We start from the raw sequence: 230686 nt of genomic DNA, 5'->3' as shown, positions 1-230686 counted from the left end.
TACAACTTAACCAAGAATGTTCTGTTCGTTGAGGCCGGCACGCGGGACGAGGCCGAGATCTACACGCGTATTGCGTTGCGCTTTATTACGTCTAAATGCCGCGATGGACAGGTCCTCATCATGCACTCGGACTTCGGAGATTCTCTGGATGATCGGTTCTTCAGAGACGTCTCGGCTCAAGTATGCAGTGCTTCTAAGGTACAACGGGATTCGACTAGCACTACGGAAGCACCCCAGTCATTCCAGATCAAGTGCCCGATCAGTAAGCTGAGGGAGGCAGCATCGCACTTGAGCGCTATCGAGCGAGAGAAACCTACCGAAGCGAAGATTGCTGAAGGGGCGCCAATTCATCGACCCGACAGCGGAAACAATAATCAGCCAAAGAAGGACTGCAAAGGAAGTCTGAGTTTTGGCCAAGTTGTTTTGGGAATGGGTGGAAAGTGTTCCGATTGATGAGATCTGCAAGTGAAGGAGTGGAGTGATGAATACAAATGTCAATTCGACTGTGGAGGGGAATTCCGATTCAATAATCATCCAGTTGTTGGCGGAGATGCGGGAGCAACGGAGCGCGTACCGGGAAGAGCAATTGCTGGCGGCGAAGGAACGGCGGGCCGTGCATCGATGGAATCTGGCCTTGAAATCAGTTCTGATCATCGGACCGCTAGCGGGTGCCGCTATGTATTTCGCGACGGCGGCTGGCTTTTCGTTCGGCCCATTTCGCGACGTCATCGGCGTGGTGGAAATCAAAGGCGAGATCAAGGATGGTGCGTTGGCCTCGGCCGACAAGATTGTGCCGGCGATAGAAGCGGCATTCAAGAGTAGCCGGGTCAAGCAAATAGTCTTGAAAATTGACAGCCCCGGCGGAGCGCCTGTTGAAGCAGAACGAATCATCTCCGCACTTGTCACCTATAAGCAGAAATATCCGAAGCCTGTAACGGCGGTGATCGGGAATCTCGGCGCCTCTGCAGCATACATGGCGGCCATGCACGCCGATCGTATTGTGGCTGGCAGGTACAGCCTGGTCGGATCGATCGGCGCCATCCTCGCGCCATGGCAGCTGGATAAGGCGATAGGGCAGCTCAAGGTATCGCAGCGGGTCTATACCTCGGGTCGACTGAAGGCATTTCTGAATCCTTTTACGCCGCTGACAGAGGAGTCGGACGCGAAGGCTACGGAGCTCGTGAACAAGGTCGGTGGCGCGTTCGTGCGGGATCTGCAGCAGCAAAGGGGGAGCCATCTGAAGGCAGACGTGGATTACGGTACCGGCGAGGTTTGGAGCGGCATGGAGGCGAAGGCGCTCGGGCTCGTCGACGAGATCGGAACGATCGAGACGGTGGTGGGGGCTCAGACGACACTCAAGGAGTTCAACTTCGGTCCACGCGATGAAGGGTTCGCAAATCTCGGCGGCCGGTTTGTGGGAGCGATCTTTTCGGCCGTCAGCGATGCCCGGACACGGGCGGCTATTGAACTTCAATAGCGTTGCCGGCCAGTGCTTAACAGAAGTAGTCTCGATCTGCCAAAACTGACACTGGGACCGCTAAGACGTTGGGATGCGGAACATGACTATTAATGTTAAGCGAGCATCAACTGAAATCATGTCCGACTTGAAGCTCGCGCACTCACCGCTTTGCGGGCGTTGCTTCGAGAATTGTGTGATTGCTGTCCTGGGGCTATCGAAGACAGCGCGACTGCATTACGTTCTGGGATTCGTCACACCCCCAGGATACAGGACGGTACCACATGCGTGGCTTCTTGAAGTTAGCGATCAGGTACCAGCATATCTCGATCCAACACTGCAAGATGGATCACATCTGTGGCAATCCAGGAGCGGGGAGTTCATCTACGACGAACGCTTCCGTTTTACAAAAAACGAGCTACTTGCGTGGTTCCGAATAAAATACGCAGACAGAGCTTTCGACGAGATTGGTCTCCCGGAAGGGCTAATTCGTGGTCCCATTATCAACGCAGAAGGGCACCTAGAGTAACCTGGAAAAACATGGCCGTTGATCTGGGCCTTCCGAAAAGGTCCTGGCACGACTGATACAAGAGGCTTGATGCCGCACACTTCAATGCATCGAGCAGCGTTCTGCGAAGAGGGGGCGATTGCGGTTGAGGAAGGGTCCCGATATAGTGATGTCTCGTTTGCGCATCGGCGCTGCTTGATCGAATCTCAGACTGCTTCGCTAAGGATCAAAGATTCATCAAGGACCAAATCGTCATATGCAAACTGCGTCGAGGTGCAAGGTTTAGGATTCTTTGTGAAGTTGAACTGCGATAGCCCCAACAAGGCGTAATGCTTTTCCGAGTTGAATCCCTCGGTTCTATTCACTTTGGGCGCGTGGAAGCGGATCATGTAGCGGACTCCTGATAGTGAAATTCGACTACTCTGGCATTGCACATCGATGTCAACTAAGTCACCCATGCGAACGACGCTTGCCGAAGCAAAACCGTGCCGAGTCATGCAATGGAAAAGCATTGAGACCTCCCTTGCTGGAATAAAAATAGTACCATGACAAATACAACGGCTCCTAGGTTGTTCGCTACTGTCTGGTCGATGAGTGCATCTCGCCTCGCGGACCGTTTGCAATGTCTCAGCCAATGATGCCGCCTAACCAACGTTTGAAGGAGTGAAATGACGGATCTCGCCAATGCCTTGAAGACTGAAATCACCCGGCTCGCTCGCAAAGAATTGAAGGCGCAGTTGGAACCGTTAAAGAGATCGGCCGCGCAATCCAAGGCCCAGCTGGCAACGCTGCGCGATGAGGTTGGCGCGCTCAAAAGGCAGATAAAAGCGCTGGAAAAGCATTCGCGACAGCCGACTGACAGATCGGCCGACGCGCAGAAGCCATCGCGGCAGCGCTTCACCGCTAAAGGCCTCGCGACCATGCGTCGACGTTTAGGACTATCCCACGCAGAGATGGGACGACTCATTGGCGCATCTGACCAGTCCGTACGCAAGTGGGAAGATGGCGCCGCCGTTCCGCGTTTGAAATACCACCAGGCGATTTTTGCATTGCGTGGTGCCGGCAAGCGAGCGATTGCTGAGCGCCTCAGTACCGCGTCCAGCTGACAGCTGCCGCCATAACGGGACGCACAACTTAATTAAGCATTGAGGCATGAAGAAGACAGCGTTGGCTGCTTTTTTCATTTGGTCCGAGTGACCGCAATGGCCAAAGCTAGGTCCATGGTGTTTATGTGAGCCTCTACCCACTCAGGCAGCGAGCGGATAATCTCGCGCGAGCCGGTTTCATCGCCGATGGCGAGCAAGCATTGTGCTCGGTCGATTTCGGCGAGCAGGCTGTTATGAGCAGCTTGGTGGACAACAGCTGGCACGTAGTTGATGTCTCGCATTAGCCGGTTTTCCTCGGTCAAGTCTGCGGCGAGTTCGGTTGCCAGCCGCCGGCACGCGTCATCAAAGGCCGGACGGGGCAGACACTGCATGGCTTCAAGCAGGTTGAAGACAATACGGTGAGACTGGTCCATTACAGGGATGCTGAGTGCCAGGTCCGGACCAAAAATGATGGAATCCTTGGACTTCTCCGAAGATGTGGTTCACGAATTGTGCTGTACGGAAAGTCGACGGCACATGATCTAGGTCAAATTTGCTGCCCGCGACGCACGCTGGTCTGTCGTGCACGCGGCATCGTACATTGGTAAGCTGTCCAATCCTCGGGTGTGAAAAAGTGTGAATCTTCCCTGGCGGCAAGGTGTTATCCTGAGCGAAGTCGGCCGAGTACGGCCATGAGCGGTCGGTTTCATTGAGCCCTTAGTTTTCAAGGCAGGAGTTGGATCGAAGTGATAAGAGCATTGCTGTTCACGTTACTTTTGAGCCTCGCAGGTGTGGCGAGATCGGCGATTGACTTGCCGGTCGAGGCACGTGAAAGCCATTTGAAGTTCCGGAATGGTGGCGAACTCATCGTGAAGAGCGATGGGGAGAATATCGTTTCACTGAAATTGTCATACGATGGCGTAACCCGAAGCCTGTCGGGAATGGTTCTCCAAGGTATCGGGCAACCTGACTTGACGACTGTCAGACTGAAATTGGTCGCGGGAGGGTGCAAATCGGGAACAGGTCATTGCTTCAATTACTCGTTGCCGCTAGTTGAGCTATCTGTTGGCCAAATTCCTGAAGATAGCGAGTGTCCTAACGATTGCTTGGTTCACTTTCTCTTCGAAGATGGCGCAGTAATTCGCAGGACATTTTCGGGGAGAGGTGGCGCGATGGCTTACCATCCGCCGAAAACGTTCCCTATCACTTCAGACTAGACAGCACGCGGCCAGATGCAGACACTAAGGCTTTGCGCGCACTTTGGCCAAATGATCTCTCGTGGAATGCGAACTGAAATATGAATGACGACAAAGATAAGACCGAAGTTTTCGAAATGGCGAGTGGCGACATCAGCGTCTGGGTTGAAGGCGGAATTCACCTGAAGGTCAACACGACTGGTAAAGACCCTGTTGAGCTCGGAGAGCGGGAAGCGCTGGAACTCGGGCAGCTCCTCATTCGCCTAGCGCGTGAATAGCTCGATACGCCACGAACGGACGCTGGGTGTTAGTTCAATCGTTGAATAAATTTAATGCTAATCTCTTTCTCTTATAAGGTAGTCGCCGTCGCACTGATGGCCACCTTTACCTCAGTGAGCCAAGCCCAAGAGGTCGGTAGCCTGTGGCAATTGCATGTTCAGGACTTGAAGCGTGTAACAAAGGTCGAGGCCACCATCCGATTTGCCAATGATGCTGATGCTGAGTCCTGTATGGCTGGGAAATGGAGCAAAATCGTTGTCGAGGCGACCGCCGTTAAGGATGAAAAATTCTTCCCTTTAGCCGAGCCATTGGCCTATAAGGTCAATCAGGGCGAAGTCACGCTTGGCCGAACGCAGGTATGTGATGGATATTTGTTCTTGTCAGGTAAATCAGATGCTTCCGACATTCAGGGCGCATTTAACGCTGTAAGTATTATGGGAATTCAAAGGCTTGGCTACTTCTCGTTGAAGCGAGTTCGGTAACGACCAGCAGCGGCCGGCCACGCACCGCGAACGAAAAATAACGATGTGCTATTAGTTATGGGGCCTTTGATCAATGACGTTCTCTGACGACAAAATAGCAGACCTTGCGTATTCGGAGCTACTAATTACGTGCCAGGTAAATGGCTGTTTGAGTGTATTTCAACGAAGCCTGGACGAGCCTGCCGTGGAACCTGTAGAGGATTGGGCCGCGATGATGGCGAAGTTGGCTCGAGAGGCTAGATGGACTGTTAATGCCTGTGGTCAGGTCGCATGCCCTATTCACGGTCAGCCTTCCTGATTAAATGACTTGCAGCGCTAACGGCCAAAAGCCGTCACAGCACGATAGGCAGCCGGATCCATTCAAATTAATTATTAGCCGATGCGTGACTTAATAGAAAAAAAGCTGTTGGTGATAGTCGATGAGCCGGTTTGGGCCGTCGGACGTGCCGCAGCTATGCTTTGGATACAAATCGGCGAGCGGCGCATCGTACCCGCGTGGGGCGGTGGTACCAAGGAAGTAGGCAAATACGCACTTCATATCGATTGTTCGTGGTACTGGAAGGATGGTGCGACAATAATTGCCGACCAGGACTCTGCCTTGAACCAATTGGATAATAGACTGAAATTTTCCATTTCATGTCAAAGTATTACCGCCACAGACGATGGTTCGATAGAGATCACGTTCAGCGATCAGAGTACGTTGAACGTCAAAGTGGAGATGCCTGATGAAAGTGAGGAGAACGAAGAAATGTGGCGCTTCTTCCACCCAGCAACAGACCAGCCTCATTTTGTAGTTGGGTCCCAAGGCATAATAGCGTAGAGCTTGCTTTTAGTCTGCCATCGCCACAAGCGGACCAATCAACTCAGAAAGTCAAATTATTAACATGCATGAAAGCCAAACCTCTCATTTTTATCTTGTCCGCGTAACTGAAAATTCTGAGTTCTCTAAATTTCTTGCGGAACACTACAGCGAGGATGACGATGAGCCAATTTCCGAGTTTTACGGGTCCCAAGGGGAGAAATTTTGCGACCATGATTTTATGGAAACTGGTTTGCGGAAACCAAATACTTCGTTGCAAGAGTTTCTTGCACCGCATTCTTACGCTGACGAATGGTCGGAGGCATTAATCCAAGAGGCTCACACCAGGGGGCTCGAAGACGCTAATGCCCTGATATTTATAGATAAGAGGGAGATTGATTCGCCTAGGTCAGTTAAGCGAAAGGGGGTCGAACTTTTCTATGTCGGGACTTTTGAGTATCCCATCTAAATTTTGAAACCGTCGCTGTGGATTTTTGGCAGAAAATTGAGGTCTGTTTCACTACAATTTCGTTTGCAGCAAGACCGAGGCCTGCAGGCGGCCAAGGGCGGACGTCATCAATTTAAATGTTCCCACCCTTAGAGAATTTTCGTCGAAGCAAATGAAAGTTAGAAATTTGGAAGTTTCCGATACTGGGAACGAGTTGATCTGCAACGGTCTGTTGATTACAGAGATTGAAGCATTTGAGCAGCTTGTTAATCTAGTTGATGAGTACGCTGAGAAATTCCCGAAGAGCTCGATACTCGTGTCCCTCGATGACCTTGGGCAAGCTCAATATACGTCCATGCACTCGACAATGTTCCATAATTTGGATGATGTTGAGGGCCACGATCTATCGAATGTTTCCACGAGCGCATTTGAGAATGGTGAGCATGTCGGCTTTTTGTCCACCACTTCTGAATTCTTCATTCGAGAGGACAATTTCAAAAGTAAGTCTGCTGATGCGACGTTTGACGATGCGTGCGCACGAGGACTAGATCTGGAAGACGATGAGCTTGAATTTTTAGAGCGCGTTCATTCGAGTCCCAGAGAGTTATTGGATAAACGCGTAGTGTTGTGGATTGTTCCCATCAAAACATCTGCAACAGCATTGGCCGCCTGCCCAAATGGGTATTTCAGTTCAGATCTTAGTCCGTTCGAAAACCATGCGTTGGCAGAGCATCTGAACGCAAAATATGGCTACCAACTATTTGGGATCGGTGCATCATGCATCGGATTTCGGCGCCACAGCCCGCTAAGTCCGGGGCATGCAGAATCGCTCGTGCGCGACATTGCACGGCTTTACGATTGCGAGAAAAATGAAAGTAAGATCGAGCGAATTCAGGGTCTTGTCGAGAGACATAAATTTCTTTTCTTAAAATATGTCGAAAGTTTGAACCTTTAGCTTTGGCGTAGTTGATCTTCCCTCTGCCAGCCAGTCGCCTCTGGGACGATTTCGATAATAATCGCGAAGGTCCGAAATGGGGCGGAAACCGCCTGTCGTCGGAGGTCGTGTCACACCTAAGGCGGGCATTAGACTTATTCAAATTCATAGCTTGCAATCGGCTTTCCAATAGCTTCGGAGCTCGATGTGAGTACATATCTACCGGTCCTGATCTGGGCGACTTCAAGACGCATGCAAAGGCCACATGCAAGTGTAGACTGCATTTTATTTTGCATTCCAGAGTTGTCAGGTCCAGATCCGGTAGACCCAGTAACTCTCATGCTGTAGCCGTTCGCGCAGCAACGCACTGGGGCTGATGCCTGAGAGACCACGGGCCTCCCTGCTCAGATGCGCCTGGTCAGAATAGCCGCCGCGATGTGCCACCTCCCCGAGCGACAGCCTACCCGCCTGGGCATCATCACGCGCCTGCACAAACGCCTGTTCTGCACGCTGCATGCGGCGCAGCGAGCGCATTGGCTGGCCGGCCCATTCGCGCACACGCCGTTCAGCCATGCGCGCACTGCGCCCGAACCCAACTGCGGCCGCCTGTACGGTCAGTCGCCGTACCCAGTCGCCGAGCAGGCCGTCGGTAAGGCCGCCTGCCTTGCGGACGCTGCGCCAGCGCAGGTCCATGAAATCTTCCACGACGGCGACACGCGCTTGATCGTCCGGTGCTGCGTGTACGGCTTGCGCCATCGCCTGCCATTCAGGCCCGAGCGCTTCTGGCAGCGCCAGCATATTGTCAGTTAGCGCGCCCATATCCAGACCAGTTAGCCGATAGAACGCGTCAGGGAAAAACATCACCATGAAAAAATGCGTCGGTCCCGAGTTGCGGGTGGCCATCGGCTGTGGCCGCGGGCCAGTGACCAGGGCCATGCCTGCCTCCAGCAAGCCGCGTCCTTCAGGCGGAGGTGGATCGATCATCAGGCTGTCGCCTGCCAGTTGAAAGTAAATGCTGCAGAACGGCGTTGCCGGATAACGGTTGACACGCTGCTCCGATTCAAGCAGCGGACAGTCCAGCGTACTACGGACCATGTGCGCTCGTATGCATGATGCCAGCGAAAGGCGCGGTGCGATCAATTTTGCAATTGGTTCATTTGCCATATTGGCAATTATAGCTTATGTCGCAAAAATTCAAGACGCTGCCTCGACGCCAACGCACACTGACGCCACCCGTTGAAACGACCGACCCAAACTTTGGAGCACACAGTGGAACCTATTCAAGTTGTTGGAATGCGCCCGGCATGGGGCTTACCGAGCAGCAGTCCGTTTTGCCTGAAACTGGAAACTTGGCTGCGTATGGAAAAGATTCCGTACACACCGATCGCTCTCTCCAAACCACCGCGTTCCGACACCGGCAAAGTGCCCTACCTACTCCGAGCGGATGGCAGCACGGTGGCGGACAGCAATTTCATCATCAGCACCATGGCCAATGAGTTAAACATTGATCTCGCCCATGGTGCGACAGCGGAAGAGCGTGCGCGGACGCACCTGATCCTTCGTACACTGGAGGAAAGTCTCTATTTCGTCGCAGTGTGGGAACGCTGGCAGCAAGCGGAATACTGGCCGACAACGCGGGAGGCGATATTTGGATATTTACCCCCAATCCTGCGGCAATTGTTGGCAAAGACTATTCGTCGAAAGATGCTGGCGAGCCTTCAAGGACAAGGCATTGCCAGGCACGATCCTGTGCGCATCGCCGCCATCGGGCAGGCGGACTTGGCGGCCCTGTCGACGCTATTGGGAGAGCGTCCCTATTTTCACGGGGATAGGCCAGGCGTGGCAGATGCGTCCGCTTACGGAACACTGGCCAACTTACTGGGCTTCCCTCACGCAACGCCGTTGAAACGGGCGGTTGAGGGACACGCAAACCTGGTCGATTTTTGCGGACGTATGAACAAGGCTTACTGGAGTGAGGTGCACGGCGATTAGATTGAAGAAAATGTTTGCATGCTCAATTGTCCGCAATCTGCACAATGGATTTCTTGGAGCGGCTTCCGTGTCCGAGGTTCATTGCTCTGCACGATCGCCGCTTCGACCACGCTCTGTTCCGCCAAGCATCCGGCCGCGTTTGCGCGCGCCGCATGCTCCAGCCGATTCAGTCGTTCGCCACCGTCGTCGATGGCCGCTTCTGCTTGCGCAATCTCCCCGCTGCACCCGGCCAGCGCCGCGATATCTTCGGCATGCCGCCGCTAGCGGGCCAGCCTCACCAAAGACTTGGATCGTCACCTTGCCTCGCCGCGCAACTAGTTGATATTGGATCGGCTCTTTCAATATACGAGGTCGAGTGTCAACTACTGCACATTACCAGAACGAGCCGGATCAGGTGCCTTGGCTTTCGTCCGAATCAGAGCTTGGACTCTGCCCAGTGAACCGCGCTACTTTCTCGAGGAGCTGGGCGAAATCAACAGGCTTTGCTATGTATTCATCAAAGCCTTCCGCGATGATGCGTTCCTTGTCGCCTGACATCGCCATGGCCGTCACCGCAATCAACGGAACGGTGCGCGTATTTGGGTGCGCGCGGAGCATCTTTGCGGCTTCGATTCCGCCGACGTCTGGCATGGTAACGTCCATCAATATCAGGTCCAACGGCTGCTGGCGGGCGATCTCGATGCCGGGGAGTGCGCGTTCGGCAAGGAACAACTCATGGCCTTCATTTGCAAGCAGGAATGTGAGCAGCTCCATGTTTATCGGCGAATCTTCAATAATTAAAATCCGGGCCATGTGACCACCTTGAGGAGGGGAGTAATCAGCGCTTGTTGCCGGAACTTCGTGAGTCTGACGATTCGGCATACCAGAATGGTCCGCGCCAAAGTCGCCTCGTACCCGAGAGGTCAATCCTGTAACACAATACCACGCAAGTGGAAGGGCGCCCGTGCACGATATGCCGATTGAAGTTGAACCGGTCGTGTCATCTGAAAAATGTCCGTGCGGGGCCGATCACATGACGTTCGCTCCAGCTAACAAAGAAGGCGTCAATCGCGCATTCTGCAGGACTGCCCCTGCAAAACTTATGCATTTGTCGACCGATATTCATCGAGTTCAAGGCAGCGTCGAGCATTGACAAATCGTTCAATACAGTTGCGAAACTGCATCACCCATCTACCGCTTCTCGCCATATGTGTGGAAATGTGTGAGAATTTGTCGACGTTGCCCAATGTCCTGCAGCGCTTTTTCTGCTAGTCGGCCCCGCCCCGCCGGCCCACGAAAGAAATCATGATGCAGGTTTCCATTATTCCCACTGACATCGCGGCCCAGGCCACCATTGTCAACCGTTTCGCCGGCTCCGTGCGAGCATGGACGTTCCTTGTTCATCAAGGATATGATTATCGCCAAGTCTTCGAGTTCTTAGCCGATATGGATGGCCCGGAACGCGTTAAATCAGCTTCAAGTGGGACAGGGCAGAGAAGCTCCCAAGGTTAGCTTGGACGGGATGGCATTTCGTGTGCCGTTCTCTGCCCGGGGGAACTGTCGGAGGCGCATTCCTTCCGGTATTCACACCGATGGCAACGCCCAGAGCCCGCGGCGTCGCAAGGTAGCAGGGCGCCTGCCAATAGAAGCTCGCGTCGGTTGGCAATGCCGAGGACTTCTGCTTCGGAGAGCAAGACTACTTTGTGGCAGATGCGGCGGCCCGTTATGGGATGCTGCAAAAGTACAAATCCAAAGTCGTGAATCCGATCTCGCGTTCCGTATTGGACCGCCAGGCGTTGCGCCGACAGCTCAATGATGTCCGATGCATAGACTTCATCCCTGTAGCGCGTTTTAAGTTCTACTAACGCCATTGCGGCTCCATCATGGTAGATCCTGTCCACGCGAACCGTCAATTTGAGCGGGTGGCTAATTGCGAACGTCTTTTCTGAATAGACGAGTTGGCTTCCTACAAGGTCGTCTGGGAGCCATCGAAAAAAGTCTTCCCGTCGCCGAAGTCGTCGAATTGCGTGCGCAAGCACGGTGAAGACAGCCAGGAAAACGACGAACGGTGCAATCAGATTCATCTATTTCGACCTGGAGTGACACCACGCAAGTAGTGCGCGCATGCTCGCGAGAAGCGCCCGAATAGGAGCGGCTGGAGTCGAGCTATGGGTGTGCACGTACTGGTGAAAGTCGGAAATGACAACGCGATTGATTCTGCGTGCCTCCATTTGGAACAGGTCGTGCTCTAAAATGCCACGCGCTTGTACGCCCCGCCGACGAGGCGACGTTCTCGGTCCGTAGAGATAGGCGAGGACTACTTTTCTTTCGCAGTACGCCATGTCGGAAAGTTGCGTTGCCGTCAGCGCCTCCGCTACGCTGGGGACTGGTTTGGGCCGGGGGAACATGGATGCCCCTTACGAATCGATTGAAGGGCCAAACAGTTCGAGTGTAGCCTTCGACAATTCTGCATTGCCTCTGTCGTCGTGCGCCGTAAATCGCTCCGCTGGCGCGACGTGCGGGGCCCATTGCGCAAGGAGCCCGGCGAAAGCAAGCGTTCGCAGTCGATTGACACGACGCGGCCCCTTGGGGAATCGGGCAAGGTCAGTGTAGAGTGGGGGATTGTCTGCCTGGACCAGTTCAAGCGTAATGCGTAGCGTGTCATTCATTGACCGGCCCTCCTGGTTGGGCTGCGATGATTGCTGCGGCCGACGTGAGCTGCCCCTTCGTTCCCGGCAGAGACTTGGCCAGTTCTATTCCCGCGTACTGGAACCCCTTGACGTTGGCGTAGATCGAATCTTTCAGTTCTTGGATGGCATGGTTGGGAAATGCCGCCTTCAGCGCAGGCTTGTAGAAGAACGCCCCACCGCCGACAAGGATGATGTTCTTGATATCCCCCGCATCGCCGACGTAGTGCAACATTTCAGCGATCGCCTGCTCGGGAACTTTCTTTGCCAGTGCAAGATGTTGGGTGAGGTTGTAGTCCTTCTGGAACACGATCAACTTCTTCCCAGTGCGCAGCGCGGTATCGACCAGCTCGTATTCGCGATAGTGTGCGCCGGTGTTGCGGCTGATGCCATCGACGATGGCGTGCAGCACGTCATGCATGCCACGAGGCACCGAGTGGCTTCGCTTGTCGATCTGCTGCATGCCCTGGGTAACGATCCAGTCGAAGGTCCGGCGGCCGGGGTCGACGATGAGGCTGCGCTCCTTCCGCAACTGCGTCACGCGGTTTTGCATGAGCCCGTAATACATCAGGGCACCGGCCGGTTGTGCAATCGCTTTGACGCGCTTGACCCGTATCCGGCGTCCCTTGGCCAGTTCATGGTCGCCGGTAAGCCTGCGTTCGAGTGCGGCGACGTGGCGCTTCAGCTTGAAGGTGGCGACTGGCAGGCCGACGATCAACAGGTCGATCGCGTCGAGCTGCATATAATGAAGCGCACCAAGAACGAGGGCCAGATACTCAGGTGTCTCGGCGTAACGGTCGTGCTGGAGGACGTTGGCATTGAATATGTCGGTGGCGAGATGCACGTCTGGACCGACTTCGTAGACCAGGCCGTCAACAGGGATGCTCACGGTTTTTCGGCCAGGCCCCCAGCCCTCATGTTCGTACGCGGCCTCCGCAGGATGTGCCTGCGAAGGAAACATGGCGCATTGCGGCTCGCCGTTCCGGATATCGGTGATGAACTTGGTATTGCCACGCCCGACGTCGATTGCCCTGACTATCAGTTCCATGCACCCCTCCATTGGTTCAATGCTGACGATAGCCGTACTTGTCCGCGCGGTACACACGAAAACGGAGGAGAATCACGGGGCTTTTGTTGGAGGTTTGGCTGGAACCGATGCTGGCTTCAACACGGATGCGATCCAGGAACGAATTCCGAGTGCGGATTTGGCCGCTGGCCATTTCATTTGAAGTGCAATTGCAACGTGGGCCGGGCGCTCCGGGCCGTGCTGCCAACGACCTCGGCGGTTGGCCTGCGTGCAAACGCTGGTGCCTACAATCAGAGGTATCCTACTTTCGCGCGTTTCATAGGGGCGAACTTCGCATACGCGCAGTTACACATTTATTTGGGCCCAAATCTACAATTTATCGCGCCGAAATCCAGCCTTGACATCGGCAAAATCCTTTCCTAAGCTGTGTTCACTGTCCGGACCCGCTTCCGTGAACATCGCGTTCAGAATGCGGCGGTGGCGTCGATCGCGCCCGTTGCAGTCGTGACCTGCCTGTCTACATGTCTTTTCGACTTGGCCGAATCGTCGGCCTGCTTGCCATCAGCTCCGATCCTTTAAGGGGAGGACGATGGCGCCATGCTTCTCTTCCGATCTTCTCAACGACGTATTTCCACATGCGCGCGAATCTTTACCTATACGGTTCGCGCACCCTGACGCATCGTGCGTCGTGATTTGCCTTGGGCTCGACCTCGGGCGCTGGAACCGCGATGCGGTTCGGTCTCTCATCTCAATCCTTCCGTCGTCCGGTCACCGCTTGCGGTGCTTTGTCGGTACTGGGGCCACAGAAGCCCCGGCCAGCGAGGTACGGGCGACAACACGCAGCGGCCTGGTGGCAGGGCTGGAGGACAACCGTGGGGAGGAGGTTACTCGTCAGGGCCAAGGTGGATTGGCCTGACACCCATGTCTTTGCTGCGCTCGCGCGGCGGAGCTCGCTCAAGTAGCGGGGAATGGCGGTGCGGAGGAAACTCGCTCGCCGATCACATAAGCATTTTTAAGAAGCCGCGCCTTCGGGCAAACCCTTGTCCACCAAAACCTCCAGTGATTGGGAAGCCTGGAAGGGGATTCACTTTCCTGCGGGTGGAAGCAGTGGCCAGCTTCTAGCGCGCGACATCGTGGCCTACATCGGTGAGTGCAGGCAGTGGCGTTGCCGTTGGAAGTATGAGGGATGGATTAGGCGTGATCAGGACGCCGGTGGGCGCCTGCGTCCCACGTTATTGCGGCGACCGGGCGACCAGCGAGGGCCGGCCGTAAGTGGAAAAAGGGAGAAACGAGGTATGGCCAACAACAGCAATTGGAAGGCAGAACTAAGCGCGATCATTCAAGAGCACAATGATGCTCACGCGGAACGCGAGAAGGATATTTCGTTTAACACGCGGCAGGCGCGCCGTCAGGGTCTATTCCGGATCTTCACGCTTCTGCGGACCATGGGTTTTCATACGGCGCCCCGGAACCTTAGCGCCAGGCACATTGAAACGCTGATGGCGTATTGGACCGCCCGACCAGTAACTGGTCCCGAGGCAGCGGCATTCAGTACCCGCCCGGATTGGCCAAAAATCCCATACAGTGCAGCCTACATCCAGCAGCAGATGAGTTTCCTCCGCGTATTTGCCGGCTGGATCAAGAAGGACGGGCTAGTGAGGGCGGCGGAAAGCTATGTTGATGACCCAAACCTTGTCAGGCGCAGCTATTGCGCAATCATTGACAAAGGCTGGGAGCGCCACGGAGTCGATGTGATGCAGAAGATCGCGCAGGTGCGCGCCATTGATCGACACGTCGCTGCGCAGTTGCAAATGATGATTTCCTTCGGATTACGGCGAAAGGAGGCGGTCATGTTCAGCCCCGTTGAGGCAGAAGTGCCGGCCCATGCGTTGCCGGCGGGCCATCCACCAGGGGAACGTTACATCAGCTTCTTGAGGATCAAGCGCGGAACGAAGGGCGGTCGGCTGCGTTTCGCTGCGGTACGCAGTGACGATCAGCGCGGGGCGTTGGATGAAGCAATTCAGCTCGCACACGGCCCGCGCGGGCACATCGGTCGACCTGGTCTGACATTGAAGCAGTCGCTCGATCTATTCTCGAACGTGGTGCGCCAAGTCGGGCTGACAAAGAAAGAGCTAGGTGTGACGCCGCACGGGTTGCGCCATCAGTTCGCCGGCGACCTGTATTTCGATATCGCCAAGGTGAAGGCGCCGGTGCAGGACGGCGAACCACTGGTTGATGCGGCATCGATGAAAGATGCCTATCGTCAGGTGGCGCGTCAGCTCGGGCATAACCGGCCTCAGATCAGCAATGCCTATTTAGGTTCGCCAGTTGTTATGCGCAGTAGGGCTGCACAGCGCCCGCCAGCTATTGATGCCGATGTTCCTGACTCAACATAATTTCTCTGGCCAAGCGCTATGTCGACCAAGACGTGGACACATACAGCGAGCGTAGCCAGTCGAGCAATGTCTTGTTCTGTTGCCATGACGGCACTTGAAGATGCTGGGCTGTTGGTACTTCGCAACCGGAGCTACTCTGGTGATGGAGGTGTCGATGGCGTGGTTTGGAACCCGAGAATTGGCTGGTTGGCGGTGCAGGTAAAACGCTATTCCACCCATATTTGTCGGGGGCATCTGCTTGATTTTGGCGATGCGATTCAGCGCAAGAATTTCAACGGCGGCCTGTTCGTGCACACCGGCTGAAGCGGCGCGGGTACCTATGAATTTCTGCGTGTTAGTGGAATAATTCTTCTCAGTGGTGATCGTTTGATCACGCTGTTGTCGAAGCGGAAATTAATGCATTGGAGGATGCGATGACGATCTCGTCGATGCATGATGGGCAGAGCGGTCGTAGTGGCGGTACCGCATATACCGTGGTCTGCAAGAGCGGTCAGCGCGGTACCGAGTATAGCGATCCTGACCAGGCAGCACAGGCCTTCTTTCGTGCGCAGGAGCAGGATCGGCCATTCGTGTTACGTCATCGAGGCAATGCGACCCTTGTGATTGCTTCGGCAAGAGCCGGTGCCAAGCAGATTGCAGCGAATTGGGCTGGCGACGATCAATTCCGGTCCGCCTACGAATCGTTACTGCGTCGGGAGTGAGCACATTGGGTACGAGCCCTATCAACGCCTGGTGGAAAGCGTGATGAGCGAAATCATATTGGACTCTGTATTGACGTGCCCGGCCTGCGGTCACATGAAATGGGAGACAATGCCCGAGGATGCCTGCCAATGGCACTATGAATGCGAGAGCTGTCACACCATGTTGCGGCCGAAGGCGGGCGATTGTTGCGTCTTTTGTTCTTACGGGACGGTGGCGTGCCCACCCATGCAGGAAGCGCCTGGTTTCTGCTGCGGAACGTGAATGTGGCGGAACTGGGACATTCCAGCATTTCATGCGAACTAAACGATGCGCACTGGTGCTAGATTTCGCGAAATCTATACGCGCAAACGGATGACGTTGGCCTTGTTGCGCCTCTCTACCGAACCCAAGATCGAAAAGAAGCTTAAAGCCGCCTGGTGGGCCATGGCGTGGGCGGCCATGAGTCACGGGCGGGATCGTCATGCGTGCCAGGCGAAATCGCCACTGCGTGGTCGCGTGAAGCATTAAGTTTTTTTGTGTGTGTCGGCCGTTGCTCCGGTACCGTTGCTTGCCGCTAACAACTTGGCGTGGATTGGTTCGGAGCGTACGATGACCGCGCCGGCGCTCGTTTCGTGACGCGCTGCGAGGGAGATAGCATGTTATCGACTCTGCTCGGACGGCTGGCGTTGCCGTCATTCAGCAAGGCCTTACCCAAAATCGGCGACACAGAGCGCGCCGCGTTGGAATCCGGTACGGTTGGGTTTGAAGGCTGTTTCTTCGAGGGCAGAGTCGATTTCTCACGACTTGCCGCCATTCCAGTCCAGCGCCCGAATGCCCAGGAGCAGGCGTTTCTCGATCGGCGCGTGCCGGAACTGTGCCGCATGCTGGACGACTATGCGATCGACGAAGCGCACGACCTGCCGCAGGAAGTGTGGCAATACCTGCGCGAACATGGTTTCTTCGGCATGATCATCCCGCGCGCCTTTGGTGGACTGGAATTCGCGCACGCGACGCACGCCGAAGTGGTGACGCGGATCGCCAGTGTCAACATCGCCGCGGCAGTGACGGTGATGGTCCCGAATTCGCTCGGTCCGGCCGAACTGCTCCTGCGCTACGGTACCGATGCGCAGAAAGATCATTATCTGCCGCGTCTGGCGCGTGGCGTGGAACTGCCGTGCTTTGCCTTGACCTCGCCGTATGCCGGTTCGGATGCTGCCGCCATGCCCGATGTCGGCGTGCTGACGGAACGCCTTTGGAACGGCGTCATGACCAAGGGATTCGCCCTGACATTTTCAAAGCGCTATATTACGTTGGCGCCGGTGGCGTCGGTCGTCGGCATTTCCTTCAACGCGATCGACCCGGCCCGTCCCGCCGGAGAGCAAGAGCTGGGCATCACCTGCGCACTGATTCCGGTGCCGCATCCCGGCTTGGAGATTGGTGCACGCCACAAGCCAATGCGCAGCGCCTTCATGAACGGCCCGGTGCAGGCCGAAAACATGTTCATTCCACTCGATTGGATCATCGGCGGCGAGGCGAACGTTGGCATCGGCTGGCGCATGTTAATGGAATGCCTCGCAGCGGGACGATCGATTTCCTTGCCCGCGTTGGGCGTGGCGTTGCAGCAAACGAGTCTCTATGTCGCCAACGGCTACGCGGGGCTACGCAACCAGTTTGGCCTGCCCATTCGGCGCTTCCACAACGTGGCAGAGCCGCTCGCACTGATGGCTGCCGATTTATATGCCACAGATGCCGCGCGGCGCATGACTGCCTGCATTCTCGACCAAGGTGAGCGTCCCAGTGTTGCCGGCGCGATTCTCAAGTACCACGTGACGGAAGCTGGGCGCACCGCCATCAACTGCGGCATGGATATCCTGGGTGGAAAAGCGATCTGCGCCGGTCCTTCCAACCTGCTGTCGAACGCCTACCGGCATACGCCGATCGCCATCACGGTTGAGGGGGCCAACATCCTGACCCGCGCGCTGATCATTTTCGGTCAGGGTGCGGTACGTTGCCATCCGTTCGTGCTGAAGGAAATCGATGCCGTCGCACAAGGCGATCCGGCTGCATTAGGTCAGGCCTTGCTCGGCCACGGTCGGCATCTCGTACTCAACTTCTGGCGCAGCCTGGTTCATGCGCCGTTGGTGGGGGAGGTGCCAGCAGGCTTCGAGCGCGAAGCGCGCAAGATTGCGCGGCTCGCCGCCAAGTTTGCCTTCACCAGTGACATCTGCATGGGCGTACTCGGCGGCCGCCTGAAACGGCTGGAGTTGCTGTCGTCACGACTGGGTGATGTCCTGTCGCATCTGTATATGGCCAGCGCCTGTATATGGCGCTATGCCTGGCAATCCGATGCGCGTATCGAACCGGTGGCGCGTGGTGCGGTGCGCAGGCAGATTTGGCTCGCCAGCCAGGCGTTGCGCGAGCTCTTCGATAATTTGCCTAACCCGTTATTGCGCGTCGCCGGACTGATCGCACTGCGTGGGCTCAGTCCAATTCGCCGATTGCACGACATGGAAACGTTGGCGATCGCAGATACGCTGCGTGATCCGCAAGTGGTCCGTTTGCTTTGTCCGGATGTGGAAATGCCAAAGAGCGGCGGATTGTGCGATCTGCATGATGCGCTGCGGCTGGCGAGCGAACTGGGGGAGGAGGAAGCGCTGCGCCTTGGCAGCGCCATTCGGCAGCACAAACCCTTCGAAGAGATCGCGGCGGCCTCGGCGTCGCCACGTGCCTTGGATTTTTTGCGGGCGCTTGACAAGGTGATTCAGGTTGACAGTTTTGGATCCGATGGCGCGGACAGCTGAACAGCAGCACCGACGATCCGTCCATATCGCGCTTGCGGCCACATTCTTTGCTAACGCAGGGTGGAAGCGATGTGCGCCAACGGATGCCGGACGATCCTGGCGCAGCCCAGTCTAATGACGAACTTCTCTCCTGTGCAGTCGGCGGTCCGGAAGGACATTGACGCCTCGTACGTCCTTTCGGATCTGATCCCGACCCCGCGCAAATACGGCGGACAGCAACGCTTCGTCCAGGCCATAGAAGAGTGCGTACCGCATTCCTGCATCGCTTCCGAATGCCGCTCGGGTTAGGAGCGCAATGGAGATCTTTTCGGCGGTGGCGTAATCAAGTCTGCGGGTCATGCCTTAGCGTACGCGCCGATTGATGTGCGCTTAGTGAAGTACCGCACGGATAGGGTGAGTTTTCTTGTGTAATTTGCGCGGGCACTTGGCAACCGTGACGTGTGAGGCAATCTATCCGCATGCGAACTCTCGCCTATCTGATAGCGAGGCGTTGTGCTGTGTAGCGCCGGCTCATTGGCAAGCAATCTGGTGATACAAGGTGCTTCTCTGCAGCAAGGCCCCTACGCTGAGGCTTGTCACCCCATCCGTCAAGGCTTCTCGGGCGATGAGACGAACGAGACTTGGGAGAACAAAATGTGTGATGGTCTGCGAAACCGAATGCGCGACGAACTCTGTCAGGGTTGAACAGCGCAATATCAGCCATGGGCCGCAGCCCATCGGTCTTGCGTTCGTTGCTTTAGCTCGGCCTGATGCTCCGGTACGCGTATGGTGCGCTGTTTCGGCCGCGTCCGAGAGACTGGGTGCCGGAACACGCATTAATCGCCATGCTCGCATCATGATTCGGTGAGTGCAATATCAGTGTAGAAGCGCTCTAGAACGGCGTCATCAGGAGCCCAAGAGAAGTGCCGACAACCACCGTACCTGTTGCCCCCGCGCCGCCCGAAACGTATTCGCTGGCGAACGGGTCCTGGAACTCATTGCCATGCCGTTGTCGAATTGCCGCGACGTAGACCTGAGGCTCTTCAAAGCCGCCAGCAGCAGCCTCCACCAGCACCAGCTCGTTGTCGTCAAATGTGCTCAGAATCCTTTTTAATTCGCCTATGGTCATTTCGCGCCCCTGTCCAAGAATGGAGAGGATACCTGATGTCACGAGATCCCATTGCGGCGCATCAACATCCTTCAATCCGAAGCGGCCCTCTTTCTCGGATCAAGCGTGGGACCGCACCACCGTGGCGCCGTCACAGGGCTCAATCTTCAGGGGGCTTGGAATCGGCGCGTTTCCTCACCAGCCGAAGGCCGGTTGGCTGGCGGGCGAACAAACTGGTTTGGCGATGAGCCAGTTGTCTGGTGTGCGACCGGTGTGGACATCGATGGAACGTGGTTTTAACGACTTCGCTATTGCTCACAACATTGAGCCGTGCCCACATAGCATCCGTGGTGCGACGAATCGGCACAACTCATTGCTTGAAGCACTCGATGGTTTTGTAGGCAGCCAGCATCTTCTCATGGGCGATGGCAACCCTTTCAAAGAGATCGCTGGCGACCAGGCCGTAGAACTCTATCTTGGCGCACTGAGCCAGCTCGTGTACTACCGCGTGTTCTTCGGCAAGCGCCGCTTCGAACTCGGTATATGCACGTAGTCCTTCGGAACGATAAATCGGCATACTATCTCCACCGAAAGTCATGTAGTTCTAGGGGCGACGCGGCCCGCCCAGGTAGGAAAGTACACGGTCAACGACATGCTGCGGTGCGCACCGAGAAAGCAGGTAGCGGTGGGCCTCCGCGCGACCAATAATGGTACGTAAAGTAACACCATAATGTACGAGCTCAGTCATCCATATGTCACGACGGCGTGTTCCCGCAGGTGCGTTATTCATTGAACACTTCCTCCCTACTAAGAGTATTGCACATTGAAGGGCCATTACTATATATATAAATAGCCGAATTGACGCTAACAAAATCGTTACGTCAACGAGGCCGCCTTGCCGAACATGAATGTCTCCAGTCGCCCTCAGCGCGCCACGATGCCCTATTTTCCGACATTCTTTTGACGGCCTGCGACTGCATTTTGCTTGCACAAATGCGCCAACTGGCGCGGGACAAGGCGCATGCCGAAGTCGATGCCAAGTACCGGGAAGCAAGCGCCGTTGCATCGAGCAAGCACTCCGCACAAACGTTGGAGCTGCTCCGTCAGAACACTGAGCTGGAAGAGTTCAGAAGGGCGATGGCGGAGCGAATCGAAACGTTGACGGCAGAAATCCACCGTCACGCTGCGCAGGATACGACGCGAAGAAACCGAGATGTACGAATGACGTCTTCACCACTCCACGTCCGGTTGTGGGGAAGCTGTTTCAGACCGCGTGCAACAGACGAATGCCCCGTGCCGGTACTAGAGGGGTGGTTGGAAAGCCAATGCTCCTTCGACGTGCCGCGTCGAATAGAACCCGCATGATGACCGGCGTTTTGACGGCATGGATTCGCAGAAGGGCTTCGGCGTAGTACCGATTGTGGACCCCCATCATCTCGATGGCCTGATCGATCGTTTCGGAGAGAGTAATGTTTGTCCTCGGTATGCGAAACTTGAGGACGGCTCCCAATCCTGCTGCAGCTACTTCGGTCGAATGTTCGGCAACTTGCTCGCGGTGAGCTGAGGGGCGTTCCAAGGATGCGCGCTGACCATTGGAATGCGAAGCGCGCCGTGGGCCATTTTGGGAGAGCACCCTCAGCGCGACACCTTGTGGAACGGCATGCATGTGCAGGTATTGCCATGCGAGCACGCATCCCGAAAATGCCTCCATGTCGATTGCTGCATCGACAACCAAGGCCATGCCTTCGTCGGGTCGGGTGAAATCTTTCATATGGTCTCCGCTTCAGTGATTGCACTGCTGCGGTCTGGAAGTGATAAAGTCAGGGCAGCCACTGACCATAGCATGCGGAGACGCCATCTCCTAAGCATATATATGGATCGATTCGGCCAGGTGATAGTCATGGTGATAGGTGAACGAACGTGGCGCGCACAAATCCGGTTCGTGCCGCCCTCTGGCTTTGTTGCACAAGTAAGTTTCGCGTGCCGTGCCCCAGGCCCCGGACGGATTTAGGGTATGACCGGCGTGGCCATACTTGATCATGCTGGCCGCGCAAGGCCGCGGTCCTGTAGTGGACTGAAATGATATAGTTGGGCGCTGCACGATTGGCGATGGAAGTGTGGCGACGTGTCGTGCGCCCATCCGGGCACTGCAAATGCGGACATTAAGCGATTATTTCCAATGATCGTCGACATGCGCAAAATCGTCATCTGGTTTTAGTTAACAAGGAATTTGATGGAATTGAAGTGCTTTCTGTGCAATACGGTCGGCGCCGTGTGCGAATCGGCCGATCATGGGAACCGGCAGCGCATTACCTGCGTAGCGCCAGGCTGCGGAAATTATGTGATCACGTCTGGCGCCATCCAGAGATTGGAAGAGGGCGGTCCCAATAAAGAGGTCCTGGTCGAATTGGTACGCCTTGCCAATGAAAGAACGGGGGTGTTGGATATTTCCGTGGCAAGCGACGGTCTTCTCCAGACGACCGAGATCTTGCCGATGGCATGAGGGTGCAGAAGACCGCGGCAGTCACCCACTACAACTGCGACCAAGTTGGTTCGCTTAGACATTCCTAGGCGGCACACCGCAATCCAAGCCAGGATAGCCGTTCGCGTGCCAAAACTTCGCTGCCGACATTTGTAGACCGAATGTACGTTGTAAGCGTGTTCGCGCTTGAAGGCGCGGCTGCACGCTGGCGGCATCGCCTAATGCCGGACCAACATTCGCAAGTCGCTGGCGTCAGTTGCGCGAGTGTTAATCGAGCGCGAGTGGCATGCGCGGAGAACGATCTGCAGCAGTGATCGTTCTGCAGTTACCGCGTATTGGGCGCGCAAGCGCTGTCAGGCTTCAGCGGATGGGCATTGGTGTTAAACCCACCGAATGTGGCGCATCGGAGCAACTTAGCGTGCGCCCCGATGTCCTTGCTGTCCGGCGTCCCGATGGCGCCCGACAACTTCATTGCGAGCTGCCTTCTGTTGCTGCTTGTTAATGTCGCCTGCTTTCCCATGAGCCGATTTATGCGGCGTGGAATCCTGGCTCTTCGTGGTGCGGTTCATGATCTTCTCCGGTGAATATAAAAAACTTTATGTACGCCCGGATGGGTAGGTACTGCTAAGATCCGGGCATTGTCATCCATGGGCCTCGGTCACCGCCATTGGCTGCCATGGTGCAGTTGCGTAATTTCGGGAGGGACCGTTGACGCACCTGCGATAGTCCGGTGCGTTTTGGTAAGGAAGCCCTGCATCAGGCTGTGCTGCCGTCGTGTCAATGTCGGACAGGACAATTTCAGCAAGACACTGCCCCACCTGATTGCAGACCCACTTGAATCCAGCAGCTTCGTTCTTACCATGTGGTATCCATTTCTGTCCCTCCGGCCTTCACGTCTGCACTATCCAAGCGGTAGGGTTGGGGCGAAAGGAAAGTCACTATGCCTTCCATGCACGCTGCCAAAGAGTTGGACCGCGCGCATTGAAGGCATGGACCAATCGCAGAGAGCGTGCGAGGCTGATCGGATCAAGAGGCGTTAACCACGTTCTTCCAAGCGCGAAGCACGCTTTAAGTGTACGCGCTAATTCAATTGCTCACAGGGGCGATGTTGATGCGCATGAATTCGAATGCGATGAAAGTGGAAACCGGTCGGATAGGCACTTGTTGTCCAGCCCTGCGATCATCAAGATCTTGGTGCAGTTGTCCTCTGAAAGGTGGCTTGAGGTCAACGCACTCCAGTACGGGACGGGGGCGCAATGCCGTGCGCAGTCGGGCTTAATGCGTCAGCATGACCGGCACCTTCATTTCGCCCAGGAGGCTACGCGTTGCTCCCCCCAAGGATAAGTCCGTGGAGGCGGCTGTGTCCATATGCGCCGGCCACGATCATGTCGGACCGGGTATCATGAGCCTTCCTATGTAGTGCCACACCGACATCGTCCTCACTCTGGATGCATCTGACGGTGACGTCAATGTCCTGCCGTGCCAGATACTGTGCGAGGTCAGCGCCGGGTTCCTGGCCATGCATGGCGGGCGACGCATCCGGATTGCACACGACCAACTGGACCGAGTCGGCGCGCCTTAGGATAGGCTTTGCCGCAGCGACGGCCTTGCTGGCCTCGGCGCTACCGTTCCATGCGATGACGATCCGCTTGCCGATTGGGAGGGGGGCGCCGTTGCGTGGCACGACGATGACGGGTCTGGCGCAATGGAGTGCCAGGTAACCCGCCAGGTCGCCTGCCGTGAGGACATAGGTGGGGGGGGCGGGATGGTTTCGCTGGCGATGACCAGGTCGCAGTAGCGCGACTGCAGTACGAGTGCCGTTTCCAGGCTGCTTTCTGCCAGGCGTTGTTCGCGCGATTCAATCCCCATACGGGCGGCCTCGGCATCGAAGTCGGAAAGTGCGATGCGCGCTGCCTCTCGTACCGGTTCGTAGTTGAGTCCCGGCAGGATGGACAGTGCAGCCGAGCCCATGATCAGCATGTCCATTTCTGGTCCGCCGCAGGCGGCGGTACCGATCAAGTGCGCCCCGAACGACGTGGCAAGCTGCGCTGCCACCTGTAATCGTTCAGTCTGACCGGCCGTCCCGTCGGCATAAGTGAGTAGGCTCCTATACATGATCGTTCCTTTACTATGGTGAAGGCGAAGTCGTGAAGCTAGGCCTCGCTTCGCCATGGACGCTGGCCATGGTCTTCAGTGTATCCTCGCCGCTGCTGTAGGTGCCCGCACCAGGCTGAGCCTTTTACCGTATGATGCAATCAGGCTTGCGAATTGTCGCGGAGGGACGTGAATGCGCCACGCCATCAAGAACCACCGGGCCAGCCTGGCAACTATTGCAGCGTTGGCGATGTTCAGCAGAGGGTTGGAACCCGAGTTTTCCCTTGCTGTGCATCAACAACTTGGCCGGTTGAAAGCGCCCGCGCGGGACAATGACCGAGGGGTGCAAGATCTCACAAACCTCCTGTGGTGTTCGATTGACAACGACGACTCGCACGATCTGGATCAACTCACCGTGTGCGAAGCGCATGCAGTCGGTTGCCTGCGTCTACTGGTAGCGATCGCCGACGTCGACGCGCTGGTGAAGAAAGACTCGCCGATCGACGTGCACGCGCGGCAGAACACCACTTCAGTGTATACGTCAGCCCGCGTATTCTCCATGCTGCCTGAGATTCTGTGTACGAATCTTACGTCGCTGGCGCCCCATGTCGACCGGTTGGCGATTATCGTTCAGATGGATTTCTCCGCGGACGGCGAATTGTTGGCTTCGACGATCTACCGGGCGCAAGTGTGCAACCAGGCGCAATTGGCTTACGATGCGGTATCAGAATGGCTGGACGGGCATACATCGCTGCCCGACGTGGTGCAGGCGGTAGCCGGCTTGGAGGCCCAATTGCGCATGCAGGACCAGTTGGCGCAAGTGCTCAGGTCGCGACGCCAGTCGCAAGGCGCGCTCGAATTTGACAGCTTTCAACCACGCGCTATCTTCGACGGGAACCGCATTGCGGACATTCGTTTGCAGGAACACAATCGCGCGCGCCAGCTCATCGAAGAATTCATGATCGCCGCCAATGGCTGCACAGCGCGTTTTCTGATGGTGCATGGCGGCGTGTCCCTTCGGCGGGTGGTACGTTCACCGGAACGCTGGGCGCGCATTGTACAAGTGGCTGATGGTTATAGCGTCAAGCTGCCGGCCCAACCCGACAGCGCGGCGCTGGAACGTTTCCTGGCTCGCCAACGTAGATTGGCACCGGCGAGCTTTCCAGACCTCTCGCTCGAAATCATCAAGCTGATGGGGGCCGGAGAATATGTTGTCGAGCGTGCGGGGGAGCAGGCAATTGGTCACTTTGGACTCGCCGTCCAGGACTATACGCATTCAACGGCACCGAACCGGCGTTACCCTGACCTGGTAACGCAGCGCTTGATTAAGGCAGCGTTGGCGGGAGGTCCTCCACCTTATTCGCTTGCCGAGTTGTCAGAGCTGGCAGTGCACTGTACAGGTCAGGAGGACGCCGTGCGGAAGGTGGAGCGGCAAATGCGTAAGTCTGAAGCAGCCTTGCTGTTGCATGATTCAGTTGGCCAGCAATTCCGGGCCATTGTATCGGGCGTGAATGCACAGGGCATCTGGGTCAGGATCTTTACACCGCCGGCAGAGGGGCGCCTCATTGGCGAACTGCCGGAATTGCGACTCGGGCAGATGTTACAAGTACAGTTGGTATCCACGTCGGTGGAGCGCGGATTCATCGACTTTACGCTGCAAGGGGCACACTGAATGCATCGCGCGCGGTGCGCTCATGAAGCGTGTTGCCTGCCATCCGGGTTACAACGGCACCACTGGTTGCAACGGCATGCTGCTAGCGGGACAAAGATCAGTGTTACAGAGTAGCCAGGCAACCTTTGTCTGGCATCAGATTATAAATCGCGGTGTAGCTTAGCTGCGACATGAACGAAAACGCCTATTTGTCGAACATGCTGGGAGGGCTGTCCGAGTCCAAAGTCGAATGCAGCTTTTTTCGATGCACTGCGGCTTCTACTCTCGTCCTTTGTCACCGTCCTGTGTCTTTGCCGGCGCGATCCAAGCCGCGCGCCAATCGTACGCGGGGAGCCGCCTTGGCCATGAGACTCTCTGCATCGGGTGGAGCAACGCAATCGATCGGTGCCAGCGAAATCAGTCGACGCGATGCTGCACCCGCAGACGAAGCGAAGGACATCAGTCGGGCAAGCGCCGCGTGCTGATCGTGGGGGGGCGGCCGACGAAACCGCAGCGACTTCGCATCCTGCGAAACAGCTAGGCTCTAGCTCAGCCAACGGAAAGCGGCCCACAAATGCAGGCCAAACCCGAGGTGGGCAGCGATTCAAGAATCCCGGCGGATCTTGAAACGTTTGGCGTGTGGAGCTAAAGCTCCTTCTGAACCAGACAAAAGTCGGTAATCTTTGCATTGAGCGTATACCGAAAATGTGAGGCGCACCGTGCTGAATTTCACACTTCGGGACAAAATAGTCAGTTATTCGTTGTTCTCAACGGGCGGGAGATCGTTCTCGAGGTAGGTCATTGGTCGGCGATGCCCAATGAGCCCACCCCAAGCGCGCTAAGATGAATGATGTAGCCAGTCATCTTCGATCAAGAGGTTCAGATGCACCACCAATATTCACTTGCGACGGCAGACGAGATAAGTACTGCGATGGCTATGTAGATTAGGTGTCGGTCAAGGAAGTCGCCGATGGATTTCATTCGCAATTGGTTTGGATTAGCATGCCCGCGGTACGCTCGGAGCACTTAGACGAAGCCATGACTACTGCGACCTTTCACGCCGCAAGGGCCGCGATCGTTGAGGCACACGCGCTGGCGCAAGAACATATTCTTACTTGGCGGGAATCTTGATGTCCATGTGAGGTGCAACGCTTCGCTGGCTATGTTGTTCTTGTTTCCAGGCGTGGCAAAGGGCAGGGGCTACAGTCCACGTGGCCTCGCGTGCGATGCCATCGCGCAGTAGGACTTAGTATGATGAATGACTTGGCAAACTGCCTATCGGACATCCGAGAAAATGTCGCGGGAACTGCTCATGTGGGAAGATTTCGGCCAATTCGCAGCATCTAACGCAGCGCTGAGCAAAGGTACGCAAGCCCTGCTGACCTTTCCAACTAATTCACATGGAGGGCAATCATCATGAGCACGGATAGCGAGAAAAACTTGCAGTACATCGCCAACCTCACTGAACAGCAATTGGAGAAGGCGAAGGAGATTTACCTCAAGTCCTACAAGGGCTCGGATAATCCGATCATCCTTGCGGCAATCATTCAGGCGATGGCGATTAACTTCCAAACGCACATGCTCATGGATTGAGGGGCCATGAGCATCGAGGGTTTATTTCCACCGGCTTAAGATTAGAACAGGCGCTGAACGTCCTGGCGTATTGGTTGCCGACGCAGGCAAGGGGGAATGACATTAACAATTCTCCATGTGGTAGGCGCATGGAGGATTGGAAATCTCGGGCTTACTGACCGGCGAAGTACAACGGTTGCGTTCTACAACGCCAAGCGACCGCACCAGGCACTGGGCCATGAAACGCCAGCCTCCTTCTACAACACCGGCGTTGGAGGTGGAGCGTTGAACCCAGATTATTGGGACGGTAAAGACCCTGCACCTCTATTGGAAGGTGCACTATTTGAAATCGCTTGTTGGGGCAGTAGTGCGACAATACTTTGTCAATCTTCCAGAACGCGCACAGCGAGCGTTGATAGCTCAATACTCGGACACACAGCATCCCATAAAACGGCGCGAGTGTAGGCTATTAAAGCGAACTTCCGCAAAGGCGCCGTCAGCCGTCAGCCGTCCCCCGTCTGACAGTCCTTGTCAGGTCGGGGCTTGATCCATTCCACGCCTTTGTAGAAGCGACTGTGCAGCGCGCCAGGTCGGTGATCCTGAGCGCCCTGGCGGCAATCCTGGCCATTATTCCGCGGCCCCATACCGTGTTCCGGGGCACGCTCGCCTACACCCTGATCGGCGGAACTGTTGCGGGGACCATTCTTACGCCGGACTTTCTGCCTGCGATGTAGGTGATCTGGTACAAGATCCATCCCGTTGACGAAAGCGTGGTGCAGGATACGTTGGACGACGACAGTGTTGCGCCAATTTCGGGATCAGGAGCCTATTTACCCAGCAAACGAAGGGACTCTTCCCAATCGCTTTCCCAAGCGTAGAGAAAGTCGTGCGATTTGAATGCGCGCTTTAAAGTGCCGAGCGGTACACGGTGGATGTCGTGCAGGCCCAGGGCGAGCGTGACAGGATTCCACACCGCGTTGCGTGTCGACTTTCGGGCGCTTGCTTTGACGCGAGCGCCATCGTCGCCGAAGATGCCCACCGCCGCATCCAGTTCGCGCGCCAGGTCCAGGTGCACGAAACCGGAAAACGCAGCCAGCACCGCGGCCTTGTTAATCCCGAACTGTGATTCGCTTGCGCCCGGGATTTGCGTTTGCTGCTGCGCTGGGCGCGCCTCGTGTTTGAGTTTTCCGGCGAGCCGCTCGAGGTCCTTTTTTGGGAAGCGCAATGCGTCGAGCGAACGACGAAATCCCGGCGCCGGCAAGCGCGCCGGCAGTTTGTAGGCATCCTTCGTGAACGTGATCAGCACATCTTCGCTGCCGGCCGCCAGGCGGGCAATATCGTCCTGGAAGAAAATCGGCGCCGCATAACCGCCATTGGCATCGCCGAATAGTTCGGGATATGCCGCATCGTAGTCAAGCCAGACGACTGGCGTCAGTCCGTTCTCGAGAAGTCGGGCCAGGGTCCAAGGAGAGCCGGTCTGCTGCGCCAGCCAGGCGCAGGCTTCATTGGTGGTGGCCCGAAAAGGCAGTTCGATATCGCTCATTCGCTGTTTCTAAAGGTTCTGCTGCGAGCCGGATATTATATCTGCAGTACCCGTGGATTCTTCGTGCACGTTTCGGGAAACTGGTATATGATGGTCATCATGCCGAAGACAGCCACCCCGCGCCAGTTGCCAAGTCGTAAAGAGGAAACGCACGAGCGTATCGTGGAAGTCGCCGCGCGCGCGATTCGGCGCACCGGCTATAGCGGTACTGGCGTCGCGGACATCATGAAGGAGGCGGGCCTGACGCATGGTGGTTTCTACGCGCACTTCGATTCGCGCGATGCGCTGCTCGCTGAAGCGGGGGATCGTGCCGGTGCCGAATCGGTGGCGCTGGCGGCACGCGTGGCGGCGACAGCTCCACCAGGGCAAGCATTGCAGGCGATGATGCAGGCGTACCTGTCCCCAGAACACATCGCGGCCATTGAAACCGGTTGTCCGGTCTCGGCACTTGGCTCGGAAATGCCGAGGCAAGCGCCGCAGGTGCGGCGCGCGGCGACCATCCACATCAAGGAGATGATCGACTTGTTTGCGCGGCAATTGCCGGACTGGGGCCAGCCCCAGGCGCATGAGCAGGCAATGGCACTGGTATGCGGTTTGATTGGTACAACGATGGTGGCGCGCGCGGTCGACGACCCCAAGTTGTCGCAAGCACTGTGTGCAGCAGCTCTAAAACAATTTTCACCGGCCGCAGAGTGATGTGGGCGCTCAGGCCGCGCCTTTTTTTACTTGCGAATATGATGGGCATCATATGCCCTGTTCGACTTGAGAGGATACCGACGTTATGAAAAAGATTGCATTGGTTACCGGCGCTTCGTCCGGCATTGGCGAGGCGACGGCAACGCGCCTGTCAGAGGCTGGCTTCACGGTGTACGGCACCAGCCGCCGCGGCGCCCAAGGGGAGAAACGGGCTTACGAAATGCTGCCTCTCGATGTGACCAGCGACGATTCGGTGCAAACCGCAGTCGCGGCAGTGATTTCCATCGAAGGGCGTATCGATTTGCTCGTCAATAATGCGGGCTTCGGCGTAGCTCCAGCGGGTGCGGAAGAAAGTTCGATCGAACAGGCGCAAGCGATTTTCGACACGAACTTCTTTGGCGTGGTCCGCATGACGCGCGCCGTGCTGCCGCATATGCGGAGCAGGGGGCAGGGGCGCATCCTTCACATCGGTTCCGTGCTGGGCTTCCTTCCGATGCCATACGGCGCCTTGTATGCGGCCAGCAAGCATGCCATCGAGGGCTATTCGGAATCGCTGGACCACGAATTGCGCAACTGGGGTATTCGCTCAATCGTGATCGAACCGGCGTACACCAAGACACCATTCGATGCCAACCTGCTGGAGCCTGATGCCAAGCTGGATGTTTACGGCGAAGTGCGGGACGCCGTGACCCGCCGGGTGCAGGAAGCGATGGCTGGCGCCGAAGGGCCGGTTGTGGTTGCGGAAACTGTATTGAAAGCAGCGCTGGTAAGCAAGCCAAAGCTGCGCTACACCGCTGGCGGCCTGGCAAAGCGCCTGCGCCTGTTGCGCTCGTTCGCGCCAGCGGGCCTGGTTGATGCCGGCTTGCGCAAGGATTTAAGCCTGGTCTAGGAGAGAGTTCGATGAAAGCATTAATTTTACGGCGCTACGGCGGTGCAAAGAACGTCGAATTCGCGGACCTTCCGCAGCCCACGATTAAACCGGATGAGATCCTGGTCCAGGTGTACGCGGCCGGACTTAATCCCATCGATAACATGATTCCTACCGGGAGCTTCAAACCCATCGTCAAACTTCAATTGCCTGCGACCATGGGCAGCGACCTCGCCGGCGTTGTCGTTGAAGTCGGGAGCCGGGTGACCCGGTTTAAAGTCGGTGACGCGGTATTTGCCAGCACCTTTGACCTCGGCGTCGGTGCGCTCGCCGAATTCGCCGCAGTGCCGGAGCACGCGGCGGCGCTGAAACCAGAGAACCTGGACTTTGTGCAGGCTGCGTCAATTCCAATGGTGGGGCTCACCTCGTGGCAGGCGTTCGTAGAACGAACCAAACTTCAGTCAGGCCAGAAGGTCTTTGTTCCGGCAGGTGCAGGTGGTATCGGCACCTTTGCCATCCAGTTGGCGAAACTACTGGGCGCCAAGGTCGCAACGACGACCAGCACCGCGAATGTTGAATTTGTGCGTAAGCTCGGCGCGGATGAAGTGATCGACTATAAAAAGCAGCAATTCGAAGAGCAACTGCGCGACTACGACGTCGTGCTTGGTACATTGCGCGGCGGCGAACTGGAAAAGTCGCTGCAGGTCGTCAGGCCCGGCAGCCAGATCGTTTCGTTGATCGGGCCGCCGGATGCGGCATTTGCTCAGCAGCGCGGAATGAACTTCCTGATGAAGTTCGTGTTCGGCCTGCTGAGCGGAAAAATCATTCGAAAGGCGAAGCAGCGTGAAGCCAGCTATTCTTTTCTGTTCATGCGTCCGGATGGACAGCAATTGGCAAAGATCGGCGCGCACCTCGCTGCATCGCGTCTGTACCCGGTGGTTGATCGGGTATTTCCCTTTGCCCAGGCAAAGGAGGGGCTCGCGTACCTTGAGCAAGGCAGGGCGAAAGGCAAGGTGGTTGTGCAACTGGTGAAACCGCTCTTAGAGGGAGCTTGCGACTGATCCGGTTGAGCAATGACCTTCCAGGGGTTATGCATTTGCGGTGGACGTTCCCGATAGAATCCTTGAAGGTCCGGGAAACCGGTGCAAAAATATCGTTGCTTACTGTGAGAATCGCTCTCACAATGCTCTCGCCACGCTCCATCACGGAATTGTAGCGAGATCCTCCGGCGGTTCTGCCGAAGGCGTTGCGGTCGTCACCCGTCAATCAGTACCAGGTCCGCTACCTGGTGTTGCCACGCAAGTGGTTGTCTCCCGCCCAGCTCGTACTGGGTACCGAAGGTGCGATGCGAATCGCACCATGGGAAGCCCGTAATTCCCTCGCTTCCAAGGTTAAGGCCCGGAGTCTCTCGATTCCTGGGCCTTATTTTCGCTCGTGTGCCGAGCGCTATCCTAATGACGCCATTCGGTGTCATCGCTTGGGGATCTCAGCATCCCCGGCCGGGGCACTGCTGTTTCCTCATTTCTTCGAAGGAGAAGCATCATGTCCCTAAAGCTCAATCCCGCTATCCAGTACGGCGCAGCTTGTGTTTTGCTTGGCGGCCTTTGCGGTGCCAAGAACTCGAGGGTTCATCGCCAGGTTTGGCCCCATGCTCGGCAAGGAAGCAGCAAGGAACGGCATCGTACGCCGTCACGGGCTGGTTGCGGGGACAGCGATATCTGCGCGTTGGTCCGTCCGCCATTGGCTGTGGCGCGGCATGGAATGAAGCGTGTTCTGAGTGCTGTTCTTCGCACCTGGTCATTGTAATGTCAGGCGACGTTTTCTTCGGATCCTGCGTGGATCCGTGTGACGAAGGATGAGTTGGAAAGGGCAAGAGCACCTGTCTTGACCAATCATTTGCGTGCTGATGCGGGAGCAGTGGCTCCCGTATGGGGGGCGAGCTTCCGCGATTTCGATGGAGGTTATCGTGGAAAAGGAAATTCGTCGTGGTTCCAAATCCGATCGCTGGACAAGCAGGGAAGAAGAAAGGGTCTGGGTGCAGTTTTACCGGAAGGCTGGTGATCCGGTGATTGCCGCGGACCTGATCGAGCAACTGGAGTCGGATCGGGAAGTCAAGGCCAGGCATTTCGGTCTGTATCTGCGCTGCCGGCAGTCCCTCAGGCAAGGGAAAGCGCGTCGTGCAAGGGCAAAACATGTGGCTCGAGCGTTTCATCTCGTTGGCAGGTTGCTGATCGGGTGGCCTATCGAGGTTATCCGAGACGGACTTGGTTTCCTTGGGGCTGTCACTGTGGCGTGGGCCGGCACCGATGAACCAGCGGTGCGGCAGATGCGCAAGTTTCGACGTAACGGCAAGGCCGACAAGTCGAACGCGGCGCCGGAAGAGGCTGTGAAGGCCAAAGCGAAGCAGGCCTGAGCCGTTAGCCGGAACCTGTGCAGCGGGAAAGGGCGTCGTCGATCAACTGGTGCAATGCCACGGTATCGGGTGACGTCCCCCAGTAATGGCGTTTGCAGCGCTTGATATAGGAATGGAGGTCGTCGAGTCGCTTGATGCCCACTGGTGCAAAGCCCGTAAGGCGCGTGAAGTACTCGATCTCCTTCGGAGTCAATCGAACGTGTTGTCCCAGTCGCAGCATGTCTTCCTGCCGAAGAGGCAGTCTCCTGATTGGTGACGCTGGTCAGCGATGCCCGAAGGCATGCCAGCTTGCAGTTCATGATAAGCACGAAAAACCGTGCATTCAACCACAGGCTTTCGTTTTGGCTGACCACGCGATCAGCGCGACGATGGCGACATCTGCAATTGAGGGAACACAACGTGTTGGAACACGGAGGTCAACATGAAATCAGACTGTTCAGTAGTAATCGAGGCGGCGATGCGTGCGGCAGACAGCGCCTGCAACGAACCTGTCGTCGTTCAGTTGGAAGCGTTGCGTCCAGGGTGCAGGCTGCAGTCGAAGGACGGCACGCCATTCATTCGGACGAACCGTACCTGTATCTGCTTCTGTAACTTACGCAATGGCGTCCTGTGCTCCGCACGGGACATATGTTCGCAATACGGTGGCATTGACGAGCACTCGTTGCTTCATATGCCCGAGGAGTTCGACCATGACCAGATTGCCTGACGCGGGAGAATGGTCCGCACCGGCGTGTCCCAATGCAAATTGGGACGACGCTGGGTTGGTGCCGGGCCAATCGGAGTGCCGTGAGTTTGAGGACGCACGCGCTGCATTCGATGTCCGCTTGCCGGAAACCGAGGAGCGCATGACCGAGGCCTTCCAGCGCTTCCATCAACTCGGCTTTGATGCCTTTTTTCAGGGCGCAACGAGCGTCCCCATGGTTATCGCCTGCCGCCCGCAGTTGGTAAGTATGTGGATGGACGGCTTTGTCGCTGCACGCATGTCGGCGTTGGCGCGGCGATGTGATTGCCATTGCGTGCGTAGTTACCGCTGGGGGCACGGCTACGATGTCTGCCCGCGTCGTGAACAGGCGCTCGTTCAGAAAGCAGCCAAGCTTGCTGCAGCATTAGAAGCTTGATATGCCCCTTTCCGGCGTCTGCCAGCCCTTTTCCTGGGCTGGCAGACGCCGGTTCTCTTTCGGTATGTGGGGCGCCCGGTGACCTTCGTGTCAGCGATAGTGACGCCGATCCCGCATTCAAGGAAATCGGAGCGCACCGCCTGCCGCCCGGATGCGAGCTGATGCCTCGATGTGGCCCGCAATTATGCCGAGCCGCACAGTGGAATGGCCAGTTGGGAGCAGGACCTGGGCCTGCTAGGCAGTAGGAATCGGTGCCCGTCAGACCACTCTGCGTTGCAAGAATGCGCTGAAATGACGACGCCACGAACCGCGTAGCGCAGTAGAAGTGCTCATCCCTTTTGGGCGAGGAGGAGGCGGGGAGCGTGATGATCATGGGCATGGCTCCGATTAGAAAAGCTCCGGCTGTCGATTCTTCATCCAGTCAAGATTTGGTTCGTCGTCTGCGTCGCAGTCGCCCGCCGACGCAGCGTAGTATGCCGCGGCCCTTTCGCGCAATGCGGCAGGCTCATTCATCGACGGCTTCAATGTCGAGGGCACGCTCGTCGCGCTGGAATGCGCAGACGGATTGGACGTCCCGGCCAATTGGACGTCCCGTGCCATCGTCTCGATGGCGTCCATCGCTTCCTTTACTTGGTCCAGGAGCGGGATGATTTTTATACGGTATGAGGCCATGAGCGTCACGAAGTCCGTGTCAAAGTCCTCCGGCTTGGCGGTCAAAGTAAGGCCCTTGCAGTAATGCCCTTCTGTTTCGTTCATCACGCGCGGCATCATGCACAGGGTCAGCAATCCGGTGTCATGATCGGAACTGGCGATCATGGTGAATCGCCTGGATTTCGTCAGCGCAAACAGTTCAGTAAACAAGCTCATCTCGATGCCCCTTCTCCGTGACGTACCGTAAGGCCATGGTACTGGCTGAGGATGCGCAGTCTAGTGCGTGAGGGAGCTCGCTGAACATAGGGAGCCGGCTGGCGAGCATGCCCAAGGTGTTGCCAGCAGCCCGACTGGGGGCCGTTTCGAGGTAGATAAGTTGGGCAGCTTGGCGCAGCCGATGGGTGCGGGCGATAGTAGGACGGTTAGGCCGAGTAGCGCCTCCTGCTTGACGTACGATAGCCCATGCCGTATGCGTAGGAACATCCGTGCGCGCCACGTTTCGTGAGGCCGCGTGGCGCTTGTTCCAGGCGCTTAGTCGCTGTCGTAATGTGCGTACGCGCGCGAGGCGCGTGGCGGCCCGCCTTGGGTCGACGGATGTGTCGGCTCACGCTGGCGTAACGAATCGAAGAGGCTTTTCATGTCATCGGCGTCGGGGCCCCGCCAACTGGGCGCATCGTCGGCAATGCCGGAACGGTTGCGGACTTTTCCGCCGCCGAAAAGCAATCGCTGGATGATCGGTGATGGGACTCGTTCGCTGATGAGATAGGCAATGGCATAGCGCCAACCGCATTTCGCGGCCAGGACGAGCGCACCGTCCACGACGCTTGCCATATGAACGCCTGTCCGGCGTTCCGGAAGATCAAATGGCACAATTGTCTCCATATTCACCCTTCGGCTTGGCTTCGATTGGCCAATTGCCACGGCTGGTGATGTCAATACGTTAGCACGCTAGCGTTCGCGGTGCGAACCGCGCGCACAACCAACTTCTGTTTTGTTGGTGGCAGGCTACAGCTACGATGACGATACGCAGCGCGAAGACCGGTTTAAACCAAAGCGTTCCGAAGCACGAATTGTTGCGGCAGGCCGCTAGTCGATCGGCACGTCGGTCGATATGTACTGATCCAAATCGATCACGGCATCGGCCATGGCGCTGAGTTCCGATGTGTGAGAAATGAAATATTCCTGAGTGTAGCCACCGATGCGCAGCACTTCGCGTTTCATGGCCATGAATTGGCGCTTATGCTGAGCATCAAATGCACCGTCGGCCTCATCCGAAAACAGGGTGCTGGAGCGGCAGGTGGATGCTTCGGCCAGGTAGAGCGCCATCGCGCGCGTCAGGCATTCGTTGATCCAGATGCGCTCGCCACCGCTCATCTTGGCGACGTTCTTGGAGGTGTTGCGCATTGCGTCGTGCACGGTGATCTCGAACCCTTCCTTCACGTCACCTTTGGCGTTGGCAAGCTGGGTGTTGATCGCAACCGTGAAACGCGCACCATAACAGGACAGCAGCAGCTGATTGGTCCTCGACGATAGTTCGGGACCAGCATCGTCAATGGCCAGCGCGATGATGCCATCGTTGCCCATGCATTTGGCAAATAGGGACCAGCGGACGATCTCGTCCTCGACCCTGGAGATCTGGCGATCGAGGGCGAGGCAATGCGCGCTGCATTGGGCGCGCTGATGCTGCAGTGCTTCACGGCGTTGCACGGCGGCCAGCGCCGCTTCCAGCGCCTGTTCCGCGCTGGCGTGGAACGCCGCAGCCTGGGCGTTAGCCGCGACGGCACGGGCCAGCGCAGCGTCGTCGAACGCAGGTGGCAGTTCGGTCAGGAGCGCGTCAATCCGGGCCAACGACGTCCTGTGGCGATCATACTGTTCTGACCTGCGCCGCCCCAGGTCTGCGAGCCGGGACCCCAGAGTCGCCGCTTCGGCGTCAAAAACAGCCTGTTCGGCCGGCGCCTCGTGCAGTAAGGCCGACAGACGCTCTTCGATCTCGGTGACCAGGTTCTTGGCTTGCGCAATATCTGCCTGCCGTGCCGCCAACTGAAGCTCCCATGATAACCGCGCCTCGGTGCGACAGCGTTTGGCCTGCGCTACCCGGAGTGCATCCCGCACGCCTGCGCCGAGGGCGGCCTGTGCCTTGAGCTTGAGCAACGCGCAGCGCAATGCCTGCCGATCATGTTCCAGCTTGGCGATGCTTGCTGAAGCGTCGGGAAGCAGGGGCTTTGCCGCCCGCGCATCGGCCAATAGTTTGCAGTGCGCTTGCAAATGCGTGCCGGAACAGGGCACTTCATTCGTCAGGCCGAAGCGGCGGCGCAGCTGTTGTTCGGACAGCGCTGCCTGCCCGGCTTCTCGTTCAAGCGCCACCAGAGCCGCCTCCTTGACCACGATCTCGGCGTCGATCGCGTCATGTCTAGCGACCCGTTGCGCTGCATGCGCCAATGCCTGGTCGCGCGTCTGCAGCACAACGCGCAGCAACGCCTGCCGCGTGACCGCACGCTGGACATGGCGGCCACTGTGGATGGTACGGCGTAGCGTGGCGAGTTGCGCTCGCTGGGACGCCAGGTTGAGCTCGCGTTGCGCCGCGCGCTGTGCCGCGTTTTGCTCAAGCCGCGTGATGCCCGCCCTGGTGTCGCGTTCCTGCTGATCGATATCAATCTGCGCCGTCTGGTCCAGCTCCATGGCATGACGCCGTTCTTGTCGCAGTTGCTGGCGTCGTGCCGCATGCACGCTGTCCGATTCGCGCCATGCAGTGAGTCTTGCCAACTCGGCGCGTCGCGCTTCGCGGCGCTCGGCGGCGTTTTGTTGGTTCTGGCGTGCGAGTGCAAGCTGTTGGGACGCGTCGTCCAGGCTGTGCAACTGGGTGTCCAGCCTGGCACATTCAGCCTGGTGGTTGGTCTGTGCCTGGCGCAAGCCCAGGAGGCCCGCGCGCAGTAACCGGAGTGTGTCGTTCGCCTGCTCGCCTTGAGCGCGAATCGCATCCAGGCCCAGCAGGTCTGCCAGGAGGCTCTTAATCTCGGCATGTCGAAAGGAAGCCAATTGGCGGCGGTTCTGAGCGGAAAATGCGGTGCTCAGGAACGTCGCGCAACGGCCCGCGATGCCTTCGACGCAGCGCTGATAGGTTTCCATTCGCCCGTCAGAGAGTGTGCCGTCCTCCAGCCGTACGGGGTGCCAGCGACCTTCCCGGTACGTATGCAAGTACGCTTCAGTTTTACGTTTGCCTTGGTCCCGGATCACGATGTGGCTGCGGTAGCGCGCGTCGCCCATTGCCCAGATCAATTCCTTCTGGCTTTCCGGAAGGTAGATCTCGTCATAGTACGAAAACGCGCCCAGTCCGTCGCCGCCAGCCTTGGAGGGCATGACGGGGTAGGGCGTCATGTTATCCAGAATGGTCGATTTTCCGCGTCCGTTGCGGCCGGTGATGGCGACCAGTTCTGCGCCTTGTGTCAGTTCGGCGAAGTCGATCGTGATGGATGTGCGTCCAAGGCCATCACGAATGCCTTTGAAGCCGGTCAAAGTCAAAGAAAGCGGGGTCATGGCGGGGGCCTTTCATGTAATTGCCGGGAGCCAGTATCGAACGATTGTTTGTCAGAGCAAGAGGGGCAGTGGTTCGATGGTGCCAGGACTGACCGATTGTGACCGTGGCGCGGCAGCGATATCGGCAGGCACCGGCAGCGCCGATTGTTGCAGGATCCTCTGTGCGATCATGTCGGGGTTCTCTTCGCGCAGTTGCTCAAAGCACGCGAGCAGGTCAGATCCATCGACGCCAGTCACTTCCGCCCAATGGGCGATCTGCCGTGGCAATGAAAGCTCGCGGGCGATGCCTGCGGCTCTTGCCCTGACGACTGGGATAATGCGGCCTTCCAGCTTGACGCCGGATGCACCGGCCAACAGTCCTTCGATGCGGGCGCGATCAACCGATGCCCGCTCCTCTTCCAGCACCTGCCAGCGCACGCGCACCCAGGCTCCTTCAATGACGTGTGCTGCGACGAATTGGGTCAACTTGTCCAGATCTGGTGGGCCATCGAAGCTGATATCCAGCGTGCGCCTGGCTGGTGTCGGGTGCAGGGCGGTGCCGGCGGTGTTGGCATCGACATCCCAGATCAGTGCCCCTTTGTCGCCATCCTCCCCATAGTGCAGGCGTCCAATCGAACCGGCGTAGGCGATACGCCGTCCGTTTTGCGTCCATGACTGGTGTCGATGGATATGGCCAAGCATCACAGCGGTGGCTTCCGCGTCAAACAACGCCCCGGTGGTGAATTCATGGTCCGATCCGGCCATGGGGACGCCATGCTCGGTGACGCAACCATGGACCGTGCCATGTGACAGCAGCGCGACAGGTATGCCAGCCTGGCGGGCCGCCAGATGACCTTGCGCGTAACCAGCCAGCACCTGGGTCACCTGGTTGCCCATGGCGCCGGCGACGTCGGGTGCACCCACCGAGGTGGCCAGTGCGGCGCGATTTTGCGTCGGGATGCAGGTACACATGAGACGCGTTGCGCGGGGCATTGTCTCAAACTGCCAGCTGGCCGAGGCAATCCAGTTGCCCCCTTCAGTCAGGGCGACCTGCTGAATGTGATCGGCAACCCAGATGGGATGTTTGCCGCGAATCAGCGGAAACAGCGAGAGGAAGCCGGGTGGTTCGTGGCTGTAGGTGCCTTGCAGCATGAGGACCGGGCAATGGTTGGCCAACCGCTGAATCTGGCGCGCTAGCGCAAAGACGGCAGGAGAATGCGCGCTCAAGGCATGATCCGTCGTATCGCCGGTGATGATCGCGACGTCGACTTGCGCGGCGATGGCGTGGTCGACGGCATGGGTGAAACAGCGGTCGACCTCCACCAGCGTCTCGTCAGCGTAGTGCAGGTCGGAAAAGTGGGCGATGCGCAATGACATGATGGCCTCCAGATGTGGCGTTTTCCGCTATTCGCCGATTTCGGCGGCGATCTTGTCGATCAAGCCTTGTGGGTCAGACCGGAAATCCTCCAACTCGGCCAGGACGCGTGCACTACCCTGTGCGTTGCGGCGCCAGCCGACGCCCCAGTGCCAGTCGGCATAGGCGTCCAGGCGCTCCGGCGATACGCCAAGCGTGGCCGCCAGGGCGTAGATCGCCTCAGTGCCGGCTGCTGGCGTTGACGCCGGCGCACCCTCACCGGTGGCGGTAGGGGCTTGGGGAGCATCCAGTGTGGGGGCGCAGGGTGCGAACGTTTCCGTCGCGCTTGGAGCGACCTGCAGGGCAGGCACCTGCAGATCGCGGGACGCTTCGCCTTGCAGCGTTCGCACGGCGTCCTCGGCCAACTGGATGGCCGCATCGCGGTCCTGCTCAATCAGGAGGGCGGAAACGTCAATCGGCGCCTCCAGCTCGATGATCCAATGCGCGCTGCGCACCGGTTGGCCGGTTTTAGGATCCAGATGGGACACTTCACGCAGCTTCTTGGTCAGGAAGAATGGCGTGTGCCGGCGATCCAGGAAACCCGCAAGCCGTCCCCCGCGCAGGAATGCGATGGTTTCAAAGCGCTCAATGGCGCGGGAGAGGGCGTAAAAGCTGTTGGTGTGCAATTCGAAGGCGTCGAGCGACTTGATGCCCGGAATGTAGAAAATGAAGCGGCCCGTGAGGTTGCAGTGCCTGCCCTGGAATTCCGGGCAATTCTCAGGATCACAACGACCGTCGTTCTCAGGACGAAGCTGCGTGCCGCGTCCTCCAAAGGTGCGGACCACGCGCCGCGTGCGTTCGTCGATGCGCGCGGGTGCATGCATCTTGCAGAACCGGGTATGGCCGTCGCTGCCATACTCGCTCCAGTAGCGCTTCTCGTTACGCGACCAGCAGGCCAGTTCATGCGGCATCACCGCCTGCCAGCGATCGGCTGGGAACATGACAGGGAATCGATAGAGGCGGCGGATGCCGTCGCCGCGGTCTTCGCCGTACAGGGCAAGGATCTGGTCCGCGAGTGCGGGATTGGGAAAGTCGTTGGGACGAACGGTAAACCACGCCACATTCTTCGGGACGAGTGGATTCTCTATGCCCGGGAAGGCCTCAATGATCTTGCGCTCGATCTCGTCGAAGGTGGCATTGCTGACCACGCCGTCGTCATACAGCGCTTTAACGCGCGGATTGCTTGCCGCTTTCTTGGTGAGGACTTTGATGCCAGCGCGAATTTTCCCCGCCGTCGGTATGCGCGGTTCGCGCTGGCCCAGCAGGGTAATGGGGACGGTTGGTGCTGACAGTGACGGCGGATTCTGTTGGTCCATGGTTGGCTCCTTGGGAACAAGTGGATCATGCGTCCATGCTCCCATCGCCCGCGCGTGCTTCAACCCTCATGCCGTCCTGCCAACCGCTGGCCTGCCTCCGGAAAAGGAACTTGCGACATTAATCGCGTTTGCAATCACGCGTGGCGGACGCGATCTGCCCTCGAATGGCTGCAACAGTTTATGGACGGCGAGTATCTTCACACCGAGTGCCGCGCCGATTTCTTCTGCATTCGCGCCATCGACGTGCAGGCGGTATGCCGCGAGGCGGCGCGCCATCGCCGTGTTGATGCCGGAGTGGCCGCCGAGTGCAAAGATGCGTCGAAAGATCTCGTGAATCTCTTTGCATACCGCATGGTGCGAGTGGGTGCCGGCCTGTTTTACCTGGAAGGCGTCCCCGCTGCGCGTGAGGAACAAGCGGCTGTGCGGATCAAGGCCGCGATAGGTCAAGGCGAGGTGCGTACCCTGACCATGGGTCACACGTTCGGCCAGGTAGGCATCGATGGCCGCGTTGGTGGCGTTATTGCGGAAATGGAGGATGCGTTCGCAATGGTTGATCGCGATCTGTGCGCGGATCGTAGCGCGCTCCCTGACGGCACCGGCAGCATCGAGATAGTCGCGCACCTCCAACTGGGCAATTTCGAGCGGTTTGGCAGCCGTCGAGAACAGCGTGAGGAGGAGGGCGGTATCACGTTGAACGCATCGGCTGTGTCGTTGAATCCTTTGGACGAGATACTGGAGGTGTGCCGCCACGGCTTGCTGGTCGCCTTCACTGGGCGGTATGGCTGCGTCGGGGACGAAGTGGTCCAGCGCCTCGAGATAGGATTCGCCGTGCTCTCGAATCAAGCGAGCGGAGGGTGACACATCTTCATCGACGCCATCGACGCCGACGATCTGCTGCAACGTGCTCGCCAGCAGACGTATGCGCTGGGATACGGCGGATTTGGATGCACCGTATTGCTTGGCCACGTCGTCACACGATGCTCCGGCGACCACGGCGCGAAGCATGCCCGATGCAATCTTTAGACTGTCCTGGTTCATGGTGCGCATCTCCATCAAGTTGGGAGTGCGTACGATGATCCCGCCCGCCTTGCAGTCAAGCCACACGAAAGCGCCACGCGAACAGCGTGCTTTTCCGGTGCACGATGCTTGCAGTCGGGGCACTAGGAGACTACAGTGCAAGCAACAGTAGCTTGTCCTGGAGGTAGTTGGCGAGCATCTGTGCCTCGTGGTTTCCTGTTGGGGGCGCAACCGAGAGGCCGTTTTGGTCGGCTGAACGGATTGCCAACCAGGTTTTCACCGGAACGGATTGCTGGACAGCCGGATTGAAGATATTCAGCTGCGCCGAATACGCTTCATCCCTTTGGTTGCGACTGCGGCATGGGTACGTTGGAGCATGACAGCATCAAAGGGTGAGGCCCGCCAGTGCGATCGCCGCGAGATCGGCCCGCAGGTGGCCGTAATGCTTCTCGATCATGGCGACCGAAGTGCCGCTGATCTGGGCGACCGTCAGCAGGTCGAGTCCGCCGTGCACCAGGTCGCTGATCACGCTGTGCCGCAGCGTGTAGGCGGTGGTCGAAGGAGGAAGGCCGGCGGCCTTCACCGCATCCTTGATCGGCCCTTTCCACGCGTCCTTGTTCCAGGCACGGCCATCGCTGCGCGTAAAAAGTGGCGCTTCGGGTTCCTTGCCTTCAGACGCCGTCTTGAGGATGGCTGCGCTTTCGGGCGGGAGCTTGATCCTGCGGTCGCGCCCGCTTTTATCTTGGCCAATGGTCAGGACGTTCAGACGCACGTCAAAATCCCGGACGCACAAAGTTGCCAGCGCACCTGGCCGCACGGGAAGAATCGCAAGTCCGGTCAGGAACAATGTGAGGTCCGCCGGCGCCGCCTGGATCAAGGCGCGGCGCTGCTCGCGATCCAGGTATTGGTCCCTGCGTTTGCTGACACCCTTGAAGGCCTTGAGCGGTTCGCGCCAGGCGGCATCGGTCGGTACCTTGCCTTGGGCGAAGGCGTAATTGAGCGCGGCACGCAGTGCGGCGAGATCGCGGTTGACGGTGTCCTTTGAGCGCGCGCGCGTTTTGCCCGCCGAACCGACTTTGATCGGCGCCTCGACCATCCGGCGGCGAAAGGCGCTGACATGCTCGCGCGTGAGCATTGCCAGTTCGATCTTGCGGATTGGGTCGCCCCAGACCCAGCGACGGTAGCGCTCCAACAAGTCTTCGGCGGGTTTGTCGCCTTTACGTTCCCGTACGTGCTGGAGGTAGTCGGCGCAAGCCTCTTTCACCGACATGGGGCCGGAGCGCGCAACGTCGGGGGGCAGATTTGCTTCGTACCAGGCCCGTGCCGCGTCCACGGCCTTGTCAAAGCGCTCGTGGGGACGGTGCTGTTCCAGTGCGCCAACGCTGGTCTGGACTAGTTCGCCGCCCGGCCGCCTGCAGCGTACCAGCCAGGTGCCAGGCGAGTCCGCGGCCATGCGCCGGTAGCCAAGGTAACAGCCTTTGGTAATGCGCACCCAGTAGGGCTCTCGCCGCGGCGGCAGTTTGTTCCGCGCGGTAATGGTGTCGAGCTTATGCGCCACGTCGTCTCTGCTACAGGTTGAAGGACTGTGACAAACTTAGCACCAGCGCCCCGGATTTGCCTGGCCACGGACAACGTATTTACGTCGCCGACAGCGCGATGCTTGTCGTGCCATGCTGCATAGCCCGCTGGGCATGCGTGAGTGTGCGGGTCTCGGTTAACCAGCGGGAAGGGCTGCTGGCGTCGCGGGCAGTTGCTCGCGTTGCCCGATCCGTCGGTTGCGGCAGATCACTGCAGTCGCACTGCAGGGGTGGTCGCCAGGAGAATAGATGGGATCTTAGATATTATTTATGAAAAAAGAGACTTGCATTTGCTAGGGAAACCGGAGTTTGCTTGGTACAAAAATGGTATGAAAAGCTACCGACAATTTCAATGGACTGTAGGGTTCGGCACCCCGCGGAAATAGGGACGTTTCAACGGTGCTGGGTTAGCGACTAGTTGCCGCACTTCACTTATATTTGACAGGAAGATTGTCTGCTCAATGAGAATTGAAATTCGGATACCTTCCACTCAAATCACCGAATTCGCTGCGTCGCCCGGCTTCGGCTCGGCACCGTTGCCCTGCATTTGTCCGGTCAGTTGGCAGCCCTGATCGTAGATTGTCGACCCACCGGATATTGCACATTCAAGACTACTCGATTCGGTCGTTCATTTAACTCGGGTCAGGTTGCGAACCTGGTCAAGTTCCGCCCGGCGTTCTTTGCATCGTAAAGAGCGGCATCTGCGCGCGTCATGAGCTGCTCTCCCAATCCCGCCGCATCTTTGCCAGCCTGCGCAGGCAACTGTAGGCTGGCTATACCTATGCTGACCGTCCACTGGAATTCCGAACCCGAATTACATCGCATCTTGAGTTCTTGTACTTGCAGGCGAATCCGCTCTGCCAGGTGCGCCGATCGTTCAAGAACGGTTTCCGGCATGAGAATGGCGAATTCTTCGCCCCCGAGCCGTGCAACGATGTCCACATCACGCGACATCTTGCAGCAGATATTGGCCAGCGCTTGTATCGCGCGGTCTCCTGTAGGGTGACCGAAGGTGTCGTTTATGCGCTTGAAATGGTCGATATCGAGCATCAAAAGTGTGCATGGATGCGATGTACGCAGGAAGCGCGATGTTTCGCGCTGCAGCAGGAGTTGGAAGTGCCGTCGGTTGGCGACTCCTGTCAGCGGGTCCGTGTTCGAGGCATCTTCAAGCGCCTTCTCCAGCAGATGCCGGCGTCGGTCGCCGAACGCGAACGCCACGCAAATGAGCGCCAGGAAAATCGAAGTGGGCCAGATAACCATGCCATACAGTTGATAAGGGAAATTGCCGAGCCATCCAGTCTTGGCCAAAAGGAAGGGGCTGATCGATACCAATGCCAGTGCCATCCAATTGACGAACAGCGAGAAGCCCAGGCACAGCAACACCGCAACCATGGGATAGAAGATCGAGCTCATGATCGCTGGGGTCAATCCACCAGACTGCGTTTTCAGGATCGCAATGTCATGAAACTGCGCCAGGGCCAAGGCGAATAATGCGATGAGGGCGGCGAGAGTATGGTTGCTGGTGAGCCAAACTCCCCAAGCCGGGATCAGCATCCAAACAAACGCCAGTCTCAGCCAGACCAGGTTGCCAGCAGTGGCCGGATCATTCATGTAGTCGAGTACCCATTCGCCAGCGCCCAGCAAGGCTGTAAGCGCAATGAGTAGACTTGTTTGGGAGCGATAGGCGAGAAATTTCCGCCCCAGGTAAGTGCCATCAACATTCAATCGCAAAACCTCGCGACAAGCATTCATTTGTCGCCCCATTTTATTTGTTTGGCTGTTTGTCCTAAGTTTGCTAACATGTACTTATAAACCTAGATCAAAGGTGCCGTCATGGACATCCAAACTTTCGCGCTTTCTTTGGCCACTTTACTCCTGGTCACGATTGCAAGTACATCGGGTTGGGCGTTGTTGGGGAAAAGAAACTACCTGCTGGGTGGTTTGTGGTTCATCTTGGCCTTCTCTGGGTTGAATTTCCTGCTATTTGGGCTGTATGGTGTCTCAGTTGCCTACGACATCGCGAATCTTTGTGATGTGTTTTCGCGGGGACTTGGAATTCCCGTTGTAGCAACCGCTGGGCTTATGGCTGTAACACATCGCTACCGGCCTTCGGTGCGAGCCAGCCTGTTTGTCCTCAGTATGGTACTCCTTGGTACGGCATTGATTGAATCTGTGACCGGAATCGCTTGGCTGGAACCATGTTTTCGTATCGGGGCGTGGGCTATGTTTTCGGTCTATTTGTGGTACTTCGCCAAGCGCTTGGCCGACGTTGGAGAGTACCTCCATGCGATCGGTGTTTCGGTGGCCTTGTTTGGCGCGCAGGTCGTGGTGATCTCAACTGGCATTGTCGATACGCAAAACCGCATGTTTTACTTCATGATCGAGGGCGCTGTGGCGGCCTATCTTTGCCTCGAACTGTTCTATGCCTACTGTGCGTTGGAACGGCGCGGCCATTGACTTCTTAGGTCAATCAACATAACAATGGTAGTTCCTATGTTTAGATAGAGTGACAATGACAGTCTCGACTGATGAACGCCCTGCACGCAAGCGCCGGAATGCCAAGGAAACTTTAAACGAACCTGTGCGCCGCGACCTGCGGGCGCAAGGCCAGCGAACGCGTAATGGGATTATCGAGGCTGCGCGCAAACTGCTTCTTGAAGGTGGCAGCCTGGAATTCACGTTGCGCGAGGTTGCCCTGCGCGCCGGCATTAGCATTAGTAACTTGCAGTACTACTTCCCAACCCGGCTATCCGTGCTGCGGGCGGTTGTCGAGCCAGTGGTTGAAGCCTATATGGCGGATTTGAGTCGCGCCATGGCTGCCGATACCCCCCCCAGCGAAACTTTGTCAGTCCTCGTCGCTCGGGTACTGCTTGATGTGAAAAACGTTGAGGGATCATCGTTATGGTGCCATTTCGCGTCGTTGGCGGCAGTCGATCCCGAGTGTTCGCGACTCCTGGATGAGTGGTATGAAACGCTAACGCACGAGATTGGTTCGCTCATCAATCGCATTAACCCTTCACTCGGACTCAAGGAGTGCCTGCAGAAGGCAACGCTGCTCATCGCCATGGCCGACGGTATTGCATTCCAGGTTGGCGGTGGCCGCGGGCGGCGCAGTTATCTGCGCGAGCTCGACGAGCAAATGCATACCCTGGTCAGGGCACTCCTGGCCTGACATCCCCCAGTTTTATCTCCTGCGGCGTGACTGACGAAGCCACGCCGCAACACTTTTCAGATTTACTTTGTACTTTTGTCCTATGTTTGGTACGCTGTCCTACAATGAAGAAAGTTACCGAAGCATGGTGACCTGATGGCCAACATTGAAAGGAGACGCACCAAATGATTCGCCTGTATAAATCCACGGCATTGCCATTGGCTGGTCTGAGCGGTTTCGAAACACCACTGGGTGAAGAAGAAAGCGCGATCCAGCACACCGTTCACCGCCTGGCGCGCGACGTACTGCGCCCGGTTGGCCGCGAGCTGGACCGTATGACGCCGGAAGAGGTCATTGCTCCTTCCTCCCCTTACTGGGCGGCGATGTTCGAGGCAGCGAAGCTGGGTCTCGACCCGCAACTGATCTCCCAATTCCCGCCTGAAACGGCTGTCCGCATCGAATCTCTGATCGGCGAGGAAATGGGCTGGGGCGATTCGGGCCTGGCAGTATCGATCGGTGCGGCCGCTGCTCCGCTGATGATGGCGCAGTCGGTCGGCAATCAGGAACTGATCGATATGTGTACCGGTAAAATTGGATGCTGGATCAACACCCAACCTGATCGCGGCTCGGATGCGGCCATCCTGTACCGCGAAGAGCTGGCGACGGAGGGCAAGCAGCCAGTCGGCAATTTGACGGCCAAGGTGGGGGCAGATGAAATTATCATCAATGGCCAGACTTCGGCCTGGATTTCGAATGGTTCCGTGGCGCAGGTGGCTCTAGCCTATATGGCTGCCGACTACGGCGACGGCTTCCACAGCAGCGGCAAAAATCCTACTTTCACCAACGGCATCGCCATGATCCTGCCGCTGGACCTTCCGGGCATCACCCGTGGCAAGCCGTTGGCCAAGATCGGTCAGCGCGGACTGCCGCAGGGCGAGATCTACTTTGACAACGTCAAGGTACCTAAACGCTTTGCCATCGCGCTGCAAGAGGAATACCTCGGTAACCTGGCTTCGATGTGGTCTTTCGCCGGTACCCATATGTGCCAGGTATTCGTTGGTGCGGCGCGTTCGGCGTTTGAGCTTGCACTGGCCTACATCCATGAGCGCAAGCAGGGCGGGGCGCTGCTCATCGACCATCAGATGACGCAACTGCGCATTGGCGAAATGCTGCGCCGCATGGAAATGGCGCGTGCCACTGCACGTCGCAGCCTTTCCTTCGCACGCATCTCACCACAAAGCCATCCTTATGTCACCGCGCAGGCCAAGGTTAGCGTGACGGAGGAAGCGATGAAGATTACGCATGAGGCGTTCCAGCTCTTTGGCGCCAACGGCACCACGCAGGAATTTCCGATCGAGAAAATCTTCCGCGACGTGCGCTCGGCCCTGATCGAAGACGGCGAAAACTACATCCTGACATCGCGCCTGGGTGTGTTGGCCGGCCATCTGTATCGCAACGGCTGGACGAAGGAATAAACAACCCAAACGGAGAATTGTCGTGGACTTCAAAACTAATGTGCTCTTATTTTCAACTTCAATGCTGGTGGTGACATCGCTGGTGTATGGCATCAAGTTCTTCAAGCGCGGCAACTATCTGCTGGGGCTTGAATGGCTGATCGTGACCTTTTCGGGTTCGAACTTCCTGATCTTTGCGCTCGCCGGTATCCAGGGGGCTTACAGCATCTCATACTTCTGCGATGCGTTTTCCCGTGCCTTTGGCATTCCAATCGTGACTACTCTGGGCTTGATGGCAATTACGCACCGATTCAAACCTTCGCTGAAGGTGGATGCATGGCTGTTTGCAACATCCTTTGCCGGAGCGGTTGCGTTGGTCGCAGTGCCGTCCCTTGCGCCGTTCAAACCGGTCTTCTATGTCGTGATGTGGACAGCCTTTTCGTTCTATCTCGCGTATTTCGCCAAGCGCCTGTTCAATGCTGGTGAAGGCGGCCACGCTGCCGGCGTTATCGTGGTCCTGATTCTGACGCAAGCGATTGCCAGTATCTACGACTTTTACCAGATTCCTGGCGATACCGAGCACATTGTCTTCTACATCCTTGCGGGATTGGCCTGGTCTTCACTGTGCGTCGAGCTGTATTACGCATATTGCGCGTTGGAGAACGCAGAGCAGAACGCGATCTCTCGCAAACTTCCTACTTCACGAAAGGCTTACGTATGAAACGCCAAGCAATTATTCCGCCGGGTACCCAGGCGCTGTATGACGGTTTCCACTTCGCTCCTGCCACTCGCGTCGGCGACACCATCTGGGTCTCAGGCCAGGTTGGACTCGATGCTGAAATGAGACCGGCTGACGGCATTGCAGCACAGGCTGCGCTGGCCTTTGGCTACCTGAAATACATCCTGGAACACGCCGGCGCCACCCTGGCCGACGTGGTCGAACTGACGACCTTTCACACGAATCTGCAGGGTGATGTGCAGGCATTTTCGGCGGTCAAGGACCAATTCTTCCCGGAGCGTTATCCGTCGTGGACGGCAGTCGGGATTACTGAGCTGGCCTTGCCTGGCCTCGTGGTTGAAATCCGCGCTGTTGCAGTTGCGGGTAGCGGGGCGAAGTAGCGCGGTTTTTTTTAAGTTAAGGGTTGTACAGTTGTCCTAAGATTGGTTTGTTGTCCTACGCAGATTTACTAAGGAGACGATGGTGAGCCTCAAGACAGTGTTATGCAGCACCTTGCTTGTGCTGGGTAGTTCGGCCGGCGCAACAGGCGCTGACCAGGATGTTTCGCGCCTCGGCAAAGACCTGACCCCGGTCGGCGCCGAGCGTTCGGGCAATAAGGAGGGAACGATTCCGGCATGGACCGGCGGCGATATGAAAGCGCCGGCGGGCTGGAAGACCGGCTCACCGCGTCCCGATCCGTATGCAGGCGAGAAGCGCCTGTTCTCGATCGACGCAAGCAATGTTGACCGCTACAAGGACAAGCTGGCCGCAGGTCAGGCTGAGATGATCAAGAGCATTCCCGGCTATCGCATGGACATCTATGCGACCCATCGCTCTTGTGGTTACCCGGACTTTTACTACGAACGCAGCAAAAAGAACGCAAGCAGCGCAAAGATGGCTGCCAATGGCTACGATATTGCCGAAGTTCTTGGCACCGGCGTGCCGTTCCCAATGCCGCGTAATGGCGCGGAGGCGGTCTGGAATCACAAGCTGCACTGGCGCGGCGAGGGTTTCCATATCACCCATGCGGGCTTTATTCCACCGAAGGGCAGCGACAGTATCGGCGAAGCCATCGTCCAGGAAGAGTGGGAAATGTCGCCGATGTGGTCTCCGTCCAATAAGGGAATTGCCGATGCGGGCGGCATCGAATACCAGCTGCTGAACACCTATACCGGCCCTGCCTCCATCGCTGGCGACGCCACGCTGGCGCAGTACAACTTCGCCAAGCCCAATGACGTATGGCTGTATTTCTCCAGCCAGCGCCGCGTACGCCGCGCGCCGACCTACCAGTACGACGCGCCTCAGCTGAATACCGAGAACCTGCTGGTGGTCGATCAGTACCTGCAGTTTAACGGTCCACTCGACCGCTACGACTGGAAGCTGGTGGGCAAGAAGGAGCTCTACGTCCCCTATAACACCTATCGCGTGAACTCCCCCGCGAATCAGGTGGAAGACGTCGTCAAGCCGAAGTTCTTCAGCCGCGATCACTCGCGTTATGAGCTGCACCGTGTATGGGTAGTGGAGGCGTCCCTGAAGGACGGCATGCGCCACACGTTCCCCAGGCGGACCTTCTATATCGATGAAGACAGCTGGATCATCCTGGTTGCTGACATGTTCGACGCGCAAGGCAAGGTATGGCGCACCACCGAAATGGGCCCATACATGGCATGGGAAATTCCCGCCTGCGTATGGGCTGCCAACAGCAGCTACGACCATCTCTCGCACCGTGTTGTGCTGGACCGCGTGCTGGCCGGCCGCAAGGAGCCGGACTGGCTCGCGGCAAGGGAAGGGCGCCTGAAGTCTTCTGTCTTTGAGCCGGACGGCCTGCGTCGCGCCACCACTCGCTAAGGAGACAGCCATGAAATTACGACATGCTGTGATGGGCGCCCTGGCTGTGCAATCCGGGCTGGCCAATGCCACCCAATGGACGCTGGAAAACAATTGGATCGTCAACCTTGATTCGAACGTATCGTTCGGCCTTGCGGTGCGTACTTCGAAGCCGCAGTGCCGCTTTATCGGCAACGACAACGGCGGTTGCGTCGGCGATGCGGTGACCCCGCTGCAGGCGAGCAATCCGGCGGCGTTCTCGATGAACCTCGATACTCTGCGCCTGAACCAGGACCTGGGCAACCTGAATTACAAGCGCGGACAAGTGGTCTCGTCCAACCTGCAGTTTTCCACCGAACTGTTTGTACGGGCCAGCGATGGCTGGAGTGGCTTGGTGCGCGGCGTTGTGAACCAGGACTTCTCGATCGACAAGACCAAGCGTACACCGCTCGACCCTGAAGCCAAGGATTTTGCAAAGAGTAATCCGCGTCTGCTCGATGCCTACATCAACAAGAAGTTCGACATCGGCAGCCAGGAGGCGCGCCTGCGCGTCGGCAACCAGGTGCTGAACTGGGGCGAGAACCTGTTCATTACCGGCGGTATCAATGCCATCAACCCGATCTACGTGCCTGCCGCGCACCAGCCGGGAACGCCGCTGAAAAACCTGTTCATTCCTTCGCCTATCGTTTCGCTCAGCTCTTCGCTGGCGCCGGGCCTGGGTATCGAAGCGTACTACCAGTGGAAGTGGAACAGTTTCGCCTTTGACGCACCAGGCACCTTCTTCTCCACCTCTAATTTTGTTGGCAAAGGCGGCCGCGGGATCTATCTGCCGACATCGGTGCTGAATGCTGCGCTGGCGCAAGCAGGTGTACCGGCCATGCCTTACGGGACGATCGGCAATACTGCGACCGTCATCAACAGCTATGGCCGCATGCTCAGTTTCGACGAGCTGGCAAGCGCCGATGTCAACCCGGCAGGCCAGCTTCTCGGCACCGGTACCGTGATTCCACGTGCGGCAGACCACCGGCCAAAAGCTTGGCAGGGCGGCGTCGCCTTGCGCTATCGCTTGCCGGAATCCGGTGATGAACTGGGCGTCTACTACTACCGTTATAACGACAAGGTTCCTTTCGTCTCCTATGAAGTTCCCGGCAACCCGGCAAACCCATTCGGCTGGCAGGCCTACCAGGATTATGGCCAGAAGCGCAGCCTGTTCGGCGTGTCGTACAACTTCCAGGCAGGCGATTGGGCAATCGGTACCGAGTTGTCCTACCGTCCGCATGACGGGGTGGCGATCGATCCGAGCTCCGTGATTGATCCGAGCAATCCCTATTACTGCAATGCGCTGGCCGATTTCACAGTGGCTCCAGTGGGCACAAGTTGCAAGGGGTGGGTCGATACGCGCCACTTCCAGCTGCACCTGACGGGGATTCACATCATGTCCCCATCCGGCCCACTGGGCGGCTTGCTGCAAGCCTTTGGCGCGAGCGAAGGCACGATCACTGCGGAAGCCGCGGTAGCGCACTACCCGAAACTGCAGAAGAACGCTGGCATTCCTTACGCAGTGACGGCCGATTATGCGCTGCCGACCAAGACATCTTCGGGCGTGGTGGTGGCGGCCTCGCTGACTTACCCGAATATTTTCGGCACGCGTTCCTCGCTGATTCCAGACATCGCCATTTCGCAAGGCGTGTCCGGCGTGTCCGCAACGGCGCTGCCTGGGTTTGTGAAAGGGATGGGCGCGGCAGTATTGGGCGCAACGATTGACTTCAAGGTGAAGCCTGAAACGAAGCTGCGTGTCGACTTTACCAAGAACTGGGGCGGCGGCAACAGCAACCTGATGCGCGACCGTAATTTCATGTCCTTTAGCCTGTCGTCCTCGTTCTGATGTTAGCGAAACTTATACTCCGTTTGGAAACGGCGCTGTTCGCGCACCGCCGTTCCTTCCTGCTGGTCCTGGCCGGACTGACGCTGTTGATGGGATGGTTCGCCTCCCAGTTGCATCTCGAAGCCGGCTTTGACAAGCAGATGCCGCAAGGTCATGAATTCATCAAGACCTTCGACAAGTACCGCACCGAGCTGTTTGGTGCAAACCGGTTGACCATCGCCGTACATGCCCGCCAGGGTGAGGTCTGGAACGCTGCCACGCTGACGCAGGTGCTCAAGGTGACGGAAGCCGTTACCTACCTGCCTGGCGTGGAGCGCACCAGCGTCACCTCCCTGTGGACGCCAAATGTGTTCTTCACCGAAATCACCGAGGATGGCTTCCGTGCCGAACCGGTGGCCGGTGGCGACATCGTGCCCGAGAAGCTGACGGAAGAAGTGATCGGCATGATGCGCCAGCGCGCCACCGCCGGCGGCCATATCGGCACGCTGGTGGCGCGTGACCAGAGCAGCGCCCTGGTCACGGCCGAACTGTCCGACACCGACCCGGCGACCGGGCAAAAGCTCGACTACATCGCATTCAACCGCCTGCTGGAAGAGAAGGTCCGCAAGCCGTTTGAAAACGACAAGGTCGAGATTGAGGTAATCGGTTTCGCCAAGCAGGTTGGCGATATCGCTGACCGTTCGGGCGAGGTGACGCGCTTCTTTGCAGTGGCGTTCCTGCTCACCGGTCTGGCGGTCTACTGGTACTGCCGCTCGATCCGCCTGACGCTGTTGCCATTGGCATGCTCGCTTGCCTCGCTGGTGTGGCAGTTCGGCACTTTGCGCTTGCTTGGCTTCGGGCTTGATCCACTGGCGATCCTGGTGCCGTTCCTGGTGTTTGCCATCGGTGTCTCGCACGGCATCCAGCAGATCAACTACATCGTGCGGGAAGTCGCCAACGGCGCTGACTCGATGCAGGCGGCCCGTCGCAGCTTCACCGGCTTGCTGATTCCCGGCACGCTGGCGCTGGTGACTGCGCTGGTCAGCTTCATCACGCTGGTGCTGGTGCCGATCCCGATGATCCGCGAGCTGGCCATCACGGCAGCCATCGGTGTCACGTTCAAGATCGTCACCAACCTGATGATGTTGCCGGTAGCGGCTTCGTACTTCCGTTTCAACCCTGAGTATGCGAAACAGGCTTTGGCGCGGCGGGAAAAGCACAGTGGGTGGCTGCGTGTGATTGCCCGTATCGCACGGCCACGCTTTGCGATGGCAGTGACCGTGGTTGGGGTGCTGGTTTTCGTTACGGCATTCTGGCAAAGCCAGGGCCGTCACGTGGGCAGCCTGCAGGCAGGGGCGCCTGAGCTGCGGGCCGATTCGCGCTATAACCGTGATGCGGCAGCTATTGTCGAACGCTTTGACGTGGGCCTGGATTGGCTGACAGTGGTGTTCGAGGGGCCTGCTGACTCCTGTTCGCGCGCCGACCAGTTCCTCTTTGCCGACGAATTCGCCTGGCATATGCGGGGCGTGCCGGGCGTGGTTTCCGCTGATTCGCTGGCGGGCCAGCTCAAGCTCTATAACGCGGGCATGAACGAGGGGCATCCGAAATTAGCGACGCTGACGCGCGATCCGCACGGCCTTGGTTCGCAATTCCTGGGTGTGAACAACCGCATTGCAGGCTTGTCCTCGCACGACTGCCGGGTGCAGGGCGTCAACCTTTACCTGCCGGACCATCGCGCGACCACGATCAAGGGTGTGGTGTCGGCAGTGAAGGCCTACCGCGATGCCAATCATATGGACGGCTTCAATATGCGCCTGGCGAGCGGCAATGCGGGCGTGCAAGCGGCGACCAACGAGGTACTGGAAGCGAGCGAGACGCCAATGATGCTGTACGTGTACGCGGCCATCCTCGTTCTGGTCTTCCTGGTGTACCGCGATTGGCGGGCCATGGTCGCCTGCTGCCTGCCGCTGACCGTGGCAACCTGGATTGGTTACTGGTTCATGAAAGAGCTGGAAATCGGCCTCACCGTGGCGACCTTGCCGGTGATGGTACTCGCGGTCGGTATCGGCGTCGATTATGCCTTCTATATCTACAACCGCCTGCAAGTGCAGCTGTCGCATGGGCTGGCCTTCACCCAGGCGCTGGAAAAGGCCTTGGCGGAGACGGGCCTGGCAACGGTGTTCACTGCCATCACCCTGTCGGTTGGCGTGGCGACGTGGACCTTCTCGAGTCTGAAATTCCAGGCCGATATGGGTGCGCTGCTGACCTTCATGTTCCTGGTGAACATGGTCATGGCGATTACTTTGCTGCCTGCGTTTGCCGTGGTGCTGGAATCGCTCTTCCCGCGCAGCGGTCCGGTGCGTATGCCGGCAATCCTGCAACATTGAAAGGGAACATTGTGAATCACATTCGCAGATATTCATCTTTGCTGCTGGCGTGTGCCTTCAGTGCCGATGTGGCGCAAGCCGCAGCTCCGGCCTGGCCCACACTGCAGTCTGCCGAGCGTGTTGCCCATGCGGTGACGGCTCCGCTGTTGGCGGCGACCCGCGCAGGCAACCGCTCCGTCCTGGTGGGCGATCACGGCGTGATCCTGCTGGCAGACGAAGGCTTCCAGTTCCGGCAGGCGAAGTCGGTGCCGGTGCGTTCGATGCTGACAACCGTGCAGTTCCTCAATGAACGCCAGGGCTTTGCAGCTGGTCATGATGGCGTAGTGCTCGGCACCGAAGATGGTGGCGAGACCTGGACACTGTTGCGCTCGGCCGCGGGCGCCGAGCAGCCGATCCTGTCGCTGTTCTTCTCAAGCCCAAGCCATGGCATTGCCGTTGGCCAGTACGGCTGGGCCATTGAGACGCAGGATGGTGGCCGTACCTGGCGCAACCTGCAGGTGGCCAGCGGCGACGAAGCCGACCGCCACTTGTTGCACGTCTTCGCATCAAAGCGCGGCACCTGGTTCATCGCAGGCGAGGGCGGGGCCATCTTCCGTTCGGCAGACGGCGGCAAGTCCTGGCAATCGGTTTCGACCGGTCAAAAAGGTTCGCTCTGGTATGGCGCCGGGATGGTAGACGGCTCGCTGCTGGTCTGCGGCATGCGGGGCCATTTATACCGCAGCGGTGACGATGGCCTGAGCTGGCAGCAGGTGGCGTCGAACACTACGCAGTCCTTGACGGGGATTGCCGAGTTGTCCAACGGCCGCATCCTCGTGGCGGGCATGGGCGGAACCGTCTTGCGCAGCAGTGATTACGGCCGCTCCTTTTCGCTCACTGAACGTATTGGCCGAGAACCATTGACCGGCGTGCTGAAGACCGATGCGGGATTGGTGTTGACGTCGATGGCCGGGCCGATCACGGAAGAACAGTAATTGGGAGAACGTTGTGGAAAGCAGTAAAAAATCGGGACCTCTGCAACTTGGTCGGCGCAGCTTTATCGGCAAAATGGCGGCAGCAGGCGCCGCGGCGGCAGTCGTTGCACCAGTGCGGGGGCAGGGCGCAAGCGGGGCAGGAGCAGTGCTGGACGTGGCGATCATCGGAGCAGGTCTGGCCGGCTTGACTGCGGCGCGCGATTTGCAACGCGCCGGTTGCGAGTCCTTCGTGGTCCTGGAGGCGCGCGATCGCGTGGGCGGGAGGACGCTTAATCATGACCTGGGCGGTGGCTATTTTTCGGAAGCGGGCGGCCAGTGGATCGGCCCGGGCCAGACCGCGATTATGGACCTGGCAAAGGAACTGGGTGTTGGCACCTTCCCAACCTGGTGGCAGGGAAAGATGACATTGATGGCTGGCGATGCCCGTGCAACGGCCGAAAGCGACGGTGGCTTCGGCACCGATGCCAAGCTGCGTCACGAGCTGGAAGCCATGGCAAAGCAGGTGCCATCCGCCGCCCCGTGGACAGCGCCGCGCGCGGCCGAATACGACGCCATGTCGTTTGGTGACTGGCTGGCGAAGAAAAATCTCGCGCCAGCAGACCAGCTTAGCTGGAACCTGGGCGCGACGCTGACGACAGGTGCGGTGCCGGCCAAGGTATCTCTGTTGCACTACCTCGGGATGATCAATTCCGCCAGTTGCAATTACGAGCAGCTGGAATCGATCAAGGGCGGCGCCCAGGAAACGCGCATCTCGGGCGGTTCGCAAATCTTGTCGATCAAAATGGCGCAGGCGCTCGGGGAAAAGGTGCGCCTTTCGACGCCGGTGCTGAAAATCGAAAACTGGCAAGACGGCCCGGTCGCAATCCATACGCCCACCGGCGTGGTCAGAGCGCGCAGCGTGATCGTCGCACTGTCGCCGGCCCTGTGCACCCAGATCGCCTTCGATCCTCCTCTGCCGGAAAAGCGCAGGGAGATGCAGCGGCGCTGGCCGGCCTATGCGCCGATGCGCAAGACGGTTCACGTGTACAGCAAGGCGTTCTGGCGTGAGAAGGGCTTGAACGGGTGGGTTGTGCAAGCAAAGGGCCCTGTGCTCTGGGCCTACGACAATTCTCCGGAGGACGTCTCGTTTGGCGTCATCAGCGCCTTTGTCCGTAGCGGGGGCTTGCCGTCCGATACGGCGGCAGCGCGCGACGAGCTGTCAAAAATCTATGCGCAGGCATTGGGTGAGGAGGCGCTTCACCCTGTTCAATACCACGACTACGACTGGGGCAAGGCAGACCGCTGGTCGCTCACCTGCACTTCGCCCATGCCACCGGGTTTCCTGACGCGGTTTGGCGATGTCCTGCATGCACCGCTAGGCCGCCTGATCTGGTCGGGAACTGAAACGGCGGATATCTGGGCAACTTCAATGGATGGCGCAGTGCGCTCCGGCCACAAGGCGGCGTTGCAGGCGCTTGGCACGGTCGCTGGCGGCCAACGAAAGGACAATCATGGATGAAAAAATGAAAGGGCCCGCGCTGACCCGGCGCGGCTTCCTTGGCGCTGCTGCAGCGGCAGCAGGTACTGCAATCGCCACGGCGAACGCCGCAACCGCGGTTCTGCCAGGCACGGGCCCGTCGGCCAAGTCTGGCGCCCAGGAAGTAGTCGACATCGTCATTATCGGCGGCGGTCTCGCGGGCCTTACCGCCGCGCGGGACCTGAAGAAAGCAGGCTGCGAATCCTTCCTGGTGCTGGAGGCGCGCGACCGCGTAGGCGGGCGTACCTTGAATCACGACCTCGGCAAGGGCTATTTCACGGAAGCTGGCGGCCAATGGATAGGCCCCGGCCAGACCGCTGTCGCCGACCTGGCGCGTGAACTGGGCGTGGGAACCTTTCCGGCTTACTGGCATGGCAAGGCTTCCTTCATCGCGGGAGATTCCGTCGCGAGAATGGAATCGACTGGCGGTTTCGATACGGACCGCAAATTGACTGGCGAACTGGAAGAGCTGTCCAAGCTGGTGCCGAGCGGCGCGCCCTGGAAATCGCCGCGTGCGGCAGAACTGGATTCGATGACCGTTGGCGACTGGCTCGCCAAGAAAAACGTGGCACCGGCGGACCAGCTTGGGTGGGCGACCGGAGTGGCTCTTTCGGGCGGCACTTCACCGGCACGTCTCTCCATGCTGCATTGGCTGTCGATGGTCAATTCCGCCGACAGCATCTACGACCGTCTGGAGGCGGTGAAGGGCGGTGCGCAGGAGACCCGCATTTCCGGCGGTTCTCAGATCCTGTCGATCAAGATGGCGCAAGCGCTGGGCGACAAGGTGCGGCTGGAATCGCCCGTCTTGCGCATCGAAAACTGGCGGGATGGCCCTGTTGCCATCCATACGCCCAAGGGAGTGATCCGCGCCCGCAGCGTTGTCGTCGCGCTGTCGCCGCCCCTGTGCAATCAGATTACTTTCGATCCGCCGCTGCCAGCCAAGCGCCATGAAATGCAAAAGCGCTGGCCTGCTTTTTCTCCCGCGCGCAAGACGGCCCACGTCTACAAAAAAGCCTTCTGGCGCGAGAAGGGGCTGAATGGCTGGATCTTCCAGTCCAAAGGCCCGGTCATGTGGGCCTATGACAATTCGCCGGAAGACGGTTCGTTCGGGGTGATCAATGCGTTCGTCGTCAATAGCTGGCTGCCGTCGGACACTAAGGCCGCGGGAAAAGAACTCTCACGCATTTACGCCCAAGCCTTAGGCGAGGAGGCGCTGAATCCAGTTGCCTATTACGACCATGACTGGGGCCAGTGCGACAAATGGACGCTGACCTGCATTTCGGCCATGCCGCGCAATTTCCTGACCACGTATGGCGACGCCTTGCACCCGCCTGCGGGCCGCCTGATCTGGTCCGGCACGGAAACAGCGGATATCTGGGCGGGCTATATGGATGGCGCTGTCCGTTCCGGGCATAAAGCAGCACTGCAGGCACTGCAGGCAATCAATGAAAGGAGGGCATGATGAGTGCCGCAAAGAAGCCACGTAGCCGTGGCAAAAGTATTCTTGTTTTGACTGGCTGGCTGCTGTTGGCGGCAGTCGCAGTGGCTGCGGTGACCTACGGGCCGGAACTCGTAGGCCTGTACCGGCTCAGCGAACAGATCGACTCGATCGCCAAGGAGGATGCGCAGGCCGCCGGACCCTGGCCGCGCAATAGTGACGCATGCATGTATTGCCATGGTGTCGCAGGCAATTCGCGTTCCCAAGTCTATCCGCGCCTGGCGGGCCAGCCGGAAGGCTATCTGAGGAAGCAGCTGAAGTCTTTCGCTGATGGCACGCGCCACGATCCAACGATGACGCCGATGGCGCTCAGCATGAGTGATAAGGAATTGGAATCTCTGGTTTCCCACTTCGGGAAACTCAAACCGCTCCCCAACGAGACCTTCAAAGGCGACGCTGCGCAAGTACAGCGTGGCGCGGCGCTGGTACAAGCCAACGGCTGTACGGCATGCCATGGCGCGCAACTGGAAGGCAAAGGCGAGTTCCCACGGCTGGCGGGGCAGGGAAGTGATTACCTGCGCGAGCAGCTCATTCGCTTCAAGAGCGGCGTCCGGCGCGACCCGACAGGCGCCATGCAGGCGGTGACCAGCCAGCTCGCGCAGCAGGACATCGACGACCTGGCGCAATACCTCGCCAGCCGTTGATCACGTACATACAAGAAAACGGTCCGGATGGGCGCCGGTAAGACCCATCGTTCTTTAAATTGAAGTTTAGGAGACAAAAAATGGCTAAGCATCCTGTCGTAGTTTATGGCGCAAGCGGTTACACCGGCATGTTGATCATGGATTGGCTGATCGACCAGGCAATCCCTTTCACGGCGGTGGGCCGCAATGCAGGCCGCATCAAGGAAATGATGTCGCAGCGCGTGGTTCGCCTGGAACAGGCCGAATATGAAATCATCGAGGCTGAACACAATGTCGACTCGCTGGTGAAAGCCTTCCAGGGCGCCAAGGTGGTCTGCAATACTGTCGGCCCATTCATCAACTCTGGCCTGGTGACGGTTGAAGCAGCACTGAAAGCCGGCTGCCATTACCTGGATACCACCGGCGAACAAGCTTACATCCGCAAGGTGCGCGACCAGTTCGGCGAGCTGTATCGCCAAGCCGGCCTGCTGGTATCGCCATCGAACGCTTATATGTACACCTATGCCGAAATCGCCGCTGAACTGGCGCTGGAAACCCATGGTGTGGATGCACTGGAAACGGCGACCCTGTGCCGCGGCCCACGCACCGGCGCCGGCATCAGTGTCGGTTCCACCGCAACGATCTTCGAAGGTTACCGCCACGAGTCCTGCTACCTGTGGGAGAAGAAGCTGGTTTCGCACGCGGCCGATGCTTCGTTCATGATCAATGACCCTGCGTTCATGCAGCCTGTGTTCTCGCTGCCATGGGGCGGTACCTCGCTGCCGGTCTACTTCGAGCGAGATTCCCGCGTGCGCAGCTGTATTTCCAGCGTAGGTTTCTACGACAACAATGCGATGCGGACAGTGCATGCCCTGGGCCAGAAGTGGGAGGCGGAGTACAAAAACCTGCCGCGCGAGCAGCAGGACGCGGTGCTGAAGCAGATCGTTGATTCCACCACTCCGGCAATGCCGCCGCGCGAGCGCACCACCGTGCAGCGCACCGTCGACGTAGCGATCGGTCGTGGCCAGCTGGCATCCGTGCGCGCTACCCTGCACGGCACCACGCCTTACATCGCTACCGGCGCTATCCATGCGGCGGGCGCGATCAAGCTGCTCGATGGCGACCTGGCGAAGACGGGCTTTGCATCCGGATCCAAGGCGTTCGGCCACCGCTACCTGCTCGGCTTCCTGGAGCAGCGTGGCCTGGCACGCGCCACGGTAACCCACCTGTAATCGGGGAACAGCATGGCTATCATTGATTTCTTCGACCGTGGCTGGCGCATCAACCCGAACGCCGTCGCCTACATCCAGGATGAACGCAGCTTTACGTTCCAGGAAGCAGGCGAAATGTCGTACCGCGTCGCCAACGCCCTCATTGCGGGCGGCTTTGGCAAGGAGAGCAAGGGTGCGATCTGGTCCGACAACGATGTGATCGGGTGGACCTGCGCGCTGGGCTTGTGGCGCGCCGGATTGACCTATATTCCTGTCAACGGCCGCAACGTCGCGGAAGAAAACCAGTACGTGCTGGACTTTTTCGATTGCGAGGTGCTGTTCTTCCAGCAGCAGTTCGCCGCCGTCATTGAACCGCTGCGGGCGAACTTGCCCAAGGTCAGGCAATGGGTCTGTCTCGATGGTAGCCTGCCTTGGGCGACGTCGCTGTCCGAATGGCTGAAAGGCGTGCCAACGACCGCACCGCAGGTTGAAGCGGCGTTGAACGATGTCGCGACTCTTTCGGCTACCGGCGGCACGACCGGCAAACCAAAGGGCGTGATGAACACCCACCGCGCCTTCCAGACGTATTTTGCGCAGTTCATGATCGCTTTCCCTTACGAGGGCGAGCGTCCGGTGAACCTGGCGGCGGCGCCGATGACCCACACGGCCGGCATGCTGTCGCTGCCTTGCACTGCGCAGGGCGGAACGGTGGTTGTGGTCACCAAGCCGGATCCGGCAACGGTGCTGGGCGCGATCGCCAAGCATGGCGTGACCGAAATGTTCCTGCCGCCGACGGTGATCTACCGCTTGCTCGAGATCCCGGGCATCGACAAAATCGCCTTCCCGTCGCTGAAATTCTTCCTGTACGGGGCCGCGCCGATGTCGGTTGAAAAGCTGAAGCGCGCGATCGAGGTCTTCGGTCCAGTCATGGCTGGCGGCTACGGCCAGACCGAAGCGCCGGCTTCCATCGCTTTCCTCCCGCCCGAGGCGCATTTCGTAGACGGCAAACTGGCATCGGATGAAAGGCTGTCCTCCGTCGGCCGCCCGAACCCACTGATCCGCGTCGAGATCCTGAACGAGCGCAATGAGGTGCTGCCGATCGGCGGCACCGGCGAAATCTGCGTACGCGGCGACCTGGTGATGAAGGGCTATTACAAAGCACCGGACAAGACGGCGGAAACCATTATCGACGGCTGGCTGCATACCGGCGATATCGGCCACCTGGACGCCGAGGGCTTCCTGCACATCACCGACCGCAAGAAGGACATGATCATTTCCGGAGGCTTCAACGTCTACCCGAGCGAGATCGAGCAAATCCTCTGGGGTCATCCGGCAGTGCACGATTGCGCGGTGATCGGCGTGCCTGACGATAAGTGGGGCGAGGCGGTGAAGGCCGTGGTGGAACTGAAAGTCGGGCAGGAAGTCGATGCGGAAGAACTGATCACCCTGTGCAAGCAGAAGCTTGGTTCGGTGCGCGCGCCGAAAAGCGTGGACTTCACGGCTGCATTGCCACGCAGTCAGGTTGGTAAAGTCCTTAAGAAGGATTTGCGGGAACAGTACTGGCAAGGCGTGGAACGACGAATCTAAGGAACGGGTTATGAGTAATATCTATATCGCCGGCATTGCGATGACGGTGTTCGGGCGCCATATCGAACGCAGCGTCGAAAGCCTGGCGGACGAGGCGCTGCAGGGCGCGCTGAAGGACGCAGGCTGCTGCGCACAGGACATTGGCACCGCTTATTATTCCGGCATCACAGGCGGCCCATTGCATGGCCAGTTGTCGATTCCGGGCCAGGTTGTGTTCAGCAAGATCGGTATTGAAGGCATTCCAGTCATCAATGTCGAAAATGCCTGCGCCTCCGGCAGCAGCGCGGTGCACCTCGCGATTCAGAGCCTGAAAGCAGGGGCCTGCGACGTGGCGCTCGCGCTCGGGGCGGAAAAGATGGTGGTAGCGGACAAGGCAAAGTCACTGGCCCTGTTCGAAGCCGGCTGGGATGTCTCACGCGTTGAAGAAAACTTCGCCACGCTTGCCCGGCTGGGCGAGGGTATCGAACCGCCGCCGGGATCGGAATCGGAACGGCCATACAGCCGCTTCATGAAGATCTATGCCGCCATGTGCCGCCATCACATGGCGACTTACGGCACGACACAAAGGCAGATTGCCGCCGTATCAGCAAAGAACCACCAGCATTCGGTGCATAACCCGTACGCGCAATTCCGCCAGGCGTTCACGATTGACGAAGTGCTGGCCGCCCCGCCGATCACCTATCCGATCACATTGCCCATGTGCGCCCCGGTATCGGACGGCGCCGCTGCCGCGATCCTGTGTACCGAAGAGGGCCTGCGCCGTATCGGCGCGGACCGCAGCCGGTGCATCCGTGTCGCGGCCAGCGTGATCCGTAGTTTCACTCACCGCCGTATTGATCAGCCACAGCTGAACATCGGCCATCTCGCCGCGTTGCAGGCGTACGCGCAGGCGGGCCTGGGACCGCAGGACATGCATGTCGCCGAGGTACACGATGCGTCCGCCATGGGCGAAATCATCCAGGCTGAAAACCTCGGCCTGGCGCCATTGGGTGAGGGCGGCCCTGCGGCCGAACGCGGCGACTTCACGCTCGGTGGACGTGTCCCGATCAACACCTCTGGTGGCCTGGAATCGAAAGGGCATCCGCTCGGCGCTACAGGCATCGGCCAGTTGTTCGAGCTGGTCACGCAATTGCGCGGTGAGGCAGGAGCGCGCCAGGTGCAGGGGGCGCGCCACGCCATCCAGGAAAACGGCGGCGGCCTGCAGGGCGTGGAAGAAGCTGCACTGGCGATTCATATTTTGAGCAAGGACTAATCATGGAAACGACAAATCGATATCGCCCTATCGGAGGCTGGCTGGAAGCCCCATCAGACCTGCAGCCGGAACTGGATAGCCATGTCAGCGCCGATGTCGTGGTGGTAGGTGCCGGCTTTGCAGGCTTGAACACTGCACTGGAACTCAGGGCGCGGGGCGCGAAAGTCGTTGTGCTGGAACGTGACTTCGGCGGCTTCGGCGCCAGCGGCCGCAATGCTGGTTACCTTGCAGGAAGTGCAGGCATCGAGTTTGACATGTTCCACAAACGCATAGGCCATGAGCGTTCCAAAGGTATCGTCGAATTCTATGACCAGGGTGTGAGCTATGTGGAGCGCAAGCTGCGCGAATATGGCATCGACTGCGACTACAACCAGTCCGGCATCCTTCGCGCAGCTGTCCACGCCTCGCAGGAGGCTAAGCTGCGCAAGGACATGCAAACCGGCCTGGAACTGGGGAGTTATTCCGAGTTCCTTGATTCCGCCGCGCTGCGGGCGCGTGGCATTCCGCCGGCTTTCCTGTTTGGTTGTTACGCGCCGCGCGGTGGCACGCTCGATCCCGGAAAGTATGTGCTCGGCTTGCGGCGTGCGGCATTGCGGGCGGGAGTGAAGATATATGAAAACTCCGGGATGCATTCATTTACAACCGGCGCGACGGTCAAGGCAGTAACAGCGAAGGGAAGCGCCAGCGCGCCTTTCTTGGTGCTCGCTACAAATGCCTATACGCCGCAATTGGGTCTGTTGAAGGACAAGGTCGCGCCAATCCGGGTTTCGGCATTGGAGACGGAGCCATTGTCGGCCGAACAGCTGGCAGCATTGGGCTGGCAAGGACGCGAGGGTATCGTCACCCCGCACTGGACGATGGAAAGCCATCGCCTCACTGCCCGTAACACGATCGTGACGACGACCAAGCAGCTCAACTATGCCTACGGCTCGAAAACGCCGAACGTGCCGGATCACGCGGCATATGCGGCGTTGGAGGAAGGGCTGCACGAGCGCTTCCCGGGCCTGCGCGGTATCGGCATCCGCGCCTGCTGGAGCGGATACGTGAGCATGGCCTATGACGCTTTGCCTGTTGTTGGGGCAAGCGGTGACGCCGGCAATGTGCTCTATACCGCGGGCTGCTCAGGCCATGGCGTGGCCACACAGTCCATGATGGGATTGCTGTTGGCCGAGCGCATCGGTGGTATCGACCATCCTTTGATGACGGCTTTGCAGCATAAGACGCCGACAACCTTGCCAGAGCCACTGCAATGGTGCGCGATCAAGTCTGCGCTGGCATTGACTGGAATGCTCGACGCAAGTGTGAACAGAAGGGCGCGTCAAAACTAATGTTGTAGTAACCGGTAGTGTCTCCCACCATCTTGGGTGGTTCAGGCCCGGCGCGGTTTGCCGGGCCTTTTTTTTCTGAGGTTTGAAATGAATACTTGGATGGATGCGCCAGCGGATTTACAGAAGCGGCTCGAAGGCATGGTTGAGGGGGATGTCATCATAGTCGGCGGCGGTATCCCGGGGTTGTCCGCCGCCCTTGAATTCCACGAACGGGGCGCAAAGGTAATCCTGCTGGAGCAGGAATTTGCCGGCGCAGGCGCCAACGGACGCAATGCCGGCTATCTCGCCGGCAGCATCCAGCTTGAATATGACTTGCTTGACCGGCGTGTCGGCTTCGTCGAAGCGGCGCGAGTCGTTGGAATCTATGACAAAGGTGTGGCATATGTGGAGGACCAGTTGCGAAGATACGGCATAGATTGCGGCTACTCCGCTGGCGGCATGATGCGCGGCAGCTTCCGTCCTTCGGAGGAGCCGCTGCTGGCAAAGGATGCGTATGCGGGAATCGCTTTCGGTGCGCGTGTCCTGTTGCTGGACCAGGATAGCCTGCGTGCGCTGCAGGGACCGGCGTTCGTCTCCGCGATTTGCACACCCGATGGCGGCACGCTGGATCCCGGCATGTACGTGGCTGGCCTGCGGCGCGCTGTACTGGAGGCAGGGATCAAGCTATACGAAGGGACCCCGATGCTGTCTTTCGAAGATGGGGGGCGCGTCACCGTGAAAACACCGTTGGGCAAGGCCAGGGCTCCGACATTGGTTTTTGCGACCAATGCCTATTCACCGCGGCTTGGAATGCTACCCGCCGGTATGGCAACACTGCGCGCTACCGCTGTCGAAGTGGGGCCTTTGTCGGAAGACCAGTTGGCGACCCTGGACTTACCCCGGCGCCTGGGCGTGCTCGCGCCGCGCTGGGCCATGGAGAGTTTTCGTATCACGCCGCGCAACACGTTGGTGGCGACGGCCAAGCGCCTGAATGACGCCTATGGCCTACCGATTCCATCCACTCCGAGCCATGCGGACCTGTCTGAAATCGTGGGCCGCTTGTACGACCGTTTTCCCGCGCTGCGCGGCGCGCCGGTCGTGTCGCGCTGGAGCGGTTACGCCAGCCTGGCCAATACGACGCTGCCCATGATCACCGTCAGCGGGAACGTGGTGTCGACGTCGGTGTGCTGCGGACACGGCATCGGCCTGCAATCGCTCACCGGCGAAATGCTGGCCGACCAGGTTGACGGGTCAGGCGCAGAGGTAGCCGCCGTCGACGTTGAGGATCGCGCCCGTCGTGTAGCTTGACGCGGCGGAAGCAAGATACAGGACCGCACCGGCCATCTCGGATGGCTGGGCGGCGCGGCGCATGGGGACGTGCGCCAGCAGCGATCCAAGAACTTCCGGCGAATCTTTCAGCGCTGCAGTGAACTTGGTATCGGTGAAGCCTGGCAGCAGGGCGTTGCAGCGCACACCTTTTTGCGCCAGTTCCGCCGCAAATGCCTTGGTCATGGAGATGATTGCCGCCTTGGTGATCGAGTAGATGCCCTGGTGGTGGCCGGGGATCACGCCATTGACAGAGGCCACATTGATGATGGAGCCGTCCTGGTTCTCTTTCATCAGCTTCGCGGCGAGGGTAGACATGAAGAAGTAGCCGCGGATATTCACGTCGATCGTTTTCTGGAATGCCTCCACGCTAGTGTCTTCAATCGGACCGAAGTAGGGGTTGGTGGCGGCATTATTCACCAGGATGTCCAGGCGGCCATGGCGCTTGAGGATCGAGTCGTACAGTGCTTCGATTTGGGCCTGGTCGCCGATATGGCAGGCTGCCGCCTCGGCCGAACCGCCTGATGCGAGGGCGATTTCATCGGCGATGCGCTGGCAGTCATCGCGGCGGCGGCTGGTGACGATGACGTGGGCGCCGTGAGCGACAAGCAGGCGAGCGATTTCAGCGCCAATGCCGCGGCTGGCGCCGTTGACGAGGGCGACCTTGCCGGTCAGGTCGAACAAATTGGATGGATTCATATTGGTTCCCTTCAGAAGTATTCAGCGGTGGGTGAGCAGTTGCGATTCTGCTGCGCCGTCAAGGTGCGGCCACCCGTTGTATGTAATGAGCTGGCGTGATCGCCGGCCAAGCCGGATGCGTGTGACGCTGGTGTTGACCAGCGGCCAGCACAGGGAGAAAGTGCGTTCTGCGGGCAAGTCCATGAGGGCAGCGACGATCACGCTGATCGGGCCGCCCGATGTGAAAACCCAGGTTTCACCTTCGTGCGTGGTGGCGAGCGACTCCCAGGCATCGCGCACGGCGGCGCTGAAGGCGGGCCAACTGGTGTTGTATTCGTGGTCGTGCCCTCCGGCTGTCCAGCGGTCGACAGCTGCCAGAATCAGGCTTTGCAAGGCCTTCTGCTCGGCAGGATCGCGCGCAAGCGCAGCGCGCGCAGAAGCGCCGGATGCGGATTGCGCCTCCACCTGGGCAACCAGTTCGTTGGCATCGAATTCGTCCAGGCCGGGTAGTACGAGAGTCGGGATTTCGCCCAGCCCCGCCGCGCGCAGGCAGGCCTGCGCCGTCTGCGCATGACGGCGAAGGCCGCCAACAGCAATGCGGGCAGGGCGGCGCCCGCTGCGCGCCAGCCAGCTTCCCAGAAGAGCGGACTGAAGCTCGCCCAGTTCGGAGAGACAGTCGTAATCCTCTGCGCCAAGACTGGCCTGCCCATGGCGGATCAGGAATATGTCGCCCACTAGAGGCTCCCGCCGGCGGCGATCGTTTCGCGGCAACGCCTGGCCAGGATGCCTACCATGACGCCGAGACTCGCAAACTGCTCATTGGTGGTCTGGCCCAGGACATAGCGGCGGTAGATCTGCTGCGCGATGACCATCAGGCGGAACAGTCCGAAGACTTCATAGAAGGCAAAATCGCCGGTATCCATTCCAGTCTTGTCGACATAGTAGGCCAGCACTTCGCGCCGCGTGAACATGCCTTCCGCGTGCGTTGGCTGGCGTCGGACCGCCTGGAAGGCTGGTTCGTCACCGGCCTCCACCCAATAAGCGAGAGAGCCGCCGAGGTCCATCAAAGGATCACCCAGCGTGGCCATTTCCCAATCCAGGACGCCAATCACCTTGGTCGGGTCGGCAGGATCGAGCACCACATTGTCGAAGCGGTAGTCGTTGTGGATGACGCACAGGCGGGAATCCTGTTTCGGGCGCGTCGCAGCCAGCCAGGCAATGACGTCTTCGCAGGCGTCGGTGCCTTCGGTCTGCGCGCGCTGCCAGCGCGAAGTCCAGCCGCCGAACTGGCGCTCAACATAGCCTTCGCCTTTGCCCAGTGCCGCCAGTGCCGGTTGCGTCGCATCGATGCCCTGCAGTTCGATCAGGCGGTCGAGGACATTGGTGCACAGCTTACGTACGCCGGCTGCATCGAGAGGGAAGCCGGCCGGCAGGTTGCTGCGCAGGATGATGCCGGGCAGGCATTCCATGGCAAAGAAGGGGGCGCCGACGATGGAAGCATCGTCGCTGCGCGCCAGGATGGCCGGCACATAAGTAAAGCTGGGTTTCAGCGCCGCCATCACGCCCGCTTCGCGCAGCATATCGTGGGCGCCTGCCGCTGCGCCAGCAGGAGCACGGCGCAGCACCAGGTTGCGGTCGCCATAGCTGACCAGGTACGTCAGGTTGGACGCACCGCCCTGGAACTGGCGCAGCGCTGGCTCCCCCTGCAGGCCTGGGATGGCCGATTTCAGGTAAGCATCCAGGCGCGCCGTGTCCAGGCGGTCTTCATCGCGCACTGCGCGCGCGTCGGCAATTGCATTCGTCATTCCAGTTCTCCTCGCGCAGCCTTCTGCTGTTTCAGCTCGATCTTGGCGATCACGCCGCGGTGCACTTCATCCGGACCGTCGGCAATGCGCAGCGCCCGTGCGTAGGCAAACAAGCCCGCCAATGGCGTGTCGTCGCACATGCCCATGGCGCCGTGGATCTGGATGGCAGCATCAGCGGCTTGCTGCGCAACTGCAGGTGCGACAACCTTGATCTGCGAGATCAGGCTCATGGCCGCCTTCACGCCTTGCGTGTCGATGGTCCATGCCGCCTTCATCGTCAGCAGACGCGCCTGTTCGATGGCCATGCGCAGGTTGGCGATGATGTCGGCATTGCCGCCTAGCTTGGCTAGCGGCTTTCCGAAAGCGACGCGTTTCTCTGCGCGTGCGCAAAGCAGCGACAGCGAGTGTTCCGCCGCGCCGATGGCGCGCATGCAGTGGTGGATGCGGCCCGGGCCAAGGCGGCCCTGGGCGATTTCGAAGCCGCGGCCAACGCCGAGAATGATGTTCGATAAAGGCAGGCGAACATTGTCGAACACCACTTCACCGTGCCCGGACGGTTCGTCAAAGGTGCCGAAGCTTGGCAGCATGCGCGTGACGGTGACACCCGGAGTATCCAGCGGACAAAGCACCATGGTGTGGCGGCGGTGGCGGTCGGCATCCGGATCACTCAGGCCCATGAAGATCGCGATCTTCACATTCGGGTGGCCGATGCCGGTGGACCACCATTTGCGCCCATTCAGCACGACTTCGTCGCCTTCCACGATGGCGGTCGCCTGCATATTGGTGGCGTCCGACGAGGCCACTGCCGGTTCGGTCATGCAGAAGGCGGAGCGGATTTCGCCGGACAGCAGCGGCTCGAGCCATTGGTGCTGCTGTTCGGGCGAGCCATAGCGGGCCAGCACTTCCATATTGCCGGTATCGGGGGCGTTGCAGTTGAAGACCTCCGGCGCCATCATTGAATGGCCCATGCGTTCGGCCAGCGGCGCATATTCGACATTGGACAGACCGGCGCCGCCGTGTTCGGCTTCCGGCAGGAACAGGTTCCACAGGCCGGCTTCCTTGGCGCGTGCCTTGAGTTTTTCCATTACTGCCGGCTGGCGCCATTGATGCCAGTCCGCGCCGCCCGTCAGGGCGGCGTGATATTCCGCCTCCACCGGTTCGAGTTCTTCGCGCATGAAGCGATCAAGGCGTGCCAGCATTTCTTGGCCGCGTTTGGAAGGGGAGAAGTCCATGATTTAAAGCCCAGGTTTGTTGTGGTGAAAACCAGCGTACGCGAACTCAGGTAATCTATATAATGAATATTTATAATGCGAAGACATTAATGGAATTTATATGGATGCCCGCATCGACCTGAACCTTTTCCGGGTGCTTGACGCGATTTACCAGCAGGGCGGGATCACGGCCGCTGCGCGCTCCCTGCATTTGACGCAACCGGCGGTAACCCACGCGTTGAACCGCTTGCGCGAACACTTTGGCGACCCCTTGTTCGTCCGGCAGGGCAATAGCGTCGTCCCCACCGAGCGCACGCTGGCGGTGATCGAGGCGGTGCAAAGCTATCTGCAAGGTCTGCAAGGGACCCTGCGCAGTGAGGCCGAAGTGCGGCCGGAGATGCTTGATGCCGAAATGACGATGGGTTCGCGCGATATGCTGGAGTCAATGGTGCTGCCAGCCCTGGCGGCCACGTTTGCGGCAGAAGCGCCGCGCCTCAAGCTGGCGAGCCGGCGCGTGCCGCTGGATGAAGTGGAGCGCGCCCTGGCCGGTGGGCAGTTGGACCTGGTGTTTGAGCGCCGCATCCGGGTCGGGCCGCGCGTTGCCAGCGCTTATATCTTCGACGAGTCGCACGTGGTCGTCATGCGCCGCGACCATCCCCTGGCGAATGGGAGCCTGACCCGTGCGGAATACTTCGCCGCGCGCCATGTCAGCGTTTCGCCGATGGGAGAACCGAATACGCTGGATGTTCTGCTTGGCAATGATGGCCGCCAGAGGCAGATTAGTCTTTTTTGCCAGCACCATTTTGCGGCCTGTCAGATCGTCGCTTCCGGAGATCTTCTTCTGACGTTGCCGCGTTTTTACGCCCTGAAGATGGCCGAGTTACTGCCTATCGTGGTTAAGCGGTTGCCGCTCGGCCTTAAACCCTATCCGATCTTCGCGTACTGGCACGTGATGCGGAATTCCGACCGCATTCACCAATGGTTCCGGGATCGCGCAATTAATGTGGTGCGTGAGGCGTCGAAGGTGCGCTGAACAATCGTGTCCTTTGGATGGCACGTTGGGCAGGTTGGTGGTTCCCGTGCCACGAGTATTCGACGCGAAGGCGCATAATGTCTCGTTGCGGGGAATGTTAATGGTGGATTGAGCGCCGTAGAGCAGTTTTCTTACTCTTAGTGCTAAAGACATCTTCTCCGCCTGGCTGGCGAATTGGACGCGTGACAATTTACGGGGCAACACTTTCCTTCGCTAAACTCCAGGAAGAAGGGAACGAACTGTAAGCGTGGCAAGGGTGCTGGTCCTTGGAACTGCATTGAAAAAGGTGAGTCCTGCACTTGTACTGCAGGGGCTACTCGTGTCGTTAGTGTATTGACGGGAAGTTTTAACAATTAAATCAAAGATCTGCGTCTTTTAGAGAAAATGCTGTTGAACTCAGTACGCAAGAAGTATGAAAACTCCTTGTGGCAGACAGGCAGAATACGTTGGGTCGCGATCGCGGGATCTAGGTGAGGCAGGCTGGTTAGCGTTGCAGATATTCGAGCGGATCGCTGGACAGAAAGTTATACACTCAGCGCCAGCGCAACCCATCTAGTGGGCAGAATGGTTGCTGTTCATTGCGCGACGAATACCGGAACTACTTCCCTAGTTGAGATCCAAGGGGGCAGTTTTCTATGCAACTTAGCACCATCCCGCTGACGAAAGCCTGATGCAAGATGGGTTGCAGCGCTGATTTCGGGATCAGGTGGCTATTTGCCGAGCAAACGAAGGGACTCTTCCCAATCGATTTCCCAAGCGTAGAGAAAGTCGTGCGATTTGAATGCGCGCTTTAAAGGGCCGAGCGGGACACGGTAGACGTCGTGCAGGCCCAGGGCGAGCGTGACAGGATTCCATACCGTGCTGCGTTTCGATTTTCGGGCGCTTGCTTTGACGCGAGCGCCATCGTCGCCGAAGATGCCCACCGCCCCATCCAGTTCGCGCGCCAGGTCCAGGCGCACGAAACCGGAAAACGCAGCCAGCACCTCGGCCTTGCCAATCCCGAACTGCGCCTCGCTGGCTCCCGGGGCTGGCGCTTGCTGCTGCGCTGGGCGCGCATCGTGTTTGAGTTTTCCGGCGAGCCGCTCGAGGTCCTTTTTGGGGAAGCGCAATTCGTCGAGCGAGCGACGAAATCCCGGCGCAGGTAACCGCGCCGGCAGTTTGCAGGCATCTTTCGTGAACGTGATCAGCACATCTTCGCTGCCGGCCGCCAGGCGGGCAATATCGTCCCGGAAGAAAATCGGCGCTGCATAACCGCCATTGGCATCGCCGAACAGTTCGGGATATGCCGCATCGTAGTCGAGCCAGATTACAGGCGTTAGCCCGTTCTCGAGAAGTCGGGCCAGGGTCCAAGGAGACTCGGTCTGCTGCGTCAGCCAGGCGCAGGCTTCATACGCGGTGGCACGGAAAGGCAGTTCGATATCGTTCATCCGCGTTTCTAAAGGTTCTGCTGCAAGCCAGTCATTATATCTGCAGTATCCGTCGAGCCTTTGTGCACGTTTCGAAAAACTGGTATATGATGGTCATCATGCAGAAGAAAACTACTAAGCAACAGTTGCTAAGTCGTAAAGAGGAAACGCACGAGCGTATCGTGGAAGTCGCCGCGCGCGCGATTCGGCGCACCGGCTATAGCGGTACTGGCGTCGCTGACATTATGAAGGAGGCTGGTCTGACGCACGGCGGTTTCTACGCGCACTTCGATTCGCGCGATGCGCTGCTCGCTGAAGCGGGGGATCGTGCCGGTGCCGAATCGGTGGCGCTGGCGGCACGCGTGGCGGCTACAGCTCCACCAGGGCAAGCATTGCAGGCAATGATGCAGGCATACTTGTCGCCGGAGCATATAGCGGCCATTGAAACGGGCTGTCCGGTCTCGGCACTTGGCTCGGAGATGCCGAGGCAAGCACCGGAGGTGCGGCGCGCGGCGACCATCCACATCAAGGAGATGATCGATTTGTTTGCGCGTCAATTGCCGGACTGGGGCCGGCCCCAGGCGCATGAGCAGGCAATGGCACTTGTGTGCGGTTTGATCGGCACAACGATGGTGGCCCGTGCGGTTGACGACCCCAAGTTGTCGCAAGCACTTTGTGCAGCAGCTTTGAAACAGTTTTCACCGGCCGCCGAGTGAAGTGGGCGCTACGGTCGCGCCTTTTTTTTATATCGGAATATGATGAGCATCATATTCCGTGTTCGACTTGAGAGGATCCGACGTTATGAAGAAGATTGCATTGGTTACCGGCGCCTCGTCCGGCATTGGCGAGGCGACGGCAATGCGCCTGTCAGAGGCTGGCTTCACGGTGTACGGCACCAGTCGCCGCGGCGCCCAAGGAGGGAAGCGGGCATACGAAACGTTGCCTCTTGATGTGACCAGCGACGATTCGGTGCAAACCGCAGTCGCGGCGGTGATTTCCATCGAAGGGCGCATCGATTTGCTCGTCAATAATGCGGGTTTCGGCGTGGCGCCAGCCGGTGCGGAAGAAAGTTCGATCGAACAGGCGCAAGCGATTTTCGACACGAATTTCTTTGGCGTGGTCCGCATGACGCGCGCCGTGCTGCCGCACATGCGGGGCAGGGGGCAAGGGCGAATCCTCCACATCGGTTCTGTGCTGGGCTTCCTTCCGATGCCATACGGCGCCTTGTATGCGGCCACCAAGCATGCCATTGAAGGGTACTCGGAATCGCTGGACCACGAATTGCGCAACTGGGGTATTCGCTCAATCGTGATCGAACCGGCGTACACCAAGACACCATTCGATGCCAACCTGCTGGAGCCCGATGCCAAGCTGGATGCCTACGGCGAAGTGCGGGGTACGGTGACGCGCCGGGTGCAGGAAGCGATGGCTGGCGCCGAAGGGCCTGAAGTGGTTGCGGAAACTGTATTGAAAGCGGCGCTGGCCAGCAAGCCAAAGCTGCGCTACACCGCTGGCGGCCTGGCAAAGCGCCTGCGCCTGTTGCGCTCATTCGCGCCAGCAGGCCTGGTTGATGCCGGCTTGCGCAAGGATTTGAGCCTGGTTTAGGAAAGACTCCAAATGAAAGCATTAATTTTAAAGCGCTACGGCGGTGCAAAGAACGTCGAGTTCGCGGACCTTCCACGACCCACGATTGAGCCGGATGAGATCCTGGTCCAGGTGTACGCTGCCGGACTTAATCCCATCGATAATATGATTCCCACCGGGAGCTTCAAACCCATCGTCAAACTTCAACTGCCTGCGACCATGGGCAGCGACCTCGCCGGCGTTGTCGTTGAAGTCGGGAGCCGGGTGAGCCGTTTTAAGGTCGGTGACGCGGTATTCGCCAGCACCTTTGACCTTGGCGTCGGTACACTCGCCGAATACGCGGCAGTGCCAGAACATGCAGCGGCGCTTAAGCCAGAGAACCTGGACTTTGTACAGGCTGCGTCAATTCCAATGGTAGGGCTAACCTCGTGGCAGGCGTTCGTAGAACGAGCCCAACTACAGCCTGGTCAGAAGGCATTTGTTCCGGCGGGTGCCGGTGGTATCGGGACTTTTGCCATCCAGTTGGCGAAGCTACTGGGCGCCAAGGTCGCTACGACGACCAGTACCGCCAACGTTGAATTTGTGCGCAAGCTCGGCGCGGATGAGGTGATCGACTATAAAAAGCAGAAATTCGAAGAACAATTGCGCGACTTCGACGTCGTGCTCGGCACACTGCGCGGCGACGAACTGGAAAAGTCGCTGCGGGTCGTCAGGCCCGGCAGCAAGATCGTTTCGTTGATCGGGCCGCCGGATGCGGCATTCGCACAGCAGCGCGGAATGAACTTTCTGATGAAGTTCGTGTTCGGCCTGCTGAGCAGGAAAATCACTCGGAAGGCGAAGCAGCGTGAGGCCAGTTATTCTTTTCTGTTCGTGCATCCGGATGGACTGCAATTGGCAAAGATCGGTGCACACCTTGCTGCATCGCGCTTACACCCGGTGGTTGATAAGGTATTTCCCTTTGCCCAGGCAAAGGACGGGCTCGCATACCTTGAGCAAGGCAGGGCGAAAGGTAAGGTGGTTGTGCAGGTGAAGCCGCTCTGAGCGGATTAACTATCTTGTTGTTTGCGCAGGCGTCAGTAAACGGAATAGCGATGATGATGCGTGTCAAACAACGGACGAAAGACAATCCCGTCAGGGTGTCGTCGTGCTTCTGGTTTGCGTAAAAGAGGGCACCACCTGCTGCGCCACCTGTGAACCAGGTTTGATGCCGGCGTCCGTCCGAGCCGAATGCAATAGCAGGTCCCTGGTGCGGGCACGCATCGATAGCCCAGTTGTCAGTGCTGACGCGCTCAATGGGGCCGAGACTCCCATCGGCCGACAATTCGACGAGAGCGTGGTCGCGGATATTTGGCTCGAATACGTGCCGCCAAAGGAGAACTGGATTCCCCTTTTGGTTCAGCGCAAGGGAACTCCTGCAACATTCGCACGTATGGTCGGCGATCTTGTAGTCCGGACCGAACGTTCGGCCGCCATCCCTCGATACCGAGAAGTACTGTGACGCGCCGGCAAAAGTGTTACCGCCATCCTTGGCCACTTGTTGGTCTCGCTTGTCAATCCAGGTACCTGCGCGCCTAATCGAGAACGTCTTCTCGCGCCACGCTGCGCTGGCTTGATTTGAGATTCAAGGAGCCGTCGTACATGCCGATCGACGGAGCAATCGGTGCTAGTTCATTTTCTCGTTCAGGACGTTGGACGACTAGTTGCCAGGCGCGCGCCCATCTTAGTGAAGCAGAACGCCCCTCAGAGTGTGGCGACGAAACAAACCGTTCAAGCGCCAGGCAGGAACGGAAGCGGGCATAGGTGCGCTTGCTGTAAGACGAGGCGTCAAAGAAGATCATGCAGGCCAGCATATCGCCTGCAGATTTGTTCGATTTGATAAATATCAAATCATGCGCATCGAAATTGGAATCCTGTAGGAAAACCGAGAATCAGCTTCCTTGATCGGTATCGCGTCGAGCTTCCTCTTCACGCTCTTTGAAATCGGCCCGCGCTTCGGCCTCGCTGGCAAAAACCGTATTGGATTCAACCCGACGAAATGCACGTTTGGTGGGCGTCCACCACATCAAGGACCAGTGCCACCCAGTAGGATCTCGCAGAAACTTAGGCCTTGGGTTCAAGGGTTCCATGTTGTTCTCCTTCAAAGAACCCACCTTAACACGGATCCAGTGTCAATCAGCGAACTGGATCAATTTAAGTGGGTCGCCAGGCCTGCCGATGTTCGCAAGTTTGATCCGATACCCACAACGCGGACAAAAGAAATAGACCCCGAGATGACCGATCGCTGGCCTGCACTCGGAGAACAGCAGCTCGATCGTGCAACGTTTGCAGATCCTCACGCACACCTCCTCGGAATAGAGGAAAGCATAGCAAGCGCCCCTCAATCCATGAGCATGTGCGTTTGGAAGTTAATCGCCATCGCCTGAATGATTGCCGCAAGGATGATTGGGTTATCCGAGCCCTTGTAGGATTTGAGGTAAATCTCCTTCGCCTTCTCCAATTGCTGCTCAGTGAGGTTGGCGATGTACTGCAAGTTCTTCTCGCTATCGGTGCTCATGATGATTGCCCTCCAAGTGAATCAATCGGAAAGGTCAGCATAACATGACGGGCAAGCGCGCCTTGATCGACGACCAAGTCCGCGAAATTTGGCTGACCTTCCAATGCTGCAAACATGGTCGTGGCTAAGGCTGGGGTTGGATCGTAGTTGGATCATATTATCCAACTACAATTTGTTTGCCTGATCTTGAACAGGGTGTGACTGGGAGGGCAATGGAATCAGGCCGCAACTTTGCTCATGGTTACCTCTGGACCCGAGGCTCTTCGATCAATGCTTGCGGGCTTCTCCATGGTTGTAGGTGGATTCAAACTATCGATCATCGTGCTTGGAATCAAAATGGTGGCGCCACGCTCCTTCGTTGTCTCATAGATGATATTCATCGCTCGTAACTGCAGTGCCGCAGGATGCCCGGCATAGGTATCAGCGGCCTCGACAAACTTGCCAGCAATCGCTGCTTCGGCAGACCCCAGGATGACGCGAGCCTGCTTTTCGCGCTCGGCCTGCGCCTGACGCGACATCGCATCTTGCAAAGCGACGGGAATCGCTACGTCGCGGATCTCGACGGAACTGATTGAAATGCCCCAGGGAGCCGTCTTCCTCGAAATGACATCCTTCAGGAGCTCGTCAGCCTCTTTGCGTTCAGATAGCAATGAGGCCAGCATCGATGCCCCGATCATTTCGCGCAACGACGTTTGTGCGACGCGATCGATTGCTTCCCGGTAATGGGTAATGGCCAAAGCGGCCTTTTCCGCGTCATGCACATGCCAGAAGATGATTGCGTCGACATTCACTGGAACCGTGTCGCGGGTGAGCGCTTCTTCGGCATTAAAGGCGGTTGTTTGAATACGTACGTCGATGATCGCGACCACGTTATCGATAATTGGAATGATGGCGAACAAGCCCGCTCCTTTGACGCTCTGCAACTTACCCAATCTCAAAATGACGAACTTTTCCCACGCATTCGCCATTTTCAGCGACAGGGCAATGAGAATCGCGAGGATGAAGAGTGGTGCCGCAATGATTGGATTACCCAAATAGGTGAGGGCTGTGCCGGCGAGCAAGCAGACGCCAACCAGAAATGATGTGACCGGGTTCATGCTGACCTCCGCGGGAATGCGCGCCTCATGAGTTCGCTTCGTCTTGAGACGAGCGAAGTAAAGGCAAAGTTAAGGGCAACGGGGTCGCTTGCCGGGAAAGTGCAACGCAATGCGTCGTCCAGTGCTGCATCAAGACGTAGCTGTTCAGACACGTCCAACTCGTTGCTGCGCAACGCGGCATCCCCAAAGGCGGGCCCTGAAAAATACTCGTCCATATGAAACTCCCTTCAAAGAATATGCAGCGCCAATCGCCTTGGCTGTGTATTCAACTGGGCGAATATTTCGGTCAGATGCAATGAAACCACTATTCGCCGAAATGTCGATGTCGTCGGTACGCAAGCGCACCTATGTCATCGACATTTGCGCATCACAATTGCGTTCTGCATCTGCCTTCCGGAGGCGCAGTCTTCTTGATCCGGGCGATCTCGATTTGCTGGGTGCCGGAGATACACAACAACAGCGGAATTCGGTCACAAGTTGCCAGGCGAGCGTTTCAGCGTCGCGATAAATTAAAGACGTTCCGCATCCTGGCGCAAAATTGCGGGCAGTCCGCGTGATGCGTGAAAAGAGAGGCCTGCCGAGCAATGTCGGCACATCGTTGGCGCGAGGTAGAGTCTGGAAACATAGGTTAATACAGCATTCAATCTCCCCGTGGGATTTCTTCCTCCAAATGACTCGTTGCCTTCGTCGGGTATGGGGCAGGACGCCCGCAGCATACTCCGCTAGTTCACCCAAACCGGAACAGGTACCGCGGGTTATGTCACTTGTGTGAAGCTGCAGGAAACGCCCCTATGCGTTTATCGACGAACAAGGACGGAGCAAAGCGCCGGGCAGCAGCGATTGGATGCATGCATTGTACCCGGCTTGAGGGCGCGATCGATACGGCACGAGAGGGAGATGATCCAGCGCCGAAGTATGCGCCCATAATAGGGGGGGCGGCTTAAGAAAAAGTCGCTGGGTGGCAGGCGCTATTTTGTTGTCATGGGCCTGCGGAAGGATGTGATGTCCTTTTTCGGCGGAGCCTTGTCTCTGTATGTGCCTAAGGCATGGAAAGCGAGAGGTCAGGTCGCTATGACGAACATCAAGGCTTGTCTCGGGCATATACGGGACACTGGCTCTTCAAAGGGCAGGGGCGTGTTTGCTAGTCGGCAGATATTTGCTGGTGAACTTGTCGAGGCTTGTCCGGTTGTGCTGCTGTCCCCATACTGGGTTCAATTGCCCGAGGAGGTGAAGCGCTTGTTGTTCAATTGGGGGCATTTGACAAAGGGGGAATCCGCCGGCTGCCTAGCACTGGGATGGGGGAGCATGTACAACCACGCCAATCCCGCCAATCTTAGGTACGTTGCGTTCGCTGAAGAGCGGGAGCTCCATTTCTTTGCTGATCGCGACATCGAAATCAATGAAGAATTAACCATTAATTACAATCATACTGGCGGGAATGTCACCTCTACGGATGACGTTTGGTTCCGAAGGCATGGCGTCACCTTGATTTCTAGTTAGCCATGCGCCGGCCGCATCAACGCAAATACCCAGGTTTTGGGCGTGTGCTATAACTCAGCTGTCGGGTAGGCGTGTTGGTGTCTTGGGACGGTGATGCATATGGTAACTCGTGATGCAGCTTGGAACATTCGTGCTTGCGGTGCTGGTTCTGGGGGCCAGACAGGACACGTGCGATCGTCTCGTTCCGCAATCCCTGGTTACGCAGATAGGTCGAAGCAAAAGACAAGCCATGCGTGCAGACCAGGTCAATGGCATGGTCGATGGCCGTTGCCTTCACGCACTGCAGCCGGCGTTCTGGAGTGAATGACATGGTGCTGTACCAGATAGTTTCAACGACATCACGATAGCACCAATCGCGTCATTGCGTGATTGCCCCATCGTATCGGACACGGCATCGACCCAGACTTTGCGTATCGGCGCTTGACATGGGGCTTCCGTGGTGCGGCTGGCGCGGGCCTCTCATTCGTTCAACGGAGTCCGCCTGGCCAGCGTCACACGCTTCACTTACTATCATCGAAGGCAATGTTTCAGCGCGCAGCGTCCATCTGCAATCGACAGCGGCTTGATGGCACTGTTCGACGGCATTTCAAGGCGACAGCCGGCCTGTAAGAATCCATGACTCAATATGGAACGGACGTCAGCGATGAAACGGCAATGCCCTAAATCGACGCGCAGCGGTGCCACTGATTAGCCAGGTTGACATGGGCGTTTCATGGATCGACGGTGGGATTAACGCGCGCCGCGATGCCCCTGCTGTCCCGCGTCTTTATGGCGTCCTACGACTTCATTGCGAGCTGACTTTTGCTGTTGTTTGTTGATGTCGCCTGCCTTGCCTGGCAACGCTTTGTGAGGCGTTGGATCCTCGATTTTCTTTGTTCTGTTCATGATTTACTCCATCAAAATACTAGGACATAGAGCGTGCACTGGCCGATTGGCGTTGGAAAGCCAGGCCGGTGATGTTCTTGGGCGAGTTTCTGCGTCACGACTGAGTTCAAGTGTACGCCTTACCTGGCTAGCGCGTCGGCGCAGTGATCGTTGATCACCACTACGGTAGCGAACTGGAAATGCCGATCACAAATTGGGCTATAGTGAGCGAATCCATTGTGGGCATTTTGGGAGAATGAAATGGACGCCCCTCCAAGCGAAGACCTCTCTTCGACAGTTGAATCACCTGTCGATCATTTGCGTTTTCATCGGCAGCACGAACACTTATCCAAGACGTTTGGGAGTGACTTGTTCGGGCTCAAGGCGGAGGCGCTTGCTCGCTTCTTTGGTACTCCAGTTTTTCTTGGCGTGCAAAGCGTCATTGTCGCCATTTGGATTGCAGCCAATGTGTTGGGGCTTGCTTATTTTGACGCCTATCCCTTCATACTCTTGAATCTGGCGTTTAGTTTGCAGGCGGCGTATGCTGCACCCCTTATTTTGCTAGCACAAACGCGCCAGGCGGCACGGGATAAGGCGCACTCTGAAGCCGATGCCAAGCACCGTGAAGCGATCGCCGTTGCGTCGGGCAAGCACTCCGCACAAACGTTGGAGCTGCTCCGTCAGAACACGGAGCTGACAGAAATCACCAAGGCGATGGCGGAGCGAATCGAAACGTTGACAGCAGAAATCCACCGTCACCTTGTGCTGGATACGACGCGAAAAAACTGAAATGCACGAATGGCGTCTTCACCACACCCACGTCTGGTTGTGGAGAGGCTGTTTCAGACCGAGTGCAACAGTCGAATGGCCCTTGCCGGCGCTAGAGGCGTGGTTGGAGAGGCAATCCCCCTTCGGCGTGCCACGTCGAATAGAACCCGCATGATAACCGGCGTTTTGACGGCATGGATGCGCAGAAGGGCTTCGGCGTAGTACCGATTGTGGATCCCCATCATCTCGATGGCCTGATCGATCGTTTCGGAGAGCGTGATGTTCTTCCTTGGTATGCGGAACTTTAGCACGGCTCCCAATCGTGCCTCAGCCAATTCGGTCGAATGTTCGGCAACTTGCCCGCGGTTAGCAGAGGGGCGTTCCAAGGATGTGCGCTGGCCATTCGAATTCGAAGTGCGCCGCGGGCCATTTTGGGAGAACACCCTCATCGCGACACCTGGTGGAACGGCATGCATGTGCAGGTATTGCCACGCGAGTACGCATCCGGAAAATGCCTCCATGTCGATCGCTGCATCGACGACCAAAGCCATGCCTTCGTCGGGTCGAGTGAAATCTTTCATATGGCCTCCGCTTCAGTGATTGCACTGCTGCGGACTGGAAGTGATAAAGTCAGGGCAGCCACTGACCATAGCATGAGGAGACGCCATCTCCTAAGCATATATATGGATCGATTCGGCGGCGTGATAGTCATGGTACTGGGGGCGAACGTGGCCTGGGTTGCCTGTGTGGCACCGGACTGTGGCAAGTATGTGATCACCTCCCGCGCCATTGGGAGGCTGGAAGAGGGCGGTCCCAAGCAAGAGGCTTGGTCGAGGTGACTCGCCTTGCCAACGAAAGAGAGCGTTTGTTGGATATTTCGGTGGCAAGCGACGGTCTTCTCCAGACAGCCGGAATCCTGTCGGCGGCGTGATGGCGTATAAGGCTGCACGGTCACCCCCTTCAACCGCAACCAATATAGTTCGCTTCGCAATTCCGGGGCGGCACACCGATGCCAGGGCCAGGACAGCTTCTCTAGTCCCATAGCTTCTTTGCCGACATATCGAAACTGATTGAAGGCTGTGAGCGCATCAAGTTTTCTTGGCTGCAGTCTTGCGCCTGGCTTTTGCCTTGTACATTGCTTCGTCCGCAGCCGCCAACAAACTCGCCAATTCACCGCCGTCCTTCGGGAAGGTTGCGATGCCAATACTGGCACCGGCAAGCAGTTCAATGCCACCGAGGCTGTAAGGCTGATTCATGAGCGTTTGCAACTTCTTGGCCACATTATCTGGTCCAGTCGAGCCCTCCATCAATACGACTGCAAACTCGTCGCCACCCAACCTCGCTGCCAGGTCTGACTTTCTGAGTCGGGATGTCAGTCGGCGCGACGCCTCAATCAATAATTGGTCGCAGCCCTGACGAGTGGGCCGTTTGGGAAAACCTAGCATGGCTAGTCCTCCAGGCGATTGGATCCCCATCGCCCGCGCTGGCACTGCGTCATGTCGTTGAAGGTCATGACCAGATTGATGCAACAGTGGTTGCGGACAGCTTTCAAAGAAGGTCGTATACTGATGGTGGCACGTCGCGCCGGATCAACGAAGCGATAGTTTGGGCCGCCCGACCTGCCACGATCTGTGCCAAGCGCTGCGGCGGCATAGGAAAACCACAGTGGCCATTTGCTGTCAAAGGTGACAGCCATCATGAAGGTTGCAGTATTTAGTGCACATACCTATGATCGCCTTGTTTTGGATGAGGCGCGACATCGACTTGCCGCCTGTGCGGCAATCGATTTTGTCTATCACACGGAATCCTTAACCCGCGAATCGGTGGCGCTGGCGCAAGAATGCGGCGCCATCTGTGTGTTCGTCAACGATGTACTCGATGCCCCGGTGCTCACTGCCTTAGCGAGTGCAGGCGTGGGTGCCATCTTGTTGCGCTGCGCAGGTTTCAATAATCTAGACGTGGCCTCAGCCATGGGACTTGGCCTGTTTGTGGCGCGCGTCCCTGCCTATTCTCCGGAAGCGATTGCGGAACATACGCTGGCGCTCATCCTGACCCTCAACCGGCATACGCATCGCGCATACGCGCGGGTGCGCGAAGGAAATTTTGCTCTCGACGGCCTGATGGGCAGCACACTTCACGGAAAGACGGTAGGACTGGTCGGGCTTGGCAGGATCGGCCTGGCCGTCGCGCGCATCTCTCATGGCTTTGGCTGCCGTGTGCTGGGATACGATCCTGTGGAGCCTGTGGCGTTTGCTCAATTGGGCGCCACCAGCACGTTGCCGCAGTTGCTCGAGGAAGCGGATATCGTTTCCCTGCATTGTCCTCTGCTCGCCTCAACTTATCACCTCATCGACCGCGCAGCCTTGGCACGCATGCGTCCGGACGCGATGCTGGTCAATACTTCTCGCGGCGCGGTTATTGATACCGGCGCCGTGATCGATGCACTCAAATCAGGGCACCTTGGGGCGTTGGCGATTGATGTCTACGAACAGGAGAGTGAGCTGTTCTTCAGCGATCACTCATCCGAAATCATTGCTGACGATCTCTTCGAACGGCTCATGACCTTTCCCAATGTTCTTGTAACTGGTCACCAGGGATTCTTTACGCGTGAGGCCATGCGCGAAATCGCCGAAACGACCATTCACAACTTGCTCAGCTTTCAAACTGGCTCGCCGTGCGCACATAGAGTTCCCGGTACTTTCAAACCGGAATGATGCCTGCTCATGTGCTTGCGAAGTCTGGTTCGTGTTGAGAAAGGCAATGTTAGGAATGGTAGCGCCAAGTGATTTTAATGTGCTTTTACTGACAACTTAACCGCCTGCGCGTGCTGCGGCCATATGAACGTGGAGCGAGCTAGCACACTTTCACGACCTGGAAAGTATGTCTCACCTGTGACTATGCATTGGTCCCGGCTCCGCTAACGGTTGCCTGTCATGCCCAGAGACGTGCAATTAGGCGAATGCAGCATTTTCCTATACACTGCGGCTTCTACCTCGGTTCTTTGTCACCGTCCTGTTTCCTTCCTGTTCGGCCTCTGTGCCATTCCTGTCCGATCCTCGACCACTGGCTCTACTTGAGAACTGGATTCGTTCGTCTACAACAAGGAGACTCGCATGAGTACGCATACAGGAACTATCCATTGGTTTAGCAGGTTAAAGGGGATCGGGCAGATCAGGCCTGATGCCGGAGGATATGATGTCAGCGCCGATATCGGGGATTTTGTCAGTCAACAGCAAGCCGGGAGCCTCGAAAAGAAGCTGGTTTCTTATGACGTTGAGGAATCCGCGTATGGTTCGCGTGCGATCAATATCCACGTGGTGCAGCGCCTGTGAGTGCGATGGTAACGCCGACATCGAGAAAACGTCGGGACGCTCACCGTTACTGTAGCACCTAGTTCCGAGTGCACCCGCATCGCTGCGGCTCACCGGCAACCAGTCTGATGGGCAGACAGAAAGCTCGCAATTCTTGTCGGGAAGTACGGCGGTGGAACCGATGCGTGCATTCGGTGATACGAAATGCAGACCTGCCGAATCCTTGGGGGATAATGAGCGAGATCGTCATCCTTCAATCTTGCCGGGGCGCCGTTCTGCAATTCGCGCAAGTGTTCGCGTAGAAGGCCGCATTCGCACGCCGCGTTCCGAAGATGGCGCCCGCAGCGTTATGCCGTGCGCCAGCTTTTGAAATGAGCCTGGGGCATGATCACAGAGGAAGCCATGGGGTAACAACAAGGCGAAACGGGCGAATCGTGGGAGACGTCTACCGCAGGACGGGACTGACGGCGCCGACCGAACGCTCAATGCTTGTTGAGCGCGACCTTGTCCTCAAGATTGGTGGGGCGCATTGGCCAATTGGTAGAACAATGCACCCGCACCAAATGCCGCGGCGGGTAAGGATCAATCAACACGGTGGCGCTGACTAAATAGTTCGGCTTCGCGATTTCTGAAGTCGGTCCTTGCCTCGACTTCCGTGGCGAAGGTCTTGTTTGACTCGACCCGGTGGATTTCGTGCCCGCTGGCGTTCTTCCAAGTTAAGAACCAATGCCATCCATGGGGATCGTTCAGAAAAATCGGCCTTGGGTTTGTCAGTTCCATGTGTTTTCCCTTAAAAGAACCCACCATAGCACGGTTCCCACCGGGGTCACCGCCTTGCATCAACTTAAATAGAGCGCAAAGCGCACTAGCGCACACAGGTCCAGTCTCACATGTTCCTGCGGCGCGGCCCTGGGGCGCATGCCGAACCTACTACGGGTGCGCGCGCAGCATCGTGGGATGCGCTCACGTGCGAGTGCTTCGCAACGGCCGTGGCCAACCTACCCGTTCAGGCGGGCGTGACGTTGGTCGCCTTTTCACCCTTGGGGCTGGGGGCGCGTTCAAAGGTCACGCGCTGATTTTCCGCGAGTGATTTGAATCCCGTCGCCTTGATGTCCTGGAAATGGACAAACAGGTCAGGACCGCCCGTGTCGGGGCTGATAAAGCCAAAACCTTTGGCTTCGTTGAACCATTTAACGATTCCGGTTTGCGTAGTCATGATAGAACCTCTTAATAGATGGATGGAGTCGGGCCTTGCCCGGCGAGGCGCGCCAACAAGCAGGGTCAACAAGCGAGGGAATCAGACAGGAGTTGCCACGTTCGGCAAGACAGGACGGAGACCGGCAATCATTTGCGGTGCTTCATACGCGGTATGATCAATATACAAGGCTTTACGAGCCCCACCTAGCGCTATTTGTACAAAGTGGGTAATCAGGATGAAATCCTACCAACTTGAAAGATCTGATAGGAAGCGAGATCGGCGCATGGGCTCGGCACGTGTTACTGTGGAAGCCCGCGCAGCGAGAACGCATGCGATGGCTTGCATGCCGATATTAGACAAAGGCGTGACTCTGCGGCCGATTCGAGCGGCAACCAATGGTATTGAGGCCGTCGCGTGAGCTCTGCATTGCTTGCCCCCAAACCAGGTAGTTGGCCGCTTTAGGCTGCGAGGAATGGTGGACGTTTGAGTACATGAGCAATGGAAAAGATTGAGAACATGTCTGATGCGTACAAGGCGGTGCTGCCAAGGCGAAAGGGTGTTCAGACGGCCGCGAAGACAAATCCTGGTACATCCCGCCCGCCAAGGAAGAGTGAGCTGTTGGCACTGCTCCGGATTGCCAAGGCGCTGCTGTGCGCAAACAGTGTGGAAGCGGCGCTGCGTGCCGTGGCAGAGGGCTTGCCTGGGCTGAGGCCGGATGCGATTTTGCTCATCAGTAGCTACGATAGCGGTGATAGCTGTTTCTACCTCGATACGCCGGATGGCGCCAGTTGCCTTGAACTGAATCATCGCATGTGCAGTGAAGTGCGCAAGCTGGTGGGAAGCAGTACGTATCCATTGCCTTTGCAAGCATTTACGCTGGACAACGGGAGTCACGTGGCGGCCCCGTTCTCACATGACGTGAACGGCGGCTACATTGCACTGAGCTGGCGGGTGCCGCCGGAGCAGGCGGCGCAGCAGCTTGCGCTCGCGTTTCTTCCGCGCATTGCAGAGTTGGCCGGTGTTCGCCTCAACAACCTCCTGGATCAATTACATCGGGACGAAGAGGTGAAAGAACAATACCATGCCTTTGCCGCGACGCAATCGCGCCACATGGAGGAACTTCGTGTGAGCGAGCATGAAAAGGTCGAGGCACGTGAACTGGCCGCCCAGGATGAGTTGACCGGGCTGCAGAATCGGCGGGGATTCCTCGCCAAATCGGAGCAATGCTTGTTGATCGCTCGCCGGCAGGAATTGGCGTGCGCAGTGATCTTTGCGGATGTGGATGGATTAAAGCTGATCAATGACCACCAGGGCCATGCCGCCGGCGATGCACTGATTCGGGATGCAGCCGGCATTTTCAACAGCGCGTTCCGGCATGCGGACGTGGTGGGGCGGGTTGGCGGCGACGAATTTGCGGCATTTACGTTTGACAACGCGACGCCGCGTGCCATCGTCGAGCGCATCAGGAAGAAGATTGCCCAGTTCAATGCGGGTAGGAAGGGGGACATCACGATGTCGCTGAGTATTGGCGTGATTAATTGTGATATCCACAGCGAGGAAACGCTCGCCGAATACCTGGTGCGAGCGGATGAAGAGATGTATCGCTATAAGCGCCAACGCGGACGAGCGCCACACTAGGCCAGCCGAGCGCAGTGTGGTGGGGCATGGCCGATCTGGCTCACTACTCCGTAGGCACCTTGGCACGAGTCGGCGTGCGGCGAGCATCAATCGGTGCGCAGAGAACGCGCTCTATGACGTGCAGGGGAATGCAGCGAGACTGTAGATAGCGCTGAGCGCCGGCAATCCCTACGATCGAGCTCAGGACGATACCGTATTGCACAATCGCGGCGCTCCAGACGTCTTCACGCCGCGTGATCTCAGAATTCCCGTTCATTAATCGCTCCTTCCACATGCGTGAGGTATCGCATAACGACCGTCTATTACGATGCCATGATGCGTGACGCTAACACTGAGTGCACTTGGCACGGCGGTGTGGTGAGGGCGCAGTGCAAGGGACGCAGTCGTTGCGCGCGGTGCGGGACGGCGTGCGATCAACGGCCGCTTTCCTGCGACTTGCTGGCCGGAGGACGCACCTGCAGGCAGTCTTGGCCAACAAATGCGCCGCCCTGGATGTCATTGCGGAACAGCTCGAGCCATGAGGTGCTGTCACTGATCAGGTACTGTCTGGTCTGTCCCGTCGATTTTCGCCGTACGGTCAATTCGCCCTGCATGCCCGGCACTTCATCGGTCTTGGGATCCGTCGTGTCGGTCGCGCTGAGAGAAAAGTCTGCGCGTAGTAGGCGATGGTCGCGCAAAATCCGCTGAAACTCGGCAACGTCATCCGCTTCGATCAATTCCATATCACCTCCTAACGTGACCCTGCAAGTTCAGTATAGGCCTAAACGCCGTGGCACCGATGGGAAATCACATCGACCGGCTGGCGCAGTCGTGCGCGCGAGGCGTTCAGTTCGACATGGCATGACGTGGGAGACTGACCGTAAAGACGCAGCCAATAGACGGTAAATCGCGGACGCTGAGGTATCCACCATTTTCCGTGATGAACTGCCTGGCGATCGTGAGGCCAAGCCCAAGACCAGAGCGGTCTGCACTGCCTTGCTCAAATGGCTGGAACATGCGCTGCGCCAGTTCAGGACCGATGCCGCCGCAATGATCAGCGACGTCGATCAGGATACGATCGGCGCTTACCTGGCATGACAATATCACTTCGGTGTGTGGATGGGTATATTTGAACGCATTTTGCAGAAGATTGACGACGGCGGCCAGTAACATCGGCCGGTGCCCCTGAATTGCCAATTGCCGGTCGACCGGCACAATCCGCAGTCGGCACTCCTTGGCGATCGCTGCCAGTGAGGCAGTGGCGCCCACCTCGGCGACGAATTCCGCCAGTGAAAACAGATCGCGTTCGCGAGGATGGTGTTCATCGCGGACGATATCAATGGTACTGTTAATCAGACCTTCCATGGCGTCAAAACTGCGGCCCAGAATGCCGCCGGTGGCGCCGGAAAGGGGCAGGGCGCCCGCCTTGCAGGCTGAAAAGGCCAACTTGGCCGTGCCGAGCAGGTTGCGTAACTCGTGCACAAAGAAGCCCATGCGCTTGTTCTCCGCAGCATCGTGGCGATCTGATTCGTCGACGTCATGTTGCCGGCTAAACGCTGTCACAGCATGTGCAATAGCATCATCGAGGCAACGATTCAGCGTGCGGAATTCGTCGACCGAAAAAGGCGCATCGCGTTCGACCGCGAGGGTGGTGATGGCCTGGCACAAGTCGCCATAGTTGTGGACCACCTCGTCCACGGTAAAGCCCAGGCTCAGCATGTCTTCGCCGTGCAGTCTGGCCGACGCACCGATGTCCGCGTTCACTGCACCGCTGTCATGCAGGTTGCGCAGCTCCTCGCCGCCGAGCGTGTATTCCGGCTGCACCGAGCGCAACGTTTGCACCAACTGGTCCAGAAACAGCGGCACCCCATGCAGCAACTGTTCTGCCGTCGCGGCGTGCTGACGTGTCGCAACCATCTTCTGGCAGCGCACAATGAGGTCCGTGCGATTGTTGGTAAGGAAATCATGCAACATGGCCACGCCCTACTTTGCTCCGAGTCCTGACGGGGTGGGTCACGTGACCGGACCGTCGAATGGTGGCTGCGCTTGTTGGCGCCATGACGACGGCCCCATGCACGCGATCGGGGTGGTCGCGCAGCATATGGCTTGACATCGCTGGTGACCGCGAACTAGGCGTCCGACGAAGCATCGAGCTCATCGTCAAGTGACTTCACATGCATGCTCGTGATTTGATTCAACTCAATGAATGCGATCGCTTGTGCATATCGATCAGTCACCGGATAAGTGCCCACCTGTAAGTATGCGCGATCAGAATCCCATTGTAGGATGGCGTCCACCAGGTCAGCACACAGTGGTTCACTGGGCAATGCCATGTAGACCAAGCCGGTGCTGCCATCGGACCGACAATAGGAAGCTTTCCATTGCAGCATGCGTTCCATCCATTCCTCTCAATCCAAGGAGCAGCGGTCACTGCGGGATGGCGTGCCGTTGTGCGCGTCATCCACAAGGTGCCAATGCGTCGCCCCTCACTTCATTATACGTAAGGAGGGGATTGCTTGCCGGGGGTTTTCCTGCCAAGCAGCAAGGGGTGCGAGCGTTGCTGCGATAGCGGGGTAATGGAGGGGCAAGGCCCGAGGCGGCTGTGGTCGTCGTTACCTGGATCGCTGCGCGTGCTGCACCGATAGGACGCGCCGTGCATTGCTTCACCAGAGCGTATAGTGGAACTGGGGGCTGCGGGCTCGTCATTTGTCGCACCTCCTGTCTTTGACTGGTGACGCTCGCGACGACGTCGCCATCACCGATGGGTAAGCGGATTGTACTGCTAGAGCGTGCGCAGCTGGCGCCATGCGTGTGGCGCCAAGTGTGCACCGTGAATGTTGCGCACGCGCTTGCCGAAGTGTTTGCAGGTGGCTCGGTGGTACACATGAGTGACGGCGTACCCAATGGCGGCGAAAGCCGGGCGAGAGCATCGTCGCGCAACATGTGCGTTCCCGGTGGAGGGCGTCGATGTCGATCGCAACGTGGGTCCTATTGGGCGGGTCGATCTTGATCGCGATGATGCTGATCGGGACGCTGGTGACGCGCTTGCCGCTCAGTGGCGCGATGATTTACCTGGGGCTTGGCGTTTTGCTCAGTCCGTCTGGCTTTGGCGTCTTGGTGCTGGACCCCATCGCGCAAGCGCCCTCGCTGGAATTGGTCGCTGAGGCCGCGCTGCTGATTTCCTTGTTTTCTGTGGGCTTGAAGTTTGAGGTGCCGATGCTCGATCGCCGATGGATCGCACCGTATCGCCTGGCCTTCTTGTCGATGGCGGTCACGGTGGGCGCGATCGCCGCCATTGGGGTCTATGGTATTGGCTTGCCGCCTGGCCTGGCAATCTTGCTTGGCGGGATTCTCGCACCCACCGACCCGGTGTTGGCCTCGGCGATCCAGTCCAGGCCAGGGGCCGAGCATGATGCGATGCGTCTTAGCCTGGCAGGGGAAGGCGCGCTCAATGACGGAACGGCATTCCCGTTGGTCCTGTTGGGGCTAGGATTCATGCAACTCCACGATTTGGGTGACTGGGGATGGTCCTGGTGGTTGATCGATGTCGTATGGTCGACGGTCGGAGGCATGGTGATGGGCACGTTGATCGGTGCGCTCCTGGGGAAGCTGGTGATTCACTTACGTACCAGGCACCACAGCGCGATTGGCATGGATGAATTTCTCTCGCTTGGCGTGATCGCCGTCTCTTTTGGTGCAGCCCAGAGTTGCCTGGCGTCAGGTTTCTTGTCGGTATTCTTTGCCGGCCTGGCGCTGCGGCGCGCACGCAACTTTCCGTTGGCGGGAACGTTGCCGTTGCCCCGGGGGGGCGCTGCGCACGAGCATGATGCCGAAGATCGCGCCACCCATTCGCATCATGCCAGTGGCGTCATGACGCGTGCCGTCCTCGGATTCAATGAACAGCTGGAACGGATCGCCGAACTCGGCATGGTCATGATGATTGGTGCGATGTTGCCCGCCATCGGTCACCTCAGTAGCCTGTGGTGGTTTGTTCCCCTGGTGTTCCTGGTGGTGCGCCCGGCATCGGTCGTAGTCGGGATGCTTGGTGCTGGCGTGCCTTTGTACAAGCAGGCACTGGTGGGGTGGCTCGGCATTCGGGGGATCGGCTCAATCTACTACCTGGTATTTGCCTTGAATCACGGCGTCACGGAGGCATTCGCGCCAGCGTTGGTGAGTTTGACATTAGGTACGGTGGCTGCTTCGATTCTCGCCCATGGGATCACGGTGCAGCCGTTAATGACCTGGTACGAGCGCCATTCGGTGAAATGAGCAGCCTGTTCGGACGAGGCACCATTGCCGGGCGCGCACGGCAGCCCGGTGCGTGCGGATGGATCCTGCGCTTCAGTGTTGGCGAGCGCGCAATTGTTGGACAACGATCAGATGGTTGGCTGAGCCGCGGCGGCTGCGCCATTCGCCAAAAAGTACGCGCTGTAACGTCGACTCGTCGATGCGTTGGTTGCGCAGGTATTCGACAGCATAGCGCCAGCCATGGGTGCGTACCAGGTCGATCGCATGGTCCAAATCGCGAAACTGCTGGACGTCATACCTTCGATCAGAATAGATGGTCCTCATGATGCCTCCCGGTGGATCGAAATGCAGCGCGGATCTGGACGGCGTCACCTTTGAGCCCCTGTCGACCTGTCCAGCAAACGCCCTCGATATTCAACAAGGATCCGCACCGCGAACTTACCAGACTAGCACATTGCGAATGCTCGAGCGATTGGCATTCCATATTGCAGCCAGTCGCAAGTGATCTGCGCTGCCGTCAGCGAGTGCCGGATCAAGTGATGCTGTTCGCGGTGTGGCGTGCCCGACGTTTGCGCAACAGTCAGAATGTCGATGTTCGGGTGGAGCGAGCACCGCCTGCGCCTGATTCGGTGAATGGCTGGCCTGGCGGCAAGACCTTCACGGACGGGTGATCAGGGCGCACTACCCTCGGCGCGGGGAACCGCCTAAGCGCGATCCTCAAATGAGGCATTCCCACGCTGCCAGCTAGTTGCCTGTGACGCTCGAGATGCGCGATGTGGCTGGCACTGATAGAGCAAGCCGCATTGGTCAGCGACGGGGCATGTGCCGACCACGCGATGTGTCGAACCTTTTTGTCACAGATGGATCCGGGGCAGTGCTGCTGGGCGTGACCGGAAATTGTCGGAAATGCGCGACTGCTGGGCGACGAGAACGGGGCGAAGGGTGTAGATTGCAAGGATGACACGCCGAATCGATCTCGCCACTGCGGCAAAAATGTCGGCAGCCTTAGCTGCTCGGGCCGCGTTTGGTGAGAGGTTTGCCCACAATTCGGCGCATCTGGCCGGGCTGCCGCTGCCTTTGGTCACCGAGGTATTCGCCCGCCCGCTATGGCAAACGCGTGAGCGCCACGCCATTCCCAACCCACTGCCTGACCGGCGGATTGCCGGCAAACGTGCCTCATGAAACATCGTTTGCATTGTGGGGCGGTAGGAGCAGGAGGTGTGCATGCCGTGATGACGGGGGGGGCTGTCGGCCGAAGCCCTGTGCGATGGCGTGGCCCGGCATTTTCAGACGTTTGGGACTAATATAGTAACGATAGCGAGGTCGCTGCGCCGGAGATAGATGATGGCCATTACCAACGCGATTCGGTACAAGGGTTTCTTCCTGGACTGCGCACCCGTCAAACAGGGTAACGCGTGTTTCGTTGCGCAGGTCATCATCACGCACGAGTCTGGCGCAGCATTGGACGAGTACGCATTCCATGACCTTTGGCTAGCGAAAACGGCGGCAGACGCGGTGTCGTTCGCCAAAGCATGGGGGCGCGAGTGGATCGACGCGCATCTCCAAGAGGCCGACGCGTGCGCTGGATTAGGCGTACACTCAGTGTGAGTTACCAATCAGGAGAACCGTCATGAAGGACTCTGGACCGGAATTCTCCTTCCGCGGCCTGCCTCTGAGTGCCGAACAGGAATCTGAAATTCAACACTACATTCTCCAACGGAAGAGGCGTGGTTTGCCGCCGGACGTGGAAGAACTGCGTGCCATGGTGCACGACATGCTGGAACCTCCCGTTAGCGATAATCCAGCTGGTCGCGCCGAAGCCGAAGGCGCACACGCCGACGCAGAACGCGCTGCCGGCCTGGTTGACAACGGCGGCGACCCAATTGCCGCACATGAGGAACGCACTGCTGCCCGCGAGGCAGAAGCCATGAAGCACTGGACGTCGTAAGGGATCGGTCCGCGACTGCTGCGATGTGGCGTGCCAGCGCGGCTGGGGACTGGGATGGCGAGCCTTCTGCATGTATGGTGGGGTAGGACCGAAATCATTAGGTGAATGTCGTTGGTGCGCGTATAGTGGGTTGCAGGTACCCAGCCAACACTACCAGTTTTGTGCCGGTCTTCCTCTGCATTGCAGCGTGACAGCGCAATCGCGTCAAAGTCCCTCATCGTCGTGAAGTGGTGTTCTGCCTGTGTCTGGCACGCTGTTGTCGTGCCCCGCCGGAAAGGTGGGCCTGCTCGTAGTTACCGTCTTTCCGAGTCTGTTCTTGAACGCGAGCGAAGGAGTGTGCCATGCGCCAACATTCAACATCGTGGTTCCAGGGATGGAAGATCCTGCTGAGGTGCGCAGAATTCAGGTGCCAGGATGGCTCGTTGAGATTCGCGTCCACCGCTATCCTCAAACATATGCCGCCCACCGTCTCCTGCAACAGCCTTCAGTGGCCAGACAAGATGAGGCGATCAATTGTGTTTCCGGAGGATGCATTCGGTTCGCGTGAGGAAGCCAATACCGATGCGATGTCCAAGGCCCGGCGTCAGATCCTGGCGATGAATGGGAGTACGGATTGCAGTGGGAGAAAGATCATGCACAACGCACCGAGCACCGGGGAATGTGAAGAATCCGATGAAAGTCTGGCGGCACGATTTGAGATTTCCTTTGATGGGAAACGTTACGCTTTTCGACAGCATCATTACGATGTGTTCCTGGATGCGCTACGCTACGCAACCGCCGAACATGCCAAGGCCGGCTTCTTGCGTGACGACACGTTTGTGCCGAACTGGATGGCGGCGTATCACCCGACGGATGACGATGAAGGTGTCATGCGACTGCATGGTATCGCCTATGTCGAGGGTCATTTCCTCTATGGCGGTTATCGTTACGGCCAATTGTGTGATGCGGTCGCGTTTGCTGCCGAACACCCAAACTTGTAAGCGCATGGTCGACAAGGAGCCGTTATGGAGCAGTATTTGCAATGGATGACTGAAGGACTGCTCGCGTTGAGCTGGTGGAAGCTGCTGCTGGTCGGGCTGGTGACGACGCACGTGACGATCGTCGCGGTGACGGTCTACCTGCACCGGTGCCAGACGCATCGCTCCTTGACTTTGCGTCCTGTTGTGGCCCATTGCTTCCGCTTCTGGCTATGGCTGACGACGGGGATGGTGACGCGGGAGTGGGTGGCGGTGCATCGCTGCCATCACGCCCATTGTGAAACAGAGAAGGATCCGCACAGCCCAGTAATGGTGGGGATCAACCAGGTCTTGTGGCGTGGCGCCGAACTGTACCGGGATGCGACCAGTGACCCGGCGCTGGTGGATCGCTATGGCGGCGGTGGACCGGCCGACTGGCTGGAACGACGGATTTACGGCCGCTACACGTGGCAGGGGGTGGGATTGCTCCTGCTGATTGAACTCGTCTTGTTTGGGGCACCGGGACTGACGCTGTGGGCTTGCCAGATGATGTGGATTCCATTCCTGGCTGCCGGGGTGGTCAATGGCTTGGGGCACTATGCCGGCTACCGTAACTATGACTGCAAGGAAGCAGCCACCAACATCGTGCCGTTTGGCCTGCTGATTGGCGGGGAGGAGCTGCACAACAACCATCATACGTTTCCGACCTCCGCAAAATTTTCGGTGCGCTGGTTCGAACTGGATATCGGCTGGGTCTATATCAGTCTATTGCGATGGTTGCGCCTGGCATCCCTCCGGCGGCCGCCAGAGCGCTTGATGCGATGCGCGGGGCAGTTCGTCCCGACGCTGGTGACCTTGAAGCTGGTCCTGGGCAATCGTGCGGTACTGACGCGCGAGCTGACGGTGCTGACCTTGGATGTGTTTCAGGCGGAACGTACGGGACTGGCAAAGGTAAGTCCCCATGCGGCGTTGCTCCAGACGAAGCGCCTGTTGCGGCGCGCACCCTGCAGGCTCACAGGAGGGCAAAGGGTGGAGCTGGAACAGGTGATCGTGCATAGTGCGCGACTCAGTGCGATGCATGTGGCGCGGCAGACGCTGGAGAAGCTATGGGAACGTTCGCCGGCAACACAGGAGGAACTCCTGGCGGTGCTGCAGACCTGGTGCGTGGATGCAGAACGTTCCGGTCCACGGCCCTTGCAGCGATTTGCCCGGCAATTGGCGAGCTATGGATAGGATATTGACAGCCACTCCGCCCTGAGGGACGGGGTTTCTCGGAGCACATCTGACCATGAATCTTGCATTGATTCACTCGACGGCGTGCCGCGAATTGCTCAATGCGGGAGACCTGGGGGATGCTGTACGTTATTGCATTGCCCAAGGCATTGAGCCACCGGTTCCGCCATGTTCCAAGCTCTCATCCGATTACGAGCAATGCGTGCAAGTGGCACAAGAAACCTTGTCGGACTATGGTTGGTGGGAAAAACGGTTAAAGGTCCGGAACGCGCGCGAGCGCAGACAGGCTGAATTGCAGGAAGGCTCCGGCGAGAAGGATCCGTCGCCCTCAGGGACTCGGGCCAGTTGATTCGCCGTTTTTGTGTCGGCGGGCGACGGCCTGGGAATGTCATGGTTTCCAGGCGCGATGTGTTGTGACACGCCAGTTTGGCGTACATCGCAGGGCGGCAATTGGCGCATTCATCCCTTGTGGTAGCCGCACGGGGGCGGTGATGTGCGTGATGGCGCAGATGCCCAATCGTGTGCGCGTGGCAATCGACGCGCACGAGAAGTCCTGCAGCGAGGAAGTGCGACCGCACGAAGGAGCCGGACATGCAACGCTATCGTGGCTACGAAATTGACTGCGCTGCAGTCAGGGCGACCTTGGGAAGGCCTAGCGCAAAGTGGTACTGTCATGTGAGCGTCAGGAAAGTCGCCGAACCTATGCCGACGCGATACCAGGTCACTGTGATCGCCTGGACGATGTACTCGGCGAAATTGCTCGGCCTGCACCTCGCGAAGGAGCGCATCGATAATGCGCTTGGTATTGAGATTTCTGCTTGAGATCCTCCCTGCGCCAAGCGACCAGGTTGCTCGGCGCAGCCCTGAGCAACGCCCTGTGCGATAACGCCCCGTTCTGCGCCAGCCGGTGTTGTTAGTCAGACGTGGATTGGTGTGACGTAAGGCCGCTTCCGTCAGAATGCCGTGCGCTGGGAGGTGCCGGCATGCGATTTCTATCGTGACGGGTCTCTGCTGCCAAAACGGGACACGAGCGCTAGCAATTCTTCCATCGCGACGGGCTTCGTCAGGCGCCATACCATGCGTGCCTGTGTCATCGCTTCACGACTGCCGGGGCCATCCCAGCCTGTCCACGCAACAATAGGGAGTTCAGCGCACTGGGGGAGGGCATGCATGGCGATCGCCGTTTCATAACCATCCATGTCGGGCATCTGGATGTCGAGGAACACGATATCCGCAGGCCAGTCAGCCAGCAAGGCAACTGCGGAGGCGCCGTTATAGGCGACCTTGTTGTCGATGTGATGGAAACTCAGAAATTGGGACACCATGTCAACGGCGTCCTTGTTGTCGTCGACCAGCAGCACACGGGCGTCGATCTGGTTCATGGTCCTCTCCTTGCGTCATCGCGACTCCTACGCGACGGGCTAGAGAGAGGAAATGGCGTGGTATGCTGGATATTCAGGCTACACGAACCGCGGATTAAGGTGCGCACGTTTCGTGCCGAGTCATGCTTGGAAGGGCGAATGCTGAAGCGAAATAGCGCAAAGCGTGGCGTGTTTGTGGTGCACTTGGGCGAAATCCGCCGGGTGAATGCTCATTTGCGTGGCAAGCTGCGCTTGAACAGGAGGGAGGGCGGGGCATTGGCGGGAAAGATGTCGTAGTGCCCGATTCGCCCGGTGGACCGAAGCTTCAAGGTTTTCCCTTTCCCATCGACCATGTAGCGCTCCTGAAGCAGATTCAAGTGATGCGCGGCATGCGCGATCTGCAGGTTGCGCTGGCAAATGGTGTGTCCCGGCGCAGCGCTCGCGAAGGCACAGGCATCGCCAAGGCAATCGTAGCGATACACGCCATAGAAGTAATGACCTGCAACAAACTCGATGCCAAACTGTTGCATTAGCCGCAGATCGTCGGCGGAGGGGGGCGGAACGCGCTTCGTGCGGACGGTCTGAATTGGGGGGGGCGCGCTGGAAGGGTGAAGGAGCATGAGCTGGGCGTAATTGTAGGCATCAATAAAGTTCTCGTAAGCGTAGCCGCGATACAGGTAATCGCGCCCATTGAACCGGATGGAGCTTGGCCCAGAACCAAATGTGCCTACTGCACGTCGATAGTAGTGAAAAGTTACCATACCAATACACTTGAGACGTCGTCGCTGTTAGAACAGCGTCCGCATCAGCCTCATTGCTAAGGAATCAGTGATTTCAGTGTACGCCGATTCGTTTGCCCTCGCTTGCCGACGCTGGCGCACTTTGCCATGGCGGCGCATGTCGAAAGACATTGCACCGGGTCGCCGGCGCAACTGAGATTGTCGTTTCCTCATGACCAAGGGAGTCGGGACGACGAAGCCTGGGATGGTTGGCCCGATGTCTCTGATCCTCGACGCGCGTCGCGTCATTGACCGGTCGACGTGTCCCCCATGCCGTCTTGGTTGCGCGCTGCAAGCAGTACATGAAAAGTGCTTGGGGCGCCTGCGCGCGCCATCAAGTTCGATCTGCCGCATCCATGAGGGGGCGGCAGAAGAGGCGACGTGGGGACTTACATTCATGTTGCTAGCTAAGCGGCGGAAGACGACCATGATGGCTTGCGACGCGCTTCTGCGAACAGGACGCTACTTGAACACGGATTGTCCAATTGGCGCGTCGCGTGCGGTCTTCGTGAGAATGAACATCGCACTGAACTTCCATCGCACACGTTCGGACCACTAAAGTATTTTTGTGGACAGTTGATTCCCCGCCGGGGAAACAGGACAATGGGGGGGACTCGGACAGGCAAGGAGCATGCCGTATGGCCCGGAAGTCAGGTGGTATTGGCATGGCTCCTGGCGGTCATTCCATTGATTCAATGCTGGTGCTCTGAACGCGCAACCATGAAAAAAAACGAACTGCTCTTGCAACTCGCAGCCTTTGCTGATGAAGACAACATTGTTGTCGAAAGCCGACCGGGTGAATATGTAGAACCAGTCATCTATGTAACAGCGGTCCGGGCGCGCCGAAGTGACGAACTGGATACCACGTTCAAGAGCGAGTACGTGGCTGACCGGGCCGGAACTGGCACAGTTGTCATTGGCACCCACCGAGGTTGCACGACACTATGAGGCGCCTGGGCGCCGTGAACAGCGCTTGCTTTGTGCGCAAGCGATGTTCGCTGCCTGACGATGCAGCGTAGAGCGTCCCTTGGGGGGCGGCGGATTGCCCTCGATGCCGTTCCAATGCCATTGAGATCTCCAATCGCTCGAGTGCTGTGGCCCGTGCTATGGTGGTTAAATCACCGGAATACGCGTTCGGCTGTATGCCGCCGAGATGAAAACGGAGACCATCATGCCATTGGAGCTGAAGGATCGTCGCATGAGTAATCGCCAGGCCGGCGTCATTGATGACGCGCTTGGTCTAGCTGACGAATGCGGTTGGCGTTATGCCATCGCCTATTTGATCAGCGAACGGATCCCTTCCCCTATTATCCAGCGCTTGCTCTTTAGCGGTGGGGGCGTGCGCTGCACTTTGGGTGGCCAGCTTGGTCGGACGCCCGAATGGAGCGGGCAGGGGGGAGACGACATGAACAACCTGTTTGAGTCGCTGAGTGGGCGCAATTCGCGGCGAGTGCGTGGTCGCGACGATATTTCTGGGGCGTCGAACCCCGAAGAGGAATACCTGGAAACGCAATGGGACTAATGCGTCCGCAGATCCCGAGCAACCAGCGCTGGATATGGAGTGGCACTGCGCTATTGGTCGAAGGCAATAGCGCCATGTCGCTATTGCCTGAACAGTTCAGTGGCACTTGCCTGCAGCGCAGTCGTTACTTTTCTCATCGTCCCGTTGATCCTTTCCATCCTGATCGGGCCGCCCGACCTATTACGCCATCTCGGGATGCGTGTATTGCTGCGTGGGCTGGGGACGGCCGGATTGCGGCAACCGCAGTGAAATCAGTGTGTCCCAGGTGCATCAATTCGCCAGAGCGACAGGGTACGCGCGCCTTAGTGGCGCGTGCAGTTGCCTAGTCGAATATTGGCGGAGACAGAATGTTCAATATTGGCCACCGTCATGACACGCGCGGCAGAACACGGGCGTTCTATTGCAGGCGAATTGCGGTATCAAAGACCCAGGTGCGGCGAATCTCGAGGACGTCGTACTGGCGTGCCAAGCCGGGAGGAAATGCGCCGTAGGGGGCCTGGGTGGCGATGACTTTGCGAATGGCGTCATCAATGGCGCTCACGCCGCTCGAGACCACAAAGGTCACGTTCTCAACCGAGCCATCGGCCCGGATGGCGATCGTCACCATGGGCGAAACGTGACGCTGCTTGACCACGTCGCGCAGCATGTCGAAAGCCATATTGAGCTCGAACTTCTTGCTTATGGTCTCGGCGTATTGCACCAGTTCGCCATTGGTGTCCGCGCGGCCGAACAGCCAGCCGCGGCGCAGGCCGCTCACGGTCGGCAATAGCGAGCGTGACGGATTCTTCAAGGCGGCATCGCGCTGCGCCGCCTCTTCGTTGAGTTGTCGACCAATGGCGCGTAAACGCTCTTCGTGCTCAGCTTCCTGACGCTCCTTTTCCAGCCGAACTTGTTCCTGTCGCGTCTTTTCCAGTCGCGCAGCCTCTTGCTTTGCTGCCTCCTGCTGAGCTTGCCGGGCCGCTTCTTGTCGCATTTGCTCCTGGCGGGCTGCCTCCCTGCGCTCGGCATCCAGTTGCGCCGATTGTGCATGGACCTGTTCCTGGAGTGCGGCGTCCTGGCGCGCTTTTTCTACTTGCCGTGCCTGCTCCTGTTGGATGGTTTCCTGACGCAGCTTCTCCTGGCGCGCGAGTTCGAGGCGTTCAGCCTCCTTGCGCACGGCTTCGGCTTTGGCGACCTGGGCAGCGCGTACGGCTTCTTGTTGAAGCAACTCCTGCCGGGCCGACTCTTCCAGCCGGGCCTGTTCCAGGCGCAGCGCTTCGCGGCGGAGTTGCTCCTGACGCTCAGTGTCCAGTTGCGCCGCCGCCAGCTTTACCGCTTGTTCGGCGCGGGTCACCTCCAGCGTCATCTGTTCCTGGCGCATGGCTTCGCGTTGCGCTTCGGCAACGAGCTCCGATTGGCGCAGTTTGTCTGCGACCAACTGTTCCTGCTCGAGCCTGGCGCGCTCGCGCGTGGCGTCAGGATCTTCCCGTTGCAGTTGTTGTCGTACCGGATCAGGATTGGCGGGCAGGGCGACTGGCGGCGCGGCGGGAGCGGTCGGCAGCGGAATGTCGGGAATCTTCGCCGCCGGCATGTCCGTGTCCGGTAGGGCAGCGGGAGACGCTGGCGACAGAGGCGTGGACGTGGTAGAAAAGGCTGGCGCGGAGTGAGACATGGCTGGTGGCATATCGCCGAGCGCATTGGCGGAACGCTTGATGGTGAGCGTTGGTTCCGGCGATGAAGCAGGTAGACCGACCTCGGGGAGTGCTGGCGTCGTCGGTCTCGTTTGCGATGGCATTAGGAGAACCTGGAGATCGTTCACCGCGAGTCTACGTTCCTGCCAAGGGAACTGAAAAGCAGGAATGCCAAAGGTCTGCCCACCGAGGGCGATGCTCAGGAGTAACGCGTGAATAAGGCCTGAAATCACGACGGCCGTGCTCAATCGCCATGGCTCGTGCTGGAAGCGTTGGTATTGATGAATGGCGATGGCTGTCGACATCTCGACAGACTATCACAAACGCAGGGGCTATTGATCGTTCGGCAACGCACAGGCGTGAAATGCAACGCCGGCATATGTTAAAGCATTGGTTCTTGTTGAATTTGCCGAGTCATCTTGCCAATACCGTTTGCTTGGCCGCTTGCGCTGGTAGACCGCGTTATGGGTATGCAGGCATGCACGCTGACGCATGAACTGTGGCGCGCCACGGAGCGCGGCTGTCCGCGACGAGCAGTCGACATGCATGATGAGAAATTGTAGATTGGAAAATGAGTGCTATGCTGAACTACAAGGATCCAAATGAATGCCTGAGCGCTCCGACCAAGTGCTTTGCCCGCCGTTGCGGGCTTCTTTTTGTCTCCAAGTGTCGCGAAGGGACGTAACGACCGTGAGTAACACGGCTTGCTTCTCCTTAAGTGCTGAGGATTGGGACCAGCTCGGATTGGCGATATACGACGTGGCATTGGCCTTTTCGGGGACTGGAAGCCCGAAGGAATCGGACTGACGCCAAGATGGCTGCGCAATGGCACGGTGACAGAGACAGAAGGGCATGCGACATCGCGTACCTATTCAACGCATTCGCTCGACAGATATGAGAGCAAACGACGCATCGCTTGCTTGTAGAGTCGATAGGCATGCTCTCGTTCGGAACCATTCGTCTTCAGCATCCGCGCCGCATGAACTTCTACTTTGAACCGTAGATGTCGAAGATGTTCGTTCTGTACTTCAGCGCGTCGAATGCATTCATTGACGTTGCGTCTTTCGAGCAAAGTGCTGTTCATGTTGACCCCATTCGGCATGCAACTCAGCTTGAGAGTACGCCGTCTTCGACTTAGTGGCAAACAGAAAGTCATGCGGGTGGTGGATATGTAGTAGTGACGGGTAGTACGCGAAGGGAGACGCTGAACGGAAGCTGTCAGTGATTTCCTGACGCCTTTTGACGTGAGTGCATAACGCGATGGGCAGGCGATAATTTGCTCCATAGTCTGAGCGGCGAGTCATACCGCGTTGAAGGCACCACCTCGTCATATGAAGATGTCATGAACGCCGACCGACCGAACCATAACATGACTCACTTGGCTGATGCCGCAATCGACATTGCCGCCAACCAGTCGCGACTGGCTGCCGTCAGGTTCCTGTTCGACAGGGGCTGCACGCCGGAAATGATTGCCCACATTCTGGCGTCATGCGCGACCGGGCGATGTCCAGCCACCAAGCATTCCCCGCGCTTACCCCAATTGCGTATCGACGAAGGGGCGCAAGCGTCATGCGTCGATGCTTGAACGGTGCGCCTTGTGCAAAGGGTGTCTGGACCTGCCCGAGAAGAGTGAAAACGACCCCGCGTTGATGCGCGTTTGGTCGGCCTGGGCGCCATCTTCTCACATCGAATTGCCAGTCGAAGACAATGTCGCCTAGCAACCTAACGACGGCGAACCGGACGCGGGCCGGGAACGCCACGCTTTTCAATGTGCCGGAAAATGATGCGCCCTTTGGAAAGATCATAGGGAGATAATTCGAGTGTCACTTTATCGCCAGCCAGGATGCGGATGAAGTTTTTCTTCATGCGACCAGCGCTATAGGCGATCAGTTTGTGGCCGTTGTCGAGGTCAACACGAAAGCGCTGGTCGGGCAGGACTTCCTTGACCGTGCCGTACATTTCGATGAGTTCTTCTTTTGCCATAGCGTTGGCTTTCCTTTTGCGATTGGGACGAGGTGCGAAAAAAAAGCCCGCTTTGTTGCGGGCTTCGTTTCAAAGTAATGCCAATGTTTCAATCGCTGCTACAGCCCACGCTATCTGCGTGGTGCGAAGCGGTCAGCCCATGCTATCTGCATAGTGCCAGCCTGTGACCAATGTTTGGTGCTACAGGGGAAAGTTCTCGAGGACTTCACCACGGGACGTAGTCTATCACATTTCTGTGCATCGCACAAAAATGTATTGCACGGCGGCCTCAGCGCGGCATTAATCAAGGCGGACGCACTCCTAAGTGAGCGGTCTTCAGACTACATAGATCCGAAACGCTGGAGCTTGGACAGGTCCGGCATTGCGCCGCGGACCAGCAGGACGAGTATCGGAAGGCGGTGCCAACTTCATGCAGCGTACCAAGAACGCACGCGGAGCGTTTTGTTAAGTGCCTCTGGGCTGGTGAAATATTCCACTGCTGCGGCCGGCCTGGTGCTACAGTCCGATGTCTTATTGTTCCGTCGCGACTGCCAATGCTGAAAAATCTAAGAATTCAGACCAAGTTGCGGCTTGGCTTTGGCGTGTTCGTCGCCGTGTTGTTGTTCCTGCTGATCGTAGCCTACCAGCATTCGGTTCGGGTGTACGAAGCGAACCGGTGGGACAAGCACACGCTCGCGGTCATCCTCGAGGCGAATCGGATTGCCAACGATGTCCTGGAGATGCAGGCCACTGTAAGAGGTTACTTGTTGACGGGCGAGTCGGACGACCTGGCGCAGTTGCCGGCACTGGAGCTGTCGCTGCGTGGGCATCTCGCCAAGGCCGTATTATTGACCGCGGATAATCCGGGGCGGCAGGAACGGTTCAATAAGATCAGGCACTTGGTCGATGATTGGGTCAAGAACTACCTCAATATGCTCATCGAGCAGCGACGTGGCCTAGGGCATGACATCCGGGCGGCGGACCAGATCGGGCGTTCTCCGCTACTTAAGGGCGCACTGCATCTGACAAAAGAGATCGGGACCTTGATCGATGCCGCCAGCGACGACGAGGCGCGACTATTGGCAGAACGCGTTCAGGAGTCCTCTCGCCTGCAGGCGGGCATGTTCTTGGTGTTGACGCTGGGTGGCGCGCTTTGTATTGGGTTGGCATTGATCGTCGCGTACTGGTTGAATGGCACTCTTCAGGCCCCGCTGGATCATCTCGCCGATGCGGTCCGCCGGATGGGCGCTGGTGATCTGGCTGCGCGCGCTGTGGTGATTTCGGACGATGAGCTTGCGCAAGTGACCATTCAATTCAATCGCATGGCGCAGGTGATCCAGGATAGTCAAGCGAAGGAGAGGGCCGCGACGGATCTGCTAACGTCCCAGGTCAATGCGCTGTCGGCGGTGGTGGCGCGGGCTAGCGCCGGCGATCTGACGGGCAAGGTCGGTGTCTCGGGAAACGATGTGATCGGCCAGTTGGGCGATGGCTTGGCCAGGATGGTTGACAATTTGCAGGCACTGATTCGTAGCGTGCAGGAGGCCTGCATGCAGGTGACCGCTTCAGCGACCGAAATTGGCGCATCGGCGAAGCAGCAGGAGACAACGGGGATTGCACAGGCGAAGTCGAGCGCCGAGATTCGCAGCACGACCAAGGAGATCTCGATTAACACCGCCAAACTTCTGAGGACAATGGAAGACGCCATTATCGTGGCGGATTACACCACCAGCGCCACAGCGGTCGCACAAAATGGCCTACAGCGTATGGATGTCACGATGCAGAACATGGTGTCGGCGACTGGCACGATTACGTCCAAGCTCGCGGCGCTCTCAGAAAAGTCGAGTAGCATTAACAGTGTTCTGGTGACCATCACCAAGGTAGCGGATCAGACCAATCTGCTCTCGCTCAATGCTGCCATTGAAGCGGAGAATGCTGGGCAAGCCGGGCGTGGTTTCGCTGTCGTTGCGGGTGAAATTCGTCGCCTCGCAGACCAGACAGCGGCGTCGGCCTGGGATATTGAGCAGATGCTCAAGGAGATGCAATCAGCTGTCTCAGCGAGTGTCATGGGGATGGATAAATTCTCGGAAGAGATTCGCCGTAGCGTCGGCGAAGTAATGGATGTCTCCAATCAGCTGTCGGGTGTGATGGATCAAGTCCAAAAAATGGTGCCGCATTTTGATGCGGTACTGCAGGGGATGCAATCACAAGCAACGGGCGCCATGCAGATATCTCAGACCATGGGCCAGCTTGACGACGTCTCACAGCAAACACTGGATTCATTGAAGGCGACGAGCCAGGCGATTCGGCAACTCCAGTATGCCGCAGGAACAATGCAATCGAGTATCGCCAATTTTATCGTGGCTGCCTAGGGCTGGGTGCCTCGCTTCAGATGGGCGTCACTGCACAAGCGTGGTTGACCGCAATCGACGAAGATTTTCACAGCCCCGCAATACATGAAGGGCCCATTGGGGCGTCTACTGCCGCCCCGCGAGTTGGTTATGCGTCGGTCTGTTCCGCCATCTCCAGGGCGTCATCGACTTCGATGCCTAAGTAGCGCACGGTGCTTTCAAGCTTGGTGTGGCCCAGCAACAATTGGACCGCGCGCAGATTTTTTGTGCGGCGGTAGATGGTTACTTCGCATGGTTCAGATGAACGCAGAGCAGTTCATTGAGTGGGCAAAAACGTACTATGAAAAAGATTTTGACCGTATCGGAGAAAGCGGAATCCACTCAGTGTTCAAGAACAATGCGCCCAAGTTCTAGCGAAGTGAACATTGACGGTCGGAGTCGGCCAAAAGCAGTCTTTGAACTTATGACATGCGATGATTTGTAGAGAGCTGCCGGGGGAGGATATGTTCTAGATTATCGAAGTCATTGCACGATCAGTTGGCGGTCATGCAGCCATTCCTCAGCGCGTTTGGTCCAGTTTGATGCCGTACCTAAGCCCGGACGCGTTCCCATACCGTGCCCCCCGTGCTCAAACAGATACATCTCGGCTGGTACATGTGCGCGAGTCAAGGCCTGATAGAACAGAATACTATTATCGACCGGCACCAGGTCGTCATCCTGCGAGTGCATGAGCAAAGTGGGCGGCGTGTTCGCGGTCACCTGATTTTCAAGCGACAACAGCTGCACGCGCGCCGCCGACGGGGTAGCACCAAGCAGGGCGTTGCGCGAACCGGCGTGCGTGGTAGTAGGGGTCATGGTAATGACTGGGTACATCAGCATCGCGAAGTCAGGGCGTGCGCTGACGGCATCCAATGGCGCGCCAGTCTGGCCGTCAGGATGATCGAATAAGGTGGCGGCGCTTGCCGCAAGATGGCCGCCCGCCGAGCTCCCCATAATGCCGATGCGGTCTGGCGCGACGCCGAACTCGGCTGCATGCGCGCGCACCGTCCGGATCGCACGGAGGACGTCCTGGAGCGGAGCGGGGTGTCCATAGTCCGACAGTCGAGACTTGAGCACAAAGGCGGTGATGCCAATATGGGATAGCCACTGAGCATACTGCTGCCCTTCGCGGGTGAAAGACAGAAAACCGTACCCCCCACCTGGACAGATGATGACGGCGGTCTTTGCAGGACGGTCGAAGGAGGCTGGGTACATGGTCAGCGTAGGTTGCGAGACGTTGCTGATACGATCACCGTCGACGTGCTCTGGGCCAGGATCGGGCCGAGCGTTCGGTACGCCCTCCGGCCATAGCGTGATCACGTTAATCTGCGCTTGGGCGCTGCTGATGGCTAAGAAGAGCAGAGAGGAAAGAATTCGCGGCATTTCACTTGATGTCAAAAAAGGGACGGTACTCAACGTCACGCTGAATTGAGTGGTATCGTTACCATGGTTGACCATCAATTTAATGTACAAATTCTTCCGTGTCAATCGGGTAGATGTCTGGCGATAATTCCCAGCGCTTGCCAATGAACGCTGCGGAGGCATGGCAATTCAATCATTTGTCGCGTTTGATGCTGAGCAATCCCAATTTCAGCTTAAGGGCAATGGTAGCGCGCGATGTGACACAGTGTGAACCTTTCAGGCAAGCAAGATGCTACCCTGTATCGTGGCTCATTGCGGCCAAATGCAGCCGCCCATGTTATATTGTTAATTTTCAATACATAAGATGTTAGCCGCCCATTTAACCCTGACGTGCCGATTTGCGCAGGTTAACTCGGGCATATTAAACCTTTATGAGACAAATGATGTTCATGGGCATCGGCGCTTTAGTTGGCGTGATTGCCATGTTGGTAATTCCTTCCTCGTCGCCTGTGCCGCAGCTTGGTCGCGTGTTCACGGGTGCATTTATTGGTAACGGCCTGCATGGCCTGATCTTCGGTCAGCTAAATTGGGTTGCTCGTGGTGGCACTCCAGGGGGAGTTCAGGGCAGGTTAGCCCGAGTCATGGGCGGCTTAATTATCGTCACTTCCGTACTTTTTGCGGCATTAACGCAACGGTGAGCGGCCGCCTGGCGTTGAATACTACTCGTGACTGACCCGCATTTTCCTACCCTTCAGTTCCTACGGACGCCTTGCGGCGCCGCTGCTGAACAGTGAAGATGACACCGCAGGCAGAACCCGGCCAGAACCGGACGTTGAGTTACGTCTCAGACTCCAAGAACTAGTGCGTCAAGTGGGCTTGGCGTTGATCCAGCGGCCAGCTTCAAGACATGCGTATAGATCATGGTGGTGCTGACATCGCTATGACCGAGTAGTTCCTGAACAGTCCGAATATCAGTTCCTCGCTGGAGAACGTGCGTTGCAAAGCTATGTCGGAATGTATGGACGGTGACATGCTTTGGAATTCCTACTAATCGGGCGGCAGCTTTTACGGCTCTTTGAAGCCGCTCGGGGAAGAGATAGTGACGCCGCCGAATACCTGACCTGGGGTCAATTGATAGCGTTGGCGAAGGGAACACCCACTGCCATGGCCAACTTTGGCCCGCCCGTGGATATTTCGATGCCAATGCGAATGGCAGTTCGACGCCTGGCAGATCCGCCAGCCTGTCCGCGTCCCACAGTGCACGAGAATAGGCGATTTGCTCCCTCAATGCAGACTTTATCGATCCAGGCAGCATGACCACTAGATCCTTACCACCCTTGCCCTCACGAACTATGATGATGTCTCGACCAAAGTCGACGTCCTTGACTCTCAGCGCCAGAGCCTCACGTAAGCGCATTCCCGTTCCATAAATTAGTCGCGCCAAGACTCCGGTTACCCCATTCATGGACCGGAGAATTTGGGTGACTTCGTCAGTGGTAAGCACCACAGGAATGCGCTTAATCGGCTTCGGGCGCCCGATTTGTTCCATCCAAGGCAGCTCGATATCGAGCACAACTTTGTAAAGAAATAGCAGTGCGCTCAATGCTTGGCGATGCGTGGATGGGGACACCTGTCGAACATTGGCGAGCATGGACAGAAACGCCTCAACCTCTTTACCCCCAAGGTCTCGCGGATGCCGCAAACCGTTCCAGCGTATGAACCAACGAATCCAAAAGACGTACGTTTTCTCGGTTCGAAGGCTGTAATGCATGTACCGAAGCCGCTCTCTGACCTGGTCCAAGAGCCGGACCGAGGTCAAAGGAGGCCTGCGACTTTTGTCAGTTTTGTTAATACTGTACATGCATACAGTATACTTCCAACGGGCTCAACAGGCAAGCGGGCTCTTGGTCGTCGGATAGCAGGGTGTTATATCGCAACTGCCCATGTTATATTGCTAATTTGCGATATATAACACGTTAGAAGACATGCTGCACCTAGATATCGCCGAAATCCCTTATGAATCTGGAGGTCTGAGGTTTCGATACGCTCGATACCTTTCGGAGGACGGAAGCAAGTGGATACGACATGGATTGTTCGAGGCTTATCACGAGAACGGCACTCTCGCGTCCACTGGGAACTATTCACACGGGAATGAGCAAGGCCTTTGGCGGGATTTTCACGACAATGGTAAGTTGGCTGCAGAAGGTCACTTCGAGAACGGAGTGGAAATTGGCACTTGGAGCTATTGGAGTCCCGATGGTCAAAAAGAGCAGTAACTGTCCTAACTTTCAGCTCCAGCGGACGTGCTCCAGCGGGCGTTGCCCGCTGGAGCGCGCCGCTGAGCAAACACGTTGGGGAGCTGGTGGCTATATTGGATGATCAAGACTTCCAAACTGCGGTCGATCTCGAGGCTGATCGCCTGCTTCGTTTGTCTCCGTGTGAACTCATGCAGATTCAAAATCACGAAGTCATTAGTTCCGTAGCTGGGGGCGAGGTTTCTGTTCTGATTAAGATTATTGACCTCGGTGACTTCAGGCACATTGGTGTGCTGGCTGAACGTAAGTATTTCCTTGGCAGTGCGAGATATGCGCGAGGTATCAAAGTCCAACTTTCAATGCAAAGCATGGATTCCGACGAGATCGCAAAATACTATGTTTGAAATCGCTCTTTGCCCCAACCAATTGATCCAGCGGACGCCTAGCGGCGCCGCTGATCGCAAACGTTGGGCCATTAATCGATGAAGCTATTAGTCAAACTATTTACATTGGTGTTCTCTAGCATCGTTCTTGCGAAAGCGTCAGCCGAAGAGGTTCGTCCCAGCGGACCGACGCGGCCATCGCAAACCGAATACTTCACATCGGCGGTTGCGATGGTGCTTGTCGCGCGAGATGCGCCAACATCGATACTGGCACTTTCGCTGCTTCCAAATAAACCGCTACCTGTGGGCTCAAGCATCTTAGTAGAGTTTGAGGACCCGGCTGATAACAAGTCCCCGTTCATGGTCTCGGGTACTGTCAATGAAAAGGGTGAGCTACACGTGCAATCACCAAAGATTGAAGAGATCAGGAACAAAAGGGCGTATCTAACTAGAACAAAGGTTATAGGCCCGGACAATCAAGTATTGTCGGAGCACATTCAATGGATTTGGTTCGAAATGCCCGATGTCATGCGCAAGGTCTACGCTACGAAGGTTGTTGACTAATATGCCCAACAATTCCGCCAACCGGACCTTCGCATTGCTGCGCGTTGCTGAGGCCGGTTACGTCTAACGCTGGGGAGCACCTTGAACCTGTTCATGCGAATCTTTGCTGAATGCGACAGCGCCACTGCCGCAGGTGCTGTCGCCGAACGTATGCTCTCGGCTTTGAATGGTCTTGGCTTTGCGGCTTCGGCTCCGCCGAAGCCATATTGGAAGATTCCCGAGTATTTTGAATTTACCTTTTCTGCGAAGCCGTCGAATGAACAGGCGTTTCGCTCTGTCGTGGCGCTATGCGCTGGTGGTTGGCTGCATCACAGGGACGCACACGAATTCTCCTCGGTTTGGAACAAAGCCGACGAATTGCACTTCTTGGATCCATTGGTCAAATGGGCTGAGGTACAACTTCATGCGTAAATGCCCCAACAATGCAGTCAACTGGACTGTCTCCACGCTGCGCGTTCCGTCAGCCAGTTACTTTGAACGTTAGGCTTAACATGAACCTCTGGTTGGTACTAGCTATTTGCTTATTTTCGCTGACCTCTCACGCCGCGGACCTGAAACGTAGCGACGGTGAATTGTCGTGCGCCCGTGCAAACGAAGTAATTGGGGATCGAGAAGTCGACGCTGCAATGAAGAGAAATTCCAAAGCGCAATCACCGGCTATTTCTCATCCGAGCCCGAAGAAAGTTACTTGGCAACTTGCCGAAAAACTTATCTTAAGTGGTCGAATAAGGACTATTGTTCAATCCCACGATCGCTCAGTTCTGCTTCTTACATCAGACGGACAAGGGTTTATTGCAAAAGAACCCGAAATTGATCGGGCCATAAATTTGTCTGGGGAGGTAGATCCTTGTCACGTATTCATTGGCGTTGTGACGGAATAATGCCTAACCTTTTAATCAACTGGACAGCTTACGCGCTGCGCGCTCCAGCCGCCAGTTATCGCACGCGTTGAACGACCGCTATGTAGAATCGCAACGGTCCGCAAAGGGGTGCGGAAGCCGACGGCCGCAGATCGTGTCAGGCAAGGCGCCATTGCAAGGCGTCGGATCAGATCAGGTCAGTTGACGACATGGCGTAGAGATTTGGAAGCGACCCTGCTCACTGTGCATCGCACGAGGTCTGTTAATGTGAGGATGCCGGCACCATAGGATGTTGGTGACGCTCTATTGCTACGTTTCTTCGACTTTGTTCGCATTAGCTTGTAGGTGTAAGATAATCGAGGTGAATCGTAAGGGCGAGGGCGCTCTAAGCGAACAATCGGTGATGGTATTTCTGCTGGTATCGATTGAAGGACTTTCCAGAAAGAGCAGCAGAATCAAGGGCTTTGGTCTACCGTAAATAATAGAGTGGGAGTGACAGAGCATTAACTGTCGTTTCGTTCGGTGATTCAAAGAATGGCTCCAGTCGGAGCCATTATTTTTTGGTGTGCGAACATGGCGTCGGCTTCGCCCAGACTCACACCGATATGCCGTGCACAATCCAAGAGATGATGACTTAACGGCACGCGGCGAGTGCGTCCCGCGACGTCTGCCAACGGCACCGCACCGATACGACCGCCCTCGAAGGTCACCATGCTTCCCCACAGATCGGCAAGCGCCATCGTAGCGCCGGTCTCACCCAGCAGCGTTCCCAGCAGCCGGTCCCCTGGGCTCGGCGTGCCGCCGCGCTGCACGTGTCCGAGAACCGTTGCCCGGACTTCGCACTGCAGGCGTGCGGCCAGATCTGTGGCCAGCTTTTCGGCCACGCCGCCCAGTCGCTGCGGCTCTGGCGCACCGGGCACCACGCCCCGGAACGTCATTTCGCCGCCGCGAGGTTTGGCGCCCTCGGCTACGCAGATCAGGGCGCTGCCGCGGTGCGCGGTCCGTGCGCTGCAGACGGCGGCGACGGCGTCCAGGTCGAAGCCGATTTCGGGCAGCAGGATGATGTCGGCTGCGCCGGCCAGGCCCGCTTCCAACGCCAGCCAGCCAGCGGTACGGCCCATGGTCTCAACCAGCATCACACGGCCATGGCTGGCACCGGTGGTGTGGCTGCGCTCAAGTGCCTCTGTGACCGTGGCGACGGCAGTGTCGAAGCCCAGGCTCCGTTCCACACAGGCGATGTCGTTGTCGATCGTCTTTGGCAGCCCCAGTGTCGGCAGGCCGCGCATGTGCAAAGCGCTGGCAATGGCCATGGTGCCATCGCCGCCGATGGCTACCAGGCCAGCGAGACCGAGTTCCCGTGCATAGGAGATGACATCGGCGCTCCAGTCCCGGTCTCGGTAGTTGAGTGGGCTGACACGGTTGGTGGTGCCAAGCATCGTACCGCCGTCCGCTTCGATGCCTGCCACGGCGGCGCGGCCGAGGGGCCGTGTCCGCCTTTCGATCAGGCCCAGGTAACCGTCTTCGATGCCGAGTACTTCGACCCCTTCAAGCGCCAGGGTCAGGCCACGAATGACGGCGTTCAGGCCCGGTGCGTCGCCGCCGCCGGTAAGTACGCCAATGCGTTTCATGTCAAGGCACGGGTGAGGTATCGATGCTCAGGCGGTCGACGACATGGCTTACGCCCGGCGCCATCCAGGCTGCATGTTCTGCCGCCACGCGTTCCGCCCATGAGTGTACGGTACCGTCAAGCACGACCGTGCCTCCGACGGCCTCGACCTTGATATGGGCGGCGTCGACGTTGGCGATACGATGGAAAGCTGCGACGATTTGCCGCTGGACGTCCTTCGGTTCAACGGTGGGGTGCAACTCGATGTGGTTGGCGACGCCGCGCACCCCGCGGATCGAGCGCATCGCCTTCTCCGCCAGGACGCGTTGATAGTTTCTCTCAACCTGGCCTTCGAGCTTCACCAGGCCGTGGTCGACCACGATTTTGATGGTCGCGGCCGATTGCGGCAACTGGTAGACGAGCGCTGAGGCGCAGTCGCGAGCGATGTCGGCATCAAGTCGAGGGTCGCCTGCCAGCCGCACTTCGACATCGTTGGCCACCCCCGCCACCCCGACGACGCGTTCGGCAGCGTTTTCGACGCGCACTTTCTGATCGTAACTGTGTACGAAGCCGCTCAGTGTCACGATTTTCTCGCGCACGGAGACAGCAAGGTCTTTGGCGGCGGAGTCCGTCTCCCAGATCAGCTGTTGTTCGACATGCTTCTTGATGTCGCTATCGGTTAACATGATTTATCCTTTCGCTGGCGAATGCGCGCCGAACGCAATGTCAAAGCTGGCAGAAAATGCCCTTTGTTGAGCTTGGCCCCATTCGTGTCGTGCAGCATCGGCGGGCTTAGCGCGACAGCAAAACAGGTAGTGTTGCCATTTCCAATACAGTGCGGGTTGCTCCGCCCAGCATGATCTCGTGGAGCCGCGAATGGCCATAGGCGCCCATGACCAGCAGGTCCGATTGGGCGCGGTCGGCCGCGGCCATGAGTGCCTCGCCCACGTCGCCGTCGCTGGCGATCGCTTGGGTTTCCACGGCAGCGCCGTGACGCGCCAGATGCAAGGCGATATCCGCACCGGGTTCCTCACCATGGTCGTCATCGCCGATCACAGGGTCCACCATCGTCACTATTACGCGCCCGGCATTGACCAGCAGGGGGAGGGCGTTCTTGATCGCACGGGCTGCATGCAGGCTACCATCCCATGCGACTAGAATATTCTTGCCAATGCTCGCGAAGTGGCCGGCGAAGGGAACCACCAGTACTGGGCAGCAACCATTGAGAATGACATACTCGGGCAGGCCCTGCTGGCTTGCGCCTGTTGCCGGATCATCGCGGTCGGCTTGTCCCAGGATGACCAGGTCGGCATAGCGCGATTGCAGCACGAGCCCGCCATAAGCGTCGTCGTTGACCAGCCGCTCTTCATAAGACGCCACCCCGTGGGTGCCCGCAAGCCGCGCATGCTCCACCAAGACCTTTCTGGCGCGTGCCGTTGCCAATTGCGCCAGGTCGGCGCGGATGACGTCGTGGGGCACGGGATCGTGCCCACGGTAAACATAGCGGGAAATGCCCGTCATCGCGGAGCACACCAGGTGCGCCTGCTGCTGTTCGGCGATCAAGGCGGCCAGCTGCAGGCGTGTCGGCGCACTGCGGGACGCATCTGCGTGCAGAACGATGGTCTTGTACACGGCAACCTCCATATCGGGGTCAAGTCGGAAGATTTCAGTCTGCTCCGCGTGCCGGGGCTTCACCATGATCTGGATCAAAATGAGGGACAAGGGGGAGTTGCGCCGCAGTCCAGTCACGCAAACGCTGACTTGATCTGGATCATGGTTTGGGCTGGCGGCGAGGCGCAGCATGCCTGCAAGGAAGAAGCAGTTTGGCGACTACGACGAAGGGCAGGCGTGCGATGGCGATAGAGAAACCCGGTTCCGGCGGCAAATGGTACAAACTGTGGCCTTGGCTGCTGGCCTCGCTTGTACTGGCGCTACTGCTGAACCTGCTGTCCGGCTTGTCCAGTAATGAACTAGCGTACAGCGAATTCAAGCAATTGGTAAAGATCGACAAGGTGAAGGATATCGCCTTATCCGAGCACATGGTTTCGGGAATGGTGGAGCCCGATGGCCTGCCCGCTGTCATCGAGGCTCCGCGCGTTGCGCGCTTCGGCTGCAAACCTGGCTTGCCATGCCAGTTCAGCGCCGTGCGCGTGGCCGATCCAGGCCTGGTGACGGAGCTCGGGCAGGCAAACATCCGCTACACCGGCGTGCAAGAGGGCACCTGGCTCAGCTCCCTGCTGTGGTGGGTATTCCCCTTGCTGCTGCTGTTTGGCCTGCCGCGCCTGTTAGGCAGCTTCGGCATGGGATTAGGCGATGGCCTGCTTGGCATCGGCAAAAGCCACGCGCGGGTCTATATGGCCGCCAATACCGGTGTCACCTTTGCCGACGTGGCGGGAATCGACGAGGCGAAGGAAGAATTGATGGAACTGGTGGAATTCCTGCGTAATCCCGATCGCTACCGTCGCCTGGGCGGGAAGATACCCAAGGGCGTCCTGATCGTCGGCGCGCCGGGCACGGGCAAGACCTTGCTCGCCAAGGCGGTTGCGGGTGAAGCCGGGGTGCCCTTTTTTTCGATCAGCGGCTCGGAGTTTGTCGAGATGTTCCTTGGCGTCGGGGCCGCGCGCGTACGCGACCTGTTCGCCCAAGCCGTGACCAAGGCCCCCTGCATCATCTTTATCGATGAGCTCGATGCACTGGGCCGGGCGCGGGGGATCGGCGGACTGGAGGGCGGGCACAACGAACAGGAGCAGACGCTGAACCAGTTGCTGGTGGAGATGGATGGCTTTGATACCAACAAGGGCGTGATCCTGCTGGCCGCGACCAACCGTCCCGAAATCCTGGATGCAGCGCTGCTTCGGCCGGGCCGCTTCGACCGCCAGATTGCCCTTGACCGGCCGGACCTGGTGGGCCGGCAGCGCATCCTGGAGGTGCACTTGCGTGCCATCAAGGCGTCGCCGGCGCTGGATGTGCAGGCACTGGCAGCGCGTACCGCCGGACTGGCGGGTGCGGATCTGGCCAACCTGGTCAATGAGGCGGCCTTGCTGGCGGGACGCAAACGCAAGGAGCAAGTCGATATGAGCGATTTCGAAGAGGCGATCGAGCGCGTCCTGACGGGGCTGGAGAAGAAGACGCGCGTCATGAGCCGCATTGAAAAGGAAACAGTGGCGTATCACGAAGCCGGCCATGCGCTGATCGCGGAAACCCGGACCTACGCCGATCGCGTCGCCAGGATCTCGATTATTCCAAGGGGAATCGCTGCGTTGGGATATACACGGCAGGTGCCGACCGAAGACCGTTTCCTGCTGCGCAGGGCGGAGATGCTGGACCGCCTGGATGTATTCCTCGGCGGCCGTGTGGCGGAAGAACTCGTGTTTGGCGACGTATCGACTGGCGCCCAGAACGACCTGCAGCAGGCTACGGACATGGCACGCCATATGGCGATGCAATATGGGATGAGTGAACGGCTTGGCCTGGCGAGCTATGAACAGGCGCCAGGACTGGGCGGCTACGCGATGCTGCCGGCGGAACGGCGCGGGTACAGTGACCATACTGCGCGCATCGTGGACGACGAGGTGAAAGATCTGCTCGCTGCATCCCGGGAGCGCGTGCGTGAGACGCTGGCGGCACGGCGCCGTCACCTGGATTTGCTGGCGCATGCATTGCTTGACAAGGAGGTGCTGGAGCGAACTGCCATCGAAGAACTGCTCGCGACGACCTCGCAGCAAGCCCTGGCGCCGGTCGGCATCGCTGCGGCCGGGCAGTCCAGCGCTGCGGCATGAAAATGCCGCCCGGCCCTTATCTCGCAGAAGGCTTTGGGAAACAAAGGTGCGACAGCAACGGCCTCAATTGGCGCCAGGCGGCGCGGCCTGGGATCCCGCGGCCTCCTGCCCAGTGCTGCGCGATGTGGCGTGCAGGCTGGCGCCATGGTTGCCAGGAGCGCGCAGCATGCCGCACACGCGGTCACGGCCGCTGTCCTTGGCGCGGTAAAGCTGGTGATCGGCCGCAGCGAGCAGGTCAAGCCAGCCGGCGTCCGCGCTGGGGTAGCAGCTTGCGACGCCGATGCTTGCCGTGACAATCTGCGCCGCCGTCGCGCCATCGCGGTGCGCAATCGCCAGGGCGGAAATGCAGGACCGGATATTCTCCGCAACGGAGAGGGCGCCTTTGAAGTCGGTGCTCGGCAAGAGGCAGGTGAATTCCTCCCCGCCGTAGCGTGCCGCGCAGTCGCTGGGCCGGCACAGCGCGGCGTGGATCACGGACGCCACACGGCGCAGGCAGGCGTCGCCAGCGAGGTGACCATAGTTGTCGTTGTATTGCTTGAAATAGTCGATGTCGATCATGATGACGGACAGCGGCCAGCCCGTACGCGCACATTCCTTCCAGTCCCGCTCCAGTTCCTCGTCGAATGTACGCCGGTTCTTCAGGCCGGTCAGGCCATCGCTGTGTGCCACGCGTTTGAGCAGCGCAGTCTGGAGCTGCAGGGCCAGGTGGGTCACCACGCGGGACTCGGCGATGAAGGGAGAAATCGGCTTGCGGATGAAGTCCACGGCGCCGAGCTTGAAAGCCTGCACTTCGTCTTCCTCGGCATGGCTGCCGGTAATGAAGATGACCGGTATGCCTGCGAGGTCCGGCTGGCGCTTGATGTGCTGGCAGAGGTCAAAGCCGTCTTCCTCCCCAAGGTTGATGTCAAGCAAGATCAGGTCAGGACGGGCGCTATGGCATTGCGCCATGGCGGCTGTGCCTGTCGCGGCGCTCACGATGTCGATCTTGCGCTCGAAAATCATGCGCAAGATCGCCACCGTGACGGGATCGTCATCCACCACCAGCAGCCTGGGGCGATACCCGGTCATCTGAACGATTTGATCCAGCAGTTTGTGCATCGGGGACTCCGGCAAGCATTGCTTTACCTGCATTTTTCAGCATAGCAGCTCTTCATTCGCTAGCTGGCGGGATAGCGGGAAATTTGATCTGAGTTAGGTTTTGCCGAAATTTGCGCCGGAGCCTCCGCTTTGCCGATGACAAGCGCACATCTGTTTCCTAATGTGAGTGAACGTGGACCTGTTCATCAACGGAGGCAGAGGTGGGAGAAAAACTACGCGCCAATTGCGCAATCGATCTGGTGAAACCGTCCTGCTTTGCGCAGGATGCCGCTTTCAGTGATCTCGGCATGTCGATGGTGGATATCCTGAGACGGCGTTGTTCGCAGCGGACCTTTGCGCCGGCGTCCTTGCCGCTGTACCAGCTGTCGCGCCTGCTATGGGCTGCGGCCGGCTATAACCGTCCCGATCACCGCACCGCGCCCAGTGCCTACAATAACCAGGAGACCGATGTCTACGTCGCGCTCAAGGAAGGCCTCTATTGCTACGACGCCGGGCTGAACCTGCTGCTCAATGTCAACGCCGAAGATATCCGGCACCTGACCGGTACCCAGGACTTCGTGGCCGACGCGCCGGTGAACCTGATCTTTGTCGCCGATCTGGCGCGCATGCAACTGGTGGAGCCCGACGAGATGCTCCAGATGGCGGCCATCGCAGCCGGGTGCATGAGCCAGAACGTCGCCTTGATGTGCGCGGCGGAAGGCCTTGCGAGTGTTCCGCGCGCCTTGATCGACCGGGAACGTCTGGCTGCAGCCATGGGCCTGGGCTTGAACCAGCACATCCTATTGGCGCAGAGCATCGGTGAACCAATGCCGGCGCGCGCCAATGGCGCGGGTGCGTGAGCGGATTTCACGGCCGGGGAACAACGTCAAACAAACAAGGAGGCAGCATGGGACGGGTAGCGCTTGTTACGGGCGGCACGCGCGGCATCGGGGCCGCGATTGCGGATCGGCTGAAGATGTCGGGCTATCGCGTGGCCGCGGTATTCCAGGGGAATTTCACGGCCGCAGAAGCGTTTCACCGGGAGACCGGCATACCCATCTGCCAGTGGGATGTGGCGGACTTCAGCGCCTGTGTGAATGGCATTGCGAAGGTGCGCGAGATGCTCGGCCCGGTCGACATCCTCGTCAACAACGCAGGCATCACGCGTGACGTCATGCTGCACAAGATGACAGCGGAACAATGGAACAGCGTGATCGCTACCGACCTGACATCCTGCTTCAACATGTGCCGCGCTGTCATCAACGACATGCGCGAGCGTAATTTCGGGCGCATCGTCAACATCTCCTCAGTCAATGGCCAGCGCGGGCAGTTTGGACAGACCAACTACGCTGCCGCCAAAGCCGGCATCCTCGGTTTCACGCGCGCGCTGGCGCTCGAGTCGGCTGGCAAGGGCATTACCGTGAACGCCGTGGCGCCGGGCTACATAGCAACCGAAATGGTGGGCGTGATGGATCCCGGACTGCTGCAGCGCATTGTCGCGCAAATCCCGGTAGGAAGGCTCGGCAGGCCGGATGAGGTGGCGCATATCGTCCAGTTCCTGGCCGGCGACGATGCGGGATACATCACTGGCGCAACCTTCAGCGCCAACGGCGGCCAGTACATGGCTTAGGACGGACGCCGCAGTGGCGATGGCTTGCAGGGCGGTGCCTGGCGCTTTGATAGCGGCGGATCGAGCGGACTCTGGTGGGGGATGGCGCCGATTGGGGATGCGATTTACTGAGAGAGGGGAAGGGACATGAAGAAGACTTTACCGCTGGTGCTGGCGGCCATGCTGGGGTGTGCGGCCAATGCGGCTGAGCCGCCGAAAGCGCCGGCTCCGGCGCGCACAGGCGCCGGCCCGGCCTATAGCGAACAGCAGTTTGATGCGGCCTACCAGCACCTGAAGAAGATGCTGGCGCAAATGGAGCGCATCAAGGCCACCAAGGATCCGCAGGAGCGTGAGCGGCTCCTGCTCGAACACCGGCAGTCGATGCGCGATGGCGCATTGGCGATGCGGCGCCTGGAATGCCAGGCCGAGAAGGGGCGCGACTGCCCCTGGCAATCTGGCCACCGCGGCCCGCATGACCGCATGGGCATGATGGAGCGGCGCATGGACATGATGCAGATGATGATGGAACAGATGATCGAGCACGAAGGCCAGAACCCTCCGGCGCCGCGACAGGATGACCCGTCCGCTCACAGATGAGTAGCATGGCGGCACCAAGCGTGCGGCGATTGACCTAGGTCATGTCGCTCCTGGGACCGCCTCAATAAGATCAATGTCAGGCATCCGGGCGGATGCCGCCAACTTATCAGGAAAGTGAGGACTATCATGGCTAACCACCTGACCCGTTTCGACCCGTTCAGCGACATCGCTCGCCTTGAGCCTTTCCACAATCTGGAAGAGTGGATGCGCGACTTCAGCTTGCGTCCAGCCCTGCGCGACTGGAACGTTGAACCGCGCATCAAGATGGATGTGGAAGAGGGCGACAAGGCCTATACCGTCAAAGCGGAGATTCCGGGCGTCAAGAAGGAAGACATCCACGTGAATGTCGAAGGCAACGAGGTCACGATCTCCGCCGAACTGAAGCGTGAGAGCGAGCAGAAGGAAGGTAAATCCCTGCGCAGCGAACGGTACTATGGCCAGCAAACCCGCAGCTTCACGCTGTCGAGCGATATTGACGATGCCACGGTGGAAGCCAAGTACACCGACGGCGTGCTGGTGCTGACGCTGCCAAAGAAACCCGGCAAGAGCTCGAAGCAAGTGGCCATCAATTAAGGGGGCAGGGGTTGCCATGGCGCCCGCCGCAGTCGCCGGGCGCTTCCACGCAAGCCAGCCGGTCCGAACCTGATCGAAGCGCTACGCGATGAATCGCTGCGCAGCGCTCAATTGGAGCGCACATCCGCCAGGGCCCAGCGCGGGTAATGCCGGCGCATGGCGTCGGCGTAGGCGCCGCTCGCTACCGCCTTGCGGATCGCCTCCTGCAGCAGGAGCCGGTCCGCATCGTCCAAGGATGAAGTGGAAAGGTAAAAACCTATGCGCATATGCGGCATTTCGGGCAAGGCGCGCGTTTGCAAGCGCGGGGCGAGCTGGTTCAGCTCTGCCGCGTCAGCGAAGGCGGAAGGTGGCAACAGCGCCGTGTGTACACCGCCCGACTCAAGCAGGGCGGCGACCGCTTGCGGGTCCGTGACGGAATGCAGCCGCCCCTGGCGTTTGAGTTCGCCCACCGCATTTCGGTAAGCCATGCCAAAGTCGTAGCTGCGGACAACGGCCACATGCAGCCGGGTGCGCAGCAATTCATCGATGGAGCCGACGGCAGGCTGGCTGGGGTCGAGCGAAATGAGCATCGGCCTGACCTGGTGGGTGGCGACAAATTGGGCAAACTGGTCACGTTCATGGGTTTGGGAAGCGGCGGGCATGATGTCGGCGCGGCCTGAGGCGACCATCATCCAGGCGCGTGCGCGCGAGACAGGCGCATACTGGAATCTGCACCCGGTGCGCTCGCTGACAAGATCGAGGAAGTCCCTGACCGCGCCGCGCACTGTGTTGTCCGCGCCGACGGTCATGGCGCGCCCGACCTGGCTGCTGGCCACAACGATGTCGCGCTTGCAGCCGGCGGGCGCGGCGGCCGCGCTGTGGCAAAGTGCACCCAGCAGGGATATCGTGCACAGGTGTCGGAACGGCGCCCGGAATGTTCTCAGCATAAATGCGTGGATCCAGCGCTCGCTGTCCGTGTTTGTGATGAGTGATTATGTCACATGGCCAGTGGATTGTTGTCTCTAAGTCGCTGCATGAATGTAATATACGGTCAATCCCTGCGCAAGGCGGGTGCGCCGCCAAGGTGCGCTATACGCTCCCTGGCGCCTGCACGGTTTCTAACGCGCGCGCATGCCAACCGCTGAATAGTCGTTGCGCGGATTCCATAGCATCCAGCCATTGCTGCCTGCAGACTCGGCGCCGTCGATCTGGGCCCGGATTTCGTCGGCGTCGAATGGCCGGCGGTCAAACGCATAATCGCGGAAGGCCTGCAGCCAGGGCCGCAAACGCAGTGGATTGCCGCCGGTGCGTGCGGTGGCGCGAAGCAGCGTTCGCTGCACGATCTGCGCCGGATGCTCGACGGGATTAGGATAATCAGGGATGCCGAACTGAAATCCGGACGGGTACAGCATGGGCGAGACGTAATCGACGGCTGCTGCCACGGCGGGGAGGTCTTGTCCAATCTGTGTATCGTCGCTGTTCCACGCGGTATAACCGAACACGTCGGCAGCCAGGAAAACGTTGTACGGCAACAGGCGCGCGCGGGCTGCCAGCAGGAAGCCGGTAATGGCCGCAACCCTGTTGGCGGCATTGTTGGGCTGTGCGAAGCGCACTTCACGGCTGTCGGGGAAGCGCACATAGTCGAACTGGATTTCGTCGAAGCCGATGGCGGCCGCTTCTTCGGCGAGATCGAGCAGGTAGGTCCAGGCTTCGCGCTGGGAAGGGTCGATCCACGCCATGTGTTCGTTGTCGCGAAACAGCGCGCCGTCCTCGCGCCGGACACTCCACTCGGGATGTGCTTCGGCCAGCAGGTTGTCCTTGAACGCGACGATGCGCGCGATCAGGTATGCGCCCGACTGTTTCAGGCTGCCAACCAGTGCGGCCATGTCATGCACGGTGGTCACGCTGCGTGCGCCGCACAGGGTTGCCTGCGCCACTTTGCTCGGGTAGGGTACCAGGCCGCTGTCGCCTTTCATGTCGATCACAAGCGCATTCAATTCCGTCTCCGCCAGCAGGCGCAGGGCGGCTTCGCGCAGGCCCTTGTCACCAATGCCATAGGCGGAGAGATAGAGTGCTTTGGGGCGCAGCGCAGGCAACAGCAGGTCTGGCGCCTGTGCCATGCGCGCCTCGACGTTGGCGGATACCCGGCCAAAGCCTATGCCCCGGGCGTGAACCTGTGACGCCGCGACCGCCAGGTTATAGCGGCCCTCGGCATCGGTGGTGGTGGCCCGGCCGGCTGCGGTGACGATGGCGCCCGCGACCGGCTGCCTGCTGGCGGCATCGAGCACGCGCCCCTCGACTGCCTGAGCAGCCAGCTGCCAGGCGAGCAAGCACAGCCAAAAGAAGCGCGCGATCATGGCACGCATGCCGGGCCGCCGGCCAAGCGCGCCAGCAGCCCCCGCACCCCGACTGCATCGGTGATCAGGAAACGCGGCAGGGCGAAAACATTGTCGGCCGTGGATGCGTGGCGCTCACCGAGCGCGAAGGCAGCAGTGTAGCCGCTTGCCTGCGCCTGGCGCTGCAGGGCTTCATCCTGGATTCCATAGGGCCAGGCCAGGTAGCGTGCCTCGATACCCAGTTTGTCGTGCAGCAGTGCCCGTGGCCGTGTCAGTTGTGCGGCAGCGAACGCGGCAAACGCATCAGCCCCCAGGCGGTTGCGCTCCCGGCGGAAGTCCGGGTGCCAATACGTATGCGCCCCTACCTCGACGGCAGGCTGGGCGGCGACCACGCGCAGCTGATCCCAAGTCATGGCATAGCTGGCGTTGCCGATCGCGGAAGGGTAGATGAACAGCGTGACGGGGACTGGCATGCGGCGCAGTAGCGGAGCGAGTTCGGTGAACACGCTGACATGTCCGTCGTCCACCGTGAGCGCGACCAGGCTGGCCGGGGGCGGCACCTTCTGCCTGAGCACAGCCAGCAAATCGGCTACGGGCACGATGCGGTAGCCGTGTGCCGGCAGCGCAGCCAGCTGCTGTTCCAGGACAGCGGTCGTGGTCGTCATGCTGTCGGCCGCGGACGGGCCGAAGCGGTGGTAGACCAGAATGCTGCAGGTGGCAGGCGGGGCTGCGGCTGCCGCCAGCCAGGCGGCCAGGGCGATGAGGGGCACGATAACTCCAGGGTCAAATGGTTGTGCATCAACAGTAGCGCCGACCAGATGCAAAATCGTTGACCTTAATCAAGTCCCGACAGGCATGTTGCATGCTTGCGATATCCACCCGCGGCGACGGGCGTGCCGCCGGTGTTCACCGCAGATCCTCCCGGTCGCGGTACTGTGGCACGCGGCAAGGCCATTTGTACCGCTCCTCGATGCGCAGGCGCAGCGCGTCCGCTGCGCTTGGCTCGCCGTGGGTAAGGTAGGTCATGCGTGGCGGCCGCTTGAAGTTTCCCAGCCAGGTGAGGATCTCCTGCTGGTCGGCATGGGCCGACAGGTTGTCCATCTGCACCACCTTGGCGCGCACCGGGACGTATTCGCCAAAAATCTTGATGTTGGGTGCACCGCCGACCAGCGCGGCCCCGCGCGTGCCGCCGGCCTGGAAGCCTGCGAATACGATGGTGTTGCGTGCGTCCGGCGCGAAAGCAGCCAGGTGATGCAATACCCGGCCGCCGGTGGCCATGCCGCTGGCGGCAATGATGACTTTCGGTGCGCGGCTACGGTTGAGCGCAATGGATTCTTCGACAGTGGTGACGATGCGCGCGGCATGGCAGACGGCATCGGTCTCCTTGGCGCTGAGCAGGTGGTCGTGCCGGTGACGCTGGAAGATGGCGGTCGCTTCGGTCGCCATGGGGCTGTTGAGATAGACGGGCAGTACCGAAGGAATCTCGCCGCGCTGCTTGAGCTGGTGGATGTAGTACAGCACCTCTTGCGCGCGGCCGACGGCGAACGAAGGAATAATGACCACCCCGCCATGGGCGGTCGTGTCGCGGATCAGCTTGCCCAGCGTGGCGATGGGGTCGTCCGCTGCGTGGCAGCGGTCGCCGTAAGTGGACTCCAGCACCAGGTAATCGGTTTCCTCGATGGGAGCGGGCGGCATCATGAGCGGGTCGTGGAGGCGGCCCAGATCGCCCGAAAAGGTCAGCACCTGCCCCTGGTGCTGAATGCGCAGCATGGCTGCCCCTAAAATGTGGCCGGCGCGCCGGAATTCGATGCTGAGGTCGTGGGACAGCTTGAGGACGTGGCCGAAGTCGACCGGGACCAGCGTCCGCAGCGCGCGCACGGCGTCGGCTTCCGAATAGAGCGGCAGTGCAGGCGTGTGTTTGGAGGTGGCGTGGCGGTTGGCGTAGCCTGCCTCTTCCTCCAGCAGGCGACCGCTGTCAGGCAGCAGCAGATGGCACAGGTCGCGCGTGGCGGCAGTGCAGTAGACCTTGCCGCGGAACCCGTCGCGCACTAGCAAGGGCAGGTAGCCGCTGTGGTCCAGGTGCGCATGGGTCAGCACCACTGCGTCGAGCGTGGCGGGGCTGACGGGGAGCGGTTCCCAGTTGCGCAGGCGCAGCGTCTTGTAACCCTGGAACAGGCCGCAATCGACCAGCACGCGCAGCCCGTCCACGGCCACCAGGTATTTGGACCCGGTCACCGTACCGGTGGCGCCGAGAAATTGGATATCCATGATGTTCTCCTATCGCAGGTAGCGCTTGGCGACCTGTGTCATTGCGAAATACCCCGCCAGAATCGCGGCCAGGCCCGCCCAGTAGCGCCCCGGCATGGGGACGAGCCCCAGCGCTGGCGCCAGGGGCGACGCCGGCAGCCACATGCCGCAGACGCAGATGATGAGCGTGGCGGCCAGCAGGGACGGGCTGGGCGAGCTCTGGACGAAGGGCCAATGGCGGGTGCGGATGATATGCACCACCAGGGTCTGGGACAGCAGCGACTCGATGAACCAGCCGGTCTGGAACTGCACCTCCGGCGCGTGCACGCCATACCACAGCAAGCCGAACGTCGCGTAGTCGAAGACCGAGCTGACTGCACCGAGGACCAGCATGGCGCGGCCGATATCGGCGATATCCCAGCGCCGCGGCCTGGCCAGCAGATCGGCATCGACGTGGTCGGTTGCCAAGGCCGCCTGCGAAACGTCGTACAGCAGGTTGTTCAGCAGGATCTGCGGCGGCGCCATCGGCAGGAAAGGCAGCAGCGCGCTGGCGCCCAGGACCGACAGCATATTGCCGAAGCTGGCTCCCGCGCTCATACGCAGGTATTTGGTGATGTTGGCAAACACCCGGCGGCCTTCCTGCACCCCTTCGCTCAGCACCGTCAGGCTGTTGCGCAGCAGGATGATATCGGCGGACTCTTTCGCAATGTCGGCGCCGCCGTCGACCGAGATGCCGACATCGGCTGCCTTCAATGCACTGGCGTCGTTGATGCCGTCGCCCAGGTAGCCGACCACCCGACCCGCGTCCTGCAGGGCGCGGATTACCTGCGTCTTCTGCTGCGGCGTCAGCTTGACGAACAAGCTGGCTGCGGCGGCCTGCCGCTGCAGCGTGGCCGCGTCCATGCCGGCAATCTGCGCACCAGTGAGCAGTGGACTTTCAGGCAGCCCCACGGCGCGCGCCACGTGGCGCGTGACCGCTTCGTTGTCGCCCGAGAGCACCTTGACGGCAATGCCTTGCCCGCGCAGGGCCAGCAGGGCTTCCTGGGCGCTGCTCTTGGGCGGATCGAGGAAGGCGATATAGCCCGCCAGCAGCATGTCGCGTTCTTCGGCCACGCCAGCGACGGCGCTGGCCGCCGGCAAATCGCGTATCGCCACCGCGATGACCCGGAAACCCTCGCGGTTAAGCGCCTCCGCAGCCTGGACCAGGTCGACGTGGTGCTGCTTCTTCAGGGCCACGCTGCCGTCCTGGCGCATTGCGTGAGAACAGGCGGCGGCGACTTCCTCGACCGCCCCCTTGCACACCAGCAGCCGCGTGCCGTCCGGGCGTGCCAGGACGACCGACATGCGCCGGCGCTGGAAATCGAAAGGCAGCTCATCGACCTTGCGGTAGGCGGGCTGCGGTACGAGCTGGTGCATATTGGCGTAGGCGAGGACGGCCTTGTCGAGCAGGTTGTGCAGGCCGGTCTGGTGGTAGCTGTTGAGGTAGGCATACTGCGCCACGGCTGGCGAGTCATGACCGTCGCAGTCGACGTGGCGCGCCAGAAGCACACGGTTTTGCGTCAGGGTGCCGGTCTTGTCCGTGCAGAGGAGGTCCATCGCGCCAATATTCTGGATGGCGTTGAGCCGCTTGACGATGCATTTGCGCTCGGCCATCGCCAGGGCGCCCTTGGCCAGGTTGATGCTCACCACCACCGGCAGGAACTCCGGCGTCAGGCCCACTGCCACGGCCAGCGCAAACTGGAACGACTGCAGCCAGTCACCCTTGACCAGGCCATTGAGCAGGAATACCAGCGGCAGCATGACCAGCATCACCCTCAGCATGAACCAGATGTAGCGTTGCAGGCCGCGATCGAAACTGGTGAGCTCGCGGGCCGCGGCGGCAGCGGCGGCCAGGTGCCCGAAACTGGTGCGGCTGCCGGTTGCGATGGCGACGGCGGTGGCGGTGCCACTGGTGACGCTGCAGCCGAGGAAGGCGATATTGGGCCAGTCGCAGCCCGCTCCGGCGCCATGGTAGGGGGCCTCGAACTTTTCGACCGGCATCGACTCTCCAGTCAGTGCGGACTCGTCGACGAACAGGTCCCGGGCGTGGAGAATGCGCACGTCGGCCGGTATCGCGTCGCCTGCGGAGAGCAGGACGAGGTCGCCAGCGACGACGTGGGCCAGGGGGATCCGCGACTCATGGGGTCCGTGCGCGGTCTGGCGCAGGACGCGTGTCCGGGTGTGCACCATCGCCAGCAGGCGTTCGGCAGCGCGGTCGGCCCGGTATTCCTGCACGAAGGAAAGCGTGGTCGAGACGATGACCAGGACAGCGATGATGGCGCCGCTGCCGGGCTGTCCGAGCAGCAGGTTGACCAAGGCCAGGGCCAGCAGTACAAGCGGCAGGGGGCGGGCCAGGGCAGACAGGAAGCGAAACGGCAGCGTGTTACCCGTTGTTCCGGGGTCCATCCCGGGATCGCAGGCGCGGCGCCGCGCTGCTTCATGGACGGTCAGGCCGGCTTCGTTGCTGCCGAGCCTGGCAAGCACCTCGCTGCCATCCAGCGGCGACCACAATTCAGGGCGCGGGTCCTGGTCGTAGCCCGGCGCGCTGCGCTGCCGGGACTGGCGCAGCGGGATCGCTGCGGTGCCAGGCCGCTGCAGGCTGCGCCTCATCAGTGCGCCATCAGGACAGGCAGCGTCATCGTTTCGAGAACAGTGCGTGTAGCGCCGCCAACCATCATTTCGCGCAGGCGGCTGTGGCCGTAGGCCCCCATTACCAGCAAGTCCGCGTTGAGGCTAGCGGCCAGGGCCAGGATGGCATTGCCAATATCCACCGGGTCTGGCTGGCGCAGCACCTCCACCTTCACGCAGTGGCGCGCCAGGTATAAAGCGATATCGGCGCCCGGCTCCTCGCCGTGGGCATCGTAGCCAGGCTCGGCGCCGAACACGGCGAGGGCCACCTTGTTGCTGCGTTTCAGCAGGGGGATGGCGGCGGCCGCTGCATGGGCCGCCTCCAGGCTGCCATCCCATGCAATCAAGGGACGCTCGCCAAGTGTCGGGAAGCTGCCCGAATAGGGCAGCACGAGGACGGGCTTGCCCGCGTGCAGGATGACGTGCTCGGGCAGGTCGCGCAGCAGTGCGCTTTCGCCGCCGGCCGGCATGGCCTGGCCGATCACCAGCAGGTCGGCGTAGCGGGCCTGCATGCAGAGGGCGGCATATGCGTCGTCGCGGCAGTTGCGCCGCTCCACCGAAGTCAGTCCCAGGTTGGCGGTGATGGTATCGAAGCGCTCCAGGGCTTCATTGGCGCGCTTGCCGGCAATCTCGAGGTAGTCGGCGATGATGGCGCCGCTGGCATCGAACGGGTCACCGGCATACATGAAGCGCGGCACGCCGCTCATTGCAATGCCGGCCAGGTGGGCATTCTCGCGCGCCGCCAGATTGGCCGCCAGCTTGATGCGTGCCTCGGCGCCCGCGTTGCGGTCGACGTGCACCAGGATGGTTCGGTAAGACATGGTTTCCTCCAGTGTTCGGGTCGGTTGTGCAATAGCTTCAGGCTAGTTGCCTGATGCCCGGCCGTCCACCGGCGAATGCAGGTTTGATCTGGATCTTGGTGCTTTTTTGATCTGGATCAAGTTGGGCCTGGCTTGATGTGGATCATGTTTATTCGCGCTCCGCCTGCCTACCATGGGCACAGGCATGGAAGACCATGCCGCAGGTAATCGATGCGGCCGGCACGATTGCGCGCTACGCCGATAGCGTTCTGTCGCTTTCTCTGCCCAAGCTTGCCGGCAGCACGCGGGCGTCACATCGTCATCCACTGAAGTCTGCCTACGTTGGGAGTTTCACCATGAAGACAATCCAGAAAATATGCGCCGCCTTGGTGTGCGCACTGGCCAGCCAGGCCTGCCTGGCAGACGACGTGCCGTTGCCAGCGGTGCAGCAGCAGGGCGCCATCAGCTTCATCACCGGCGGTATCGGCAGCGACGAAGCCGCCGCCTTTCGCGCAGCTGCTGCGCAATACAACCTGCGCCTGACGCTTGCCGCCGTCAGCGGTGAGTTCTTCGCCAGCGTCAGGGTCAGCTTGCGCGACGCACAGGGCAATAGCGTGGTGGAGGCCGTCAGTGACGGCCCCTACCTGTTTTTCAATGTGCCGCCGGGAAAGTACCAGGTTACGGCTGATAACCAGGGCCAGGTGGAGATGCGCAACGCGGTGGTGCATGCCAAGGGCGCTACCGAACTCTACTTTCGCTGGAAGACAGCGCCGGAGCAATGACGTTTCTGCACGCCGGGCGCGGCTAGTGCACGGCCAACCGTGGCGGGAGGCACCATGAACAACCAGTTTGACCCGGATGAAGCGGGCGACGAACGTCCGATGCCGGAGCCGTTTACCGGCCTGCAGCGGTTCGAACGACGTACCGAGCTGCGGCAGGTGTCGTTCTACATATCTGGCCTGATCGAGCATGCAGCGCTCTATAACGACTTGTTTTACACGCTGCGCTCTGCGAGCGACACCGACCTGATCTACCTTCACCTGAATACCACCGGCGGGGACTTCGATACCGGGCTGCAGATCATCAACAATATGCGCGCTTCCGCCGCGCACGTGGTGACAGTGCTGGAGGCGCGCGCCTATTCGATGGGGGCATTCCTCTTTCTCGCCGGCGACGAATTGCTGGTGCATGACAACTGCCAACTGCTGTTCCATAGCTACTCCGGATTTTTCACCGGGAAGGGGAGCGAGCAGCAGGCACAGGCCGCTGCCGTTGCCAACTGGTTTGCCAAGTTCATGGAGCGCAGTTGCCAGCCGTTCCTGACGGAGCGCGAAATCAAGAGCATCCTGAAAGGCTCGGATGTCTGGATGGACTCGGATGAGATCCGGCGTCGCCTGCTGCGTATGGCGCGCCCGGTACGTCCCACGGTGTCCCGCAGCCGCAAACGGCTGGCGCTGCCGGACGGAGGCTTGCAGGGCGAATCCGGCATGAGCCAGGAGGCTGGAGATGGCTGCCAAGGATATTCTGCTTCATGACGATGCGCAGGCGTGCGCACTGGCCGCTCGGTGCGGATGACTAATCTGCTCAGGATAAAGCGGTCGGTCCGGGCGTTGACCGCTGGAGCTGGCGCTGGAGGTGGCGGTCCTGGGTAGCGGCGTGGAACACCAGCCACTGGCGCAGTGCGGCAAGCGCCTCCGTGGCCGGCGCGTGGTTGTCCTGGTCAAGTGCCGCCGCCGCGTGGTGCAGGCCCGCCAGCATGCGGGCGTGCTGTTCACGGTGCAGGGCGCGATCGGCACAGTCGAAGCTTTCCATGAGCGCTTCTTCAACGCGGAAATCCGCTTCGACCTGCGCCACGAGATGGTGGAAATGTGGCGCCAGTTGCCAGGGTCGCAGTGCCAGCAAGGCGTCTATGCGGCGAGACAGTTGCAGATGCAGCTGCTCGAGTGCATTCGCGTCATGCAGGACATTCGGGCCGGAAGCGCGTTTCATGGTCGGCGCCCGCTCTAGTGTGCCATCCGTACCGGCAGGGTGGTCGTGGCCAGGACGGTGCGCGTGGCAGGCAAAGTCCGGCCTAAGCGTCCCCGTCGCACTTCCGCTGCTCGCTTCCCCGCGTGCTGCTTGTAGTCCTTCATGCGCGCGTCGCTGTTGGGCGCCTGTTCCACGCGGACTACGATCGTGCGGTAGTTCATGTTGTGCTCTCTTCCGGTACGGGCCGGTCAGACGCGCACGCGCTGTTCCACCTCTCGCTCACGGCGCATGGCCTGGGCGAAGAGCGTCAATTCGGCACCGTAGGCATTGAGCAGGTCATCCAGCGAGATAATGCCGACCAGTTCGCCGAACTCCCCAGTGACCGGCAGGCGGCGCACGCCGTGGCGCCGCATCATCTTCAATGCGGTGATGGCGGGCTGCGTTGCCGCGATCGTATGCAATTGCGACGACATCACTTCGGCGACAGGCATGGTGATGGGATCGAAGTCGCGCGCCACTGCGATGATGGCAATGTCGCGATCGGTCAGGATGCCCACCGGCTTGTTGAGGGTTCCTTGCGTGATGACGACGCTGCCGACATGGCGCTTGCGCATCAGCTCAGCGGCATCCTTGACGGTGATTGTGTCCTGCGCCGTCACGACGTCGCGCTGGCATAAGTTAGAGACAAGCAGTGGTGCATGCATGATGACCTCCGTGGTTGATGGAAGCAGTCTGCGCCTGAGGCCATGTACGGCTCCATGATCTGGATCAATTCGGAACCGATCGCGCTGCGGACCGCCTGTGCTGCATCGGGCTAGTTCAGACTGGCAAATCACTGCAGGTCCAGTACTGGTCCCATGTGCGCATGATGTCGATGAAGCGGCTGTAATCCCGGCATTTGGGCAGGAAGCCTGCGGCACCAAGATCGAAACTGGCATCGCGGTCTTGCTGCTCCTCCGACGTGCTCAGGACTACCACCGGGATGCGCCGCAAATGAGGATGGTGCTTCACGTGCTGGAGAAATTCCAGTCCGTTCATCACAGGCATGTTCAGATCCAGCAAAATGATGCAAGGCGGCGGGTTGCCTGTTGCTTCCAGATAAGCCAGGGCAGCTTCGCCGTGTTCCGCATGCACCAGCGGATTGTCGACTTCAATGGTGCGCAAGGCACGTTTGACCGTCATGGCGTCGACCTCATCATCCTCCACCAGCAGGATGGGTGGAACGGGAGTATGCATGGCCTTTCCCTCTGGCATCTTTCGTTATTTGCGACCACAAGTTCGATCAATACTTCATCTGTGGCCGCGACCTTTTGTGGGTTGTAGTATTCCACGAAAGCGATGCGTCTTTCAAGGTAGGGGAAGCCCTACGATTGGATATGTGCCGACCCCCACAACAAGATGCTGGCTTCCTTGATGACGCTTCTCCCGCTGGTCGCCTACCTTGAATGCAAGGCGAGAAGTACTTGCCGCCACCGGGAGCACAGATCATGGACACGACGACCAAAACCCCAGCACCAGTTGGCGGGACGACCTTTGTGCCGCTGCCCAGCGGCGATCCGTCACCATTCATCACGCCGGAACGGATCCGCGAGCAATTGGGGTGGGGAATGCTGCAGGCGCATTGGCGCTAGCAGTTCAGGGTTACAGCGTTCGGGCTCATCAAGGAGGCATGCATGTACCACGATATCCTTCTGCCGACCGACGGCTCGGCTCTTTCGCGCAAGGCAGTGGAGGGCGGTATCCAGCTGGCGAAACGGGTTGGCGCCCGCGTGCACGGATTCTATGTCGTGCCCCAGCTGCCGCCGGACGCGCTGGACAGCCTGCTGCACCTGGAGCCTGAGCTCGCGCAACGGCAAGCGGCGCTGTTTAGCCGCATGGGTGAAAGCTACCTGGCAGCGGTCGGCGAGATGGCGAAGGCCGCCGGCGTGCCGTGCGACTGCCGCAAAGTCGTCTCCAGCATGCCGCATGCCATGATCCTGCTGGAAGTGGCGCGCCTGGGATGCGATCTGATCTACATGGCGTCCCATGGCTGGAACGGCGACCACGACCGCCTGCTGGGCAGCGTGACGCTGCGTGTCCTCAATACCAGCCCGGTACCCGTGCTGGTCCATAAGACTAACGTCCTGATCGGCCCGCCATTTGGCGCGTCATCGTCTTAAGGGCGCCAGCCAACGACCTGGCGCCCGTCCACCAGGCCAAGCACGCGGTCCGCTGCCTTGGCAAACTCATGGTCATGCGTGACAGCGATCACGGTCTGTCCGCCATCGGCGAGGCTGCGCAGCAGCTGGCGAACATTCTGCGTCGCCGCAGAATCGAGGTTGCCGGTCGGCTCGTCCGCCAGAATCAGCAGCGGATCGTTGGCCAGGGCGCGCGCCAGGGCTGCCCGTTGCCGCTGTCCACCCGAGAGCTGCGATGGGAACTTGTGCGCCTGGTCAGCGATCCCCAGGCGATCAAGCAGCCCCAGGGCGTGCTCCGCCGCAGCAGACCCGTCGCGCAGGCCCAGCCGCTGCATGGGCAGCAAGACGTTCTGCGCCACTGTGAATTCAGCGAGCAGGAAGTGGAACTGGAATACAAAGCCCAGCTTGGCCAAGCGCATGGCCGCCAGCTGATTGTCGTCGCATGCGCTGGTGTCTTTGTCGGCCAGCCATACTTTGCCGCTGTCCGGGCGGTCAAGCAGTCCCAGCAGGTACAGCAGCGAGGACTTTCCTGAGCCGGAGGGACCCATGATGCAAATGAATTCGCCGCGCTGGACCTCGAGCGACACGTCGTCAACCAGCGTCACCGGCACAGCGCCAGGCAGGCGCCGCGTCAGGTGCTCGGCGCGCAGGACGCTGCTCATGTGGCGCCTCGCAAGGTATCGACGGGCTGCAGCTTGCCGGCCTTGTTGGCCGGCAGGTAGGCTGCGCCGAGGCAGGCGGCAAGGGCGAACGCCACGGCCAGGAGATACTGTTCGGCTCCCCACCAGACCGGCAGATGCACGACGTCGGTGACGCCCGGCGGTTTCAGCTCGACCTGGGCAAGGATGCGCATCATTGCATAACCCAGCAGCAGGCCTGCGGCGCTGCCCAGCAGTCCGATGATGGTGCCCTGGTACAGGAAGATGCGGCGGATGTCGGATGCCTCGAAGCCGATGGCTTTGAGGATGGCGATGTCGCGCCGCTTGTCGATCACGATGGTGGAGATCGTATTGTAGATGCCGAAGGAAGCGACCACCAGGATGGCGGTCACCACACTGTACATGATCACATTGCGCACCTGGAGCAGGCTCAGGATGTCTTCCGACGCTTCGCTCCAGGATACTGCCTTGTAGCCGAGCTGCTGTTCGATATCGGCCGCCACGCCGCGCGCCGCATGCGGGTTGGCCAACTGGATGATGAAACGGTTGACCCGGTCGGGCCGCGCCAGGATGACCTGGGCACGCTTGAGCAGGGTGAAGGTTTCCCCTTCGTCGTAGGCGGCGTTGCCGCTCCTGAAAATCCCGACCACTTTCATGGTGCGCGTGCCGCCGCTGGCGGTGACCATGTTGACCGTACTGCCCAGGCCAAGCTGGAATTTGTCGGCTAGGCCCTGGCCGATCACCAGGCCGTTGGGATTGGCTGCCAGGTCGTCCAGCGTGCCCATGACCATCTGTTCGTCGATGGTCGACACAGCCTGCATGCGCGCGGGTACGATGCCGGACAAGCTGACGCCTTGTTGCTGGCCGGCGAAACTGAGCACGGCCGAGCCGCGCAGGACCGGCGCAACTCGCAGCCCCGGCCATTGCTCGATGGCGGCCAGCTTGCTGCGGTAGCTGCGGATGCCGCGGGTTTCGACCGGGGGCTTGATGTTGCTGATCGCCACGGCAGCGCCCGGCCAGCGCAGTTCGGCCGGTTGCCGGCGCGCCGCGCGGAACTGGTCCGAGACGGTGATGTGGGGGCTGTTGTCCACCAGGCGCTTGAGAAAATCCTCCTCGGAGCCGCGCATCAGGGCCGACACCGCGAGGAAGAAGGCGACGCCGAGCATGATGCCCATCAGCGACACCAGCGTTGACCGGCGGCGATGGCGCAGGTGGGCGAAGGCAATGGTCAGCTGGACGCGCACAGGAGCACCTAAGGCGTGTGCGGACGCACCCAGCGCCCGGCTTTGAGCGCCGGGTCGTTGGGCGTGACGACGCTTTCGCTTCCATCCAGGCCGCGCAGGACCTCGAGCTGCTGCGGGCCGCGTATACCGGGCGTGATCGCGCGGCGCTCCAGACGGTGCCCGGAAACGATCCAGACCGCATTGTCGCGCGCAGCTGCCGCCGGCAGCAGCATGGCGTTGTCATGGCGGGCGACCAGCAGGTTGGCATCGACAGTCATGCCGGTCCGGAGGCCGCCAGGCGCGGGGAGGGCGATGCGGACACGGTAGCTGCGCGCGACGGGATCGCCCTTCGGCGTGATCTCGCTCACTTTCCCGTCGAAGACCTGGCCTGGCAACGCGTCGGCGCGCAGCAGCACGGCCTGCCCGACACTGACGCGGCTGATGTCTTCCTCGTCAATTTCGGCGGTGACGCGCAGCGGGGCGCAGCACGCCAGCACAAACAGGGCCTGGCCAGGGGCGATATACTGCCCGACCTCGCCGTCCCGGCGGATGATGGCGCCGTCCGCAGGCGCGAACACCGAAGTATGGTCGCGCAAGGCGCGCACCCGGCGCAGGGCCGCTTCCGCTGCTACCAGGTCGGACTGCGCGCGCTGCGCTTCGCCGGCGGCGACGAAACCGCGTTCGGCCAGCGCCTTGGCGCGTGCATATTGACTACGGGCAAAATCGGCACGGGCGCGTTGCTCATCGACGCTGCCGGCCAGATCGCTATCGTCAAGGCGGGCGAGGAGCTGGCCCTTGCGCACCAGGGCGCCCTCATCGACCAGGCGCGCAGCCAGTTTGCCGCCGACCTGTGGGGCGAGGGGCAACATGACCGTCGGCTCCACCGAGCCCGTGGCGTAAATGGCATCGATCGCGGGACCGCGCCGTACCGGGGTGACGGTTACATCCAGCGGCCCGGCGAAGTACCAGGCGAAGGCGCCGGTCGCGGCGAGCAGCACCGCAGCTGCCGTCGCCCAGAGGCGCCAGTGGCCGGCTCGTGCAGACGGAACTGCCATGGGCTCACTCCTGCAATCACGAATGGCCCAGTGTGCGGGTGCGCGCCCTGCGAATCCATGACCTGGATCATGCCGGCCGCAGTTGCGCAGGCTGGGGGCGCGCCTGGATGCGCCAGCTGTTGCTTTCACCCCGAATCGGGCATGAATTGACCTTGGTCATGTTCTGTGCACGGCGCGACATGTAAGGTCGGCCCATCACCACTGCCTGGAGGGCATCATGGTCGGGCCGGAATTGCATGGTTTGACGAGCGGAGAAGCGCAGGCGCGCCTGGCGGCGGACGGTCCCAACGCCCTGCCGGTGGCGCGCAGCGGCTTCGTGTCGTTGGCCTTGCGTACAATGCGCGAACCGATGTTCCTGTTGCTGCTGGGCGCCGCGGTCCTCTACCTGGCGCTGGGTGACTGGCTCGAAGGCGCCGTGCTGTTGGGAATGGTTGCCTTGAATATTGGACTGACCCTGTACCAGGAAGGGCGCAGCGAGCGCGCGCTGGAAGCACTGCGCGGCTTAAGCGCGCCGCGTGCCCTGGTGCTGCGCGACGGCCAGGCGCGGCGCATTGCCGGCAATGAGGTGGTTGAAGGCGACCTGCTTCTGCTGGCGGAGGGCGACCGGGTTGCCGCCGACGCGCTGCTGCTGCAGGGCGGCGGCCTGCGCCTGGATGAGTCCTTGCTGACCGGGGAGGCATGGGCGGTGGGCAAGCGGGTGGCCGAGGGCGCTGTTGCGCCAAGCGCGCCGGGGGGCGAGGATACCCCGTTCTTATGGTCTGGAAGCCTGGTGGTGCAGGGAGACGGCATCGCGCGCGTCACCGCGACCGGGGAGCGTACGGCACTGGGCAAGATTGGCCGCAGTCTGCAGGATGTGGGCGTCGAGCTATCGCCTCTGCAGCGCGGCATCGCCCGCATGGTGAGGCTGATGGCGATTGCCGCGGTGGCCGTCAGCGTGCTCGCCACCTTACTGTACGGATGGCGCGGCGGCGACTGGATGCCGGCCATCCTGGCCGGGATCGCACTGACCATGGGGCTGCTGCCGGAGGAGTTTGCCGTGATCATGACCGTCTTCCCTGCGATCGGGGCCTGGCGCATGGCGCGGGCGCAGGTGCTGACGCGGCGCCTGGCTTCCATCGAAGCGCTCGGCGCGATCACGGTGCTTTGTACCGACAAGACCGGCACCCTCACTGAAAACCGCATGCACGTCGAGCAGTTGTTTGCTGGCGGCGAATTCTTGCGCTTGCCGGCGGGGCCGGACGGCCTGCCGCTGGCGTTCAACGATCTGGTGCGCTTCTCTTCGCTGGCCAGCAAGCCGCGCGCCAGCGACCCGATGGAGCAGGCGCTGCACACCCTGGCCGGCAGCGGGCGGCAGGACGGCCCCTTGCGCGAGTATCCGTTGTCGCCTGCGCTGCGCGCCATGTCCCAGGTGTGGGACGACGGCGATGCCGAGCTGGTGACCATCGCCGCCAAGGGGGCGCCCGAAGCGATCGGCGAACTGTGCCATCTGAGCGATGCCGACATGGCGGACTTGCGCAGCGCAGCCGACTTTATGGCAGGACAGGGGCTGCGCGTATTGGGCGTGGCGCGCGCTGTGCACGCCGCAGCCTCGTTGCCGCAGGAGCAGGCTGGCTTCAGCTATGTGTTCCTCGGGCTCCTGGGGTTGGCCGACCCGCTGCGCGCCGAGGTGCCGGCCGCCATCGACCAATGCCATGCCGCCGGCATCCGCGTCATCATGATCACGGGCGACTATCCGGCCACGGCGGTCAATATTGCGCAACGTGCCGGCTTGCCGGACAGCGGGGTGCTCAGCGGGGACGCGATCGAGCAGATGGATGACCCCGGGCTGCGGGAGCGTCTGGCCCAGGCGACGGTCTGCGCGCGCATCACGCCGCTGCAGAAATTGCGGATCGTGGAAGCCTTGAAGGCCAACGGCGAGGTGGTGGCGATGACCGGCGATGGCGTCAATGATGCGCCGGCGTTGAAGTCCGCCCACGTCGGCATCGCGATGGGGCAGCGGGGCTCCGATGTGGCGCGCGAGGCGGCAGCGCTGGTATTGCTGGACGATAATTTCGCCTCGATCGTGCGCGGCATCCGGCTGGGACGCCGGATCTTCACCAATATGCGCAGTGCGATGTCGTATGTGGTGGCGATCCATGTACCGATCGCCGGCATGGCCTTGCTGCCGGCGTTCCTCGGCTGGCCGGTGCTGCTGTTTCCGATGCATATCGCATTCCTCGAGCTGATTATCGACCCGACATGTTCGCTCGCCTTCGAAAACGAGGCTTCCGACGCCGGCGCGATGGAGCGCCCGCCGCGGGCGGTGAACAGCCCGCTGCTGGATCGCCCGACGCTGGCCCTGGCCTCGATCCAGGGCGTGGTGGGCTTGGCGGCCGTCGTGCTGGCCTACGCTTGGGCATTGACGCAATTGCCGGAATCGGCCGCGCGGGCGGTTGGTTATGCCGTCCTGGTGCTGGTCAACCTGTCGCTGATCTTCTCCAGCCTGCCGCAGCGGCGCGGGCTGCAGGCCCGCTTGGCCGGTCCCAACCGAGTGCCAGTGATTGTGGCGGCGGTCACAGGCGTCATGCTGCTGCTGGCGCTGTACCTGCCCGTGGTGAAACAAGTTTTCCAGTTCAGCGCATTGCCAAGCTCCGCCTTGATGCTGGTGGTGGCGTGCAGCCTGGCTTGCTACCTGGTGAATACCGCTGCCAGCAGGCTCGTGCCGCGCAGGCATACATCTGATTGAGGAGGCCGTATGAGCGTACGCAACCTGGAATACTTGATGCAGCCGCGCTCGGTGGTGGTGGTCGGCGCATCGGCGCGGCCGCACAGCGTCGGCGCGACGGTGCTGGCCAATGTCCTGCAGGCCGGGTTTACCGGCCAGGTCATGGCGGTCAACCCGAAATACACTGAACTGTCGGGCTGCCCGGTCGTGCACCGCGTCCGCCAGTTGCCTGCAGTGCCGGACCTGGCAGTGATCTGCACGCCACCGCACACGGTGGCCCAGCTGGTGAGTGAGCTGGGGCATTTGGGCTGCCGCGCCGCTGTGGTGATCACCGGCGGCATGAGCGCGGCGCATAAGGCCGCGATGCTGGCGGCGGCAAAGCCCCACCTGCTGCGCATTCTTGGTCCTAACGGCGTCGGCTTGCTGGTGCCGGGAATTGGCCTCAACGCCAGTTTCGCCCACGTGCCTGCGCTGCCCGGAAAGCTGGCATTCGTGTCGCAGTCGGGGGCCTTGGTGACCGGCGTGCTGGATTGGGCGCACTCGCGCGGCATCGGCTTTTCGCGCTTCATTTCGCTGGGCGACAGCAGCGACGTGGATTTTGGCGATGTTCTGGACTATCTGGCGGCCGACCGTGACACCCAGGCCATTCTGATGTACATGGAAGATGCACGGGCAGCGCGCAAATTCATGTCGGCAGCACGCGCCGCCGCGCGCAGCAAGCCCGTGCTGGTGGTGAAGGCAGGCCGTTTCGCCGAAGGGGCGAAGGCCGCCAATTCGCATACCGGTGCGCTGGCCGGGAGCGACGCGGTGTACGACGCTGCTTTCCGGCGCGCCGGGATGCTGCGCGTGCTGACCACCGAGGAGTTGTTTGACGCTGTGGAGACCTTGTCCAGCGCCCGTCCGCTGTCGGGCGAACGGCTGGCGATCCTCACCAATGGCGGCGGGCCCGGCGTGCTTGCCACGGACGCCCTGATCGGCAGCGGTGGCGCGCTGGCGACGCTGTCGCAGGCGACCCTGAGCCGCCTCGACGCCGTGTTGCCAGCAAGCTGGGTGCGCGCCAATCCGGTCGACATCATCGGCGATGCGCCGGGCGGACGCTACAGCGAAGCCCTGTCGGCTCTGCTGCAGGACGGCGGCGTCGATGCGGTCCTGGTGATGCATGCGCCGACGGCCATCGTGCCTGCGGTGGAGGTGGCACAGGCGGTGGCAGACGCGGCGCGCGGCGCCGAACGCAATATCCTCGCCTGCTGGCTGGGCGGCGACCGGATGGTCGCGGCAAGGCAGGTGCTTGACCAGGCGGGCATTGCGACGTACGCAACACCCGAGGATGCCGTGAACGGGTTCATGCAGATGGTCAATTACCGCCGGGCGCAGCAAGCGCTGCTGGAAGTGCCGGCCGCCTGCAGCGGGGAGTGCCGGATCGACCGGATGCGGGCGCGGACGGTAATCGAAGATGCCCTGCTGCGCGGCGCCAGCATGCTCAGCGAGCCGGAAGCGAAGGAAGTGTTGGCCTGCTACGGCGTACCGGTGGTAGAGACGGCGATCGCGGACCGGGTGGAGGCGGCGGTCATGCTGGCTGACCGCATGGGCTATCCGGTGGCGCTGAAGATCCTGTCGCCCGACATCAGCCATAAGAGCGACGTCGGCGGCGTGGTGCTCGACCTTGGGACGGCGGCCGAGGTGCGCGCGGCGGCGCTTGCGATGCGCTCCCGGCTGCATGCAATGCTGCCGGATGCCCATGTGCGCGGCTTCACGGTGCAGGCCATGGCACGGCGCCCGGGGGCGGTGGAGCTGATCGCCGGGGCGAGTGCCGATCCGGTGTTCGGTCCGGTGATCCTGTTCGGGCAGGGCGGCATTGCCGTGGAAACGATCGGCGACCGGGCGCTGGCGCTGCCGCCGCTGAACCTGGCGTTGGCGCGGGATTTGATCGGACGCACCAGGGTGGCGCGTCTGCTGGCGGGCTACCGGGGGCGCCCTGCGGTGGATGTGGATAGCGTGGCCACGGTGCTGGTGCGGCTCTCCGCCCTCCTGGCCGACCTGCCGGAGGTGCTGGAACTCGACATCAACCCGCTGCTGGCCGATGAACATGGCGTGCTGGCGCTCGACGCACGCATGCGCGTTGCGCCGGCTGCTACCCGCGGTGCACAACGCTTTGCCATCCGTCCCTATCCCGAGGAGCTGGAGGAAGCGGTCCAGTGGGAAGGCGCAACGCTGGTATTGCGCCCCATCCGCCCGGAGGATGCGCCGCAGCATGCCGCCTTCTTTGCTGCGTTGAGCCCCGAGGACGTCCGCTTCCGGATGTTTTCAGCCATGCATGGGGTCTCTCCCGCGCAATTGGCGCGCTGGACGCAGATCGATTACGACCGCGAGATGGCCTTCATCGCCACGCGGCAAGGCGCCGCTGGTCCGGAGACGCTCGGGGTGGCGCGCGCCGTGGCCGATCCCGATAACGAAAGCGCGGAGTTCGCGGTCGTCGTGCGTTCGGACTTGAAGGGGCGCGGGCTGGGGACAATGCTGATGAATAAGCTGCTGGGCTACTGCCGGGCGCGCGGCACGCAGCAACTGGCAGGCGAGGCGCTGCCGGACAACGAACGCATGCTGCAGTTGGCACGGAAGCTGGGCTTCTCGGTCGCTGCGGCGCCGCCGCACGGCACGGTCGCGCTGCGCCTGGTGCTGGCAGAAGGCGCAGGTGAACCTGATGGCCGCGCGGAGTAGGTTCGCCTGGGCGCTGGCGTGCATGCTTGCGCTGGCAGGATGCGTCACCGCAGGGCAGAAGGCGGGTGTGGCGGCACTGGCGCCGGCGCCCGCGCCGTTGGACATTCCGGCGAGCTGGTACCGGGAGACGCCCGCGAACGGCTCGCCAGAGCTGGGCACCTGGTGGCAGCGTTTTGACGACCCGCAATTGACGGCGCTGGTCAACCAGGCGCTGGCGCGCAACACTTCGCTGGCGGCGGCCGCCGCCCGATTGCAGCAGGCGCGGGCCCTGCGCGACCTGGCTGGCGCCGGGCTGTCGACCCAGGTCAGTGCCAGCGCCTCGGCCGAAAATGTGCGGCAGCGGGGCTTTGGCAGCCAGAGCAGCTATAGTGCCGGGCTCGACGCCAGCTGGGAGCCTGATCTCTACGGCTACCGGAAAGCCGGGCTCGCAGCGAGCGCCGCGGCGCTGGACGCGCAGGCCTTGACGCTGGCGGACGGCCAGGTGAGTGTCGCGGCTGAAGTCGCGCTGACCTATATCGCCTTGCGCGGCGTGCAGCAGCGCGAGGCGGTGGCGGATACCCATGTCAAGCGTCAGTTGATTCTGACGCTGCTGGCTGCGCAGCGGATGAATGAAGACGGCGGGCTGGACCGCGACCGCGCGCGTGCCGCGCTGGCCTTGTCCATGGCGGAGCTGCCACGCTGGCGGGCCAGCCGCTCCCAGCTCGAACATAGCCTGGCCCTGCTTTGTGGCGGCGCGCCGGGCGCGTTGGCGCCGTCATTGAGCACTGGGACTGCGGTGCCCCGGGCTCCGGACGGCTTGGCCATGAGCTTGCCGGCCGATACGCTGCGCCAGCGTCCTGACGTGCGCGCCGCGGCGGCGCGGGTCGACGCCGCGCTGGCCCGGTTAGGGCAGGCCGACGCCGCGCGCAAACCAGTAGTGCGGCTGGAAGGCAGCATCGGCTTGCACGGCATCGGCTTTGGCGGCAGCGGCAGCGTGCTGCGGGGACTATTTGGCGCGGTCAGCGGCGTTGCGTTTGACGGTGGCGCCGGACGTGCGCGTGTCGCCGCCGAGCAGGCGGCGGTCCAGGAAAGCTATGCGGCATATCACACGGCGGTGCTGGCTGCGCTGCGTGATGTGGAGGATGCGCTGGTTGATCTCGCGGCGGCGCGCGAGCGCAGGACGGCACTGCGGGCGGCGGCCGAGATTGCAGCCAATGCCGCGAACCTGGCGCTGCTGGCTTACGTTGATGGCAAGGTGGAGGTGGACGCGGTATTGGCGATTCATGCCACCCTGCTCGAAAGCGAAGACGCGCTGGTGCTGGCCGAAGTGGCGCACAGCGCCGCCCACGTGCGCTTGTACAAGGCGCTCGGCGGCGGCTGGCAGCCGACCGATACTCCTTGAAAGCGGAGGCAGAGATGGCGGAAATCTTTGGCATGGATGCCTATACGCCAAGCGAAATCGCCCAGCGGATCGAACAGACGGGCGTGGCGAAAGCCAAGCTGCCTTTGCGCGCACTGTTCACGTTGGCGGTGCTGGGAGGCGCTTTTATCGGCCTGGGCGCCCTGTACAGCGTCCTGGTGCGGGCGGATCACGGCCTCAGCATGGGCCTGCGGCTGGCCATGGCCGGGCTGTCTTTCTCGCTCGGCCTGCTGCTGGTGGTCGTGGCCGGCGCCGAGCTCTTCACCGGTAATAACCTGCTGGTGATGGCGTGGGCCGAGCGTCGCATCAGCGGCGCTGAATTGCTGCGCAACTGGACTGTCGTATTGGCAGGCAACGCCGCAGGTGCCGCTGGGCTGGCGCTGCTGGTGTACTGGTCTGGTCATCCGGACATGCAGGGCGGCGCCATCGCGGCCGAATACCTGCGGATCGCGCAAGCAAAAATTGCGCTGGGCCCAGGCAGGGCATTCCTGCTGGGCGTGCTGTGCAACGCGCTGGTGTGCCTTGCCGTCTGGATGGCGATGGCCGGCCGCAGCGTGGCGGACAAGGCGGTGGCGGTCGTGTTCCCGGTCTCTGCATTCGTGGCGGCTGGCTTTGAGCACAGCGTGGCCAACCTCTACCTGTTGCCCATGGCCTTGCTGCTGCAGGCACCCGGTGGGCGGCTGGGCTGGTACGAGGTGATGGCCAACCTGCTGCCGGTTCTGGCGGGCAACCTGGTGGGCGGCGCCCTGCTGGTGGGCATGGTTTATCGCTTCATCTACCACGGGCCGGCGGAAACTGGCGCTCGGGCCCAAAAAAAACGTTAATCAGATCAACAATTAGCATTACGGAGACGCGATCATGCATTGCACATCGTCGGGACGAATCAAGAGCTTGGCCGCTGGGGGACTGTTGCTTCTTTCGCAGTCCGCTTACTGTGGCGGTCTGTTGGGCATGGACCACCGTGTTCAATACGATGACAGTGGAATATGGGGGAGACGTCCGCAGAAAATCCTGCTGGGATCAATGATCACAGCCGAAATCGTGGCTGGGCTGTGGGAGGGCGGCGATTCCAGGCTGGGACGGACCAGCTGGCAAGCGATCGACGCCACGTTGCTCACGGCTGTCAGCACCGGGGTGATGAAGCGCGCCTTTCGCCGCACGCGACCGAGCGAAACAGACGACCCTGGCCAATGGTTCCGGTCACCGCACGATCGGAGTTTCCCAAGCGGTGAAGTGGCTTCAATGGCGGCAATCGTCACTCCCTTCATTCTAGAGTATCGCGACGATCATCCCTGGGTCTACGCCTTGGAGGCGCTGCCTTTGTATGATGGCATTGCGCGCGTCAAAAACCGCGGGCATTGGCAAAGCGACGTGCTGGTTGGCTTTCTGATTGGCTCTGCAGCCGGCTATTACACACATCGACGAAATAGCAGCTTCACCCTGAGTGTAATGCCGCATGGCGTGCAGATCGGGTATCGCACGCAATGGTGATTTGCATCCGGCCAGTCATTTACACCCGGTCATGCCCGCTGTATACAAGAGCGTGCCGACTGGAGCCGATGCTCAGGAGTGGCGGGTTGTCGCCGCCAGTCTTTTCCCGCTTTGGGTGGCCAGTCACCAGTTCACTGCACCGAAACCGCGCCCGAACTGGTAGGTGTAATAGAGGCCGACCGTGTCGCGCCGCTGCTGTCGTTCCGGGACGCTCTCGAACGCGAACTTCCGCCGAGACGTCAGGTATTTGAGCGTGACAGCATGGTGGCCAGAGACCCGCCAGGTCAGCGACGCGTCGCCGCGGAACACACGGTCCGCCCCGTCCGGCCCCGGACTGGTCAGCTTGCCGTCGAAGAATTCGAGCGCCGAGAGTTCGAAGGCGAACCTGTCGACGCCGATCAGGCGCAGCATCAGCATTGCTTGCGGCGCGAAACCGTAATGGTATTGCCCGCTCGTACTGGGCTGATTGGTGCCGGTGGACGTGTAGCCGATGCCGGCCGATGCATGGCCTTGCAGTGCGTAGCGTTCGCTCAGCCACAACTGCGCATTGCTGCCCAGCGACAGTCCCGTGCTCGCCACCCGGAACACCTGCGGCGCCAGATAGTCGTAGCTGCCGTAAAGCCCCGCGATGCCGCGCAGGTTGGCGCCCGCCCCGTAGGGAACGCCGAGCAGCATGCCTCGTGATGAAAGGCTCTCGATACCCTGCACGTTCGACATCCTGACGCGGAACAGGAAGTAGTCGAAAGGCCGGCGCCAGCTATAGCCGGGCTGGCCTGGCAAGCCGTAGTCGAGCGCGAAGTCAGCCGCGACCTCGTTGTTCCGAGGCGCCAGAGAGGGGCCGACGTTACTGCTCGTGACTCCGCCTGCGCCGAGCTGCAGGCGGCCCCAGAGCGCCGGGCTGTTGCTCACCCACGGCGCGGCACGGCGTCCCCCGGCGGTATGGCGATTGAACCCGAGCGGCGGCGATACTGCTGCGGCCGCAACTTCGCGCCATTGCGGAGAGAGTCCATATCCCTCGTCCAGCACCAGGTTCGCCATCCGGTACAAGGCTTCGCCAAGGAAGCTGCCGCCAAAGCTGGTCGTGATCTGGTCGTTGTGTGACGGCGGCGTCGTTTCGCCGGCGATCTCCCAGACGGCGCTGCCGGCAAAGGCAAATCCCATCGATTCCCAGAACGTCATCCCGTTACTGCGCGCGAGGCCGAAGTAGACGGAGCCCTGGTAAGGATGGCCGAGCTGGTTGATCTTGAACGGGTCCTGGTCGATGACCCAACTGCTGTGCAGGTTGCGGCGTATCGAACCGACGCTCACGTCATAGTCGTCCGGCCGGACGAACGCATGGTCGACCCGGTTCAGGACAAATTGAAATCCCAGGATCTCCAGCGCCGCGGCGCCATAACTCTTATACAGACGATCATCCTGCGGCCTTGCCGGCGCGTCGTCCCGCACCGTGTCCTGCAGCGGATCGTCGGCGGACGCGGCATGACCGGCGGCGGCGGACAGAGCCAATAACGCCGCGCAGGCGCATCGGTGTGGATCGAAACCGTTCCTCGATTTCTTGATGTCCTTCGCCACCAATTAGCATTCTCCGGCGGACGGATGGGATGTTAAATTGAGTATATCGAAGACTTACCATTGATGGCGCACTGGACCATACGTCAAAATGTCACGTCCTGGGTCAAGGTCAAACGAATTCTGGCAACGAGGCCGGCGGGTCACTAGCACATGAAAGGGATCTATACTTTCGAAGTACGGCCCGCGTCGAGGCTGGAAGTTGCTTCGGCAGCAACCGAGCGGCTCCCAGCCGACTTTCGCGCTGCTTTGGCCTGGTACATGGCCATATCCGCCGCGGCCAGGACGGATTCGATTGTCGTCCCCGATTGCGGATAGCTGGCAATGCCGATGCTGGCAGCGGAGCACAGTTCTATGCCGTCGATGTGATACGGCTGTTCCAGCAATCTGCCCAGTTTATCCGCCACGATTGCGCTTTCGGCCGCGCCGCCAGCCACCACCACGGCAAATTCATCACCACCCAGACGTGCCGCCAGGTCGGACTTTCTCAGCTGCGATGTGAGCCTTGCCGATGCCTCAATCAGCAACTTGTCGCCGACGGCGTGCCCATGGGTATCGTTGATGGGTTTGAACTTGTCGAGGTCCAGATAAAGTACCGATAACTGCGCCTGACCACGCTGTGCCGCAGCCAACTGGCGTTCGAGGAATGCGTTAAACATGGCGCGGTTAGCAAGGCCCGTCAATACATCATGCGTGGCCAGATGCTGTGCGTTTTGCAGCATCGTCGCTGCTTTCACCAGAGCTTCGCCCACTTCATCGGCTTCGCGCACGCCATACGATGCCGGCTTCACTGCCTGGTTCGCGCCCAATGCCATCGCGGGCGCAATCAAGCCGTGCATTGCACGACGGATTGTCGTGCCGATCTTCCACGCAAACGAGAGGCCGAGTCCCATCAAGGCGATGGTGACCAGTATCAGCGACCATACCTTGCGGCGCATGTCAGCCTTTAACTGGTCCAGGGGTATGCCGATGGCGACGGTCCAGCCGGAGCGAGGCGCGCGTGTTGTCACCGCCAGGATGGGCTTACCGTCCAGGGTTTGGGCTTCGAAGGCCCCTTCGCGGCTCTTTCGGATCTGTTCGAGAACGGACGGCGCCGCTTGCACGCCGACGAGACGGTCGATGTCGGCGGAGCGCGCGACTATTCTGCCGCCGCGGTCGAGGATGCTGCTTATCCAGTGCTTGGGATAATGCTGGTCCTGCAGCATATCGCTGAAACGCTCAAGACTCAGGGTCGCGGTCAGCGCAACCCATTTCCCTGCAATGGTTTTGCACGGGATGCCGACTGCCACCATCCTGCGGCCGGTAACCGGACCGGAAAATATGCTTGAAATGAAGGTGGTATCGTTGGCCCGCATGAACCCAAGTGATGGCGAATCGGCTTCTTGCGGCAACGCGTCGCCATATGGCCGATAAGTATTGAGGAGCTGTTGTCCCGTGGCGTCTTCCAGCACGACATTCAGAATGTGCTCCCTTGCCACCAGTTTGCGTGCCTGTGCGTCCAGGCGCTGCAAATTTTTCTGATCGAAATCGGGCGACGTAGAAAAGGCGACCAGCGACGACTCGATCAGGGCGAATTCCTTGTCGACCTCCGTGGCATTTGCCCGCGCGGTCGCCATCGCACTATCGATGAAGGTTTTATAGGACAGCTGGTAGTCGTGGTAAATCAATAGGACTGCCAGCAGCGACGCTGGAAGTACGCAGGCAAATACCAGTCCCATCAGTCGCCAGCGGATAGAGGGCGCGTTCTTCATCGTGGTTCGGGACATGCGAAGAGGTTCCTGATCAAGGGCATGAGTGCTTAATGCAATGCAATTTTACTATGCCAGAGATTAGCGGACACTACGCAGCTCATCGGCCGTCATGTCAAGGCCGGGGAACTTGAATTTCAGGGTTGCGGTCCCTAGATAATTTGCCCTGTTATGTATTCATGAGGAGCGAGTATGGAACATGATGAGGCATTATTTGACAGCTTGGCAACCCTGCGCGACGCGCATGATAAGGCCAGCCGGCTGATGGCGGAAATCGCCGTGTTGGGGGCGCGCGCACTGAAAGGACGGGGCAATGCACCGTCGCTGGCGCAGCTGCAAAACTATATGCGGGCACTGGCCCAGGCGCAACGGCAAGCCGCCCATTGCGAGGAGCTCTTGCTCGGCGGCACTCCCCGAACCATGGCAGAGGCCGTGGCGCGCGACAGGCCTTTCATGCATTGAGGCGGCGGGCGGGCTGTATTAGTTGTTCAGCTTGCCGGCGACACGCAGCTCTGTCACGCCCACATTGGCAGGGCGTGCAGAGCGCAGGCTCAGGCGGACCTTGCGGCCGGTTGCCGCTTCAGTAGGCAGTTCGACATCCTTGCTGGCATAGTCTGCCATCGGCAGGTCGGTCAGGATGGCCCATGTGCCATCGGCGCCGGCAATTTCCGCCCGCACTGCGTATTGGCCAGGGGAGCGTAAACCAAGGACGAGCCGGTGTACGGTGACGATCCGTTCGAGGTCGACCAGGAGCCATGGCGCCGGGTCCTCTTGCGCTGGGGCCCAGTAGCTGTCGGCATCGCCATCATTTGCCATCAGCGACTGGTGCGCTGGGGCTGAGGAACTGGCGCTGGTCGGGTTGTTTCCACCAAAGATCTGTTCCTGGTCGAATGGCAGCGGCTCCGGAGCGCTTGGCCGGTACGGCCGGTCAGCGCTCAAAGGCGTTACGCCCGGCACGAACTTGGGACCGCTGAGGGTATGGATTTCCAGCGTGGCATCGCGCAGCCCCGGGGAAGTCGCGCGCAAGCGGGTAACCCCAGCCTGCCAGCTGCGCATGGCAATGGCAGCCTGGCCGTCGCGGATGGAGATATCGGCGCCCGGGGCGAAGTCGATCTGGCGCCCGGTGGGGAGTTCTCCTGGCCCGGATTCAATGGCCAGGCGTACTGGCGGGCTGTTGCTCAACGCGTTCCCGTGATTGTCAACCACAGTAAGCACCAGCTGCACGTCATCCGTTCCGTCGGCGCGTTCGATGGCCTGGGCACTGGCGCTCAAGCGCAGAGCGGCTGCAATTCCGGGCTTGGGCCAGTCGGGTGGGGCGATGCCCCGGTAGGCGTTGCGATACCAGTACCAGGCGCGCTTGGGGAGGCGGGCGTAATCGACCAATCCCATCGAACCAAACTGGCGGCCGGCGATGCTGCCGTGATCGAATCCGGCCCAGATCGCCTCACCTGAGCGCCACGGCTGGCGCCATGTCTCGGGTTGCCCCGGTTGCGCCCCGGGTGTCTGTTCAAGATCGCCCCAGCCTGGCGCGTAGGCGCCGGGCCGGTCTGCGATGGTCGACCCGTATTCCGCAACGAAGCTGGGAATCCCGGGATTGGGATACAGAATCGCGCCGTCGCCGTTGTAGCCCGCGATATCGCCCAGGTGATCAAGGTTGCCGCGCTGGACGCCGCTGACCGCCGCCGGTCGCGAAGGGTCGAGTTGATGCGACAGGTCGACCATTTCTTTCAGCAGGCGGCGCACCTGCGGCATCGTTTCTTGTGAAGTGAAGAACGCCTCGTTGCCCATGCTCCAGGCGATGATCGATGGGTGGTTGCGATGGATGCGGATCATCTCGCCGAGCTGCTGCTTGACGCTGGCATCGAAGGCGTCGCGGTGGGCCGGATCGGGTGGATAGGCCGGGGCGCCCCATGGGCTGTTGAAGCCAGCCGTTCCCCAGAAAGGTGCCTCGGACAGCAGCAACACACCGCGCCGGTCCGTCGTTGTGCTGAAGTGTGGGTCGTGCGGGTAGTGTGAGCCGCGGATAAAGTCGAAACCGGCTTCCTTGATCTGGTCCACGTCGCGTTCGATGGCGCGATTGCTCACAGCATCGCCCCAGCCGGCCTGGTCCTGGTGCACGTTGGCGCCGCGGAAGTAGCGATGGCGGCCATTGAGGAAGAATCCCTTGTCGGCCGTCCAGGTGAACCAGCGGAACCCGAACTCGGTGCTGTAGGCGTCGCGCACCTGGCCGGCCGTGCGCAAGCGTGTGCGGGCGAGGTAGAGCCGCGGCGTCTCGGGCGACCACAGGACGGGATGCCGGATCCAGCCTGAGAGCTGGCGCACGGTTGCGGTGTCGCCAGCATGCACACGCAGGCGGGTCGGAGGCAAGCTGGCGATTTTCCGGCCTTTGTCATCGTAAAGATCGGTCAGCACCTCGACCAGTTGCGCGTGCGGTCCGTCGTTGCGGACCTCGGTCTCAAGCGCGACCCTGCCTTTTTCTGCAGTCAGGCCTGGCGTGGTCAGGTAGGTTCCCATCCAGGGGACGTGTACGGAATCGGTTTGCACCAGCCACACGTCGCGGTAGATGCCGCCACTGAAGACGTGCTCGCCGGCGCGCGGCGCCAGGGTCGGCTCCCATTGATTGTTGACACGGACAGCTATGCTGTTTGCGCCCGCATGCAGCGCCGGGGTGAGGTTGACGCTGAATCCGGTATAGCCGCCACGGTGCCGAGCCAGTGCAATGCCGTTGACGTAGATCTCTGCGTCCTGGAAAGCGGCCTCGAACTCAAGGGAGAACTGGCGCTGCGCAGGAATCCGGTCGAGCGTCAAGGTCTTGCGGTACCAGCCATAGCCGACGTAGAAAGAGGCCGACTGAAAATAGGGAATGCTGAAACTGTGGGGTAAGCCGACGGACTGCCAGTGCCCGTCATCATAACCGGGGCTTTGCGCGCCTGCTGCGTCGCCCAGGTGAAAGCGCCAGCCGGCATTGAAGTTTTCGCGTGCGCGCGGGGACTGGCCGAGTTGCGATGTTGCGGGACCGTTAGACGCGAGTGCCGAAACGGCAGGGGAGCCGGCCAATAGCCAGAAAAGGAAGAGGACGGTCAGGGGGCGCACGGTGGGGTGGTTTGCCGTTGTGGTACCGGGAATTATAAAAAGCGGCGACCGGCCCAGCGATTGCGAAAACCAGCAATCCTGCTAATGAAATCGAACAGCTTGCTTGACCAGTGACTCTCATCCCGCCCCTTCTTGCGGCGCTCGTCGTAGTTCGCAGCGGTGGTGCGAGCGGAGGGCGTGAGCGCAAATTCCTTATCCCGCCGGCCACCCTGGCGGCAGGGAGCGGTGCCGCGTGGTCGATTTCCGGCAGCGATGCGGCACACTTCAAGATCGAATCGCAGCAGCGCCGCATGGCGCGCGCCAGGTCTTGCGGGGGCAACATAGTATGAAATCATGACGAGACGAACCGACTACCTTACGGCCGAAAAGCTTTCATACGCGCTCAGCTTACGAGAGTCGAGCGGAATGGAAGCAGCCTTTGATTCTGCCGTCGCGCGGGGCGTGAGTCCGCCTTTGATCGCGACGGTGCTTTTGCGAAGCATCGCGCGGATCGAACATGCTACGTTGGGTATCCGCTCTGACCGTCGTCTGCGCGAACTCGAACTTCAGGCTGGCTTCGCTTTGGCAAAGGCATAAGTGACCTGATGCCTTAGACAAGGTGCCAATAGACGGAATAGCGTTGATGATGCAAGTCAAATAGCGGCCGAAGAACAATTCCGTCTGCCGGACCCGCGTTCTTCATCTGGAATGCGGACGGATCGCCGGGAAGCGGCGCGAGCCAATCGGCAGGACTGCTGGACCCGCTGACGATATCGGGTACCGGCGCCGCCGCGATCTTCAGGTAAGCATCTTTGTCTCCCACATCGCTGCCAGGCATATTCTCTTTGCCGAGCTCCCCGGCCAGCAATACGGGACCATGGAATATGGAGACCATCGAGGGAATGTCCCGGGCTTGCTCCAGCCGCAACCCGGTTGGAAGCGTCAGCTCGATCACGTCGCCGGCTTTCCATTGCCGCCTTAATGAGGCATAGCTCGTTGGCTTTGCGTCGACGGCTTGCCGCTTGTCGTTGAGTCTTACTGTGACCGGCTTGGCGACCCATTTGGGGATGCGCAAATTGAGCGTGACGGCGTTGGCGCCGGCTTTGACTACCGTCAAGCGCACGCGTTGCCCCCGTGTGATATCCCCTTGCTGCCGCAGAACCATTCCGGCGTCATTCCAGCTAAGCTCGGATGGGATGTACAGGTTCACCCAGAGTGAATCATCCTTGTGGAAGTAGATGCCTTCGTTGTAGCGTGCGGTGTTTTCAATACCGGTGCCCGTACAGCAGAAGCTGCCGTTGAGATAAGTGCGAAAATTCCCATGGAAAGGCGTGAAGTAGGTCATGGCGCCCGAATCGGGCGCCACCGACGCCAGTACGTGGTTGTACAGCGCGCGCTCGTAGTAGTCGGCAAGCTCCGGCAGGCGGTTGCGTTCGAACAGCCTGGCGCTAAGCTTGAGCATGTTGTGGGTATTGCACGTTTCGGCCGTAGTCGGTGGCAATGCTTTCCCGTCGTCGATGGAGGGGCCGGCTTCCGCGCCGGGTTTGTCGAACCATTCGGTAAATGAATTGCCGCCGTTGGTGAACGAATGCCTGTGCACAACCAGCCGCCAGAAGTTTTCGGATGCTTTCAGTTCCTGCGGATTGCCGTGCACGTTCGCGCTGTTAGCCAAGCCCACTGCTTGCGCGATATGCGTATTGGCGTGTAGGCCGCCAAGATGGTCCTCGCCTCCGGCGAGCGGGCCGACAAACCATGCGCGATTGAACATGCGAGCGATCTGGAGATGGAGGGGATTTTTGCTGATCTTGAAGAGCTCCGTCAGGACGTCGCTCATCGCACCAAATTCGTTTTGTGGATTACGGCTCTCGTCCGTGCGGAAGATCTTTTCAATCTGCGCGGCATTCAGCGCAGCGAGCCGTTTACCAAAATAGTCGGCCATCCCGATGGCCACCTCGAGTGCCTGCTTGTTGCCAAGATATGCATGGGCGTCGAGTAGGCCCGACATCAGCTTCTGTATCGTGTAATAAGGCGCGGCAATACCCTCGGCGTCGGCGCCTGGTTTACCTTCAAGGTGGTCGAATGCTGCCGGGGAAAAAGCGGCCAGGTAACCATCCAGATTCAGCTTCGCCTGACATTTGAAGAGCTCCCCCACGAGGTAGTCGGCCCGTTCGCGAAAGAGGGGACTTTCCGTAGCCACTGCCATGCGCGAGGCGGCGGACAAATAGTGTCCTGTCATGTGCCCGCGGAGGAAACCGCTGTCCCAGCCGTCGTAGCCGCTTTCGATACCTTCCTTTTGGGGAAGTCTGGCCAAAGCGCGGTAGGAGTAAAGCAGCTTGTCGGGATCGTAAGACGCGAGCACTCCTTTGCGATGCAGCTCCTGCCGCAAATAGAAGGGGCTTCCGGGCAGCAAGCGCACTTCGTGCGCCAGGAAGGCGCGTGCAGTATCGACCGGCACCGTATCTGCAACGGGACGCGCAAACTGGCCAGGCTCGCTGGCGACACAGTGCGCCGGCAGCGCCGCGAGGGTGGCTTTGAGCATTGAACGCCGGTTGAAGGACATAGCAAGGCCTTTCGCAAAATTGGATAGTGAAAGCAGTCGGCACTGTTCCGGCAGGCGCAGATGCGGCTATTTTTGCGACGCATGACGTGATAAGGCAATTACGAAAATTGCTGGCGGTGAGAATGATTTCTGCTAGCCCGGCGACGACACAGGTCATTCAAAAACATGTCGGCTATTGGGGAAAAACATACAACACGGTTGAGATTTCGGCTATTAGAATCCCTGGTCGCATCCGGCCAGGATGTCGCCGGTGCGCTGTATCCCCCAATCAAACTAGGAGCACTTATGAGACGTGCATGGGCCGCACTACTTTTCACGACATTGGTTGCTTGCGGAGGAGGGACCGGGGCCGCAAGCACTTCAGCAACACCACCGGCCGTGGGATCCACGTCCCCCACGCCTGACGCCGCGCCGGGGAATACCTCTGCCGGCTGTGGCAGCGGTTCCAAGTTGGCTACCGGCCTGCACTCGCTCACCAGCGACGGTATCCAGCGCAGCTACTGGGTCGACATGCCTGCTACGTATGATCGCAACAAGAACTATCCCGTGATCATCGGGCTGCACTGGCGTGATGGCAGCGCCGCCGACGTCTACGGTTGGAGCGGCTTTTTCGGGTTGAAGAATTTGTATGGCGACAATGCCATCTTTATTGCTCCGGAAGGCTTGGACAAAGGTTGGGCCAACACTGGCGACCGCGACATCCGCTTCATGCGCGCGATGATCAGCGAAGTGCAGCAGGGCGCGTGCACCGACACGCAGCGCGTTTTCGCTACCGGCTTCAGTTTCGGCGGCATGATGTCGAACGCCATCGGATGCGAAATGGGTGACGTGGTGCGGGCGATCGTGCCGATGGCAGGTTCACTTTGGAGCGGCTGTGCCGGTTCTTCCTCCAAAGTGGCGGCCCTTTTCATTCACGCCAAAGACGATAATGTAGTACCTTATTCAGCGGGGATGGAGGCGCGGGATCTCTTCTTGAAGCGCAATAGCTGTAGCGCCAGCACAGTTCCGGTAGGTAGCAACGGCTGCGTAGAGTACCAAGGCTGCGACAGCGGCAAGCCCGTGATCTGGTGCGGCACAGAGACGGGCGGCCACTGGTACCCCAATTTCTCGGCGCAGGAGTCCAAGGCCTTCTTTGATCGGTTCAAGTAGTCGAACAAGCGCATCGAGGCACGTTGGCCTCGCCTCATCCGGCGGAAGCCGGAAGGCGAGGCCGAACACTGCGCTTGCTACGGCTTGGAAACGAACAGCCCCAATTCGGCCAGGTCCGTAAAAGTGGCATCGCCGTTATTGGCCGTGATGTTGAGCCGGTAGTAGCGATAGGCGCCAGGTCGTGAGACGGCATAATTCTTCGGTGCGAAGCGGCGGGTGAAGGTCTGGTTGCTCTGTGCATCGAGTGTTTGCCAGGTCACGCCGTCGTTGGAACCCAGGAGCTGCCAGTCCTTCGGGTCGCGCGGAACCAGGTCGTTGGAACTGATGACAGTGTAGCGCTGGACCGTCTCGGCGTGGCCGAGGTCATACTGCAGCCAGCCTTGCACGCCTTTGTAGAACCATTGCGTCGCAGAGTTATGGTCGAACGCGTGCCTGGCGTTGTCCGCGTTGTTCGCACTGTCGTTGGCGCTGCCGCCGGCGGCGACATTGACCATCGGGTGAGCCGGAGTGGCCGCGTCTTCGGGAGAATTGGCGCTCACCCCGGCGGAGTTTGCTGCGCTAACGGTGTAGTAGTACGTCACGCCGTTGGCCACCGACCTGTCCGTATAGCTGCCGCCCTTGACATCCGTTGCGATGGCCGTGTACGGGCCGCCGCTGGAGGTGGCGCGCTTGACCATGTAGCGGGTGGCGCCGGATGAGCGCTGCCAGCGCAGCGGAACGGCGCCATCGCCCGGCTCGGCCAGCAGCGTGGCCGGCGCTGCAGGGATCACGCTCGGCGCGTTACCGTCCCCACCCGTGATCTGGACGTTGCTGAAGACTGAGCTGCCTGGTGTGCCATTGACGGTCGAAGCCACCACCAGGCCCGCATAAATCGTGTCCGGAAGCGGGCCGTCGATGCGGCCGACGTCCGTGGCAGCCCAATTGGTGCCATCGGGAGACAGGTAGCCAGTAATGACGTTGCCAATACGCTCAAGTTTCACCCAATACGAGGCCGCAGTGTTCGCAATAGGAAGTGTCTTGTTCGCGTAGTTGCTGCCGCCATAAGCGGTAAGCTTCTGCATATTCTGCTCGGCCTGGATGCGATTGGTGATGGCCATCCACGCGCGCGGTGCGCCCTGGTCGAGGCTGGTGCGCATCATCACGCCCGCCTTTGCAGACAGTCCGGTGTTCTGCACCGTTTCGACCTTGGCGATGATGGCGCCATCGCCGACGAGGGCCTTGTAAGCAAAGTGGCAGCTGTCGTTTGTGCCCCAGATCTCTGCGCCGGCGCCTGTCACCGTCCAATTGCCGGCGGCATATTTGGCCGTGCCGGCAGGGGTGGCGCCACCGATATCAATGTCGCTCAGGCCCGATGTGAGCGGGATGGCTGATGGTATGGAGAGCTGTGGCGCCGGCGCCGCGACGGAAGCATCGGCCTCCTTCAAGAACATGAAGCTGTTGCCGTCCACCGGCATCCACAGGCGTCGTTGTGCGATGAAGGGAGCCTGCATGCCCTTGCGGAGCACGTAGGCGGCATGGATCTGATTCAGCACAATGTTCCCGCCACCCCAGCCGTCCCATCCGCGGTTGGTCACGTCGGCGGTGTAATAGGCATCGGTGGTGCCAAACGGGAGTGCGTTGGTCGGTACGAGCTCGTTCACCCGCGCGAAATATTCACCCGATGCCAACAGGCGGTCGTCCAGATCGGAATAGATGTCGATGCCCTGTTTCCAGAGCGCCTCGGCGAGCATGGTCAGCGATCTAAGCTGCCCGTGGAAGTGGCCCTGGTCGCGCAGGGAGTCGCCGAGCATGCCGATATCGTTGGAATTGCGCAGCCCGATGTGGGCCAGTGTGCGCGCCTGGTAAACGACCTTGTTCAACGCTTCTTCATCGTCGTTGAAGATGGCCATCAATCCGAGGGAAACCAGGGCCAGCGCGCCCTTGTTGGCGGCGCCGAACTGCTGGTCGCCATAGGGATTCGAAGCCGGCATCAGGACATTCTTGAAGTATTTCTTCACCGTAGCGGTGTCGGCTTCCGTCCAGCCTGGCCATGTGCCGCGGAGGATGTCGGCGCCGCCCACGAACATATAGGCATAGTCGCCCAGGTCGAGCATCGACTCGCGGCCAGAGAACGCAAGCTGCGTCGTTGCCCACGCCATCAGGATCGCACGCGCCTTCTTTGCGTATTCCTCGTTGCCGGTGAAGTACCACATGCGCGAGAGGTTCCAGATCGCGACCATGTCGTTGCGCCATGCCCAGAGGTTCAAGTCCGGGGCCCGGCTCACTGTCGCGTAAGGGCCGGCCATGGCATAGGTGAGCTTGGCCTTGCCATCGTTTGTCAGTTGGTCGTAGGCGGACTTCCAAGGTTCCCGGCCCTGGCTGACGTAGGACTTGAGCGTGTCCAGGTCTGAACGGGTGAGTGGGGTGCCGGGGTGACTGAAGACACGGGCTACCGTGCCGCCAGTGCCGGCTGTGCCCCCTGCGGCGGGCGCGCGGCCATTGCTGGATGTGCCGCCCGAGCCGGGCGTGGTTCCTGCACTGGGCGTGCTGCCTGCGCTGGGCGTTGTTCCTGCACTGGGTGTGATACCTGCGCTGGGTGTGATACCTGCGCTGGGCGTGCCACCGGTGCTGGGCGTATCGCCTGCGCTGGGCGTGCTGCCTGCGCTTGTCGCATCGCCTGTGCTCCCAGTGCCGCCTGCGCTGGGTGTGGCGCCCGTATTGGCCATGTCGCCCATGCTGGGCGCGCCACTTGCGCCCGGCGTGCTACCCGTGCCGGGCGTGCCGGCGTCGGGCGTGCCGCCAGGGCTTTTTGAAATCTGTGTGTTGCTGGAGTTGTTTGGTTCCGCCGCACTGTCGAAACGTTCCAAACCGCCACCGCAACCGCCGGCGAGTCCCGCTGCGGCGATCGTCAGGGCGATCGCCCGCACCTTGTGTACTTTCATGCCATCCTTCCAATGTTTAAAGTTGCCTTGCGGCAATTGTCGAAGCGGCAGCATCCCATGGCAATTACGAATATTTCCAACGGCCGTAATGAAATTGACCAGTGGCTGAAATGAGGAGGGAACTAGCCTTACCATGCGTGCTTTTGCCTGGATCGCCTAACGATGAGCATTCCACCATCCCCTCCCAACTGGATTCGCCGCACCTTGCTCGGCGGGCTCGCACTGAGCGCCTTACCCATCGCGTGGAGCAAGGAGACGCCGCATCCGGGCAAAAATTCGCTGTGGTACCGGCGCAGTGCAGAACGCTGGGAAGAAGCCCTGCCATTGGGGAATGGCAGGCTCGGCGCCATGGTGTTCGGCCGTGTCGGCCAGGAGCGGCTCCAGCTCAACGAAGATACGCTATGGTCCGGCGGCCCATACACGCCGGACAATCCGGAGGCGCTTGGCATCTTGCCCAAGGTGCGCGCACTGCTGGCACAGGAAAAGTACGAAGAAGCGACGGCACTGGTCAATGCCGGGATGATGGCCAAACCGCTATGGCAAATGTCGTATGGAACGCTGGGCGATCTGTTGCTGGACATCGAAGGCGCCGCAACGCCGCTCGACTACCAGCGCTCGCTCGATCTGGATACCGCCCTAGCCCATACACGCTACCGCACCGCCGTAGGGACGTTCACGCGGGAAGCTTTCGTCTCGGCTCCGGACCAGGTAATCGTGTTGCGCCTGCAGGCGCCGAAAGGAAAGCTCGGCTTTACGCTTGGCTGGCGCGGCCCGCGCCAGGTCCAGCACATTGCACCCGACTACGCTGGCCAGGCCACTGATCTGGGCAGCGCGGGTCCAGTTGACTGGTTGCTGCGCGAGGAGGCAGGCGAAGTGCCGGCTGGCGCCAGTGTCGCTCCCGATGGCGGCAACGCGCTCCTGATGACAGGCCCTAACGCCGCCAAGAACGGCATCGAGGCCGGCCTTCGTTACGCCATGCGCGTGCAGGTCCTGGGCGATGGCAGGATTGATGTCGACAGTGGCTTGCTGCGCGTGAGCTGCGCCAGCGAAGTGACCGTGCTGGTCGGCGCGGCCACCAGCTACGTCAATTACCGCGACGTGAGCGGTGACCCGGTGGCGATCGTGCGCGGGCACATGGCGCGCGCCGCGCGCAAATCTTACACCGCGCTGAAGAATGACCATATCCGTGAGCATCGCCGCCTGTTTTCGGCCATGATCGTCGACCTGGGGACGAGCGCAGCGGACCGCTGGCCAACCGACGAGCGCATCGCAGCGGCCGGCAAACTGCCGGATCCCGGACTGGATGCGCTTTACCTGCAATACGCGCGCTATCTGCTCATTTCATCCTCGCGGCCGGGAACCCAGCCGGCCAACCTGCAGGGCATCTGGAACGAAGGTACCAATGCGCCATGGGACAGCAAATACACCATCAACATCAACACGGAGATGAACTACTGGCCGGCCGATCCGTCCGGCCTTGGCGCATGCGTTGAACCGCTGCTGCGCATGGTCGAGGAACTGGCGCAGACCGGCGCCGTGACGGCGCGCACGATGTACCAGGCGCGCGGCTGGGTAGCGCACCACAACACCGACCTGTGGCGAGCCGCCGCTCCCATCGATGGCGCGCTCTGGGGCATGTGGCCATGCGGCGGCGCCTGGCTGTGCGTGACGCTGTGGGACCATTACGACTACAGCCGCGACCCCGCCGTGCTGCGACGCCTGTATCCGTTGATGCTGGGAGCGGCGCAGTTCTTCCTCGATACGCTGGTGGAGGATCCGCGCGGACGTGGCCTCATCACGTCGCCTTCGCTCTCGCCCGAAAACCCGCATGCTTTCGGCTCGTCGCTCGTCGCCGGGCCGGCCATGGACCGCCAGATCCTGCGCGACCTGTTTACCCATACGCTGGAGGCGGCGCACATCCTGCAGCAGGAGGCGCCGCTGCTGGTGCAGATCCGTGCGGCGCGCGAGCGCCTGGCGCCGGACCGCATCGGCCAACAAGGGCAGTTGCAGGAATGGCTGGAGGACTGGGATGCGCAAGCGCCCGACCAGCATCACCGCCACGTATCCCACCTGTATGCCGTGTATCCGAGCAGCCAGATCAACGTGCGCGATACGCCGGAAATGCTGCAGGCGGCACGCATCTCACTCATCCGGCGCGGCGACTTCGCCACCGGCTGGGGCACCGCCTGGCGCGTGTGCCTGTGGGCGCGCATGGGCGACGGGGATCGCGCCTACTCGGTGCTCAAGGGGCTCACTGGTCCGATGCGCACCTATCCGAACATGTTCGATGCGCATCCTCCGTTCCAGATCGACGGGAATTTTGGCGGTGCCGCCGGCATCATGGAAATGCTGCTGCAGTCCTGGGGCGGTGAAGTCTTGCTGCTGCCAGCGCTTCCGGCCGCGTGGAAGAATGGCGAAGTGCGGGGAATCCGGGCCCGCGGCGCGCTGTCGGTCGATCTCGCCTGGCGCGACGGCCGGTTGACGGGATTGCGCCTCGCCGGGCCTCCTGCAGCGCGCGTGAAGCTTCGTTATCGGGGCAAGCTCAGCGAAGTGGTTCTGGACAGCCAGGGCATTTACGCGCAGCTGCCATAAAAATGCGATGGAAAAAGGGCGCGTTGGCTCTTAGCGGCAGAGCGCGCTCACCGGATTCTCTCCTTTTGCCGTGATAACGCCCAGGCGATAGGGAATCCTGATGTAGTCGTCCACGCGCACTGCCGGGTCGTTGCCTTGGAAGAGGTATTCGAGCGGGCGGCAAGGATCGATCGTCATGGTTTGATCGGCGTTGGTTCGTATCATCTCGCCGTGCGAGATCCCTTCCGACCACAACTGTCCAACATTGTCGCGGCTGGCAAATGCATTCATCGGCGCAGACGAGAAGGGCTCCCATTTTCCATCGAGGGTGCTGCTCTTCCAGATACGGAAGTAACGCCCCTTCGGCGAGATCGCCTCGACAAGGGTAATGTAGGTATGCGTTCCCGCAATCCGGTAGGTGTTGCTGGCCTCGAACAGGTCCTCCGTTTTTTCGCTGATGACGGCGACCGTGTTATGGAAGCCATTCGGAAACTGGCCGACCGCCGTTTCGGAGCGCAGCAGGCGGCCGTGGTCGTCGGTATTGAAAAGATAGCACTTTTCTTCGTCACAAATCACCCAGAAATCCAGCCAGCCATTGCCCTGAGGCGGCTTGATGATGTCGGGAGTGGCGCGGAAAAAGGGTTTGGGGGCGCTCCAGGATAAGGGATTGCCAATATCGTTCGATGTCGAGTAAAGCGGATCGGCGCCCTGGTAAATCAGATACCAGGTCTTTTGCGGCGCGAAGTAAAACACCTGCGGCGCAGCGCGGTAACCCGGTCCCATCGGAGATTTGGCAAGCGGGACTATTTCCGCAGACGATGCATCGGACCACTTCTCAAAGCTCGTGTATGCCAGTCCCCAGCCATCGGATCCGGCGGTCGTCATGAACACGTGATACTTGCCGCCTGTGTGGATGATGGATGGATCTTTAACAGCATAGATGGTCCGGTCTGGCGCCGGCTGCGGCGAGATCAGCGGGGCGCTGGATGTCCAGTTGAATGCAGTGGCGCCAGGTATGGCACCCGGGGCGCTGCACGCTGCCAGTGCAGCCATTGCGGCCACGCCGAAAATAGAACGTATAGCTCTCAAGCTCAATTCTCCAGAATTGCTGTTGCGACCCTGGCGGTCGCAGCAAAGGAACAGACTCTATGTAAAGTATTTCGATGGGTCAAAGAAAGCTCGACTTTTTGAAAGAAATCATAAGCGGCTTCGGCTGATTTATCCGAACCGGCGATCCTCCCTCTACGTATTGTTACGTAATTGCGCCGAGGCGCGCACAAGTACAGTGCGTTTGCGCACCACTTGCACGCTATCAGCTGGCTTCAGAGCGTCTTTTCCGCCAAGATTGCTTGGTGTGAAACTTGCGTGGGTATCGATCCGTGATCCTCTTTGAAAGGTGACGGATGTTATTGCGAAACGATCTCCTCGAATGGGACGAACCGAATCGGCGCACGGTCCGGATACTCTGGATCGATGTCCTGACTGGCGTCGCCTATGTTTTCGACCTGGCTTGCACCACTGCGAAAGTCGAGAGGCACCGGCTGCCAGTGCTGGAATCCGCCCTGGCCCTGGGGCGTGCGCGCAAGCTGGAAGCCGACCCTTACCTGGTGCTGGCCAACCAGCAAGCGCTGCCGCCAAAGTATCTGGAGGCGCGCGACCGGGCCTGGCAAATGCTGGCGGACTTGGTGGAGCAGGAACCAGCCATCTATGAAGCGCGCCGGCGCGGTGAACTGGTGCAGGAGGCGGCGCGCCGCCATGGCATATCCCATCCGACAATCTACCGCTATTTGCGCCGCTTCTGGCAGCGCGGGCAAACGCCGAACGCGCTGCTGCCCGACTATGCAAACTCCGGCGGGCCAGGCAAGACGCGGCTGGCGACGCCCGGCGTGAAGCGCGGCCGTCCGCGCAAGGATGGCGGATCACCGGGGATCAATATCGATGAAGCGATGCGCACCATATTTCACCTGGCTGCCGCGCGCCATGCCGCTGCGCACACGCATTTTGTCCGTCGCGCCGCCTACAGCGATCTGCTCAGGGACTTTTTGTGTGAGCGCACGGCGGACCCTTATTCGCGCCGGGTCCGGCGCACGCCGGCCAGCGGGGCGCTGCCAAGTTTCGGCCAGTTCAACTACTGGCTCGAGCACGGTCACATGATTGGCGGACCGGCGTTGCCGGCTCCCTTGCCGGATGGCGCGCCTGTGGCGCTGCGCGGCCGGCCCGGCGCCGCCTTCCGGCTGGAGATGCTGCCGTTTTCCATGCAGCTGCTGCACGCCCAGGACCGTAATGTGCTGGTTGGGACGCCTGTCCTGTACGTGGTCACGGACGTATTCAGCGGCATGGTCGTGGGCTTTTACGCCTCGCTGGATGCGGCTGGCTGGAGTCCGGCCATGAGGCGCTGGCCAGCTGTGCGGCGGACAAAACCCGCCTGGCGCGCCGCCATGGACGCCTGCTGGCGCAGCAGGAGTGGCCATGCAGCCACCTGCCTGATCGTCTGCTGCTGGCGCCGGAACTGATGGCGCGCGCCCACCGTGATACCTTGCTGGCGAACTTCCACGTGCGCTGCGTGCCCGACTATGAAGTGCCGGAGCGCCGCTGGCTGCCGGCGTTGCGCAGCTGTTTCGGCAGCGCCGCCAGCGGCACCGGAAAAGCGATGGATGGCTTGCTCACGCTAGCCGAGTTCCGGCGCATTGTGCTGGACCGCCTGCTCGCCTACAACCACTCCAGGGACGCCGGGAACTGGGCGCCGCTGCAGCTCTGGGACTGGGGAGCGCGCCTGCGTGGTGCATCGCTCAGGCAGTTCCCGGAAGACCTGGTGCGCCGCTGCCTGCTCCCGACCTGCGAGGCATGGGTCACCGCCGAGGGAATTTGCGTGCAGGGCCGCTATTTCAGCTGCGTGCGTGCCGAGACCGAACATTGGTTCGACAGCGCGCGTTTGCGCGGCCGTTGGCCGGTGCGGGTGGCAGTCGATCCAAGCTGTGATGACGCTGTCTACCTGGTCGACGCAGCTGCACCGCTGCAGTTCCACGACTGCCATCCGGTCGACCGCATCAGCATGGTGCATGAGCCTTTGCAAGTTCGCGGCGGCTGAGAATCTTTAGCGAAAAACAAAGTATTGTCGCAGCCGGTATAAAAGCGCGCCTTGCAACGGAAGGCGCGCTTTTCTTTTGCAGACTTTATTTTCGAGGCCGAATAGAGTCCTTTCGCCGCACGTTTTGGCATGCCGGTTGCTTGATTACCTGCATTCATGGCAGACGAGGTGAACGATGGAAGAACGCTCAATAACGCGCAGGCAGTTCCTGTACCGTGCTGCAGCAGTAGGTGGCACAGGGCTCTTGCTGAACACGATGAATGCCTGGGGCATCGGCATCGCATCCAGGGTCAACGCACCGCCCGTCCTGAATGGCAGCGGAAAAGGCAAGCGGGTGGTCATCCTGGGCGCCGGCTTGGCCGGCATGACGGCAGCCTATGAACTGGGCAAGCTAGGCTACGCGGTGCAGGTGCTTGAGGCGCGCGACTTTGCCGGCGGACGTTGCCAGACGGCGCGCAAGGGCTTCTCACTGACGGAGCTTGGCGGTGACAAGCAGGCCTGCACCTTCGATGAAGGCCACTATATCAATCACGGCCCGTGGCGCATTCCGTTGCATCATCAGTCCACGCTGTATTACACGCGCCGGTTCGACGTGCCGCTGGAAGTGATGGTCAATGATAATGACTACTCATTCGTCTACCTCGAGAGCGGCGGCCCCTTGGCGCGGCAGCGCCTGCGGCCGGCCGCGGTGAAGGCCGATATGCGCGGCCACGTCGCCGAATTGCTGGCCAAGGCGGTCAAAGGCAATATGTTGGACCAGGAACTGGGCGCCGAAGACAAGCGTGCGCTGCTCGATTACCTGGCACACGAGGGGCAACTGGACCAGGCCGACCTGCGTTACAAGGGACGCAGCGGGCGCGGTTACGCCATCAATCCGGGAGCGGGCATGAACCCGGGCCAGATGTCAGACCCGCTCGGCTTCAAGGAGTTGCTCGCTTCGCGCATCGGCAACGTCTATAGCGCGGTGCAGGACTTCCCGATGCAGAACACCATGTTCCAGCCGGTAGGCGGGATGGATGCGATCGCCAAGGCCTTCGAGAATCAGGTCGGGCGCCATATCCGTTACAAGGCCGAGGTGCAATCGATCCGCCACGGCGAGCGCGAGGTGGTGGTGACCTATAAGGATACCGCCAGCGGCAAGCTGCGCACCGTGTCCGCCGACTACTGCCTTTGCACCATGCCGCTGTCGGTCTTGCGCCATGTGGAAAGCGACTTCTCCGACCAGTTCAAGCAGGCGATTGCCGCGGTTGCCTATGCGCCGGTCGGCAAGATCGGGCTGCAGATGAAGCGCCGCTTCTGGGAAGAGGACGACCAGATCTACGGTGGCCACGTGCTGACCGACATGGAGGGCATCAACACCATTTCGCTGCCGTCTTCGAACTGGCAAAGGAAGAAGGGGGTGCTGCTGGGCTATTACAACTACCAGACTTCGGCCATCGAAGTAAGCGCCATGACGCCTTCGGAACGGGCCGAATTCGCGCTGAGGGCCGGCGAAAAGATCTTCCCGGCTTACCGCGATTCCTTTGAAAGCGCCTTCTCCGTGGCCTGGCACCGCGTGCAATACAACCTGGGTGGCTGGGCCGACTGGAGCGAGGAAAAGCGCCAGAGCGTGTATCCGCTGCTGTTGAAAGGCGAGGGCCGGGTACTGCTGGCCGGCGAGCATCTCAGCTATCTGGGCGGCTGGCAGGCAGGCGCCATCGAGTCGGCATGGCAGCAACTGGAACGCATTCATGAAAGGGCCATGGCATGAGTATGCGGATCATTTTCCTTGCGCTGCTGCTGATCGCGCACGGGGCAGCCCACGCCGACGGCAAGGCGCTCTTTGCCAGGAATTGCGCTGCCTGCCACCAGGCGACGGGCAAGGGCATACCCGGCGCTTTTCCTGCGCTGGCGGGCAACGGCTTCGTGCAGGGCGAGGCGAGCCAGGTGGCTGCCGTACTGCTGAAGGGGCGCGGCGGCATGCCCGACTTCAGCCCGACATTGTCCGATGCCGACATTGCCGAAGTCCTGAGTTTTGTGCGCAGCGCCTGGGGCAACCAGGCGGCTCCGCTCAATGCGCAGGAGGTGGAGGCATTGCGCGAAACGCTGAAAGTGCCGGCCTTCGCTGCCGGCCAGATGTCCAACAAACACTGAGGAAAACGTATGCAAGCAAAAGCGATTATCGGCGCAGCGCTGCTGGCCGCAGGTTCCGGCATGGCGCATGCGCAGGACATCATCCGCCACAAGATTCCGAACTCCGATTTTCCCATCGCGCAGGCAGTCACCTTGCCGCCGAACGCCACCATCCATTTCATCAGCGGCCAGGTGCCGCCGGTGATCGACAAGAATGCCGCAGCCGATTCGCTGGCCGCCTACGGTGATACCAAGACCCAGACCATGGGCGTACTGAAGAAGATTGAGGAGATCCTGAAGGGCATGGGTTTATCCATGGGCGATGTGGTGAAGATGCAGGTGTTCCTGGTCGGCGATCCGGCCAAGGGCGGCCGCGCCGACATCAAGGGCTTCATGGAGTCCTACACCCAGTTCTTCGGGGGCGCACAAGCCAACCTGCCGGCGCGGGCAGTGGTGCAGGTGGCTGCGCTGAACGTGCCCGGCTGGCTGGTTGAAATCGAAGTTGTGGCGGCAAAGAAGTGATGCTGCACCTCCCATTCCTCATCATAAAAGGACACACGATGCATAAGAAGGGCAAATTGAAGACTTGCGCGGCAGCGATCATGCTGCTGCATGCGGGCATGGGCCTGGCCAATCCTGGCGATCCAGCCGAGACACCGGCCGATAGCGAAGCGGCGGCCGGGGCGTCCAACGCCGTGCTGGCGGGGGCCGTGATCGTGACCGGCACCAGGGCCAATGGATTGAAGGTGGAGAACAGCGCTTCGCCGGTGCAGGTGCTGGATGCGGGCACGCTGCAGCGCACCGGCCAGCCAGACCTGATCCAGGCGCTGGTGCAAAACCTGCCTTCCTTCACGGCGCAAGCCTTCGGCGGCGACACCGCGAACCTCACGCTGTCGGCACGCTTGCGCGGCCTGAGCCCCAATAACACGCTGGTGCTGGTGAACGGCAAGCGCCGCCACGGCACCTCCAACCTGGCCGTGCTGGGCGGGCCTTACCAGGGTAGCGCGGCGGCCGACCTCAGCTACATCCCGGTGGCGATGATCGACCACATCGAGGTGTTGACGGACGGCGCCGCCGCGCAGTATGGCACCGATGCGATTGCGGGCGTGATCAACATCATCCTGAAATCGAACAACCAGGGCGTCAGCGGCAATGCCAGCTATGGCGGCTATACCGACGGCGGCGGCCAGACGCCGGATGCGGCCGCCAATGCCGGCTTCAAACTGGGCGAGCAGGGCTACCTCAGCATCACTGCAGAAGGCAAATACCACAACTTCACCAACCGTGGCGGCATCGACCCGCGCGTATCCGATCCCACCAACCTGAAAAACATGCCGCTGCTGCAGGCGCCTGGCTACCCGAACCTGAACCGGATTTCCGGCGATGCGCAGTACCACCTGTACACCTTCGGCGCCAATGCGGGCTACGACCTTGGCGGCGGCGCCGAGCTGTATGCCTTCACCACGGTGGGCCGCAAGAACGCGCGTGCTTTCGAAAACTACCGTATGCCGAACAAGTTGCCAGCGGTCTATCCGCTCGGTTTCAGCCCGAAGGAAACCATGCGCGACGAAGACTTCGCTTTTACCGCCGGCGCCAAGGGCAAGATCGACGCCTGGTCCTGGGACTTCAGCAGCACGTATGGGCGCGACAAGGCGCGCATCGGTGTAGAAGATTCGGGCAATGTGTCGCTGTACAACGATACCGGCTTCACGCCGACGGTGTTCCATGCCGGTACCTTTATCGCGAGCCAATGGACCAATAACCTGGACCTGAGCCGCGACTTCGAGATCGGCCTGGCTGCGCCGCTGACGTTTGCGCTGGGCCTCGAGCAGCGCCAGGACCGGTACCAGATCGAAGCCGGCGATGCCGCTTCGCGCTACAAGGAAGGTTCGCAATCCTACCCGGGCTTCTCGCTGACCGACGCCGGCAAGTATTCGCGCAACAACTCGGCGATTTACCTGAACGCCATCGCCAAGCCGCTTGCCGACTGGACGGTCGACCTGGCGGGACGCTTCGAGCATTTCAGCGATTTTGGCAACGCCAAGGTGGGCAAGCTGACCAGCCGCTACGACTTCAACCCGATGTTTGCATTACGCGGCACCTATTCCAACGGCTTCCGCGCGCCGACGCTGGCCGAGGAATACTATTCGGCCACCAATGTCAGCCCGCGCAGCGCCTTTGTGCAGCTGGCGCCGAATTCGGCGGGGGCCAGGCTGGTCGGGGTCGATGGCCTGAAGCCCGAGGCGTCCACCAACCTGAGCCTCGGCATGGTGCTGAACCCCGCCAGCAACCTGGCGATCACGCTGGACGCTTACCAGATCAAGATCCGCGACCGGATCGTGGGTTCCGGCGCACTGTATGGCTCCGGCGGCGCCGACAATTCGCCGGCGGTGGTGGCGGCGATCCAGGCCAATGGCAATGTGCTGGACCCGACGGTGGTGCAGACTGGTATCAACATCTTCTCCAACGCCGTCAATACGCGCAGCCGCGGCATGGAATTCGTGACCACCTTGAACAGCAACTACGGCGAATACGGCCGTGTCGACTGGTCGGTGGCCGCCAACTGGAACCAGGTGCGCGTGACCAAGATCAACCAGGCGCCGGTGGAACTGCAGCCGCAGACGCTGCTGGACATGCAGGCCATCTCCCACCTGGAAGCGGCGTCGCCCAAGACCCGCATCAACCTGGGGGCGCTGTGGAAAAGTGGCGCCTGGACAGTCAACCTGCGTGAATCGCTGTATGGCAAATCGCATGAGTGGGCCAGCCCGGACGGCGCGGAATGGTTCAAGAACGAGATTGGCGCCGCCGCGACCACCGACCTCGAGGTCAGCTACAAGCTGGACAAGGCTTGGACCCTGACCGTGGGCGGCAACAATATCTTCAACCGTTACCCGGACCAGGTGAACCCGGCCCTGTTGGCGGTTTACCGGGCTAATCTCGATAACACGGCGGTCACGATTTATCCATCGTTCTCGCCATTTGGCATCAATGGAGGCTATTACTACGCACGCGCGAGCTTCAGGTTCTGACGGTGCGGGCAGGGCACGGGGAACCGCGTCCTGCCTGAAAATGATGAGGGGGAATGATATTTTTTATAATTGACAAATAGATATGCCGCGTGGATACTCCCGCGCATGATTGAACTCAGCGACATCCGCAAGACTTATCGCCAGGGCGGCAGCGATATCCGCGCGCTCGACGGCATCGATCTCCATATCGCACAGGGCGAGTTCGTCGCGGTGATGGGGCCCTCCGGCTCGGGAAAATCGACCCTGCTCAATGTCCTGGGCGGCCTGGATCGCCCCGACAGCGGCCGCTATCGCCTGGCGCAGGATGAAATCAGCGCGCTCGACGATGATGCAGCTTCCGACGTCCGCAATCGCCGCATCGGCTTCGTGTTCCAGTCTTTTCACCTTCTGCCGAGGCTCAGCGTCCTCGAAAATGTATTGCTGCCGCAGCGCTACGCCCGCAGCGCGGATCCGCAGGCGGCGCAGCGCGCCACGCAGCTGCTGCAACGTATCGGACTGGGGCAGAGGCTCCATCATTTGCCGGGGCAACTCTCCGGCGGGCAGCTGCAACGTGCCGCTATTGCGCGCGCCTTGCTGAACCAGCCGGCCCTGCTGCTGGCGGATGAGCCGACCGGCAACCTGGACTCCAGCAGCGCGGCCGAGGTGATGGCGCTGCTGCGCGAATTGCATGCAGGCGGCCAGACGCTGGTCCTGGTCACCCACGACCCGGACATTGCTGCCGCCGCGCAGCGCACCATCCACCTGCGCGACGGCCGCATTGACGCCGGCCAGGCATGAAGCGCCGGTATCTTGCCGTGGTGTGTGTTGCGGCCGCCCTGGCCGCGGCGGTCGCTGCCGGCGTCAATCGGCCCCATTCGCCGGCCGCGCCGGCGCCAGCTGCGCCGGTGGTGTCCAAGGATGACGTGCGGCCTGTGCTGCTGACCGGTGAGGTGGAAGCGCTGGATTCGCAAAGGGTGTTTGTGCCGCCGTCGAACAGTTCCCCCATCGTCCTGCGCAATTTCGTGGCCGAAGGCAGCCAGGTCAAGGCCGGCGAAGTTGTATTGCGGATCGAAGCCAACGGCATGGCGAATCTTGACAATCTGAAGAGCGAACTGGAACGCGCTCGTGCGCGCGCCGAAAAGGACGCCGCGAGCCTCGAGGTGACGGCGATCGAAGCCGAAAAGGCGCTGGTGAGCGCAAAGGCCGCCTTGGACAAGGCAAGGATCGACGCCAAGCTGCCCAAAGAGCAGGTGGGCGGCTTGAAGTTCGACAGTTACCAGGCGGAGCTGGACCGTGCTACGCGCGATCTCGCCATCAAGCAGGAAGGACTGCAGAATGCGCGCCAGGCCGTGCTCCGCCGCAAGGAAGACGGCGAACTCGAAGTGAAGAAGTCGCAAATCAACCTGGCATACCAGATCGCCCAGCAAGCACAGTCCGAGGTGCGCGCCGAACGCGATGGGGTGGTGGTGCATGGCTACAGTCCCTGGCGCGGCGATCGCCTGGATGAAGGCTCCACGGCATGGCCCGGCAATGAAGCCGGTGTCGTGATGGGCGATGGGCAGATGGGCGTTACGGCCTGGGTGCTGGAAGCGGACCGTCCCTATTTGCAGGAAGGCCAGCAGGTCAGCCTGCACTTCGATGCGCTGCCCGGCGCCGCGCTGGTTGGCAAGGTCGCCGCTATCAGCGGTGCACCGCAAACGCGTACCCAGTGGGGTCTTGGGCGCTATTTCCGGGTCAAGATCGCGCTGCCGGAAAATCATGGCCTGCCGCTGGTAGCCGGCATGAGCGTGCTGGCCGAACCCCTGGTGCAGACTCCCGCCGTGTTGGCGCAGCCGGCGGCGATTGCCCGCGAATCCGCCGCTGCCTTGTCGGTGGAAGGTGAAATCGCATCGCGCCTGACGATGCCGGTGGCGCCGCCGACCATCCCCTTCGTCTGGCAGTACAAACTGGCGCGCCTGGCGCCTGAGGGGATGATGGTGGACGCCGGGCAGCCGATTGCCGTATTCGAATCGAGCGAAGTGGCGAACCAGCTGGTCGCCAAACAAGGTAGCCTGAGAGAGCGTGAAAGCGCGCTGGAGAAGCTGAAGCTTGACCAGGCGGAAGCGGATCGCGCCGGACTGCTGGCGCAGGCCGAAGCACAGAGCAATGCCGAGAAGGCCGAGCGCAAGGCCAGCCAGCCGAAGGAGCTGATACGCCGTGTCGACTACGACAAACTGGTGATCGAGCGTGCGGAGAAGACTGCGTTGTCAAGGCTGGCCAAGTCCCAGTACGAGGCGCAGCGGCGCGCCCGCCAGGCCGAACGTTCCGACCTTGAATCGGAATTGGCGCAATGGCGGGCCCAGATCGCCGTGCTTGTCAAAGGCCAGGCTGCGTTGACGGTGCTCGCACCACGCCGGGGACTGATGCTGTACCGGACCAATTTCAACGGCGAGAAGTTCAATATTGGCACGCAAGTCTGGATGGGGCTTTCCGTCGCCACGCTGGCCGATCCGGACCAGCTGTGCGTCAATGCCAAGGTGCCTGAGGCACAGGCGGCGGGGCTGCATGTCGGCCAGACCGCGCGCGTCACCGTTTCCGGCGCGCGCCAGGCATTGCCGGCCCGGGTCATTGCGCTTGGCCGCGCCTTTCATGGCAAATCCGCGGCGCAATCGACTGTCGTGCGCGATATTGAATTGCAGTTCGATGCCCCGCCTAAAGATCTCAAGCCTGGCGCCGCAGTCCAGGTGGAGCTGCTGCCGGCCACTGCGCAGCGTGTTGCCGCCGCTGCAGGCAAATCATGAGAAGACCAATGCATCACTCACTCAAACTGGCCGTCAGCGCGGCCATTGGCGCCGCTTTGCTGTCTGCTTGCGATGCGACACCGCCGGCTGCGTCCGGCACCAGTGAAACGCTCGCGGCGCGCGCATGGAATGAAACCGTGGAGGCGGAAGGCGAGATCAAAGCCGCTTCCGATACGCCGCTTGCGGTACCGGGCAGCGGCTGGTCCAGCCGGGTGCTGGTGGACATGGTGGCCGATGGCAGCAGCGTTAAAAAAGGCCAGGTCGTGGCCCGTTTCGACGCCCCGCAGTCGCGCATGGAATTGAGCCAGGCTGAATATGAACTCTTGCGCAAGACGCTGGCGGAAGAGGCCAGCCGCCAGGCCGCGGCCGTCGACCGCGGCGTGCTGGCCGGCGAGCGCGCCAAGGTAGAAGATGACCTAAGCCTCAGCCGCCGCTATGCCAACGTGGATTTGAGCGTGTTCGCCAAAAACACCATCCTGGATGCGCTGGCTGACGTGGGTTTTCTCACCACCAAGCGCGGCTACCTTGACTGGAAAGGCGGCCAGGCGCAGGCGCGAAGCGCCGCACAGGAGGCGGTCCTGCATTCCCAGCGCGACAGCGTGCAGCAGACTGCCGTGCAAAAGCGCCAGAGCCTGGATTCGCTCGAGCTGCTGGCGCCGCACGATGGCGTTTTCCTGCAGGCGGCGCGCTGGGATGGCGCCAAGGCGCTGGTAGGCGCCAGCCAGATGGCTGGCGAAGCGTTCGGCTTCATCCCGGACCTGGACCAGCTGGTGGCGCGCTTCAGCGTGCCGGAAGGGCGGGCTTATGGGCTCAAGCCTGGCATGCCGGTGCGCGTACGGCTGGCCGGAACCGGAACCGAACTCGATCTGGCCGTGACCAAGGTAAGCAGCAGCGCCAGTACCATTTCGTCCGACTCGCCCGTCAAATACACGGAGTTCGACGCCGCCATCGCGACTGACGCAGCGCGCCGCCTGGGGCTGAAACCAGGGCAGGCGCTGAATGGAACCGTCTGGCTGGTGGCTCGTCAATCGGCGCTGACGGTGCCGAACGTGTCGCTGGTGCAGGAGGGCGCCGGCTACGTGGTGTACACCGACGATGCGGGGCGGCCGGTCAAACACAAGATTGAACTGGGCCAGCGCGGTCCTGTGCGCAGCGAAATCAAAAGCGGCCTGGCGGCCGGTGCGCGCATCATCCTGGTGCCGCCGGCGGAAATAAAGTCATGAACCGTGCATTGATATTGGAGGCGGTCGCCGAGCTGCGGCGGCGCAAGCTGCGTACCGGGCTGACGCTGCTGGGCATGATCTTCGGCGTGGGCGCCATTGTCGCCATGCTGGCAGTGGGCGAAGGCAGCAAGCGCGAAGCCTTGCGCCTGGTGGCTGAACTGGGGCTGGACAACGTGCTGGTCGAGAGCAAAAATATCGAAGCGGAGCAATTGAAAGAAGTGCGTACGCGTTCGCTTGGCTTGTCGGCCGCCGATGGCGCAGCGGCGCTGGCGGTGGTACCCGGTGTGCGTTCGGTGGCGCTGAAAAAGGAAATCAAGGTTGATCAGCTGGTGTTCGGTTCGCAAGTGGCGAGTGGCCGTGCATTCGCGGTGTCGCCAGGCTACGCAGAACATAGCGGGCTGGCCTTGAAGGAAGGACGCTGGCTGAGCCAGGCCGACGGCGCCAGGCGCTCCCCGGTGTGCGTGCTCGGCGCCCGCCTGTCGCACACCCTGTTCGGCGCCACGCCGGCGGTCGGGCAGCGGGTCAAGCTCAATCACGTCTGGCTGCAAGTGGTTGGCGTGCTGGCCGACCGTACGCCGAGCAAGGCGGAATTCGAAGGCGTCAAGCTGGGGCTGGACGACGAGCGCCTGTTCGTGCCATGGGAAACAGGCCGTTCGCGCTTCAGCTTCAAGCGCATCGAGGATGAGGTGGACGGCATCAGTGTGCGTCTGGACGGCAAGGTGGCGCCGGACAGCGCTGCGCGCGTGTTGCAGGCCCTGATCGCCCAGCGCCACGGCGGCGCCGACGACACCAACCTGATCGTGCCCATGGGGCTGTACCGCCAGAACCAGCAGACGCAGCGTATTTTCACCATCGTCATGAGTTCGATCGCGGCGGTGTCGCTGCTGGTGGGCGGCATCGGCATCATGAACATCATGCTGGCCAATGTGCTGGAGCGCCGCCGCGAAGTGGGCCTGAAGCGCGCCCTGGGCGCTCGCCGGCGCGACGTGGTGGAGCAGTTCCTGGCGGAGGCGCTGGTCATCGCTGTCAGCGGGGCGCTGCTGGGCATCGTGCTTGGCGCCGTCGCGGCCTACGTGATCGCCGCACTGGCCGGATGGTCGGTGGCGTGGTCGCCACTGAGCCTGCTCCTGGCGGTGCTGCTGTGCGTGGCGGTCGGGCTGGCGTTTGGCGTGTACCCGGCGCGCCAGGCGGCGGCGCTGGATCCGATCGCGGCGCTGCGCAGCGACGGTTAGCGGGAGCTGCGGGCGCAGCGCCGCTACTTCTGGCGCAGTGTCTCGATAGTGAGGACAGCTTTGTCCGTGTCATGCGGCGGCCGGAGGAACTGGCGCAAGCCATCGAACACCGGGTCAATCAGTTCCACCTTGGCTTCGCGGTCGAAGAATGTGCTCAGTCCGGCCGCATTGGCCAACACCTGCCGTGAAGCCTCTTCCATCCGGATGTGCGCCAACGAGGGGTCGGCCTGGGCGGGGAAAGTCTGGTTCGCCTCGGCGATCTGCCGCACTGCACCGCTTTCGGCGAGAAAGGCCAGGAAGCGCTTGCGGGCCTGGGGATTTGCCACGCGCGCAGGTAGAACCAGCACGTCGAGCGGGACATCCTCGAATTGCGGCATGTCGGGCAAAATGCTTGGGAAGGCGAAGAAACCGATATCGTCCGCAAGCGCGTCCGGAAACCTTGCGGCGACGAAGCTCCCGGTCAGCATCATGCCTACCTGGTTGCGGTACAAGTAGGGCAATACACGTTCGTGATTCATTTCGATGGTCGGCTTGAAGAAGTAGTCCTTGCGCAGCAAGCTCGCCCAGGTATTGAACACTTTCTTCACCCTGTGGTCCGTGAAAGGGACATCGCCACGCAGTAGCTTGCGGTGGAACTCCAGGCCATTGATGCGCAGGTCAAGGTAGTCGAACCAGGCGGCGGCAGGCCAGTTGTTCGCGGCGCCCAGGCCGATCGGGCTGACGTTCGCGGCCTTCAATCGTTCGCATACGTGCTGGAAATCGTTCCATGAAGCCGGCGGCTCAAGGCCCAGGCTTTGGAATAGTGATTTCCGATAGACGAAGCCCCAGGGGTAGTAATACAAGGGGAAACCATAGACCTCGCCATCGATGCGGGTCCCCTCCAGGGTGGCTGGGTAGAATCTGCTCTTTTTGAGCAGCGCAAGCGTGTCGCTGTCCAGCGGGACCAGCAATTTGCTTGCGACCGCGTCGCGCAGGCGCTCTCCGGCATACGAGAACGCGATGTCGACCTGTCCGCTGTGCAGCCGCGCCGTGAAATCCCGCTCGTATTGCGCCCACGGATAGTCGCGTTGTTTCACGGCAATATCTGGGTTTGCCTTGGAGAACTCATTGATGATGCGTGTCCATGCCGTTCTCTGGGCGCCGCTCGACAGGATATAGTCGACAAATAATTGTTCGGCTGCGGCGGCCAAACCGGGCAAGGCACACACCACGCACGAGGCCATCGCTCCCTTCAGCCAAGCCCGGCGGCGGGGAAGCGCGTGGTCCGACGGCATGGTCTGTGTGGCCATCATGAAACAAGTTTGTGCCCAAGACCTGCGCCTGTCAACGTCAGTTAGCGGCGCCGGCGCGACGATTTGGTCAGAACGGCGGCAGGCTGCGCCGGCCTTTGACCGTCAATTTCACGCCGATTCCCGCAGCCTGGCCGGCGCTGCCCGCGCCACCGGGCTGGCCGCCGCCGATCCAGACCTCGGCCGGCCCGGGTTCGACGTTGCGCCGGCCGGCCGCGTCGACAGTGCTGAGCGCCTTGGCGTTGAGCGTGAAGGTGACGCGGCGTGTTTCACCCGCGCCCAGGGCGATGCGGGTAAAGCCGGCGAGGGTGCGGTTCGGCGCGCCCGGTTCCGGCCGCGATACATACCATTGCACCACTTCGTCGCCGGCCCGCTTGCCATCGTTTTTCACGTCGACCGCGAGCCTGACATCGAAGCCGGTGCACACCGTCTTCGGCACTGCCGCAGCATTCTTGTATGTAAAGTGCGTATAGCTCAAGCCATGGCCGAATGGGTACAGCGGCTTGCCCTTGAAGTATTTATAAGTGCGCCCCTGCATGCCGTAGTCCTTGAACGGCGGCAGGTCCGCGGCAGATTGGTAGAACGTGACTGGCAGCCGTCCGGCCGGGCTGAAGTCGCCGGCAATGAGCTCGGCGATCGCCTGTCCGCCTTCGCCACCCGGATACCAGGCCTGGATAATGGCCGGCACATGGCTGTCGGCCCAGTTCAGGGCCATGGCGCTGCCGCTCATATTGACCAGCACCAAAGGCTTGTGCAGGGGGCGCAGTTCAGCATGGAGACGTTCGAGCAAGGATTGCTGCGGCGCCGGGAGATCGATGCTGGTGCGGTCGCCACCGGCGAACCCGGGCGCGTGCACCGACATTTCCTCGCCCTCAAGCTGCCACGTCAGGCCGCTCACGAATACCACCAGGTCGGCTTGGCGGGCCGCTTCCAGTGCTGCGGCGTTGTCGAAGCTCGGGCGCGTCCACTGCAGTTGCTGTTCGCCCTCCCAGCCGGTCTGCTGCGCCTCGATGTCGATCCGGTACAGCTTTCCAGCCTCCAGGGTAAGCCCGGCATTTGAAGTCGGCCAGGCAAGGTCCCACATATCGGCCACGAGCCGGCCATCGAGACGAATGCGGTAGCCCTGGTTGCCTTTCAGGCGGAAATGGTGGGTGCCGCTTTCGGCCGCACGCAGGTAGCCGGACCAGCGCGTCGATGTCTTGCGTTCGGCGCTGTCGGGCCATCCCCATTTGAGGGCGGCATTGGCCACGGTTTCGGTCGCGCTTGGCGCGCCCTCCAAAGCAAGGTTGTCGAAGCGCTCCAGTCTGACGCCAGGATGGGTGCAGGCCGCATCGACGCACAAGCGGTCTGGCGGAACGTCCTGCAGCGGCGGGGCGACCCAGCCGGTGCCTTCGATGTGTGTGACGCGCGCCTGCGGGAACCGGGCGCGCAGGCCGGCCAGGACGGTCACCGGCTGCGATGGCGTGCCGTTGTAGTTGCCGACCAGGGCGTCGACGCTATCGGCGTTCGGGCCGATGACGGCGATGCTGCGCGGCGCTTGCTTCAGCGGCAGCAGGCCGTCGTTTTTCAGCAGCACCAGCGATTGCCGTGCTGTTTCCAGGTTCAGGGAGCGATGGGCCGGCGTGTCGACTTCGCTGGCCGCGATCTGGCCGAATGGACCGCTGCCGGGCTTGTCCAGCAGACCAAGGCGGATGCGCGCTTCCAGCAGGCGCAGTACGGCGCGGTCGAGAACGGGCTCGGCCAGCAAGCCTTGCTGCACCGCGCGCACCGTCGTGGCGGGAGTTGCCGTCGGACTGTTGCCGAATTCGCACATGACGTCCGTGCCGGCGTTGATGGCGGCCGCCACGGCTTGCTCCGGGGTTGCGGTATAGTGGTGCGCTTCGGCGCCGTGGATGTCGGCCACCGCCCCGCAATCGGACACCACATGGCCCTGGAAATGCCAATCGCTTCGCAGGGTGTCCTTGAGCAGCTTGTCGCTGGCGCAGGCGGGTACGCCATCGACTGCGTTGTAGGCGCACATGACCGCCAGTGCCCGCCCTTCGGTCACGGTGTCATGAAATGCCGGTAGATACGTTTCGGTCAGGTCATGTGGCGAAGGATGGATATCTTCGCGGTGGCGGTCGGCTTCCGGCCCGCTGTGGACGGCGAAATGCTTGACCGTGGCCGATACTTTGGGCGTGGCGGGATTGTCGCCTTGCAGGCCGCGTACGTAGGCCACGCCGATGCGCGATGTCAGGTAAGGATCTTCGCCATAGGTTTCCTGGCCGCGTCCCCAGCGCGGGTCGCGGAAGATGTTGATATTGGGCGACCACACCGTGAGGCCGCGATACAAGGCGGTGGTGCCATCCGGGCCCACGGTTTGCCGGTATTTGGCGCGGAACTCTGTCGCAACCGTGTCCGCGACGCGCGTAACGAGAGGGCCGTTCCAGGTCGCCGCCAGCGCGATCGCCTGCGGGAATACCGTGGCGTTGCCGGCGCGGGCAACGCCATGCAGGCCTTCATTCCACCAGTCGTACGCGGGGATGGCCAGGCGGGGAATGGCCGGCGAATCATGTTGCAGCAGGCTGGCTTTTTCTTCGATTGACATGCGGGAAAGCAGGTCGCGGGCGCGCTGCCCAGGATCGTCGGCGCTGGCTGCGTGGGCCTGGCAGGTATGGAACGACAAGGCCATGGAGACGAGTGCCGCCAGGACGGGGCGGCGATTGCGGAGATGAGTCATGGAATTTCGAGGTTGGACTAAAGCTTAAGAATCCAGCGGCGCCGATAGCAGGCCTTCAGCACCAGGAACTGGAGCACAAGATAGATCAGGCCGAAGGTGAGCGACGCTGCATAGGGATCGAACACGCCGCTCAAGGCGGCCTGGCCGGCGCTGCGGATCGAGGCCGCGCCGCCTGCGAAGCGCCAGCTGTAATCGAATAGCGGCGCAAGCAGAAAACTGGTCACATAGGCGAGGAGCGGATTGGCGCCGTATACCTTCAAGGGGAACAGAAGCACGCTGGTTGCTGACAGGCCGGCCAAGAGGCTGAACAGGGCGAGCAGGGCCAGCGAGAAGCCAGCGCTGAACAGCACAAAGGTCGCAGTATAGATGTTCTTGATGATCGGGCAGATTCCGCTCAATGCCAGCGCCAGGACGATCATTGCCGCGCCGGCGGCAAAGGCCGTGGCAGCGGGGCGTCTGACCTTGCCGCTCATATGGGCGAGGCCAGCCAGCACGCCAATCAATACGCTGGCGCTGCTGGTGTAAGCGTTGAGTAGGCCATCGGGGTCGAAAACCACCTTGCCATCGACCGGCCACCAGACGAACATGTGCGGGACGGTGAACAGCTGCCGGTCGATATAGGCGGGCCAGCTGCCGACGGGGTCGAAGCGCGGCGCGCCGAAGCCTGGCACAGGAACGAAATAGAGCAGGGCCCAATGTGATGCGAGAATAAAGAGCGTGGCGCCGATCAGAATGTATGGCCTGAAATGGGGCGAGCCGCCGGTTGTGCGGCGCATCGTCAGCAGGACCAGGCTGAGCGCCAACGCGAAGGCCAGCCCGATTTTCTGCAGCACGCCGGGAATGCGCAAATGGGCAGGGTCAAAGACGGGATAGGCGTTCAGGAACAAACCCAGCGCGACCAGCACGGCAGCGCGCCACAATCCGTGGCGCCAGAGGGCTGCCGTCGGTTGTCCCATGTTCATCCGATGTGACAGCGACAGCGGCATTGCGGCGCCGATGCAGAACAGGAAGGCCGGCGCCACCATGTCCACCAGGTTGCCGCCTTCCCACTTGGCATGGACCATCCAGCCATACTGCTTTTCCCACGCTCCCGGGGTGAGATTCAACAGCATGCCGATGATGCTGAGGCCCCGCAGCCAATCGAGCGCCAGCCAGCGCGACGCCCCGGTTCCATGTGCAGGGCGGGGCGGCGCAATCTGGAGTTCAGCATGATCCATGGCAGGTCAGCTGCGGCGGCGCGCCAGGCCAGCGGCAGCCAGGCCGCCCAGCATCAGCGCCAATGTTCCGGGCAGCGGTACGGCGGCATCGACCTGGACGTTGTCGATCTGGTTAAACGCGCCGGAGCTCAATCGCAGTTCGGCGATGCCGGCAAGTGCGGTGGTCCAGGTGCCCGCATCCTCGATGGCGCCGAGCAGGTTGCCATCGACCGAAACATTGCTTGCGTCGGTCAGGTAATCGAAGCTCGCCAGGTTGAATAGGCCGCCGCCGACGCGGGTGAGGGTCACGTACGTGTCGGAACCGTTGTCCAGGCCATCGTGCCAGTTGAAAGTCTGCGGTTCAAAGGTGCCGGTGCCGATGTTTGCCGCGCCGGGTGCCGCGTTCGGGGCGTGCAAGGTCAGTTTGAAGCCGGATTCCACATAGCTCAGGCCTGTCCCGTCATAGCTCATGTTGGCGGCCAGCGGGAAGCCGTCGCCATACATCATTTCGGTCAGGTCATCGAAGCTGAGGACTGTGGCGGTGGCATTGGTGCTGGTCGCTGCCGCGCCAAGCAGGACGGCGGCGATGAAGGTGCTGAATTTCATGTCATTCTCCAGAAAGTGGTGGTTGATGCGCCGGCAGTGCCGGCGCAATCATCAATAACTGAACACGACGCCGCGGCCGGCGGCGCTGGCGAACACGCGTCCCGGGACCGACTGGTCGGCGGCCAGGTTGCCAAGGCCGGCATACTGGTGCTTGTCGTCATTGATACGGCGCCAGTTCACGCCGCCGTCGTCCGAACGGTGCACGCCCCACACGCCATTGATCGTGCCGACGATGTAGATCGAGGACGAATACGTCGCGCCGGCAGGAGCCTTGCCCAGCGCGATCGAGGTCGCGCCGTACACTTCCGGGTACATCCAGGTTGGATTGCTGCCCCAGACCGGGGCCGTTGCCGCGATCCTGGTCCAGGTGGCGCCGGAGTCGGTGGAGTGGAGGATGCTGAAGCCATCGGTCACCCAGAGATCGCCCTCGGCGTTCGGGTTGACTGCCACGGAAGAATGGCCGTAGTCCGCCACCAGGGCGCCGGCTGCGACGAACGAAGTGCTTTCTGTGAAAGTGTGGCCGCCGTCGGTCGACGTCCAGAAATGAGCGGTGTCCGACCACTGGTTCCACCACGCACCGCCCGAATTGTAGGCATACACCTTGTTCGGGTTTTTGCGGTCGGCGACTACCCGGTAGCCGCGATTGATGCCTACGGCGCTCAAGGCCGGCAGGTTGGTGTAAGTCCAGCTTGCCCCGTTATCGGTGGTGTAGGCCGGGCGGGAATTCGCCGGGGCCCAGACGATATAGCCCGGCTTCGATACGGCGATATTGGATTCCCCGCCCTGGTTGGCCAGGGCGTCAGGATGGTTGGCGGCAAACGCCGTCCAGGTCACGCCGGAGTCGCTGGAGTAGCCACCTGCGACGTTGGGCGTATTCCACACAGGACTGCCGATGGCTGCGATGTAAGAGGGCGTTGACCACGCCATGTCGGCGCTGAAGCCGTTGCCGAACCAGCCCAGCGGGCCACGGGTCGGCTTCTTCAGCAATTCAGTCTGCACGTGGGTGCCGATGTCGCCCGAGCTGCGCAGCAATGTGTAGCTGGCGCCTTTGGGGGGCGTCATCAGGGCCAGCGTGGCGGTTTCTTCGAGTCCGTTCACGGCGAGATTCCAGCTTGGGCTGGCCGCCGAGGCATTCCTGGTTTCCCAGACGCCGCCGCCGAACACGTGCAGGATGCGCTCAGGGTTGTTCGGGTCGATCTCGACATCGTCGATCCAGCCGGAAAAGTCCCCTTCGGACGGCGTGTGCGGCGTCATCGAGGAGATTTCGCGCCAGGTCAGGCCGGCGTCGTCCGAGAGCTGGACAATGGGCTGCCCCTGCCAGTTGCCCCAGGAATTCGTGACGCCCAGTGCGATACGGGTGGTCGGGCCGGAACCGGAGACGGACAGGCCGCCCAGGCCGAAGTTGACCCATTGCTGCGTATCGTAGCTCTTTAGCAGCGTCCAGTTGGCGCCGTCGAACTTGTAGAGCCGGCCCGGGCCGCCGGCGCCGGGACCCATGTCGCGCGTGAACGCCATATAGATCAAGCCGTCCTTGGCGCGGACCATGTGGGGAATGTGGTAGCCGCTGACCGGCGTGGCGATGCCGGTCCAGGTGGCGCCGCCATCGCTCGATTTGTACAGGTTGAACGCCAGGCCTGCGGCGTTGGCGTAGTCCGGCGCCACGGTGGTGTAGATGGTTTGCGTGGCGCTGCCGGAGCCGGTGCCCGGGGTGTCAAACAGCACGCCTTCGATGCCGCCCGACGCGCGCCCTGGCAGGGCCGGAATCTGGTCGCTGGCGTACTGGAAAGTGGACAGGGACGTGACCTGGGCCCAGGTCTGGCCATAGTCCGCGCTCTTCCACAAGCCTGAGGTGCGCGAGCCGTAATACAGGACCGAGGACTGGTTCGGATCGACAACCAGGCGTTCGCCAATGGCGCGGCCCGGATCATTGGAGCCCACGCGGAACGGCAGGTCGACGTGGGTCCAGTTGTCGCCGCGGTCCGTTGAAATATACAGGCGGCCATTGGGGCCGGCCCAGTCATACATGCCCGTTACAAGATAGACGCGCTTGTCATCGTTCGGATCGAGGCCGATGCTTTCGGCGCCGTTGAAGAACTCTTCGGTGATGCCGAAGCCGTCGGTGATCGGGATCCAGGACGAAGTGGCGGCGTCCCAGCGATAGCTGCCGCCCATGTCGGTACGCGCATAAAGCACATTCGGGCTGGTCGGATGGAAGACCAGGCCTGGCACATAGCCGCTGCCGCCATACTTCACGTTCATCCAGCGTGTGCCGGTGGTGCTTGCCGTGCCGCTGGTGGTCAGCGTGGCGGAAAATTGCGGCGCCTGGCCGGACGGACTACTGCCGCCGCCGCAGGCGGCCACCATGGCGGCCACCACGCAGGCAAGGGCGAGGGTTGGTTTCTTCATCCTTTATCTCCAAGAAAAAGTTGAATCGAGTTTGGTCGGGACGGGCCGGCCGCCGCTCGTAAAGGCTTGTCCGGCAGGCCCGTCGGGCCAGACTAGGTCGAGCGGCTCCTGATTGCTCGAATTCGCGGCGATAAAACTTGGAATGTGCAGGAAGTTGAAAAGATTTACACGGTATTAGAAGCTGACGCGGAAGCTGCTGGCCATTTGGGTCGGCAGGCTGGCGGGCAGCTGGATCGTCAGGGCGTCATCGGTTTGCTCCCAGCGCAGTGCGGTGCTGCTGCCCAGCAGCTTGACCGCCTTCACTGGCCTTGCTTCCAGCCCGGCTTTGCGTCCCAGGGACTGGATGCGCACCGCCGTGGTGGGCGTGCCGAGGGTGATCGCGTAGAGTGCTCCATCCTTGGTGGTGAAGCGGATATCCTGCGGCGTGTATGCGGCGTTTTCCTGGAAATGGCCGGCGCTTGCCTTGGTCGGTCCTTCGCCGAACGTCTTCCATGGACGGGTGCCGTAAATCGCGTCGCCGTTGACCGACATCCAGGCCGCCATCTCCTGCAGGAACTGCATCGGTTCGGGCGGCAGGCTGCCGTCCGGATACTGCACTACGTTCAGCAGCAGGTTGCCGTTCTTGCTGACGATATCGGCCAGCATATGCACTACCTCGGTGGTGGTCTTGTATTTGTAGCCCTCGCTGTAGAACCAGTCGCCTATCGAGGTGTCGGTCTGCCATGGCAGGGGATTGATGCCTTCCATGACGCCGCGTTCGACGTCCTGTACGCCGGCTTCGCGGATGAATTCACCCGAGCCGATATCCTTGTGGTTGTAGACCGCTTCCAGCTTGCCGGCGTGGCCGGCCTGGTTGGCATTGTAGAAATTGGCCACCAGGCTGCGCCCCACCTCGCCGAAGGGCAGGCCGCCGTCGGAATAGAGCAGGTCCGGCTGGTAGCGCGTCACCAGGTCGGTGATGCGGTTGTACCACTCCTGCTGGAAACGCGTATCGGTGGTGTACCAGCCGCTCGAGCCGCGGTAAGGCTGGTTATGGGCGCGATGGTAGAGCGAGGCGTATTTCGGATCGGCGCCGTCGTAGTCCACGCCCAGCATCGGCCAGATCTGGTCATAGCCATGGCTGGGCGCGAACCAGCCGTAGCTGGCGCCCAGGTGCTCCGATACGCCGAAACGCAGGCCGGCCTTGAGTGCGGCCTGTTTCCAGTCGCCCACGATGTCGCGCTTGGGACCCATTTTGACGGCATTCCACTCGTGGTAGCGCGAGTCCCACAGGTCGAAATTGTCGTGGTGGACGCCCATGCTGACGAAGTAGCGTGCGCCGGCCTTCTTGTACAGGGCCATCAGGGCATCGGGGTTGAACTTTTCCGCTTTCCAGAGGGGGATGATGTCCTTGTAGCCGGACTTGGACGGGTGGCCGTAGTGTTCCAGGTGGTGCTTGTACTGGTCGGAGCCGTAGACGTACATATTGCGCGCGTACCAGTCGCCGGCGCGCGGCACCGACTGCGGTCCCCAATGCGACCAGATGCCGAATTTGGCGTCGCGGAACCATTCGGGCGTCTTGTAGGTCTTGAGCGACTCGGCCTCGGGGCGGAAGGGGCCCGGCACGGTCGTCAATTTGACGGGTTCTTCCTGGGCATGGGCGGCATGCATTGGCAGGGCGAGGGCAAGCAGGGGGGCGGCAAACGCGAGCAGCGTAGCGCGGCGGTTCGGCATGGCGTGGTCTCCGGAACTGTTGGTTTCGATTTTCCGGGTCAGGTTAAATTCAATCGCTGCCCCGGGCAAGGGATGCCCGGCGTTTTAGGGGCAATGTGAGAAATTTCGTTGGCCCGGTTGTTAACTTTCGCAATTGCCGCTTCATTCCCGCCGCTCGCACAATGGGATGAATTGAGTTCCCCGAAAGGCAGCACAGAATGAAATTGAGCAGAGAGAGGCGTCGCGCCGGCTCAGTCAAGCAGACAGTGTTGGGAGGGCTGGGTGCGCTGGTGTTGGCCGCCAGCGCGCATTCCGGCGCCGCCACACAGGCCCCCGTATTTGCGTCGATCTTCGGCGATCATGCCGTCCTGCAGCGCGACCAGCCGATAGAGACCTGGGGTAAAGCAGCGCCGGGAGCCAGCGTCGCCGTCAAGCTTGGCGACAAAGCGGTGCAGGCCGCGGCCGACGGCAGCGGGAGGTGGCGGGCGCAATTGCCGGCCATGCCAGCCGGCGGTCCTTACGCACTGAGCGTCAGCGCGAGCGGCGCCACGACAACGTTGCACGACATCCTGCTCGGCGACGTCTTCCTGTGCGGCGGCCAGTCGAATATGGAACTGGCCATGGCGAATGCGACCAATGCGCCGATGGACGTCACGTATTCCGCCAACCCGCAGATCCGCTTCGCCAATATCGTGCGTGAAACTTCGCCGGTCCTGCAGGAAGAATTCAAAACCGCGCCGCAATGGCAGGTGGCGGGAGCGCAAACCACCGGGCAGGCGTCCGCTGTGTGCTATCACATGGCGCGCAGCCTGCACCGCCAGTACAAGGTGCCGGTGGGCTTCGTCAACGCCAGCTGGGGTGGCAGTTCCATCCAGAGCTGGATCAGCGCCGCCTCCATGCGCAAGCTGGGCGCCTACGGTGAGGCGCTCGACGTGGTCGACGCCTATGGAAAGGATGTTGCTGCAGGCATGCGCGCCGAGGAAAGGCGGCAGGAGGCCTGGTGGGCGAGCGTCGATCCGGCCGCCCGTGCGCAGCGCGCCTGGGCCAATCCCGAATTCGACGACAGTGCCTGGCCGGCCATGGAGCTGGGTGCACGCTGGAATGAATCGTCTATCGAAGCGGTCAGCAAGCATCGCGGCGTCGTGTGGTTCCGGGCGACGGTCGAATTGACCGCCCAGCAAGCCGGGTCAGCGACGCAACTCCTGCTCGGCCAGATCGCCACGGCTGACACGACCTGGGTGAATGGCGTGCGCGTCGGCGCCGGCATCAACTGGTGGGCCGGCCGCGATTACGCGGTGCCGAAGGGCCTGCTCAAAGCGGGAAAAAACGTGATCGTGGTACGCGTGCTGGACGACGATAACGGCGGCGGCCTGGTCAGCCCGGCCGACCAGCGGGTGCTGCGCGCTGCCGACGGCAGCAGCATCGCCTTGCCCTTGCGCTGGAAATACCACCTTGGGTCCCATCTCAAGGCGGCGCAGCCGCCGACTCCGTGGGAACCTCCAACCAGTGTCACAACCCTGTACAACGGCATGATCGCCCCGATGCAGGGCTTCCGCTTCAAGTTGGCTGCCTGGTACCAGGGCGAGGCGAACGCCGGCGCCGCACAGGAATACCGCACTTTGCTGCCGTTGCTGTTTGCCGACTGGCGCAAGACGTTCGCGCAGCCTGAACTGCCTTTCGTCGTCGCGCAACTGACTTCATTTGGCTCGGTGGCGACCAAGCCAGGCTATTCGGCGTGGGCCGAATTGCGTGAGGCGCAATCGGTATCGGTGCGTAACGATCCGCATGCGGGCCTGGCTGTGACCTTCGACTTTGGTGACCGTTCCGATATTCATCCGGGCCAGAAGGCAATCGTCGGTGCGCGCCTTGCCCGGGCCGCACGGGTAGTCGCTTACGGTGAAAAAATCACGCCGGGCGGTCCGCAGGCGGTATCGGCCAGCCGGCGTGGGAAAGATATCGTGATCCGCTTCACCGATACCAACGGCGGTTTGCGCACCTATTCTTCGGACATGGCAATCGGCTTCGAAGTGTGCGAGAAGGACGCATGCAAGTATGCCCGCGCGAGCGCCAAGGGCGACACCGTCACGCTGCACGGGGCCGCGGCCGGCCACCCAAGCAAAGTGCGTTATGCATGGGCCGACGCACCGTTCATCAACCTGTTCAGCGCGGACGACCTGCCCGCCAACGGATTCGAGCTGGAGGTGAAATGAAGTCCTGGTGCTTCGTCATGCTCCTTTGCGCCGCCGCAGCGAACGCCGCCGCGGACTGTGCACCGGACGCACTGGGCACGTCGCGCGTATTGACCCTGAAGCGCGAATATGCTGCTTATGGCACGGTGCAGCATGGGCCGCTTCCCCTGGAAAAGGGAGAGGTCGTGCTCACTTTTGACGACGGTCCCAATCCGGAAACGATTGGCGGCGTGCTGCGGACCCTCGCGTCGCAGTGCGTGAAGGCGACCTTCTTCATGACGGGCGCCAACCTGGCGCGCCATCCGGAACTGGGCCGGCTTGTGGTGCAGGCCGGCCATACGCCGGCCCTGCACAGCTTTGCCCATCCTCCCCTGAAGTCCATGGCCGCCAGTGAACAGCTGGCCGACCTGGCGCACGGCATGCAGTCTTTTACCGATGTTTTTGGCTACGCGCCGGCCGCGTACCGCTTCCCTTTCCTGGAAGAGACCCCGGCGATCCTGGCACAGCTGAAAGAGCACAAAGTCACGGTGGCCTCGATTGACGTCGGCATCGAGGACTACAGCCCCAATGATATGCGCAGTGCGGCGCTGGTGGGACGCCTGGTGGACCGGCTGCGCCAGACGGGAGGCGGCATCGTCCTGATGCACGACGCAAACGGCCCGACGGCCGAGGCCTTGCCGGCGCTGCTGAAGGCCATCCACGACAACGGCTACAAGGTGGTACACCTGCGCTGGGAATGATTACAGATCGATAAAGTGAATACGAAGATGAAGAAATTGAGTGCGTTTTTAGGATTGGCCATGGCTAGCGGCGCCGTGTTGGCGCTCGAGAGCCCGAACAAGCAGCTGGATGTATCGGTCGTCGTCAACCCGGACAAGACCTTGTCCTACAGTGTCGAGCGCAATGGCCAGGCCGTGCTCCTGCCTTCGCCGCTGGGCCTGAACCTGGCCGGTGTGGACTTCTCGCATGGCTTGAAGCTGGTGAATACCTCGCCGGTGCAGCCGGTTGCCGAGCAATATGAGATGGCGGTCGGCAAACGCCGCGACATCCAGTACCGCGCGAATGAGCAGGTGTACTCGTTCGTCAACGCCGCAGGCAACAAGATGGATGTCGCCTTCCGCGTGTCGGACGACGGCGTGGCCTTCCGCTATGTGGTCGCCGATGCCGCCATTCCCCTCAAGCGTTTCATCAGCGAAGCGTCCGGCTTCGCGTTCGATGCGAAAACGCGCGCCTTCCTGCAGCCGCTGGCGGTGGCCAAGTCCGGCTGGGGCAAGACCAATCCGTCGTATGAAGAGCATTACCTGGTCGATATTCCGGTCGGCCAGCCCGCTCCGCTGAAATCCGGCTGGGCCTTCCCGGCACTGTTCCGCAGCGGCGACACCTGGGTGGCGCTGACCGAAGCGAACATGGATGGCAGCTTCCATGCGTCGCGCCTGGCGACCGATTCACCGGGCGGCGTATACCGCATCGACGGGCCGACGCCGAAGGAAGTCTTCAGCAAAGGCAAACTGCTGGCGGAGACCAAGGGCACGCTTTCAACGCCGTGGCGCGTGGTCGCGGTGGGTGCTCTCGGCACTGTGATGAATTCGACCCTGGGCACCGATCTGGCGGCGCCCGCCATCAAGTTCGACGCCAAGCTGGTGCAGCCGGGCCACGCTTCCTGGAGCTGGCCGCTGCTCAAGGACGGCGCCACCGTCTACGATGTGCAAAAGAAGTTCATCGATTATGCTGCGGACATGAAATGGGATTACACCCTTGTTGATGCCGAATGGGACAAGCAGATCGGCTACGACAAGATGGCGGAACTGGCCGGCTATGCCGCAGCCAAGGGCGTGAGCTTGCTGGTGTGGTACAACTCCGCGGGCGACTGGAACACCGCACCGCAGACGCCGCGCAACAAGCTGCTGACGCATGATGGGCGCCAGAAGGAATTCGCGCGCCTGCGCGACATGGGCATCAAGGGCGTCAAGGTCGATTTCTTCGGTGCCGACGGCGTTTCGATGATCCAGTACTACGTCGACATCCTGAAAGACGCGGCCAATGCCGGCCTGCTGGTCAACTTCCACGGCGCCACGCTGCCGCGCGGCCTGGAGCGCACCTACCCGAACCTGATGACGGCCGAGGCGATCCGCGGCCTGGAGTTCACCACCTTCGACCAGAAGGATGAAGACGTCGTGGCCGGCCATGCGGTGAATGCGGCCATGATCCGCAACCTGTTCGATCCGATGGACTTCACGCCGATGGTATTTGGCGACAAGCCGAACATCAAGCGTACTACCCGCGACGGCTTCGAGCTGGCTGAATCGGTCCTGTTCCTGTCGGGTATCCAGCACTTCGCGGAGATTCCGGAGGGTATGGCGGCGGTGCCGGAATATGTGCGCGGCTTCTTGCGCGACTTGCCGCGCCGCTGGGACGACAGCCGCTTTCTCGCCGGTTATCCGGGCTCCCACGTTATCGTGGCACGCAAGGCGGGCAACAGCTGGTATGTGGCAGGCATCAATGCCGACAAGAGCGAGCGCACGGTGGAGCTGGATCTCTCCTTCATCGGCAATCGAAAAGGCGTGATGATCAGCGACGGAGCAGGAGAGCGCGAGTTCAGCCAGAAGGAACTGGCTGCAGGGAAGGCCCGCGTGACGATCAAGCCGCGCGGTGGCTTTGTTGCGGTGTTCCGCTGATCGAGAGGATTAATGAAACATTTGCCTAAGACCGTGCTGGCCGCCTCGCTTGCGCTGGCCATTGCCTGGAGCGTGCCGGCCGGCGCGGTAGAACGGGCCAGCAGTGGCCTGGATAAGAATGGACACTTGCTGGCGCTGCCTTTCGCCGCAGGCGCGCATGACCGCTTCGCATACGTGCGCCTGCAGCACGGGGTGCAGTTCCGTGCTGGCGGCGTCACAAAGAACGTGATCTTCTATGGGCCGGACACCGTGCGCGTCAACGCCAACCTCGGTGCAAACCATTGGACCAGCCCAAGCCTGGTGGTGGTTGAGAAGCCTGGTGCGGTGGCTTTCGAGCTGGAGGAGGGCGCGGACACGCTGACCATCAAGAGTGCGAAGCTGCGCATTAGCATCGACCGCAAGACCGGAGCGCTGAGTTTCATGGACGGCTCCGGGCGCCTGTACACGCGCGAGTCGCAGCAGCCGCAGTCGATCAAGGCGGTGGAGATTTCGGGCGCTCCTTCGTACGAGGTGGAGAACCGGTTCACGTTGAAGCCGGACGAGGCGATCTTTGGCTTCGGCTATACCGACAGCGACGCCGTCAACCGCCGCAACCAGGACCTGCTGCTGGTGCAGACCAACCTGGGCATCATCATTCCGGTCATGATGTCCTCCGAGCGCTATGGCATCCTGTGGGATACCTATTCCAAGATGCGCTTCCAGGACGGCCCCGAAGGCGCCAGGCTGTGGGCCGAAAGCGCTCCCGGGGGCGTTGACTATTACTTCATGGGCGGCCGTTCGATGGACGACGTGGTGGGCGCGTACCGCCGCTTGACCGGCGCCGCGCCCATGTACCCGAAGCAGGCGTTCGGCCTGTTCATGAGCAAGGAGCGCTATCCTACCCAGCAGCGCCTGGTCGAAGTGGCGCAAACCTTTCGCAAGGAGCGCTTCCCCCTCGACTACATTGTGCAGGACTGGCAGTACTGGGGCAGCGACAAGGATGGCAGCTGGAGCGGCATGACCTGGGACCCGGTGCGCTATCCCGATCCGGCCGGCATGACGGCAAGCCTGCACAAAATGAACCTGAAGCTGATGGTTTCGATCTGGCCCTCGATAGGCAATGACACCGCGCTGGGCAAGGAGCTCGACCAGCATGGCCTGCGTTTTGAGCCGCTGCACTGGATCTCGCAAAAGGCGCGTGTCTACGACGCCTACAGCCCGCAAGGGCGCCGCATCTACTTCAAGCATGCGAAGTCCGGCCTGTTCGACAAGGGCGTGGATGCGCTCTGGATGGACGGCACCGAAGTGGAAGTCGGTTCCGCCGCCTGGGATGCGGCCAAGAATGAAGCCGACATCAAATCGCTGGGCAACAACGCGCTCGGCGATTTCACCCGCTACCTGAACCCGTATACGCTGCTGACCACCCAGGGCACCTACGATGGCCAACGGGCCACCAGCGACAGGCGCGTGTTCACCTTGACGCGCTCGGCCTGGGCCGGCGCGCAGCGCACCGCCGCCGCCTCATGGTCGGGCGACATCTTCTCGAGCTGGGACACTTTGCGCAAGCAGGTGAGCGGAGGCGTCAACGTCACCATTACCGGCAATCCGTACTGGACCCAGGATACCGGCGGCTTCTTCGTGGCGCGCGATTATCCCGGCGGCGAAAAGGACCCGGCTTACCGCGAATTGTTTGCCCGCTGGTTCCAGTATGGCGCTTTCAACCCGATCATGCGCGTGCATGGCACCGACATCGAGCGCGAACCTTATATCTTCAAGTCGCTCGATGCGGAAGTCTACAAGTCCCTGCTCGACGCGGCGCACCTGCGTTACCGTCTGCTGCCTTACACCTACGGCTTGAGCGCCAAGGTGACCAGCGACCATTACACCCTGATGCGCGCCTTGCCGATGGATTTTGCGGACGACAAGGCGACCTACGCAATCAACGACGCCTTCATGTTCGGCCCCTCACTGCTGGTGCATCCGGTCACGCGGCCGATGTACCGCATCCAGCCGCCGCCACCGGCAACCATTCCGGGCGATGCGTTGCGTACGCCGGACGGCCAGCCCGGACTGGCTGGACAGTACTTCGAAGGGCGCAATTTCGAGGTTCCCAAGGGGAAGGTGATCGACAAGGTCATCGACCATTCCTGGCCGGCGCCTCCGCTGGCCACCATCCCCGCCGGCTTGAGCCAGCTGGACGACTTCTCCGCGCGCTGGAACGGCACGCTGGAGGCGCCGGAAGACGGCGAGTATGAGATCGGCGTGGAAGGCGACGACGGATATCGCCTCTACCTTGACGATGCGGTCGTGCTGGAACGCTGGGAAAACGGCGGCAAACGGCTGGCCAGCACGCGCCAGGTGCTGCGCAAGGGCCAGCGGGTCAAGGTAAAGCTTGAGTACTTCCAGGCGACTTCCGACCGCAGCCTGCGGCTCGCATGGCGCACCCCGAGCGCAATCCGTGCGCTGGCCGAATCGAAACCGGTGACCGATGCGAGCATGCGCACCTACTTGCCGAAGGGCGCAGCCTGGTATGACTTCTGGACAAACCAGCGCTATGAAGGAGGGCAGGCGGTGGTGCGCGACGTGCCGCTCGACATCGTGCCCTTGTATGTGCGTGCGGGCGCCATCCTGCCCATGGGGCCGGAGCTGCAATACGCCACCGAGCAGCCCGAGGCGCCATATGAAATCCGCATCTATCCCGGCGCCGACGGCAGCTTCACCCTGTACGACGACGACAACGAGACCTATGCCTACGAAAAAGGGCAGTCCGCGCGCGTCAAGCTTAGCTGGAACGACAAGGCAAAGACCCTTGCCATCGGCGCCCGTCAAGGGAGCTTCCCCGGCATGGTGAAAACCCGTATCCTGAACCTGGTGCTGGCCGGCCAGGCCAATGGCAAGGGCCTGGCCACTGCCCAAGCCACGCGCACAGTGCGTTACGACGGCAAATCCATTTTCGTGAAGTTTTAAACACCATTCATTGACCCCATGATCAATTTACCTCGCCGCCGACTCATTACGACTTCCGTCGCCACCGCCGCTGTTGCCGCCGCGACGCTGCCCGGCGCCGCCCTGGCGGCAACGCCCAAAGCGGCCGGACGCGCAACCCTGGCGCCGACGCCGCCGATGGGCTGGAACAGCTGGAATTCCTTTGCCACCACCATTACCGAAGCGCAGGCCCTGGAAAATGCGCACATCATGGCGCAGAAGCTGCTGCCTTCGGGCTACGATATCTTCACGGTCGATATCCAGTGGTATGAGCCGAATGCCAACGGCTATGAATACCGCAAGGGTGCCGAGTTGACGATGGACGAATACGGGCGCCTGCTGCCGGCGCCGAACCGCTTCCCGTCGGCCGCCAACGGCAACGGCTTCAAAGGCCTCGCCGACCGGATTCACCGCATGGGGATGAAATTCGGCATCCACGTCATGCGCGGCATCCCGCGCCAGGCGGTGCGCATGAATACGCCGATCCTGGGCACCAGCTTGCGGGCCCAGGACATCGCCGACACCAGTTCGATTTGCGAATGGAACGGCGATATGTACGGTATCGACATGACCAAGCCCGGCGCGCAGGAATACTACAACTCGATCTTCAAGCTGTACGCCTCCTGGGGCGTCGATTTCGTCAAGATGGACGACCTGGCGCGCCCGTACGACAAGAACTGGCGCGAAATCGAAGGCGCGCACAAGGCCATCGTGGCTTCCGGCCGCCCAATCACACTGAGCATCTCGCCTGGCGAAACCGACCTGAAATGGGCTGGCCACGTACCGCATTACGCGCAGATGTGGCGTATCTCGGACGACTTCTGGGACGAGTGGAAACTGCTGAAGGAGCAATTCGACCGCCTAGAAAACTGGAACCCGGTCATGGGCGAGAATTCCTGGCCCGACGCCGACATGCTGCCGCTCGGACGCCTTGCCATGGGCTCGCGCGATACCAAGTTCACCCCGGATGAACAGCAGACGCTGATGACCTTGTGGAGTATCGCCCGCTCGCCGCTGATCATGGGCGGCGACCTGCGCAGCCTGGACGACCATACGCTGGCCCTGCTGACCAATCCGGAAGTGCTGGCAGTGCACAAGAAGAGCCAGCGCAACCATCCGCACCGCGCCGAGCCAGGCACCCGTATCTGGAGCGCGCAGCCGCACGGTGCCAATACGTCGCATTACCTGGCTCTGTTCAACACCGGCGATGCGCAGGTGGACATCGCATTCGACCTGTCGCGCCTGAACCTGGGCGACAAGACCGTGGCGTTGCGCGACCTGTGGCAGCGCAAGGACCTGGCGCCCGCGCATGGGGTGATCCGCCAGGCGCTGGCGCCCCATGCCTCGGCGCTGTTGCGGATTACGGCGTGACCGCGCGCCGTTCCTTGACGATGCCGCGGTAGACGAGGAAGGTGGCGGCCAGGCTGATGGCGCCGGCGCCAGCCATCCAGTAGCCTGGTGCTGCCTTGTCGCCGCTGGCCTCGATCATCCAGGTCGACAGCAGGGGCGTCAGGCCGCCGAAGAGCGCTGTCGCCAGGCTGTAGGCCAGCGAGAAGCCTGTGGTGCGCACCTGCGCCGGGATGATCTCGGTCAGGGCGACGATGGTGGCGCCGTTGTAGCTGCCGTACAGGAAGGACAGCCAGAGCTCAATCATCACCATATGTCCGAAGCTCGGGTTGGCGATCAGCCATGACAGCGCGGGATAGGCTGTCAGCGCGGTCAGCGCCGAGCACGCCGCCATGACGGGCCAGCGGCCGATACGGTCCGACAGGGCGCCCATGAGCGGCAGCCAGATAAAGTTCGACACCCCGACGCACAGCGTGACGAGCAGGCTTTCCTCGGTGCTCAGTTTGAGGACGCTTTTGCCGAATGTCGGCGTGTACACCGTGATCATGTAGAACGCCACGGTCGTCAGCACCACAAGGGCTGCGCCGGCCGTGACCAGCGGCCAGTTGCGGGCAATGGTGCGCATCATCTGGCGGAAGGTCGGGTGCGTCCTTTGCGCCAGGTAGGCTTCCGTCTCCTGCAGCGAGCGTCGGATGTAGAACACCACAGGAATGATCGAGCACCCGACAAAGAAGGGGATGCGCCAGCCCCAATCCGCGATGACTTCCTTGGCCAAGGTATGGTTCAAGGCATAGCCCAGGGCAGCGGAGAAGATGATGGCGACCTGCTGGCTGGCCGATTGCCAGCTGACGTAGAAGCCCTTGTTGCCTGGCGTCGCCATTTCGGAAAGATAGACGGAGACGCCGCCCAGTTCCACCCCTGCCGAGAAGCCTTGCAGCAATCGGCCCACCAGCACCAGCAGCGGCGCCCATAGCCCAATGCTGGCATAGCCGGGGACGAAGGCGATCAATGCCGTTCCCGAAGCCATGATCCCGAGAGTCAGCACGAGGCCTTTGCGGCGGCCGATCCGGTCGATGTAGCTGCCGAGCAGGATGGCGCCCAACGGACGCATGAAGAACCCCGCACCGAACGTGGCGAAGGTCATCATCAGCGCGGCGTATTCGCTGGTCGCCGGGAAGAATGCTGCGGCGATCTGCTGCGCGTAAAAGCCAAACAGGAAGAAATCATACATCTCGATGAAGTTCCCGCTGGTGACGCGGATGACGGTGCCCAGCTTGGACTGGGCGTGTGGCGTTGCGGAAGCGGCGGGTATGTCAATCGCCGCTGCGGCGGTGGTGTAGGTGGTCATGATGGGCTCGATCTCAAGTGTTTAGCGTTGTTCGCCGGCCGGCTCCAGGCCGGTTGCCTCAACGGCGGCGGCGTTCGCAGGCGAAGCCAGGAAGCGCAGCAGCGCGGCGCCGGCCTCGGGATGGCTGGCGCCGCGCACAATGGCGCCGGCGAATTGCGTCCTGCGTTGAACTTCCTCAGGGAGCAGGCCGACGATCTCGATGCCCTTGACGGGTTTCAGCTCGCTCTTTTGCTGGCAGCCGAAATCCGCTTCGCCCTGCGCGATGATCTCGCCCACCGGCGTGGCCGGAATCTGCGCGGCCTTGCCGTCCATTTGCTGTTTGATGCCCAGCTTGTCCAGCAGCTCGTGCTTGATGTACTCCCCGCTTGCGCTGTCGGAATAGGCGACGTGCGATGCGCCGAGGAAGGCCTGGCGCAGGCCATCGACGGTGCCGATGTCCGGTCTGGCCGCGCCCAGCCTGACGGCGCAAGCGATGGGGGAGTTGGCGAGCACCACTTTGCTGCCGGGTTCGAGCCGGCCCTCGGCCATCAGCTTGTCAAGCGCGTCGCCCACCATGATGACCACGTCGATTGCTTCTCCACGCGCCAGGCGCGCCGGGATGGCGTTCCTGGTCGTGCCCATCGAAGGCCCCCATGCCGACACCAGGTGATCGTCGCTGGCGTGCTCGAATGGCGCCGACAAGTCCTTGTAGGCCTGGGCAAACCCGCCGGAGGCGACGACGTGCAGGTCGGTTGCCTGGACGGCGGCGGCCAGCGCGAGAGCGGCTATTGCGGCCAGGGCTTTGATTTTAAGGTGATGTGCTTGCATTTGTGTTTCCTTTCCATGCACTAGAATTTTTGCATCAGGCCGAGCGTCAGCCCGGTGCCGTGGCGCGCGTTTGGCTGGGATCCGCTGCGTCCCGCCGCGTCGCCGTGCCACAGGGTGTGATCGGCTTCGGCGTAGGCGGTGGTGCGCGGCGCAAGCGTCTTCTCGAGGAACAGGAAGGCGCGATCGAAGCCGTCATCCTGGAAGCCGGTCGCGACGCGGCGGACGCGGTACCAGGCGGTTGTGAGAAGCAGGTCGGGCATCAGTTGGCGGCTCACGCCGGCGGACAGGACACGCTGGCGCACTGTTTTATCCGGCCCCGTGCCGGCCTTGTTGCGCGCAATGTTGGCCTTGAATTGCCAGGCGCCGGCGCGTACCGCTGCGCCAAGCGTCCAGGCATTCAGCACCAGGTCCTCGCGGCTGCGGAATTGCTCCACCGCGCCGGAGACCGTCCATTCCGGACGCTGGTACGCCAATGCCGCGCCGTGGCTGGACGAGGCGCTGGTGTCGCCCGGCACTTCGCCGAACGACCAGGCAGCGCGCGCCAGCAACGGGCCTGCATTGGCTGTGTATTTGACAGTATTGTCGAGCCGGTAAAAATTGTCCGCGTAGCCACTGGGTCCGTACTGTCGGCCGAAGGCATGGGTGCCGAAAGCGGTGTTGCTTAGCCCAGCGACGTTGATATTCGGGTTGAAAGCCGCGTAGCGCTTGCCGAGGGGATCGACCGGAATCAGGGCGTCGGAAATGAGGTTGGTCTGGCGTCCGGCTGCCAATGCGCCGTATGGCGTCTCGATACCGGCCCAGGCCTGGCGGTCGAACAGTCGGTCGGACTTGGCCTGGGTGCCGGCGTCGGCGTTGATGCCGCCTTCCAGCCGGAACTGGGCCGCCCAGCCGTTGCCCAGTGCTTCGCGGCCTTTGAGGCCCCAGCGGCTGGTGTTGTCGATGCCGCTGCTGACAGCGGCCGTGTGGCCGGCGGGCGCAGGGCTGTTGCCGGCGGCGAGCCCGCTGCTGCCGCGCAGGGCGACGTCGACAATGCCGTACAGGTCCACGCTGCTCTGGGCCAGGCAGTTTCCGCTGAGGGCCAGCAATGCGGTAAGGGCGCAAGAATGGCGCACGTTGTCTCCTTGATGGGTGTTTGCCTTCTTGGCGAGGCTGGTGGTGGTTGGATGAATCTTCCGGCAAATGGCATAATTTGAGAATTGCAATTTTCCAGCGGATTAATGCACCATGCGCATCAATTACGACCTACACGACTTACAGGCCTTTGTCGCGGTGGCCGAACGCGCAAGCTTCCGGCAGGCTGCGGACGACTTGTTCCTGTCGCAATCGGCGCTGAGCCGCCGCATCGAGAAGCTGGAAGAGGGGCTCGGCGTGAAACTGTTCGAACGCACTACGCGCCGCGTGCAGCTGACGAATGTGGGGCAGGCTTTCCTGCTCAACGTGCGCACGGCGCTCGATGGCCTGGAAGACGCGGTGCTGGGCGTGGCTGACCTGGCGGCGCACCGCACCGGTACCGTGACGCTGGCCTGCGTTCCTTCCGCCGTCTGGCACTTCCTGCCGGAAGTGCTGAAGGAGTTCAGTGAGCGCTTTCCCCGCATCCGGGTACGCGTGCACGATGAGAGCGCGCAGGATGTGCTGAACCTCGTGCTGGCGGGAGAGGCCGATTTCGGCATCAACTTCACCGGTGCGGAAGAGGCCGAAATCGTGTTCGAGCCAATTTTCAAGGAACGCTACGTGCTGGCTATGCGGCACGACCATCGCCTGGCGCAGCGCAAATCCCTGAACTGGAAGGATCTGGCCGGCGAAAGGTTTGTGTCGGTCGCAAAGTCGAGCGGCAACCGCAGCGTCATTGACGCCGCCCTGGCCGGTGTTGAGAAGCACCCGGCCATATTTTGTGAAGTCAACCACGTGTCCGGCGTGCTGGCCCTGGTCGAAGCGGGCATGGGCGTGGCAGCGGTGCCCGGCCTGTCGGTCCTGCCCGAACGGCCCGATTCGATCGTTGGTGTGCCGCTGGTGAACCCTGCCATCCACCGTACGCTCGGATTGATCAGCAAGCGCAATCACAGCATGGCGCCGGCGGCGCGCACCCTGTTCGACATGCTGTCGAAGACCTTGATCAAGCGGCCGTCCTCCGGCCGCAAAGGGCCCAAGCCGCCTGCCTGAGCGCTTGCACTGCCGTGTGAAATATCGTTCCGCTCCTTGGTGATTTTAGCAATTGCCCGCCGTTGCCGCTGTTTGCACAATGGCCCCATTGGACGAAATATATGACGTACACGAGGAGCCGGAATGCAGCGCATGGGAATGGTGATCGGGATTGCCGCGGACAAGATCGCGGAGTACAAGGCGCTGCATGCGGCTGTCTGGCCGCAGGTGCTGGCCAAGTTGCAGCAGGCGAATGTGCGCAACTACAGCATCTTCCTGCGCGAGCCGGAGAACCTCCTGTTCGGCTATTGGGAATACCACGGCACTGACTTTGCTGCCGACATGAAGCTGGTCGCCGCCGACGCGGAAACCCAGCGCTGGTGGACGTTCTGTGGTCCATGCCAATTGCCGCTGGCCAGCCGCGCCGATGGCGAGCATTGGGCCATGATGGAATCCGTATTCCACATGGACTGAGCCGCCATGCCGAATACTTCGCCTGCCGGCGCACCGCACCTCCTTCTCATGTCTCCTGAAGACAACTGCCTGATTGCCCGCACGGCGCTGGCTGCGGGCGACGTCGTCGACATCGACGGCGAGCCGGTGACGCTGACGGAAGCGATCCCGCTTGGTTACAAAGTGGCGCGCATGGCGCTGCTGCCCGGCGACAAGGTACTGCGCTACGGCGCCTTGATCGGCAGTATTACCGCAGAAGTGGCGCGCGGCGCCATGCTGCATACGCATAACCTGGCCAGCGACTACCTGCCCACCTACACACTGGGCCCGGATGCCCACGCATTTATCGGAAGCGGCCACTGAACATGAAAACCACGATGCCTGCACTGTCGGGTTACTTGCGCGCCGATGGCCGCAAGGGCATCCGCAATATTGTCGCCGTCGCGTACACGGTTGAATGCGCCCATCACGTGGCGCGCCTGATCGTCAACGCCTTCCCCGGACAGGAAGTGCACTTGATCGGTTTCCCGGGTTGCTACCCGAACGAATACGCCGACAAGATGATGAGGCGCCTGGTGACCCATCCGAACGTGGGTGCTGCGCTGATCGTTTCCCTGGGCTGCGAAAGCTTCAACCGCAGCGGCTTGCAGGAGGAAGCCGCCGCCAGCGGACGGCCGGTCCACACCATCACCATCCAGCAGAACCGCGGCACCCGCAGCAGCGTGGCCGACGGGGTGGAGTGGGTGCGCTGGGCGCTGGAGGCCCTGGCGCCGCAGCAGCGCGTGCCGATGGCTGCGGAAGAACTGGTGGTGGCGACGATCTGCGGCGGGTCGGACAGTACCAGCGGCATCACCGCCAACCCGGCTGTCGGCGTAGCCTTCGACCAGCTGGTCGCAGCGGGAGCCGCCTGCATTTTTGAAGAAACCGGCGAATTGGTCGGCTGCGAATTCCACATGAAGCGGCGCGCCGCCACGCCGGAACTGGGAGACGCCATCGTGGCCTGTGTCGACAAGGCAGCACGCTATTACACGGTGCTGGGCCACGGCAGCTTCGCGCCAGGCAATGCGGATGGCGGCCTGACGACGCTCGAAGAGAAGTCGCTGGGCGCGTATGCCAAGAGTGGTGCATCCCCGATCAGCGGCATCCTGAAGCCGGGCGACCAGCCGGCGGCCGGCGGCTTGTACCTGCTGGACGTGGTGCCGGACGGTGAAGTGCGCTTCGGCTTTCCGAATATTTCGGACAATGCGGAGATCGTTGAGCTGATTTCCTGCGGCGCCCACCTGACGCTGTTCACCACTGGCCGCGGCTCCGTGGTGGGATCTGCAATCGCGCCGGTGATCAAGGTGTGCGCGAACCCGGCTACCTACGAGCGCCTGGCCGAAGACATGGACGTCAACGCGGGCCGCATCCTCACCGGCGAAGCTTCGCTGCAACAGGTCGGTGGCGAGATCGTCGACCTGGTGGCGCGCGTGGCGAACGGCGTGCAAAGCTGCTCGGAGGCGCTGGGCCACCAGGAATTCATCCTGACCTACAAGCATTTCGAGCCCTCAGGCCCGGGATGTTTTCCCTTGAAGCGGGCCTGACATGGCGTCCGGCATGAGCGCTAGCGCCACCCGCAAGTTGCCGCGCAGCGGCATCGCCCTGACCGGAATGGGCCTTGGCTGCGCCCAGCTTGGCGGGTTGTACCAGGCGATGAGCGATGCGGAGGCGCAGGCGGTGGTGACCGCGGCATGGGAGGCTGGCATCCGCTACTTCGATACTGCGCCTTATTACGGCTATACGCTGTCCGAACGCAGGCTGGGTGCGGCCCTGCGCGATCGGGAACGCGACAGTTTCGTGATCAGCACCAAGGCCGGGCGCCTGATGCTGCTCGACAGCGGCGTGCAGCCCGGCGAAAACGGCTGGGCCGAGCCACTGCCATTCCGTCCATACTTCGACTACAGCTATGAGGGCATCATGCGCTCGCACCAGGACAGTCTGCGACGCCTGTGCATGGACCGCGTCGACATCCTCTATGTGCACGATATCGGGCGCGCCACCCATGGATCCTTGCATCCGCATTACTGGAAGCAGCTGACGCAAGGCGGTGGATTCCGCGCGCTGACGCAGCTGCGCAACGAGGGCAGCGTTGGCGCAATCGGCCTCGGCGTCAACGAATGGCGCGCGGTTGCCGATGCCATGAACGTTTGCGACATCGATTGTGCGCTGCTGGCGGGACGCTACACCTTGCTCGAGCAGGCGGCGAGGAAGCCTTTGCTGGACCTGTGCGCGGCGCGCGGCGTCGGCATCGTCATCGGCGGGCCGTTCAATTCCGGCATCCTGGCCGGCAGCCGGAAGTTCAATTACGAAGATGCGCCCAAGGAGGTCGTTGCGCGGGTCGATGCCATCAGCGCGGTGTGCCGTGACCATGGCGTGCCGTTACAGGCCGCCGCCCTCCAGTTCCCGATGGCCCATCCTGCAGTGGTGTCATGCGTGGCGGGCGCCCACAGTCCGGAGCAGTTGCGCCAGAACGCCGCCTGGTTTGGCCAAACGCTGCCGGAAGGACTCTGGCAGGACCTGGTGCGGCGCGGCTTGCTGGACAGTGGTGCACCGACGCCAAACGCCGCCTGACCAACGGCTCTTTTCGTTTCGACGTACAAGGAATTTTATGAAATTGCTGCGCTTTGGGCCCAAGGGCCAAGAAAAACCTGGCTTGCTCGATGCGAACGGCGTCGTGCGCGACCTGTCCGAGATGCTGCCCGACCTGACCTCCGCTTGCCTGGGCCGTGCAACGCTGGACAGACTGGCTTCCGTCGATCCGGCACGCCTGCCGGCCGTTGAAGGACCGGTGCGCATGGCGCCGATCGTGGCCGATATCGGCAAGCTGATTTGCGTCGGCTTGAATTATTCGGACCACGCAGCGGAATCGGGCATGGACGTGCCGTCGGAACCGGTGCTCTTCACCAAGGCCACCAGCGCCATCATCGGCTGCAACGATCCGGTTGTGCTGCCGCGCGATTCGGTCAAGAGCGACTGGGAAGTCGAACTGGGCGTGGTGATCGGTAAGCGCGCCCGCTATGTGGAGGCCGAACAGGCGCTGGAGCACGTGGCAGGATATTGCGTCGTCAATGACCTGTCCGAGCGCGAGTACCAGCTGGAACGCGGCGGCCAGTGGGACAAGGGCAAAGGCTGCGATACCTTTGGCCCGGTCGGCCCATGGCTGGTGACCGCCGACGAAGTGCCCGATCCGCAAAACCTCGACATGTGGCTGGAGGTGAACGGCAAGCGCTACCAGAGCGGCAATACCCGCACCATGGTGTTCACGGTAGCGCAGCTTGTGAGTTATATCAGCCGCTTCATGACCCTCAACCCCGGTGACGTGATCAGCACCGGGACGCCGCCCGGCGTGGGCCTGGGCCAGAAACCCGAGCCGGTCTACCTGCGCCCGGGAGACCGCATTTCGCTCGGCATCCAGGGCCTCGGCCAGCAAAACCAGACCGTTCATGCCTGGGACGCCGCGCTGATCGACGGCTGACCCGCCGCTCCCTCTACTCTCCGGAGACATCCGCCATGACCGAAGCAAGCAGCCGGCAGAGCTATGCCTTTGCCTTTGTGATGACCACCTCGCTGTTTTTCATGTGGGGTTTCGTCCATAATCTCGATCCGATCCTGATTCCGCACCTGCGCCGCGCTTTCAACCTGACTGTCCTGCAGTCGGCGCTGGTGGATTCGGCGGTGTTTGTTGCCTACTTTGTGATGGCGCTGCCGGCGGGGATGCTGATCCGCCGCGTCGGCTACAAGTGGGCGATGATTTTCGGCCTGTCGCTGTTTGCCGCCGGCGCATTGTTGTTCCTGCCGGCTGCCGATACGCACCGCTATGCCGTCTTCCTGGCAGCGCTGTTCATCATCGCTTGCGGGCTGGCGGTGCTTGAAACGGCGGCCAATCCGTATATTTCGATGCTGGGGCGGCCGGAGCGGGCGGTCCAGCGCCTGAACCTGGCGCAGTCATTCAACGGCTTGGCGGCAACGCTGGCGCCGATTGTCGGCGCCCGCCTGATCCTGGTGGACGGCGTTCCGGATGCTCAATTGCAGGCCATGCCGGAGAGCCTGCGCCAGGCAACCCTGGCGGCGGAAGCGGCCAGCGTGAAAGGCCCGTACCTGGCCATCGCTCTGGTCATCATGCTCATCGCCGTGATCTTCTATTTCCTCAAGATGCCGGCGGTCGGCGCGGCAGGGGGCGGCGCGGCAGGCCAGGCAGCGCCTGCGGCGGCCGGGAGCGCCTTGCTGCGCGCCATGCGCAAGGCTTCCATCCGCCGCGCCGCCATCGCCCAGTTCTTCTATGTCGGCGCGCAGGTCTGCGTCTTCAGCTTCTTCATCCTCTATGCGTCGCAGGCGGCCGGACTCGCGCAGGTGGCAGCGGCCGATTACCTGGGGTGGGGCTGCGGCCTGGCTTTCGTCTGCGGGCGTTTTGCCGGCACTTGGCTGATGAAGTATTTCGCCTCGGCGCGCCTGCTGTTTTCCTATGCGCTGGCCTGCGCCGGGCTGTCGGCCGTGGCCATGTTCGCGGGCGGCATGGCTGGCGTGGCGGCGGTGATCGGCATCGCCTTCTTCATGTCGATCATGTTCCCAACCATTTTTGCGCTGGGCATCCATGGCGCGGGAGCCGATACGGAAATGGGCAGCAGCCTGATTATCATGAGCATTGTGGGCGGCGCAGTGCTGCCGCTGGTGTTCGGTTATATCAGCGATGCCACCCATAATCTCCAGTATGGCTTTGCTGCTCCCTTGCTGTGCTTCCTTGTGATCGCCTGGTTCGCCCGGGCGGCGGCGCGGGAGCAGGGCGCGCAGGCCGCTGTTGCCAATGACGGAGTATTGCAGCATGTTTGAACTGAAGCAGAAGAAGGCTGTCATCACCGGCGGCGGCAGCGGTATCGGCCGCGCAATCGCCATCCTGTTCGCACGCCAGGGCGCGCTGGTCCACATCGTCGACGTCAGCGACGAGGCCTGCACCATGGTCGCCGCCGAGATCCACGCGGCCGGCGGCGAGGCGCAGGGGCACCCTTGCGACGTGACGCAGCAGGCAGCGGTGGAGGAAGTGTTTGCCGCCATCGGCCCGCTGGATATCCTGGTCAATAATGCCGGCGTTGCGCATATCGGCAAGGCGGACAACACCAGCGAGGCCGATTTCGACCGCGTGATGAACGTCAATGTCAAAGGCGTCTACAACTGCCTGCATGCGGCCATCCCGCGCCTGCGGGAGCGCGGCGGCGGCGCCATCGTCAACATGGCGTCGGTGGCGGCGTGGGTCGCGGTGGCGGAACGCTTTGCCTATTCGGCCGCCAAAGGGGCGGTCATGGCGATGACCCTGTCCGTGGCGAAGGACTACCTGCAGGACAAGATCCGCTGCAATTCGATTTCACCCGGCCGCGTGCACACGCCGTTCGTCGATGGCTTCCTGGCACGCCAATATCCAGGCAGGGAAGCTGAGATGTTCGAGCGCCTCTCAAAGACCCAGCCTATTGGCCGCATGGCCCAGCCGGAAGAAGTGGCGGCGCTGGCGCTCTACCTGTGCAGCGATGCTGCTGCATTCATTACCGGCAGCGATTACCCGATCGATGGCGGCTTTATCACATTGAACTCATGAAACCAATCCTGACTTGCCTTGCGGCGGCGCTTGCCGCCGTCGCGCTGCCTGCCGCCTGCGCCACGGCGGGGCCGGCCACGGTGACTTCGCCGGACGGCCGCATTGCCATCCGCATCGACGACGATGCCGGTCACTTCTCCATTTCGCGCGGCGGCAAGGTCCTGATCGCGCCGTCCCCCCTGGGACTGCAACTCGATGGTGCGGCGGACTTTGGCGCTTTGGCGCTGGAGTCGCGCGAAGATGCCGATGTCGACCGCACCATTCCCCTGGTGGCGAGCAAGGCCGCCACGGCACGCGACCATTACCGCGGCGCCACCCTTTTGTTCAAGGAGCGCTCCGGCGCCGGCCGGCGCCTGCTGATCGACGTGCGGGCGTACGACGATGGAGCGGCATTCCGCTACCGCATCGAGGACCAAGACCCCGTGCGCCTGCGCGGCGAGCGTACGGCCTTCGTTCCCGCAGGCGACCCTGAATGCCTGGTGTCGGTCGCTGACGGGGCGCACGAAGTCCCTTTCGACAAGGTCAGGACATCGCAGCTGCGAGCTGGCCAGGCCTACGACGTGCCGGTGGTGTGCAGCGTGCCATCGGCCCATGCCGCCTATGCGATCACGCAGGCCGACCTGTCCGGCTACACCGGTGCGGCGCTGGTGGCGGAAGGCGGTGCGCTGCATGTGCGCCTGTCTGCGCCGCCGAAGCGCCCGGCGCCCGCTTTCGTTTCCGAGGGCGGCTTGACCACGGCCTGGCGCGCGGTCATGATCGGCGACCGCGCTGGCGACCTGATAGGCTCGAACCTGGTCGGCAACCTGAATCCGCCGCCGGCGGGCGATTTCAGCTGGGTGCGGCCAGGCAAGGCGGCATGGGACTGGTGGTCGGGTCCCCTGGTGGGCATGAAGCCGGAAATGGCCAGCTACAAGCGCTTCATCGATTTCGCGGCAGGCGCCGGCTTGCCGTACTACCTGATCGATGCGGGCTGGGCATCAGGGCCTGCCGGCTGCTGCGATGCCAATCCCGCCACCGACATCACGCGTCCCGCGGACGGCATCGACATGCCCGAGCTGGTGCGCTATGCCGCTGCAAAGGGCGTCGGCCTGCTGCTGTGGGCGCACTGGGAGCATGTTGCGCCGCGCATGGACGAGGTTCTCGATACCTATGCGCGCTGGGGCATCAAAGGCATCAAGGTCGATTTCATGAATCGCGACGACCAGGACGTCGTCGCCTTCTACCACCAGATTGCGCGGGCCACGGCCAAGCGACACCTGTTGCTGGACCTGCACGGCGCATACGTTCCCGCCGGATTGCAGCGTACCTATCCGAACTTCATCACCCAGGAAGGCGTGATGGGGGCCGAATGGAACAAGATGGGCAGCAAGATCACGCCGCAGCACAACCTGATGCTGCCTTACACGCGCATGCTGGCCGGACCGCTGGACTACACGCCGGGGGGCTTTGACAACGGCACGCCTGCATCCTTCAAGGTACGCGAAGTGAATCCGGAGACGCAGACCACGCGCGGGCAGGCGCTGGCGATGTACGTGGTGTACGACAGCCCGCTGCAGATGGTGTCCGGCGCGCCGGAGTCTTACCGCGATGCTGCCGGATTCGACTTTATCCAGCGCGTGCCGACGGCATGGGATGAGACCCGTTTCATTTCCGGCACGCCGGGACGCGACATTGTGCTGGCACGGCGCCAGGGCCGCACCTGGTATCTCGGCGCGATGACGGCCGGCGAAGCGAAGAGGGCCGAAAAGGTATCGCTGCGCTTCCTGCCTGCGGGGCGCTTCCGTGCCACCGTGTGGGAAGACGGCGCCACGCCGAACGAACTGCGGCGTGCGCAGCGCGTGGTACGGGCGGGCGACATGCTGTCGCTGCGCCTGGCGCCGGCGGGCGGCGCGGCCGTGATCCTGGAACCGATTTCAGAGGAAAAGTAATATGAAAACAGTAGTATGCCAAGCGCCGGGCGAATTGCGCATGAGCGATATCCCGGCACCGCAGCCCGCTGCGAACGAAGCCTTGGTGCGGGTGCGCCGCATCGGCCTGTGCGGCACCGATATGCACATTTTCCGCGGCACCCAGCCTTTCCTTCAGTATCCGCGCGTGATGGGGCACGAGCTGTCAGGCGAGATCGTGAGCGCGCCGGAGGGCTCCGGCCTGGCGCCCGGCGACCAGGTCTATGTGATGCCTTACCTGTCCTGCGGCAAATGCGTGGCCTGCCGCCAGGGCAAGACCAACTGCTGCACCAATATCCAGGTGCTGGGCGTGCACCGCGACGGCGGCATGGCCGAATACCTGGCGCTCCCTGCGCAATTCGTGTTCAAGACCGACGGCATTTCGCTCGACGAGGCGGCAATGCTGGAATTCCTGGCGATCGGCGCGCACGCCGTGCGCCGCGGTGCGGTGAAGGAAGGCCAGCGCATTCTGGTTGTGGGCGCTGGCCCGATCGGTCTGGCGGTCACCCTGTTCGCGCGCCTGAACGGCGCACAGGTCACGGTGCTCGATACCCGCGAGGACCGGCTGGCGTTCAGCCGCGACGTGCTCAAAGCGCCATACACCGTGCTGGCAGGCGAGGGCGACAAGCAAGTGATGGTGGCGCTGACCGACGGCGAGTTTTACGACGTTGTATTCGACGCCACCGGCAACGTCAAAGCCATGGAGCGCGGGCTGGAGTTCGTTGCGCACGGCGGCAGCTACGTGCTGGTTTCGATTGTGCTGGACCGCATCTCCTTTGCCGATCCGGAATTCCACAAGCGCGAAACCACTTTGCTGGGCAGCCGTAATGCCACCGCCGACGATTTCCGCACCGTGCTGGCGGCAATGAAGGCGGGACAGGTGCCGACCGGGTTGATGAATACGCACCGTACCACGCTGGAGGGCTTTATCGACGTGCTGCCGCAATGGATGGATCCGGCCAGCGGCGTGATCAAGGCCATCGTCGAGGTGTAAATGCATCCCATCCTTCAATTCGGCACCAGCCGCTTCCTGCAGGCGCACGTCGACCTGTTCATCAGCGAAGCGCTGGAAGAGGGCCAGGCGCTGGGGCGGGTCACGGTGGTGCAGACGACCGGCAGCGCCGCAAGCGCGCGCCGGGTGGCAGCCTTTAGGCAAGGCGGCGCCTATCCCGTCGTGATCCGCGGCTGGCAGGACGGCGCGATGATCCAGCGCGAGCTGCAGGTCGCTTCAGTGGCCAATGCCTTGCAGGCCAGCCAGGAATGGCCCGCAGTGGTCGAAGCTGCGGTCGCGGCGCAGGTGATCGTTTCCAACACGGGCGACCGGGGCTACGAACTGGATTCCGCCGACGGGGCGCACATGCTGGAAAGCGGGCTGGCGCCGCAGAGCTTCCCCGCCAAGCTGCTGGTATTGCTGCATGCGCGTTTCCTGCGCGGAGCGGCGCGCATCACGCTGATGCCGTGCGAACTGCTTGCCAACAACGGCGATGCCCTGCGTGAAGTGGTGGGCGGACTGGCGCGCAGCTGGAAGATGGACGCCGCCTTCCTGGCATGGCTGGAGGGTTCCTGCGTCTGGGTGAACTCCCTGGTGGACCGCATCGTGTCGCAGGCGATCGAGCCGGCCGGCGCAGTGGCCGAACCGTATGCATTGTGGGCGATCGAGGCACAGCCGGGCATGGTATTGCCGTGCACGCATCCCCACATCGTGGTGACCGATCGCCTGGCGCCATTTGAGCGGCGCAAACTGCTGATGTTGAACCTGGGGCACACCTTCCTGGCCGAACGATGGCTGCGCGATGCGCGCCCGGCCGGCGAAACGGTGCGCGAAGCCATGGCCGACCCTGCACTGCGCGCGGAGCTGGAAGCGGTATGGGCAGAAGAAGTCCTGCCGCTGTTCGCAGCCCTGGGCGAGGAGGTGGAAAGCTGCGCATACGTGGCGCAAGTCCGCGACCGCTTCTGCAATCCTTTCCTCGAGCACCGGCTGGCCGATATCGCGCAGAACCACGAGGAAAAGAAGCGCCGCCGCCTGCAGCCGGCACTGGAGCTGGCGGCCGAGCTGGGGCTGCGCCTGCCGCAAACGCGGCTGCGCGCGGCCTTCGGGCGCGAGGTGGCGGCGTGAAGCGCATTGACGCCCACCAGCATTTCTGGCGCCTGGCCGACCGCGCCGGCGCCTGGCCGCCGCCGCAACTCGCGCCCATCTACCGCGACTTCTATCCCGAGGACCTGGGAGCACTGCTGCACCGGCACGGCGTGGCCGCCACTGTCCTGGTGCAATCGATGCCCAATGAAGCCGACACCCACTTCATGCTGGACCTGTCCGAGCGCTACAGTTTTATCGGCGCGGTGGTGGGCTGGACCGACCTGAAAGCGGCCGATGCACCTCAGCGGATAGCCGCGCTGGCTGCGCACTCCAGGCTGCGCGGCCTGCGGCCCATGCTGCAGGACCTGGACGACGATCAATGGATCGCCGACCCGGCGCTGGCGCCTGCGGCCGCAGCCATGCAGCGCCACGGCCTTTGCTTCGATGCCCTGGTGTTGCCGCGCCATTTGCCGGCACTGCTGGAATTTGCGCGCAGCCATCCGCGGCTTCCCATCGTGATCGATCACCTGGCAAAACCGGCCATGCAGCGTGGCCCCGATATGGCCTGGCTGGAGGACATGGCGCGCCTGGCTGACCAGCCGCAGGTGTACTGCAAATTATCGGGCATGGTCACCGAGGCTGGGCCAGGGTGGACAGTGGAACAGTTGCGTCCCTTTGCCCGCCATATCCTGGACTTGTTCGGTCCGCAACGCGTGCTGTGGGGCAGCGACTGGCCGGTGCTCAACCTGGCGGCGGACTACGGCGCCTGGTTCGACGCCACCGGCGAGTTGTTGGCGCACCTGGACGAAACGCAGCGGCAGGCCGTGCTGGGCCTGAACGCGCAGCGCTTCTATCGCATGGACTGAAAGGAATTACATGGAGCCGAACGACACTGCCAAGCCAGAGGCGCGCATGTACCGCGTGGTGGCAGAACGCATCCTGCACCTGATCCGGGAGCAGGGCCTCGGCACAGGAGCGCGCCTGCCGGCTGAACGTGAACTTGCCGCCAGGATTGGGGTCAGCCGCGCTTCGCTGCGGGAAGCCCTTGTCGCATTGGAGATCGGCGGCGTGATCGAGGTGCGCGGCGGATCCGGCGTATATATCACCGGGCGCCGGGCGGTGGCGCCGGCTGATCCGGAAACAGGCCCCGGTCCGTTCGAGGTCCTGGCCGCACGGCGCATGATCGAAGCGGAGGTTGCGGCGAAGGCGGCGCGCAATGCCAGCGATGCGGACCTGGATGCGATCCTGGCCGCGATGATCGAGATGGAGCGCACTTACGACAATCCGGCCAGCCATGAGGCGGCGGACCGCAGCTTTCACCTGGCCCTGGCCCATGCGGCGGGCAATTCAGCCCTGGTGGCGGTGGTCGAATACCTGTGGAGCCAGCGCGGCGCCATGGCCCACCGGCTCAAACAGCATTACCGTACCGAAGAATTGGGGGAAGCGACGCTGGCCGACCACCGGGCCATTTTCAGCGCCGTCGCCGCCCACGATGAAGCCGGCGCCCGGCAGGCCATGCGCGGCCACCTGGCGCGCGTGCACCGTACACTTGCAGGAGGCTAAACCGAGCCATGGCCCGTGCCCCGACCGTCTCCAGGCGCAGCGTCAACCTGCTGCTGGACCACATCATGGACAGCGTGGCGGTTGGCGAAGCGCTGCCGACCGAGCACCGGCTGGCTGCCCTCGGGGAAGGGAGCCGCAGCGCGGTTCGCAGCGCCATCGCCCATTTTTTCGAGCGCGGGCTGATCAGCGGCATGAAGGAACGCCGCCTGCTGCGCAAGCCCAGGCAGGCCGACTATTTCGATGTCGCCGATTTGCAGAGCGGTACCGAGCGGGTGCGGCAGGTGCTCATGGAATTGATCTATCAGGGCGACTGGCCGCCGGGAACGGAATTTTCAGAGGCCCATCTGGCGCGTGCGGCCGGCGTCAGCACGATCAGCGTGCGCGAGTTCCTGATCGGATTTTCCCGCTATGGCCTGATTCGCAAGAGGCCACAGGGCGGCTGGCGCCTGTGCGCTTTCGACCGTGCCTTTGCCATGGAAGTGGCCGAAGTGCGCCAGATGTTCGAGCTGGCCGCCATAGAACGATTTGCGGCGCTGGCGGCAGACGATCCGGCTTACGCAGCGCTTGACCAGTTGATTGCAAGGCACGAGCAGCTCGGCGCCGTCATGCCGGCCAGGCACCAGGACTTTCCGGCACTGGACCGCGACTTCCATACTTTCCTGATCGGCTGCCTGGATAATCGTTTTGCCCAGGGCTTTTACGATATCGTCTCGCTGGTATTCCACTACCACTACCAGTGGGATAAAGGCACGGAAAGGGTGCGCAACGAGCACGCCGTACACGAGCATCTCGCTATCCTGCACGCCCTGGCGCGCCGCGACACGGCGGCAGCCATGGAGGGGATGCGTGTCCACCTGGGCTCCGCCCGCAGCACGTTGTTGCAGGCAGCCCAAACCCGCGAACCGGCGCATTACGAAATCGGCCAACCGCAGCAATGATTTAACTCAAAGCGCGCCTGGCCTGGCGTGCGGCACATCGCTTTCCTATATGTTTTAAGCGTTCCTGGCGCCTGATCAGGCGCACGGGAATACCGGCCTGCGGCCTGCCTGGCTTCGGGCTTTTCCTGATTCCACATGCAATCTATTTCAACGGGAGACATATCAAATGAAGTGGATCACATCAGTGCTCCGGAGCGCGGCAGTCCAGGCTGCGGCTTGCGGGGCGGTGTTATTGGCGGCGCAGCAGCCGGCCGCCGCCTACAGCTGGGACACCGTCGCCATCGGCGGCGGCGGCTTCGTCTCGGCGGTCATACCAAGCAAGACGGAAGCGGGCGTTGTGTACGCGCGCACCGACGTGGGCGGCGCTTTCCGCTGGGATAACGCCAACGGCCGCTGGGTCTCGCTGCTGGATTGGGTGGCGGACGACCAGACCGGCTATCTTGGCGTCGAATCGCTCGCCATCGACCCGAAAAGCGCGCGCAATATCTATATGCTGGTCGGCATCAGCTACTTCAACGGCGGCAAGAGCGCCATCCTGCGCTCCACCGACTACGGGGCGACGTTCACCACTATCGACGTGAGCGGCCAGTTCAAGGCCCATGGCAATGGCATGGGCCGGCAGAATGGCGAACGCCTGGTGGTCGATCCCGGTTCCAGCAACGTCCTGTACGTGGGCACGCGCTGGAATGGCCTGTTCAAGAGCACCAATTCCGGCTCGACCTGGTCGCAAGTGAGTTCGCTGAACGTGACGACCACGCCGAACGATAACGGCATCAGCGTGGTGATGGCCGATCCGTCCAGCGTGTCGGGCGGCGTGGCGCAGCGCTTGTTCGTCGGCGTGTCGCGCTATGGCTCGGTGGGCGCGAACTTCTACCGCAGCGACAATGCAGGCGCATCGTTTTCCGCCGTGTCGGGCGCGCCTTCGGGCCTGATGCCGCAGCGCGCCGCGTTTGACGGCGCAGGCAACCTGATTGTCACCTACGGCAACGGCGCCGGTCCTCACGGCAACCAGTCGGGAAGCGAGCCGATGGACAGCGGCCAGGTCTGGAAATACACCATCGCAAGCGGGGCCTGGACCAATATCACCCCGGCCGGCGTGACGCGTGCATTCAGCGGCATCAGCGTCGACCCTAACAATTCCCAGCGCATGGTGGCATCGACGACCAATCAGTATGCCGCGCAAGGTGGAACCTGGGGCGACCGCATCTACATCACGAGCAATGGCGGCGCCAGCTGGACGGATGTGATCGCGCGCGGCTTCGCCCGCAATGACGGTGGCATCAGCTGGATCGGCAACGGCTCGATCCACTGGGCCGGTACGGTGGCGTTCGACCCATTCAATACCAAGACGGTCTGGGTTACCTCGGGCAACGGCATTTTCAAGACCAGCGATATCGACGCCGTGCCGACCACCTGGACCTTCAACACCAAGGGGCTGGAGGAGACGGTGCCATTGAATGCAGTCAGCATTCCCGGCGGCCCGCTGCTCTCGGCGCTGGGCGACGTCGACGGCCTGCTGCATTACAACCCCTTCACCTATACCAATCCGATGTACGACCCGCGCATGGGCACTACCACCGGCCTGGCGGTGGCCGATGCCAACACCAGCATGGCGGTGCGGGTCGGCGCCAATATGTACACCTCGGCGAATGGCGGCGTGAACTGGAATCAGGTAGGGATGAACGGCAGCAAGGGCCAGGTGGCCTTGTCGGCAAGCGGCGCTGCGCTGCTGCATAGTCCGGAGAATTCCACCACCACCTATCGCTCGACGAATATGGGCGCAAGCTGGTCGGCCGTGGGCGGGCTGGGCGTGAACAATGCGCGTCCTGTGGCCGATCCGGCCAACGCCAGCAAATTCTATGTGTACAGCCCGTCCGACGGCAGCTTCATGATCAGCACCGACGCCGGCGCCTCGTTCTGGAAGTTCAATACGCTGGCGACGTGGGGCTCGGATGTGATCCGTGCGGCGCCTGGGCGCGAAGGCGATATCTGGGTGCCGCTGTACGCCGGCGGCCTGGCGCGTACCACCAGCTCGGGCTGGCAGTTCAGCAACCTGGCCAACGTCAGCTACTGCGCTGCGGTCGGCTTTGGCAAGGCTGCCAGCGGATCCAATTATCCGACGGTCTTCATCTGGGGCACGGTGGGCGGCGTGCGCGGCCTGTTCCGTTCCACCGATGCGGGCGCGAACTGGACGCGTATCAACGACAATGGCCACCAGTACGGCGGGGTTGGCAATGGCCGGTTCCTGGTTGGCGACATGAATACCTTCGGGGTGGTGTATATGAGCACCGCAGGCCGCGGTATCGTGATGGGCAGGCCGTAAAAAAAACTCCCGCCGCAATCCGGAGGAATGCGGCGGGAGCGAGGCGGGAAGCTTTAGAAGGCGTAGCGCAGCTGGACGCGATAGCTGCGGCCTGGCTCAAACCAGGCGCGCCCCATGGCGCCGATATGCTGTTGCTGCGTTTGTTTGACCACGACGTCGGTCAGGTTGGTCGCCGAGAAGCTGGCCGAGAAGCGATCGGTCAGCTTGTAGTCGATGCCAAGATCGAGCTGGCCCATGGCTTCCTGCCAGGTCGGCAGGCCCCAGCCCACGTCGGTCATGCCTGCGCGGGCAGGATCGGCGCTGGTGCCGTCCGTGCCCTGGGTGCCGTTGACGGTCACGCCTTGCAGGAAGCGGCCGCGCCAGCTGTATGCCAGGCGCGCCGACAGCGGGCCGCGGTCATACAGCAAGGCCAGGTTGTAGGCATTCCTGGACAGGTACATGATCGGCAGCTCGGTGAACGGCAAGCCGTTCGTGTCGCATCCGTACAGGGCCAGGGAGCTGTTATTGAAGGCACTGGCCGAAGGGCAGTATTTCAGGTCGAACGGATGGTCCAGGTTCTGCTTGCTGTGGATATAGGTGTAGTTGCCCGAGATGCCGAAGCCCTTGGCCCATTCCGGCAGCAGGTTCTGCAAGCCTGGCACGTGGTCGAAGTAGGTCTGGCCGGAGATCTCCGCACCACTCAGCTTGCCGTTGGCGGCGTTGTTCGGCGCGGTGATCAGGAAGCTCTGGTCATTGCCGTCCAGGGACTTGTAGCTGCGGGTGAAGGCGGACGGCAGGATGATGTCCTTAACCTTCTTGTGGAACAGGCCCAGGGTCAGCGAAGAGCCGTTGCCCGGGTACCATTCGAGCGACAAGTCGTAGCTGTTGGCAGTGATAGGCTTCAGGTTGGCGTTACCGTCGTCCTTGCCGGTGTACGTGATGTTCTTCACGGTACGGTCGTCATTGTTGGTGACGGTCTGGCTCAGGGTGATGTACTCGCGCAGGTCGCCGAAGCCAGGACGGTACATCGCCTTGGCGAAGGCAAAGCGCGCCTGCAGTTTGTCGGTCAGGTCCGCCTTCAGGTTCAGGCTAGGCAGGTAGTTGGTGTAGTTGTGCTTCGCTTGCAGCGGTTCGTCGATGACGCCGAACTGCGGCACTTCCGGCTGGGGATTGGTGCCGTAGTTCGGTTTGAACACGGTGTAGCCCTGGGCCGTGGTGTTGGTACGCACCACGCGCAGGCCCGCAGTGCCTTCTACCGGGAAGCGCCACTCGTCAAAGCCGAAACGCGCGGAAACGTAGCCGGCCTGGGTGCGTTCCTTCTGGCGGCCGGTGTTCGCCGGATCGCCGTCGTAGGTCAGCGGCTTCCAGTTGCTGCCGGCGGTCGAGCAATCATTGTTCGTGCCATAGAGCTGGTTGCCGTCCTGGCATTCGAGCTGCAGGATCTGGGTCGCCTGCTGGTAGGCGCCTGGATAATTCCTGGTGAAGGCCATGGTCGGCATGACCAGGGCCGGCGGCAAGGTGGTTTTGCCGTTGAAGAAATTGGTGAAGTTGAACAGCTGGTTCGGCACCAGGGCGGCGTAACGCGGATCGCTCAGGTAGCCGAAGCTGCCGCGGCTCTGCCAGCTTTGCATGTCGGTGGAGTTGGGCAGGCGGCCAGGCACGCTGGTGGTCTTGACGTTCCACGGTTCGGCCACGCTGTACCAGCCGCTGCCGCCGGCATTGACGTGGGTGGCGGAGCGGTCGGTCAGGCGCATGCCGAAGTTCAGGTCGCGCAGTACCGGATGGTCGAAGCGCACCTTGGCGTCCACCTTCCAGGCGTACAGGTCGCCGGACGCCTTGCTCAGGCTAGGCATCATGTGATCCAGGTAGTAGTTGCCCGGATTGGCGAGGAAGTCGCGCGCGGTCTGGTCGAAGCTGATATCGGGCGGAGCACCGTTGGTCGAGATGTTCATGCTCGGCACGTAGGTAACCATCGCCATATTGGTGGAGAAGTTCTTGTTGGTCGAATGGACCCATTGCAGGTCATTCTGCACCGACCAGCGGTCATTGATCTTCCACTTGGTATTCCATGCAATCTCGCGTGTCTGCGAACGGCGGTCGGCGAAACCGGTGTTGGAATTGAAGTTCAAGCCGCCGGCCGCGAAGTTGTTGGCGCCAAGCCCGCCGAACGGGTAGGTGTAGGTAGCCGATTGCAGCACGCCGTTGGCATCGAAGACCGGATTGACAAGCTTGGACTTGTACGGATTCTCCACGCCGGTGTACAGCGCGTATTCTTCGCTTTGCTCCTTGTAGCCCGAGTGGAAATAGGTGAGGGCCGATTCGACGCTCTCATTTTTCCATTGCAGCGCGCCGTAGACGCCGGCGCGGTTGGTTTCGCCGTTGTTGGTGCGCCATGACGCCGACTTGGGCGCCCAGACGGTCTGGCCATCGACGATATCGGTGCGCGGATAGAAGGCATCCATCTGCACCGTGTCGTTGTGGGTATTGGTGCGATTGAAGGACAGGTCGATCAGGGCGCCAAACTGGCCGCTGCCGGTGTCCCAGCGTTTCGAATACAGGGCCGAGGCGCCGGGCGACTTCTTTTTGCCCAGCTGGTCGTAGTTGCCGTTGGCCGAGAAAGCGAACTTCTCGTTCTTGTAATCGAAAGGCAGCGCGGTGCGCAGGTCGACCTGGCCGCTGACACCGCCCTCGATCAGGTTGGCCGGAGGGTTCTTGTGGATGATCACCGCGGACATCAGCTCCGGCGGCACGTCGCCCCAGCTCAGCTCACGGCCTGGCCAGCCTGCGGAAAAGGATTCGCGGCCGTTCAGGGTCGATGAACCCCAGGTCAGGCCGCGGATCGCAATGCCCGACCCTTCCACGGAAAAGTGCTCCGGGTCGCCGCGCGATCGGTTGCGGTCGATGGTCACGCCGACCACACGCTGCAGCACTTCGGTGATCGACTTGTCGGGCAGCTTGCCCGCTTCTTCCGCCACGACGGCATCGACGATGTCGTCCGCGTACTGCTTGATCTTCTGCGCCGACTGCATGGCGGCGCGCTGGCCGCTGACGACGATCTTCGGCGTAGTGTCGCTTTCCTGCGCAGCGCCATTGCTGCCTGGCGCCTGGCTGGTGCTCTGTGCATACGCCACCCCGCCCGCGATCAGGGCTGCTTGTGCGACCGCAATGGACAGCGCGGTTCTTTTGATTTGTCTCCGCATCACTTCATACTCCCTCAAGAAAATTTGTTCGATACCTGGTCATTGCACGGTGATGGCGCCGTTCAGGGTGATCTCGGTCGGATAGGTCGGGCTGGTCGCCGTGGTGCTCTGCACCGAGGTGTTGACGTTGGCTGGCTCGATGCTGATGGTCACGATCGGGTAGCTTGACAGTTCGGTCGCTGCATTCAAGCCTGTCAGTCCGCAGGTCTCGCCGATGGCCGTGAAGTTGGCCAGTTGCAGCTCGTACTTCTGCACGGCGGCGCTCTTCGGCGTAAAGACGGTGTTCAGGGTAACGTTGCAGGGTTTGTTATTGTCGGAGACCTTGTTGGCGAAGTGGCCGAGCGTGAGCGTTACCTTGACGTCCTTGGAGGCGGTGCTGAACCATTCGGCGTTCTGGCCCAGGTTGAACTTCAGCGTAGTCTGCTTGTCGACCTGGATGCCCGCTGTCGTATTGCCGGTGGTGCTGACGCTGCCGACCCCGGGGGCTACGATGCCGAGCCCGGCATAGCCGCCGATCCAGCCGTCGTTGTTGACGTGGTTTGGATCCTTGGTCTGGATCAGGTAATGGAAGCTGAAAGTGCTTCCGTCCGCGCTGGCGGTGGCGCCGCACCAGTTGGCGTCGCTGCACCACCAGCCGTCAATATTGCTGCCGGCCCAGGTGCTGATCTTGCCGCCTTCCAGCGTCGCGCTGGCCGATGCATAGCCGGACAGGAAAGTCAGTACCGGGGGCGGCGCATCGCCCACGGTGAAGGCAACCATCTGTGGGGTGGCGGGGGCGTAGTTGTTGTCGCCGTCCTGGGATGCCGTCAGGCCGCACTGGCCCTTCGACACCAGGGTCAGGATATTGCCGCTGACGGTGCAGACGGCAGGCGTGGTGCTGGCGTAGCTGACGGCCAGGCCGGAACTGGCGGTGGCTGCCAACGGTGCAGGCTGCGCAGTGATGGCCTGGAAGCCCGGCGATTCAAAGGTGATCGCCTGCACTTTTTTCAGTACCTTGAACAGCTGCTGCGAGTTGGCGGGCGCATACGTGGCGTCGCCGGCCTGGCTGGCGGTGATCGAACATTCGCCGGGCTTGACCGGCACCAGGTTGCCGTTGTCGACGGTGCAGATGTCCGGCGTGTTGGAGTTGAAGGTGATCGCCAGGCCCGATGTGCTGGTCGCCGCGAGCGGTGCTGGCGGGGTGGCCAGGTAACGCGCACCCGGGTAGCCGAAATCGATCGACTGGAATTTGCTGCCGGTGGCGCTGCTGCCTGCGGTGCTGGAACCGCCAGCGCTGCCGCCACCGCCGCCGCAGGCGCTCAATAGTGTCACGCAGGCCAACCCAGCCACCGAAACGTGGGATCTCATCGCTTCTCTCCTCATGATCTGTTCCTCTATGATTTATTTGAACTGCTTGTCGCCTGGCCCGCAATCAAGGGGACCACGCCGCGCAAGGCGCATTGCATACGACAGCAGCCTGTATGTTGCAAGCGTGCGCACATACCGGCAATTACAAAAAACGCCAATACAACAGACAAAATTCCGTAAGCGATTTGTCAGCGGCGCACGTCGAGGCTGCCGTTTCTCACGGCTGCAATCTGCGCTTCGTCGGCGAGGTTGAAGTCTCCGGCGATGGAATGCTTGGCGACAGCCGCAGCCAGGCCGAATTCGAGGCACGCGTCTTGGCTCCAGCCTTGCGCCAGGCCGTGCAGTACGCCTGCGGCGAATGCGTCGCCGGTGCCGATGCGGTCGACAATCCCTTGCAGCTGGTACTCGCGGGCCTGGAGCGGTCCGCTGCGCGTGTGCATCGTCGCGCTGAGGTGGTGGAGGTCGTTGGCGAACTGGCTGCGGAGCGTCGCAGCCACCATTGACAAGTGAGGGAACGCTGCGAACGCGGCGTCCAGCGCCTCGCTGCGGCTGCACTCGGCGAGTGCGGGGCGGCGCAGCAGCAGGGCAAAGTCGCGCTGGTCCGCAAACGCCAGGTCGGCATGGCGCATCAGTTCGCACAACACGCCGGCGCCGTCGCTGCCGCGCATGGCCCATAGCGACGCACGGTAGTTGCCATCGAAGGAAACCTTGACGCCTTGCGCGCGCGCTTCGCGCATGGCTGCCAGGGTTGCCTGCGCGCCGTACTCGCCCGTCGCCGCCGAAATGCCGGAAATATGCAGCCAGCCTGCTCCCTTGAGCAAGGACGGCCAGTCGTAGGCGGCTGGCTCGGTCTCCGCGAATGCCGACCCGGCGCGGTCGTAGATGATTTCGGAAGGGCGCAGCACCGCCCCCGCGGTCAGGAAATACAGTCCGAGGCGTCCCGGGGCGAAGCGGATGGCGTTCGTGTCCACGCCATGCATGCGCAGGCCGTCGCGCAGCGCCATGCCCAGCGCGTTGCCGGGCAAGCTGCTCACCATCGACACGCGGTGGCCGAGGCGCGCCAACGATACCGCGACGTTGGCTTCGGCGCCGCCGATGCAGGTTTCCAGCTGCGGCGATTGCAGCAGCAGTTGGCCCGCAGGGGCGGACAGGCGCAGCAGAAGCTCGCCGTAGCAGACAATGTTCTTTTCCATGTTGGCATCTTGCGAACTGCGCGATCAGAGCGCAATGATGAAAATCGCCAATGGAGCCAACGAAATCCGCCAATCGGGGCGGGCGGCTGCGGAAAATCGTATGCGGCCTTGGTGATTATTGGAATTGCCGGGCATGGCTCGACAGGCCACAATCGGGCGCATACCTTCATCTGCCTGGAACGCATCCAATGTCCTTCAGATTTCCTGCGGTCGCTGCTGCAAGCCTGCTGGCTACTGCCTGTGCGCTGCCCGTACAGCGGGAGCAGCATGCTGCCAATCCCGAGCAGCACCGGCTGTCGCAACCGCACGCCATTCAACTCGGACCCGATGATGTAAGGGCCTTCGCTGCGCCGCCCGCTGGTTTCGCCGAGGTGCAGCCCGGCGTAGCGCAAGGCGCCATCGTGGAGTTCAGCTATGAGTCTGGCGTGACAGGGAGGCGGCGCAAAGCCAGCGTCTACCTGCCTGCCGGCTATTCGCCACAGCGCCGCTATCCGGTGCTGTATCTCTTGCACGGCCTGGCCGGAAACCACCAGGAATGGCCCGGCTACGTCCACGCGGGCGCTATCCTCGATAACGTGATAGCCGCCGGCAAGACGGTGCCGATGATCGTCGTCATGCCCAATGGCCGTGCGCTGCCGGATGACCGCCCGGTGCCCGAGGAGCGCAAGTTCACGCCGGAGCATGTCGCCGGATTCGCCAATTTCGAACGCGACTTGCTGGAGTACCTGATCCCCGCGATCGAGCGCGCCTATCCGGCCATGCCTGGACGCGGCGCGCGTGCCATCGCCGGCCTGTCGATGGGAGGAGGGCAAGCCTTGAATTTCGGCCTCGGCCACGCCGATACGTTCGGTGCGGCGGGGGGATTTTCGGCGGCGCCCAACATGCGTTCGGCCGCCAGCCTGTTGCCGCAGTCCGCCGCGGGACAGCCGCAGCCTCAATTGCTGTACCTGGCCTGCGGTAACCAGGACGGATTGATCGGCGTGTCGCAGCAATTCCATCGCACGCTGCGCGAGCACCAGGTCCCGCATATCTGGCATGTCGACGGCTACGGGCATGACCGCGAGAGCTGGGCCGAGAGCCTGTATCATTTTTCGCAAATTATTTTCCGCGCTCCAGCGGCCCAATGATGAAGCTTTTAAGACCATTTGTTCTGGCGGCGTCGCTGCTGATGTCGGCATCGATCTGCATCCCGTGTGTTTCAGCGGAACGCCAGGCGGAACGCATCGACTGGTGGCGCCAGGCGCGCTTCGGCATGTTCATCCACTGGGGCGTGTACTCTGTTCCGGGACGGGGGGAGTGGGTGCAATGGAACGAAAAGATCCCGGTGGGCGAATATGCCAAGCTGGCCGACCAGTTCAAGCCGGACCATTTCAATCCCGACGAATGGGCGCAGCTGGCCAAGGCGGCCGGCATGAAATACATGGTGCTGACTGCCCGCCACCATGACGGCTTTGCCATGTTCGATGACGGGGACAATCCTTTCACCAGCGTCAACGGCGCGGCACAGCGCGACTTTGTGGCCGATTACGTGAAGGCGGTGCGCAAGGCCGGCCTTGGCGTAGGCCTGTATTATTCGCCGCTTGACTGGCGTTTCCCGGGCTTTTTCTTCCCCGACCTGCAGCGTGAAAACGCGGAGGCGATGCGCGCCCAGTATCACCGCCAGATGGACCGGCTGATGTCCAATTATGGAAAGCTCGATGTGCTCTGGTTCGACGGCGGTGAAATGGACTGGCTCAATTTCGGCGGCGACTGGGATGGGGCGGAATGGGGAGTAGGGTGGAAGAAGCGCCCTGATGGCAAGCATTACAAGGGCAGCTTCAGCTGGGGCTCCGACCAGGTGTACCGCAAGCTGCGCGAAAAGCAGCCGCAGGTCCTGGTCAATGGCCGCGCCGACATGCCGGAAGACTTCCACTCGCGCGAAGGCGATGGCGCGCTGGGGGACTTCGACAACAGCCACCCTTGGGAGCTGTGCACCACGATCGCCGGCGCCTGGGGCTACCAGCCTAACATGAAGCCCAAGCCGCTGAAGCATTACATACAGTTGCTGGCAAACGTCGTGGGACGCGATGGCAACCTGCTGCTGAATGTCGGTCCGGGGCCGGATGGCAGGATCGATCCGGAGCAGGCGCAGCGCCTGCGCGAGATCGGCGCCTGGCTGGACAAGAATGGGGTGAGCATTTACGGCACGCGCGGCGGTCCGTTCCTGCCGGGTGCATATGGCGTCTCGACGCACAGGGCCAATACGATCTACGTGCATGTGCTGCAATGGCCTGGCGACAAGCTCACCTTGCCGGCGCTGCCCGCGAAGATCGTAAAGGCGGCGCTGCTGTCAGGTGAAAAGGTCAACTTCACCCAGGCTGCCGACGGCATCACACTGGCGCTGCCGCCTGCCGCGCGCGATGCGATCGATACCGTGATCGCCGTGCAGATCGACTCGCCAGCCGCGCAGATCGCACCATTGAAGATCTGACCGGTGCCGGAGCTAGAACCTCAGGGCGAGGTAGGCGCCGGACACGGCCAGCGTGGCAAGCGTCACAGGCACGCCGACACGCGCGAAGCGTTTCCAGTCGATGGCAATGCCACGCCTTGCGGCCGCATCGACCACGATGATGTTGGCGATGCTGCCGACGATGAGGAGGTTGCCCGACAGGGTGCTGACCAGGGCCAGCATCACGCCGCCCACCTCGTGTTGCACGACAGGGAGAAGCAGCATGACAGCTGGTACGTTGGAGACCAGGTTGGAGAGCAGGAAGGTGGCCCCAAACAGTGCGCCTGGCTGTTCCAGCCGCATGCCGTGGCCGGACAGGTAATTCATGGCATCGGCGGTGAGGCCGGTGCGCTGCAGCGCGTGGTTGACGACGAAAAGGCTCATGAACAGCACCAGCAATTCCCAGTCGATCAGGCCCAGCATCTTGCGCGAGTGGAGCTTGCGGCTGGTCAGCAGGATGCCTGCGCCGATCAGCGCCATATGTTCCCGTGGCCACGGCGCGGCCAGGAAGGCCACCAGCAGGGCGCCCGCAATCAGCAGTCCCTTGCCCGTCTGCCAGGCATCGAAGGGGACCGCCTCGCGCGGGGCTTCTGCATCGCCGGAGGCGCTGGCGGCGAGCGGCGCGTGCCATTGGCCGGCGGTTTGCCACACGATCAGCGCCCAGCATGCGAACAATCCCAGGGTGACTGGAATCGCCGCCTGGAGAAAATATCCGTCAAAGGGCAGTTTCAGCGTCTGGCCGATCAGCATATTCTGCGGGTTGCCGATCAGGGTCGCCGCCGAACCGATATTGGCGGAGCAGGCAAGCGCCAACAGGAAGGGCACTGGTGCAACCTTGCGCTGCCTGCATGCGTCGACCAGGACGGGGGCGACGGCCAGGCAGACGATATCGTTGCTGAATACCGCGGACAAGGCCGCGGTGACCACGATCAGCACGCCGAGCAAAGCGGGCGGCGTGACCGGCATTCCGGCCATCCTGTCGGTGACCCAGTCGTAGAAGCCGCCCAGCCGCATCTGCGCCGACAGCACCATGAAGGAGAACAGCAGGATCATGGTTGGGAAATGAATCGACGCCAGCGCTTCGTCCACGGTCAGTGCGTTGACGCTGATGAGCGCGATGGCGCCGAGCAGCGCGACGCCGGTGCGGTCAAGCTGCAGGAAGGGCAGGCCGCCGAGGATCATGCCGAGATAGACGATGAGAAAGATGATGAGGATGGTGGTGGACATGAGCGGCGAAGTGTCGGTGGCAGTCAAACGTCGCCAATTCTAACAAATGTACCGGCTTTGACTTGATTGGGGATTCCCGCAATGGTCGCTCAGAAAATCGACTTCGTACCACGGATGGAAGGCCTTGACGCCTTGCGCGGTTTTGCGCTCTTCGGGCTGTTCATGGTTCATATGCCCGAACTGTATGAACTTTACTGGTCGCACCCCACCTCAGACCCGGTGCAGCTGCTTTGGCACGACCTGGTATTCGATACTTTCGCCGACAAGGCGTTTGCCTTGTTGGCGCTGTGCTTTGGCGTAAGCTTCTTCATCATCATGGATCGCTCGGCACGGCGCGGCGTCGATTTCACGGGCCGCTTCATCTGGCGGCTCGTGGTGCTGGGCGCCATCGGGCTCGCCCACAGCCTGTGGTATCGCGGTGACGTGCTCCAGGTGCTGGCCCTGATGGGGATGTTCCTGCTGCCGTTTTACCGGGTCCGCTCCAATCGCGTCATCATCGCCATCGCCTTCTTCTTGCTGTTGCAGCCGATGCTGGTGTTGAAAATGATCTGCGGCCTGAATGGTGCGGCTTGGGCCAACGCAGCGCCGTATTTCTGGACCAGTCCAACGCCGCAGGCTTACCTGAGCGGTGGCAGCCTGCTTGAAACGCTCCGCATGAACTGGACCGATGGCCATCTGGTCACATGGGGCTTCATGGTTGAATCAGGCCGATTGAGCCAGATTCTCGGGCTATCGCTGGTCGGCATGGTGCTTGGGCGTATTGGCTTCTTTTCCGATGCAGCCCGCTTCGTGGGCGCGCGGTATGCCGGACTTGCGCTTGCGGTGCTGGCCCTGGCGTCCATATTGCATTGGGGGCAGGCGCTTGTCGCGCTGGTGCCTGCGTCACCGGCGATGTTCATGCCTCGCAGCGTAGCGGGCACCGTCGAGGGCAGCCTGACCAGCCTTTGCATCATGTCCGTGTTGCTGTTCGGTTTCCTGCTGCTGTATTACGGGCCGGGGAAAGCCGCACTGAAGCTGCTGGCGCCTGTTGGCCGCATGACCCTGACACTGTACGTAGGCCAATCGCTGGTATTTGTGCCGGTCTTTTACAGTTTCGGCCTTGGCCTGCATGCGACCATGCTGCAGTCGACCGCGGTGCTGCTTGGCCTGGCGGCATTCGCGGTGCAGGTCGTGTTCGCGCACTGGTGGTTCGGGCGCTTCACGTATGGACCGCTGGAATGGCTATGGCGCGCCGCGACCTACCAGACCCTTGACGTACCATTCCGTAACAGGCTGCCCGTTATTGCCGAAAATCGTTCCGGCGCCTGGTGATTTTCGCAATTGCGCCGGCGAGACAGGCGCCAGCAAAATCGCAGGATGAAAATACTACGACACCTTTCCGCCCTGCTGGCCCTGGCGGCCGGCGCTTCCTCCGTCCATGCGGCCAGCACGGACGAAATCGACCTGTATGCGGGCCGGCCAATGCCTTCATGGAGCGTCTCGATCGGAAGCCTCGAAGCGCCACTGTCCGGCATGGCGGGCGTCCGCGTCGACGAAGTCGCCGGCCGGCAAGGCGCGCTTGCCCTGCAGTGGAAAGATGTCTGGTCCACCAGCCTGCGTTTCGACGGCGGGGCAGCGCTGGACCTGCGGCCTTACACCGCCAGCGGCACGCTGGAATTCGACCTCAACGTCCAGGAACTTGGAAAGGGCGGCATCTACATTGTGATGCGCTGCGGCCAGGAGTGCTATCGCAAGGTGCCGTTTGTACTGCCCGGCCAGGCCCTGCAAGGCAAGGGCTGGCAGCACCTCTCCTTCGCGCTCTCCTGCTTTGCGCGCCATGACGACGACTTCGGCAAGGTCAATGCGCCATTCGCGCTGGAGGCAAATGGCAGCGGGCAAGTAGCACTGGCCGATATCAGATTTGTCCGCAACGGCAAGCCAAACCAGGCCTGCAGCGGCGATCGCGCCCAAGCCGTGACGCCGGAACCTCTGTCGCATGCCTGGGCGTTGCCCGGCTGGCTGCCGCGCCACGAGAAAAAGCTGGAAGAAGTCCGCAAACTGAAGGCGGCAGGCAAGTCGCCGAAGCTGGTCTTCATCGGGGATTCGATCACGGAAGGCTGGGAGAATTCGGGCAAGGCCGTGTGGCAGCGCTACTATGCGAAATACGACGCGGTGGCGCTGGGATTCGGCGGCGACCATACGGAGAACGTGCTGTGGCGCCTGCGCCATGGCGAGGTTGACGGCATTGCCCCCAGGGTGGCGGTGCTGATGATCGGCACCAACAATACAGGTGACCGCAACGATGATCCCGCAGCCACGGCCGCAGGCGTCAAGGCGATCATTGACGAGTTGCATGGCCGCCTGCCGAAGACGAAAGTATTGTTGCTTGCGGTCTTCCCACGCGAGGAACAGCCATCGGCCTTGTTACGCCGCCTGAATGAGAGCGTGAACGCAATCATTGCCAATTATGCGGACGGGCGCAGCGTATTCTTTGCTAATATCAACGCTGCGCTCCTGAATGCGGATGGTACATTGTCGCGCGACGTGATGCCGGACTTGCTGCATCCGCAGGAAAGGGGCTACGAAATCTGGGCGCGCAACATGGAGCCCACATTGAGAAAACTATTGGCGGAATAATCTCATGACTTTGTTCAAAACGGTACGTGCATGCCTGTTGCTGGCTGCCTGCACGATACAATCGGCGTGGGCGGGAAACTGCGCTACGGTCCCGGCTGCGCGCGAGGTCGAATATCCCGGGATGTCGATCGAACGCTGGCACCAGATTTTTGCCGGCCAGTCGGCGCGTGCCGCGCAGGGCAATGTCGATGTCATGTTCGTCGGCGATTCCCTCACCGAGATGTGGCCGAAAGCCCTGTGGGACAAGAATTTCGGGGCGCTGAAGGCGGCCAATTTCGGCATCAGCGCCGATCATACCGGCAACGTCCTGTGGCGGCTGCAGGACCCCGCGATCGCGGCGCTCAAGCCGAAGCTGGTGGTGCTGATGATCGGCGTGAATAACATCAATATGTGCGGCGAAGACGCCAACCAGGTATTCGGCGGCATCAAGGCCGTCGTGGCGAAACTTCGCCAGCAGTACCCGAAAGCGCGCATTCTTCTCAATGCCGTGTTGCCGGCAGGCGCGCCGGATTCGTGGGGGCGGCGGCGGGCAATCGCCTTGAACCAGCAAGTCCGTACGCTGGGGGATGGCAAGAGCATCTTCTTCCACGACTACGGTTCGGTTTTCATGGGCGAGGGCGGCGTGCTGTCACGCGAGCTGCAGCCCGATCTCCTGCATTTCTCGGAAAAGGGCTACGAGCTGCTGGCGAAAGCGATGCGCCCCGATATCGAGGCGCTGCTCAAATAGCCTGCCGGGGCGGCGCCCGGCGCGCCAGCCTAGCGGTTCTCTTCCACGATCGCCACCTCCCATGGCCCGAGATTGACCGTGTCGTCGGCCTTGACCGGGCGGGAAGTGAGCAGGTCGGTGCCTCCCTTGTACTGGTACTTGAAACTGGCGGCGGCGCCCGAGTAGTTGAAGAAGTAGCGCACCGTCCTGCCGTAATCGTTGGTGCCGCTGCGGGTGTGGACCTGGGCCGGCAATTGCTGGTCGGGCCCGGAAAGCCCGGCCTCATCCAGCGCGGACTTCAGCACCGCTTTCTGCAGCTTGTCCGTCAGGTAGGTGCCCTCGTAGATCACTTTGCCGGCGCCGTACTGGTTCTGCGTGATGGCCGGCCAGCGGCCGAAGAAATGGTGGTCATAATAGGCCAGGGCCTTGGCGGTATCGAGTTGCAGGAACTCGGCCCAGTACTGCACTTTATTGTCGCCGCCCGCCTGGAATGGGTCGCCCTTGAGCGTCAGTGGCTGCGCCAGGTTGGAAAATTCCTGGTAATGGAAGCCGAGCGCTTCGCGCAGCGGTCCGGGCGCCATCGACCAGCGCACGGCCGCATTCTCGTTGGTGAATCCGCTCTTGAAGGTCATCACGACGCGCCCGCCTTTGCGGATGTAGTCGGCAATGCGCTTCAGCAGGGCATCGTCGGCCGAGTACAGGGCCGGCACGATCAGCAGCTTGTATTGCGAAAAGTCCTGCGCTTCCGGGAATACGAAGTCGGCCCCGACCTTCATGTCGTACAGGGCGCGATGCATCTGGCGCACCAGCGAACCGTAATCGGCCTTGCTGCCGCCGCCGCCCCATTGGGAGTCCTTGGCGAAGGGCATGTCGTTGAGGGCATTGAGCGAATCGCGGCTCCACAGGATCGCGACGTCGTTGTGCAACTTCAGGTTGACCAGGCGCGGGCCGATCTTCTGCAGCTCGCGGCCGGTGCGGCTCATTTCGGCATAGGCGCGGTTCGGCTCCATATCGTGCGACAGCACGCCTTTCCAGTAGGTCTCCTGGTTGGCGTGGATCGAGGACCAGTGCCAGTATTCGACCATGTTCGAGCCGTTGGACAGGTGCGTGTAGACATCCTGCCGGAACTGGCCGTCGTAAGGCGGGTACTGGAACGAGGAGCTCCAGTCCGTGGTCTGCGCGTTGGTTTCGGTGACCAGGAAGTTGTTGCGCTTGAGCGAACGGGTGAAGTCGGCCTGCATCGTCTGGTCGGCGCCGTTGTAGTATTCGCGCTGGCCCCAGTGGTAGATGTTCACCGCCGGCATGTCGAGTGCGGCCGAAACCGCTTCCTCATTGACGTCGCTATGCATGGAGCCGGCGAAGTCGTGCGTCACGAACTGGCGCGGCGAGGCGCATTCGCGCACCAGCCTGGCCTGCCAGTGCAGGAATTCGGTCACGCGCATCTGGCCCCAGCGCGACCATTCCAGCTTGTAGCCCGTGCTCTGGGCGGCGTCGGGGCGAGGCAGGTCGGCCCATGAATGCAGGTCCTGGCCCCAGTAATTGAGGAACCACGCCTTGCTGAGGTTTTCCGGCGTGCCGAACTTCTTCTCCAGGTGGTGCTGGAAACGCACGAAGACATCCTCGTTGGCCGCGCCGTAGGCGCCGGTCTCGTTGTCGACCTGCCAGCCGATGACGTTGGGATTGTCCTTGTAATGGGCGGCGATCTTGCGGATCAGGCGCTCAGCATAGAAACGGTAGGCCGCCGAATCGGTGTTCATGTTCTGGCGCATGCCGTACATATTCTGCGCCCCGTTGAACTTGCGGGCCAGGATTTCCGGGTTCTGCCTGGCCATCCAGGCTGGAATGGAATAGGTTGGCGTCCCCATGATGACCTTGATGCCCGCCTTGCCCATGGCGTCGACCACACGGTCCATCCAGGCATATTCGAAGCGGCCGTCTTCCGGCTCCCACAAGCTCCAGGTGGATTCGCCCAGCCGCACGACGTTGAAGCCGGCGGCTTTCATCATCTGCACATCCTTCTCCAGCCGCTCATACGGCATGTATTCATGGTAGTACGCCGTGCCATACAGGATGGTGGGCATTGGCGGGACGGCTGGGGAAGGGGCCTGCCCCCAGGTAGTGCCGGCCAGTGCGCAGGCAAGCGCTGAAAAGAGCAATTTCTGTCGAAGCATTGGGTGTCTCCCGGGATGTTGTTTTCCAATGGCTCTATTGTGTGGATACTATCGCTGTGCGCCAACGTTTTAACCGCAGTCTGCGCAATTTCATTTTCCTCCTTGGCGCTTTTTGCAATTGCGGCGCCGTAGTGCAGATCACACAATGCACACTGTAATAGGGAGATAGGTGGAGCAATGAGACCTTGGTTGACGAATGCGGTCCTGGCAATGGCGCTGTGTACGGCGCCATTGGCGCAGGCGCAGAACTGCGGCAGCGGCGGAGGGGTAAAGGTATGCCTGAGCGCCAGCGGCACCGGCAGTGACGTCCGCCTGGAATGGACCGTCGAAGGCGCTGCCGGCGGCTTGCAGCTTTACCGTGGTACCGACAGCAACCCGGAAGGCGGCAGCCAGATTGCATTGGCGGAGCAGGGCGCGACCAGCTACGTTGACCGTAGCGCCATCCCCGGCACCGCCTACTGGTACTGGATCAAGTTCCGGGCCGGCGGCGGCAGCTACCAGTCGGGGGCGGCACATGCGGTACGCGTCGGCGCCATGCGCGACATCAGCAGCATGCAGCTGTCGGCCCAAATGGCGCCGGGCTGGAACCTGGGCAACGCACTCGAGGCCAGCGGCCCCGCCTACGTGTGGGGGAGCCATGGTTTCAACGAGGCCGGGTGGGGCAATGCCAAGGCAACCCAGGCGCTGTTCAACGCCATCAAGGCGGCCGGATTCCGGAGCGTGCGCATTCCCGTGTCGTGGAAGCAGTACGCCGATGCCGACGACAATATCAGCCCGCAATGGATGGAGCGGGTGACCGAGGTCGTGAACTATGCCCACCAGGCCGGCCTGGTGGCGATGATCAACATCCATTGGGACGGCGGCTGGATGCAGCCGACTTATGCAGCCCAACCGGCGGCAAACGCCAGGCTGGCCAGGTTCTGGACCCAGATCGCCAACAATTTCAGGAACCACGACGACACGCTGCTTTTCGCCGGCAGCAATGAAGTCATGGTCGACGGGGACTATTCCCCTCCAACCGCCGAATATTGCGAAGTGCAGAAAGGATTCAACCAGGCCTTCATCTCCGCCGTCCGCGCGACAGGCGGGAACAATGCGAGCCGCCACCTGGTGGTCCAGGCCTTCAACACCAACATCGACCATGCCATCAGCTGCAATGCTGCTATGCCGAGCGACCGGGCCGCACAGCGCATGTTGATGGAGGTTCACTATTACGATCCCTACAGCTTTGCGCTGGATGAGAAAAGCGCTTCCTGGAAGTGGGGAAAGGCCGCAAACCCGGACGGTCCTGGCAATGAGGCGCATGCCGACGCGCAGTTCCAGAAGATGAAGAACGGCTTTATCGATAAGGGCGTGCCGGTCCTGCTTGGCGAGTACGGAGCAATCCGGCGTGAGGAATACGATCCGTCCGGCGTCAACCGCAAGTACTGGGACCAGTACATTACCCGGGCTGCCTGGTCCCGCGGCATCGTACCGATGTACTGGGATAACGGCTACGCCGGCAACCACCAGATGGGCCTTTTCGACCGCGCGAGCGGCAGGCAGGCCTTCCCCGACGTGATATCGGCGATTGTCGATGCAGCCCGGGCGCAGTAATTGTTTTAGAGTTCACCGGGGCGCGGGCCGGCCAATGCCGGGACGGCGTCCAGGTACCCTTGTTGTACCCTGTAGTCTCCTCTACCCTTTCCGGTAGTTTTCGGGGCGGCCGGCCACGGTCGCCCCTTTTTTCGAGGAAACCATGAAATTGAAGAAAACGATCAGTCTCCTGTCCGCCGCGATTGCCATGTGCTGCGGATCTGCGCTGGCCGCGTCGGATGCAAAACCCTGGATGAATACGCAGTTGGGCGCCGCCGAGCGCGCCGACCTGGTGATCAAGGAAATGACCATGGACGAAAAGCTGAAGCTGGTCTTCGGCTATTTCGGCATGGACCAAGAGGCCAAGAAGTTCAAGCGCCCGGATGAATCGTACAACCAGTCGGCCGGTTTCGTGTACGGCGTGCCGCGCCTCGGCATTCCCAACCTGTGGCAGACGGACGCCGGCGTCGGCGTCGCCAGCCAGGGCGGCCCTCACGTGCGGCCGGCGACGGCGCTGCCTTCGGGCCTGAACACGGTGGCGACCTGGGATCCGCAGACGGCGTTCGCAGGCGGCGCCATGATCGGCGCCGAAGCGCGCGGCTACGGCTTCAACGTACTGCTGGCCGGGGGCGTGAACCTGATGCGCGACCCGCGCAATGGCCGCAATTTCGAATATGGCGGCGAAGATCCGCTCCTGGCCGGCAAGATGGTCGGCGCCCAGATCAAGGGCATCCAGTCGAGCCGCGTGGTGTCGACGCTGAAGCACTACGCTCTGAACGACCAGGAGAGCGGCCGCACCACCCTGAACGTGAAGATCGACGACCAGTCGGCCCGCATGTCGGACCTGCTGGCCTTGCAGATCGCGAACGAAGAGGGGCATCCCGGCTCCGTCATGTGCTCCTACAACCGGGTCAACGGCGTCTATGCCTGCGAAAACAATTACCTGCTGAACGAGGTGCTGAAAAAAGACTGGGGCTTCAAGGGCTGGGTCATGTCCGACTGGGGGGCAACCCACAGCACCATCCCGGCTGCCAATGCGGGCCTGGACCAGCAATCGGGCTATCCATTCGACCTCTCGGACTATTTCGGCGCGCCCCTGAAGGAAGCCGTGCTGAATGGCTGGGTGCCGCCGGCGCGCCTGGATGACATGGCGCGCCGCGTACTGTGGGCCATGTTCGCGAACGGCGTGGTCGACCATCCGGTGGCGTCCGCGCCGGACAAGATCGACTTCCATGCCGACGCCGCCGTGTCCATGAAGGACGCGCAGGAAGGCATGGTGCTGCTGAAGAATGAAGGCGGGCTGCTGCCGCTGTCGCAGTCCGTCAAGCGTATCGCGGTGATCGGCGGCTATGCCGACAAAGGCGTGCTGGCCGGCGGCGGTTCTTCCCTGGTCTACCCGCACGGCGGCAATGCGGTGCCGGGCCTGGAGCCGAAAACCTGGCCGGGCCCGATCATGTATTACCCGTCGTCGCCGCTGAAAGCGATCCAGAAGCGCGCGCCTTCGGCACAAGTGTCGTTCAACGACGGCAGCGACAAGGCAGCGGCAGCGAAACTGGCGCAGGAAAGCGACGTGGTGCTGGTGTTCGGCACGCAATGGGTCGGCGAGGCGCTCGATGCAGGCAATCTCTCGCTGTCCGGCAAGCAGGATGAGCTGATTGCTGCGGTCAGCGCGGCCAATCCGAAGACCGTGGTGGTGCTGGAAACGGGCGGCCCGGTGACCATGCCATGGCTGTCGAAAGTGCCGTCCGTGCTGGAAGCCTGGTACCCGGGTAGCAGCGGCGGTGAGGCGATCGCCAGCGTGCTGTTCGGCGAAGTCAATCCGTCCGGCCACCTGCCAGCCACTTTCCCGGCCTCCGAGTCGCAGCTGCCGCGTCCCGTGCTGGATGGCTATCCCGAGGTCGCGGACAAGCGCTTCGACGTCGATTACCACGAGGGCGCAGCGGTCGGCTACAAATGGTTCGACCTGAAGGGATTGAAACCGCTGTTCCCGTTCGGCCATGGACTGTCCTACACACAGTTTGCATTCAGCGGCCTGTCCGCCAGCGTGAAGAACGGTGTGCTGGAGGCGGCGTTCACGGTGAAAAACACCGGCAAGGTAGCGGGTAAGGAAGTGGCGCAGGTCTACGTGGCGCCGCTCAAGGCCAAATGGGAAGCGCCCAAACGCCTGGCGGGTTTCCAGAAAGTCGACCTGCAGCCTGGCGGCGCAGCCAAAGCCTCGGTCACGGTCGATCCGCGCCTGCTGGCCATGTACGATTCGGCCAGCAAGACCTGGAAAGTCGCCAAAGGTGACTACAAGATTACCCTGGCGGCCGATGCAGCCGGCGCCGGGGCGGTCAGCACCGTGGTGCATCTGGAGGCCGCCAGTTACGACGTCAATGGCAAACCGTTGCGGCGCTCGCGCTGAACGCAGAAGAGGGGGGGCACGATTGGCCCCCTTTAACTGGTTGAACTGTTATGATGCAATTAGCAGGCCCGGCAAGAGGCATTGCATAGAGAGACAGTTCAACCATTCTGAATAATGCAAGAGTTTTATAAGAAGGCGCTGCTGGCATTGATCGGCCTCGTGATTGCCGATGCAGTGCTGGCGTTTTTCCTGATTTCCCAAAGCTACCTGTCGGTGCCGCTGCTGGCGACGAACAAGCCCGGCGCCGGTTGGCACTACATGACCAACACCGACCAGGCCATGGGCGGCACGTCCAGCGCCCGGATAACGGACCCGCAGCGCGATCAGCTGCGCTTCGAATTCAAGGTCACGGATGCGGGGCAATATCCTTTTACCTCCGCGGGATTGATTCTGCAGGATGGCAAGGGGCGGCTGGCCCAGGTGGACTGGGCCAAGTACACCGATGTCACTTTCCTGGCCAAATGCGCGCCATCGAATTCGATGATCTTCGGGATTTCCACCTTCGACGACAAGATCTCGAAGGTCGGCGACTTCCTGACTTACCGCTCGCCGGGGACTTATTTTTCATGCAACGCACGCGGCGTCCCGGTCTCGCTGGACCTGACACGGCTGACTATTCCTGACTGGTGGTTCTACACGGTCAAGCTGGACCTGTCGTACCAGGGCTATGAGCTCAACAAGGTCTCGAAGATCCTGTTCGGCAGCAGCAGCCAGAGCCCGCACAATGTCGACTCCTACCTGGATATCAGCGAACTGACGCTGCATGGCCGCGATTACCGCTACATCGCGGCACTCGTGGTCTTTTTGCTGCTGAGCTGGCTGGCCTTCGCCCTGTGGTTCTTCCGCGTCCACGCCCATGCGCTGACCGCCAGCCTGAATTCAAAAATGAAAAAGGATTTACCGCTGGTCGCTTATCGACAATTAACACTGGAGCCGTATAAAGATAAGGAAAAGGCAACGGTACTGCGATATATTGCCACCAATTACACAAATACCGATCTGGACCTGGAAAGCGTGGTGACGGCGACCGGGACCAACCGGAATAAAGTCAATGAGGTATTAAAAACCGAATTGGGCATGACTTTCACCAGTTACCTCAATAAATTGCGGCTGACCGAAGCGGCGAGATTATTGGCGGAAAATAGTGCCGCTGCGGTGGCGGAAGTTGCCTATTCCGTCGGCTATTCCAACGTTTCGTATTTCAATAAACTCTTCA

At 61.0% G+C, this 230686-nt stretch carries 204 protein-coding genes and 2 pseudogenes (2 of these 206 only partly in view); 122 read left to right on the top strand and 84 right to left on the bottom strand.

The genetic code is table 11. The annotated features are described in order from the left end of the window. The 3 genes from GM658_RS05995 to GM658_RS05985 form a co-directional block, all read left to right on the top strand. Nucleotides 1–453 carry the 3' portion of a hypothetical protein gene (locus GM658_RS05995; protein ID WP_155453084.1) on the top strand. The gene continues 117 nt to the left of window position 1, outside the view, so 453 of the gene's 570 nt are visible here — the last part of the coding sequence; its start codon lies off the left edge, out of view; it ends in the stop codon at nt 451–453. 28 nt (nt 454–481) lie between these two features. Further along, a complete protein-coding gene (locus GM658_RS05990) occupies nt 482–1477 on the top strand; it encodes a S49 family peptidase (RefSeq protein WP_155453083.1) in 996 nt (331 codons plus the stop codon). Nucleotides 1478–2632: 1155 nt separating this feature from the next. Beyond that, a complete protein-coding gene (locus tag GM658_RS05985; protein ID WP_155453082.1) occupies nt 2633–3070 on the top strand; it encodes a helix-turn-helix domain-containing protein in 438 nt (145 codons plus the stop codon). 74 nt (nt 3071–3144) lie between these two features. Here GM658_RS05985 and GM658_RS05980 read toward each other — a convergent pair whose 3' ends face one another. Beyond that, nucleotides 3145–3483 carry a bacteriohemerythrin gene (locus GM658_RS05980; protein ID WP_155453081.1) on the bottom strand — a complete coding sequence of 113 codons (339 nt, stop codon included), beginning with the start codon at nt 3481–3483 and terminating at the stop codon, nt 3145–3147. 863 nt (nt 3484–4346) lie between these two features. On the opposite strand from GM658_RS05980, the gene GM658_RS05975 reads away from it, so the two are divergent. From GM658_RS05975 to GM658_RS05955, 5 genes are all read left to right on the top strand, one after another. Continuing rightward, nucleotides 4347–4523, top strand: a complete 177-nt coding sequence (locus tag GM658_RS05975; RefSeq protein WP_155453080.1) for a hypothetical protein — start codon at nt 4347–4349, stop codon at nt 4521–4523. A gap of 54 nt (nt 4524–4577) precedes the next feature. Beyond that, a complete protein-coding gene (locus GM658_RS05970; RefSeq protein WP_155453079.1) occupies nt 4578–5006 on the top strand; it encodes a hypothetical protein in 429 nt (142 codons plus the stop codon). A gap of 379 nt (nt 5007–5385) precedes the next feature. Continuing rightward, nucleotides 5386–5826 carry a hypothetical protein gene (locus tag GM658_RS05965; RefSeq protein ID WP_155453078.1) on the top strand — a complete coding sequence of 147 codons (441 nt, stop codon included), beginning with the start codon at nt 5386–5388 and terminating at the stop codon, nt 5824–5826. 64 nt (nt 5827–5890) lie between these two features. After that, nucleotides 5891–6274, top strand: a complete 384-nt coding sequence (locus GM658_RS05960) for an immunity 22 family protein (protein WP_155453077.1) — start codon at nt 5891–5893, stop codon at nt 6272–6274. 151 nt (nt 6275–6425) lie between these two features. Continuing rightward, complete coding sequence (locus tag GM658_RS05955; protein WP_155453076.1) at nt 6426–7208, top strand: hypothetical protein; 783 nt, start codon at nt 6426–6428, stop codon at nt 7206–7208. A 285-nt stretch (nt 7209–7493) separates the two neighbouring features. Here the strand turns inward: GM658_RS05955 and GM658_RS05950 are convergent, their stop codons facing one another. Beyond that, nucleotides 7494–8351 (bottom strand): helix-turn-helix domain-containing protein, encoded by an 858-nt coding sequence (locus GM658_RS05950; RefSeq protein ID WP_155453075.1) that lies wholly within the window; start codon nt 8349–8351, stop codon nt 7494–7496. 105 nt (nt 8352–8456) lie between these two features. Between GM658_RS05950 and GM658_RS05945 the strand changes: the two genes are divergently transcribed. Further along, nucleotides 8457–9179: a glutathione S-transferase family protein gene (locus GM658_RS05945; RefSeq protein ID WP_155453074.1), complete on the top strand. Its 723-nt coding sequence runs from the start codon at nt 8457–8459 to the stop codon at nt 9177–9179. Nucleotides 9180–9569: 390 nt separating this feature from the next. Here GM658_RS05945 and GM658_RS05940 read toward each other — a convergent pair whose 3' ends face one another. The 3 genes from GM658_RS05940 to GM658_RS05935 form a co-directional block, all read right to left on the bottom strand. Beyond that, on the bottom strand, nt 9570–9971 hold the full coding sequence (locus tag GM658_RS05940; RefSeq protein WP_155453073.1) for a response regulator: 402 nt from the start codon (nt 9969–9971) through the stop codon (nt 9570–9572). 695 nt (nt 9972–10666) lie between these two features. Next, nucleotides 10667–11242, bottom strand: coding sequence for a PD-(D/E)XK nuclease family protein (locus GM658_RS28825; RefSeq protein WP_170298692.1), 576 nt, complete (start codon nt 11240–11242; stop codon nt 10667–10669). 577 nt (nt 11243–11819) lie between these two features. Further along, on the bottom strand, nt 11820–12893 hold the full coding sequence (locus GM658_RS05935) for a PRTRC system protein D (protein WP_170298691.1): 1074 nt from the start codon (nt 12891–12893) through the stop codon (nt 11820–11822). 1274 nt (nt 12894–14167) lie between these two features. Between GM658_RS05935 and GM658_RS05930 the strand changes: the two genes are divergently transcribed. The 5 genes from GM658_RS05930 (at nt 14168) to GM658_RS05910 (ending at nt 18750) form a co-directional block, all read left to right on the top strand. Then, on the top strand, nt 14168–15268 hold the full coding sequence (locus tag GM658_RS05930; protein ID WP_155453071.1) for an integrase domain-containing protein: 1101 nt from the start codon (nt 14168–14170) through the stop codon (nt 15266–15268). Nucleotides 15269–15352: 84 nt separating this feature from the next. Further along, the gene (locus tag GM658_RS05925; protein WP_170298690.1) at nt 15353–15571 is read left to right on the top strand and encodes a restriction endonuclease; all 219 of its coding nucleotides are present in this window, start codon (nt 15353–15355) and stop codon (nt 15569–15571) included. A gap of 110 nt (nt 15572–15681) precedes the next feature. After that, nucleotides 15682–15969: a hypothetical protein gene (locus GM658_RS05920; protein WP_155453069.1), complete on the top strand. Its 288-nt coding sequence runs from the start codon at nt 15682–15684 to the stop codon at nt 15967–15969. A 43-nt stretch (nt 15970–16012) separates the two neighbouring features. Further along, the gene (locus GM658_RS29230; RefSeq protein WP_155453068.1) at nt 16013–16231 is read left to right on the top strand and encodes a GDCCVxC domain-containing (seleno)protein; all 219 of its coding nucleotides are present in this window, start codon (nt 16013–16015) and stop codon (nt 16229–16231) included. 374 nt (nt 16232–16605) lie between these two features. After that, complete coding sequence (locus tag GM658_RS05910) at nt 16606–18750, top strand: acyl-CoA dehydrogenase (protein ID WP_155453067.1); 2145 nt, start codon at nt 16606–16608, stop codon at nt 18748–18750. An 871-nt stretch (nt 18751–19621) separates the two neighbouring features. On the opposite strand, the gene GM658_RS05905 is transcribed toward GM658_RS05910, so the two are convergent. The 3 genes from GM658_RS05905 to GM658_RS05895 all read right to left on the bottom strand — a co-directional run bounded on the left by GM658_RS05905 (nt 19622) and on the right by GM658_RS05895 (nt 21608). Beyond that, nucleotides 19622–19933, bottom strand: a complete 312-nt coding sequence (locus GM658_RS05905; protein WP_155453066.1) for a hypothetical protein — start codon at nt 19931–19933, stop codon at nt 19622–19624. 274 nt (nt 19934–20207) lie between these two features. Further along, the gene (locus GM658_RS05900) at nt 20208–20414 is read right to left on the bottom strand and encodes a hypothetical protein (protein ID WP_155453065.1); all 207 of its coding nucleotides are present in this window, start codon (nt 20412–20414) and stop codon (nt 20208–20210) included. A 687-nt stretch (nt 20415–21101) separates the two neighbouring features. Further along, nucleotides 21102–21608, bottom strand: a complete 507-nt coding sequence (locus GM658_RS05895) for a hypothetical protein (RefSeq protein WP_155453064.1) — start codon at nt 21606–21608, stop codon at nt 21102–21104. Nucleotides 21609–22070: 462 nt separating this feature from the next. On the opposite strand from GM658_RS05895, the gene GM658_RS05890 reads away from it, so the two are divergent. Beyond that, nucleotides 22071–22340 carry a hypothetical protein gene (locus GM658_RS05890; protein WP_155453063.1) on the top strand — a complete coding sequence of 90 codons (270 nt, stop codon included), beginning with the start codon at nt 22071–22073 and terminating at the stop codon, nt 22338–22340. Nucleotides 22341–22732: 392 nt separating this feature from the next. On the opposite strand, the gene GM658_RS05885 is transcribed toward GM658_RS05890, so the two are convergent. After that, nucleotides 22733–22888, bottom strand: coding sequence for a hypothetical protein (locus tag GM658_RS05885; RefSeq protein WP_155453062.1), 156 nt, complete (start codon nt 22886–22888; stop codon nt 22733–22735). Between the two features lie 1009 nt (nt 22889–23897). Beyond that, nucleotides 23898–24434, bottom strand: coding sequence for a hypothetical protein (locus tag GM658_RS28820; protein ID WP_170298689.1), 537 nt, complete (start codon nt 24432–24434; stop codon nt 23898–23900). 172 nt (nt 24435–24606) lie between these two features. Here GM658_RS28820 and GM658_RS05875 point away from each other — a divergent pair, with 172 nt between their 5' ends. The 3 genes and pseudogenes from GM658_RS05875 to GM658_RS29225 form a co-directional block, all read left to right on the top strand. Then, nucleotides 24607–26085 carry an RNB domain-containing ribonuclease gene (locus GM658_RS05875; protein WP_155453061.1) on the top strand — a complete coding sequence of 493 codons (1479 nt, stop codon included), beginning with the start codon at nt 24607–24609 and terminating at the stop codon, nt 26083–26085. Nucleotides 26086–27480: 1395 nt separating this feature from the next. Beyond that, on the top strand, nt 27481–27657 hold the full coding sequence (locus GM658_RS05870; RefSeq protein WP_155453021.1) for a hypothetical protein: 177 nt from the start codon (nt 27481–27483) through the stop codon (nt 27655–27657). Between the two features lie 512 nt (nt 27658–28169). Continuing rightward, nucleotides 28170–28370, top strand: a pseudogene (locus GM658_RS29225) (hypothetical protein); the annotation flags it as partial. A 92-nt stretch (nt 28371–28462) separates the two neighbouring features. Here GM658_RS29225 and GM658_RS05860 read toward each other — a convergent pair. Next, a complete protein-coding gene (locus GM658_RS05860) occupies nt 28463–29179 on the bottom strand; it encodes a hypothetical protein (protein WP_155453059.1) in 717 nt (238 codons plus the stop codon). 87 nt (nt 29180–29266) lie between these two features. On the opposite strand from GM658_RS05860, the gene GM658_RS05855 reads away from it, so the two are divergent. The 4 genes from GM658_RS05855 to GM658_RS05840 all read left to right on the top strand — a co-directional run bounded on the left by GM658_RS05855 (nt 29267) and on the right by GM658_RS05840 (nt 33156). After that, nucleotides 29267–29875: a TetR/AcrR family transcriptional regulator gene (locus GM658_RS05855; protein ID WP_155453058.1), complete on the top strand. Its 609-nt coding sequence runs from the start codon at nt 29267–29269 to the stop codon at nt 29873–29875. An 85-nt stretch (nt 29876–29960) separates the two neighbouring features. Further along, nucleotides 29961–30764 (top strand): oxidoreductase, encoded by an 804-nt coding sequence (locus tag GM658_RS05850; protein WP_155453057.1) that lies wholly within the window; start codon nt 29961–29963, stop codon nt 30762–30764. Nucleotides 30765–30775: 11 nt separating this feature from the next. After that, a complete protein-coding gene (locus GM658_RS05845; RefSeq protein ID WP_155453056.1) occupies nt 30776–31804 on the top strand; it encodes an NADP-dependent oxidoreductase in 1029 nt (342 codons plus the stop codon). Between the two features lie 905 nt (nt 31805–32709). Further along, on the top strand, nt 32710–33156 hold the full coding sequence (locus GM658_RS05840; RefSeq protein ID WP_155453055.1) for a hypothetical protein: 447 nt from the start codon (nt 32710–32712) through the stop codon (nt 33154–33156). A gap of 4 nt (nt 33157–33160) precedes the next feature. Here GM658_RS05840 and GM658_RS05835 read toward each other — a convergent pair whose 3' ends face one another. Continuing rightward, on the bottom strand, nt 33161–33349 hold the full coding sequence (locus GM658_RS05835; protein WP_229416773.1) for a hypothetical protein: 189 nt from the start codon (nt 33347–33349) through the stop codon (nt 33161–33163). Nucleotides 33350–33845: 496 nt separating this feature from the next. Between GM658_RS05835 and GM658_RS05830 the strand changes: the two genes are divergently transcribed. Beyond that, nucleotides 33846–34274 carry a hypothetical protein gene (locus GM658_RS05830; RefSeq protein ID WP_155453053.1) on the top strand — a complete coding sequence of 143 codons (429 nt, stop codon included), beginning with the start codon at nt 33846–33848 and terminating at the stop codon, nt 34272–34274. A 387-nt stretch (nt 34275–34661) separates the two neighbouring features. Here the strand turns inward: GM658_RS05830 and GM658_RS05825 are convergent, their stop codons facing one another. From GM658_RS05825 to GM658_RS05790, 8 genes are all read right to left on the bottom strand, one after another. Continuing rightward, on the bottom strand, nt 34662–35141 hold the full coding sequence (locus tag GM658_RS05825; RefSeq protein WP_155453052.1) for a hypothetical protein: 480 nt from the start codon (nt 35139–35141) through the stop codon (nt 34662–34664). A 315-nt stretch (nt 35142–35456) separates the two neighbouring features. Further along, nucleotides 35457–35756 (bottom strand): hypothetical protein, encoded by a 300-nt coding sequence (locus tag GM658_RS05820; protein WP_155453051.1) that lies wholly within the window; start codon nt 35754–35756, stop codon nt 35457–35459. A gap of 255 nt (nt 35757–36011) precedes the next feature. Continuing rightward, entirely contained in the window at nt 36012–38459 is a 2448-nt protein-coding gene (locus GM658_RS05815) for a DNA repair protein (RefSeq protein ID WP_155453050.1), read from the bottom strand. Between the two features lie 51 nt (nt 38460–38510). Then, nucleotides 38511–39815, bottom strand: a complete 1305-nt coding sequence (locus GM658_RS05810; protein ID WP_229416771.1) for a metallophosphoesterase family protein — start codon at nt 39813–39815, stop codon at nt 38511–38513. A gap of 27 nt (nt 39816–39842) precedes the next feature. Then, entirely contained in the window at nt 39843–41168 is a 1326-nt protein-coding gene (locus GM658_RS05805) for a recombination directionality factor (RefSeq protein ID WP_155453049.1), read from the bottom strand. 66 nt (nt 41169–41234) lie between these two features. Next, complete coding sequence (locus GM658_RS05800; protein WP_155453048.1) at nt 41235–42206, bottom strand: site-specific integrase; 972 nt, start codon at nt 42204–42206, stop codon at nt 41235–41237. A gap of 364 nt (nt 42207–42570) precedes the next feature. Next, nucleotides 42571–43677, bottom strand: a complete 1107-nt coding sequence (locus GM658_RS29750) for a tyrosine-type recombinase/integrase (RefSeq protein WP_155453047.1) — start codon at nt 43675–43677, stop codon at nt 42571–42573. 727 nt (nt 43678–44404) lie between these two features. Continuing rightward, nucleotides 44405–45514, bottom strand: a complete 1110-nt coding sequence (locus GM658_RS05790) for a GGDEF domain-containing protein (protein ID WP_170298688.1) — start codon at nt 45512–45514, stop codon at nt 44405–44407. Nucleotides 45515–45595: 81 nt separating this feature from the next. Here GM658_RS05790 and GM658_RS05785 point away from each other — a divergent pair, with 81 nt between their 5' ends. From GM658_RS05785 to GM658_RS05705, 17 genes are all read left to right on the top strand, one after another. Beyond that, nucleotides 45596–46219: a hypothetical protein gene (locus tag GM658_RS05785; protein WP_155453045.1), complete on the top strand. Its 624-nt coding sequence runs from the start codon at nt 45596–45598 to the stop codon at nt 46217–46219. Between the two features lie 55 nt (nt 46220–46274). Further along, nucleotides 46275–46934 (top strand): TetR/AcrR family transcriptional regulator, encoded by a 660-nt coding sequence (locus GM658_RS05780; protein ID WP_155453044.1) that lies wholly within the window; start codon nt 46275–46277, stop codon nt 46932–46934. A 164-nt stretch (nt 46935–47098) separates the two neighbouring features. After that, nucleotides 47099–48388 carry an acyl-CoA dehydrogenase family protein gene (locus GM658_RS05775; protein ID WP_155453043.1) on the top strand — a complete coding sequence of 430 codons (1290 nt, stop codon included), beginning with the start codon at nt 47099–47101 and terminating at the stop codon, nt 48386–48388. A 22-nt stretch (nt 48389–48410) separates the two neighbouring features. Next, entirely contained in the window at nt 48411–49088 is a 678-nt protein-coding gene (locus GM658_RS05770) for a hypothetical protein (protein ID WP_170298687.1), read from the top strand. Next, a complete protein-coding gene (locus tag GM658_RS05765; RefSeq protein ID WP_155453042.1) occupies nt 49085–49486 on the top strand; it encodes a RidA family protein in 402 nt (133 codons plus the stop codon). The genes GM658_RS05770 and GM658_RS05765 overlap by 4 nt, the downstream gene beginning before the upstream one ends. Nucleotides 49487–49565: 79 nt before the next feature. Next, the gene (locus GM658_RS05760; protein ID WP_155453041.1) at nt 49566–50933 is read left to right on the top strand and encodes a DUF1329 domain-containing protein; all 1368 of its coding nucleotides are present in this window, start codon (nt 49566–49568) and stop codon (nt 50931–50933) included. A 10-nt stretch (nt 50934–50943) separates the two neighbouring features. Next, nucleotides 50944–52797 (top strand): DUF1302 domain-containing protein, encoded by a 1854-nt coding sequence (locus GM658_RS05755; protein ID WP_155453040.1) that lies wholly within the window; start codon nt 50944–50946, stop codon nt 52795–52797. Further along, the gene (locus GM658_RS05750; RefSeq protein ID WP_155453039.1) at nt 52797–55163 is read left to right on the top strand and encodes an efflux RND transporter permease subunit; all 2367 of its coding nucleotides are present in this window, start codon (nt 52797–52799) and stop codon (nt 55161–55163) included. The genes GM658_RS05755 and GM658_RS05750 overlap by 1 nt, the downstream gene beginning before the upstream one ends. An 11-nt stretch (nt 55164–55174) precedes the next feature. Then, nucleotides 55175–56134, top strand: a complete 960-nt coding sequence (locus GM658_RS05745; protein WP_371865040.1) for a WD40/YVTN/BNR-like repeat-containing protein — start codon at nt 55175–55177, stop codon at nt 56132–56134. A gap of 73 nt (nt 56135–56207) precedes the next feature. After that, entirely contained in the window at nt 56208–57632 is a 1425-nt protein-coding gene (locus tag GM658_RS05740; RefSeq protein ID WP_155453135.1) for a flavin monoamine oxidase family protein, read from the top strand. Then, complete coding sequence (locus tag GM658_RS05735; protein WP_155453038.1) at nt 57625–59112, top strand: flavin monoamine oxidase family protein; 1488 nt, start codon at nt 57625–57627, stop codon at nt 59110–59112. The genes GM658_RS05740 and GM658_RS05735 overlap by 8 nt, the downstream gene beginning before the upstream one ends. Further along, entirely contained in the window at nt 59109–59792 is a 684-nt protein-coding gene (locus tag GM658_RS05730) for a c-type cytochrome (protein ID WP_229416770.1), read from the top strand. Before GM658_RS05735 ends, GM658_RS05730 begins: the two co-directional genes overlap by 4 nt. 80 nt (nt 59793–59872) lie before the next feature. Continuing rightward, nucleotides 59873–61003: a saccharopine dehydrogenase family protein gene (locus GM658_RS05725; RefSeq protein WP_155453037.1), complete on the top strand. Its 1131-nt coding sequence runs from the start codon at nt 59873–59875 to the stop codon at nt 61001–61003. A 12-nt stretch (nt 61004–61015) separates the two neighbouring features. After that, the gene (locus GM658_RS05720; protein ID WP_155453036.1) at nt 61016–62569 is read left to right on the top strand and encodes a class I adenylate-forming enzyme family protein; all 1554 of its coding nucleotides are present in this window, start codon (nt 61016–61018) and stop codon (nt 62567–62569) included. A gap of 10 nt (nt 62570–62579) precedes the next feature. Then, nucleotides 62580–63821, top strand: a complete 1242-nt coding sequence (locus GM658_RS05715; RefSeq protein WP_155453035.1) for a thiolase family protein — start codon at nt 62580–62582, stop codon at nt 63819–63821. Between the two features lie 2 nt (nt 63822–63823). After that, nucleotides 63824–65149: an NAD(P)/FAD-dependent oxidoreductase gene (locus GM658_RS05710; RefSeq protein WP_155453034.1), complete on the top strand. Its 1326-nt coding sequence runs from the start codon at nt 63824–63826 to the stop codon at nt 65147–65149. Nucleotides 65150–65236: 87 nt separating this feature from the next. Beyond that, nucleotides 65237–66436 carry an NAD(P)/FAD-dependent oxidoreductase gene (locus GM658_RS05705; protein WP_155453033.1) on the top strand — a complete coding sequence of 400 codons (1200 nt, stop codon included), beginning with the start codon at nt 65237–65239 and terminating at the stop codon, nt 66434–66436. On the opposite strand, the gene GM658_RS05700 is transcribed toward GM658_RS05705, so the two are convergent. The 4 genes from GM658_RS05700 to GM658_RS05685 are packed head-to-tail and all read right to left on the bottom strand — an operon-like array spanning nt 66380 to nt 70169. Continuing rightward, nucleotides 66380–67153, bottom strand: a complete 774-nt coding sequence (locus tag GM658_RS05700; RefSeq protein ID WP_155453032.1) for an SDR family oxidoreductase — start codon at nt 67151–67153, stop codon at nt 66380–66382. The genes GM658_RS05705 and GM658_RS05700 overlap by 57 nt on opposite strands. Before the next feature lie 21 nt (nt 67154–67174). After that, a complete protein-coding gene (locus GM658_RS05695; RefSeq protein WP_170298686.1) occupies nt 67175–67867 on the bottom strand; it encodes a histidine phosphatase family protein in 693 nt (230 codons plus the stop codon). Continuing rightward, complete coding sequence (locus GM658_RS05690) at nt 67867–68937, bottom strand: phosphotransferase family protein (RefSeq protein WP_155453030.1); 1071 nt, start codon at nt 68935–68937, stop codon at nt 67867–67869. The genes GM658_RS05695 and GM658_RS05690 overlap by 1 nt, the downstream gene beginning before the upstream one ends. Then, nucleotides 68934–70169: an acyl-CoA dehydrogenase family protein gene (locus GM658_RS05685; protein WP_155453029.1), complete on the bottom strand. Its 1236-nt coding sequence runs from the start codon at nt 70167–70169 to the stop codon at nt 68934–68936. Before GM658_RS05685 ends, GM658_RS05690 begins: the two co-directional genes overlap by 4 nt. Before the next feature lie 94 nt (nt 70170–70263). Here GM658_RS05685 and GM658_RS05680 point away from each other — a divergent pair, with 94 nt between their 5' ends. Further along, on the top strand, nt 70264–71181 hold the full coding sequence (locus tag GM658_RS05680) for a LysR family transcriptional regulator (protein ID WP_170298701.1): 918 nt from the start codon (nt 70264–70266) through the stop codon (nt 71179–71181). A gap of 710 nt (nt 71182–71891) precedes the next feature. On the opposite strand, the gene GM658_RS05675 is transcribed toward GM658_RS05680, so the two are convergent. After that, nucleotides 71892–72608, bottom strand: a complete 717-nt coding sequence (locus GM658_RS05675; protein ID WP_155453027.1) for a hypothetical protein — start codon at nt 72606–72608, stop codon at nt 71892–71894. A gap of 86 nt (nt 72609–72694) precedes the next feature. Between GM658_RS05675 and GM658_RS05670 the strand changes: the two genes are divergently transcribed. From GM658_RS05670 to GM658_RS05660, 3 genes are all read left to right on the top strand, one after another. Continuing rightward, the gene (locus tag GM658_RS05670) at nt 72695–73303 is read left to right on the top strand and encodes a TetR/AcrR family transcriptional regulator (RefSeq protein ID WP_155453026.1); all 609 of its coding nucleotides are present in this window, start codon (nt 72695–72697) and stop codon (nt 73301–73303) included. A gap of 85 nt (nt 73304–73388) precedes the next feature. Further along, the gene (locus GM658_RS05665; protein WP_155453025.1) at nt 73389–74192 is read left to right on the top strand and encodes an oxidoreductase; all 804 of its coding nucleotides are present in this window, start codon (nt 73389–73391) and stop codon (nt 74190–74192) included. A 12-nt stretch (nt 74193–74204) separates the two neighbouring features. Continuing rightward, entirely contained in the window at nt 74205–75212 is a 1008-nt protein-coding gene (locus tag GM658_RS05660) for an NADP-dependent oxidoreductase (RefSeq protein WP_155453024.1), read from the top strand. A gap of 530 nt (nt 75213–75742) precedes the next feature. On the opposite strand, the gene GM658_RS05655 is transcribed toward GM658_RS05660, so the two are convergent. The 4 genes from GM658_RS05655 to GM658_RS05640 form a co-directional block, all read right to left on the bottom strand. Further along, nucleotides 75743–76057, bottom strand: coding sequence for a hypothetical protein (locus GM658_RS05655; protein ID WP_170298685.1), 315 nt, complete (start codon nt 76055–76057; stop codon nt 75743–75745). A 42-nt stretch (nt 76058–76099) separates the two neighbouring features. Further along, the gene (locus GM658_RS05650; RefSeq protein WP_155453022.1) at nt 76100–76297 is read right to left on the bottom strand and encodes a hypothetical protein; all 198 of its coding nucleotides are present in this window, start codon (nt 76295–76297) and stop codon (nt 76100–76102) included. A gap of 251 nt (nt 76298–76548) precedes the next feature. Continuing rightward, nucleotides 76549–76725, bottom strand: a complete 177-nt coding sequence (locus GM658_RS05645; protein ID WP_155453021.1) for a hypothetical protein — start codon at nt 76723–76725, stop codon at nt 76549–76551. Nucleotides 76726–76943: 218 nt separating this feature from the next. Next, nucleotides 76944–77822, bottom strand: coding sequence for a slipin family protein (locus GM658_RS05640; protein WP_155453020.1), 879 nt, complete (start codon nt 77820–77822; stop codon nt 76944–76946). Nucleotides 77823–78803: 981 nt separating this feature from the next. Here GM658_RS05640 and GM658_RS05635 point away from each other — a divergent pair. Next, nucleotides 78804–79322: an SET domain-containing protein-lysine N-methyltransferase gene (locus tag GM658_RS05635; RefSeq protein ID WP_155453019.1), complete on the top strand. Its 519-nt coding sequence runs from the start codon at nt 78804–78806 to the stop codon at nt 79320–79322. A gap of 729 nt (nt 79323–80051) precedes the next feature. Here the strand turns inward: GM658_RS05635 and GM658_RS05630 are convergent. After that, nucleotides 80052–80207 (bottom strand): hypothetical protein, encoded by a 156-nt coding sequence (locus GM658_RS05630; protein WP_155453018.1) that lies wholly within the window; start codon nt 80205–80207, stop codon nt 80052–80054. Between the two features lie 240 nt (nt 80208–80447). Here GM658_RS05630 and GM658_RS05625 point away from each other — a divergent pair, with 240 nt between their 5' ends. Beyond that, on the top strand, nt 80448–80975 hold the full coding sequence (locus GM658_RS05625) for a DUF1003 domain-containing protein (RefSeq protein WP_155453017.1): 528 nt from the start codon (nt 80448–80450) through the stop codon (nt 80973–80975). 53 nt (nt 80976–81028) lie between these two features. Here GM658_RS05625 and GM658_RS05620 read toward each other — a convergent pair whose 3' ends face one another. The 3 genes from GM658_RS05620 to GM658_RS29055 all read right to left on the bottom strand — a co-directional run bounded on the left by GM658_RS05620 (nt 81029) and on the right by GM658_RS29055 (nt 82653). Further along, nucleotides 81029–81535 carry a hypothetical protein gene (locus GM658_RS05620; RefSeq protein ID WP_155453016.1) on the bottom strand — a complete coding sequence of 169 codons (507 nt, stop codon included), beginning with the start codon at nt 81533–81535 and terminating at the stop codon, nt 81029–81031. A gap of 507 nt (nt 81536–82042) precedes the next feature. Next, nucleotides 82043–82399, bottom strand: a complete 357-nt coding sequence (locus GM658_RS05615) for a diguanylate cyclase domain-containing protein (RefSeq protein WP_211841816.1) — start codon at nt 82397–82399, stop codon at nt 82043–82045. A gap of 2 nt (nt 82400–82401) precedes the next feature. Next, the gene (locus GM658_RS29055) at nt 82402–82653 is read right to left on the bottom strand and encodes a hypothetical protein (RefSeq protein WP_211841815.1); all 252 of its coding nucleotides are present in this window, start codon (nt 82651–82653) and stop codon (nt 82402–82404) included. On the opposite strand from GM658_RS29055, the gene GM658_RS05610 reads away from it, so the two are divergent. Next, the gene (locus GM658_RS05610; protein ID WP_155453014.1) at nt 82652–83668 is read left to right on the top strand and encodes a 2-hydroxyacid dehydrogenase; all 1017 of its coding nucleotides are present in this window, start codon (nt 82652–82654) and stop codon (nt 83666–83668) included. The genes GM658_RS29055 and GM658_RS05610 overlap by 2 nt on opposite strands. Nucleotides 83669–84067: 399 nt before the next feature. Next, a complete protein-coding gene (locus GM658_RS05605; protein WP_155453013.1) occupies nt 84068–84286 on the top strand; it encodes a cold-shock protein in 219 nt (72 codons plus the stop codon). A 561-nt stretch (nt 84287–84847) separates the two neighbouring features. Here the strand turns inward: GM658_RS05605 and GM658_RS05600 are convergent. Next, nucleotides 84848–85045, bottom strand: coding sequence for a hypothetical protein (locus tag GM658_RS05600; protein WP_155453012.1), 198 nt, complete (start codon nt 85043–85045; stop codon nt 84848–84850). A gap of 226 nt (nt 85046–85271) precedes the next feature. Further along, on the bottom strand, nt 85272–85481 hold the full coding sequence (locus tag GM658_RS05595; protein ID WP_155453011.1) for a cold-shock protein: 210 nt from the start codon (nt 85479–85481) through the stop codon (nt 85272–85274). 480 nt (nt 85482–85961) lie between these two features. Between GM658_RS05595 and GM658_RS05590 the strand changes: the two genes are divergently transcribed. Beyond that, nucleotides 85962–87101, top strand: a complete 1140-nt coding sequence (locus GM658_RS05590; RefSeq protein WP_155453010.1) for a GGDEF domain-containing protein — start codon at nt 85962–85964, stop codon at nt 87099–87101. Nucleotides 87102–87514: 413 nt separating this feature from the next. Here GM658_RS05590 and GM658_RS05585 read toward each other — a convergent pair whose 3' ends face one another. The 3 genes from GM658_RS05585 to GM658_RS05575 all read right to left on the bottom strand — a co-directional run bounded on the left by GM658_RS05585 (nt 87515) and on the right by GM658_RS05575 (nt 89479). Next, nucleotides 87515–87823: a transcriptional regulator gene (locus tag GM658_RS05585; RefSeq protein WP_155453009.1), complete on the bottom strand. Its 309-nt coding sequence runs from the start codon at nt 87821–87823 to the stop codon at nt 87515–87517. Between the two features lie 103 nt (nt 87824–87926). Then, the gene (locus tag GM658_RS05580) at nt 87927–89054 is read right to left on the bottom strand and encodes a sensor histidine kinase (RefSeq protein WP_211841814.1); all 1128 of its coding nucleotides are present in this window, start codon (nt 89052–89054) and stop codon (nt 87927–87929) included. 155 nt (nt 89055–89209) lie between these two features. Beyond that, nucleotides 89210–89479, bottom strand: a complete 270-nt coding sequence (locus GM658_RS05575) for a hypothetical protein (protein ID WP_155453008.1) — start codon at nt 89477–89479, stop codon at nt 89210–89212. A 568-nt stretch (nt 89480–90047) separates the two neighbouring features. Here GM658_RS05575 and GM658_RS05570 point away from each other — a divergent pair. After that, a complete protein-coding gene (locus tag GM658_RS05570) occupies nt 90048–91349 on the top strand; it encodes a cation:proton antiporter (protein ID WP_155453007.1) in 1302 nt (433 codons plus the stop codon). Between the two features lie 72 nt (nt 91350–91421). Here GM658_RS05570 and GM658_RS05565 read toward each other — a convergent pair whose 3' ends face one another. Further along, nucleotides 91422–91652: a hypothetical protein gene (locus tag GM658_RS05565; protein ID WP_155453006.1), complete on the bottom strand. Its 231-nt coding sequence runs from the start codon at nt 91650–91652 to the stop codon at nt 91422–91424. Nucleotides 91653–92285: 633 nt separating this feature from the next. Here GM658_RS05565 and GM658_RS28810 point away from each other — a divergent pair. The 7 genes from GM658_RS28810 (at nt 92286) to GM658_RS05535 (ending at nt 96287) form a co-directional block, all read left to right on the top strand. Continuing rightward, entirely contained in the window at nt 92286–92510 is a 225-nt protein-coding gene (locus tag GM658_RS28810; RefSeq protein ID WP_170298684.1) for a hypothetical protein, read from the top strand. A 159-nt stretch (nt 92511–92669) separates the two neighbouring features. Continuing rightward, nucleotides 92670–92936, top strand: coding sequence for a hypothetical protein (locus GM658_RS05560; protein ID WP_155453005.1), 267 nt, complete (start codon nt 92670–92672; stop codon nt 92934–92936). A gap of 22 nt (nt 92937–92958) precedes the next feature. Then, nucleotides 92959–93276: a hypothetical protein gene (locus GM658_RS05555; protein ID WP_155453004.1), complete on the top strand. Its 318-nt coding sequence runs from the start codon at nt 92959–92961 to the stop codon at nt 93274–93276. Between the two features lie 341 nt (nt 93277–93617). Next, entirely contained in the window at nt 93618–94256 is a 639-nt protein-coding gene (locus GM658_RS05550) for a hypothetical protein (protein WP_155453003.1), read from the top strand. A gap of 24 nt (nt 94257–94280) precedes the next feature. Then, a complete protein-coding gene (locus tag GM658_RS05545; protein WP_211841813.1) occupies nt 94281–95465 on the top strand; it encodes a DesA family fatty acid desaturase in 1185 nt (394 codons plus the stop codon). Nucleotides 95466–95520: 55 nt separating this feature from the next. Continuing rightward, nucleotides 95521–95814: a hypothetical protein gene (locus tag GM658_RS05540; protein ID WP_155453002.1), complete on the top strand. Its 294-nt coding sequence runs from the start codon at nt 95521–95523 to the stop codon at nt 95812–95814. Between the two features lie 242 nt (nt 95815–96056). Continuing rightward, on the top strand, nt 96057–96287 hold the full coding sequence (locus tag GM658_RS05535; protein ID WP_155453001.1) for a hypothetical protein: 231 nt from the start codon (nt 96057–96059) through the stop codon (nt 96285–96287). Between the two features lie 170 nt (nt 96288–96457). Here the strand turns inward: GM658_RS05535 and GM658_RS05530 are convergent, their stop codons facing one another. Continuing rightward, complete coding sequence (locus GM658_RS05530; protein ID WP_155453000.1) at nt 96458–96847, bottom strand: response regulator; 390 nt, start codon at nt 96845–96847, stop codon at nt 96458–96460. A gap of 209 nt (nt 96848–97056) precedes the next feature. Then, complete coding sequence (locus tag GM658_RS05525) at nt 97057–97587, bottom strand: hypothetical protein (RefSeq protein WP_155452999.1); 531 nt, start codon at nt 97585–97587, stop codon at nt 97057–97059. Nucleotides 97588–98325: 738 nt separating this feature from the next. Between GM658_RS05525 and GM658_RS05520 the strand changes: the two genes are divergently transcribed. Together GM658_RS05520 and GM658_RS05515 are read left to right on the top strand one after the other, a co-directional pair. Continuing rightward, nucleotides 98326–98553 (top strand): hypothetical protein, encoded by a 228-nt coding sequence (locus GM658_RS05520; protein ID WP_155452998.1) that lies wholly within the window; start codon nt 98326–98328, stop codon nt 98551–98553. A 223-nt stretch (nt 98554–98776) separates the two neighbouring features. Next, nucleotides 98777–99127: a hypothetical protein gene (locus tag GM658_RS05515; RefSeq protein WP_155452997.1), complete on the top strand. Its 351-nt coding sequence runs from the start codon at nt 98777–98779 to the stop codon at nt 99125–99127. A 397-nt stretch (nt 99128–99524) separates the two neighbouring features. On the opposite strand, the gene GM658_RS05510 is transcribed toward GM658_RS05515, so the two are convergent. Further along, entirely contained in the window at nt 99525–101102 is a 1578-nt protein-coding gene (locus GM658_RS05510) for a TonB C-terminal domain-containing protein (RefSeq protein ID WP_155452996.1), read from the bottom strand. A gap of 1037 nt (nt 101103–102139) precedes the next feature. Here GM658_RS05510 and GM658_RS05505 point away from each other — a divergent pair. Then, nucleotides 102140–102382, top strand: coding sequence for a hypothetical protein (locus tag GM658_RS05505; protein WP_155452995.1), 243 nt, complete (start codon nt 102140–102142; stop codon nt 102380–102382). A 137-nt stretch (nt 102383–102519) separates the two neighbouring features. Here GM658_RS05505 and infA read toward each other — a convergent pair whose 3' ends face one another. Continuing rightward, nucleotides 102520–102780: a translation initiation factor IF-1 gene (gene infA / locus GM658_RS05500; RefSeq protein WP_155452994.1), complete on the bottom strand. Its 261-nt coding sequence runs from the start codon at nt 102778–102780 to the stop codon at nt 102520–102522. Nucleotides 102781–103313: 533 nt separating this feature from the next. On the opposite strand from infA, the gene GM658_RS05495 reads away from it, so the two are divergent. Further along, entirely contained in the window at nt 103314–105128 is a 1815-nt protein-coding gene (locus tag GM658_RS05495; RefSeq protein ID WP_155452993.1) for a methyl-accepting chemotaxis protein, read from the top strand. Between the two features lie 127 nt (nt 105129–105255). Here the strand turns inward: GM658_RS05495 and GM658_RS29215 are convergent. Both GM658_RS29215 and GM658_RS05490 read right to left on the bottom strand, forming a co-directional pair. Then, nucleotides 105256–105387, bottom strand: a pseudogene (locus GM658_RS29215) (integrase); the annotation flags it as partial. A gap of 242 nt (nt 105388–105629) precedes the next feature. Further along, the gene (locus GM658_RS05490) at nt 105630–106604 is read right to left on the bottom strand and encodes an alpha/beta hydrolase (protein WP_229416769.1); all 975 of its coding nucleotides are present in this window, start codon (nt 106602–106604) and stop codon (nt 105630–105632) included. A gap of 344 nt (nt 106605–106948) precedes the next feature. Here GM658_RS05490 and GM658_RS05485 point away from each other — a divergent pair, with 344 nt between their 5' ends. Further along, nucleotides 106949–107206, top strand: a complete 258-nt coding sequence (locus tag GM658_RS05485) for a hypothetical protein (RefSeq protein ID WP_155452992.1) — start codon at nt 106949–106951, stop codon at nt 107204–107206. Nucleotides 107207–107352: 146 nt separating this feature from the next. On the opposite strand, the gene GM658_RS05480 is transcribed toward GM658_RS05485, so the two are convergent. After that, the gene (locus tag GM658_RS05480; protein WP_155452991.1) at nt 107353–108369 is read right to left on the bottom strand and encodes an integron integrase; all 1017 of its coding nucleotides are present in this window, start codon (nt 108367–108369) and stop codon (nt 107353–107355) included. 124 nt (nt 108370–108493) lie between these two features. Here GM658_RS05480 and GM658_RS29745 point away from each other — a divergent pair, with 124 nt between their 5' ends. Continuing rightward, a complete protein-coding gene (locus GM658_RS29745) occupies nt 108494–108784 on the top strand; it encodes a toxin-antitoxin system YwqK family antitoxin (protein ID WP_155452990.1) in 291 nt (96 codons plus the stop codon). A 5-nt stretch (nt 108785–108789) separates the two neighbouring features. Here GM658_RS29745 and GM658_RS28805 read toward each other — a convergent pair whose 3' ends face one another. Then, the gene (locus GM658_RS28805) at nt 108790–109116 is read right to left on the bottom strand and encodes a hypothetical protein (RefSeq protein WP_170298683.1); all 327 of its coding nucleotides are present in this window, start codon (nt 109114–109116) and stop codon (nt 108790–108792) included. Nucleotides 109117–109245: 129 nt separating this feature from the next. On the opposite strand from GM658_RS28805, the gene GM658_RS05465 reads away from it, so the two are divergent. From GM658_RS05465 to GM658_RS05455, 3 genes are all read left to right on the top strand, one after another. Continuing rightward, nucleotides 109246–109710: an NUDIX hydrolase gene (locus GM658_RS05465; protein WP_155452988.1), complete on the top strand. Its 465-nt coding sequence runs from the start codon at nt 109246–109248 to the stop codon at nt 109708–109710. 81 nt (nt 109711–109791) lie between these two features. Beyond that, nucleotides 109792–110121, top strand: coding sequence for a hypothetical protein (locus GM658_RS05460; protein ID WP_155452987.1), 330 nt, complete (start codon nt 109792–109794; stop codon nt 110119–110121). An 80-nt stretch (nt 110122–110201) separates the two neighbouring features. Then, nucleotides 110202–110591, top strand: a complete 390-nt coding sequence (locus GM658_RS05455; RefSeq protein ID WP_155452986.1) for a hypothetical protein — start codon at nt 110202–110204, stop codon at nt 110589–110591. A 506-nt stretch (nt 110592–111097) separates the two neighbouring features. Here GM658_RS05455 and GM658_RS05450 read toward each other — a convergent pair. The 3 genes from GM658_RS05450 to GM658_RS05440 all read right to left on the bottom strand — a co-directional run bounded on the left by GM658_RS05450 (nt 111098) and on the right by GM658_RS05440 (nt 113979). Beyond that, entirely contained in the window at nt 111098–112198 is a 1101-nt protein-coding gene (locus GM658_RS05450) for a 6-phosphofructokinase (protein WP_155452985.1), read from the bottom strand. A gap of 1 nt (nt 112199) precedes the next feature. Next, the gene (locus GM658_RS05445) at nt 112200–112862 is read right to left on the bottom strand and encodes a BON domain-containing protein (protein ID WP_155452984.1); all 663 of its coding nucleotides are present in this window, start codon (nt 112860–112862) and stop codon (nt 112200–112202) included. Nucleotides 112863–112968: 106 nt separating this feature from the next. Then, a complete protein-coding gene (locus GM658_RS05440) occupies nt 112969–113979 on the bottom strand; it encodes a universal stress protein (RefSeq protein ID WP_229416768.1) in 1011 nt (336 codons plus the stop codon). Nucleotides 113980–114029: 50 nt separating this feature from the next. Here GM658_RS05440 and ftsH point away from each other — a divergent pair, with 50 nt between their 5' ends. Then, entirely contained in the window at nt 114030–115955 is a 1926-nt protein-coding gene (gene ftsH / locus GM658_RS05435; RefSeq protein ID WP_155452983.1) for an ATP-dependent zinc metalloprotease FtsH, read from the top strand. A gap of 63 nt (nt 115956–116018) precedes the next feature. Here ftsH and GM658_RS05430 read toward each other — a convergent pair whose 3' ends face one another. Next, complete coding sequence (locus GM658_RS05430) at nt 116019–117053, bottom strand: GGDEF domain-containing response regulator (protein ID WP_170298682.1); 1035 nt, start codon at nt 117051–117053, stop codon at nt 116019–116021. Between the two features lie 200 nt (nt 117054–117253). Between GM658_RS05430 and GM658_RS05425 the strand changes: the two genes are divergently transcribed. The 4 genes from GM658_RS05425 to GM658_RS05410 all read left to right on the top strand — a co-directional run bounded on the left by GM658_RS05425 (nt 117254) and on the right by GM658_RS05410 (nt 119811). After that, a complete protein-coding gene (locus tag GM658_RS05425; RefSeq protein ID WP_371865038.1) occupies nt 117254–117892 on the top strand; it encodes a SagB/ThcOx family dehydrogenase in 639 nt (212 codons plus the stop codon). Between the two features lie 47 nt (nt 117893–117939). Continuing rightward, the gene (gene phbB, locus GM658_RS05420) at nt 117940–118662 is read left to right on the top strand and encodes an acetoacetyl-CoA reductase (RefSeq protein WP_155452981.1); all 723 of its coding nucleotides are present in this window, start codon (nt 117940–117942) and stop codon (nt 118660–118662) included. A gap of 126 nt (nt 118663–118788) precedes the next feature. Next, entirely contained in the window at nt 118789–119238 is a 450-nt protein-coding gene (locus GM658_RS05415) for a hypothetical protein (protein ID WP_155452980.1), read from the top strand. A gap of 126 nt (nt 119239–119364) precedes the next feature. Continuing rightward, on the top strand, nt 119365–119811 hold the full coding sequence (locus tag GM658_RS05410; protein WP_155452979.1) for an Hsp20/alpha crystallin family protein: 447 nt from the start codon (nt 119365–119367) through the stop codon (nt 119809–119811). Nucleotides 119812–119918: 107 nt separating this feature from the next. Here GM658_RS05410 and GM658_RS05405 read toward each other — a convergent pair whose 3' ends face one another. The 6 genes from GM658_RS05405 to GM658_RS05380 all read right to left on the bottom strand — a co-directional run bounded on the left by GM658_RS05405 (nt 119919) and on the right by GM658_RS05380 (nt 127861). After that, complete coding sequence (locus GM658_RS05405; RefSeq protein WP_155452978.1) at nt 119919–120737, bottom strand: substrate-binding periplasmic protein; 819 nt, start codon at nt 120735–120737, stop codon at nt 119919–119921. Nucleotides 120738–120908: 171 nt separating this feature from the next. Beyond that, nucleotides 120909–122156, bottom strand: a complete 1248-nt coding sequence (locus GM658_RS05400; RefSeq protein WP_155452977.1) for a putative glycoside hydrolase — start codon at nt 122154–122156, stop codon at nt 120909–120911. Beyond that, nucleotides 122144–122896, bottom strand: a complete 753-nt coding sequence (locus tag GM658_RS05395; protein WP_371865037.1) for a polysaccharide deacetylase family protein — start codon at nt 122894–122896, stop codon at nt 122144–122146. Before GM658_RS05395 ends, GM658_RS05400 begins: the two co-directional genes overlap by 13 nt. A gap of 136 nt (nt 122897–123032) precedes the next feature. Then, the gene (locus GM658_RS05390) at nt 123033–124394 is read right to left on the bottom strand and encodes an MBL fold metallo-hydrolase RNA specificity domain-containing protein (RefSeq protein WP_155452976.1); all 1362 of its coding nucleotides are present in this window, start codon (nt 124392–124394) and stop codon (nt 123033–123035) included. A gap of 9 nt (nt 124395–124403) precedes the next feature. Further along, nucleotides 124404–127022 (bottom strand): magnesium-translocating P-type ATPase, encoded by a 2619-nt coding sequence (gene mgtA, locus GM658_RS05385; RefSeq protein ID WP_155452975.1) that lies wholly within the window; start codon nt 127020–127022, stop codon nt 124404–124406. Continuing rightward, nucleotides 127022–127861: a universal stress protein gene (locus GM658_RS05380; RefSeq protein ID WP_155452974.1), complete on the bottom strand. Its 840-nt coding sequence runs from the start codon at nt 127859–127861 to the stop codon at nt 127022–127024. The genes mgtA and GM658_RS05380 overlap by 1 nt, the downstream gene beginning before the upstream one ends. A gap of 194 nt (nt 127862–128055) precedes the next feature. Between GM658_RS05380 and GM658_RS05375 the strand changes: the two genes are divergently transcribed. After that, entirely contained in the window at nt 128056–128622 is a 567-nt protein-coding gene (locus GM658_RS05375; RefSeq protein WP_155452973.1) for a hypothetical protein, read from the top strand. 54 nt (nt 128623–128676) lie between these two features. After that, entirely contained in the window at nt 128677–129375 is a 699-nt protein-coding gene (locus GM658_RS05370; RefSeq protein ID WP_155452972.1) for a Clp protease ClpP, read from the top strand. A 49-nt stretch (nt 129376–129424) separates the two neighbouring features. Here the strand turns inward: GM658_RS05370 and GM658_RS05365 are convergent, their stop codons facing one another. From GM658_RS05365 to GM658_RS05355, 3 genes are all read right to left on the bottom strand, one after another. Beyond that, on the bottom strand, nt 129425–129829 hold the full coding sequence (locus tag GM658_RS05365; RefSeq protein WP_155452971.1) for a hemerythrin domain-containing protein: 405 nt from the start codon (nt 129827–129829) through the stop codon (nt 129425–129427). A gap of 227 nt (nt 129830–130056) precedes the next feature. Continuing rightward, a complete protein-coding gene (locus GM658_RS05360) occupies nt 130057–130512 on the bottom strand; it encodes a CBS domain-containing protein (protein WP_170298681.1) in 456 nt (151 codons plus the stop codon). A gap of 115 nt (nt 130513–130627) precedes the next feature. Further along, complete coding sequence (locus GM658_RS05355) at nt 130628–131044, bottom strand: response regulator (protein WP_155452969.1); 417 nt, start codon at nt 131042–131044, stop codon at nt 130628–130630. Between the two features lie 251 nt (nt 131045–131295). Between GM658_RS05355 and GM658_RS05350 the strand changes: the two genes are divergently transcribed. Both GM658_RS05350 and GM658_RS05345 read left to right on the top strand, forming a co-directional pair. Next, nucleotides 131296–131439 carry a hypothetical protein gene (locus GM658_RS05350; protein WP_155452968.1) on the top strand — a complete coding sequence of 48 codons (144 nt, stop codon included), beginning with the start codon at nt 131296–131298 and terminating at the stop codon, nt 131437–131439. A gap of 42 nt (nt 131440–131481) precedes the next feature. Beyond that, nucleotides 131482–131967 carry a universal stress protein gene (locus GM658_RS05345; RefSeq protein ID WP_155452967.1) on the top strand — a complete coding sequence of 162 codons (486 nt, stop codon included), beginning with the start codon at nt 131482–131484 and terminating at the stop codon, nt 131965–131967. Here the strand turns inward: GM658_RS05345 and GM658_RS05340 are convergent. From GM658_RS05340 to GM658_RS05330, 3 genes are read right to left on the bottom strand one after another with little or no spacing between them, the layout of a single operon-like run. Then, nucleotides 131964–132647 (bottom strand): ABC transporter ATP-binding protein, encoded by a 684-nt coding sequence (locus tag GM658_RS05340; protein ID WP_155452966.1) that lies wholly within the window; start codon nt 132645–132647, stop codon nt 131964–131966. The two genes, GM658_RS05345 and GM658_RS05340, sit on opposite strands and share 4 nt — an antisense overlap. Further along, on the bottom strand, nt 132644–133888 hold the full coding sequence (locus tag GM658_RS05335) for an ABC transporter permease (RefSeq protein ID WP_170298680.1): 1245 nt from the start codon (nt 133886–133888) through the stop codon (nt 132644–132646). The genes GM658_RS05340 and GM658_RS05335 overlap by 4 nt, the downstream gene beginning before the upstream one ends. Before the next feature lie 8 nt (nt 133889–133896). Continuing rightward, nucleotides 133897–134922, bottom strand: coding sequence for an efflux RND transporter periplasmic adaptor subunit (locus tag GM658_RS05330; RefSeq protein WP_155452965.1), 1026 nt, complete (start codon nt 134920–134922; stop codon nt 133897–133899). A gap of 217 nt (nt 134923–135139) precedes the next feature. Here GM658_RS05330 and GM658_RS05325 point away from each other — a divergent pair, with 217 nt between their 5' ends. The 5 genes from GM658_RS05325 to GM658_RS05305 all read left to right on the top strand — a co-directional run bounded on the left by GM658_RS05325 (nt 135140) and on the right by GM658_RS05305 (nt 143231). After that, complete coding sequence (locus tag GM658_RS05325; RefSeq protein ID WP_155452964.1) at nt 135140–137647, top strand: cation-translocating P-type ATPase; 2508 nt, start codon at nt 135140–135142, stop codon at nt 137645–137647. Nucleotides 137648–137656: 9 nt separating this feature from the next. Then, the gene (locus GM658_RS05320; protein WP_155452963.1) at nt 137657–140341 is read left to right on the top strand and encodes a bifunctional acetate--CoA ligase family protein/GNAT family N-acetyltransferase; all 2685 of its coding nucleotides are present in this window, start codon (nt 137657–137659) and stop codon (nt 140339–140341) included. Continuing rightward, a complete protein-coding gene (locus GM658_RS05315; RefSeq protein WP_155452962.1) occupies nt 140325–141722 on the top strand; it encodes an efflux transporter outer membrane subunit in 1398 nt (465 codons plus the stop codon). The genes GM658_RS05320 and GM658_RS05315 overlap by 17 nt, the downstream gene beginning before the upstream one ends. 14 nt (nt 141723–141736) lie before the next feature. Then, complete coding sequence (locus GM658_RS05310; RefSeq protein WP_155452961.1) at nt 141737–142564, top strand: formate/nitrite transporter family protein; 828 nt, start codon at nt 141737–141739, stop codon at nt 142562–142564. 199 nt (nt 142565–142763) lie between these two features. Next, nucleotides 142764–143231: a phosphatase PAP2 family protein gene (locus GM658_RS05305; RefSeq protein ID WP_170298679.1), complete on the top strand. Its 468-nt coding sequence runs from the start codon at nt 142764–142766 to the stop codon at nt 143229–143231. Nucleotides 143232–143354: 123 nt separating this feature from the next. On the opposite strand, the gene GM658_RS05300 is transcribed toward GM658_RS05305, so the two are convergent. Continuing rightward, the gene (locus GM658_RS05300) at nt 143355–144803 is read right to left on the bottom strand and encodes a DUF3943 domain-containing protein (RefSeq protein ID WP_170298678.1); all 1449 of its coding nucleotides are present in this window, start codon (nt 144801–144803) and stop codon (nt 143355–143357) included. Between the two features lie 161 nt (nt 144804–144964). Beyond that, nucleotides 144965–146566, bottom strand: a complete 1602-nt coding sequence (locus GM658_RS05295) for a sensor domain-containing diguanylate cyclase (RefSeq protein ID WP_155452958.1) — start codon at nt 146564–146566, stop codon at nt 144965–144967. Nucleotides 146567–146740: 174 nt separating this feature from the next. On the opposite strand from GM658_RS05295, the gene GM658_RS05290 reads away from it, so the two are divergent. Next, entirely contained in the window at nt 146741–147010 is a 270-nt protein-coding gene (locus GM658_RS05290; protein WP_155452957.1) for a hypothetical protein, read from the top strand. 18 nt (nt 147011–147028) lie between these two features. On the opposite strand, the gene GM658_RS05285 is transcribed toward GM658_RS05290, so the two are convergent. Continuing rightward, complete coding sequence (locus GM658_RS05285) at nt 147029–149605, bottom strand: glycoside hydrolase family 2 protein (protein ID WP_211841812.1); 2577 nt, start codon at nt 149603–149605, stop codon at nt 147029–147031. Nucleotides 149606–149673: 68 nt separating this feature from the next. Then, nucleotides 149674–149976: a hypothetical protein gene (locus GM658_RS05280; protein ID WP_155452956.1), complete on the bottom strand. Its 303-nt coding sequence runs from the start codon at nt 149974–149976 to the stop codon at nt 149674–149676. On the opposite strand from GM658_RS05280, the gene GM658_RS05275 reads away from it, so the two are divergent. Continuing rightward, nucleotides 149975–150217: a hypothetical protein gene (locus GM658_RS05275; RefSeq protein WP_155452955.1), complete on the top strand. Its 243-nt coding sequence runs from the start codon at nt 149975–149977 to the stop codon at nt 150215–150217. The genes GM658_RS05280 and GM658_RS05275 overlap by 2 nt on opposite strands. Before the next feature lie 13 nt (nt 150218–150230). Here GM658_RS05275 and GM658_RS05270 read toward each other — a convergent pair whose 3' ends face one another. Beyond that, the gene (locus GM658_RS05270) at nt 150231–152159 is read right to left on the bottom strand and encodes a beta-L-arabinofuranosidase domain-containing protein (RefSeq protein WP_170298676.1); all 1929 of its coding nucleotides are present in this window, start codon (nt 152157–152159) and stop codon (nt 150231–150233) included. A gap of 471 nt (nt 152160–152630) precedes the next feature. Between GM658_RS05270 and GM658_RS05265 the strand changes: the two genes are divergently transcribed. After that, on the top strand, nt 152631–153329 hold the full coding sequence (locus GM658_RS05265; protein ID WP_211841811.1) for a CE1 family esterase: 699 nt from the start codon (nt 152631–152633) through the stop codon (nt 153327–153329). A 77-nt stretch (nt 153330–153406) separates the two neighbouring features. Here GM658_RS05265 and GM658_RS05260 read toward each other — a convergent pair whose 3' ends face one another. After that, nucleotides 153407–156250, bottom strand: coding sequence for a discoidin domain-containing protein (locus GM658_RS05260; protein WP_229416767.1), 2844 nt, complete (start codon nt 156248–156250; stop codon nt 153407–153409). A gap of 162 nt (nt 156251–156412) precedes the next feature. Between GM658_RS05260 and GM658_RS05255 the strand changes: the two genes are divergently transcribed. Beyond that, nucleotides 156413–158842 carry a glycoside hydrolase family 95 protein gene (locus tag GM658_RS05255; RefSeq protein ID WP_155452953.1) on the top strand — a complete coding sequence of 810 codons (2430 nt, stop codon included), beginning with the start codon at nt 156413–156415 and terminating at the stop codon, nt 158840–158842. Between the two features lie 30 nt (nt 158843–158872). On the opposite strand, the gene GM658_RS05250 is transcribed toward GM658_RS05255, so the two are convergent. Then, nucleotides 158873–159874: a glycoside hydrolase family 62 protein gene (locus tag GM658_RS05250; RefSeq protein WP_155452952.1), complete on the bottom strand. Its 1002-nt coding sequence runs from the start codon at nt 159872–159874 to the stop codon at nt 158873–158875. A 356-nt stretch (nt 159875–160230) separates the two neighbouring features. Between GM658_RS05250 and GM658_RS05245 the strand changes: the two genes are divergently transcribed. The 10 genes from GM658_RS05245 to GM658_RS05200 all read left to right on the top strand — a co-directional run bounded on the left by GM658_RS05245 (nt 160231) and on the right by GM658_RS05200 (nt 172264). Further along, on the top strand, nt 160231–161334 hold the full coding sequence (locus GM658_RS05245) for a TnsB C-terminal domain-containing protein (RefSeq protein WP_170298675.1): 1104 nt from the start codon (nt 160231–160233) through the stop codon (nt 161332–161334). After that, nucleotides 161334–161909, top strand: a complete 576-nt coding sequence (locus GM658_RS05240) for a hypothetical protein (RefSeq protein ID WP_155452950.1) — start codon at nt 161334–161336, stop codon at nt 161907–161909. Before GM658_RS05245 ends, GM658_RS05240 begins: the two co-directional genes overlap by 1 nt. A 175-nt stretch (nt 161910–162084) precedes the next feature. Next, a complete protein-coding gene (locus GM658_RS05235) occupies nt 162085–163659 on the top strand; it encodes a flavin monoamine oxidase family protein (protein ID WP_155452949.1) in 1575 nt (524 codons plus the stop codon). Beyond that, entirely contained in the window at nt 163656–164042 is a 387-nt protein-coding gene (locus GM658_RS05230) for a c-type cytochrome (RefSeq protein WP_155452948.1), read from the top strand. Before GM658_RS05235 ends, GM658_RS05230 begins: the two co-directional genes overlap by 4 nt. A 9-nt stretch (nt 164043–164051) precedes the next feature. Further along, nucleotides 164052–164543: a RidA family protein gene (locus GM658_RS05225; RefSeq protein ID WP_155452947.1), complete on the top strand. Its 492-nt coding sequence runs from the start codon at nt 164052–164054 to the stop codon at nt 164541–164543. A 38-nt stretch (nt 164544–164581) separates the two neighbouring features. Beyond that, nucleotides 164582–167050, top strand: a complete 2469-nt coding sequence (locus GM658_RS05220) for a TonB-dependent receptor plug domain-containing protein (protein ID WP_155452946.1) — start codon at nt 164582–164584, stop codon at nt 167048–167050. Between the two features lie 105 nt (nt 167051–167155). Beyond that, on the top strand, nt 167156–167827 hold the full coding sequence (locus GM658_RS05215; RefSeq protein ID WP_155452945.1) for an ABC transporter ATP-binding protein: 672 nt from the start codon (nt 167156–167158) through the stop codon (nt 167825–167827). Continuing rightward, nucleotides 167824–169809 carry an HlyD family secretion protein gene (locus GM658_RS05210; RefSeq protein ID WP_155452944.1) on the top strand — a complete coding sequence of 662 codons (1986 nt, stop codon included), beginning with the start codon at nt 167824–167826 and terminating at the stop codon, nt 169807–169809. The genes GM658_RS05215 and GM658_RS05210 overlap by 4 nt, the downstream gene beginning before the upstream one ends. An 8-nt stretch (nt 169810–169817) precedes the next feature. After that, entirely contained in the window at nt 169818–171032 is a 1215-nt protein-coding gene (locus GM658_RS05205) for an efflux RND transporter periplasmic adaptor subunit (RefSeq protein WP_229416763.1), read from the top strand. Further along, the gene (locus GM658_RS05200) at nt 171029–172264 is read left to right on the top strand and encodes an ABC transporter permease (RefSeq protein ID WP_155452942.1); all 1236 of its coding nucleotides are present in this window, start codon (nt 171029–171031) and stop codon (nt 172262–172264) included. The genes GM658_RS05205 and GM658_RS05200 overlap by 4 nt, the downstream gene beginning before the upstream one ends. A gap of 23 nt (nt 172265–172287) precedes the next feature. Here GM658_RS05200 and GM658_RS05195 read toward each other — a convergent pair whose 3' ends face one another. The 6 genes from GM658_RS05195 to GM658_RS05170 form a co-directional block, all read right to left on the bottom strand. Next, nucleotides 172288–173556 (bottom strand): ABC transporter substrate-binding protein, encoded by a 1269-nt coding sequence (locus GM658_RS05195; protein ID WP_155452941.1) that lies wholly within the window; start codon nt 173554–173556, stop codon nt 172288–172290. A 67-nt stretch (nt 173557–173623) separates the two neighbouring features. After that, nucleotides 173624–176272: a glycoside hydrolase family 3 C-terminal domain-containing protein gene (locus GM658_RS05190; protein WP_155452940.1), complete on the bottom strand. Its 2649-nt coding sequence runs from the start codon at nt 176270–176272 to the stop codon at nt 173624–173626. A 17-nt stretch (nt 176273–176289) separates the two neighbouring features. Then, on the bottom strand, nt 176290–177489 hold the full coding sequence (locus GM658_RS05185) for an acyltransferase family protein (protein WP_155452939.1): 1200 nt from the start codon (nt 177487–177489) through the stop codon (nt 176290–176292). 6 nt (nt 177490–177495) lie between these two features. Next, entirely contained in the window at nt 177496–178074 is a 579-nt protein-coding gene (locus GM658_RS05180; protein WP_155452938.1) for a PEP-CTERM sorting domain-containing protein, read from the bottom strand. A gap of 51 nt (nt 178075–178125) precedes the next feature. Further along, nucleotides 178126–180480 carry a beta propeller repeat protein gene (locus GM658_RS05175; RefSeq protein WP_155452937.1) on the bottom strand — a complete coding sequence of 785 codons (2355 nt, stop codon included), beginning with the start codon at nt 180478–180480 and terminating at the stop codon, nt 178126–178128. Nucleotides 180481–180654: 174 nt separating this feature from the next. Beyond that, nucleotides 180655–182193: an alpha-L-fucosidase gene (locus GM658_RS05170; protein ID WP_211841810.1), complete on the bottom strand. Its 1539-nt coding sequence runs from the start codon at nt 182191–182193 to the stop codon at nt 180655–180657. A 197-nt stretch (nt 182194–182390) separates the two neighbouring features. On the opposite strand from GM658_RS05170, the gene GM658_RS05165 reads away from it, so the two are divergent. The 5 genes from GM658_RS05165 to GM658_RS05145 are packed head-to-tail and all read left to right on the top strand — an operon-like array spanning nt 182391 to nt 191371. Continuing rightward, nucleotides 182391–184382 (top strand): sialate O-acetylesterase, encoded by a 1992-nt coding sequence (locus GM658_RS05165; protein WP_155452936.1) that lies wholly within the window; start codon nt 182391–182393, stop codon nt 184380–184382. Further along, nucleotides 184379–185101 carry a polysaccharide deacetylase family protein gene (locus tag GM658_RS05160; protein ID WP_170298674.1) on the top strand — a complete coding sequence of 241 codons (723 nt, stop codon included), beginning with the start codon at nt 184379–184381 and terminating at the stop codon, nt 185099–185101. The genes GM658_RS05165 and GM658_RS05160 overlap by 4 nt, the downstream gene beginning before the upstream one ends. A 27-nt stretch (nt 185102–185128) precedes the next feature. Beyond that, the gene (locus GM658_RS05155) at nt 185129–187036 is read left to right on the top strand and encodes a glycoside hydrolase family 97 protein (protein ID WP_155452934.1); all 1908 of its coding nucleotides are present in this window, start codon (nt 185129–185131) and stop codon (nt 187034–187036) included. Nucleotides 187037–187048: 12 nt separating this feature from the next. Beyond that, nucleotides 187049–189982, top strand: coding sequence for a glycoside hydrolase family 31 protein (locus GM658_RS05150; protein ID WP_155452933.1), 2934 nt, complete (start codon nt 187049–187051; stop codon nt 189980–189982). 18 nt (nt 189983–190000) lie between these two features. Further along, entirely contained in the window at nt 190001–191371 is a 1371-nt protein-coding gene (locus tag GM658_RS05145) for a glycoside hydrolase family 27 protein (protein ID WP_155452932.1), read from the top strand. Here GM658_RS05145 and GM658_RS05140 read toward each other — a convergent pair. Genes GM658_RS05140 through GM658_RS05130 form a run of 3 tightly spaced genes read right to left on the bottom strand, consistent with a single transcriptional unit; the run spans nt 191361 to nt 194614 of the window. Then, the gene (locus GM658_RS05140) at nt 191361–192695 is read right to left on the bottom strand and encodes an MFS transporter (RefSeq protein WP_155452931.1); all 1335 of its coding nucleotides are present in this window, start codon (nt 192693–192695) and stop codon (nt 191361–191363) included. The two genes, GM658_RS05145 and GM658_RS05140, sit on opposite strands and share 11 nt — an antisense overlap. 21 nt (nt 192696–192716) lie before the next feature. Continuing rightward, entirely contained in the window at nt 192717–193502 is a 786-nt protein-coding gene (locus GM658_RS05135; RefSeq protein WP_155452930.1) for a substrate-binding domain-containing protein, read from the bottom strand. A gap of 20 nt (nt 193503–193522) precedes the next feature. Continuing rightward, the gene (locus tag GM658_RS05130; RefSeq protein ID WP_170298673.1) at nt 193523–194614 is read right to left on the bottom strand and encodes a porin; all 1092 of its coding nucleotides are present in this window, start codon (nt 194612–194614) and stop codon (nt 193523–193525) included. A gap of 112 nt (nt 194615–194726) precedes the next feature. Here GM658_RS05130 and GM658_RS05125 point away from each other — a divergent pair, with 112 nt between their 5' ends. The 15 genes from GM658_RS05125 (at nt 194727) to GM658_RS05055 (ending at nt 210564) form a co-directional block, all read left to right on the top strand. Beyond that, a complete protein-coding gene (locus GM658_RS05125) occupies nt 194727–195662 on the top strand; it encodes a LysR family transcriptional regulator (RefSeq protein WP_155452928.1) in 936 nt (311 codons plus the stop codon). Between the two features lie 123 nt (nt 195663–195785). Continuing rightward, a complete protein-coding gene (locus GM658_RS05120) occupies nt 195786–196115 on the top strand; it encodes an L-rhamnose mutarotase (protein ID WP_155452927.1) in 330 nt (109 codons plus the stop codon). Nucleotides 196116–196121: 6 nt separating this feature from the next. Further along, complete coding sequence (locus GM658_RS05115) at nt 196122–196457, top strand: UxaA family hydrolase (RefSeq protein ID WP_155452926.1); 336 nt, start codon at nt 196122–196124, stop codon at nt 196455–196457. Between the two features lie 2 nt (nt 196458–196459). Beyond that, nucleotides 196460–197677, top strand: a complete 1218-nt coding sequence (locus GM658_RS05110) for a UxaA family hydrolase (protein WP_155452925.1) — start codon at nt 196460–196462, stop codon at nt 197675–197677. A 13-nt stretch (nt 197678–197690) separates the two neighbouring features. Further along, nucleotides 197691–198704 carry an aldo/keto reductase gene (locus GM658_RS05105; RefSeq protein ID WP_155452924.1) on the top strand — a complete coding sequence of 338 codons (1014 nt, stop codon included), beginning with the start codon at nt 197691–197693 and terminating at the stop codon, nt 198702–198704. A 37-nt stretch (nt 198705–198741) separates the two neighbouring features. Next, the gene (locus tag GM658_RS05100) at nt 198742–199608 is read left to right on the top strand and encodes a fumarylacetoacetate hydrolase family protein (protein ID WP_155452923.1); all 867 of its coding nucleotides are present in this window, start codon (nt 198742–198744) and stop codon (nt 199606–199608) included. 35 nt (nt 199609–199643) lie between these two features. Next, nucleotides 199644–200960, top strand: coding sequence for an L-fucose:H+ symporter permease (fucP, locus tag GM658_RS05095; RefSeq protein ID WP_155452922.1), 1317 nt, complete (start codon nt 199644–199646; stop codon nt 200958–200960). Then, complete coding sequence (locus GM658_RS05090; protein WP_155452921.1) at nt 200953–201717, top strand: SDR family NAD(P)-dependent oxidoreductase; 765 nt, start codon at nt 200953–200955, stop codon at nt 201715–201717. Before fucP ends, GM658_RS05090 begins: the two co-directional genes overlap by 8 nt. After that, entirely contained in the window at nt 201714–203645 is a 1932-nt protein-coding gene (locus tag GM658_RS05085; protein WP_155452920.1) for a glycoside hydrolase family 97 protein, read from the top strand. Before GM658_RS05090 ends, GM658_RS05085 begins: the two co-directional genes overlap by 4 nt. Before the next feature lies 1 nt (nt 203646). Beyond that, entirely contained in the window at nt 203647–204657 is a 1011-nt protein-coding gene (locus tag GM658_RS05080; RefSeq protein WP_155452919.1) for a zinc-binding alcohol dehydrogenase family protein, read from the top strand. Continuing rightward, nucleotides 204658–205779: a mannitol dehydrogenase family protein gene (locus GM658_RS05075; RefSeq protein ID WP_155452918.1), complete on the top strand. Its 1122-nt coding sequence runs from the start codon at nt 204658–204660 to the stop codon at nt 205777–205779. After that, nucleotides 205776–206606 (top strand): amidohydrolase family protein, encoded by an 831-nt coding sequence (locus tag GM658_RS05070; RefSeq protein ID WP_170298672.1) that lies wholly within the window; start codon nt 205776–205778, stop codon nt 206604–206606. The genes GM658_RS05075 and GM658_RS05070 overlap by 4 nt, the downstream gene beginning before the upstream one ends. 10 nt (nt 206607–206616) lie before the next feature. Further along, nucleotides 206617–207303: a FadR/GntR family transcriptional regulator gene (locus GM658_RS05065; RefSeq protein WP_155452917.1), complete on the top strand. Its 687-nt coding sequence runs from the start codon at nt 206617–206619 to the stop codon at nt 207301–207303. An 8-nt stretch (nt 207304–207311) separates the two neighbouring features. Then, the gene (locus GM658_RS05060) at nt 207312–208241 is read left to right on the top strand and encodes a GntR family transcriptional regulator (protein ID WP_155452916.1); all 930 of its coding nucleotides are present in this window, start codon (nt 207312–207314) and stop codon (nt 208239–208241) included. Between the two features lie 166 nt (nt 208242–208407). After that, on the top strand, nt 208408–210564 hold the full coding sequence (locus GM658_RS05055; RefSeq protein ID WP_155452915.1) for a beta propeller repeat protein: 2157 nt from the start codon (nt 208408–208410) through the stop codon (nt 210562–210564). Nucleotides 210565–210617: 53 nt separating this feature from the next. Here the strand turns inward: GM658_RS05055 and GM658_RS05050 are convergent, their stop codons facing one another. From GM658_RS05050 to GM658_RS05040, 3 genes are all read right to left on the bottom strand, one after another. Next, complete coding sequence (locus GM658_RS05050; protein WP_155452914.1) at nt 210618–213743, bottom strand: TonB-dependent receptor; 3126 nt, start codon at nt 213741–213743, stop codon at nt 210618–210620. A 39-nt stretch (nt 213744–213782) separates the two neighbouring features. Next, nucleotides 213783–215090, bottom strand: a complete 1308-nt coding sequence (locus tag GM658_RS05045) for a hypothetical protein (RefSeq protein WP_155452913.1) — start codon at nt 215088–215090, stop codon at nt 213783–213785. Between the two features lie 188 nt (nt 215091–215278). Next, on the bottom strand, nt 215279–216283 hold the full coding sequence (locus tag GM658_RS05040) for a sugar kinase (RefSeq protein ID WP_155452912.1): 1005 nt from the start codon (nt 216281–216283) through the stop codon (nt 215279–215281). Nucleotides 216284–216471: 188 nt separating this feature from the next. Here GM658_RS05040 and GM658_RS05035 point away from each other — a divergent pair, with 188 nt between their 5' ends. Both GM658_RS05035 and GM658_RS05030 read left to right on the top strand, forming a co-directional pair. Continuing rightward, on the top strand, nt 216472–217410 hold the full coding sequence (locus GM658_RS05035; protein ID WP_155452911.1) for an alpha/beta hydrolase: 939 nt from the start codon (nt 216472–216474) through the stop codon (nt 217408–217410). Beyond that, on the top strand, nt 217407–218753 hold the full coding sequence (locus GM658_RS05030) for an alpha-L-fucosidase (RefSeq protein WP_155452910.1): 1347 nt from the start codon (nt 217407–217409) through the stop codon (nt 218751–218753). Before GM658_RS05035 ends, GM658_RS05030 begins: the two co-directional genes overlap by 4 nt. Nucleotides 218754–218765: 12 nt before the next feature. Here the strand turns inward: GM658_RS05030 and GM658_RS05025 are convergent, their stop codons facing one another. Beyond that, nucleotides 218766–220025: an anion transporter gene (locus GM658_RS05025; RefSeq protein ID WP_229416762.1), complete on the bottom strand. Its 1260-nt coding sequence runs from the start codon at nt 220023–220025 to the stop codon at nt 218766–218768. A 54-nt stretch (nt 220026–220079) separates the two neighbouring features. On the opposite strand from GM658_RS05025, the gene GM658_RS05020 reads away from it, so the two are divergent. The 3 genes from GM658_RS05020 to GM658_RS05010 are packed head-to-tail and all read left to right on the top strand — an operon-like array spanning nt 220080 to nt 223341. Beyond that, a complete protein-coding gene (locus GM658_RS05020) occupies nt 220080–221309 on the top strand; it encodes a DUF418 domain-containing protein (protein WP_211841809.1) in 1230 nt (409 codons plus the stop codon). A gap of 45 nt (nt 221310–221354) precedes the next feature. Next, nucleotides 221355–222614, top strand: a complete 1260-nt coding sequence (locus tag GM658_RS29210) for a GDSL-type esterase/lipase family protein (RefSeq protein ID WP_155452909.1) — start codon at nt 221355–221357, stop codon at nt 222612–222614. A 4-nt stretch (nt 222615–222618) separates the two neighbouring features. Next, on the top strand, nt 222619–223341 hold the full coding sequence (locus GM658_RS05010) for a GDSL-type esterase/lipase family protein (protein WP_155452908.1): 723 nt from the start codon (nt 222619–222621) through the stop codon (nt 223339–223341). A gap of 29 nt (nt 223342–223370) precedes the next feature. On the opposite strand, the gene GM658_RS05005 is transcribed toward GM658_RS05010, so the two are convergent. Further along, nucleotides 223371–225491 carry a beta-galactosidase gene (locus GM658_RS05005; RefSeq protein ID WP_155452907.1) on the bottom strand — a complete coding sequence of 707 codons (2121 nt, stop codon included), beginning with the start codon at nt 225489–225491 and terminating at the stop codon, nt 223371–223373. A gap of 177 nt (nt 225492–225668) precedes the next feature. Between GM658_RS05005 and GM658_RS05000 the strand changes: the two genes are divergently transcribed. The 3 genes from GM658_RS05000 to GM658_RS04990 form a co-directional block, all read left to right on the top strand. Continuing rightward, complete coding sequence (locus tag GM658_RS05000) at nt 225669–227087, top strand: glycoside hydrolase family 5 protein (protein WP_155452906.1); 1419 nt, start codon at nt 225669–225671, stop codon at nt 227085–227087. 142 nt (nt 227088–227229) lie between these two features. Further along, on the top strand, nt 227230–229470 hold the full coding sequence (locus GM658_RS04995; RefSeq protein WP_155452905.1) for a glycoside hydrolase family 3 C-terminal domain-containing protein: 2241 nt from the start codon (nt 227230–227232) through the stop codon (nt 229468–229470). 114 nt (nt 229471–229584) lie between these two features. Continuing rightward, a protein-coding gene (locus GM658_RS04990) for a helix-turn-helix domain-containing protein (RefSeq protein WP_155452904.1) crosses the window boundary here: on the top strand, nt 229585–230686 show its 5' portion. Its footprint extends 116 nt past the window's final position; the window shows 1102 of its 1218 coding nt (coding positions 1–1102); it begins with the start codon at nt 229585–229587; its stop codon lies off the right edge, out of view.

This window comes from Massilia eburnea, from assembly GCF_009720745.1.
GTDB classification, from domain to species: domain Bacteria; phylum Pseudomonadota; class Gammaproteobacteria; order Burkholderiales; family Burkholderiaceae_D; genus Rugamonas; species Rugamonas eburnea.
Note: the sequence above shows the minus strand (reverse complement) of the source record. Positions and strands in the feature narration are given on the sequence as shown.

Coding starts and splice junctions, on each gene's coding strand:
- GM658_RS05990 (WP_155453083.1), top strand. CDS start 482: ATGAATACAAATGTCAATTCGACTGTGGAGGGGAATTCCGATTCAATA.
- GM658_RS05985 (WP_155453082.1), top strand. CDS start 2,633: ATGACGGATCTCGCCAATGCCTTGAAGACTGAAATCACCCGGCTCGCT.
- GM658_RS05980 (WP_155453081.1), bottom strand. CDS start 3,483: ATGGACCAGTCTCACCGTATTGTCTTCAACCTGCTTGAAGCCATGCAG.
- GM658_RS05975 (WP_155453080.1), top strand. CDS start 4,347: ATGAATGACGACAAAGATAAGACCGAAGTTTTCGAAATGGCGAGTGGC.
- GM658_RS05970 (WP_155453079.1), top strand. CDS start 4,578: ATGCTAATCTCTTTCTCTTATAAGGTAGTCGCCGTCGCACTGATGGCC.
- GM658_RS05965 (WP_155453078.1), top strand. CDS start 5,386: ATGCGTGACTTAATAGAAAAAAAGCTGTTGGTGATAGTCGATGAGCCG.
- GM658_RS05960 (WP_155453077.1), top strand. CDS start 5,891: ATGCATGAAAGCCAAACCTCTCATTTTTATCTTGTCCGCGTAACTGAA.
- GM658_RS05955 (WP_155453076.1), top strand. CDS start 6,426: ATGAAAGTTAGAAATTTGGAAGTTTCCGATACTGGGAACGAGTTGATC.
- GM658_RS05950 (WP_155453075.1), bottom strand. CDS start 8,351: ATGGCAAATGAACCAATTGCAAAATTGATCGCACCGCGCCTTTCGCTG.
- GM658_RS05940 (WP_155453073.1), bottom strand. CDS start 9,971: ATGGCCCGGATTTTAATTATTGAAGATTCGCCGATAAACATGGAGCTG.
- GM658_RS28825 (WP_170298692.1), bottom strand. CDS start 11,242: ATGAATCTGATTGCACCGTTCGTCGTTTTCCTGGCTGTCTTCACCGTG.
- GM658_RS05935 (WP_170298691.1), bottom strand. CDS start 12,893: ATGGAACTGATAGTCAGGGCAATCGACGTCGGGCGTGGCAATACCAAG.
- GM658_RS05930 (WP_155453071.1), top strand. CDS start 14,168: ATGGCCAACAACAGCAATTGGAAGGCAGAACTAAGCGCGATCATTCAA.
- GM658_RS05925 (WP_170298690.1), top strand. CDS start 15,353: ATGACGGCACTTGAAGATGCTGGGCTGTTGGTACTTCGCAACCGGAGC.
- GM658_RS05920 (WP_155453069.1), top strand. CDS start 15,682: ATGACGATCTCGTCGATGCATGATGGGCAGAGCGGTCGTAGTGGCGGT.
- GM658_RS29230 (WP_155453068.1), top strand. CDS start 16,013: ATGAGCGAAATCATATTGGACTCTGTATTGACGTGCCCGGCCTGCGGT.
- GM658_RS05910 (WP_155453067.1), top strand. CDS start 16,606: ATGTTATCGACTCTGCTCGGACGGCTGGCGTTGCCGTCATTCAGCAAG.
- GM658_RS05900 (WP_155453065.1), bottom strand. CDS start 20,414: ATGCCGATTTATCGTTCCGAAGGACTACGTGCATATACCGAGTTCGAA.
- GM658_RS05895 (WP_155453064.1), bottom strand. CDS start 21,608: ATGAAAGATTTCACCCGACCCGACGAAGGCATGGCCTTGGTTGTCGAT.
- GM658_RS05890 (WP_155453063.1), top strand. CDS start 22,071: ATGGAATTGAAGTGCTTTCTGTGCAATACGGTCGGCGCCGTGTGCGAA.
- GM658_RS05885 (WP_155453062.1), bottom strand. CDS start 22,888: ATGAACCGCACCACGAAGAGCCAGGATTCCACGCCGCATAAATCGGCT.
- GM658_RS28820 (WP_170298689.1), bottom strand. CDS start 24,434: ATGTATAGGAGCCTACTCACTTATGCCGACGGGACGGCCGGTCAGACT.
- GM658_RS05875 (WP_155453061.1), top strand. CDS start 24,607: ATGCGCCACGCCATCAAGAACCACCGGGCCAGCCTGGCAACTATTGCA.
- GM658_RS05870 (WP_155453021.1), top strand. CDS start 27,481: ATGAGCACGGATAGCGAGAAAAACTTGCAGTACATCGCCAACCTCACT.
- GM658_RS05860 (WP_155453059.1), bottom strand. CDS start 29,179: ATGAGCGATATCGAACTGCCTTTTCGGGCCACCACCAATGAAGCCTGC.
- GM658_RS05855 (WP_155453058.1), top strand. CDS start 29,267: ATGATGGTCATCATGCCGAAGACAGCCACCCCGCGCCAGTTGCCAAGT.
- GM658_RS05850 (WP_155453057.1), top strand. CDS start 29,961: ATGAAAAAGATTGCATTGGTTACCGGCGCTTCGTCCGGCATTGGCGAG.
- GM658_RS05845 (WP_155453056.1), top strand. CDS start 30,776: ATGAAAGCATTAATTTTACGGCGCTACGGCGGTGCAAAGAACGTCGAA.
- GM658_RS05830 (WP_155453053.1), top strand. CDS start 33,846: ATGACCAGATTGCCTGACGCGGGAGAATGGTCCGCACCGGCGTGTCCC.
- GM658_RS05825 (WP_155453052.1), bottom strand. CDS start 35,141: ATGAGCTTGTTTACTGAACTGTTTGCGCTGACGAAATCCAGGCGATTC.
- GM658_RS05820 (WP_155453051.1), bottom strand. CDS start 35,756: ATGGCAAGCGTCGTGGACGGTGCGCTCGTCCTGGCCGCGAAATGCGGT.
- GM658_RS05815 (WP_155453050.1), bottom strand. CDS start 38,459: ATGACCCCGCTTTCTTTGACTTTGACCGGCTTCAAAGGCATTCGTGAT.
- GM658_RS05810 (WP_229416771.1), bottom strand. CDS start 39,815: ATGTCATTGCGCATCGCCCACTTTTCCGACCTGCACTACGCTGACGAG.
- GM658_RS05805 (WP_155453049.1), bottom strand. CDS start 41,168: ATGGACCAACAGAATCCGCCGTCACTGTCAGCACCAACCGTCCCCATT.
- GM658_RS05800 (WP_155453048.1), bottom strand. CDS start 42,206: ATGAACCAGGACAGTCTAAAGATTGCATCGGGCATGCTTCGCGCCGTG.
- GM658_RS05790 (WP_170298688.1), bottom strand. CDS start 45,514: ATGAATGCTTGTCGCGAGGTTTTGCGATTGAATGTTGATGGCACTTAC.
- GM658_RS05785 (WP_155453045.1), top strand. CDS start 45,596: ATGGACATCCAAACTTTCGCGCTTTCTTTGGCCACTTTACTCCTGGTC.
- GM658_RS05780 (WP_155453044.1), top strand. CDS start 46,275: ATGACAGTCTCGACTGATGAACGCCCTGCACGCAAGCGCCGGAATGCC.
- GM658_RS05775 (WP_155453043.1), top strand. CDS start 47,099: ATGATTCGCCTGTATAAATCCACGGCATTGCCATTGGCTGGTCTGAGC.
- GM658_RS05765 (WP_155453042.1), top strand. CDS start 49,085: ATGAAACGCCAAGCAATTATTCCGCCGGGTACCCAGGCGCTGTATGAC.
- GM658_RS05760 (WP_155453041.1), top strand. CDS start 49,566: ATGGTGAGCCTCAAGACAGTGTTATGCAGCACCTTGCTTGTGCTGGGT.
- GM658_RS05755 (WP_155453040.1), top strand. CDS start 50,944: ATGAAATTACGACATGCTGTGATGGGCGCCCTGGCTGTGCAATCCGGG.
- GM658_RS05750 (WP_155453039.1), top strand. CDS start 52,797: ATGTTAGCGAAACTTATACTCCGTTTGGAAACGGCGCTGTTCGCGCAC.
- GM658_RS05740 (WP_155453135.1), top strand. CDS start 56,208: ATGGCGGCAGCAGGCGCCGCGGCGGCAGTCGTTGCACCAGTGCGGGGG.
- GM658_RS05735 (WP_155453038.1), top strand. CDS start 57,625: ATGGATGAAAAAATGAAAGGGCCCGCGCTGACCCGGCGCGGCTTCCTT.
- GM658_RS05730 (WP_229416770.1), top strand. CDS start 59,109: ATGATGAGTGCCGCAAAGAAGCCACGTAGCCGTGGCAAAAGTATTCTT.
- GM658_RS05725 (WP_155453037.1), top strand. CDS start 59,873: ATGGCTAAGCATCCTGTCGTAGTTTATGGCGCAAGCGGTTACACCGGC.
- GM658_RS05720 (WP_155453036.1), top strand. CDS start 61,016: ATGGCTATCATTGATTTCTTCGACCGTGGCTGGCGCATCAACCCGAAC.
- GM658_RS05715 (WP_155453035.1), top strand. CDS start 62,580: ATGAGTAATATCTATATCGCCGGCATTGCGATGACGGTGTTCGGGCGC.
- GM658_RS05710 (WP_155453034.1), top strand. CDS start 63,824: ATGGAAACGACAAATCGATATCGCCCTATCGGAGGCTGGCTGGAAGCC.
- GM658_RS05705 (WP_155453033.1), top strand. CDS start 65,237: ATGAATACTTGGATGGATGCGCCAGCGGATTTACAGAAGCGGCTCGAA.
- GM658_RS05700 (WP_155453032.1), bottom strand. CDS start 67,153: ATGAATCCATCCAATTTGTTCGACCTGACCGGCAAGGTCGCCCTCGTC.
- GM658_RS05690 (WP_155453030.1), bottom strand. CDS start 68,937: ATGACGAATGCAATTGCCGACGCGCGCGCAGTGCGCGATGAAGACCGC.
- GM658_RS05685 (WP_155453029.1), bottom strand. CDS start 70,169: ATGGACTTCTCCCCTTCCAAACGCGGCCAAGAAATGCTGGCACGCCTT.
- GM658_RS05675 (WP_155453027.1), bottom strand. CDS start 72,608: ATGAACGATATCGAACTGCCTTTCCGTGCCACCGCGTATGAAGCCTGC.
- GM658_RS05670 (WP_155453026.1), top strand. CDS start 72,695: ATGATGGTCATCATGCAGAAGAAAACTACTAAGCAACAGTTGCTAAGT.
- GM658_RS05665 (WP_155453025.1), top strand. CDS start 73,389: ATGAAGAAGATTGCATTGGTTACCGGCGCCTCGTCCGGCATTGGCGAG.
- GM658_RS05660 (WP_155453024.1), top strand. CDS start 74,205: ATGAAAGCATTAATTTTAAAGCGCTACGGCGGTGCAAAGAACGTCGAG.
- GM658_RS05650 (WP_155453022.1), bottom strand. CDS start 76,297: ATGGAACCCTTGAACCCAAGGCCTAAGTTTCTGCGAGATCCTACTGGG.
- GM658_RS05645 (WP_155453021.1), bottom strand. CDS start 76,725: ATGAGCACCGATAGCGAGAAGAACTTGCAGTACATCGCCAACCTCACT.
- GM658_RS05640 (WP_155453020.1), bottom strand. CDS start 77,822: ATGAACCCGGTCACATCATTTCTGGTTGGCGTCTGCTTGCTCGCCGGC.
- GM658_RS05635 (WP_155453019.1), top strand. CDS start 78,804: ATGGGCCTGCGGAAGGATGTGATGTCCTTTTTCGGCGGAGCCTTGTCT.
- GM658_RS05630 (WP_155453018.1), bottom strand. CDS start 80,207: ATGAACAGAACAAAGAAAATCGAGGATCCAACGCCTCACAAAGCGTTG.
- GM658_RS05625 (WP_155453017.1), top strand. CDS start 80,448: ATGGACGCCCCTCCAAGCGAAGACCTCTCTTCGACAGTTGAATCACCT.
- GM658_RS05620 (WP_155453016.1), bottom strand. CDS start 81,535: ATGAAAGATTTCACTCGACCCGACGAAGGCATGGCTTTGGTCGTCGAT.
- GM658_RS05615 (WP_211841816.1), bottom strand. CDS start 82,399: ATGCTAGGTTTTCCCAAACGGCCCACTCGTCAGGGCTGCGACCAATTA.
- GM658_RS05610 (WP_155453014.1), top strand. CDS start 82,652: ATGAAGGTTGCAGTATTTAGTGCACATACCTATGATCGCCTTGTTTTG.
- GM658_RS29055 (WP_211841815.1), bottom strand. CDS start 82,653: ATGATGGCTGTCACCTTTGACAGCAAATGGCCACTGTGGTTTTCCTAT.
- GM658_RS05605 (WP_155453013.1), top strand. CDS start 84,068: ATGAGTACGCATACAGGAACTATCCATTGGTTTAGCAGGTTAAAGGGG.
- GM658_RS05600 (WP_155453012.1), bottom strand. CDS start 85,045: ATGGAACTGACAAACCCAAGGCCGATTTTTCTGAACGATCCCCATGGA.
- GM658_RS05595 (WP_155453011.1), bottom strand. CDS start 85,481: ATGACTACGCAAACCGGAATCGTTAAATGGTTCAACGAAGCCAAAGGT.
- GM658_RS05590 (WP_155453010.1), top strand. CDS start 85,962: ATGGAAAAGATTGAGAACATGTCTGATGCGTACAAGGCGGTGCTGCCA.
- GM658_RS05585 (WP_155453009.1), bottom strand. CDS start 87,823: ATGGAATTGATCGAAGCGGATGACGTTGCCGAGTTTCAGCGGATTTTG.
- GM658_RS05580 (WP_211841814.1), bottom strand. CDS start 89,054: ATGTTGCATGATTTCCTTACCAACAATCGCACGGACCTCATTGTGCGC.
- GM658_RS05575 (WP_155453008.1), bottom strand. CDS start 89,479: ATGGAACGCATGCTGCAATGGAAAGCTTCCTATTGTCGGTCCGATGGC.
- GM658_RS05570 (WP_155453007.1), top strand. CDS start 90,048: ATGTCGATCGCAACGTGGGTCCTATTGGGCGGGTCGATCTTGATCGCG.
- GM658_RS05565 (WP_155453006.1), bottom strand. CDS start 91,652: ATGAGGACCATCTATTCTGATCGAAGGTATGACGTCCAGCAGTTTCGC.
- GM658_RS28810 (WP_170298684.1), top strand. CDS start 92,286: ATGACACGCCGAATCGATCTCGCCACTGCGGCAAAAATGTCGGCAGCC.
- GM658_RS05560 (WP_155453005.1), top strand. CDS start 92,670: ATGATGGCCATTACCAACGCGATTCGGTACAAGGGTTTCTTCCTGGAC.
- GM658_RS05555 (WP_155453004.1), top strand. CDS start 92,959: ATGAAGGACTCTGGACCGGAATTCTCCTTCCGCGGCCTGCCTCTGAGT.
- GM658_RS05550 (WP_155453003.1), top strand. CDS start 93,618: ATGCGCCAACATTCAACATCGTGGTTCCAGGGATGGAAGATCCTGCTG.
- GM658_RS05545 (WP_211841813.1), top strand. CDS start 94,281: ATGGAGCAGTATTTGCAATGGATGACTGAAGGACTGCTCGCGTTGAGC.
- GM658_RS05540 (WP_155453002.1), top strand. CDS start 95,521: ATGAATCTTGCATTGATTCACTCGACGGCGTGCCGCGAATTGCTCAAT.
- GM658_RS05535 (WP_155453001.1), top strand. CDS start 96,057: ATGCAACGCTATCGTGGCTACGAAATTGACTGCGCTGCAGTCAGGGCG.
- GM658_RS05530 (WP_155453000.1), bottom strand. CDS start 96,847: ATGAACCAGATCGACGCCCGTGTGCTGCTGGTCGACGACAACAAGGAC.
- GM658_RS05525 (WP_155452999.1), bottom strand. CDS start 97,587: ATGGTAACTTTTCACTACTATCGACGTGCAGTAGGCACATTTGGTTCT.
- GM658_RS05520 (WP_155452998.1), top strand. CDS start 98,326: ATGAAAAAAAACGAACTGCTCTTGCAACTCGCAGCCTTTGCTGATGAA.
- GM658_RS05515 (WP_155452997.1), top strand. CDS start 98,777: ATGCCATTGGAGCTGAAGGATCGTCGCATGAGTAATCGCCAGGCCGGC.
- GM658_RS05510 (WP_155452996.1), bottom strand. CDS start 101,102: ATGTCGACAGCCATCGCCATTCATCAATACCAACGCTTCCAGCACGAG.
- GM658_RS05505 (WP_155452995.1), top strand. CDS start 102,140: ATGAACGCCGACCGACCGAACCATAACATGACTCACTTGGCTGATGCC.
- infA (WP_155452994.1), bottom strand. CDS start 102,780: ATGGCAAAAGAAGAACTCATCGAAATGTACGGCACGGTCAAGGAAGTC.
- GM658_RS05495 (WP_155452993.1), top strand. CDS start 103,314: ATGCTGAAAAATCTAAGAATTCAGACCAAGTTGCGGCTTGGCTTTGGC.
- GM658_RS05490 (WP_229416769.1), bottom strand. CDS start 106,604: ATGGTCAACCATGGTAACGATACCACTCAATTCAGCGTGACGTTGAGT.
- GM658_RS05485 (WP_155452992.1), top strand. CDS start 106,949: ATGATGTTCATGGGCATCGGCGCTTTAGTTGGCGTGATTGCCATGTTG.
- GM658_RS05480 (WP_155452991.1), bottom strand. CDS start 108,369: ATGTACAGTATTAACAAAACTGACAAAAGTCGCAGGCCTCCTTTGACC.
- GM658_RS29745 (WP_155452990.1), top strand. CDS start 108,494: ATGCTGCACCTAGATATCGCCGAAATCCCTTATGAATCTGGAGGTCTG.
- GM658_RS05465 (WP_155452988.1), top strand. CDS start 109,246: ATGAAGCTATTAGTCAAACTATTTACATTGGTGTTCTCTAGCATCGTT.
- GM658_RS05455 (WP_155452986.1), top strand. CDS start 110,202: ATGAACCTCTGGTTGGTACTAGCTATTTGCTTATTTTCGCTGACCTCT.
- GM658_RS05450 (WP_155452985.1), bottom strand. CDS start 112,198: ATGAAACGCATTGGCGTACTTACCGGCGGCGGCGACGCACCGGGCCTG.
- GM658_RS05445 (WP_155452984.1), bottom strand. CDS start 112,862: ATGTTAACCGATAGCGACATCAAGAAGCATGTCGAACAACAGCTGATC.
- GM658_RS05440 (WP_229416768.1), bottom strand. CDS start 113,979: ATGCTGCGCCTCGCCGCCAGCCCAAACCATGATCCAGATCAAGTCAGC.
- ftsH (WP_155452983.1), top strand. CDS start 114,030: ATGGCGATAGAGAAACCCGGTTCCGGCGGCAAATGGTACAAACTGTGG.
- GM658_RS05430 (WP_170298682.1), bottom strand. CDS start 117,053: ATGCACAAACTGCTGGATCAAATCGTTCAGATGACCGGGTATCGCCCC.
- phbB (WP_155452981.1), top strand. CDS start 117,940: ATGGGACGGGTAGCGCTTGTTACGGGCGGCACGCGCGGCATCGGGGCC.
- GM658_RS05415 (WP_155452980.1), top strand. CDS start 118,789: ATGAAGAAGACTTTACCGCTGGTGCTGGCGGCCATGCTGGGGTGTGCG.
- GM658_RS05410 (WP_155452979.1), top strand. CDS start 119,365: ATGGCTAACCACCTGACCCGTTTCGACCCGTTCAGCGACATCGCTCGC.
- GM658_RS05405 (WP_155452978.1), bottom strand. CDS start 120,737: ATGCTGAGAACATTCCGGGCGCCGTTCCGACACCTGTGCACGATATCC.
- GM658_RS05400 (WP_155452977.1), bottom strand. CDS start 122,156: ATGCGTGCCATGATCGCGCGCTTCTTTTGGCTGTGCTTGCTCGCCTGG.
- GM658_RS05390 (WP_155452976.1), bottom strand. CDS start 124,394: ATGGATATCCAATTTCTCGGCGCCACCGGTACGGTGACCGGGTCCAAA.
- mgtA (WP_155452975.1), bottom strand. CDS start 127,022: ATGAGGCGCAGCCTGCAGCGGCCTGGCACCGCAGCGATCCCGCTGCGC.
- GM658_RS05380 (WP_155452974.1), bottom strand. CDS start 127,861: ATGTCTTACCGAACCATCCTGGTGCACGTCGACCGCAACGCGGGCGCC.
- GM658_RS05375 (WP_155452973.1), top strand. CDS start 128,056: ATGCCGCAGGTAATCGATGCGGCCGGCACGATTGCGCGCTACGCCGAT.
- GM658_RS05370 (WP_155452972.1), top strand. CDS start 128,677: ATGAACAACCAGTTTGACCCGGATGAAGCGGGCGACGAACGTCCGATG.
- GM658_RS05365 (WP_155452971.1), bottom strand. CDS start 129,829: ATGAAACGCGCTTCCGGCCCGAATGTCCTGCATGACGCGAATGCACTC.
- GM658_RS05360 (WP_170298681.1), bottom strand. CDS start 130,512: ATGCATGCACCACTGCTTGTCTCTAACTTATGCCAGCGCGACGTCGTG.
- GM658_RS05355 (WP_155452969.1), bottom strand. CDS start 131,044: ATGCATACTCCCGTTCCACCCATCCTGCTGGTGGAGGATGATGAGGTC.
- GM658_RS05350 (WP_155452968.1), top strand. CDS start 131,296: ATGGACACGACGACCAAAACCCCAGCACCAGTTGGCGGGACGACCTTT.
- GM658_RS05345 (WP_155452967.1), top strand. CDS start 131,482: ATGTACCACGATATCCTTCTGCCGACCGACGGCTCGGCTCTTTCGCGC.
- GM658_RS05340 (WP_155452966.1), bottom strand. CDS start 132,647: ATGAGCAGCGTCCTGCGCGCCGAGCACCTGACGCGGCGCCTGCCTGGC.
- GM658_RS05330 (WP_155452965.1), bottom strand. CDS start 134,922: ATGGCAGTTCCGTCTGCACGAGCCGGCCACTGGCGCCTCTGGGCGACG.
- GM658_RS05325 (WP_155452964.1), top strand. CDS start 135,140: ATGGTCGGGCCGGAATTGCATGGTTTGACGAGCGGAGAAGCGCAGGCG.
- GM658_RS05320 (WP_155452963.1), top strand. CDS start 137,657: ATGAGCGTACGCAACCTGGAATACTTGATGCAGCCGCGCTCGGTGGTG.
- GM658_RS05315 (WP_155452962.1), top strand. CDS start 140,325: ATGGCCGCGCGGAGTAGGTTCGCCTGGGCGCTGGCGTGCATGCTTGCG.
- GM658_RS05310 (WP_155452961.1), top strand. CDS start 141,737: ATGGCGGAAATCTTTGGCATGGATGCCTATACGCCAAGCGAAATCGCC.
- GM658_RS05305 (WP_170298679.1), top strand. CDS start 142,764: ATGATCACAGCCGAAATCGTGGCTGGGCTGTGGGAGGGCGGCGATTCC.
- GM658_RS05295 (WP_155452958.1), bottom strand. CDS start 146,566: ATGTCCCGAACCACGATGAAGAACGCGCCCTCTATCCGCTGGCGACTG.
- GM658_RS05290 (WP_155452957.1), top strand. CDS start 146,741: ATGGAACATGATGAGGCATTATTTGACAGCTTGGCAACCCTGCGCGAC.
- GM658_RS05275 (WP_155452955.1), top strand. CDS start 149,975: ATGACGAGACGAACCGACTACCTTACGGCCGAAAAGCTTTCATACGCG.
- GM658_RS05280 (WP_155452956.1), bottom strand. CDS start 149,976: ATGATTTCATACTATGTTGCCCCCGCAAGACCTGGCGCGCGCCATGCG.
- GM658_RS05270 (WP_170298676.1), bottom strand. CDS start 152,159: ATGCTCAAAGCCACCCTCGCGGCGCTGCCGGCGCACTGTGTCGCCAGC.
- GM658_RS05260 (WP_229416767.1), bottom strand. CDS start 156,250: ATGAAAGTACACAAGGTGCGGGCGATCGCCCTGACGATCGCCGCAGCG.
- GM658_RS05255 (WP_155452953.1), top strand. CDS start 156,413: ATGAGCATTCCACCATCCCCTCCCAACTGGATTCGCCGCACCTTGCTC.
- GM658_RS05250 (WP_155452952.1), bottom strand. CDS start 159,874: ATGGCTGCACTGGCAGCGTGCAGCGCCCCGGGTGCCATACCTGGCGCC.
- GM658_RS05240 (WP_155452950.1), top strand. CDS start 161,334: ATGGCGCGCGCCCACCGTGATACCTTGCTGGCGAACTTCCACGTGCGC.
- GM658_RS05235 (WP_155452949.1), top strand. CDS start 162,085: ATGGAAGAACGCTCAATAACGCGCAGGCAGTTCCTGTACCGTGCTGCA.
- GM658_RS05230 (WP_155452948.1), top strand. CDS start 163,656: ATGAGTATGCGGATCATTTTCCTTGCGCTGCTGCTGATCGCGCACGGG.
- GM658_RS05225 (WP_155452947.1), top strand. CDS start 164,052: ATGCAAGCAAAAGCGATTATCGGCGCAGCGCTGCTGGCCGCAGGTTCC.
- GM658_RS05220 (WP_155452946.1), top strand. CDS start 164,582: ATGCATAAGAAGGGCAAATTGAAGACTTGCGCGGCAGCGATCATGCTG.
- GM658_RS05215 (WP_155452945.1), top strand. CDS start 167,156: ATGATTGAACTCAGCGACATCCGCAAGACTTATCGCCAGGGCGGCAGC.
- GM658_RS05210 (WP_155452944.1), top strand. CDS start 167,824: ATGAAGCGCCGGTATCTTGCCGTGGTGTGTGTTGCGGCCGCCCTGGCC.
- GM658_RS05205 (WP_229416763.1), top strand. CDS start 169,818: ATGCATCACTCACTCAAACTGGCCGTCAGCGCGGCCATTGGCGCCGCT.
- GM658_RS05200 (WP_155452942.1), top strand. CDS start 171,029: ATGAACCGTGCATTGATATTGGAGGCGGTCGCCGAGCTGCGGCGGCGC.
- GM658_RS05195 (WP_155452941.1), bottom strand. CDS start 173,556: ATGATGGCCACACAGACCATGCCGTCGGACCACGCGCTTCCCCGCCGC.
- GM658_RS05190 (WP_155452940.1), bottom strand. CDS start 176,272: ATGACTCATCTCCGCAATCGCCGCCCCGTCCTGGCGGCACTCGTCTCC.
- GM658_RS05185 (WP_155452939.1), bottom strand. CDS start 177,489: ATGGATCATGCTGAACTCCAGATTGCGCCGCCCCGCCCTGCACATGGA.
- GM658_RS05180 (WP_155452938.1), bottom strand. CDS start 178,074: ATGAAATTCAGCACCTTCATCGCCGCCGTCCTGCTTGGCGCGGCAGCG.
- GM658_RS05175 (WP_155452937.1), bottom strand. CDS start 180,480: ATGAAGAAACCAACCCTCGCCCTTGCCTGCGTGGTGGCCGCCATGGTG.
- GM658_RS05170 (WP_211841810.1), bottom strand. CDS start 182,193: ATGCCGAACCGCCGCGCTACGCTGCTCGCGTTTGCCGCCCCCCTGCTT.
- GM658_RS05165 (WP_155452936.1), top strand. CDS start 182,391: ATGAAATTGAGCAGAGAGAGGCGTCGCGCCGGCTCAGTCAAGCAGACA.
- GM658_RS05160 (WP_170298674.1), top strand. CDS start 184,379: ATGAAGTCCTGGTGCTTCGTCATGCTCCTTTGCGCCGCCGCAGCGAAC.
- GM658_RS05155 (WP_155452934.1), top strand. CDS start 185,129: ATGAAGAAATTGAGTGCGTTTTTAGGATTGGCCATGGCTAGCGGCGCC.
- GM658_RS05150 (WP_155452933.1), top strand. CDS start 187,049: ATGAAACATTTGCCTAAGACCGTGCTGGCCGCCTCGCTTGCGCTGGCC.
- GM658_RS05145 (WP_155452932.1), top strand. CDS start 190,001: ATGATCAATTTACCTCGCCGCCGACTCATTACGACTTCCGTCGCCACC.
- GM658_RS05140 (WP_155452931.1), bottom strand. CDS start 192,695: ATGACCACCTACACCACCGCCGCAGCGGCGATTGACATACCCGCCGCT.
- GM658_RS05135 (WP_155452930.1), bottom strand. CDS start 193,502: ATGCAAGCACATCACCTTAAAATCAAAGCCCTGGCCGCAATAGCCGCT.
- GM658_RS05125 (WP_155452928.1), top strand. CDS start 194,727: ATGCGCATCAATTACGACCTACACGACTTACAGGCCTTTGTCGCGGTG.
- GM658_RS05120 (WP_155452927.1), top strand. CDS start 195,786: ATGCAGCGCATGGGAATGGTGATCGGGATTGCCGCGGACAAGATCGCG.
- GM658_RS05115 (WP_155452926.1), top strand. CDS start 196,122: ATGCCGAATACTTCGCCTGCCGGCGCACCGCACCTCCTTCTCATGTCT.
- GM658_RS05110 (WP_155452925.1), top strand. CDS start 196,460: ATGAAAACCACGATGCCTGCACTGTCGGGTTACTTGCGCGCCGATGGC.
- GM658_RS05105 (WP_155452924.1), top strand. CDS start 197,691: ATGAGCGCTAGCGCCACCCGCAAGTTGCCGCGCAGCGGCATCGCCCTG.
- GM658_RS05100 (WP_155452923.1), top strand. CDS start 198,742: ATGAAATTGCTGCGCTTTGGGCCCAAGGGCCAAGAAAAACCTGGCTTG.
- fucP (WP_155452922.1), top strand. CDS start 199,644: ATGACCGAAGCAAGCAGCCGGCAGAGCTATGCCTTTGCCTTTGTGATG.
- GM658_RS05090 (WP_155452921.1), top strand. CDS start 200,953: ATGTTTGAACTGAAGCAGAAGAAGGCTGTCATCACCGGCGGCGGCAGC.
- GM658_RS05085 (WP_155452920.1), top strand. CDS start 201,714: ATGAAACCAATCCTGACTTGCCTTGCGGCGGCGCTTGCCGCCGTCGCG.
- GM658_RS05080 (WP_155452919.1), top strand. CDS start 203,647: ATGAAAACAGTAGTATGCCAAGCGCCGGGCGAATTGCGCATGAGCGAT.
- GM658_RS05075 (WP_155452918.1), top strand. CDS start 204,658: ATGCATCCCATCCTTCAATTCGGCACCAGCCGCTTCCTGCAGGCGCAC.
- GM658_RS05065 (WP_155452917.1), top strand. CDS start 206,617: ATGGAGCCGAACGACACTGCCAAGCCAGAGGCGCGCATGTACCGCGTG.
- GM658_RS05060 (WP_155452916.1), top strand. CDS start 207,312: ATGGCCCGTGCCCCGACCGTCTCCAGGCGCAGCGTCAACCTGCTGCTG.
- GM658_RS05055 (WP_155452915.1), top strand. CDS start 208,408: ATGAAGTGGATCACATCAGTGCTCCGGAGCGCGGCAGTCCAGGCTGCG.
- GM658_RS05050 (WP_155452914.1), bottom strand. CDS start 213,743: ATGCGGAGACAAATCAAAAGAACCGCGCTGTCCATTGCGGTCGCACAA.
- GM658_RS05045 (WP_155452913.1), bottom strand. CDS start 215,090: ATGAGATCCCACGTTTCGGTGGCTGGGTTGGCCTGCGTGACACTATTG.
- GM658_RS05040 (WP_155452912.1), bottom strand. CDS start 216,283: ATGGAAAAGAACATTGTCTGCTACGGCGAGCTTCTGCTGCGCCTGTCC.
- GM658_RS05035 (WP_155452911.1), top strand. CDS start 216,472: ATGTCCTTCAGATTTCCTGCGGTCGCTGCTGCAAGCCTGCTGGCTACT.
- GM658_RS05030 (WP_155452910.1), top strand. CDS start 217,407: ATGATGAAGCTTTTAAGACCATTTGTTCTGGCGGCGTCGCTGCTGATG.
- GM658_RS05020 (WP_211841809.1), top strand. CDS start 220,080: ATGGTCGCTCAGAAAATCGACTTCGTACCACGGATGGAAGGCCTTGAC.
- GM658_RS29210 (WP_155452909.1), top strand. CDS start 221,355: ATGAAAATACTACGACACCTTTCCGCCCTGCTGGCCCTGGCGGCCGGC.
- GM658_RS05010 (WP_155452908.1), top strand. CDS start 222,619: ATGACTTTGTTCAAAACGGTACGTGCATGCCTGTTGCTGGCTGCCTGC.
- GM658_RS05005 (WP_155452907.1), bottom strand. CDS start 225,491: ATGCTTCGACAGAAATTGCTCTTTTCAGCGCTTGCCTGCGCACTGGCC.
- GM658_RS05000 (WP_155452906.1), top strand. CDS start 225,669: ATGAGACCTTGGTTGACGAATGCGGTCCTGGCAATGGCGCTGTGTACG.
- GM658_RS04995 (WP_155452905.1), top strand. CDS start 227,230: ATGAAATTGAAGAAAACGATCAGTCTCCTGTCCGCCGCGATTGCCATG.